This is a genomic window from Nocardia sp. NPDC055321 (genome assembly GCF_053645575.1).
This window is the reverse complement of sequence record NZ_JBSHMS010000003.1, coordinates 177,526-368,839: the sequence shown is the minus strand read 5'-3', so window position 1 is coordinate 368,839 and position 191,314 is coordinate 177,526. Positions and strand designations below refer to the sequence as shown.

Annotated in this window: 161 protein-coding genes and 2 tRNA genes; 93 read left to right on the top strand and 70 right to left on the bottom strand. The window is 69.5% G+C overall.

Annotation, left to right across the window (positions count from 1 at the left end):
- Positions 1–149 precede the first annotated feature (149 nt).
- The gene (locus tag ACWIGI_RS06510; RefSeq protein WP_454201325.1) at positions 150–692 is read right to left on the bottom strand and encodes a lipoprotein LpqH; all 543 of its coding nucleotides are present in this window, start codon (positions 690–692) and stop codon (positions 150–152) included.
- Positions 693–839: 147 nt separating this feature from the next.
- Here ACWIGI_RS06510 and ACWIGI_RS06505 point away from each other — a divergent pair, with 147 nt between their 5' ends.
- From ACWIGI_RS06505 to ACWIGI_RS06485, 5 genes are all read left to right on the top strand, one after another.
- Positions 840–2,399: a hypothetical protein gene (locus tag ACWIGI_RS06505; protein ID WP_454201455.1), complete on the top strand. Its 1,560-nt coding sequence runs from the start codon at positions 840–842 to the stop codon at positions 2,397–2,399.
- Positions 2,396–3,454: a hypothetical protein gene (locus tag ACWIGI_RS06500; RefSeq protein WP_454201324.1), complete on the top strand. Its 1,059-nt coding sequence runs from the start codon at positions 2,396–2,398 to the stop codon at positions 3,452–3,454. Before ACWIGI_RS06505 ends, ACWIGI_RS06500 begins: the two co-directional genes overlap by 4 nt.
- 7 nt (positions 3,455–3,461) lie before the next feature.
- Positions 3,462–4,976, top strand: a complete 1,515-nt coding sequence (locus tag ACWIGI_RS06495; RefSeq protein WP_454201454.1) for a tetratricopeptide repeat protein — start codon at positions 3,462–3,464, stop codon at positions 4,974–4,976.
- Positions 4,977–5,014: 38 nt separating this feature from the next.
- On the top strand, positions 5,015–6,247 hold the full coding sequence (locus ACWIGI_RS06490) for a CHAT domain-containing protein (RefSeq protein WP_454201453.1): 1,233 nt from the start codon (positions 5,015–5,017) through the stop codon (positions 6,245–6,247).
- 205 nt (positions 6,248–6,452) lie between these two features.
- Complete coding sequence (locus tag ACWIGI_RS06485; protein ID WP_454201323.1) at positions 6,453–7,862, top strand: DUF1254 domain-containing protein; 1,410 nt, start codon at positions 6,453–6,455, stop codon at positions 7,860–7,862.
- Between the two features lie 135 nt (positions 7,863–7,997).
- Here ACWIGI_RS06485 and ACWIGI_RS06480 read toward each other — a convergent pair whose 3' ends face one another.
- Positions 7,998–10,943 (bottom strand): LuxR C-terminal-related transcriptional regulator, encoded by a 2,946-nt coding sequence (locus tag ACWIGI_RS06480; protein ID WP_454201322.1) that lies wholly within the window; start codon positions 10,941–10,943, stop codon positions 7,998–8,000.
- Positions 10,944–11,558: 615 nt separating this feature from the next.
- Here ACWIGI_RS06480 and ACWIGI_RS06475 point away from each other — a divergent pair.
- The gene (locus tag ACWIGI_RS06475; protein ID WP_454201321.1) at positions 11,559–12,881 is read left to right on the top strand and encodes a serine hydrolase domain-containing protein; all 1,323 of its coding nucleotides are present in this window, start codon (positions 11,559–11,561) and stop codon (positions 12,879–12,881) included.
- A 5-nt stretch (positions 12,882–12,886) separates the two neighbouring features.
- Here ACWIGI_RS06475 and ACWIGI_RS06470 read toward each other — a convergent pair whose 3' ends face one another.
- Positions 12,887–14,311, bottom strand: a complete 1,425-nt coding sequence (locus tag ACWIGI_RS06470) for a DUF1254 domain-containing protein (RefSeq protein WP_454201320.1) — start codon at positions 14,309–14,311, stop codon at positions 12,887–12,889.
- A gap of 340 nt (positions 14,312–14,651) precedes the next feature.
- On the opposite strand from ACWIGI_RS06470, the gene ACWIGI_RS06465 reads away from it, so the two are divergent.
- Positions 14,652–15,314 (top strand): DUF3159 domain-containing protein, encoded by a 663-nt coding sequence (locus ACWIGI_RS06465; RefSeq protein ID WP_454201319.1) that lies wholly within the window; start codon positions 14,652–14,654, stop codon positions 15,312–15,314.
- Between the two features lie 9 nt (positions 15,315–15,323).
- Here the strand turns inward: ACWIGI_RS06465 and ACWIGI_RS06460 are convergent, their stop codons facing one another.
- Positions 15,324–15,908, bottom strand: coding sequence for a QsdR family transcriptional regulator (locus ACWIGI_RS06460; protein ID WP_454201318.1), 585 nt, complete (start codon positions 15,906–15,908; stop codon positions 15,324–15,326).
- Positions 15,905–16,870, bottom strand: coding sequence for a patatin-like phospholipase family protein (locus ACWIGI_RS06455; protein WP_454201317.1), 966 nt, complete (start codon positions 16,868–16,870; stop codon positions 15,905–15,907). Before ACWIGI_RS06455 ends, ACWIGI_RS06460 begins: the two co-directional genes overlap by 4 nt.
- Positions 16,871–16,993: 123 nt before the next feature.
- Here ACWIGI_RS06455 and ACWIGI_RS06450 point away from each other — a divergent pair, with 123 nt between their 5' ends.
- The 4 genes from ACWIGI_RS06450 (at position 16,994) to ACWIGI_RS06435 (ending at position 21,143) form a co-directional block, all read left to right on the top strand.
- Positions 16,994–18,157, top strand: coding sequence for an acyl-CoA dehydrogenase family protein (locus tag ACWIGI_RS06450; RefSeq protein ID WP_454201316.1), 1,164 nt, complete (start codon positions 16,994–16,996; stop codon positions 18,155–18,157).
- 9 nt (positions 18,158–18,166) lie between these two features.
- On the top strand, positions 18,167–19,294 hold the full coding sequence (locus ACWIGI_RS06445) for an acyl-CoA dehydrogenase family protein (RefSeq protein WP_454201315.1): 1,128 nt from the start codon (positions 18,167–18,169) through the stop codon (positions 19,292–19,294).
- A 257-nt stretch (positions 19,295–19,551) separates the two neighbouring features.
- On the top strand, positions 19,552–19,677 hold the full coding sequence (locus tag ACWIGI_RS06440) for a hypothetical protein (protein WP_454201314.1): 126 nt from the start codon (positions 19,552–19,554) through the stop codon (positions 19,675–19,677).
- Positions 19,674–21,143: an NAD-dependent succinate-semialdehyde dehydrogenase gene (locus ACWIGI_RS06435; protein WP_454201313.1), complete on the top strand. Its 1,470-nt coding sequence runs from the start codon at positions 19,674–19,676 to the stop codon at positions 21,141–21,143. Before ACWIGI_RS06440 ends, ACWIGI_RS06435 begins: the two co-directional genes overlap by 4 nt.
- 55 nt (positions 21,144–21,198) lie before the next feature.
- Here the strand turns inward: ACWIGI_RS06435 and ACWIGI_RS06430 are convergent, their stop codons facing one another.
- The gene (locus ACWIGI_RS06430) at positions 21,199–21,798 is read right to left on the bottom strand and encodes a TetR/AcrR family transcriptional regulator (RefSeq protein ID WP_454201312.1); all 600 of its coding nucleotides are present in this window, start codon (positions 21,796–21,798) and stop codon (positions 21,199–21,201) included.
- A gap of 498 nt (positions 21,799–22,296) precedes the next feature.
- Here ACWIGI_RS06430 and ACWIGI_RS06425 point away from each other — a divergent pair, with 498 nt between their 5' ends.
- Complete coding sequence (locus ACWIGI_RS06425; protein ID WP_454201452.1) at positions 22,297–24,138, top strand: alkyl/aryl-sulfatase; 1,842 nt, start codon at positions 22,297–22,299, stop codon at positions 24,136–24,138.
- Between the two features lie 20 nt (positions 24,139–24,158).
- The gene (locus ACWIGI_RS06420) at positions 24,159–26,063 is read left to right on the top strand and encodes an alkyl/aryl-sulfatase (protein ID WP_454201311.1); all 1,905 of its coding nucleotides are present in this window, start codon (positions 24,159–24,161) and stop codon (positions 26,061–26,063) included.
- 141 nt (positions 26,064–26,204) lie between these two features.
- Here the strand turns inward: ACWIGI_RS06420 and ACWIGI_RS06415 are convergent, their stop codons facing one another.
- The gene (locus ACWIGI_RS06415; RefSeq protein ID WP_454201310.1) at positions 26,205–26,582 is read right to left on the bottom strand and encodes a hypothetical protein; all 378 of its coding nucleotides are present in this window, start codon (positions 26,580–26,582) and stop codon (positions 26,205–26,207) included.
- Between the two features lie 239 nt (positions 26,583–26,821).
- Here ACWIGI_RS06415 and ACWIGI_RS06410 point away from each other — a divergent pair, with 239 nt between their 5' ends.
- The 3 genes from ACWIGI_RS06410 (at position 26,822) to ACWIGI_RS06400 (ending at position 29,641) form a co-directional block, all read left to right on the top strand.
- Complete coding sequence (locus ACWIGI_RS06410) at positions 26,822–27,949, top strand: LLM class flavin-dependent oxidoreductase (protein WP_454201309.1); 1,128 nt, start codon at positions 26,822–26,824, stop codon at positions 27,947–27,949.
- Positions 27,946–28,560: an FMN reductase gene (locus ACWIGI_RS06405; protein WP_454201308.1), complete on the top strand. Its 615-nt coding sequence runs from the start codon at positions 27,946–27,948 to the stop codon at positions 28,558–28,560. Before ACWIGI_RS06410 ends, ACWIGI_RS06405 begins: the two co-directional genes overlap by 4 nt.
- An 85-nt stretch (positions 28,561–28,645) precedes the next feature.
- Positions 28,646–29,641 (top strand): DUF5996 family protein, encoded by a 996-nt coding sequence (locus tag ACWIGI_RS06400; RefSeq protein ID WP_454201307.1) that lies wholly within the window; start codon positions 28,646–28,648, stop codon positions 29,639–29,641.
- 3 nt (positions 29,642–29,644) lie between these two features.
- Here ACWIGI_RS06400 and ACWIGI_RS06395 read toward each other — a convergent pair whose 3' ends face one another.
- The 3 genes from ACWIGI_RS06395 to ACWIGI_RS06385 all read right to left on the bottom strand — a co-directional run bounded on the left by ACWIGI_RS06395 (position 29,645) and on the right by ACWIGI_RS06385 (position 31,621).
- The gene (locus ACWIGI_RS06395) at positions 29,645–30,397 is read right to left on the bottom strand and encodes an alpha/beta fold hydrolase (protein WP_454201306.1); all 753 of its coding nucleotides are present in this window, start codon (positions 30,395–30,397) and stop codon (positions 29,645–29,647) included.
- A gap of 79 nt (positions 30,398–30,476) precedes the next feature.
- Positions 30,477–31,223 carry an SDR family oxidoreductase gene (locus tag ACWIGI_RS06390; protein ID WP_454201305.1) on the bottom strand — a complete coding sequence of 249 codons (747 nt, stop codon included), beginning with the start codon at positions 31,221–31,223 and terminating at the stop codon, positions 30,477–30,479.
- Between the two features lie 20 nt (positions 31,224–31,243).
- Positions 31,244–31,621, bottom strand: coding sequence for a hypothetical protein (locus ACWIGI_RS06385; RefSeq protein ID WP_454201304.1), 378 nt, complete (start codon positions 31,619–31,621; stop codon positions 31,244–31,246).
- A gap of 299 nt (positions 31,622–31,920) precedes the next feature.
- On the opposite strand from ACWIGI_RS06385, the gene ACWIGI_RS06380 reads away from it, so the two are divergent.
- The 3 genes from ACWIGI_RS06380 (at position 31,921) to proC (ending at position 33,888) form a co-directional block, all read left to right on the top strand.
- Positions 31,921–32,502, top strand: a complete 582-nt coding sequence (locus ACWIGI_RS06380) for a sigma-70 family RNA polymerase sigma factor (RefSeq protein WP_454201303.1) — start codon at positions 31,921–31,923, stop codon at positions 32,500–32,502.
- A gap of 97 nt (positions 32,503–32,599) precedes the next feature.
- On the top strand, positions 32,600–33,034 hold the full coding sequence (locus ACWIGI_RS06375; protein WP_454201302.1) for a QcrA and Rieske domain-containing protein: 435 nt from the start codon (positions 32,600–32,602) through the stop codon (positions 33,032–33,034).
- Positions 33,035–33,078: 44 nt separating this feature from the next.
- Entirely contained in the window at positions 33,079–33,888 is an 810-nt protein-coding gene (gene proC, locus ACWIGI_RS06370; protein ID WP_454201301.1) for a pyrroline-5-carboxylate reductase, read from the top strand.
- A gap of 18 nt (positions 33,889–33,906) precedes the next feature.
- Here proC and ACWIGI_RS06365 read toward each other — a convergent pair whose 3' ends face one another.
- From ACWIGI_RS06365 to ACWIGI_RS06335, 7 genes are all read right to left on the bottom strand, one after another.
- Positions 33,907–34,500 carry a hypothetical protein gene (locus ACWIGI_RS06365; RefSeq protein ID WP_454201300.1) on the bottom strand — a complete coding sequence of 198 codons (594 nt, stop codon included), beginning with the start codon at positions 34,498–34,500 and terminating at the stop codon, positions 33,907–33,909.
- Between the two features lie 100 nt (positions 34,501–34,600).
- Positions 34,601–35,314 carry a hypothetical protein gene (locus ACWIGI_RS06360; RefSeq protein ID WP_454201299.1) on the bottom strand — a complete coding sequence of 238 codons (714 nt, stop codon included), beginning with the start codon at positions 35,312–35,314 and terminating at the stop codon, positions 34,601–34,603.
- Positions 35,315–35,460: 146 nt separating this feature from the next.
- On the bottom strand, positions 35,461–35,943 hold the full coding sequence (locus tag ACWIGI_RS06355) for a DinB family protein (RefSeq protein ID WP_454201298.1): 483 nt from the start codon (positions 35,941–35,943) through the stop codon (positions 35,461–35,463).
- 73 nt (positions 35,944–36,016) lie between these two features.
- Entirely contained in the window at positions 36,017–36,454 is a 438-nt protein-coding gene (locus ACWIGI_RS06350) for a VOC family protein (protein WP_454201297.1), read from the bottom strand.
- Positions 36,451–37,635, bottom strand: a complete 1,185-nt coding sequence (locus ACWIGI_RS06345) for an FAD-dependent monooxygenase (protein WP_454201296.1) — start codon at positions 37,633–37,635, stop codon at positions 36,451–36,453. The genes ACWIGI_RS06350 and ACWIGI_RS06345 overlap by 4 nt, the downstream gene beginning before the upstream one ends.
- 171 nt (positions 37,636–37,806) lie before the next feature.
- Complete coding sequence (locus tag ACWIGI_RS06340; protein WP_454201295.1) at positions 37,807–38,172, bottom strand: hypothetical protein; 366 nt, start codon at positions 38,170–38,172, stop codon at positions 37,807–37,809.
- A 1,040-nt stretch (positions 38,173–39,212) separates the two neighbouring features.
- Positions 39,213–40,712, bottom strand: a complete 1,500-nt coding sequence (locus ACWIGI_RS06335) for a DUF222 domain-containing protein (protein ID WP_454201294.1) — start codon at positions 40,710–40,712, stop codon at positions 39,213–39,215.
- 514 nt (positions 40,713–41,226) lie between these two features.
- Between ACWIGI_RS06335 and ACWIGI_RS06330 the strand changes: the two genes are divergently transcribed.
- Entirely contained in the window at positions 41,227–42,963 is a 1,737-nt protein-coding gene (locus ACWIGI_RS06330; RefSeq protein ID WP_454201293.1) for an N-acetylmuramoyl-L-alanine amidase, read from the top strand.
- Between the two features lie 80 nt (positions 42,964–43,043).
- On the opposite strand, the gene ACWIGI_RS06325 is transcribed toward ACWIGI_RS06330, so the two are convergent.
- Both ACWIGI_RS06325 and ACWIGI_RS06320 read right to left on the bottom strand, forming a co-directional pair.
- Positions 43,044–43,262 (bottom strand): hypothetical protein, encoded by a 219-nt coding sequence (locus ACWIGI_RS06325; protein WP_454201292.1) that lies wholly within the window; start codon positions 43,260–43,262, stop codon positions 43,044–43,046.
- The gene (locus tag ACWIGI_RS06320) at positions 43,259–43,480 is read right to left on the bottom strand and encodes a hypothetical protein (RefSeq protein ID WP_454201291.1); all 222 of its coding nucleotides are present in this window, start codon (positions 43,478–43,480) and stop codon (positions 43,259–43,261) included. Before ACWIGI_RS06320 ends, ACWIGI_RS06325 begins: the two co-directional genes overlap by 4 nt.
- A 457-nt stretch (positions 43,481–43,937) precedes the next feature.
- Between ACWIGI_RS06320 and ACWIGI_RS06315 the strand changes: the two genes are divergently transcribed.
- From ACWIGI_RS06315 to ACWIGI_RS06285, 7 genes are all read left to right on the top strand, one after another.
- Positions 43,938–44,837, top strand: a complete 900-nt coding sequence (locus ACWIGI_RS06315) for a helix-turn-helix domain-containing protein (protein ID WP_454201290.1) — start codon at positions 43,938–43,940, stop codon at positions 44,835–44,837.
- Positions 44,834–45,025, top strand: coding sequence for a DUF397 domain-containing protein (locus ACWIGI_RS06310; protein ID WP_454201289.1), 192 nt, complete (start codon positions 44,834–44,836; stop codon positions 45,023–45,025). Before ACWIGI_RS06315 ends, ACWIGI_RS06310 begins: the two co-directional genes overlap by 4 nt.
- 272 nt (positions 45,026–45,297) lie before the next feature.
- Complete coding sequence (locus tag ACWIGI_RS06305; RefSeq protein WP_454201288.1) at positions 45,298–46,347, top strand: Hsp70 family protein; 1,050 nt, start codon at positions 45,298–45,300, stop codon at positions 46,345–46,347.
- 164 nt (positions 46,348–46,511) lie between these two features.
- Positions 46,512–47,519 carry an AurF N-oxygenase family protein gene (locus ACWIGI_RS06300; protein WP_454201287.1) on the top strand — a complete coding sequence of 336 codons (1,008 nt, stop codon included), beginning with the start codon at positions 46,512–46,514 and terminating at the stop codon, positions 47,517–47,519.
- Positions 47,520–47,538: 19 nt separating this feature from the next.
- The gene (locus ACWIGI_RS06295; RefSeq protein WP_454201286.1) at positions 47,539–49,152 is read left to right on the top strand and encodes an FAD-dependent oxidoreductase; all 1,614 of its coding nucleotides are present in this window, start codon (positions 47,539–47,541) and stop codon (positions 49,150–49,152) included.
- Positions 49,153–49,714: 562 nt separating this feature from the next.
- Positions 49,715–52,150: a hypothetical protein gene (locus tag ACWIGI_RS06290; RefSeq protein WP_454201285.1), complete on the top strand. Its 2,436-nt coding sequence runs from the start codon at positions 49,715–49,717 to the stop codon at positions 52,148–52,150.
- A gap of 505 nt (positions 52,151–52,655) precedes the next feature.
- On the top strand, positions 52,656–53,072 hold the full coding sequence (locus tag ACWIGI_RS06285; protein ID WP_454201284.1) for a hypothetical protein: 417 nt from the start codon (positions 52,656–52,658) through the stop codon (positions 53,070–53,072).
- A 200-nt stretch (positions 53,073–53,272) separates the two neighbouring features.
- Here ACWIGI_RS06285 and ACWIGI_RS06280 read toward each other — a convergent pair whose 3' ends face one another.
- Both ACWIGI_RS06280 and ACWIGI_RS06275 read right to left on the bottom strand, forming a co-directional pair.
- The gene (locus ACWIGI_RS06280) at positions 53,273–54,034 is read right to left on the bottom strand and encodes an SDR family NAD(P)-dependent oxidoreductase (protein WP_454201283.1); all 762 of its coding nucleotides are present in this window, start codon (positions 54,032–54,034) and stop codon (positions 53,273–53,275) included.
- Between the two features lie 188 nt (positions 54,035–54,222).
- Positions 54,223–54,537, bottom strand: a complete 315-nt coding sequence (locus tag ACWIGI_RS06275; protein ID WP_454201282.1) for a hypothetical protein — start codon at positions 54,535–54,537, stop codon at positions 54,223–54,225.
- A 614-nt stretch (positions 54,538–55,151) separates the two neighbouring features.
- Here ACWIGI_RS06275 and ACWIGI_RS06270 point away from each other — a divergent pair.
- Positions 55,152–55,517 carry a hypothetical protein gene (locus tag ACWIGI_RS06270; RefSeq protein ID WP_454201281.1) on the top strand — a complete coding sequence of 122 codons (366 nt, stop codon included), beginning with the start codon at positions 55,152–55,154 and terminating at the stop codon, positions 55,515–55,517.
- Positions 55,518–55,710: 193 nt separating this feature from the next.
- Here the strand turns inward: ACWIGI_RS06270 and ACWIGI_RS06265 are convergent, their stop codons facing one another.
- The gene (locus tag ACWIGI_RS06265) at positions 55,711–56,070 is read right to left on the bottom strand and encodes an SMI1/KNR4 family protein (protein WP_454201280.1); all 360 of its coding nucleotides are present in this window, start codon (positions 56,068–56,070) and stop codon (positions 55,711–55,713) included.
- 10 nt (positions 56,071–56,080) lie between these two features.
- Here ACWIGI_RS06265 and ACWIGI_RS06260 point away from each other — a divergent pair, with 10 nt between their 5' ends.
- Positions 56,081–56,500, top strand: coding sequence for a hypothetical protein (locus tag ACWIGI_RS06260; protein WP_454201279.1), 420 nt, complete (start codon positions 56,081–56,083; stop codon positions 56,498–56,500).
- 185 nt (positions 56,501–56,685) lie between these two features.
- On the opposite strand, the gene ACWIGI_RS06255 is transcribed toward ACWIGI_RS06260, so the two are convergent.
- Positions 56,686–57,243, bottom strand: coding sequence for a hypothetical protein (locus ACWIGI_RS06255; protein WP_454201278.1), 558 nt, complete (start codon positions 57,241–57,243; stop codon positions 56,686–56,688).
- A 403-nt stretch (positions 57,244–57,646) separates the two neighbouring features.
- Here ACWIGI_RS06255 and ACWIGI_RS06250 point away from each other — a divergent pair, with 403 nt between their 5' ends.
- Positions 57,647–58,147: a hypothetical protein gene (locus ACWIGI_RS06250; protein ID WP_454201277.1), complete on the top strand. Its 501-nt coding sequence runs from the start codon at positions 57,647–57,649 to the stop codon at positions 58,145–58,147.
- A 65-nt stretch (positions 58,148–58,212) separates the two neighbouring features.
- Here the strand turns inward: ACWIGI_RS06250 and ACWIGI_RS06245 are convergent, their stop codons facing one another.
- Genes ACWIGI_RS06245 through ACWIGI_RS06220 form a run of 6 tightly spaced genes read right to left on the bottom strand, consistent with a single transcriptional unit; the run spans position 58,213 to position 64,475 of the window.
- Entirely contained in the window at positions 58,213–58,860 is a 648-nt protein-coding gene (locus tag ACWIGI_RS06245) for an HAD family hydrolase (RefSeq protein ID WP_454201276.1), read from the bottom strand.
- A 36-nt stretch (positions 58,861–58,896) separates the two neighbouring features.
- Positions 58,897–59,712, bottom strand: a complete 816-nt coding sequence (locus tag ACWIGI_RS06240) for a sirohydrochlorin chelatase (protein ID WP_454201275.1) — start codon at positions 59,710–59,712, stop codon at positions 58,897–58,899.
- Position 59,713: 1 nt separating this feature from the next.
- Positions 59,714–61,012 carry a sulfate adenylyltransferase subunit 1 gene (locus ACWIGI_RS06235; RefSeq protein WP_454201274.1) on the bottom strand — a complete coding sequence of 433 codons (1,299 nt, stop codon included), beginning with the start codon at positions 61,010–61,012 and terminating at the stop codon, positions 59,714–59,716.
- Positions 61,012–61,938 (bottom strand): sulfate adenylyltransferase subunit CysD, encoded by a 927-nt coding sequence (gene cysD / locus ACWIGI_RS06230; protein ID WP_354986017.1) that lies wholly within the window; start codon positions 61,936–61,938, stop codon positions 61,012–61,014. Before cysD ends, ACWIGI_RS06235 begins: the two co-directional genes overlap by 1 nt.
- Positions 61,917–62,627 (bottom strand): phosphoadenylyl-sulfate reductase, encoded by a 711-nt coding sequence (locus tag ACWIGI_RS06225; protein ID WP_454201273.1) that lies wholly within the window; start codon positions 62,625–62,627, stop codon positions 61,917–61,919. The genes cysD and ACWIGI_RS06225 overlap by 22 nt, the downstream gene beginning before the upstream one ends.
- A gap of 15 nt (positions 62,628–62,642) precedes the next feature.
- Positions 62,643–64,475 (bottom strand): nitrite/sulfite reductase, encoded by a 1,833-nt coding sequence (locus ACWIGI_RS06220; RefSeq protein ID WP_454201272.1) that lies wholly within the window; start codon positions 64,473–64,475, stop codon positions 62,643–62,645.
- Between the two features lie 388 nt (positions 64,476–64,863).
- On the opposite strand from ACWIGI_RS06220, the gene ACWIGI_RS06215 reads away from it, so the two are divergent.
- Positions 64,864–65,271, top strand: a complete 408-nt coding sequence (locus ACWIGI_RS06215) for an SgcJ/EcaC family oxidoreductase (RefSeq protein WP_454201271.1) — start codon at positions 64,864–64,866, stop codon at positions 65,269–65,271.
- Between the two features lie 42 nt (positions 65,272–65,313).
- Here ACWIGI_RS06215 and ACWIGI_RS06210 read toward each other — a convergent pair whose 3' ends face one another.
- Positions 65,314–66,258, bottom strand: a complete 945-nt coding sequence (locus ACWIGI_RS06210; RefSeq protein WP_454201270.1) for an immunity 49 family protein — start codon at positions 66,256–66,258, stop codon at positions 65,314–65,316.
- Positions 66,248–66,847, bottom strand: a complete 600-nt coding sequence (locus ACWIGI_RS06205; protein WP_454201269.1) for a VanZ family protein — start codon at positions 66,845–66,847, stop codon at positions 66,248–66,250. The genes ACWIGI_RS06210 and ACWIGI_RS06205 overlap by 11 nt, the downstream gene beginning before the upstream one ends.
- A 390-nt stretch (positions 66,848–67,237) precedes the next feature.
- Between ACWIGI_RS06205 and hemW the strand changes: the two genes are divergently transcribed.
- The 11 genes from hemW (at position 67,238) to era (ending at position 78,309) form a co-directional block, all read left to right on the top strand.
- Complete coding sequence (hemW, locus tag ACWIGI_RS06200; RefSeq protein WP_454201451.1) at positions 67,238–68,398, top strand: radical SAM family heme chaperone HemW; 1,161 nt, start codon at positions 67,238–67,240, stop codon at positions 68,396–68,398.
- A gap of 361 nt (positions 68,399–68,759) precedes the next feature.
- Positions 68,760–69,902: an epoxide hydrolase family protein gene (locus tag ACWIGI_RS06195; RefSeq protein WP_454201268.1), complete on the top strand. Its 1,143-nt coding sequence runs from the start codon at positions 68,760–68,762 to the stop codon at positions 69,900–69,902.
- A 65-nt stretch (positions 69,903–69,967) separates the two neighbouring features.
- Positions 69,968–70,555, top strand: coding sequence for a thioredoxin family protein (locus ACWIGI_RS06190; RefSeq protein ID WP_454201267.1), 588 nt, complete (start codon positions 69,968–69,970; stop codon positions 70,553–70,555).
- Positions 70,556–70,692: 137 nt separating this feature from the next.
- Entirely contained in the window at positions 70,693–71,733 is a 1,041-nt protein-coding gene (gene hrcA, locus ACWIGI_RS06185) for a heat-inducible transcriptional repressor HrcA (protein ID WP_454201266.1), read from the top strand.
- A gap of 34 nt (positions 71,734–71,767) precedes the next feature.
- Positions 71,768–72,922: a molecular chaperone DnaJ gene (gene dnaJ, locus ACWIGI_RS06180; RefSeq protein WP_354986026.1), complete on the top strand. Its 1,155-nt coding sequence runs from the start codon at positions 71,768–71,770 to the stop codon at positions 72,920–72,922.
- A gap of 4 nt (positions 72,923–72,926) precedes the next feature.
- Positions 72,927–73,667 (top strand): 16S rRNA (uracil(1498)-N(3))-methyltransferase, encoded by a 741-nt coding sequence (locus ACWIGI_RS06175; RefSeq protein ID WP_454201265.1) that lies wholly within the window; start codon positions 72,927–72,929, stop codon positions 73,665–73,667.
- 270 nt (positions 73,668–73,937) lie between these two features.
- A complete protein-coding gene (locus tag ACWIGI_RS06170; RefSeq protein WP_454201264.1) occupies positions 73,938–75,005 on the top strand; it encodes a PhoH family protein in 1,068 nt (355 codons plus the stop codon).
- Between the two features lie 22 nt (positions 75,006–75,027).
- Positions 75,028–75,582, top strand: a complete 555-nt coding sequence (ybeY, locus tag ACWIGI_RS06165) for an rRNA maturation RNase YbeY (RefSeq protein WP_454201263.1) — start codon at positions 75,028–75,030, stop codon at positions 75,580–75,582.
- Positions 75,579–76,958 (top strand): hemolysin family protein, encoded by a 1,380-nt coding sequence (locus ACWIGI_RS06160; protein WP_454201262.1) that lies wholly within the window; start codon positions 75,579–75,581, stop codon positions 76,956–76,958. Before ybeY ends, ACWIGI_RS06160 begins: the two co-directional genes overlap by 4 nt.
- Positions 76,955–77,365: a cytidine deaminase gene (locus ACWIGI_RS06155; RefSeq protein WP_454201261.1), complete on the top strand. Its 411-nt coding sequence runs from the start codon at positions 76,955–76,957 to the stop codon at positions 77,363–77,365. The genes ACWIGI_RS06160 and ACWIGI_RS06155 overlap by 4 nt, the downstream gene beginning before the upstream one ends.
- A complete protein-coding gene (gene era / locus ACWIGI_RS06150) occupies positions 77,362–78,309 on the top strand; it encodes a GTPase Era (protein ID WP_454201260.1) in 948 nt (315 codons plus the stop codon). The genes ACWIGI_RS06155 and era overlap by 4 nt, the downstream gene beginning before the upstream one ends.
- Positions 78,310–78,407: 98 nt before the next feature.
- Here the strand turns inward: era and ACWIGI_RS06145 are convergent, their stop codons facing one another.
- On the bottom strand, positions 78,408–79,823 hold the full coding sequence (locus ACWIGI_RS06145; protein WP_454201259.1) for an amidase: 1,416 nt from the start codon (positions 79,821–79,823) through the stop codon (positions 78,408–78,410).
- 163 nt (positions 79,824–79,986) lie between these two features.
- Here ACWIGI_RS06145 and recO point away from each other — a divergent pair, with 163 nt between their 5' ends.
- The 4 genes from recO (at position 79,987) to ACWIGI_RS06125 (ending at position 84,365) form a co-directional block, all read left to right on the top strand.
- Positions 79,987–80,754: a DNA repair protein RecO gene (gene recO, locus ACWIGI_RS06140; protein ID WP_454201258.1), complete on the top strand. Its 768-nt coding sequence runs from the start codon at positions 79,987–79,989 to the stop codon at positions 80,752–80,754.
- A 78-nt stretch (positions 80,755–80,832) separates the two neighbouring features.
- Entirely contained in the window at positions 80,833–83,019 is a 2,187-nt protein-coding gene (locus ACWIGI_RS06135; RefSeq protein WP_454201257.1) for a DUF4132 domain-containing protein, read from the top strand.
- A 138-nt stretch (positions 83,020–83,157) separates the two neighbouring features.
- On the top strand, positions 83,158–83,961 hold the full coding sequence (locus ACWIGI_RS06130; protein WP_354986049.1) for an isoprenyl transferase: 804 nt from the start codon (positions 83,158–83,160) through the stop codon (positions 83,959–83,961).
- Positions 83,958–84,365, top strand: coding sequence for a hypothetical protein (locus ACWIGI_RS06125; RefSeq protein WP_454201256.1), 408 nt, complete (start codon positions 83,958–83,960; stop codon positions 84,363–84,365). The genes ACWIGI_RS06130 and ACWIGI_RS06125 overlap by 4 nt, the downstream gene beginning before the upstream one ends.
- Positions 84,366–84,597: 232 nt before the next feature.
- Here the strand turns inward: ACWIGI_RS06125 and ACWIGI_RS06120 are convergent, their stop codons facing one another.
- Positions 84,598–85,227 (bottom strand): TetR/AcrR family transcriptional regulator, encoded by a 630-nt coding sequence (locus ACWIGI_RS06120; protein ID WP_454201255.1) that lies wholly within the window; start codon positions 85,225–85,227, stop codon positions 84,598–84,600.
- A gap of 102 nt (positions 85,228–85,329) precedes the next feature.
- Between ACWIGI_RS06120 and ACWIGI_RS06115 the strand changes: the two genes are divergently transcribed.
- Entirely contained in the window at positions 85,330–86,304 is a 975-nt protein-coding gene (locus ACWIGI_RS06115) for a hypothetical protein (RefSeq protein WP_454201254.1), read from the top strand.
- A 70-nt stretch (positions 86,305–86,374) separates the two neighbouring features.
- On the opposite strand, the gene ACWIGI_RS06110 is transcribed toward ACWIGI_RS06115, so the two are convergent.
- Both ACWIGI_RS06110 and ACWIGI_RS06105 read right to left on the bottom strand, forming a co-directional pair.
- Complete coding sequence (locus ACWIGI_RS06110) at positions 86,375–86,791, bottom strand: Fur family transcriptional regulator (protein ID WP_454201253.1); 417 nt, start codon at positions 86,789–86,791, stop codon at positions 86,375–86,377.
- Positions 86,792–86,794: 3 nt separating this feature from the next.
- Positions 86,795–87,190 carry an ArsR/SmtB family transcription factor gene (locus ACWIGI_RS06105; RefSeq protein ID WP_454201252.1) on the bottom strand — a complete coding sequence of 132 codons (396 nt, stop codon included), beginning with the start codon at positions 87,188–87,190 and terminating at the stop codon, positions 86,795–86,797.
- 189 nt (positions 87,191–87,379) lie between these two features.
- Between ACWIGI_RS06105 and ACWIGI_RS06100 the strand changes: the two genes are divergently transcribed.
- From ACWIGI_RS06100 to ACWIGI_RS06075, 6 genes are all read left to right on the top strand, one after another.
- Complete coding sequence (locus ACWIGI_RS06100) at positions 87,380–88,771, top strand: glycine--tRNA ligase (RefSeq protein WP_454201251.1); 1,392 nt, start codon at positions 87,380–87,382, stop codon at positions 88,769–88,771.
- A gap of 191 nt (positions 88,772–88,962) precedes the next feature.
- Complete coding sequence (locus ACWIGI_RS06095; protein WP_454201250.1) at positions 88,963–89,673, top strand: DUF6875 domain-containing protein; 711 nt, start codon at positions 88,963–88,965, stop codon at positions 89,671–89,673.
- Positions 89,674–89,682: 9 nt separating this feature from the next.
- Positions 89,683–104,169, top strand: a complete 14,487-nt coding sequence (locus ACWIGI_RS06090) for an amino acid adenylation domain-containing protein (protein ID WP_454201249.1) — start codon at positions 89,683–89,685, stop codon at positions 104,167–104,169.
- Between the two features lie 449 nt (positions 104,170–104,618).
- Complete coding sequence (locus ACWIGI_RS06085) at positions 104,619–106,061, top strand: molybdopterin-dependent oxidoreductase (RefSeq protein ID WP_454201248.1); 1,443 nt, start codon at positions 104,619–104,621, stop codon at positions 106,059–106,061.
- A gap of 576 nt (positions 106,062–106,637) precedes the next feature.
- Entirely contained in the window at positions 106,638–107,762 is a 1,125-nt protein-coding gene (locus ACWIGI_RS06080; protein WP_454201247.1) for a sensor histidine kinase, read from the top strand.
- Positions 107,759–108,364, top strand: coding sequence for a response regulator (locus tag ACWIGI_RS06075; RefSeq protein ID WP_454201246.1), 606 nt, complete (start codon positions 107,759–107,761; stop codon positions 108,362–108,364). The genes ACWIGI_RS06080 and ACWIGI_RS06075 overlap by 4 nt, the downstream gene beginning before the upstream one ends.
- Positions 108,365–108,514: 150 nt before the next feature.
- Here ACWIGI_RS06075 and ACWIGI_RS06070 read toward each other — a convergent pair whose 3' ends face one another.
- A complete protein-coding gene (locus tag ACWIGI_RS06070; RefSeq protein WP_454201245.1) occupies positions 108,515–110,500 on the bottom strand; it encodes a TPM domain-containing protein in 1,986 nt (661 codons plus the stop codon).
- Between the two features lie 63 nt (positions 110,501–110,563).
- Between ACWIGI_RS06070 and ACWIGI_RS06065 the strand changes: the two genes are divergently transcribed.
- Genes ACWIGI_RS06065 through ACWIGI_RS06055 form a run of 3 tightly spaced genes read left to right on the top strand, consistent with a single transcriptional unit; the run spans position 110,564 to position 113,231 of the window.
- The gene (locus ACWIGI_RS06065; RefSeq protein WP_454201244.1) at positions 110,564–111,259 is read left to right on the top strand and encodes an MBL fold metallo-hydrolase; all 696 of its coding nucleotides are present in this window, start codon (positions 110,564–110,566) and stop codon (positions 111,257–111,259) included.
- 32 nt (positions 111,260–111,291) lie between these two features.
- Positions 111,292–111,963 carry a YdcF family protein gene (locus ACWIGI_RS06060; RefSeq protein WP_454201243.1) on the top strand — a complete coding sequence of 224 codons (672 nt, stop codon included), beginning with the start codon at positions 111,292–111,294 and terminating at the stop codon, positions 111,961–111,963.
- The gene (locus ACWIGI_RS06055) at positions 111,963–113,231 is read left to right on the top strand and encodes a deoxyguanosinetriphosphate triphosphohydrolase (protein ID WP_454201242.1); all 1,269 of its coding nucleotides are present in this window, start codon (positions 111,963–111,965) and stop codon (positions 113,229–113,231) included. Before ACWIGI_RS06060 ends, ACWIGI_RS06055 begins: the two co-directional genes overlap by 1 nt.
- A 4-nt stretch (positions 113,232–113,235) precedes the next feature.
- Here ACWIGI_RS06055 and ACWIGI_RS06050 read toward each other — a convergent pair whose 3' ends face one another.
- The 3 genes from ACWIGI_RS06050 to ACWIGI_RS06040 form a co-directional block, all read right to left on the bottom strand.
- Positions 113,236–113,910, bottom strand: coding sequence for an energy-coupling factor ABC transporter ATP-binding protein (locus ACWIGI_RS06050; RefSeq protein ID WP_454201241.1), 675 nt, complete (start codon positions 113,908–113,910; stop codon positions 113,236–113,238).
- The gene (locus ACWIGI_RS06045) at positions 113,907–114,455 is read right to left on the bottom strand and encodes a biotin transporter BioY (RefSeq protein WP_454201240.1); all 549 of its coding nucleotides are present in this window, start codon (positions 114,453–114,455) and stop codon (positions 113,907–113,909) included. The genes ACWIGI_RS06050 and ACWIGI_RS06045 overlap by 4 nt, the downstream gene beginning before the upstream one ends.
- 179 nt (positions 114,456–114,634) lie before the next feature.
- Complete coding sequence (locus ACWIGI_RS06040; protein WP_454201239.1) at positions 114,635–115,225, bottom strand: energy-coupling factor transporter transmembrane component T family protein; 591 nt, start codon at positions 115,223–115,225, stop codon at positions 114,635–114,637.
- Between the two features lie 99 nt (positions 115,226–115,324).
- Here ACWIGI_RS06040 and dnaG point away from each other — a divergent pair, with 99 nt between their 5' ends.
- The gene (dnaG, locus tag ACWIGI_RS06035; RefSeq protein ID WP_454201238.1) at positions 115,325–117,253 is read left to right on the top strand and encodes a DNA primase; all 1,929 of its coding nucleotides are present in this window, start codon (positions 115,325–115,327) and stop codon (positions 117,251–117,253) included.
- Positions 117,254–117,334: 81 nt separating this feature from the next.
- On the opposite strand, the gene ACWIGI_RS06030 is transcribed toward dnaG, so the two are convergent.
- Positions 117,335–117,580 (bottom strand): hypothetical protein, encoded by a 246-nt coding sequence (locus ACWIGI_RS06030; RefSeq protein ID WP_454201237.1) that lies wholly within the window; start codon positions 117,578–117,580, stop codon positions 117,335–117,337.
- A gap of 173 nt (positions 117,581–117,753) precedes the next feature.
- Here ACWIGI_RS06030 and ACWIGI_RS06025 point away from each other — a divergent pair.
- The 3 genes from ACWIGI_RS06025 (at position 117,754) to ACWIGI_RS06015 (ending at position 119,294) form a co-directional block, all read left to right on the top strand.
- Positions 117,754–117,826: transfer RNA gene (locus ACWIGI_RS06025), tRNA-Asn, on the top strand.
- A gap of 229 nt (positions 117,827–118,055) precedes the next feature.
- On the top strand, positions 118,056–118,754 hold the full coding sequence (locus ACWIGI_RS06020) for a cutinase family protein (RefSeq protein ID WP_454201236.1): 699 nt from the start codon (positions 118,056–118,058) through the stop codon (positions 118,752–118,754).
- Between the two features lie 138 nt (positions 118,755–118,892).
- The gene (locus tag ACWIGI_RS06015) at positions 118,893–119,294 is read left to right on the top strand and encodes a hypothetical protein (RefSeq protein WP_454201235.1); all 402 of its coding nucleotides are present in this window, start codon (positions 118,893–118,895) and stop codon (positions 119,292–119,294) included.
- Between the two features lie 58 nt (positions 119,295–119,352).
- Here the strand turns inward: ACWIGI_RS06015 and ACWIGI_RS06010 are convergent, their stop codons facing one another.
- Positions 119,353–119,625, bottom strand: coding sequence for a MarR family transcriptional regulator (locus tag ACWIGI_RS06010; RefSeq protein WP_454201234.1), 273 nt, complete (start codon positions 119,623–119,625; stop codon positions 119,353–119,355).
- Positions 119,626–119,971: 346 nt separating this feature from the next.
- Here ACWIGI_RS06010 and ACWIGI_RS06005 point away from each other — a divergent pair, with 346 nt between their 5' ends.
- The 4 genes from ACWIGI_RS06005 to ACWIGI_RS05990 all read left to right on the top strand — a co-directional run bounded on the left by ACWIGI_RS06005 (position 119,972) and on the right by ACWIGI_RS05990 (position 123,196).
- The gene (locus ACWIGI_RS06005; RefSeq protein WP_454201233.1) at positions 119,972–120,949 is read left to right on the top strand and encodes a helix-turn-helix domain-containing protein; all 978 of its coding nucleotides are present in this window, start codon (positions 119,972–119,974) and stop codon (positions 120,947–120,949) included.
- 150 nt (positions 120,950–121,099) lie between these two features.
- Positions 121,100–121,681, top strand: a complete 582-nt coding sequence (locus ACWIGI_RS06000; protein WP_454201232.1) for a gluconokinase — start codon at positions 121,100–121,102, stop codon at positions 121,679–121,681.
- 317 nt (positions 121,682–121,998) lie between these two features.
- Positions 121,999–122,463, top strand: a complete 465-nt coding sequence (locus tag ACWIGI_RS05995; RefSeq protein ID WP_454201231.1) for a helix-turn-helix domain-containing protein — start codon at positions 121,999–122,001, stop codon at positions 122,461–122,463.
- A 337-nt stretch (positions 122,464–122,800) separates the two neighbouring features.
- A complete protein-coding gene (locus tag ACWIGI_RS05990; protein ID WP_454201230.1) occupies positions 122,801–123,196 on the top strand; it encodes a YdeI/OmpD-associated family protein in 396 nt (131 codons plus the stop codon).
- Between the two features lie 143 nt (positions 123,197–123,339).
- Here the strand turns inward: ACWIGI_RS05990 and ACWIGI_RS05985 are convergent, their stop codons facing one another.
- Genes ACWIGI_RS05985 through ACWIGI_RS05960 form a run of 6 tightly spaced genes read right to left on the bottom strand, consistent with a single transcriptional unit; the run spans position 123,340 to position 129,042 of the window.
- Positions 123,340–124,542, bottom strand: coding sequence for a cytochrome P450 family protein (locus tag ACWIGI_RS05985; protein ID WP_454201229.1), 1,203 nt, complete (start codon positions 124,540–124,542; stop codon positions 123,340–123,342).
- Between the two features lie 17 nt (positions 124,543–124,559).
- Complete coding sequence (locus ACWIGI_RS05980; RefSeq protein WP_454201228.1) at positions 124,560–125,813, bottom strand: cytochrome P450; 1,254 nt, start codon at positions 125,811–125,813, stop codon at positions 124,560–124,562.
- A complete protein-coding gene (locus ACWIGI_RS05975; RefSeq protein WP_454201227.1) occupies positions 125,810–126,415 on the bottom strand; it encodes a GTP-binding protein in 606 nt (201 codons plus the stop codon). Before ACWIGI_RS05975 ends, ACWIGI_RS05980 begins: the two co-directional genes overlap by 4 nt.
- Entirely contained in the window at positions 126,396–126,752 is a 357-nt protein-coding gene (locus ACWIGI_RS05970; protein WP_354986970.1) for a DUF742 domain-containing protein, read from the bottom strand. The genes ACWIGI_RS05975 and ACWIGI_RS05970 overlap by 20 nt, the downstream gene beginning before the upstream one ends.
- On the bottom strand, positions 126,749–127,162 hold the full coding sequence (locus ACWIGI_RS05965) for a roadblock/LC7 domain-containing protein (RefSeq protein ID WP_354986969.1): 414 nt from the start codon (positions 127,160–127,162) through the stop codon (positions 126,749–126,751). The genes ACWIGI_RS05970 and ACWIGI_RS05965 overlap by 4 nt, the downstream gene beginning before the upstream one ends.
- Positions 127,159–129,042: an ATP-binding protein gene (locus ACWIGI_RS05960; RefSeq protein WP_454201226.1), complete on the bottom strand. Its 1,884-nt coding sequence runs from the start codon at positions 129,040–129,042 to the stop codon at positions 127,159–127,161. Before ACWIGI_RS05960 ends, ACWIGI_RS05965 begins: the two co-directional genes overlap by 4 nt.
- 645 nt (positions 129,043–129,687) lie before the next feature.
- Here ACWIGI_RS05960 and ACWIGI_RS05955 point away from each other — a divergent pair.
- The 11 genes from ACWIGI_RS05955 (at position 129,688) to ACWIGI_RS05905 (ending at position 141,800) form a co-directional block, all read left to right on the top strand.
- Positions 129,688–130,431 carry a hypothetical protein gene (locus ACWIGI_RS05955; RefSeq protein WP_454201225.1) on the top strand — a complete coding sequence of 248 codons (744 nt, stop codon included), beginning with the start codon at positions 129,688–129,690 and terminating at the stop codon, positions 130,429–130,431.
- 61 nt (positions 130,432–130,492) lie between these two features.
- Positions 130,493–131,869, top strand: coding sequence for an MFS transporter (locus ACWIGI_RS05950; protein WP_454201224.1), 1,377 nt, complete (start codon positions 130,493–130,495; stop codon positions 131,867–131,869).
- Positions 131,859–132,275, top strand: a complete 417-nt coding sequence (locus tag ACWIGI_RS05945; RefSeq protein WP_454201223.1) for a MarR family winged helix-turn-helix transcriptional regulator — start codon at positions 131,859–131,861, stop codon at positions 132,273–132,275. The genes ACWIGI_RS05950 and ACWIGI_RS05945 overlap by 11 nt, the downstream gene beginning before the upstream one ends.
- 36 nt (positions 132,276–132,311) lie before the next feature.
- The gene (locus tag ACWIGI_RS05940; protein ID WP_454201222.1) at positions 132,312–133,136 is read left to right on the top strand and encodes an N-acetylmuramoyl-L-alanine amidase; all 825 of its coding nucleotides are present in this window, start codon (positions 132,312–132,314) and stop codon (positions 133,134–133,136) included.
- 407 nt (positions 133,137–133,543) lie between these two features.
- On the top strand, positions 133,544–133,882 hold the full coding sequence (gene cutA / locus ACWIGI_RS05935) for a divalent-cation tolerance protein CutA (protein ID WP_454201221.1): 339 nt from the start codon (positions 133,544–133,546) through the stop codon (positions 133,880–133,882).
- 705 nt (positions 133,883–134,587) lie between these two features.
- Entirely contained in the window at positions 134,588–135,475 is an 888-nt protein-coding gene (locus ACWIGI_RS05930) for a helix-turn-helix domain-containing protein (protein ID WP_454201220.1), read from the top strand.
- Positions 135,465–135,671 (top strand): DUF397 domain-containing protein, encoded by a 207-nt coding sequence (locus tag ACWIGI_RS05925; protein ID WP_454201219.1) that lies wholly within the window; start codon positions 135,465–135,467, stop codon positions 135,669–135,671. Before ACWIGI_RS05930 ends, ACWIGI_RS05925 begins: the two co-directional genes overlap by 11 nt.
- A gap of 218 nt (positions 135,672–135,889) precedes the next feature.
- A complete protein-coding gene (locus ACWIGI_RS05920; RefSeq protein ID WP_454201450.1) occupies positions 135,890–137,752 on the top strand; it encodes an amino acid transporter in 1,863 nt (620 codons plus the stop codon).
- A 229-nt stretch (positions 137,753–137,981) separates the two neighbouring features.
- The gene (locus ACWIGI_RS05915; protein WP_454201218.1) at positions 137,982–138,887 is read left to right on the top strand and encodes a metal-dependent hydrolase; all 906 of its coding nucleotides are present in this window, start codon (positions 137,982–137,984) and stop codon (positions 138,885–138,887) included.
- Between the two features lie 2 nt (positions 138,888–138,889).
- Positions 138,890–139,993 carry a PDR/VanB family oxidoreductase gene (locus ACWIGI_RS05910; RefSeq protein WP_454201449.1) on the top strand — a complete coding sequence of 368 codons (1,104 nt, stop codon included), beginning with the start codon at positions 138,890–138,892 and terminating at the stop codon, positions 139,991–139,993.
- A gap of 40 nt (positions 139,994–140,033) precedes the next feature.
- Positions 140,034–141,800, top strand: coding sequence for an SDR family oxidoreductase (locus ACWIGI_RS05905; protein ID WP_454201217.1), 1,767 nt, complete (start codon positions 140,034–140,036; stop codon positions 141,798–141,800).
- Positions 141,801–142,801: 1,001 nt separating this feature from the next.
- Here ACWIGI_RS05905 and ACWIGI_RS05900 read toward each other — a convergent pair.
- The 3 genes from ACWIGI_RS05900 to ACWIGI_RS05890 form a co-directional block, all read right to left on the bottom strand.
- Positions 142,802–143,317, bottom strand: coding sequence for a hypothetical protein (locus ACWIGI_RS05900; protein ID WP_454201216.1), 516 nt, complete (start codon positions 143,315–143,317; stop codon positions 142,802–142,804).
- 3 nt (positions 143,318–143,320) lie between these two features.
- Positions 143,321–144,328: a TerC/Alx family metal homeostasis membrane protein gene (locus tag ACWIGI_RS05895; protein WP_454201215.1), complete on the bottom strand. Its 1,008-nt coding sequence runs from the start codon at positions 144,326–144,328 to the stop codon at positions 143,321–143,323.
- A gap of 195 nt (positions 144,329–144,523) precedes the next feature.
- Positions 144,524–144,952, bottom strand: coding sequence for a nitroreductase family deazaflavin-dependent oxidoreductase (locus ACWIGI_RS05890; RefSeq protein ID WP_454201214.1), 429 nt, complete (start codon positions 144,950–144,952; stop codon positions 144,524–144,526).
- Between the two features lie 115 nt (positions 144,953–145,067).
- On the opposite strand from ACWIGI_RS05890, the gene ACWIGI_RS05885 reads away from it, so the two are divergent.
- Positions 145,068–145,141: transfer RNA gene (locus ACWIGI_RS05885), tRNA-Ile, on the top strand.
- Between the two features lie 170 nt (positions 145,142–145,311).
- On the opposite strand, the gene ACWIGI_RS05880 is transcribed toward ACWIGI_RS05885, so the two are convergent.
- Complete coding sequence (locus ACWIGI_RS05880) at positions 145,312–146,571, bottom strand: PucR family transcriptional regulator (RefSeq protein ID WP_454201213.1); 1,260 nt, start codon at positions 146,569–146,571, stop codon at positions 145,312–145,314.
- On the opposite strand from ACWIGI_RS05880, the gene ACWIGI_RS05875 reads away from it, so the two are divergent.
- From ACWIGI_RS05875 to ACWIGI_RS05860, 4 genes are all read left to right on the top strand, one after another.
- Positions 146,570–146,725, top strand: a complete 156-nt coding sequence (locus ACWIGI_RS05875) for a hypothetical protein (protein WP_454201212.1) — start codon at positions 146,570–146,572, stop codon at positions 146,723–146,725. The genes ACWIGI_RS05880 and ACWIGI_RS05875 overlap by 2 nt on opposite strands.
- Before the next feature lie 80 nt (positions 146,726–146,805).
- Positions 146,806–148,026: an esterase/lipase family protein gene (locus ACWIGI_RS05870; RefSeq protein WP_454201211.1), complete on the top strand. Its 1,221-nt coding sequence runs from the start codon at positions 146,806–146,808 to the stop codon at positions 148,024–148,026.
- Between the two features lie 7 nt (positions 148,027–148,033).
- Complete coding sequence (locus ACWIGI_RS05865; RefSeq protein WP_454201210.1) at positions 148,034–149,131, top strand: PucR family transcriptional regulator; 1,098 nt, start codon at positions 148,034–148,036, stop codon at positions 149,129–149,131.
- Positions 149,132–149,461: 330 nt separating this feature from the next.
- Positions 149,462–150,010, top strand: coding sequence for an RNA polymerase sigma factor (locus ACWIGI_RS05860; RefSeq protein ID WP_454201209.1), 549 nt, complete (start codon positions 149,462–149,464; stop codon positions 150,008–150,010).
- Between the two features lie 455 nt (positions 150,011–150,465).
- On the opposite strand, the gene ACWIGI_RS05855 is transcribed toward ACWIGI_RS05860, so the two are convergent.
- The 4 genes from ACWIGI_RS05855 to ACWIGI_RS05840 form a co-directional block, all read right to left on the bottom strand.
- Positions 150,466–150,876: a VOC family protein gene (locus tag ACWIGI_RS05855; protein WP_454201208.1), complete on the bottom strand. Its 411-nt coding sequence runs from the start codon at positions 150,874–150,876 to the stop codon at positions 150,466–150,468.
- A gap of 29 nt (positions 150,877–150,905) precedes the next feature.
- Positions 150,906–151,316: a helix-turn-helix transcriptional regulator gene (locus ACWIGI_RS05850; protein WP_454201448.1), complete on the bottom strand. Its 411-nt coding sequence runs from the start codon at positions 151,314–151,316 to the stop codon at positions 150,906–150,908.
- Positions 151,317–151,373: 57 nt separating this feature from the next.
- Positions 151,374–153,782, bottom strand: coding sequence for an ATP-binding cassette domain-containing protein (locus ACWIGI_RS05845; RefSeq protein WP_454201207.1), 2,409 nt, complete (start codon positions 153,780–153,782; stop codon positions 151,374–151,376).
- Between the two features lie 163 nt (positions 153,783–153,945).
- The gene (locus ACWIGI_RS05840) at positions 153,946–154,350 is read right to left on the bottom strand and encodes a PaaI family thioesterase (RefSeq protein WP_454201206.1); all 405 of its coding nucleotides are present in this window, start codon (positions 154,348–154,350) and stop codon (positions 153,946–153,948) included.
- A 111-nt stretch (positions 154,351–154,461) separates the two neighbouring features.
- Between ACWIGI_RS05840 and ACWIGI_RS05835 the strand changes: the two genes are divergently transcribed.
- A complete protein-coding gene (locus ACWIGI_RS05835; RefSeq protein ID WP_454201205.1) occupies positions 154,462–157,779 on the top strand; it encodes an AfsR/SARP family transcriptional regulator in 3,318 nt (1,105 codons plus the stop codon).
- Between the two features lie 300 nt (positions 157,780–158,079).
- Here the strand turns inward: ACWIGI_RS05835 and ACWIGI_RS05830 are convergent, their stop codons facing one another.
- A complete protein-coding gene (locus ACWIGI_RS05830) occupies positions 158,080–159,450 on the bottom strand; it encodes a serine hydrolase domain-containing protein (RefSeq protein ID WP_454201204.1) in 1,371 nt (456 codons plus the stop codon).
- A 294-nt stretch (positions 159,451–159,744) separates the two neighbouring features.
- Between ACWIGI_RS05830 and ACWIGI_RS05825 the strand changes: the two genes are divergently transcribed.
- Positions 159,745–160,743, top strand: coding sequence for an alpha/beta hydrolase (locus ACWIGI_RS05825; RefSeq protein ID WP_454201447.1), 999 nt, complete (start codon positions 159,745–159,747; stop codon positions 160,741–160,743).
- A gap of 42 nt (positions 160,744–160,785) precedes the next feature.
- Here ACWIGI_RS05825 and ACWIGI_RS05820 read toward each other — a convergent pair whose 3' ends face one another.
- Positions 160,786–162,399 carry a flavin-containing monooxygenase gene (locus ACWIGI_RS05820; protein ID WP_454201203.1) on the bottom strand — a complete coding sequence of 538 codons (1,614 nt, stop codon included), beginning with the start codon at positions 162,397–162,399 and terminating at the stop codon, positions 160,786–160,788.
- Positions 162,400–162,560: 161 nt separating this feature from the next.
- Between ACWIGI_RS05820 and ACWIGI_RS05815 the strand changes: the two genes are divergently transcribed.
- Complete coding sequence (locus ACWIGI_RS05815) at positions 162,561–163,322, top strand: hypothetical protein (RefSeq protein WP_454201202.1); 762 nt, start codon at positions 162,561–162,563, stop codon at positions 163,320–163,322.
- A gap of 140 nt (positions 163,323–163,462) precedes the next feature.
- Here the strand turns inward: ACWIGI_RS05815 and ACWIGI_RS05810 are convergent, their stop codons facing one another.
- Both ACWIGI_RS05810 and ACWIGI_RS05805 read right to left on the bottom strand, forming a co-directional pair.
- Entirely contained in the window at positions 163,463–164,245 is a 783-nt protein-coding gene (locus tag ACWIGI_RS05810; RefSeq protein WP_454201201.1) for an SDR family oxidoreductase, read from the bottom strand.
- A 154-nt stretch (positions 164,246–164,399) separates the two neighbouring features.
- Positions 164,400–166,265, bottom strand: a complete 1,866-nt coding sequence (locus ACWIGI_RS05805; protein ID WP_454201200.1) for a TerD family protein — start codon at positions 166,263–166,265, stop codon at positions 164,400–164,402.
- A gap of 104 nt (positions 166,266–166,369) precedes the next feature.
- On the opposite strand from ACWIGI_RS05805, the gene ACWIGI_RS05800 reads away from it, so the two are divergent.
- On the top strand, positions 166,370–166,864 hold the full coding sequence (locus tag ACWIGI_RS05800) for a hypothetical protein (protein WP_454201199.1): 495 nt from the start codon (positions 166,370–166,372) through the stop codon (positions 166,862–166,864).
- A gap of 86 nt (positions 166,865–166,950) precedes the next feature.
- Here ACWIGI_RS05800 and pabB read toward each other — a convergent pair whose 3' ends face one another.
- Positions 166,951–169,071, bottom strand: a complete 2,121-nt coding sequence (gene pabB, locus ACWIGI_RS05795) for an aminodeoxychorismate synthase (RefSeq protein ID WP_454201198.1) — start codon at positions 169,069–169,071, stop codon at positions 166,951–166,953.
- A gap of 125 nt (positions 169,072–169,196) precedes the next feature.
- Between pabB and ACWIGI_RS05790 the strand changes: the two genes are divergently transcribed.
- Both ACWIGI_RS05790 and ACWIGI_RS05785 read left to right on the top strand, forming a co-directional pair.
- The gene (locus ACWIGI_RS05790; protein ID WP_454201197.1) at positions 169,197–170,252 is read left to right on the top strand and encodes a phosphotransferase family protein; all 1,056 of its coding nucleotides are present in this window, start codon (positions 169,197–169,199) and stop codon (positions 170,250–170,252) included.
- Positions 170,253–170,408: 156 nt separating this feature from the next.
- Positions 170,409–171,002 carry a DinB family protein gene (locus tag ACWIGI_RS05785; protein WP_454201196.1) on the top strand — a complete coding sequence of 198 codons (594 nt, stop codon included), beginning with the start codon at positions 170,409–170,411 and terminating at the stop codon, positions 171,000–171,002.
- Between the two features lie 18 nt (positions 171,003–171,020).
- Here ACWIGI_RS05785 and ACWIGI_RS05780 read toward each other — a convergent pair whose 3' ends face one another.
- The 3 genes from ACWIGI_RS05780 to ACWIGI_RS05770 all read right to left on the bottom strand — a co-directional run bounded on the left by ACWIGI_RS05780 (position 171,021) and on the right by ACWIGI_RS05770 (position 174,465).
- On the bottom strand, positions 171,021–172,139 hold the full coding sequence (locus ACWIGI_RS05780) for an agmatine deiminase family protein (RefSeq protein ID WP_454201195.1): 1,119 nt from the start codon (positions 172,137–172,139) through the stop codon (positions 171,021–171,023).
- Positions 172,140–172,434: 295 nt separating this feature from the next.
- Positions 172,435–173,625 (bottom strand): serine hydrolase domain-containing protein, encoded by a 1,191-nt coding sequence (locus ACWIGI_RS05775; RefSeq protein ID WP_454201194.1) that lies wholly within the window; start codon positions 173,623–173,625, stop codon positions 172,435–172,437.
- A 54-nt stretch (positions 173,626–173,679) separates the two neighbouring features.
- A complete protein-coding gene (locus tag ACWIGI_RS05770; RefSeq protein ID WP_454201193.1) occupies positions 173,680–174,465 on the bottom strand; it encodes an alpha/beta fold hydrolase in 786 nt (261 codons plus the stop codon).
- Positions 174,466–174,510: 45 nt separating this feature from the next.
- On the opposite strand from ACWIGI_RS05770, the gene ACWIGI_RS05765 reads away from it, so the two are divergent.
- The 5 genes from ACWIGI_RS05765 to ACWIGI_RS05745 all read left to right on the top strand — a co-directional run bounded on the left by ACWIGI_RS05765 (position 174,511) and on the right by ACWIGI_RS05745 (position 178,697).
- Positions 174,511–174,870 (top strand): MerR family transcriptional regulator, encoded by a 360-nt coding sequence (locus ACWIGI_RS05765; protein ID WP_454201192.1) that lies wholly within the window; start codon positions 174,511–174,513, stop codon positions 174,868–174,870.
- 376 nt (positions 174,871–175,246) lie between these two features.
- Positions 175,247–176,677: an amino acid permease gene (locus ACWIGI_RS05760; RefSeq protein ID WP_454201191.1), complete on the top strand. Its 1,431-nt coding sequence runs from the start codon at positions 175,247–175,249 to the stop codon at positions 176,675–176,677.
- A gap of 10 nt (positions 176,678–176,687) precedes the next feature.
- Positions 176,688–177,500, top strand: a complete 813-nt coding sequence (locus ACWIGI_RS05755; protein ID WP_454201190.1) for a serine hydrolase domain-containing protein — start codon at positions 176,688–176,690, stop codon at positions 177,498–177,500.
- Between the two features lie 118 nt (positions 177,501–177,618).
- Positions 177,619–178,152, top strand: coding sequence for a DUF3145 domain-containing protein (locus ACWIGI_RS05750; RefSeq protein ID WP_454201189.1), 534 nt, complete (start codon positions 177,619–177,621; stop codon positions 178,150–178,152).
- Positions 178,153–178,280: 128 nt separating this feature from the next.
- Positions 178,281–178,697, top strand: coding sequence for a hypothetical protein (locus tag ACWIGI_RS05745; RefSeq protein WP_454201188.1), 417 nt, complete (start codon positions 178,281–178,283; stop codon positions 178,695–178,697).
- A 10-nt stretch (positions 178,698–178,707) separates the two neighbouring features.
- Here the strand turns inward: ACWIGI_RS05745 and ACWIGI_RS05740 are convergent, their stop codons facing one another.
- From ACWIGI_RS05740 to aceE, 7 genes are all read right to left on the bottom strand, one after another.
- Positions 178,708–181,011: a protein kinase domain-containing protein gene (locus ACWIGI_RS05740; protein WP_454201187.1), complete on the bottom strand. Its 2,304-nt coding sequence runs from the start codon at positions 181,009–181,011 to the stop codon at positions 178,708–178,710.
- A 306-nt stretch (positions 181,012–181,317) separates the two neighbouring features.
- Positions 181,318–182,748 (bottom strand): acyl-CoA carboxylase subunit beta, encoded by a 1,431-nt coding sequence (locus ACWIGI_RS05735; RefSeq protein WP_354989761.1) that lies wholly within the window; start codon positions 182,746–182,748, stop codon positions 181,318–181,320.
- A 184-nt stretch (positions 182,749–182,932) separates the two neighbouring features.
- Positions 182,933–184,183: a KasA/KasB family beta-ketoacyl-ACP synthase gene (locus ACWIGI_RS05730; protein WP_454201186.1), complete on the bottom strand. Its 1,251-nt coding sequence runs from the start codon at positions 184,181–184,183 to the stop codon at positions 182,933–182,935.
- A 9-nt stretch (positions 184,184–184,192) separates the two neighbouring features.
- The gene (gene acpM, locus ACWIGI_RS05725) at positions 184,193–184,510 is read right to left on the bottom strand and encodes a meromycolate extension acyl carrier protein AcpM (RefSeq protein WP_354989759.1); all 318 of its coding nucleotides are present in this window, start codon (positions 184,508–184,510) and stop codon (positions 184,193–184,195) included.
- A gap of 84 nt (positions 184,511–184,594) precedes the next feature.
- Entirely contained in the window at positions 184,595–185,509 is a 915-nt protein-coding gene (locus ACWIGI_RS05720; protein ID WP_454201185.1) for an ACP S-malonyltransferase, read from the bottom strand.
- A gap of 128 nt (positions 185,510–185,637) precedes the next feature.
- Positions 185,638–186,933: a PucR family transcriptional regulator gene (locus ACWIGI_RS05715; protein WP_454201446.1), complete on the bottom strand. Its 1,296-nt coding sequence runs from the start codon at positions 186,931–186,933 to the stop codon at positions 185,638–185,640.
- 45 nt (positions 186,934–186,978) lie between these two features.
- A complete protein-coding gene (aceE, locus tag ACWIGI_RS05710; RefSeq protein WP_454201445.1) occupies positions 186,979–189,852 on the bottom strand; it encodes a pyruvate dehydrogenase (acetyl-transferring), homodimeric type in 2,874 nt (957 codons plus the stop codon).
- A gap of 212 nt (positions 189,853–190,064) precedes the next feature.
- On the opposite strand from aceE, the gene ACWIGI_RS05705 reads away from it, so the two are divergent.
- Together ACWIGI_RS05705 and ACWIGI_RS05700 are read left to right on the top strand one after the other, a co-directional pair.
- On the top strand, positions 190,065–190,622 hold the full coding sequence (locus ACWIGI_RS05705; protein WP_454201184.1) for a hypothetical protein: 558 nt from the start codon (positions 190,065–190,067) through the stop codon (positions 190,620–190,622).
- Between the two features lie 126 nt (positions 190,623–190,748).
- The gene (locus ACWIGI_RS05700) at positions 190,749–191,171 is read left to right on the top strand and encodes a DUF3052 domain-containing protein (RefSeq protein WP_454201444.1); all 423 of its coding nucleotides are present in this window, start codon (positions 190,749–190,751) and stop codon (positions 191,169–191,171) included.
- The last annotated feature ends 143 nt before the right edge of the window (positions 191,172–191,314 follow it).

The following is a 191,314-nucleotide window of genomic DNA, read 5'->3' as shown; positions in this document are numbered from 1 at the left end:
TGGGCAGCTTCAGTTGTGTATAATAGACAGCCTCGGGATCGGTGCTGATGAATCGAGTTGGGGGAGCCCGCTCGTGCCCGGCCGGGCACGAGCGGGGTGGAGCTGTCGGAGCGGTTGCCGCGTCGGGCGGCCGGTGGAAGGCGTCTGCCTCAGGAGCCGACGATGTCGGAGCAGGCGAAGGTGATCTCGAACTTGGAGTTCTTGACACCCGCGGTCGGGTTGCTCATGTCCGGGGTGCCGACGCCCTCGCCGGTGACGGTGTAGGTCTTGCCGTCCTTGACGACCTTCGCCGAGCCGCCGGGCATGCCGTTGCCGAAGCCGATGGCGTAGGGCAGGCCGTTGTCGCCGCCCTTGCTGCCCGCGATGCCGACCGCCTGCACGGTGCTGTCGTCGGTCAGGGTGGCGCTCACGGTGAGCTGGCCGTAGGTGGCGTTGGCGGTGTCGGTCAGCGCCAGGGCCAGGGTTCCGCCCTGCTTGACGCAGGTGGTGTCGAACGTGCCGTCCAGCGTCTTGCCGTCCACGATGGCCGAGGACTTTCCGGCCGGTGCGGCGTTGCCCGGGGTGGCGGCGCCGGTGGCGGCCGAGGTGCTGGAGGTGGAGCTGCCCGAGTCGTCGCTGCAGCCGGTGACCAGGAGGGCGGCGGTGGCGGCGGCGGTGAGGGCGGCGGCGATGCGAACGGACTTGGTGTTCATGGTGTTTCCTCGATCTTCTGTGGTGGCTCCCCGGTGGAGCCGTTGAGAGAACCGTAGAAACCGGCCGACGCCCTACCGATACCAACTTTCGGTGCGTGATCGGGGCGAGAACTCCGCTAGCCTGGGCGAATGCGACGACCGAGGGCGATGGTGCTGGACGAGGTCTGGCGCCGCCTCGACGGTGTCGAGGCGTTGAGCGGGCCGCACGGCGGGCCCTTGCGCCGCACCGTGAACCTGATCCTGGATCCGCTGGTGATCCGGCCGGTGCAGAATCCGCTGTGCGCGGGGTCGGTGCTGAGCGCGGACGGCGCGGTGCTGCTGACCACGCGCCTGCTCGCGGCCGCGGACGTGCTGCGCGCGGCCGCAGCCTGGTTCACCCTGCTCAAGCAGGTGCGGCGGGCCCTGCGGATCACCGAGGGCAATGCCCAGGACCTGTACTTCCAGCGGTGCTTCGAGCTGGCGACGGTGTCGGGCCTGCCCGATCCGGTGCGGGACCGGGCCGCGGCCGAGGCGGCGCTGCGCGAGATCCACGACATGACCGCCGGGCGGACCACCCAGGCGCTCAAGGAGTATCTGGCCGACCCGGAGCAGGCGCGCGAGCTGGGCGAACTCATCGCGACGGCGTGGCGGCGGCGGCCTTTGAGCCCCGATCCGGATCCGACGATCGCGCTCGCCGAACTGCTCGACGCGTGCGCGGCGGGCCGGCTCGGCGAGCCCGAACCCGACGTGGACATCGAAGATCTGACCGCGGCCTACGTGGGCACGCACAGCGGAATCCGCATGTGGCGGGCGGAGAACGGGAACGCGGCCCAGGAGCTCGGGCTCACCGCGCACGAGCTGCCGCGGCCGCCGGGCGTGGGCGGTTCGGCGTCCAAGGCCAGCCTGGGCCTGCCCTTCGATCGGACCATTCACGAGCGCGTGTTCACGGTGTTGCAGGCGTCGAGCGAGCGGGCGGAACTGCCGCCCATTCCGGAGCTGGTGACCGCGGAGGTGGCGCGGGCGTGCTCGCCGTGGTCGCTGCTGGACGAGTCGCTGCGCGTGGCCGCCGCGGCGGGGTCGGTGCTGGCGGCACAGCTGCGGCCGATCGTTGCCGAGCGTGCGGGCGTGCGCGGGGAGGGCGATCGCTGGCATGCCGGTGCCGAGATGCGCGCGCCCCTGGCAGGGGCGTCGGCGGCGGCCGGCGAGCGCGGCGGGACCGCACTGGACGATGCGCGGGGCGGGGTCGGTGCGAGGTCCCGCCCGGCCCGGGATGGCGCGGGGTGGGACGGGGCCGAAGCGGGGGTGCCTGCGGCCCCGGATGGCGGTGTGCTGGGTGCGGGTGGCGAAGTGGTTGCGGTCCACGGTGATCGGGCACTCGGGACCGGGCGAGCGGAGTCCGCGGCCGCTCGGGTGATCAACGCGCGGTGGCAGCGGGAAGCCTATGTGCTGCAGGCCCGGCGGCTGGTGGTGCGGGCGGAGGGGGCGAGCGGGCCGCTGGAGGCGATCGCGGCGGAGCTGCGCGTGCCGTGGCGGGTGTATTCGCGGCGGCTGTGGGTGCGGTTGCACGGGCGGGACGTGCGCGAATTCCCCGTGTACGCGCCCGATGAGCTGTGGGATGTGCTCGACGGGGTGGCGCGGTCGGTGATCCTGGACCACCGGACCCGCGTCAAACGAGCCCTGGCGACGACCGAGATCGCGGCGGAACCGATGGAATCGAGGGCGGGATGAGCGAGGTGGTGATTCGGCGGCTCGCGGACGGGCTGACGGGCATTCTGGCGCCCGGCGCGCCGAGCGCGCTCGATGCGACGGCCGAGGTCGATGTCATGGTGCTCGAGGTCGCGGGCGGGCACCTGACGTGGAATGTGCTTGCCCCGCAGCAGCTTCCGTCGGCGGTGATCGACGACGCCGAGCTCGCGCAGCAGTGGGTGTGGGCGTTGTACGGCGAATCGATCGCGCTCGCGCTGGACGACGCGCTCACGGCGGGCGAACCGAGCGCGTCGCCGCCGGACGGGTTCACGGCGTCGTCGACGGCCGCGGCGGACCCGGGGCAGCCCGCGCTGGCCGCCAGTGCGCGGCGACTGGCGTACGCGCACTGGGCATCTCGCTGGTGGCCGGCCTCGACCATCGACGCGATCCCGGCATTGGATCCGGGGCTGCTGGACCGGGATATCGCCGCGCTCACCGAGGAATGCGAGTCCCTGGTGGACGGCGCCGACGCCGTCGTACCCGCGGTGTCCGCGCCGGTCGAAAGCCTGCCGCGGGCAACGGATTACGCGCTGGCGGCCGGGGCGGACGGCGAACAGCCGGGTGCGCTGGTCCTGGCGCGGGGCCGCGGCGGCTGGGATTGGCGGTACTGCCCGCCCGGGCTGGTGGACGCCTCCGAGCGAGCGGTGTCCTGGCGCGTGGTGCGCGCGGGCGGCGAGACGACCGTGGCGGTCAGCGCGGCCGCCGCGCCGGAGGCTCCCGAGGATGTCGCGGCGTACCTGCGGCCCTGGGCGCGTATCGATTCCGGCGGCACGCTGATCGAGGCCGCCCTGACGCCCAGTGGCGGGGCATGGGTGGGCGCGGCGGCGGTGTCGTCCGCGGGTGCGCCGGTCCACGTCGATATCCACGTGCCGGGCTTCGGCATTCGTACCGGGGGCGCCTCGGTGGACCTGCGGTCGCGGATCCGCGACTTCGCGGCGGCGCGGCTGCGGCATGCCGCCGGTGTCAGCGCCCATGAGCAGAGGGACGCGCCGCTGCTGGCCGAAATCGCCGCCGCCGCCGAGGATTCGGACTTCTGACGTGCCCATGACCAGCGGTGCGGGCCCCGAGGAGTCGCCGGCGCTGCGGGCCGGGGCCGAGGCGATGGTGCGCGGGGAGCTGCGCGAGGCGCTGCGCATCTTCGACGCGGCGGTGCTGACCGAGCCGGGCGATTACGCGCTGTGCGCACTGGTCGACGCGGCGTGTGTCGCCGATCAGCTCGGTGAGCACGCCGAGGCGGTGGCCCGATTCCGGGAAGCGCTGGCGCGCATGCCCGACCACGCGCCGCGGATGCGACCGGTCGCGCTCATCAACCTGTCGCAGGCGCTGCAGCACCTCGGGGATCTGGACGGCGCGCAGGAGGCCATGGAGCGGGCGCGGGCGGTGCTGGCCGCCCCGGACGCGCCCGCGGATCTGCGCTTCGCCGGGCTGGTCTCGGCCACCGCGCTGGCGCTGCACCGGCAGCAGTGGTCGCGTGCGATCGAGTTGGGCAACGAATCGCTCTCCGCCGCAGAGCATTACGCGCCCGCGCAGGCCGGGCATCCGCTGATGAACCTGGCGGCCGCGCATTTCGAGACCGGGCGCTGGGAACTGGCCGAGGATTTCGCCGGGCAGGCGCTCGCCGCGTTCGCCGGCGCCGGGGACAGTTCCGGGGTGGCCGAGACGACGCAGAATCTGGCCATCATGCATTCGCGGTCCGGTCGGTTCGACGAGGCCGAACGGCTGCTGCTGGCCGCGCAGAAGTACTTCGACGAGACCGGGGTCGCCTATCGGGCCGGGATCGGCTGGAAGGTTATGGGTTTCATCGCCGAGCAGCGCACGGACCTGAACCTGGCCGAGACGCGGTATCGGCAGGCGCTCGCGCATTTCGAGGAGTCGGGCGCGGTCATCGACGCCGCCGATGTCCGAACCCGTTCGGCCATGGTCGCTTTCGCCGCGCACCGCTACGCCGACGGGGAGCGCGCCCTGGCCGACGCCCGCGCCACCTACGCCGGGCACGGCCTGGGACTGCACTGCGCCCAGCTGGACTACTGGCACGCCGGGCTGCTGGAACCGCTGCTCGAGGCCGATCCCGCCCTGCTGCCCCGCGCGGTCGATCTGGCCGTGCCCGCGGCGCTGGCCCTGGACGCGGTTCGCTACGAACTCCCCGACGGCCCGCAGCGCGAAACCTGGAGCCGCCGCATCGCCGATCCCGCGCTGCGCGTCGCCTTCCGCTACGCCTACCTCGCCGGCGATGCCCGTCTGATCGCCGATCTGATCGAAACCAGCTGCGTCGGAACGACCCTCGATATCGGCCGGATCGCCGCAGCCGCCCCCGTTCCCCATCATCTGAACCTGCTCGAGCCCATGGCGACCCCGTCCCCGCCCACCGCCGCGGTCGCCGACGCCCTGCACCTGGGCAGCGCGCTCGCCGCCGTGGCGGCCGGCGCCGGCCTGCCGGTGGCCCCGCCCCCGCACGTGGCGGTGGCCCCCGACGGCCACCTCGCCCTCGCCCCCTGGATCGCCGCCGCCGAACAACGCTACGGCCGCCGTCTCCGCGACGATCGCGTGGTCACGTCGTGAATGCGGCCGTGAGCGGGCAGCCGACGGCGCTGGTGCGGATGGCCGACGCGGGGGAGCTGTTCATCACCTGGCGGTGGGTGGATCATCCGGCCGCCGCGGGTATCGGGGTCGTGCCCCGGGAGCAGGTGGAGGCGGCGGTCGGGCGGTTCGCGGCCGCGCTGCCCGCGCCGGGGGAAGCGGGTGGGCTCGAAAAGGTCTTGAGCACCGGTGAACTGGCGTACCTTGCGGCGGAAGATGAGCTGGCGCAGCTGCTTTCGGCGACCTTCCTGCCGTATCAGCTCGCGGTGCAGCTGTACGAGCTGCACGTCGCGGGGGTGCGGCCGCTGCTGCGAATCCAGCCGTCGCCGCGGGTGGCGCAGATCCCGTGGGAGCTGATCGCGCCGGACGCGGGGCTGCGGCTGGTGGAGATCGCCGACGTGAGCCTGCTGGCGCCGGCGGGAATCGTGCAGGCGCCCGCCCGGATCGGGCGGTCGTGGGAGAGCGCGCGGGAGCTGCCGGTGGTGGCGGTGCTCGACCCGCGCGTGCCCGGATTCCGGGCCGATTCGGTGCTGGGCTCGGTGCTGGGCCGGATGGAGGCGGGCGCTCCGCTGGCCGAACTGGTCGCGGGTCACGCCGCGCGGGACCGTTTGGTGCCCCGGGTCGGCGACCCGCTCGAAGCGTTCCGGCGGACCGATCTGGATCGGGACTGGCTCGGGGAGGTGCTGCGCACCGGGGCCTCCCGCCTGCTCTACGTCGGCCACGTGACCGCCGCCGCGCCCGAATCCGGGCGCAGCGAGTCGGCCACCCTGCACCTGGCCTGCACCGCGGACACCCTGGGTTTCGCCCCGGCCGAACGCGATCACCGCCCGCTCTCCGCGCGCGATCTGCTGCTGGGCACCCACACCCTGGCCGACGATCCGCGCAGCGGACCACAGCTCTGGCCCATTCCGAGCCGGGTGGCTCTCATCGCCTGCGAGAGCGGCGGGGACCTGCGCTTCGGTGAGGCGCTGGGCCTGGTGGCCGCGATGCTCACCGGCGGCGCCGAACTCGTCACCGCCGGTCGCTGGCCGCTGCCCACCGATCTCGCCTTCCAGCGACTGGGCGGTGCGCCCGCCACCAGCCGTCCCCTGCAGGACGCCGTGTGCGCCATCGACGCGGCCCACGAGGGGGCCGATCCGGTACGGGCGCTCAACGACTGGCAGCGCACCCGCCTGGCCGCCTGGCGCGCGACCGGCGCGATCGAGAACTCGCCGCTGATCTGGGCGGCCTTCGCCACCATCGACGCCCGCTGAGGTCCGGTCGCGGCGGATCCGGACCTCGGGGCCGAATATCACCCGTGACGTGTGAGGACCGCCGGCGCGGGATCGGGCAGCGTGGGGAGTCCGTGCCCGGCGACCGCCGGGGGCGGTGTGCTCGTCCACGTCACGTTGCCCGATCCGACGCCGCACCTGCCGCGGTGAGACAGGGGAGTCCATGGGTATGCACAGCTTTGGGGTTATGGCACGCCGCCCGCTGGTGCGGGCCGCGGCGGTGAGTCTGTCGATCGCGATGGCGGGGCTGGCCCTGGCGGCCTGCGGCGGTGATTCCTCGGACTCGGATTCGGGCACTTCGAGCAGCGCTGCCGCCGACGATCAGACGGCCATCGCGTCCGACGCTTACGTCTTCGGGTATCCGCTGGTCCTCATGGACGCCACCCGTGCCGCGGCCGGCGAGTCCAACCGCTTCGATCACGCCGACGCGCTGCCCACGCCGGATGATCGGCAGGTGGTGCGGCTGAACCTGGACACCCTGTACTCGCAGGCCTGGCTGGACTTGAAGGCCGAGCCGATGATCCTGCAGGTGCCGGAGATGGAGAGCGACCGGTACTGGCTCATGCAGATCCTGGACGCGTGGACCAACACCACCCATGATCCGGGCAACCTCGATCCACAGGTGGGGTCGGACACCAAGACCGGCCCGTTCACCTACGCGGTCACCGGCCCGGGATTCGAGGGCACGCTGCCCGAGGGCGTCACCCAACTGAAGATGCCCACCGATATGGCCTGGATTCTGGGCCGGGTGCAGGTGAACGGCGAGTCCGATGTGGCTGCCGTGCAGGCCATTCAGGAGCAGATGAAGCTCGTGCCGCTGAGCAGGTGGGTGGCGGGTGACCGCGAGAATTTGCCCCCGGGGCAGCCGAGCGACAAGACCAAGAGCCCGTCGCAGCAGGTCGCGCAGATGTTCGCCCCGCAGTTCTTCGCCACGCTCAACGAGCTCATGACCGCCAATCCTCCCGCGGCGGCGGACGAGCCGGCCATGAAGCGGTTCGCCGAGATCGGCGTGGCCCCCGGCGGCAATACCGACAAGACCACGCCCGACGTCCTCAACGCGGGCGCGCAGGCGGGGATGAAGGCGATCTCCTCGTTCACCGATCCGGACCGCAAGAACGAGAACGGCTGGCTCTTCGGCACCGACGTGGGCACCTACGGGACCGACTACGCGTTGCGCGCCAACACCGCCATGCTGGGCCTGGGCGCGAATCTGCCCAAGGACGCGGTGTATCCGACGATCTTCGTCGAGCCCGCCGGCGGTGGCTCGAACGGCAAGTACACCCTGCACTTCGATGCCGGGAAACTGCCGCCCGCCAAGGCTTTCTGGTCGATCACCGCTTACGACGCGGACAGCTTCCTGGTCGCCAATCCGGCGAACATCTACTCGGTGGGCCATCAGGTCCCGGTCACCGCGAACCCCGACGGTTCGGTGGACATCATGGTGCAGAGCGCCGACCCGGGTTCGGGCGTGCCCGCCGGAAACTGGCTGCCCATACCGGAATCCGGCAACTTCTCGCTGACCATGCGGTTGTACGCGCCGGAACAGAGCGTGATCGACGGCAGTTGGCAGCCGCCGGCGCTGAAGGCCGGGTCCTAGGTTCTCTCGTATCCGCGTCCCCCGGTGGCTCGATCGCACCGGGGGACGCGTGCGTCCGCGAGGTCGGTGGCGTTGCGGCGGTCCCGGGCCCGCGCGTCCGATCTCGCAACCCTCGGTACGAGTAGCGTTGGGCCGCTAGATGATTCCGTGGAATCGAGCACGATCCAGGGTGCCGCCCCGGGTGTTGGTGCCCAACTTGCCGTAGATACCCCGCAGGTGCGTCTTGACGGTGTTGACCGACACCCCGAGATCCTCGGACATCTCCTGCGCCGTACGCCCCGAGGGCAGCAGCCGCAGCACCGCCAGCTCGGTCTTGGTCAGCGCGGGCCCGCGCTGGGCCCGCCCGGCCGCCGGATGCGCCCGCACGCGATCCGCGAAAGCGTCCAGGCGCCCGAACCTTCCGGTGTATTCGTCGAGCATCGCCAACACCCCCGGCACATCCAGGAACGGCCGGATGATCCCCTCGTCCGCCCCGCGCCGAAGGGCCCGCTCGAGGCTCGGCCGCACCCGCCGCCCATGCCCGAGCCGTTCGGCCGCACTGGCGTCGAGCAGCCACGCGGTCACCTCGGTGACCGGATGCACGCCCGCCACGGTGTCCAGCACCGAAACGAGCAGTGCCCGAGTAGATTTCGACCGGTTCCCGACCTCCGCGATACACGCCCGCGCGACGACGACGTCCGCCGACTCACCCAGCGCCCCCGCCCCCACCTCGACCAGCTCCTGCGCGAGCCCCGCCTCGTTGACCCCCAGCAGCGCCCACACCGCCGCCGGGAGCAGGGGCCCGCCGGCCGCAGCGCCCTCACTTCGCAACAACCGGGAAAGACTGTCCCGCAGCCCGTTCGCCGCCGGAAACCGTTCCGCGTCCGGCGCGTGAAAAGCCATCAACCACCCGATGACCCGGGTGACGCTGTCACCCCACTCTTCGCCCCCGCCGCCCAGCGCCGCCGCATACGGCCGGGCTTCGGACAGACACGCGTCGTCGAATACGGACGCAACTTCCCGCGCTCTGATGGCATGCCTTGCGTCGGTGCAGTTGTGCCGCCCGCACTTATGCCGGTCGCCGGTGGCGGGAGTGGGTGCCGGATCGCTGCCACAGCAGCCGCGCTGCGCCGGGTCGCCGCTCGGAGACGCCGCGAGTAGCCGGGAGTCGGTATGCCGGATCAGGGTGGGATCGCAGGGGGAGCAGGGCATGTCGTGATCCCGGCGGGCGGGTGTGCCCGTGTACACGATGGGGTGGTCGGGTGTCGTGCCCTGCCAGTGGCAGGCCAGGGCGGCGAGGGCGGCCGCGTGGTCCGCGGTTGAGGTATGTGAGAGATCGTGGCGTGTGGCCACGTACCGCGCGTCGTCGGCGCGGTCGCGCATCGTGGTGATCGCGCCGTTCAGGTAGGCCGTCAGTGACAGGTGGGTCATCGCTCGCAGGGCTACGCGATGGCGGCCGCGGCGGGATGCCAGGGCTAGACAGTGCCGCAGCGCGCGTTCACTGTCGGCGAGGTCGCCGCGCAGGGCCCGCGAGACCGCGAGTTGCAGGGCGAGATAGCAGTCGATGTCGGGTTGCCCTGTCTCGGTTGGCGGTTCGTCCGTGCCGAGCTCATGGTCTCCGTTGCCGACTGCGGCAGCATCCTGGTCGGTGTGGAGGGTTACGGCCCGGGTCAGCAAGCGCAGCCAGTGGATGGGGGCCAGGGAGGGGGCGTCGGGGCGGGCGTGGACCAGGGCCGAATACGCTGCGGCCTCGGTCATTTCGCCGCGGGACCGGGCGTGGACGGCGCGTAGGAGCCAGACGAAGCTGTCGTCGGTGACGGCGGGGGAGGCCGCGTCGAGGGCGTGCAGGAGGGGCTCGCCGGAGCCGTCCAGGACCAGGGCGAAGGCATTGTCGCGCAGGAAGGCTCGTAGGGCGGTGTCGTTCCGGGCGGCTATCAGGTGGGGGAGAGCCCGGAGGGGTTCGGCGGCGGCCAGTAGCCAGGTCGCGGCTCGGTCGTGTAGGTCCGGCAGGAGGGCGGGGTGGGTTCGGCGGGCCTCGGCGAGCAGGTGGGCGCGGACCAGGGGGTGGTGTTCGAGCCAGATCCGGTCGCCGCGCACCTCGCGGGTGAAGGGGAACCCGGCGGCTTCCAGGAGCGCCAGCTGGTGGGCCGCGTCGGGGCCGGCCAGGGCGGCGGCCAGGTCCTCGGTGCAGGCTTCGGGGAGGCAGGTGCGGGTCAGGAAAGCCGTTGTCCCGGGGGACATGTCGGACAGGACCTCCGCGCCCAGGAAGTCCGAGACGGCGCGGGCGGGGCGCGCCAGGGCGGTGAGCGCGGCCCGCGGCGGGCCGTCGTGGCCCGCGAGGTGCGCGGCGGCCAGCCGGACCAGTGCGGCCCAGCCCAGGGTCAGGGACATGATCGCGCGCAGGTCCGCCGCGTCCGGGGTATAGCCGTGCTGGGCGCAGACCTCCCGCGCCCGGGGGCTGTTCAGGGCGAGTTCGCGGGCGCCCACGCGCACGATTCGGCCGAGCAGGTCCAGCCGGTGCCAGCCCAGCGCCGGGGCCCGCCGGGCCGCGATCACCACGGTGAGATGCGAGGGAGCTTGGGTCAGTAGGCTTTCCAGCCCGGCGAGCGCTTCCGGCGCGGTGATGCGGTGGGCGTCGTCGATCACCAGCACCGTCGCCCGGGCCTGCGCGAGGCTCGCGAGCAGATCGGCGAGTTCGGGTGCGGCGGCCGGGTTGCCGGCCGGCGGCACGGCATGGGATCGGGGCGCGTGCCGTCGCTGCGGCGCTGTGCGGTGCGGAACCTCGCACGCGGGTGCGTCGGCCCGAGGTCGCCGGGTGCCGGGCGCGTCGCCGGACAGCGCCGACAGCGCGTCCGGGAGCGGCGTTTTCGGCCCGAGCGCGTCGTGCACGGCCGCGATCAGCGCCGTCGCGGAGTCGAGGCCGTCGTGGGCGGTGATCCAGCCGGTCACCAGGTCATCCCCGCGGGCGCGGGACTCCCGGTCGAGCCAGTCGGCCAGGACGACGCTCTTTCCCGTGCCGGCCGGTGCGCTGATGATCAGCACAGTGGCGTGGTATTGGCCGAGTGCCGCGGCGAGCAGATCCAGTGCGGCGGTCCGAACCACGGAATGCGCGCTCGGCGCCGGCCTTTCCGAGTCGAGACGTGGGTGCTGCGCCGTCCTCGGGTGCGGATCCACCCGCTCGGTTGAGGTCACCCAAGCCTCCCTGGCCGCCGGACATGCGCGAAGCAACTTTCTAGCAATCTCAAGCTACCGGATGGGGGTCCGATCTGGACGTATGCCCGACCGGGCAATCACGGCCGCCCGCTCACGAAACCATCCCTGGCGGGTGAAGCGCGTCCGGCCCGTCCTGCGGCACAGTCGAACCGCGACATCGCGCGACGCTCGGGCAGGACACGCGCGTGTCGCGCCTTCCTTGGCGGATTTGCTGCGCGGGAGCGGCATTGCCGACACCATGGGGGCGGACAAGTATCGTCGGAGCCCACCCGGAGCCGACGGCATCGCTCCAGCCCGCGCGGGTGAGCATGCCTCGGCGCCCCCCGATCCCCCCGGGCCCGGTGCGACCCACCGGGTTCGGGGTGAATTTCCCGATCGGCGTGTCGTGCCCGGAAGTTCACTGCCCCGAGAACCATCGCCCCGAGAAGTCGGGGGTCACGAAAAGATAACGGCGAGTGGTCGTTTCCGATCTGAACGAAGGGAACTTCGGGCAGAGGAGACGGTGTGCGGCGAACGATGACGGCCCTGGCGGTGGCGGTGATGACGGCGGCGACGCTCTTCGCCGGTGTACCCGTGACGCAGGCCGACCCGGGCCAACTACGGCAGTGTTCGGTCACTTCCGGGCGAACGCCGGAAACCGCCGCCCCCGAGGAGGTCGGGCTGGATTCGGCCGCACTGGACCGCGCGCTGGATTTCGTCGCCGACCCGACCCGCTTCACGGTCTCGATCTACCGGAACAACTGCCTGGTGGCGGCGGGCCCCACCAACGCGCAGGCCGAGAACATGCCGTGGAACCTGTGGAGCAGCACCAAGAGCGTGGTGTCCATGGTGGCCGGCATCGCCGTCGACGCCGGACTCCTGCGGGTCACCGACCCCATCGACCGGTACCTGCCGCCCGGGCTCGGTGACGCCGAGCATCGAGCCATCACCGTGCGCAGCCTGCTGACCGAATCCTCCGGCATGGAGGTCGCCGTCGCCTCGGAGGGCATCACCGGTCTGGTGCAGCTGGATCCGAACGTCGTGGCGCAGGCGCTGGCGATGCCGATCGTCGCCCCGCAAGGCACGAAATGGCAGTACAGCCAGCGCGCGGTGGACCTGCTCACCTACGTGGTGCAGCAGGCGGTGGGCGAGGACTTCCAGAGCTTCGCCCAGCGAGAACTGTTCGACCCCTTGGGGATAGCCCGCGGTGACTACTACTGGGCCCGCGATCGCAGCGGCCACACCTACGGGTACGCGCACCTGGTCATGCCCCCGGCCGATTTCGTCAAACTCGGCCTGCTGATCGCCAATCGCGGCGATTGGGCGGGCACACAGGTGATTTCCCGGGCCTACCTGGACGAGGCGACCACCCCGGCGGGCACCAACGACTGCTACGGCTACCTGTTCGTGGTCAACGGCCCGGGCTGCGCGTCGATCTTCCCCGGTCTGCCCGCCGACGCCGTGCAGATGTCGGGAATGATGCGCCAGGACAACAACATCGTGCCGAGCCTGGGCCTGCTGCTGAGCTGGACCGGCATCACCATCCCGGGCAGCGCGGTGAGCTTCCCGCACGATGCCATGCGCGCCCTCGACGCCGCCTTCCGTGATCCGGTGCTGGCCGACCCGGGCCCGTATCGTCCGGTGCCCGATGTCAGCCTGGCCGATCCGCAGATCTCCAATCCCGAGGCCACCCTCGCCGCACTCGGCCTGGGCCGCATGGCGTATCCGGGCTGCGGCTTCCTGACGTGCCTGGACAAACCGCTGGCCCCGCCGGTGTCGGGGTGGCCGCCGGGCTGCTACATCGTGGGCTGCTTCGGCACCGATCCGGCCACCCCGGGCATCCGGTAGCGCCGTCAGCTCACCGGAGTGAGCGCGGGCGGCTGCCAGCCGCCCTCCAGCGCGGGTGACTTCGGGGCGTACAGGCGCATGCTCAGCGAGAACTTCCCGGTCGCCGGGATGGGCAGCCAATTGCCCTGCGGCACATCCGGACCCGGATCCTCGCTCTGGACGGCGAGTTCCACCGTGCCGTCGGGCCCGGCGACCACCGGGATGTCGTGCCCGATCGAATAGATCTGCGCGGCGTTGGGCACCAGGTAGCTGTCTCCGTCGTACGCGGTGATCGACCAGAAGGCGTCCACGGGCGGCAGCTGATCGGCGGCGAACCGCAGCCGGTAGCGCAGCGGAACACCGTTGTCGTCGGCCTCACCGGCCACGCTGGGGTAGATGGCGTCCTCGGCCAGATTCGCGCCGAGCGCCTGCACGGCAGTGCGGGCCCGCAGCGCGTAATCGGTTCCGTACGTGCCGAGATCGGTGCTGTAACTCCAGCCGTTGACCAGATCGGCCTTCGGGTCGCGGTAGGCCGGAATGGCGGCCTTGGCCTGCGTCACGCCCTGGTTCAGCATGTCCGCCGACGCCGAATCGACCGTGGCGCCGGGCTTCACGCCGATCTCGGCGAACCGCTCCATCGCGGGCGCGTCCGCTTCCGCCGGGGGATTGGCGGCCATCAGCGCGCAGAGTTTGTCGAAGAAGGCGGGTCCGTCCATGGCCGCGACCTGGGCCGGCGGCGGGGTGGCGGCCGGATCGATCGAGAGGGGGCGGCCGGGTGAATCGGTCTGCCCGGCCAGCCAGGCGCTGAGCGGCACCAGCTTCAAACCGGCTTGCAGGGCAAGCACATTCGGCACGTCCTCCGGGCCGTTCACCTGGATTCGGCCGATCACCCAGGCCATATCGGTGGGCATGGCGAGCGGCGTCATGCCCTCGGGCGTCTGCCCGCTCCACTGCGGTCCGGACAGCAGGTAGGTGTAGGGCGGCGTCTGCGCCCCGTCCTTGGTCCGCGGCCGCACGCTGCTGGGATTGTGCGTGGTGTTGGTCCACGCGTCGAGCACCTGCATGAGCCAGTACCGTCCGGACTCCATTGCGGGGACCTGCAATACGAGTGGTTCGGGGCGCAGGTCCAGCCAGGCCTGCGAGTACAGGGTGTCGAGGTTGAGCCGCACCACGAAGCGGTCGGCCGGGGTGGGCAGCGCCTCGGCGTTCATGAACTGGTTCGGTGCGCCCGAGGCCGCCCGCGTGGCGTCCATCAGGACCAGGGGGTATCCGAAGGTGTAGGCGTCGGCCGCGACGTTCGCGGGGTCGTTCGAGACCGTGGTGCTCGTGGCGCCCGAGTCGCCGGAGTCGTCGCCGGAGCCGCAGGCGGTGAGTCCCAGGCCCGCGAGCGCCACCGCGCCCAGGCCCAGGAGGTGCCGGCGGGACAGTCCGGTCGTGTTCGGATCCTGCACGTCGTACTCCTTCGATCCGCGAGACCCCCCGGTCGGAGCTTAGCTAGATGTTTGCTAGATCGCGCTCATCTGCTCGGTGTGCGTCGCGGCTGTGGCCCGGGCCACGGGTGTGCTGTTCTGCCAACCCGGTCATATCGCCGCGGATTGCCTTGGATCGGCGTCGCCCACTTATTACAGTGAGGCTGCAATAGTGATTTCGAATCGAAAGTAGCCACACATGAACTTCCCGATCATCAACCTGGGCTCGGCCACCCTCGATCTCGCGAGCACCGTCACCGGCGTGCTGGCAAATATCACCTACCTGATGCAGTCCTGGGGCTCGATGTAAGAGAGGTGCGCGATGCCAACCGATACCGATTCCCGGTCGGGAGCGGCCGAGATGTGGGGCAAGTTCCGGGCGCTGGGCGGCCCCGGGCACCTGCTCGACGGGGCCGCGCCCGCCCTCGGCTTCCTCCTGGGCTATTCGTTCGCCGACGCCAGGAGCGGCGTGCTCATCGCGCTCGCGACGGCCGCGTTCATCGGGCTGTATCGCCTGCTGCGCGGGGACTCGGTGAAGGTCGTGGTGATCTCGCTGCTGACGGTGGTGGTCTTCTCGCTGTTCGTCGGCATCACCGGCGAGGGGCGCGGCTTCTATCTGCCGGATCTGCTGATCTGCCTGGTCTTTTCGGTCGCGTTCGGCCTCACGCTGCTGACCGGCCGCCCGCTCAGCCGCTGGGCCTGCCGCCGGATCGGATTGGAACCGGCCGAGCACGCCGACCCCGGCGCGCGACTTCTCCTGCACCGCAGGGTTACCGCCGCGTGGTTCGCCTTCTGGGCCGTCCACCTGGTGATCATGGTCCCGCTCTACGCGGCGAACAAGGTGGTGCTGCTCGGCTCGGTCGCGCTGATGCTGGGCAAACCCGCGCTGGTGGTCATGCTCGCCGTCACCTGGCTGTGGGTGCGACGGTCACTGCGGGCCGGTGTGGAATCGATGGACATGCCTGTGCCGGAACGGGTTTCGTAGCTCACGCCGTCAGGTGCGCAGCAGCGCCGCCTGCACCTGGCGCAGTCGTTCCACATCGCCCCGGAACCCCGCCACGGCATCGTTGTACAGGAACGCCTCCCACAGCCGGACCAGCGCGTACGCCAGCGTGTCCCGGTCCAGCGGCGGCCGATAGCCCTGTTCCTGGGCCCGCGCGATGAGCCCGGAGACGATCGCCACCACCGGTTCGTGCACCGGCCCGTCACTGCGGGTGATCAGGCGCAGCGCCGCGGTCGACTCGTTGTCGAAGTACGTGCGCAGCGAATCGTGATCGACGAGCCACTGCACGGTGCGATCGAGAATCTCGTTCAGCCGGGCCGAACCGGTACTACTCGTGCGGCGTTCGACGTGCGCCACCATGCGCTCGAGCTGGTGGACGATCACCGCGCCGAGCAGGCCGTCCCGCGATCCGAACCAGCGGTAGATGCTCGCCCGGCTCACCCCGAGCCTGGCCGCGACGGCGTTGACGTCGACCCGCTTGCCCGCCACGAACATCTCCGCGGCCGCGCGCAGGACGTCGTCGCGGCTGGCCGAGGCCGGCCGCCCCGGCGATCGGGTTCCCTCCGGGCGCGTCACGTGGAAATCATAGGTGCGAGATAGTCGGCCAGGGTACGCGCGGTGACCTCGCGACCCAGCGTCAGCGCCCGGGTGAGCAGTTCCGCGCCGCGGTCGGTGCGGCTGATGTCCGGGGCGTCGCGCGGCGGCCGAATCTGCAGTACCGCCGGATGATCGGCGAACTCGCGCTCGTCCGCCAGCTGCCGCTGCATCCGCCCGAGCCACGGGCCCACCGCGCCGGGCGCGCGCCGGGACAGGTAGCGGGCCACCACCCGGTTCTCCAGATTCGATGGCGGGCGGGCGATCTCGTTGTCGCGCCGGGTACGCAGCACCAGCACCCGGGTCGCGCCCTGGGCCAGCGCGGTGCGAATCGGCACCGCCTCGGACAATCCCGCGTCGACGTAGCGCCGCGCGCCGATGCGCACCGGCTTGCCCGCCAGGATCGGCATGCAGGTGGACGCCCGCAGCGCGATCTGGATCGAGCGCGAATCCGTCAGTCCGCCATGCAGATCCACCGCCGCGCCGGTGTCGGCGTCGGTCGCGATGGGGTGGAAGGTGATCGGATTGGCCAGGATGGCCGGAAAGTCCATGGGCACCAGGCGCTCGTACACGGTGTGCACCAGATACCGGGTGTCCACGACCGGCCCGCCGCGCAGTGCCCGGATCGGTGAGATGACGCGATCGATGACCTCGGGCGCCCAGGCGCGTTCGGAGTCCCGGGCGCGCCCGCACAGCAGCCACGCCCCGTTGAGCGCGCCCGCCGAGGCGCCGTACACCGCGTCGAAGCTCGCCAGTACGCCCAGCTCCTCGATGGCCATCGCCATGCCGTGCGAGAACGCGCCGCGCGAGGCGCCGCCCTCGATGACCAGCGCGAGCCGATGCGGGTCGTCGCGCTGACCGGGCCGGCTGCCCGTGCGATGGCGATGGCCGATCAGTTCACCGACGCCGAGGGCGTCGTACGCGGTCCGCTGGTCGTCCGGCATGCTTCTCCTTCTCGGGCCATTTGAGACATTGCACTATCTGTGTATCGTATCCGTCGATGACGGGGTCCACCCGGACAGCCGCATTCGACGCGGCCGGGTGGCCACGAAACTGGAGGTCAAGGCATGAAATTGGCGCTCACCGAGGACGAGCTCGCGTTTCGTGACGAGCTGCGCGCGTTCTTCCGGAGCGAAATCCCGGCCGATATCCGGAACCGGAATCGGCACGGGCAGGAGCTGAGCAGGGACGACATCGTCACCACCCAGCGCATCCTGAACCAGCACGGACTCGCGGTCCCGAACTGGCCGGTGGCCTGGGGCGGACGCGACTGGACGCCCGTGCAGCGGCACATCTGGCACGACGAGTTGCAGCTGGCCTCGGTGCCCGAACCACTGACCTTCAACGCCAACATGATCGGCCCGGTCATCGCGCACTTCGGTTCGGAGGAGCTCAAGCAGCGCTTCCTGCCCGCGACCGCCAATCTCGACATCTGGTGGTGCCAGGGCTTTTCCGAGCCCGAGGCCGGGTCGGACCTGGCCTCGCTGCGCACCACCGCCGTGCGCGACGGCGACCACTACGTGGTCAACGGCCAGAAGACCTGGACCACCCTCGCCCAGTCCGCGGACTGGATCTTCTGCCTGGTGCGCACCGATCCGGGCGCGCCCAAGAAGCAGGCCGGCATCTCCATGCTGCTGTTCCCGCTGGACACCCCCGGCGTGACCGTGCGGCCCATCGAGCTCATCGACGGCTGTCACGAGGTCAACGAGGTCTTCCTCGAGGACGTGCGCGTCCCGGTGGAAAACCTGGTGGGCGAGGAGAATCAGGGCTGGACCTACGCCAAGTTCCTGCTCGGCAACGAGCGCACCGGCATCGCGGCCGTCGGCCAGAACAAGGTCCGGCTGTGGCTGGCCAAGGAATACGCGCGCCAGACCCGCCTCGGCGCGGGCACCATGCTGGACGACCCGATCTTCGCGAACCGCATCGCCGACCTCGAGAACGAGCTGCTGGCACTGGAACTGGTGCAGTTGCGGGTGGCGGCGGGCTCGGCCGACGGCAAGCCCAACCCGGTCTCCTCGATCCTCAAACTGCGCGGCACCGAACTCCAGCAGGCCGTCACCGAACTCCTGGTCGACATCGCCGGTCCCGATTCCCTGCCCCGCGAGGGCGATTCCCCGGACTGGGCGCGCCGCAGCACCGCCACCTACCTGAACTACCGCAAGACATCGATCTACGGAGGCTCGAACGAGGTGCAGCGCACCATCATCGCCTCGACCATTCTCGGATTGTGAGGCAGCGCCATGGATTTCGATCTCACCACTGAACAGGAAATGCTGCGCGACACCGTGCGCGACGTGCTGGCCCGCGCCTACACCCCCGAGCGGCGCACCGAGGTCATCGGCACCGAACTCGGCTGGGACCAGCAGCTGTGGCGCACCTTCGCTGAAATCGGCCTGCTCGGGCTGACTTTCGCCGAGGAGGACGGCGGCATGGGCGCCGGACCGCTGGAGGCCATGCTGGTATTCACCGAGATCGGCCGCCGCCTGGCGCCCGAACCGCTGCTCGACTGCGCCCTGCTGCCCGGTGGGCTGATCTCGCACATCGGCGCGGACGCCCAGCGCAAGGAACTGCTGCCCAAGATCGCCGACGGCGCGCTGCGCGCGGCGTTCGCGCACAACGAGCCGGGCGTGCGCTGGCCGGCGCGCGAGATCGCCACCCGGGTCGTCGCCGACGGCGAGAACTGGACCATCGCCGGGCGCAAAAGCACCGTGCCGCACGGTGATTGCGCCGAGCTGCTGATCGTCAGCGCGGCCCTGCCCGACGGCGGTACCGGCCTGTTCCTGGTCGATCCGGCCGGCGCGGGCGTGCGGCGCACCCCGTACCGCACCCACGACGGGCAGCGCGGCGCGGACATCGAGTTCGACGGCGCGCGGGCCGAATCGCTCGGCGCCGCCGTCGATGTCACCGACGTCATCGAGTCCGCCTTCGCCCACGCCCAGGCCGCGCTGTGCGCGGAGGCGATCGGGGCGATGGAGGAATCGCTGCGGCTCACCGCGGACTACCTCAAGACCCGCAAGCAGTTCGGGGTGCCGCTGCGCTCGTTCCAGACGCTCACCCAGCGGGCCGCGGACATGTACGTCTCGCTGGAACTGGCGCGCGGCATGAGCATGTACGCCTCGATGTCCCTGGCCGACGGCGTCGCCGATCCGGTCGTGGCCTCGCGCGCCAAACTGCGGGTCGGCCGGTCGGCCCGGCACATCGGCCAGGAATCGATTCAGCTGCACGGCGGAATCGGCATGACCGCGGAGTACCCGGTCGGGCACTACACCGCCCGGCTCACCGCGATCGAGCATTCGCTCGGCGACTCCGGCGATCACCTGCGCCGCCTGGGCGGTCTGGTCGGCGACCACCAGATGGTCGAAATCTGATGCGGGCGGCGATCGGCCGCGCCCGACGCCCTCGTCGCTCGGGCACCACGCGGCCGATTGCCGTTCCGGGGACGATGCGCCCGCCGGGGTCGTCGCCGATGGCGGTGATCAGCCGGGCGTCCAAGTCGCGGCGGGCCGGAGCCACCGCGAGCCCGGCCCCGGCGGCCGGCGCGTTCGTGGGCGGCAGGCTCGGATGCGCGGTGCCATCCCGGATATCCCGCGCTACGAACACATGTGGCGGGCGAGGGTGTCGACCGGTGGACGAGCTGACCCCCGCGCGCATCGCTCCGCCCCAGATCAACGAGGCCATGGATCTGCTCGCCGACGGTTCGGCCGTGCGGCAGGTTATTGTCTTCGACCACGGCGACAAGGAGATTCGATGACGACCGCGACCGTCCCGCGGGGCATCGGCGATGCCCTCACCGACCTTCCCGTTGGTCATTTCATCGGTGGCCACTGGACCGATGACCCGACGCTCATGCCGGTGGAGAATCCGGCCACCGGCGAGATGATCGCCGCGGTGGCCGACGCCGACGCGGGCACCGGCATGGCCGCGCTGGACGCGGCGGTCGCCGCGCAGGAGTCCTGGGCGGCAACGAATCCGCGCGCGCGGGCGGATCTGCTCATGCGCGCCTTCGACCTGCTGCACGAGCGGGCGGACCGCATCGCGACGCTGATCACGCTGGAGATGGGCAAGCCGTACGCCGAGGCGCGCGGCGAGGTGTCCTACGGCGCGGAGTTCCTGCGCTGGTTCGCCGAGGAGGGCGTGCGCGGCGGCGGCGACTACTTCCGCGCGCCGGCCGGTGATCAGCGCATCGTGGTGACCCGCCAGCCGGTCGGCCCGGTGTACGCGGTCACCCCCTGGAACTTCCCGCTGGCCATGGCCACCCGCAAGATCGCGCCCGCGCTGGCGGCCGGGTGCACCGTCGTGCTCAAGCCCGCGCCCCAGACCCCGCTCACCGCACTGGAGTTCATGCGGGTGCTCGCGGACGCCGGGCTGCCGGCGGGCGTGGTCAACTGCGTGACGACCTCGAACGCCGCCGAGGTGTCCACGCCGATCATCACCGATCCGCGCCTGCGCAAGCTCACCTTCACCGGCTCCACCGTGGTCGGGCGGCTGCTGCTGGCCCAGGCGTCGCGCCGGGTGCTGCGCACCTCGATGGAACTCGGCGGCAACGCGCCCTTCGTCGTGCTCGAATCCGCGGATCTGGACAAGGCCGTGGCGGGTGCGGTGACGGCGAAGATGCGCAACACCGGCCAGGCCTGCGTCTCGGCGAATCGGTTCCTGGTGCACGAATCGCTGGCCGCCGAATTCGGCGATCGCCTCGCGGTGGAGCTGTCCCGGCTGCCCGTGGGGGACGGTCTCGCGCCGGGCACCCGGGTCGGCCCGCTGATCGACAGCGCCGCAGTGGACCGGGTCACCGGATTGGTGCGCGAGGCCGCGGACCGCGGCGCGAAGGTGCAGACCTGCGCCGAGATCGACGCGGGCGCGGGGTATTTCGTCGCCCCCACGGTGCTGACCGACGTCGATCCGGACGCGCGGATCTGGCGTGAAGAGATCTTCGGACCCCTCGCGCCGATTCGCACCTTCGCCACCACCGAGCAGGCGCTGGCCGCCGCCAACGACACCGAGGCCGGTCTGGTCGGCTACGTCTACGGTGAGAACCTCGGTGAGACACTGCGATTCGCCGAGCGTCTGCAGGCCGGGATGTGCGGGGTGAACACCGGCATCATCTCCGAGGTGGCCGCGCCGTTCGGGGGCGTCAAGGCGTCCGGTCTGGGCCGCGAGGGCGGCAGCGCGGGTCTGGCGGAGTACCTCGAGGTCAAGTACATCGGTGTCGCGCTCTGAGGTCGTCGTGTAGCTGATCGAGCGGGCCCGGGTGCGGGCTCGCTCGATCCGGAAGTCATCGAGAAGCGCTGTCGGAGAACAGCGCTCGCAGCGCCCGCGTGATCGCCCGCGAGGCTTCGGCCTGGGTCAGGCCCCGCCGTTCGATCAGCTGGTGCCGGTACGCCCAGCCCACCGACGCCTCGACCAGGTCCAGCAGCTGCTCGTCGCGTACCCCGTCGCGGTCGAGTTCCGGGGCGAACATCACCCCCAGGGCGTCGCGAATACGACTGTCGGTCAGGCGCATCCGGGCGTCGAGCTCGGGGATGGTGTGTGATTCCAGGAGGCCCAGCAGCCGGGGATTGCGCTGGGCGGCGTAGATCAGTTCGGCGCGCTGGAGCACCGCGTCGATGCGCTCGGTCAGCGGCAGGGACGGGTTCGGGGTCGCGATGAGCGACTCCACGTACTCCGATTGCGTCTCGACCGCGGCGAGGCGCAGATCGTTGCGGCCCGGGAAGTGCACGAAGATGCTGCGCTCGGAGACGCCCGCCCGCTCGGCGATGTCCTTGGAGGTCGGGGCGAAGGTGCCGTCCTTGACGGCGGCGAGCAGGGCCTCCACGATCGCCGCTCGCGTCTGTTCGGGATTGCGCCGCCGCCGCGCGGCCGTGCCTTCGCTCATGCCGTCATCCGATCACAACGGCACCCGATGTCGTCGGCGGGGTCGGGGCCGCACTGCGTGGTCACTATTGCAGTCTAACTGCAATAGTGTGTACAGTGGCGGAAGCGGCAAACTTCGAGACGCCCGAACTCGGCGGTTCCTATCGCATCTTTGCCAGCCAGCTGCGGTGATATGTCCCGCGCGTCAATCGTTATCGAGAAAGTAGCGAATATTCGGCAAACAGCTGCTTGGGTGGTTGTGACCGAGTTCGAGTGTTCGCGCGAACCGGAGAAGGAGACCGAAGTGGTCGACGGCGGTCAGGTCAATCAGGGTCCGGAACACGGCGGGCGGGTGTCGCGGCGCGGCATGTTCGGCGTCGGCGCGGCGGCGCTGGCCGCGGTGGGCGTGGGCGGCGCGCTGACCGGCTGCGGTTCCGGCGACGACGAGGTGAACCCCTCCGCCACCCAGACCGACCCGACCGATGCCATCGCCTCGGCCAACCGCAGGGTCGCCGAGACCATGCCCTTCTCGGACACCACCGACTTCGCCGACGCCGACCGCGGCTTCGTCGAGGCCCTGCGACCCGGGGTGATCAGGGACGCGCAGGGAAAGGTCATCTGGGACACCGATTCCTACGGGTTCCTGCAGGGCACCTGCCCCTCCTCGGCCAATCCGAGCCTGTGGCGTCAGTCCCAGCTCACCGTGAAACAGGGCCTGTACGAGGTCGCGCCCGGCTTCTACCAGATCCGCGGGTTGGACCTGTCGAACATGACGATCATCGAAGGCGACACCGGCGTCGTCGTCATCGATCCGCTCATCTCCAACGAGACAGCCGCGGCCGGGCTGGCGCTCTACCGCCGGCATCGCGGCGACAGGCCGGTCACCGGGCTCATCTACACCCACTCGCACGTCGATCACTTCGGCGGCTCGCTCGGGGTGACCACCCGCGAGGACGTCGAGGCCGGCCGCTGCCCGGTCATCGCGCCCGCCGGACTGCTCGAACACGCCGTGGCGGAGAACATCTACGCGGGCACCGCCATGTCGCGGCGCGCGGCCTACATGTACGGCGCGGCCCTGCCGCGCGGGGAGCAGGGCCAGATCGGCGCGGGCCTGGGTCAGACCACCTCGATCGGCACCGTGAGCCTGATCGATCCGACCCTCGACATCACCGCCACCGGACAGGAGCAGGTGATCGACGGGGTGCGCATGGTGTTCCAGCTGACCCCGGGCACCGAGGCGCCCTCGGAGATGAACCTCTACTTCCCCGACCGGCGCTATCTCTGTATGGCCGAGAACGCGACCCACACGCTGCACAACATCCTGACCCTGCGCGGCGCGCTGGTCCGCGACCCGCACGTGTGGTCCAAGTACCTCACCGAATCCATCAACCTCTACGCGCGGCAGTCCGATGTCGTGTTCTCCTCGCACCACTGGCCGGTGTGGGGCACCGACAAGATCGTGGAATACATGTCGCTGCAACGCGATCTGTACGGCTACCTCAACGATCAGACGCTGCGCATGCTCAACCAGGGCTATGTCGGCAGCGAGATCGCCGAGCGCATGCGGGTGCCCCCGAACATCGAGAAGGCCTGGTACACACACGGTTACTACGGGTCGGTGAGTCACAACGTCAAGGCCATCTACCAGCGGTACATGGGCTGGTTCGACGGCAATCCCGCGCACCTGTGGGAGCACCCGCCGGTCGAGAGCGCGCAGCGGCACGTCGATGCCATGGGCGGTGCGAACGAGACCCTGCGCAAGGCCCAGAAGGCCTATGACGCAGCCGATTTCCGGTGGGCCGCGACGCTGGCGAACTACGTGATCTTCGCCGACGCCGGCAACGAGAAGGCGAAGAACCTGCAGGCGAGCGTGTACGAGCAACTCGGCTACGGCTCGGAGAACGCCACCTGGCGCAACTTCTACCTCTCCGGCGCGTACGAGTTGCGCAACGGCCCCTTCGGCACGCCCACCGCCGCCAACTCCAAGGGCCTGCTGGCGGCGCTGACGGTGGACCAGGCCTTCGACGCGATCTCGCTGTTCATCAACGGACCCGAAGCCTGGGACGCGCGCATCGTGACCGACTGGAAGTTCAGCGATCAGCAGGACCGGGTGCACCGCGCCGAACTGCGCAACGGCGTGCTCGTGCACTACGAGCGCCGCCCGGACGACGGGCTGCCCGCCCCGGACGCGACCGTCACCCTCACCCGCGGGGCCTTCATCCAGAACATGATGGCGGGCGGGGACATGAAAGCCGCGGTCGCCGAGGGCGACGTCGCGATCGACGGCAATCCCGCGGTCCTGGTCGAGTTCAAGGGCTTCATCGACAAACCGGATCCCAATTTCGCCATCGTCACCCCGTGAATCAGCACAGGAGGCAAGCAGTGAGCAGCGCGATTTCCGATCCCAGCCCGTTCATCGTCGAGCAGAACAGGAAGGCGGGCGAAGATCCCGGACTGACCGACCCGCGGGACCAGCAGGACGCGGACCGCGGTTTCATCGCGGCGCTCGAACCGGGCATCGTGCACAACGCCGACGGGAAGGTCGTGTGGGACAACGACTCCTACGGGTTCCTCACCGGTTCCTGCCCGTCCTCCGTGCATCCGAGCCTGTGGCGGCAGTCCGGGCTCAACATCCGGCAGGGGCTGTACGAGGTGACGCCGGGGATCTATCAGGTTCGCGGCCTGGACCTTTCGCAGATGACGATCATCGAGGGCGACACCGGGGTGATCGTGATCGACCCGCTGGTCTCGGCCGAGACCGCGGCGGCCGGGCTCGCGCTCTACCGCGCGCACCGTGGCGACAAGCCGGTGACCGGGCTCATCTTCACGCATTCGCACGTCGATCATTTCGGCGGCGCGCTGGGTGTCATCAGCGTCGAGGAGGTCGCCGAGCGCAAGGTGCCGGTCATCGCGCCCGCCGGATTCCTCGAGCACGCCGTCGCCGAGAACGTCTACGCCGGAACGGCTATGGCGCGGCGCGCGGCGTACATGTACGGCGCGGTGCTGCCGCGCGGGGAGAAGGGCGGGCTGGGCTCCGGGCTCGGGCAGACGCCGTCGCTGGGCACCGTCACCCTCATCGCCCCGAATCTGGATGTGACGCACACCGGTCAGGAGGAGACCGTCGACGGCGTCCGGATGATCTTCCAGATCACCCCGGGCACCGAGGCGCCCTCGGAGATGAACTTCTACTTCCCGGATCACCGCGCGCTCTGCATGGCCGAGAACGCCACGCACACACTGCACAACCTGCTCACCCTGCGCGGTGCGCTGGTGCGCGATCCGCACGTGTGGTCGCAGTACCTCACCGAGTCGATCAACATGTTCGGTCGTGACTCCGATGTCGTGTTCGCCTCGCATCACTGGCCGACCTGGGGCACCGATCGGCTGGTGGAGTACATGTCCATCCAGCGCGATCTGTATGCCTACCTGCACGATCAGACGCTGCGCCTGCTGAACCAGGGCTACGTCGGCTCCGAGATCGCCGAGATGATCGAGCTGCCGCCCGCCGTCGCCGGCGACTACAGCACCCACGGCTACTACGGGTCGGTGAGCCACAACGTCAAGGCCATCTACCAGCGCTACATGGGCTGGTACGACGGCAATCCGGCACACCTGTGGGAGCATCCGCCGGTCGAGCAGGCCGTGCGCATGGTCGACTTCATGGGCGGGCCCGAAGCCGTGGTGGCCAAGGCGCAGGCCGCCTACGACCAGAACGACTACCGCTGGGTCGCGCAGGTGCTGAACTACGTGATCTTCGCCGACCCCTCGAACGAGGCCGCGAAGGCGTTGCAGGCCAGTACTTTCGAACAGCTCGGCTTCGGCGCCGAGAACGCGACCTGGCGCAACGTGTTCCTGATGGGCGCCTACGAGCTGCGCAACGGCAACGTCGGAACGCCCACGACGACCGACGCGCCGACCATGATGGCGGCACTGAGCATCGAGCAGGTCTTCGACGCGATCTCCCTGCGCCTGGACGGGGTCAAGGCGTGGAACGAGAAGGCCGTCAGCGACTGGCGTTTCACCGATCTCGACCGCACGCACCGGCTCGAACTACGCAACGGCGTCCTGATCCACTACGACCTCCCCGAGGGCGGCGGGCTGCCCGCCCCCGAAGTGACCTTCACCCTGACCCGGGCGACCCTGATCGGTGTGCTGCTGGCCGGTCAGGACATTCAGCAGGCCATCGCATCCGGTGCGCTGAGCATCGACGGTGATGTCCAGAGCTTCCTGAAGCTCACCGCCCTGTTCGACGAGCCGGACCCGAGCTTCGCGATCGTGACCCCCTGAGACCTCGTCCTCGCACCCCGCCCGCAAACCCGGGGTGCGAGGGCGAGCCGGTCACGCCCCTCGGTGGCCGCCGCGAGGCCCTGTCGTCGAGCACCCGGCAGGGCCTTCGTGGTGTCCGGCGCGCCCTCCCGCGCCGTCACGTCATCGTCGGGGGAACAGTCTCAGGGGTCGTGAATCATCCTCCGCTCGAGCGGTTTCGGCCGCCTGCGAGGGCCGGATGCGTACGGCGGCGCTGAAGAGCTGGTACTCGGCGGGCGGTACGCACACCTCGCGATAGGGATGCCGGGGCTCGACCCGGCGCTGCGGCCCGGGGATCACCACCCCGCGGCGCGTCTCGTCGCCCGCGGTGGCCGCGGCCCCCTCGGTTTCCTGCGCGCGAACCCAGCTCTGCATGGCAGAGGAGTCCAGGCTCGGCAATAACTCCACGGCCCGCTCCCACTCCAGGCCCTCCACCTGGTGCGGGTCGGTGACCGCGGTCACGACAACGGCGTACGCCGTGCCGACGGTGTTGTCCGCCATGCGGATCTACCCCCTGTCCATGCTCTGCGGTTAATCTCCGGCGTTGCGCGGGGAATGTTCAGGATACTTTGAAAGATCTTGCACTACTGCGACTTTCATAGTTCCCGCAGGTAGGTTGCGTGTGACTACTGCCACCATCAGTGTGCTTCGGGTCACAGCGCTGGAATAGTGCGGTATAAGCTCGTGTTCAGCTGGTTGACATATCCACCAAAAGTGGAAGCGAGCCCGAGGAGGCCCCCGTGCAGTTCGGAATCTTCACCGTCGGCGATGTGACCATGGATCCGACCACCGGCCGGACCCCCACCGAGGCTGAGCGCATCAAGGCCATGGTCGCCATCGCGCGCAAGTCCGAGGAAGTCGGTCTCGACGTCTTCGCCACCGGTGAGCACCACAACCCGCCCTTCGTCCCGTCCTCGCCGACCACGATGCTCGGCTACATCGCGGCGCAGACCGAGCGCATCATCCTGTCCACGTCCACGACGCTGATCACCACCAACGACCCGGTGAAGATCGCGGAGGACTTCGCCATGCTGCAGCACCTGGCCGACGGCCGGGTGGACCTCATGCTCGGGCGCGGCAACACCGGCCCGGTCTATCCCTGGTTCGGCAAGGACATTCGCGACGGCATCGCGCTGGCCATCGAGAACTACCATCTGCTGCACCGGCTCTGGCGCGAGGACGTCGTCGACTGGGAGGGCAAGTTCCGCACGCCGCTGCAGGGCTTCACCTCCACTCCGCGCCCGCTGGACGACGTCGCGCCGTTCGTGTGGCACGGCTCGATTCGCAGCCCCGAGATCGCCGAGCAGGCCGCCTACTACGGCGACGGGTTCTTCGCGAACAACATCTTCTGGCCGAAGGAGCACTTCAAGCGCCTCATCGAGCTGTACCGTCGCCGCTACGAGCACTACGGGCACGGCGCCGCCGACCAGGCCGTCGTCGGTCTGGGCGGACAGGTGTTCATGCGCAAGAACTCCCAGGACGCGGTGAACGAATTCCGGCCCTACTTCGACAACGCGCCGGTCTACGGGCACGGGCCCTCGCTCGAGGACTTCACCGAGCAGACCCCGCTCACCGTGGGCAGCCCGCAGCAGGTCATCGACAAGACCCTGACCTTCCGCGAGAGCTTCGGCGACTACCAGCGCCAGCTGTTCCTCATGGATCACGCGGGCCTGCCGCTGAAGACCGTGCTCGAGCAGCTCGACCTGCTCGGCGAAGAGGTGGTTCCGGTGCTGCGCAAGGAGTTCGCGGCCCTGCGTCCGGCCCACGTGCCGGAGGGTCCGACCCACGCGGCCCTCGTCGCCGCGCGCGACGCCGCCGCGCAGGCCGAGTCCACCGTCGAACCGCGGAACAGTGAGGTGACCGCATGACCCGCATCGCCGTGGTGACCGCCGGGCTGTCGCAGCCGTCGTCGACCAGATTGCTGGCCGATCGCCTGATGGCAGCGACCGCCGCGGGCCTCGCGCCCGAATCGGTCGAGTTCGACGTGATCGAACTGCGCGATCTGGCGCACGGGCTGGCCGACAACCTGCTCACCGGATTCGCCGCGGGCCCGCTGCGTGAGGCCATCGACAAGGTGGTGGCCGCGGACGGCCTGATCGCGGTCACCCCGATCTTCACCGCCTCCTACAGTGGCCTGTTCAAGACCTTCTTCGATGTGCTGGAACCGGATTCGCTGGTCGGGAAGCCCACGCTGATCGCGGCCACCGGCGGTACCGCCCGGCATTCGCTCGCGCTCGAACACGCGGTGCGGCCGCTGTTCGCCTACCTGCGCGCGGTGGTCGTGCCGACCTCGGTCTACGCCGCGTCCGAGGATTGGGGCACGGGCGGAGTCGATTCCGGGGCCGGCGCCGGACTGGGCGATCGAATTCTGCGGGCGGCAGGTGAATTCACGGATCTGGTGGCGCGCCGCCCCGGCGGAGCCAAGCCCGACCCGTACGCCGATCCCGTACCGTTCGAGCAATTGCTTCGAAATAGCTGACTAGTATGCACTGCGAACGGTAACCCGTTCCGTACGACGGCACCTCCTCCGAACACCGACGTCTCGAACGAAAGTGGGTAGGGCAATGGCTGAATCCTCCTCGGGAAATGGCACGGGTACCGCCCGGGAGGTGCTGCCCGCCCTGCCCCTGGACGCCTGGCGGCCGACCAAGGAGACCCTGCACCGGTACTGCCAGATCGTCGGGAAGGTGGCGCTGGCCAAGGGAATCCGCCGCAACCACTGGTGGCACATGACCTTCCGGCTCACCGCCCGGGGCTGGACCACCGTGCCGCTGGGCACCGCCACCGACGGCCCGGTCTTCACCTGCGAATTCGACTTCTTCGACCACGTGCTGCGGATCTCCACCGATCGCGGCATCCAGGAAGAGATCGAACTGGGTGAGCAGTCGGTGGCGAGCTTCTACACCGAGACCCTGCGCGCGCTGGACAACCTCGGCGTCGACGTGACCATCGTGCACCCCACGCCCTACGACCTGCCCGATCACGGCCGGCCGTTCGACGAGGACGAGGAGCATCACCACTACGACCCGGTCGCCGCCCAGCGCGCGTTCCGGGTGCTGAGCCAGGTCGGTCGGGTGCTCGAGGAATTCAGCGCCGGCTACTCGGGCAAGATCAGCCCCGTCCAATTGTTCTGGCACACCTTCGATCTCGCGGTGCAGAGGTTCTCCGAGAACAAGGTGCCGATGGGGGAGAGCGTGGACCCGGTGACCCGCGAGGCGTATTCGCGCGAGGAGATCAGCGCCGGGTTCTGGTTCGGCGACGACAAGGTCCCCGAACCCACGTTCTACTCCTACACCGCGCCCGAACCCGCCGGGCTGACCGATGTCCCGCTGTCCCCGGCCGCCGCGCGCTGGGTGCCCTCGGGCTCGGCGCACGCGGCCTACTATGCCTACGACGCGGCCCGGGCGAGCGGCGATCCGGCCGGGGCGGCACTGGAATTCCTGCGCTCGGCGTACGCCGCGGGCTCCAAACTCGCCGGCTGGGACGCGCCCGCCCTGGCCTGCCCGGGCGGGATCACCGACCCGGTGCTGCAGGAGGTCTGGCGCGGCTGGCCGGAGTAGCGGCTAGGCCAGGAACTCCACCAGCGCCGCGGAGAATCCCGGATCGACGGTGGCCATCAGGTGATCGCCCGGCACCACGGCCAGGGTCGCGTTCGGGAAGGCGGCGGCCAGGCGTTCGGGTTCGGCGGCGAGCGGATCGGCATCGCCCGCGAGCACGAGGGTGGGCACGGTGATGTCGGCGACCGTCTTGATCGGGGCCTCGCTGAGCCCGCCCACGAGCGCGGTGATGGCTTCGCGGTCCGCGCCCAGGGCGTCGGCCAGAATGCGGAACATGGCCGCGCGCGGCGGGGCGGTGGAGCCGTCCCCGCTCATCGCCGCCACGATCTCGTCCGGATCGATGGCCCGCCAGTCGATGCCGCCGCAGTCGACGACGCCGGAGCCGATGCCGCCGATGGCGAGCCTGCGCACCCGGTCATCGGCCTGCGCGACCAGCAGCGAGATGATGCCGCCCATCGAATAGCCGACCAGCGCAACCTCTTCCAGGCCCAGTTCGTCGAACAGCGCCCGCATGTCGTCGGCCATGGCCTGCCACGAATAGCGGGCCGGATCGTGCGGCTTCTCCGAGCGCCCGTGCCCGCGCGCGTCCAGCGAGACGACGCGATGACCGGCGGCCTGCAGCGCGGCGACGACGCCCACGCTCATCCAGTTCGCGTTCGTGTCGGCCACGACGCCGTGCTGCAACACGACGGTGGAGCCCTCGCCCTCCCACACGCGGTAGTTGAGCTGCAAGCCGTCCCAGGTCGTGAACTTCGCCATCGGGCCGATGTTAGCGGCGGTTCGCTGGACCGGGAAGGGTGCGGCGCGGTTTTGGCGGTCCGTGCGCGCCCGCTCGGAGCTACATGCGAGCCATGATCGCGCGTGGCAGCAGCGGGATGGCCGAAGCCAGTACGCGCCACGGCCATTCGGGCACCGAGGTGCGCACCGATTCCCGTTCGATGGCCTTGACCATGGAGTTCACGCCCTTGTCCAGGGGTGCGAGCAGGGTGGTGTCGCCCGCCTTGTCGGCCATGTCGGTGGCGATGTAGCCCGGCTGGATCGTGGTCACCTTCAGGGGTGTGCCGCGCAGTTCGATGGCCAGGCCTTCGCCGAGGGCGGTGAGCGCGGCTTTGCTCGCCGAGTACGCCGCCTTCTTGCCCGGGAGCCCGCGCACCGCGCTCACCGAGGAGATGAGCACCAGGTGCCCGGCGTTCTGTTCGCGGAACACGCTCAGGGCGGCCTCGGCCTGGGCCAGGGCGCTCACGAAATTGGTGGTGGCGGTGGCGAGGTTGGCGTCGGCGCGACCGGTGCCCACGCGCGCGCCCTTGCCGATGCCCGCGTTGACGATGACCCGGTCCAGGCCGCCCATTTCCTCGCGCAGTTCGGCGAAGACCTTGGGAATCGCCGCGTGATCGTCGACATCCAGGGGGCGCACGGCCACGGTGATGCCGGGGTGGGCGGCCAGGAGTTCGGCGCGCAGTTCCTCGAGATTCTCGACGCGCCGCGCGCACAGCGCCAGATCGCGCCCGCGACGGGCGAATTCGCGGGCCATGCCCGCGCCGAGCCCGGAGCTCGCACCGGTGATGAGAATCTTGCGCCTGGTCATGACCGCCACCCTAGCTGCCGTCAGCCGAAGGACCCGGTGGACGGCGGGTTGGGATCGAGTCGCCAGACCCCGCAGTTGTCGGTGCGGAAGGCGACGTCGCTGGGTTTGATCACGATGCGCAGGTTGCGCACGCGGGTGAAATCGCTGGCGATGATGTAGTAGTTCGGATCGTTGTAATCGGTCTCGGTCTGCACTTTCCACAGCCGTTTCCAGAAGCAGGCGACGGCGGGATCCGGCGAGCCCTCGGTGATGTAGGTGCCGGGCTGGATATCGACGTTCACCAGGTACAGGCCGTCGGCCGGGATTTCGGTGGCCGGCTGCGCGGCCGCCGTTCCGGACAGGGTCATCGTCAGCGCGGAAGCCACGGCCCCCGCGGTCATGAGCACACGTGCGCGCACGGTGTTTCCTCCCTCGAAAACTCACTGCACCGCACGTCGCGACGGTGCGAGCGCGGTCTGGGCGATCCCCGAATCTCCCGGGTGGGGTTTATCAGAGATTACGGTCTGATTTGTGCGATTTCGGGTAATTCATTGTGTTAACGCGGCTTTCGTCGCGAGCTATGGCGCAATAGCTTTTTGAAGCAAAAACGTTTCACCTAGTGGCGTGATCGGTATATCCATTCCGGCTGTTCGGATCGTGTCGGAATTGGGTAGGAATCACCGATGCTCTTTGTGGCCTTGGCAACGATATTCAGGGCATGAGAAGACTCCGACCCCTCGCGGACAGCGCTCCTACCAGCACCTCTGCCACCTGTGCCCCCCGCTGCGCGGGCCTGTGCACCGATTCCGGCCTCTCGGCCATTCTGACCGCCGACAAGGCGCTGCTGCACTGGCGTGCCATGCGTCGACTGGGTGATACCGGCCTGGCCGAGCACGCGGTTCAGGAAACGCTGCTGCGTGCCTGGAAAGCGTGCGCGAGCTATAACCCCGACCGGGGCAGCGTGCGCACCTGGCTGCTCACCATCGAGCGCAATATCCTGATCGACATCGCCCGGGTGCGCGCGGCCCGGCCCGGTGACACGCACTGGGACGAACTCGGCGACGCCGTCGAGGGCCGCAGCGCCGGGCCCGACTTCACAGACGGTCTCGCCGACGGCATGCTCGTCGCCGAACTGCTGGCCCAGTTGCCCGACGCCCAGCGCGACGCGGTGGTGCAGGTGATCCTGCGCGACCGGGCCTACCAGGATGTCGCCGCCGATTTCGGCGTGCCGGTCGGCACCGTGAAGACGCGCGTGCACTACGCCCTGCGCTCGCTGCGCAAGCTTCCGCTCAGCGCCTGATCCGCGGTTCCCCTACCTGGTGAACCTCGGGCCCGGCTGCCCCGTCGAACAAGTGTGGCGACCCAGCCCGGTCCGCCCAGAACCAGGAGTACCCCTCATGACCGAACACGCTCCCGCGTCCGGAATTCGCTTCGACCGCCGCACCGCCCTGGCCGCCACCGGCGCCGCCGCGACGGCATTGACCGTGGCCGCCTGCTCCTCCTCCGGCGGCTCATCGTCCTCCGACACCGCCGGCACCGATAAGGGCCGGACCCCCACCGAATTGGCTCGCACCGCCGATGTTCCCGTCGGCGGCGCCCTGATCGCCGGCGATACGGTGATCACCCAGCCCACCGCGGGCTCGTTCCAGGGTTTCTCCTCCACCTGCACGCATCTGGGCTGCAAGGTCACCGAGATCAACGCGGCGACCATTCGCTGCGCCTGCCACAACAGCAGCTTCAACCTCGACGGCACGGTGGCGAGCGGTCCGGCGCCCCGGCCCCTGGACACCCGCGCGATCCGCGTGGACGGCGACCGGATCGTCAGCGGCTGACGCGCCTCCCGGAGGTCGGCGTCGCACCGGCTACCGTGAGGTCCATGGCGAAGATCGCGGTGGTCGGCGGGGGCCGGATCGGGGCGGCGCTCATCTCCGGACTTATCGAATCCGGTTGGGCCCGTGACGATCTGATGATCGTGGGCCGCGAGCAGGGCCGCGCGGACGCCACCGGGCAACGGCTGGGGGTGCGCGCCACGGTCGACACCGCGGCGGCCATCCGGGCATCGGATCTGATCGTGCTTGCGGTGAAGCCGCAGGACGTGGACGAGGTACTCGCTGGCGTGGGCGCGGCCGAGCCGGGTGCGCGAGTGGTGGTGTCCCTGGTGGCGGGCGTGCCGATCGCGCAGCTGGAGGCCCGGCTGCCGGCCGGCGTGCCGGTCGTGCGGGCCATGCCGAACACCCCGATGATGGTGCGGCGGGCCATCACCGCGATGGCGCCCGGCCGCCGTGTCACCGCCGGGCAGCTCGAACTCGCGTCCCGCATGCTGCGATCCGTCGGCGAGGTGGTGATCATCGACGAGTGCCGGATGGACGCGGTGACCGCCGTCTCGGGCTCCGGCCCGGCCTACTTCTACGTGATCGCGGAGGCGATGGTCGACGCCGCGGTACAGCTGGGCCTGCCACGCCCGCTGGCGCTCGAGTCCGTTACCCAGACCATGCGGGGAACCGCTGTGCTGCTTCGGGATTCGGGCCGCACCGCCGCGGACTTACGCGCCGCCACCACCGCCCCGGCGGGCGCGACCGCCGCCGCCGTGCGGGAGCTCGAACGCTGTGGGTTGCGCACGGCGCTGCACGAGGCGGTTCGTGCGGCGGAGAGCTGCGCGGCGGAGCAGGGTGCACGGACGTCCTAGCGCCGCCAAGCTTTCCGGTCAGAGAATGCCGAGCTTCTCGCGTTCGGCGTCGACCAGGTCGTCCAGGAACTCCTCCGGGTCCACCCCGAGCCCGGAGTGGTCGAGGGCGTCGTAGTCCCGGGTGCTCAGCGGGAGCCCGAGGGCGGCGAGTTCGGTGGCCAGGCGGGCGTACGCGTCGCGGATGTCGGGCTCGTCCTCGTAGTGCGCCTGCTCGGCGGCCGCGCCATCGGAGAGGGTTTCGCCCGACAGGGCCCAAAAGGTGCATTCGGTGTCGAGTACTACCGGCCGCCAGCGGCTTTCGGGATCATCCGGGTTCAACCAGTAACCGGCCCAGCCCTTTCTGGCGTTCGCGACGAGCTTGAGGTGCTTGGTCAACTTCGCCAGGCCGGCGTTGTTGGCCTGTGTCTCCGGGTCCGCGAGCATAGCTTCGGTCATATGGCTGGTATCCAGGAGCGGGCCGAGCTCACCCTCCTTCAGGAAGTCGAGGTCGAGCAGGTTACCCAACTCGGTGCGGCCCTCCCACTGCGCGATCAGCAAAACCCGCAGGTCGTCGGGTATCGGCCGGCCGTCCAGCCGCTCGCGGGAGAACTCCGCGAGCCGTGCGTCATGCATGTGTGTCTCCGGGGGTGCGTGGTGATCCTGGCGTCAACGTAACAGCGTTGTCCGACAGGGCATCCCGGGAGACCGACGGCCCGCCGCCTGCGTCCGCCCGTCAGCGCTTCAGCTTCGCCACCTGTGCGGCCAGCAGACGATCACCGAAAGCCAGGCTCTCGGCGGGTATTTCGGGGTTGTACGAGCCGAGCTTGCCGCTGATGTACTCGACCACCGTGCGATCGCCGACCACCGCGAAGCGCACGACGGCGGCCGCGGGCATGCTCCCGGCGGTCTTGCTGCCGAGCTCGCGGATGTAGAGCATCTCGTGCACCGAGCCCACGCCGGGAATGTCCTTCACCACCGGGGTTTCCCAGGCGGCGGGCGCCTGCTCGGTCCCGTCCGCGTTGCGCACCGAGACGTTCACGCTCGGGCAGGCGCGCATCGTCGTGGCCAGCGCGTCGACGTCGACCACGCGATTCAGGACCGCGAACTGAATGTCGTAACGCGGCTTGCCGTCTGCGGTATCGACCCGGGCCAGGGCCGCCGCCATCGGATCGGCGGTCACGATCGGGATGGCGGCATTGCGCGCGGTGCAGGCGGGAGTGTCCTTCCCCGAGGCGATGCCGACGGTGCCGAGCAGGACGGCATCCCCGGTGGGCGGCAGCACGTAGGTGATCTCGGGGGTATCCGCGTTGCTCAGCAGGTAGTCGGTCATCGGGCGCGGCGCGACCGTCGTGGTGGGGGCTGCGGTGGTTGTGGTCGCCGCTTCCTGATCAGCGGAACAGCCCGCGGCGATCACCGCCGCCCCCACCAGCACACCCGCGAAAAACATACGACGGCAAGACATCACGCTCTAACTCCCCATAGATCCTGGTGTGTGACCGCCTCGCGGTCACGCGCTAGAGCGTATTCACCGGTGTATTCGGGGCTGTCGCGGGTCCGTGGATGCGAAGTCGCAGACCCGGTTCGGGGCGCGGCTCACTCGCTGGCGAGTAGCTGTTCTCGCAGGATGTCGGCGTGACCGGAGTGGTGGGCCAGCTCGCGCAGGACCTGGAGGTAGACCCAGTGCAGGGTGCGGGGGCCGGAGCGGTGGCCGGTCACCACGGTGTCGAGGGGGAGGGGGGAGGCCAGGGTGCGGGCGGTGGTGCAGGCGGCGCGGTGGGCGGCGGTGACCGAGGCGATCGTGTCCTCGGGGGTCAGGCGGAAGGAATCATCGGGGGACTGGACCAGGCCGAGATCCCGGCGCGTCCGGCCGCCGACGCATTCCTCGAACCACACGCGCTGCATCCAGGTCACGTGTTTGAGCAGGCCGAGAAGCGTTGTCGCGGAGGGGACCAGACGGCGGCGTGCCTGCTCCTCGGTGAGGCCGTCGAGAGTCCGTTCGATCGAGGCGCGATAGTCCTCGATGAATGCCTCGAGCTGGGTGCGGTCGTCATCCAGTAAGACATCGAACGCGCCCATTCTTCTCCAATCGCAGTGCGGCGCAGTGCCACAGGGGTTGATGCGAGTGTCTCTTACCGGTGTACGGGGCGAGTCAGTGGAGTTCTTCGACCAAACCGATGATCACTCCGGCCGGACCGTACACGTACGCGTAGCGGTACAGGTCCTCGTACTGTGCCACCTTGCCGACGAGTTCCGCCCCGTGGGGGCGCAGGCGCGCCAGCAGATCGTCCACATCGTCCACGGCGAAGGTCAGGCGTGGAATGCCCGGAGTATTCACCGGAGCCGGCGCCGCGGCGGGACGATTCGCGGGGGAGCGGAAGGTCGAGAGTTCCACGCGCGCTTGGCCATCCGGGGTGCGCACCACGGCGATATCCGCGCTGACCCCATCCAGGCCGAGCAATTCGTCGGCCCAGGGGCCGCCCACGGTGGCCTCGCCCTCGAGCTCCAGGCCGAGTTCGAGGAAGAAGGCGACGGCGGCGGCGAGATCGTCGACCACGTATCCGGCGTGATCCAGTCGGCGAACGGTCATGACGCGCTCCTCGTATCGATTCCGATGATGCTCGCGTAATCGGGCAGCTCGACGCCGTTGATCGCGCGATCGATCAACTCCATGTCGAAAGCCGGCTCCTGGTCCGGCGCGGGTGGTTGGAGAATGCTGTGCACGTGCAGCCGCCCGATCTCCTGATTGGCCTCGACGAAGTCACGCATGTGCCGCTCGTACGCGGCGAACGCGACAGCCGGATCCCAGTCGTTGGCGGCCAATTCCCCGGCGAGCAGATACGCGCCGATCAGAGCCAGCCCGGTGCCCTGCCCCGACATCGGCGACGCGCTGTAGGCCGCGTCCCCGAGCAGTACCACCCGGCCATTGGACCAGCTGTCCATCACCACCTGGGCGACCTGATCGAGATAGAAATCGGGGGCGGTATCGGCGTGCGCGAGAATGCGCGGGGTCAGCCAGCCCATATCGGCGGTGTGCTCGCGCAGCAGCTGCTTCTGCGCCGCGATATCACGATGATCGACATCGAATTCGCCTGCGGGAAAGGAGAACATGGCCATGGCCTGCGTTGCATCCGGCACCGGCCGCAGCCCGGCCGTGCGGCCGCCATCGTGGAAGTCCAGCAGCCAGCGCTCCAGCCCGAACTCATTGGGCACGGTGTAGAAGGCCAGGGCCAGCCCGAGGTGGTGCAGGTACTTCTCACGCGGGCCGAAGACCATGGCGCGCAAGGCCGAATGCAGCCCATCGGCGCCGATGACCAGATCGAAGCGCCGCCGATCGCCGCTCTCGAAGACGACATCGACGCCGTCGGAATCCTGCGCGAGTTCCGCGATCCGATCCCCGAAGATGTACTCGACCCCATCGCGAGTGTCGTCGTACAGCACCCGCGACAGATCCCCGCGCAGGATCTCGATCTCGGAGATATAGCCGTCGCCGCCATCGTCCTCAGCGCTGAAGGTCTCGAGCACCGCGCCGTCCGCGTCCACCGTGTGTGCGCCGGCGGTCTCGGTGCGAGCCGCCCGCACGGCCGCGTCGAGGCCCATGCGCGCGATGACATCCTTGGTCACTCCCCGAGCGTCCACGGCCTGCCCGCCGGGCCGGAGTTCGGGCGCCCGTTCCACCACGGTCACCTCCGCGCCCCAGCGGCGCAGCCAGTGCGCCACCGCGGGCCCCGCGATGCTCGCTCCCGCCACCAAAACCCTGGTACCGCTCATACCGCGCCTCCATTCGCGATTCGGGTCATCGCCGAATCGACCGCTCCGCACACCGCTGTCGGCGCGCACAGAGATGACGACGAGTGCCGAATCCGAAAGTAATCGGTGTGGGGGAGATCTGCGCGAACGAGTCACCGTGTGATGCGGCGGCGTGTGCCGCCGCCTCGACCGTCAGGCGGCCTGCGGGCGGGGGAGCAACAGTGCCCGGCCGCGTGCCAGCACCCGCGTCAGATCCCGGTAATCCGCCAGATCCACATAGCGCGGGCGAACGCGCCGCAGGCGAGAGCGTTCGGGTTGTTCGCACATCAGGACGAGATTCGCGGTGGTGGTGACCACGAGTTCGCAGCCCGGCCCGCAGCCGCGCCATTGGCCGCGGCAGCCGCCGATATCCCAGCCGATCACGCTGATGGACGGCCGCAGGCCCGGACCCGCCGGCCGCGAATGCATGGTCGGCCGAATGCCCGCGGCGGCGAGTTCGGAGATGAACGACTGGATTTCGGCTCGCGCCCGAGAGCGTGCGTCGAATTCGTTTCGCATGTCGCGCCTTTCGGCCTGTCCCCACTGACAGGGGGTTCTGAACTGAGATTTGCCCCACCTCGATGTGCCGAAACGCCTGCGCCGCAGGTTGTCCGGATTGGTACTTCTGAGGGGGGTGAGGCGGGGGTTGCTTCTTGATGGCCGGCTGGATCGGGGGCGGGGTGCCTGGGTGACGAAGTCCCGGCGGGGCATGTCGAGTGCCGCGATGGCAGTTGGGTGCGCTACCGCAGGAGGAAGCCCGGATAGCGGAGTTCCGGCGGGGCAACTCGGGTGCCTCGGCGGCGGTTTCGGTGCCCTGCCGGGGGAGAGAAGCCTGGATAACGGAGTACCAGCGGGAGACGAGGGCGCCTCGGCGGCGGTTGGGAGCCCTGCCGCAGGAAAGACGACTAGAAAACGGAGTACCAGCGGCGGCACGTCGGGAGACCCGATCGCGGTGGGGTGCCCTACCGGGGAAAGGACGCCTGGATAACGGAGTACCAGCGGGGGCGCGTCGGGAGACTCGACGGCGGTTGGGTGCCCTACCGGGGAAAGGACGCCTGGATAACGGAGTACCAGCCGGGGCGGGTTGGGTGCCTCGGCGGCGGCTCCGGCCCTCCCGGGCCGATACGCGGGATCGAAGCCCCTGGATGCGTGGCCGAGTTTCGAACTCTGGACCGGGCGTGGCAATCACCGCCATTGTGCTGATGACGAGTCTTTGTCTGTAAATCTCGAGAAGGTGCCCACGGCCGGCCAGCCCGACTGGAAGGACGAACTCGCTCCCGGCTGGGGAGCCATAGGTCGGGTACGGCAGGCGAAGTGACCAGCACTGTCGCATCTGTTTTGCCTGCTCTCCCGAACCCCGCGGGAAGCCGCAGGGTGGGTTCGGGTGTGGGCTACGTCGGCCACGGGCGTGACCACTGATGCGTGTGGTCGCACCTGCTGCACGGGTGGGAAAGGCCGGGCCAGGGTTTGGGCGCGCGAGGAGCCCCTTCGGCATGGGAGAGCCGAAGAGGCAGTGTCGAGAACGGCGGCGAGAGACTCGATACTCAGGGCCGCGATGGCTAACAGCGCCATCGCGCGGGGATGCTCGGAAACTGGGGATGATGACGGAAATTCACACGTGGCCTACGAGTTCGGTCGATGTGTGGTGGAGGAATCCATCCGGTTTTGCCCGGATTCTCCGAATCCTCGCCCATCACAACGGTTTCCCACCCGTTAGGGCCGGTGTTGATCTGGGCGTGGCAGGCATCGCACGCCAGGGTCAGGTTCTCGATGTCCGTTTCGCCGCCATCTGCCCACTCTCGGATGTGGTGTACGGCCGAGCGGCTCGCTGGCGCGTCGCATCCCGGGCGGGTGCATCCGCGTTCGGTGGCGGTGAGCGCCAGGCGTTGTGCGGGGTTGGCGAGGCGTTGACCTCGCGACAGGTGCAGGGGTCGGCCGTTGCGGTCGAGCACGGCCAGGTATGGGGTGGAGTTCCTGGCTACCTGGAGGGCTTGGGTGATCGACATGGTGCCGCCGGTCGCGGTGGTCGCGACCCCTGCGCGCTTCTCCAGGTCTTCGATGCTCATGGTGATGATGGTCGAGACCGGCAGTCCGCGATGCGATCCCAGTCGCGTGGGTCCCATGTCCGGGCGGAAGAACACCAGCAGTGCGTCATGGTTGCGCTGCTCGGCGTTGCGGTGATCGCGCTTGGCGGCGGCACGCAGCTTCGCGCGAACGGCTGCGCGGGCACGCTGGGCCGGGGTCAACGCGGGGTCGTCCGCATCGTCATCACCGGTGTCGTCGCCGTCGTCGAGTTCGGTATCGAGCCCGAGTTCGGCGGTGGTCCAGGGACTTTCGGGATCATCGGGGTTGCACATGCCCGGTCGCCCGAATTTCTCGAACATCGGGATCATGACCGCACCCAACTGCGGGGTGAGGTATCCCGAGATCGGGTACATGCCGTCGATGCCCTGATGTCCGATCTTGATGCTCCGGACCCGCTGGCGGTCCCGGTCCTCGGTCAAACGCCCGTCGGGATCGACATGCGCCAAAATGTGGACCCCGAGCTTGGTCACACCCTTCGGATCACCCTCACGGGCATAAGAGGTCAGATGCTCCTCGGCATGATCCTTCACTTCCGCACCGGCGGCGTCGGGGATCCGCGTCAGCGCATCGTGGATGGCCTTCACATGATCGGCGGAGATCTCCCCGGCGCGTTGCGCTTTAGCTACGAGCGGCAATTTCGGGGGCCGGGTGCTCGAACCCACCGACACCGTCGACAGCAGATCAGCGTTGCGAACGCGGGCAGCGGCCTCGGCGTACGACAGTCGCAGGGTCTGTTGCAGGAACAGGATCAGGCTCTTCACACCCGCCCGAGGACCCAAGTCCCGCGCCCCGCACTCGAGTGCGAACCGCTGCTTGACCGCTTCGAGCTTTCGGAAGCTGGTCTCGAGCTCCTGCATAACTTCGATGACCTCGTCCTTGGCCAACGAGTACATCGGCAATTCGAGCAGGTTCTCCACCGCGGCGCCAAGTGCTTTGGCACTCGTCGCGATCGTGGGTACCTTCCTCGAATCCATGCCTCTATTCTACTCCTCGATAGCAAGCATGAATAGCCCAATTCTATTGGCATATAACGTAATTCGGTCAAATCGGCGATGAATTTCCGAGTGAATATGGCACCGAGCGAACCCTTGGCCGGCCAATGCGCAGGCTCGGAGGTCGGGTTTCGAAATACCTCGACAAGAGCGCCGACGCCGACCAGGCGAGCCCCGGTTAGTTCGGGCGCCCGGTTGCCCGTCGCGTGTTCGGGTGATCCAGCGGCCGAACTCCGGCGCCGTACCCCTGGCCCTCGCCCCTGGCCCTCAGCGGCGTGTCCGCGCGACGCGCCGAGGCCGTTTTTCTCCCGCCTGCCGAATCGCATTCTGTCCTGCGGATCTCTCGGGGAAATCGCCTCGAACAGCACAAAAGCACCAACTACTACGCTTGCTAGTAGGTGACTGGCGTTGCCAAAGTGAATGGCTGGGTTTGGTGTTACTAGTGGGAAGGGAGGGGCGCTCCCGCCCGGGAGTGCCGTCCGTTATGAAGCCGAGCATGGTCAAGGCCGGTCTCTACACCGCCGTCACGGCCGCGGCATTCTCGACGGTGGCTGGGCTCGTGCCCGCCGTCGCCCAGGGTTCACCCGTTACGCCCGAGCTGCCGCAGCGGCTGGCTGGGAAGACCGTTTTTCTCGATCCCGGTCATCAGGGCCCCAACCACAATCAGGACGTCGCCCGTCAGGTCGACGACGGTCGCGGTGGCACAAAGGAGTGCCAAACCAGCGGCATGACCACCGTGAACGGCGTTCCGGAGCACACCGTGAACTGGAATGTCGCGCAACTGGTGCGTACTTCGCTCGAGGGTCTCGGCGCGCGCGTCGTGCTGAGCCGTCCCGACGACACCGGGTGGGGCGGGTGCGTGGACGACCGCGCCAAGGCCGCCAACCAGTCCGGCGCGGATGTGGCGATCAGCATTCACGCCGACAGTGCGCCCGCCAACGCTCGCGGCTTCCACCTCATCGTGCCGCAGCTGCCGGTGCCGGACGCGAAGGTCACGGAGGTGCAATCGGGTGCGGGTCTGGCAGCCAGCCGGGCCATGCGCGACGCGTACGTGCAGGCCGGATTCCCGGTCGCCGCCTACAACGGCGCGGACCAGGGTCTGCAGACGCGCGCCGACGTCGCCGGTCCGGCGCTGACCACCGTCCCGGACGTCTTCCTCGAAATGGGCAACGGCGCCAATGTCGAGGACGCGGCACTGCTCGAGTCCCCCGAAGGTCAGTTGCGGCACGCGGTCACCATCACCACCGGTGTCGTGTCGTACCTGCTGAACCTGCCGGTCCCGGCGACGGCAACCGACCAGGTCGTGGGTGATTCGGCCGCACCGCCCGCGCAGCCCGCGCTGCGGGTGCCGCCGGAACTCCCGGACATCCCGGGCCTGTCCGAGCTGCTCGGCATGGTCCCCGGGGCGCAGCCGAATTCGGATGAGCGCAAGGTCGACCCGCAGGCCCCGGGGCAGGCGGACAAGCCGGGCGCGCAGGCCGACAAGCCCGCGGCTCCGGCGGACAAGCCCGCCGAACAGCCCGCCGCCCCGGCTCCGGCCGACAAGGTGGCTCCGTCCGAACAGCCGGCCGCGCCCGCTCCGAGTCAGGAGTCGAGCACGGTTGACCCGCAGTCGGTTCCGGCCCCCGGGGCGGATTCGAAGGCCGGTCAGGGCGCCACCCCGGAGGCTTCGGTCGCGCCGCAGGCGGCGGTTCCGGGTCAGGTCGCTCCGGCGGCCCCGCAGGCGGCTCCGGCGGAACCCGCCGCACCGCAGGCGGCTCCGGCCGAACCGGCTCCCGCGCCGCAGCTCGAGCAGGTGCTGCCGGTTCCGGACAAGCAGGTCCCCGCGGTGCGTCCCATCGCGGCCCCGCTGAAGGCGAACCCGCCCGCGCCGGTGCATCCTGACGCGATCAAGCCGGGCTTCGCGGCTCCGGCCGCGGTGAACCCGCTGCTGCCGAACGTGGCGGCTCCCGGGGCGGCGATCCCGAACGCCGCGGCTCCGGGTGCGACGGTTCCGGGTGCGGCAAGCCCTGGCGCGCAGAGCAATCCGGGCGTGAAGACGCCCGGTGAGAAGTCCACCGACGTGCTGGATATCGAGTCCATGGGCTCGCTCATGCAGACCGCGGTGAAACTGCTCGGCCCGCTCGCCAAGATGATCATGGGTCAGGACGGTGTCGCGTCCGATCTCATCAACGTGGCCTACAGCCTGGTCTCGGTGCTGAGCTCGTCGCTGCTGTCCGCGCCCGCCAAGTAAACACAGACGGTCGCTGGTACGACCTACGCCCCCGCCTCGAATCCATCGAGGCGGGGGCATTTTTCATGCCTCGGCGTCTGTCATGCTTCTGTGTCTCCGGCGCGCTGCCGCCGGAGCCTGCACAGATGAGCGCGCAACGCACACCCCTGCCGCTCGCATTCGTCCCCGTGCGTCTCCAGGAGCCGTTCGATATCGCGATCGGAGAAGGCGGCGTACGGCGACGGCTCCCCGTGTCCGCCCGCGTTCTTGTCCCGGGTCGGGTACTCACCCGACCCGACGTGGAAATACGGATTGGTCATGACTCGCCCTCCATCGGAACGTCCTCGGCCCGAGCCCATCCCGCCGCGCGGGCGATCTCGAGCAGTTGCTGCTTGGCACTGCACGAGCGGGCCGAGACACCCTCGCCCGCAACGCAGTTGCGATGCCTCCACATCGCGATCCGAAACCCGTTGATCGTCCGCAGCTCGTCGGAATCGACCATCTGACAGTGCTTGATCCGCGAGTAGACGGCGGTCATCCGTTCCTCCCTTCGGGAGAATCCGGCGAATTACGCACGATGCGCGCCGCGTTGCCGATTCCGGTGTCGCCGGGGCGATCGTGCTCCTCCGCTCGCGACGGGGATGTAGAGGTATCCGCCGGTCGAGAGCGCGAGCCGAAGAGGGCGGGCATCACCCTCGCGGCCGTCTTGATGCAAACCCCAGCAGCCCCACGTGAATACGGCGAGGCATAACGCGGTGATCGCGAGCAGTGCCACTGTGTCCCAGAGCATTTCGAGTACCCCCTCGATGTGCGGATTTGATCTCCCTCGGAGCTGACTCGGCGACGGATGGAACCCCTTGCCGCCGTGCGCTCTTCTGCTGTGCACACCCAGATTCGCATTTCTGGAACGTTCACGAAACCATTCCGGCAAACTTGATGGAGCGGCACCGTGGAACGTTCCACGGTAGCGATCCCCAGATAGCGAGGCTAACGAAATGGCCAGCTCAACGGTACCTAGAAGGGCGCTCGGTCGGTTCTTTCGTACGCTGCGAGAGCGCGCCGAAAAGTCCTTGCTTGCAGCAGGACTGAATGTGGATACCTCCCCGCAAACCATCATGCGAATGGAGGAAGGTAGGCCGACGAAGCTGTCGACGCCTCAAATCAGGTTGTTGTTGGAGTTCTACGGTGCGGACAATTCGGAGCGAGACGAGGCGCTGGCACTGTGGGATGAGGTCAAGCGGCTTGCGAAGGATGCCAGACAGCAAGGTGTGCACAAAGGTTGGTGGCAGTCGTATGCCGACCAGTACCACCAATGGTTCGATCACTATCTCAAGCTGGAGGCGAGCGCGAAGCGCATGACGTCGCACCAGCTGGTTCTCATGCCTGGAATCGTGCAGACGCCCGAATACAGGCGCGCGCTCATTCGAGCCAGTCAGCCCGGCCTGTCGGCGGTGGACACTGAGCGTCGGTTGGAGTTGGCCGCCCGCCGCCAATCCCGTGTGACAGAAGGAGAGTTGAGGCTCGACTGTCTGCTGTCCGAGTCCGTTCTGCGGCACCAGCCGGGTGGAGCGCGGGTCATGTCCGAGCAGTTGCAGTGGCTGGCGGCCTTGAGCGAGAAGAGGAATGTTTCGATCCGGGTTGTTCCGCACGACGTCGGGATGCACCCCGGCCTTCGGATCCAGTCCTTCACGTTGCTCGACTTCCCTCCGACGATCGGTGGGCTGACTGAGCCGCCGGTGATCTACATCGAAGGGGTGGAAGGTGCGCTCTATCTCGAGCGCGACGATGTGATCGGTCGATTCCGGCAGGCAATCAAAGGGATTCGGCAGGTAGCGTTGAGTGACGAAGGCACCCGGCAACTGGTGCTGAAGATCGCGAAGGAGTATGCGGCGTGAGCGAGAACCCGCCCATTCATACCTGGTTCAAATCCAGTCGATCTGCGGACGCCAACGAGTGCGTCGAGGTCTACCTCGGGGATAGCCGTGTCGGCGTGCGTGACTCCAAGACCCCCGGCGGTCCCGAGCTGTGGTTCGCGCCCGAAGCCTGGGACGCGTTCCTCGGCAGCGACTTCTGGAAGCGCTGACGCGCGAAGGAACCTCGCGACAGCACCCCGCGCCCCGCCTCGATCAATCGAGGCGGGGCGCTTCCCGTGCAACGGCATTCACCAACCGGCAAACATTTCGCGACCGCAACGCCCGACGGTCATTCGGACAGAAGCGGCGCAGGCAGGCGCACCTGCGGACATTCGCAGGCGCACGTGCGGACAACCTCGTGTCCGGTGGTTGGCAAGCATCCGGCTCAGGGGGTTGCATGAAACCCGGGTCGGGTCACGACGGCTGACGACGGAGCCCCCGCGTGCACGACTCGTCGATCGAGGTGGATGTGATGGCGTTCGGTGTGGGCTTGAGTATCGGCACGGTCAATACGGTCTGCGTGACGGCCGCTGACAGAGCGGGCAGGAAACCTCCGGGCCGCCGCGTCGCGCCACCCACCACCTGGCGCACCACCCTCACCTTCGACAGTTCCGGCACCGCCCGGGTCGGCCGCATTCCGCGACACGGGCGGGTTATCACCGAGTTCGCCGATCTGTCCCAGCGCGGGCCGGTCGCGCGGGTCGGTCACCGGGCGCTCTCGGCCGCGGATCTCGTTGCCACCGTGGTCGGCAGCGTGCTCGAGGAGGTGCTGGGGAAGGCGCCGGCGGGGCAGGACGGCAGGCCCGATACGGGCATCACCGTCACTCACCCGGCCGGGTACTCCGAGAACCTGGTGGCCGACCTGCGGTCCGCGCTCGACAGTTTCGGGCTCGACCATGTCGCACTCATGGCCGAGCCGATCGCGGCGGCCACCTGGCTGGGCGCCCAGCGCGGCCCGCTCATGCCCGGCCTGGCGCTCGTCTACGACCTGGGCGGCTCGGGGCTGGATGTGACCCTGGTCCGGGTCGGCGCGGGCGCGCCCGCCAATCCCATCGTCGGATTGCCGCTGCACTCGGCCGATTTCGGCGGCCGGGCCTTCGGCGGGCTGGTGGCTTCGCGGCTGCGGCACGGCCCGGACGGTCCGGTGGTCTCGCGCGTGCAGTCCGAGGACGACACCGGCGCGCTGCGCACCGAGCACATCGAGCAGTCGCTGCGCCTGGTCTACAAGTGCCTGCGGATCGCCGACGTCACCATGGCCGATGTGGACAGGGTGCTGGTGGTCGGCGGCGCGGCCCGCCCGCACGAGGTTGCCGAGGTGCTCTCCACCCGGCTGGCCCGCCCGATCGTGGTGGCCCCCGACCCGGAGCGCACGATCGCCGACGGCGCTGCCATCGCTGCCCGGCAGGCGGTACTGGCCCAGGATTCGGGCGCACACGGACACGGTCCGATCACCGGATTCTTCCGGCGGATCACGCGGGTCGCCGCACTCTGAAACACTTCATTTCCACGGGCCGACCGGCTGGTTACCGGCCGGTTTGCCCGTAATGAGCCCGCTCATGGGACGAACTCGTGCAAGCATCTTGCTAGCACGTGTTGACGCTACTCCGGTTTGGTGTAACCATTAGAAACAGATAAACGCCAACCGGAGAGGTGACGATGATGTCCCCGACTACGACTCACGTCGACGACCCCGTAGTTGCCGAGGCTATCGAATACGCGGCGAAACTTCTGCTGCTGTCCGAGGGCTCGGTCAACAAGAGCTTCGACCCGTACGAGGACATCGACTGGGAAAACCCGGACTTCGACGTCGACACCAAGCCCGAGCGCTGGGTGTTGCCGGCGTCCGCGGACCCGATCGGCCGCCACCCGTGGTACCTCGCCCTGAGCGAGGAAGACAAGATCGCCGTCGGCAAGTACCGGCAGGCCAACGTGGCCAAGGTCGGCTTGCAGTTCGAGTCGATCCTGATCAGCGGCATGATCAACCACACCTTCGGCCTCGCCAACGGTGACCCGGAGTTCCGGTACTGCAGCCACGAGATGTCCGAAGAGATCAACCACACCCTGATGTTCCAGGAGATGGTGAATCGCATCGGCATCGACGTGCCCGGCATGGGCCCGCTCGTGCGCCAGTTCCGCCAGATCGCGGTCCCGGTCGCGGTGCTGTTCCCCAACCTGTTCTTCATGGCCGTGCTCGCCGGCGAGGAGCCGATCGACCACATCCAGAAGCAGATCCTGCGCTCCGGCGAGGACGTGCACCCGATCATGCGCGGCGTCATGGCGATTCACGTCGCCGAGGAAGCCCGCCACATCTCCTTCGCGCACGAGTTCCTCAAGAAGCACGTGCCCGAGCAGAACCTGCCGAGCCGCTTCGTGCTGTCCATCGCCATGCCGATCGTCATGTTCATCCTGGGCCGGTCCATCGTGACCCCGCCCAAGGCGTTCTTCGACGAGTTCGACGTGCCGGACAAGGTGCGCAAGGAGCTGTTCTACGACTCGAAGGACTCCAAGCAGGCCTTCAGCGACTACTTCATCGACGTTCGTGCCCTCGCGCACGAGATCGGCCTGATGAACCCCGTCGCCAAGCGCGTGTGGAAGCTCTTCGGAATCGCCGGCTCGGCCTCCCGTTACCGCTCGGAGCCCATCCGCTCCGGCAAGGCCGCCTGAGTAGACAAGGGACCGTACAGTGCCGTACGTCGTCACCCAATCCTGTTGCAGCGACGCCTCCTGCGTCTACGCTTGCCCGGTCAACTGCATCCATCCCACGCCCGATGAGCCGGATTTCCGGACGGCGGAGATGCTGTACGTCGACCCCAAGGCGTGCGTGGACTGCGGGGCGTGCGCGACCGCGTGCCCGGTGGACGCGATCGTCTCCTCGAAGAAGCTGACCGACGAGCAGCTGCCCTTCATCGAGATCAATCGCGACTTCTATCGTGAGGAACGCCCGCGGCCCCTGCTGGCGCGGCCGATTCCGGCGGCGGAGGTCAAGCCCGGGCGCGAACCGCTGCGGGTGGCGATCGTCGGCTCGGGGCCCTCGGCCATGTACGCGGCCGATGAACTGTTGACCCAGGCCGGAGTTCAGGTCACGGTCATCGACAAGCTCAGCACCCCTTACGGTTTGGCGCGCTTCGGTGTCGCGCCGGACCACACCAAGACCCGCAAGGTCGCCGAGCTGTTCGACGTCATCTCGGCGCAGCCCGGTTTCGGTTCGTACCTGAATCTGACCGTCGGCGAGCATGTTTCGCACTCCGACCTGATCGCGCATCATCACGCGGTGCTCTACGCCGTCGGCGCGTCCAGCGATCGCAAGCTCGGTGTGCCCGGTGAGGGGCTGCCCGGCAGCGTCTCGGCCACCGAGTTCGTCGCCTGGTACAACGGGCATCCTGACCAGGCCGGCCGCTACTTCGAGCTGTCGCAAAAGCGCGCCGTCATCGTCGGCAACGGCAACGTCGCCCTCGACGTGGCGCGACTGCTGACCACCGATCCCGAACTGCTCGTCGACACCGACGTGGCCCCGCGGGCGCTGGCGGCGCTGCGGCGCAGCAAGATCGAGGAAGTGGTCGTGCTCGGCCGTCGCGGCCCGGCCGAGTCCGCGTTCACCGTGCCGGAGTTCGTCGGACTGCTCGGCGCGGACGTGGACATCGTGGTCGAGGGTGAGATCCCGGAGATCACGCCGGACATGCCGCAGAAGGTGGAGCAGAAGCTGAAGCTGCTGCGCGGGCTGGCCGATCGGCCGACCGGCGGGCGCAAGCGCATCGTGTTCCGGTACCTGTCCGCGCCCACGGCGATCAACGGCGTGGACCGGGTCACCGGGGTCGAGGTGGCGCGCAACGAGCTCGTCGCGGACGCCGACGGCGTGCTACGGGCCCAGGCGACCGGCGAGGTCGAGACGCTCGAGACCGGGCTGGTGCTGACCTCGGTCGGGTACCGCGGTGTGGCGCTGCCCGGGCTGCCGTTCGACGAGCGCGGCGGCATCATTCCGAACCTGGACGGGCGGGTGCTCGAAGCCGCGGGTGGGTCCGTGGTTCCGGGGGCCTACGTGACCGGCTGGATCAAGCGCGGGCCGACCGGGTTCATCGGCACCAACAAGTCGTGTGCGCAGCAGACGGTGCGGCAGCTGGTGGACGACTTCAACGCGGGGCGGTTGGGTCAACCGCTCGGCGGGGCGCGGGAATTCGACCGGCTGGTCGGTGCGCGTCAGCCGCACGTGGTGCGTGGCGGCGCGGCGAATCGGCCGTCGCGGCTGCGGCTGCCGCTGCTGGTGCGGAATCGCAAGGAGTCCTCGGCGCCCGTGCGCTGAATCGGGCTTTCCGTACATATAAAACCGACCGTCCTTTGTGAATTGTTCACGGAGGGCGGTCGGTTTCGTTTTGTGTACGGATTGTGTTGTGCGAGTTGTAATACTGCGTTCGCTAACAGCGACATCTTCCTGGGTATGCGCGAAACGCTGTCGAATCGCGGTTGGACAACCTGCCTGTGATGGGGTCCGGTTGGTAGCAACCAGCCAGTGATCGTGTTCTGACCGGCGCAAACTGACACTGCGGTTTTGTTTTTCGGACACTGGTTGCCTACCGGTTGGTATGAAATTGGGGTTCGCTGTGGTGTAGCCACGAGAGCGGATTTTCGCAACTGCGCTGGTGTCCAGTCTGATTCGATCTTGTTGGGTCATCGATCTGACCAGTGGATTCGCCAACTTCGCTACTGGACACGAAATCTTTTCTCCGGATTCGATATTCACATCCGGTATGCGCCAGCTAACCTGAACGCGCTGTTTGGAAAACGACCGCGACCACATGGTTGGTACGCCTGTGAGGCCGTGGTCTCGGTGCGTTGACGGGATAGCAATGACTGTTGGCTTTGGTATGAGCATCGGCACAGTGAACTCGGTATGGGCCACCGCGACGGGTGATCGCGGCCGGCCCGCCGTCCGAGTACGGCGCACGGCTGTCACTTTCGACAGCGCGGGCGGGCCTCGCATCGGCGGCATTCCGCAATTCGCCCCGGTGGTAACCGATTTCGCCGATCTCACCGCGGATCCGGATCCCGTGGTGGTGGGCGGGCGCATCTGGTCGCCCGCGGATCTGGTGGCCGCGGTGGTCAACGGGTTGATCGAAACCAATGCTCCCGAAGCCCCGGCGGTCAGTACCTATCCCGCCTCCTACACCGACAAGCACGTCACGCGATTGCGTCGCGCGCTGGACTGGTCCGGGGCCGCCGACGTGCAGCTCATGCCCGAGCCGGTCGCGGCCGTTGAATGGCTCGATCACGAGTTCGGCACCGCCGGAGCGGGTTTGACGCTCGTCTACGACCTCGGCGGCAACTGTCTCGACATCGCGGTGGTGCGCACCGAGGCCGAGTTCGGTGAACGCGGCGTGCTCGGCCGGGCCGAGCGCTCCTACGACTACGGCGGGCGGCCGCTCGGCGCGCTGATCGCCCGGTACGCGCGCAGTATCGCTCCCGGTGCGGCACAGCCGGTTTCGGCCGTGGTGCCCGCCACCGACACCACCAGACTGCGGTGCTGGCACATTCGGAATTCGCTAAAACTGGTGCGCGCCACCGTGCACCGTGCCGGACTCGTCATCGACGACATCGATCGCATTCTCATCATCGGCGGCGCGGCCCGGCCCGCCGAGGTCTCCGCCGTGCTCGCCGATCTCGGCCGGCCCGTGTTCATGTCGCCGGATCCGGCGCACACCGTGGCCGTCGGCGCAGCCCTCGCCGCGTTCCGCAGCGCCGACACCGGCTCGGCCATCGGGCGCTACGCCCCGCGCGCGGCCGTATTCTCCGGTGCGGCGGTCGCTTCCGCGCTCGCCATGTCCGCGGCCACCGTCCTCGGCGGCCCGGTGGCGGGCCCGCCCGGACTGCAGGCCGCGCCCGGCGGGGTCACGACCCCCGGCATTCCCCTCAGCCTCGGCGACGTCCTCGTCTACGACGACGCGACCGCCCCCGGCGGCCGCCCGCACGCCATCGCCCCCGCCGCGGCGGTTCGCGGCTACGGCCCCGTGGCCGCCACCGTGACCCAGAACTGGTTCGCCGGACGCCCCGTGGTGGAGGTCGACCGCACCAGCCCCGGCACCCGGTGCGAGACCCGCACGGCCGAGCAGCTCGCCACGTACGCCAACCCGGCGGAGTTCGTGAACCCGATGCCGTTCCCCCCGGGGAGCATGAAGCTGCCGATCTCGATCGGGACGATGCCGCACATCAGTCTTCCCGGGCTGCCGAACGTGCCCGGGCAGCCGGGCAATCCGCAGCCTGGAAACCCGCAACCCGGAAACCCGCAGGGTCCCGGAGATATCAGTGCGCCCGGTCCGATCACCGAGCCCGGTACGACGCCGGGCACCCCCGGGAATCCCGGCACGACACCGGGCGCTCCCGGCGATCCGGGTACGACGCCCGGGGCTCCCGGTGACCCAGGTACTACGCCCGGCTCGCCGTCGGATCCCGGTACGACTCCGGGCTCGCCGTCGGATCCGGGAACCGTTCCCGCGCCGGGTAATCCGTCGGATCCCGGTCCGGTTACCGGGGAACCTGCCTCGGGCGGGTCTACGGGTGGCGGAGCGGGTGTGGGCGGGGGCGGGGCGACCGGTGGTGGAACCGGCGGCGGGGGTGGCACTTCCGGTGGGGGTGCCGGGGACGGCGGTGCGGGCGGTGGTGGTGCCGGTAACGGCGGCTCCGGCGCGGGCGCCGGTGGTGGCGCAGGGGCCGGTGGCGGTGCGGATGCCGGTGGCGGCGACGCGGGTGCCGGTGGCGGCGCGAACTCCGGCGGCGGTGCCGGTGGTGGCGCGAACTCGGGCGGCGGCGCTGGCGGTGGTGCGAACGCGGGTGCCGGTGCCGGTGGTGGTGCGAACTCCGGTGGCGGCGCTGGCGGTGGTGCGAACGCGGGCGGTGGCGCCGGTGGCGGTGGCAACTCCGGTGGTGGCATGGGTGGGGGAGCGAACTCCGGCGGCGGGGCCAACTCGGGTGGCGGTGCTAACTCCGGTGGCGGCGTGAGTTCCGGTGGCGGCATGAACTCCGGCGGCGGAACGTCTTCCGGCGGCGGCACCAAGCCCGGCGGCAATTCCGGCGCGGGCGCGAACTCCGGCGGCGGCATGGGCGGCGGTGCGAACTCCGGCGGCGGTTCCCGCTCCGGCGGCACCTCGGCCGGCGGAGGCGGCATGGGCGGTGGCGGTGGCGCGTCCGCCGGCGGCGGCTCCCGTGGCGGCGGGATGGGCGGCGGTGGCATGGGTGGCGGCGGCGGGATGGGCGGAGGCGGCGGAGCTTCCGGTGGCGGTGCCGGCGGCGGCGGAGGCATGAAGTAGTGCTCCCGACGGTCGCCCCCAACTCCCACCGTTTCCCCACTCACACAACGCACTTCGTCGCGAGTACCGTGCTCTCGGCACTCTCGGACGTCGAGTCTCGCGCCTTGGAGACGCGGTCCACCGGTAGGAATTCCCTGGTCGGCGAGGCGGGACACCCGGCCGCCCGGCTCCCGGTGGCTGCCACCCTCGCCTCGGAGGAGGTGGCTGCGCTAGTCGGTCGGTCCGCGAGTTCTGATATGGGCGTGCCGATCCGGAGCGGACACGCTGCGCCGCTGGTGATACGCATGGCTGCCGCGACTGAACGCTCTCTCCGTGGGATTGATGAGCCTGCTGCGTCAGGGGCTTCGGTTCGGGTGGCGCGTGTCGCGCACATGGCCGTCGGGCGGGGCTCGGCTGACGGGGTCATGCGCGGCGGGTCCGTTCCGGTCCGCGGGTCGGGTGCGGCGTCGTGCGTGCTCGTCGCAACCAGCTCGCTTGCTATCGGCGGAACGGGAGCTCATCGACTATGAGCAGGGCGATCAACCGGGCCGTGCGTCAAACTGCCTGGCCGCGACCGCAGTTGCGGGTCGTGGCGGGGCGATCGGCGCAGGTCGATGCCGAGGGTGAGGCGGGCGCCGAAGTGTTGGGCGGGCCGGGGGTCACGGGGGAGCGGTATCGGGGGCGGCTGGCCGAGCGGCTGGCGGCCGGGGTGGTTCGGGATGGGGCGGGGGAGTCGCCCACCGAGTTGAATCAGTTCTTCCTGTGGCATCGGAGCGCGTTGGACGCGCCGGAGGTGCCGTGGGAGGCCTGTGGGGGTGGCTCCGCGCGCGCTGTGGAACCGCGTGGGGCGGGGGCCGCCGTGGCGACCGAGCTGCCGAAACCGTTGGTGGTCGTGCGATTCGACCGCCGTACCGAACCCGCTGGGACCGTGGCGATCGAGTAGCTCTCGCCACCCAGGAACGGCGACGTGCTGGGCGGTGAACCCGGAAGCCTCCCGCCCGCTCGTTGTCGATGAAGCGACCGGCCCACCCTCGCGCCTAATGTGCCCAGCGCGACGGTGGGCCCGGTTGCGTTCGGACCCGGATCGATCACAGCCCCTTGGCTATTCGGTGAAGTCCCAGCCTCGGCGCGGTCCTGCGGTTTTCAGCGAGCGGTGAAGCCGCCGTCCACCGTCAGGGCCGCGCCGGTCACGAACGACGCCTCGTCGCTGAGCAGGAAAGCGCAGAGGGCGGCGATCTCCTCGGGGCGTGAGATCCGGCCGAGGGGGTGCAGGGCGGCGATGGCGGCCTCGCCCTCGGGGGTGGCGCCCATCGACGCCCGGAAGGCCGGGGTGTCGACCGCGCCGGAGACGATGGCGTTCACGCGCAGCCCGTTCTCGGCGTTCTCCAGCGCGACCGCGCGGGTGAGTCCGACGACGCCGTGCTTGGCCGCCACATACGGTGCGACCGAAGCCATTCCGACGACGCCGAGGTTGGACGCGTTGTTGAGGATCGCGCCCCCGCCGGACGCCAGCAGCGCCGGAACCTGATGCCGCAGACCGTAATACACGGCCGTCAAGTTCAACTCGATGTCCGCCCGCCACCCGCTCGCCTCGATGTCCTGCACGGCCCCGAATGCGTTGACGGCCCCGGCGTTGTTGAAAGCCCCGTCCAGCCTGCCGAATTCGCCGACCGCCGCCGCCGTCAACCGCTCGACGTCCGCCTCCACCGTCACGTCGGTGGGCACGAACAGCGCCCGACTACCCCTACTCGTGATCTCCTCGACCAGCCGGTCCCCGGCTTCCTTCCCCCGGGCCCCCAGTACGACCGCACCCCCTTCGGCGACGACCCGCCGCGCGACCGCCTCCCCGATCCCCGAGGTGGCCCCGGTGATCAGCACAACCTTGCCCTCGAATCGTGTATCCATGCCGACGTTCTCCTTGAACCCGAGAATTACTTGACATGTCATATTTAATGCCGCGCGGCGGTACGGCGCTGGCGGCAATCGGACATCTAACTTGATGTGTCATGCATTTACGATGGGTGGCCGGGATCGGTCTTCGCGCCGCCCCGACGTTCAGTGGAACGATGCCGCGACGGCTCGGTTCGGGACATCTATACGCCGGACGGGTTCGACGTGTCCCCGTCGACCCGCCCCGAGTCGGCGGTTCGGCCCCGGTCGGCCAGTAGCGCGGTGAACGACGCGTACTCGCCGGGGGGCACGCAGATCTGCCGTCGCGGCGACCAGCCCCGGACGGGCGGCCTGTCGTTGGGGATCACGACGGCGTGGTCGAGATTGCGCCCGATCCAAGCCCGGAGGTCGGGTGAGTCGATGCTGGGCATTGTCGCCACGGCGTGTTCCCAGTCCAAACCCGGCACCGCGGCGGCGACGACCACGATCGAATCGGTGGTATGCCAACTGTCGCACATGATTTCGTCCCGTCTGAGTGGGGAACCACTGGGGAAACGGTCCGAAGTGCCTGGATCAGGTTCGGCAGCAGCGAGGTCTGCCACCGACGGTAGTGGACGGGTCCCGCCCGGTCGACTGGGACCGGCTGCCCGCGCGGCCGGCGGGGGCGGTGGCGTCTTCCCGGGGAGTGCGGCGATTCGCGGACTCGTGCAACAACGCGGCTAGGCCCGGGGAACGTCCGGCGCGACCGGTTCGGCGGGCCGGGCGCGGCGCGAGCAGCGGCGGGCCGGCGCGAGGTCCCGGGTGTGTCCCCGGCGTGACCACTCGTCATGCGAGCGGGCCGGTGCGGCAACCTCGAAGCGTCGTCGCGTCCGCACCTCCGACCGGTGGTGGTCCCGGTGCGCACGGGACGTCAACCCCGGTGGCAGGTAACGGTCGGACATGCGAGTTCGCGGGCGCGGCGCGTAGCCGGATGGGGAAGGACTAGCGTGGAAGAGCGGAGGATTGCTCGTGCATCGCCGGTCGGGCGGTGTCGTCGCCGTGCGAGTCCATCGGTCCTAGGGCCAGACGGGAGCGTCGTTGTGACGCTGTGCCAGGAAATTTCGAACTTCGCGCCGCCACTGGGATGTGGGATGTGACGACACCGGACGAGTCGGCCGGTCAGCGCCGAGAGCACGGGACGGGACAGGCGGGCGATCTGACCGATGACGACTCCGGTGTGAGCTCCTTCCTCACCCTCGGTGACGACATGGTGCGCAATCTCATGGATGTGCTGCAGCGGCTCGACCGGCTGCGTGGTGTGCTCGACGATACGAAATCGACACTGCTGCAAATTGATTCGGCCACAATCGATGTGCGGGATCTGGTCGCCCGGCTCGAAACGGACCTGCGCAGCGCCAACGCGAGCATGCTGGCGATCACCAGCGATTGGCTGATGGCGTCGCCTGGGCGCGGCGGACCCCTCACTCTCCGATCCGCGCCGTTCTGGCACCAACGGTGACCGCGACCACCGTGCCGGGGTGAGTGTTCGGTCGCCGCCGATGCAGGTGTCAGCGAATCCAGGGTCTGTGCGAGAAGCCTCGCGTGGCTACTTTCGCGGGTGACTCGAATACCGGGGCGGGGCCATCGGATCGCGCCGCACGTCGATACCTTTGGAAGACGCTGCCGATCGGTGAGCACGTACGTCATCGTGGTCACCGATACCAGTCGTCCCCGTCGGCGCCCGCGCGCCGATGGAGGTAGTCGGCAAGGGAACCGGCGACCCACGTGCGGGAGTCGGTCTCGTGGTCCCACACGAACACGTCGCTGTTCCGCTCGGCGGGCACGCGCACGTAGCAGAACTGGTCCCCGCCGCCGTTGTCCCCGAAGAACATCAACTGGTCGAAAGACATGTACAGCCGCGCGAACTCGGGATCCCGCCGAAACTCGATGTTCTGTTCGACGATCTCCCGCGCCGACCACACCAGCCCCGAACCGTACTCGTCCCGCACACCGTCGCTGCCGCGCAACAGCTCTCGCAACTCGTCCGGCACCGCCTGCCCGAGCCGCACCACGATCGCGACAATGCCCGGCGCCGCAGGCCGGGTCCGGCCGCTGTACACCTCGCCGGGCTGGATCCCGCTGTGGTCGGATCCGGTCAGATCCGACTACATCGGCCTGGACCTGGACCCCGACGCGGCCGGTGTTCGCGGGCAGATCATCAACTTCGGCCGGGACGAAGAGCGGCACTTCGTGTGCGCGAACAACTTCACCGAGCTGCTGGAGATCCTCCTGGACGAGGTCCGCTCGGGCCGATGGCCCGCAACGACCCTCATCTACGACGAGGAGGAGGGGGAGGAACGCACGCTGGTCGGTGACGTCGCGGACGGGTCGGGCCGTGCCTGGTTCGGCGCCCTCGAAGACCACTTCTTCAACGCGCTGTACAAGCGTGCCGAAAGCCCCAGCGGCCCCGCTGTTCCCGTGAACCCTCCGAGCAGTTCGTAGTCGGGTGCGGCCTTGACCCGGGATGGCGGGTTCGTCCACTCCGTGGCGGACTCGTCGACTCGGGACGAGGAGGACGCCGTCGACATCCGAGCGATGGATCTGCGGCACGTGGCTGTCCGTCGAGAACAGTGCCGACAACCCTTCCGCTGCCGGGGATCCGGCAGCGGGTCACGTCAAACCTTCGGCTACTTCACGCCGCTCGTGATCGCGGCTGCCTGGCGCGCGGCGATCGCGACCGCCACCTCGGCGGGGACGTACTCGCCGGTCTTGCTGTTGAACTCGATGATCGAGAACGCCTTGCCTTCGGCGAAGATCGCGACCGTCGTGCCGTCGGGGCCGTTCAGGATCCCGCCGTCGACGCCGACATCGATGGGGGTGAAGGCCGCGCCGGCCTTCTGGGCCACATCGGTTTTCGCCGCCGCTACCGCCGCGGCGGCGGACGCTGCGTCCGGCTGGACGATGACCGCGGTCGTGATCTTCTCGGTCCCGGCGCCGTTGCCGTAGATCCCGGTGATGCCGTTCTGTTCGGCCTTGCTGGACTTGAGGGTCCAGTCGGCGTCGATGTCGGTGGCCTTGATCAGCAGGTTGGCGTACTCGCCCGCGCCGGGGGACACGACCGTGGTGGTGGCGGCCGAGGCGGACGACGTCTCGGCCGACGAGGACTCCTGGTCCGCGCTACAACCGGCGATACCCACGGACAACAGCACTGCGGCACCGAACACCACAGCCTTAGATTTCTTCATCGGCAGATAATGGCAGAGGCGCAAACCCGCCGCAATCTTTCGCCGACCCGAATTCCGGGGGCATCGCGACGGCTCCGATATGGCCGGGTGCCCACGGGATTCGAAGGGTCCCACCGGGTCGCCAACCGCTCGATCCGTACGACTCGACGGGATCAGAAACACTCGGTACTGGTGGGCGGTTTGCGGTGCGGGGGTCACCGTAGCCCTCGTAGGTGGGCGGTTCCGGCGGGGTCCCGTCGGGGGAGGGGAGCTCGGTGACGGTCACCGACTTGGTGGCCTTGCCCTGGACGACCTTCAGCACGTGGGTGCCGGGGTTTGGGGACTTACCGAAATTGTGACGTTTCACTAACTCTCGATGTTACCGTTCGGCGACCCTGATCCCGGGGATGAGCAGGAGTGACGGATGAGTGCGAACAGTGGACCGAGGCGGCGAATCGGTTGGAGTGCAACCGCTTTGATGGCCACGACAGTAGCGATGGTGGCGCCCTCCGCCGCCGCCGCGGAAATCAACATGAGCCTGGAAGCAGCCCCTCCCGGCGGCTACGTGACCGGGACCGAATACCGCATCACCATGCCGGAGCACGGCGGCGCCGACTTCGATAATCGGATCGTCTTCACCGACAACGGGCAGTGCTTCGCCGCCTTCTGGCGGATAGGGAACAAAGACTCCACCGGCTCGAGCAGGGTGTTCAGCTCCGTGACGATCGATGTCATTTGGGTTCCGAAGACGGTGGGCACACACAGCATCGTCGCGACCGCGGCCGGCACGAGCGTGACCTACACGGTGAACGCTGTCGCCGCGCCGATCGGCACCCCACCCCCACCGGCCGAGGATCCGAATACCAACGGCTGCAACGACACCGGCAACCCTTACGCCGATCAAACCAGCACCGGCAGCTTCTGACCGGTCGGTGCGAGCCCGATTCCGCCGGCTCCCTACCGGATACCGCCGAGGCTGTCCGTCTCGTGCTACTTCGGCGCGAGGACGTCGGGGAGCTGGGCGAGGGAGTCGATGACTATTCCATGGGAGGTCTGGGGAAGCTCGGAGTGCAGGTAGCCCCAGGGGCCGCGGCGGATGAGGGCGGGGACCATGCCCGCGGCGGCCGCGGGCAGGAGGTCGTTGTCGACCCGGTCGCCCACGTAGCAGATTTCGCGGAATTTCACGCCGGCTACTTCGGCGACTTTCGCGAAGAAGGCCGGGTCCGGTTTCTCCAGGTTCCATTCGGCCGAGGTGTAGATGGCGTCGACGGGGAGTTCCATTTTCTCCAGGGCCGACTTCGCTTGCGGGGGCTGGTTTCCCGCGATGATCACCCGCACCCCGCGGCTTCGCAGCTCTGCCAGCGACGGCACCACGTCCGGGTAGAGGTCGTCGGCGTCGAAGTTGTTGCGCAGGCTGTCGGGCTCGGCCAGCGCCCACGCCTCCTGCTCGGCGTCGAGGTCGATGCCGGGGCGGAGCAGTTCGAACGCGTCGGTCAGCGGCCGCCCGGTCGCCGCCATCCCGCCGATGGCCCCCATCAAAGCGAACCCGGGCACCCCGAGCCGATCCGCCCACCGACTCCAGATCCGGGTCTCGTCGATCAGCGTCTCACCCACATCGAACACCGCAGCTTTGATCACGGCCCCACCCTATCGGGCACCGGCCGAGGGCCCGGATCAGGCCGAGCGAACGAGTGAGGCCGTCGCGGCGTCGTCGTACCGGTTCCACACGATCTCGGTCAGCGCGCGATGCGCGCCGATGACCCGCGCGTGCACGGGTTCGGGTGCGGCATGCAGGAGCCGGTCGGTGAGCAGCCCGGGAGCGAGGAACCAGGGGGCCACCAGGACCCGGTTCGCTCCGCGCTCGCGCAGGGCGGACACCGCCTCGGTAACCGTGGGTTCGGTGGTGGCGAAACAGATTTCGGTGTCCCAGCCCGTCAGCGCACCGAGCCGGCGAGCCACCTCGGCGGTCCGGGCGTTGGCCTCGGCCGACGAGGAGCCGACGGCGGCCACCGCGATCCCCGGGCGATCGGGGTTCGAATCGCCGAGTTGTTCGAGCACCCGGTCGCGCAGGGCGGCGATCAAACGCTGATCCGGGCCTAGGACGTCGGCTTGGGTCAGGCGCAGGTGCGGGTGGCGGTCACCGGCGGCAGCCAGGAGCTCGGGCAGATCCACGCGGGCGTGGAAGGCGCTGCCCAGCAACAGCGGAACCACCACCGCGTGGGAATGACCCGCGGCGGCGATCTCGTCCACGACCTGATCGATCGACGGGATGCTCAGGTCCAGGAAGGCCAGGCGCACTTCGAGATCCGGCCGGGCGGCGGCGATCCGCGCCACGACCGCGTGCATGGTCGCGGCCGAGCGGGGGTCGCGGCTGCCGTGGGCCACCGCGACGAGCGCCGGGCGTGGGGCCGCGAGCGACCGGAAGTGCCTGTGGCGCAGGGCGACCGGCAGCGAGGCGGTCGAGAACGCGCCGCTGCCGGGCGAACTCATGTCAGAGTCCGACTTCCGTGCCGACCTCGACCGCGGTCAGGGCGTCGCCGACCAGGCCCGCGGCCAGGGTGTTGCCGCCCGCCGGATCGATCAGCAGGAAGCTGCCGGTGTAGCGGTTGACGCTGTAGTCGTCGGCCGCGATCGGCTCGGCCACGCGGATCGAGATCCGGCCGATGTCGTTGAGCGCCAGCGACTCCGGGTTAGGATCCGCGGCCAGGTTCTGCTCGTCGAAACGCTCGATGAGCGCGCCGACGATCGCCTGCGTGGTGCGGGCGCCGTGCTTGAGCAGCAGTCGCGCGCCCGGGCGCAGCGGCTTGTCGCCGAGCCAGCACACGGTGGCGTCGAAGGAATCGACCGGCTCGGGAGCATCCGCCGCCGCCACGATCGTGTCGCCGCGCGAGACGTCGACATCGTTGGCCAGGATCAGCGTGACGCTGCGGCCCGGCTGCGCCGAAGCCAGCTCGCCGTTGGGGGTGTCGATACGCTCGACCGTGGTCCGCGTGCCCGAGGGCAGCACGATGACCTCGTCGCCCTTGCGCACGGTGCCCGCCGCCACCTGACCGGCGTAGCCGCGGTAGTCCGGGTATTCGGCCGTGCGCGGGCGGATCACGTACTGCACCGGGAACCGCAGGCCGACCTCGTGCCGGGTGCTGTCCGCGTCCACCGGCACCGATTCCAGGTGCTCGATGAGCGAGGGCCCGTCGTAGTACGGGGTGTTCTCCGAGCGCGAAGCGATGTTGTCACCGTGCAGCGCGGAGACCGGAATCTCCACCACATCCTCGGCGTCCCAGCCGAGTTTGGCGGTCAGCTCCGAGAATTCGGCGACGATCTGCTTGTACACGCCGGCCGGATCATCGACCAGGTCGATCTTGTTCACCGCGAGGACCAGCTTCGGCACACCCAGCAGCGCCATCACCGCGGCATGGCGGCGGGTCTGCTCGATGACGCCCTTGCGTGCGTCGACCAGCAGGATCACCAGCTGCGCGGTGGACGCGCCGGACACCGTGTTCCGGGTGTACTGCACGTGCCCCGGGGTGTCGGCGAGCACGAAAGACCGTGCGGGCGTGGCGAAGTAGCGGTACGCCACGTCGATGGTGATGCCCTGCTCACGCTCGGCACGCAGTCCGTCGACCAGCAGCGACAGGTCCGGGGTCGACAGACCCTTGTCGACCGAGGCGCGGGTGACCGCGTCGATCTGGTCCGCGAGAACGGATTTCGTGTCGTACAGCAGGCGTCCGACCAGGGTGGACTTCCCGTCGTCGACCGATCCGGCAGTCGCCAGTCGCAATAGGTCGGACATCAGAAGTAACCCTCTCGCTTGCGGTCTTCCATGGCGGCCTCGGAGACGCGATCGTCCCCTCGGGTCGCGCCACGCTCGGTGAGCCGGGAGGCCGCCACCTCGGCGAGAATCGCCTCGTTGTCGGCCGCGTCGGAAATGATTGCGCCGGTGGTGGATCCGTCGCCGACGGTGCGGTAGCGCACCGACTTGACCGACAGCTCCTCACCCTCGGCCGGACCGCCCCACACGCCGGGGGTCATCCACATGCCGTCGCGCTGGTACACCGGGCGCTCGTGGGCGTAGTAGATCGAGGCCAGCTCGATGTCCTCGCGGGCGATGTAGCGCCAGATGTCCAGCTCGGTCCAGTTGGAGATCGGGAACACGCGCACGTGCTCGCCCGGCGCGTGCCGGCCGTTGTACAGGTTCCACAGCTCGGGCCGCTGCCGCTTGGGATCCCAGCGCCCGAACGCGTCACGCAGGGAGAAGATCCGCTCCTTGGCGCGCGAACGCTCCTCGTCGCGGCGGCCACCGCCGAACACCGCGTCGAAGCGGTGCTCGTTGATGGCGTCCAGCAGCGGCACGGTCTGCAGCGGATTGCGGATGCCGTCCGGGCGCTCGGTGAGCCGCCCGTCGGCCAGGTAATCCTCCACGGACGCGACATGCAGTCGCAGGCCGTACTTCTCGACCACGTGGTCGCGGAACGCCAGCACCTCGGGCAGGTTGTGCCCGGTGTCGACGTGCAGCAGCGCGAACGGCAGCGGCGCGGGCCAGAAGGCCTTGAGCGCCAGGTGCAGCAGCACGGTCGAGTCCTTGCCACCGGAGAACAGGATCACCGGTCGCTCGAACTCACCCGCCACCTCGCGGAAGATATGGATCGATTCGCTCTCGAGCGCGGCGAGAGTATCGAATTCGGTCACGGTAGAAGTCATGAGGCGTGCAACCCGCATTCGGTCTTGGCGAGGCCGGCCCAGCGGCCGCTTCGCGGATCGGATCCCGGTTCCGGCTTCCGTGTGCACGGGGCGCAACCGATGGACGGATATCCCTCCTCCACAAGGGGATTGACGAGGATACCGTTGGCTTCGATGTACTCGGCCATCTCTTCGTCGGACCAGGCGGCGATCGGGTTGATCTTCACCAGCCCGAAGCCCTCGTCATAGGAGATCAGGGGCGCGTTGGCGCGCGTCGGGGCCTCCACGCGGCGGATGCCGGTGACCCAGGCGTTGTAGGGGGCCAGCGACCTGGTCAGCGGCACCACCTTGCGCAGCCGGCAGCATTCGGCGGCGTCACGAGCGAACAGGTCCTTGCCCAGCAGCTGATCCTGTTCGGCGACAGTGTGTTCGGGCTCGACGTTCACCACGTTCACCCCGTAGACCATCTCCACCGCGTCGCGGGTGCCGATGGTCTCGGCGAAGTGGTAGCCGGTCTCGAGGAACAGCACATCCACGCCCGGATGCACCTGCGCGGCAAGCTGAACCAGCACCGCGTCCTGCATGTTGGAGGCCACGATGTAGTTGGAGCCGAAGTTCTCCTCGGTCCACTGCAACAGCTGCTGCGCGGTGGCGTTCGGCCCGAGATCGGCCGCGCCCTTCTCCGCCAGCGCGCGAAGGTCGGTTTCGGCGAGTTTGGTCGTCGTCATTGCTGTCTCCTCCAACTACCGCAGATCCGCTTCGTCGGCGCGGACCGCCCACACCGCGAAACGCTCACCCTCGTCCCGGTTCTTGACGAAGTTGCGCGTCACGCGCTCGATGTAGTCACCGAGCTCGACGCTGGTCACCTTGTGCTGGCGCAGCTTGCGGCCGAAGCCGGAATCGAGTCCGAGACTGCCTCCGAGGTGAACCTGGAAGCCCTCGATCTGATTCCCCTCGCCGTCGTCGACGAGCATGCCCTTGAAGCCGATGTCGGCGATCTGCGAGCGACCGCAGGAGTTGGGGCAGCCGTTGATGTTCACGGTGATGGGCACGTCGATGCTCGCGTTGATGTCCGCCATGCGCTGCTCCAGCTCGGGAGCCAGCACCTGGGACCGCTTGCGGGTCTCGGTGAAGGACAGCTTGCAGAACTCGATACCGCTGCACGCCAGCAGGTTCCGGCGCCACTGCGACGGACGCCCGTGCAGGCCCAGCGGTTTCAGCTCGTCGATCAGCCAGTCGACCTTGTCGTCCGGCACGTCCAGCACGATGAGCTTCTGGTACGGGGTGAACCGGATCCGGTCCGAGCCGATGGACTCGACCAGGTCGGCGACCTTGCTCAGGATGGTGCCCGAGACACGGCCGGCGATGGGGGAGAAGCCGATGGCGTTCAGGCCGTTACGCAGCTTCTGCACGCCGATGTGGTCGATGGGACGCTCCGGCTTCGCGGGCGCGGGACCGTCGATCAGCTTGCGCTTCAGGTACTCGGTCTCGAGCACCTCGCGGAACTTCTCGACGCCCCAGTCCTTGACCAGGAACTTGATGCGCGCCTTGGTACGCAGGCGGCGGTACCCGTAGTCGCGGTACAGCGAGACCACGGCCTCCCACACATCCGGCACCTCGGCCAGCGGCACCCATGCGCCGAGTCGCTGGGCGAGCATCGGATTCGTGGACAGACCGCCGCCGACCCACAGGTCCAGGCCCGGACCGTGCTCGGGATGCTCGACGCCGACGAAGGCGACGTCGTTGATCTCGTGCACCACGTCCTGCTGACCGGAGATGGCGGTCTTGAACTTGCGCGGCAGGTTGGAGTACTCCTTCTTGCCGATGTAGCGCTTGACGATCTCGTCGATGGCCGGGGTCGGGTCGAGGATCTCGCCGAAGGACTCACCGGCGAGCGGGGAGCCGAGCACCACGCGCGGGCAGTCGCCGCACGCCTCGGTGGTCTGCAGGCCGACCTCTTCCAGGCGTCGCCAGATCTCCGGCACGTCCTCGATGCGAATCCAGTGGTACTGCACGTTCTCCCGGTCCGAGAGATCGGCGGTGTCGCGGCCGAACTCGGTGGAGATCTGACCGAGGGTGCGCAGCTGGCGCACGCTCAGCGCGCCGGCGTCGCAGCGCACGCGCATCATGAAGTACTCGGCCTCGAGCAGGTCGATGTTCTCGTCGCCGGTGAAGGTGCCGTCGTAGCCCTGCTCGCGCTGGGTGTAGAGACCCCACCAGCGCATGCGGCCGCGCAGGTCGCTCTTGTCGATCGAGGCGAAACCCTGCTTGGAGTAGATGTTCTCGATGCGCGCGCGCACGTTGAGCGGGTTGTCGTCCTTCTTGGACTGCTCGTTGGCGTTCAGCGGCTCCCGGTAGCCCAGGGCCCACTGGCCCTCGGACTTGCGGCGCACGGGCTTACCCGTGCGCTCACGCGGCGCGACGGGCGCGTCTCCGGCGGCGGCGCGGGGACGGTCCGGGCGAACACGACGTTCGGCGGCGGGCCGTTCGGGACGTTCGACGGCGGGCCGTTCTGGACGCACAGAGCGCGCGGGAGTGACGGAATCGGAACTGTCGGCGTCGGTGCTCGACGTCATAGGGTCGCTCCTGAAGATCTTGCGGGCAGGCGAGAGGGGCTGACTCACGCCTCCGATATCAGCGAACCGGGGTAGTTCGACGCTGTAAACCTGGCGTCGATCCGGGAAGAGGGGAGCTGATCTACCGGAGGCTTCCGGCCAGACAGCTCGCGCTGCAGACACGCTTGAAGTCGACATGGCGACGTGCCACGAGTCGTACCCCAAGTCCAATCATGGAGCTTATTGTGCCATGTCAGATGGGTTGTTCCGACCGCCGGGCGATATTTTCCGGACTTTCGAGGGAAATCCCCTGGATAGCGGACCCCATTTGTGACAGGTGTCATAGATCGGCCGGAAAACGATCTTGGACAGTTGACCTTAACCCTACTCGAGGTTCCAAGATGGGCACATGACCACGTCAGAACTCGATACCGCGGCCGAACTCGAAGCCATCCACGCCGTCGTCGCCACCGTCAACGCCGCACAGCGCGCGGAGGACGCCGACGCCTTCCTGAACCTGTTCCATCCCGACGCCATCTGGACCACCGGCGCGGGCAAGTTCCTCAACGGGCGCGAGGAGATCTCCGCCTTCACCCGCGCGGTGCTGCCGGGCTCGACCGCGAACGGCTACGCCGAATACGAGGTGTTCTTCGTCCGCTTCATCCGGCCCGACGTGGCGGCGGTGAAGGTGCGGCAGCGGTACTTCAACCTGGACGGCGAGCTCGAGGCCGAGGGCACCCCGCTCTACGGGATGACCAAGGAGGACGGGCGCTGGCTGCTCACCTTCTGCCAGAACACCCCGGTCGCCGAGCACTGAGCCGCGCGGGCGCGCCTCGAGGGCGCGCCCTGCGGGTGCGGGTCAGCGTTCGCGAGTGGGGTCGCCGGGGGTTCCGTGCGCGGTCCCGGATACCGTCGATTCGACGGTCGCCGAGGCCGTTCCGAAGCCCATCGCCGAATTCGTTGCGCCCGAAGGGGTTCCGGTCGCAGCGGCGGCCAATTCACGCGCCCAGTTCGGTTGCCGCACGAGTCCCGTGGGCAGGTACTCGGATTCGACCTCGACGCGGAGTCCGCGATCGTGCGCCCAGCAGGCCAGGCCCAGCAGCGGCAGGGCGATCACGCCCTCGGGGTCGGTCGACCACGGTTCCTGCTCGAAGAACGCCCGGTGCTGCCGCAGGGCGTTGGTCAGCGCCCACGTGAAACCGTTCTGATCACCGGCCGCCACGCGGGCGAAGACCTCGATGCTCGGGCGCAGCAGCAGATCCACCGGCCGCTGCGCGCCGACCCGGCTCGTCGTCTCGAGCGCGAAGGCGCGGTCGGCGACGTATTCGGGGCCGTGCGCCCGGGCTGTCTGCAGCAGTTCGGCCCAGTCGTATTGGAAGTCGTCGAAGGCGTCCCCGCCGGCGGCGCGCAGCCGCTCGACCGGATACGCGGTCAACTCGCGCAGGGCCGGTTCGTCGCGGGCGATGAGCGCCCACCAGAACGCGGACCGCCAGCCCGGCACCCGATCGAACCTGTCGAAGCCCGCCGCGATGCCCTGCTCGCGAAACCGGTTGGTCAGCGTCGCCATCGTCAGGTGCGCGAGGTGCCTGGTCGGCGGCTGTACCGCGACCGGATCCCAGATCAGCGCCCGCGCGAACATCACCCCGCAGAACGTCCGCGCGAAATTGGGGCCGTCCGGGCGCACCTTCGGCATCGGGATCTCGTAGACGACCGGCGCCACCGACCCCTCGTCCACCACCGCGATCGCGTCGCCGTCGATCGCGTGCCTGGTCACCGCCTCGAAGTCCGCGCCGTCATCCCACATTCGATCCCCCTGTCGCCCAGCCCATCCGGAGCAGCACCCGCGTACTGTACGACCGCCCCGCCGCCCGCCGCGACCCGTGCGCCCGCCCCAGCGCCGCGCCGATCCCCGCCCCCGCCGCGTTCATCAGCACGTCGTCCACCGACGAGTACCGGCCCAGATCCAGGACGTACTGCGCGATCTCGAGCCCCAGCGACAGCACGGCCCCCACCGCGACCATCCGCCCCACCCCCGCGAACCGCGAAAACCGCAGCGGCAACAGCAATCCCAGCGGAACGAACACCGCGAGGTTGGCACTCACCTGCACGAAGCTGTTGAACGATCCCTCCGCGACGGTGTCGATCAGATCCACGAGCGGAACCAGGTTGACCCCTCGCTCACCCCCCTCCAACGGCGTGAGGATCATCCACACCCACGGCACCGTCCCGACCACGATCCCCACCTCGGCGAGCCCCCACCGCAGCGCCCGCCCCCGCTCGCCCCCACGCCGCACCCGCCACCGAATTACTCCCCACCCGATCCCGCCCGCGACCGGCACGAGCACGCCCCACCCGATCAGGACCCCGCCCCACAGTTCCCACACACGCTGCACCCCGCCGACGCTATTGCCACCCCGCCCCCGGTTTCCACCACCGATCCCCGGAGATCCCGTGGAGATTTCGTGTGGTCCGGCCGATGATCGCGCGAGGGGTGAGCTGTGGCGTGCGCGCGACGCGGCCCGGCGGGCGATGGAGGTGCCGAGAGCGCTCGGTCCATCGCCCGCCGGGAGCGGCCGGGACGCGCACCGAGAATTCCCGACCGCGTCCTGGGGTTGTCCGACCTTCCAAGGCGTCTCCGGCCCCAGCGGCCGCCCTGCCGTGACCGCCCCGCCAGTCGGTCCGCGTGCGGTGTGATGTGGGCCTCCGGTCACACTGGTGGGGTGACGTCTTCGGTGAGTTCGAGCAGCGTGGCCGTGTCGGCGGCGGATGAGCGGGCCGAACCGGTGCTCGGGGACTTCGGGGGCGGGGCGTTCGGGATCTACGTCCATGTGCCGTTCTGTGCCACGCGGTGCGGGTACTGCGACTTCAACACCTACACGGCGGGGGAGCTGGGGACCTCGGCCTCGCCGGAATCGTGGTTCGAGGCGTTGCGCGGGGAATTGGCCGTCGCCGCAGCGCGATTCGACGCACTGCCCAGTGATACGCCGGAGGTCGAGACGATCTTCGTGGGCGGGGGAACGCCATCGCTGCTGGGCGGGGACGGACTCGCCGACGTGCTGAGCGCCGTGCGGGCCAACTTCACCCTCGCCGCCGACGCCGAGATCACCACCGAATCCAACCCCGAATCCACCTCGCCGGAGTTCTTCGAACGACTCCTGGACGGCGGGTTCACGCGCATCTCGCTCGGCATGCAGTCGGCGGCCGCGCACGTGCTGAAGGTGCTCGACCGCACGCACACGCCGGGCCGGGCCGTCGCCGCCGCGCGCGAGGCCCGCGCCGCCGGGTTCGAGCACGTGAACCTGGACCTCATCTACGGCACGCCGGGGGAGCGCGACAGCGACCTCGACGCCAGCCTCGACGCGGTCCTTGCCGCCGGGGTCGACCACGTCTCGGCCTATTCGCTCATCGTCGAGGACGGCACCGCCCTGGCCCGCCGCGTCCGGCGCGGTGAACTGCCCGCTCCCGACGACGACATCCTCGCCGCGCGCTACGAGCGCATCGACTCCCGCCTCGAGGCCGCGGGTCTGAGCTGGTACGAGGTCTCCAACTGGGCCGCGAACGACCGCGCCCGCTGCCGCCACAACCTCGGCTACTGGGACGGCGGCGACTGGCTCGGCGCGGGACCCGGCGCGCACAGCCACGTCGGCGGCACGCGCTGGTGGAACGTGAAACACCCTGCGCGCTACGCGGATCGGGTCGCCACCGGCGGCCTGCCCGCCGCGGGCTGGGAGGCGCTCACCGCCGACGAGCGGTACACCGAACGCGTGATGCTCACCGCCCGCCTGCGCACCGGCCTGCCCCTGGCCGACCTGGACGCCGACGGCCGACGCGCCGCCGAACGCGTGGTGGCCGACGGCCTGGCGCTGACCCGCGACGGCAACCTGATCCTCACCGACCGCGGCCGCCTCCTCGCCGACGCCGTGGTCCGCACGCTCCTCACCTGACCGACCCTCCGGACCCCTCCGCCGCGGCGCAAGCTCGAGGACTTGGTGATTCGAGCCCGCGCTCGGGGCCGACCGCGCTGCCGCCCGTGTCGCTGAGTGTCCGCAACGCCGATCTGCGACGGCGCTCGCGGCATCGGGGTATCGCAGGCTCGGTCGGTCCTCCGCCGCTCATGCCGCGATGGGCACCGCGACGTCACGCACGCACCTCGACGCTGTCCACGGGATCGGCTACCGCGGCGCACCGGAGGTCCCAGCGGTGGCGGTCGGCGGCGGTGCGCCCCGCATCGCCCGTGTGTGCCCCGCGGCTGTGCGGTAATCGGCCACCGGCGCGCGAACACGGGGCTACGCTGACGCCATCGCCATGTTCGACGAGGACTTAGTTCCTTTCCAGGTCGAGATCCCGCCGGCGCAGCTGCGGGATCTGCGGCGGCGACTCGAGCAAACCCGCTGGCCCGCACAGGTTCCCGGCGTCGGCTGGGCGCGGGGCGCGCCGGTCGACTACCTGCGGGAGTTGGCCGGGTACTGGGCCGAGCGCTTCGACTGGCGGGCCTGGGAGCGGCGGCTCAACGCGTACACGCAATACACCACCGTCATCGACGGCGCCCGAATTCATTTCCTGCACATACATTCTCGGCATTCCGGCGCGATACCGCTGCTCCTGCTGCACGGCTGGCCCGGCACTGTCCTGGAATTCCTCGAGGTCATCGAACCGCTGCGCGACCCACCCGCCGGCGAACCCGCGTTCGACCTCATCATCCCCTCGCACCCCAACTTCGGCTTCTCCGGTCCCGCACCGGACGCGGGCTGGGACAGCCACCGCACCGCCTGCGCCTACGCCGAACTCCTGCGCCGCCTGGGCTATCCGCGCTACGCCGTGCACGGCGGCGACTTCGGCGCATTCATCGCACCCGATCTCGGCCGCGTCGACTCCGCCCGTGTGATCGGGGTGCACGTGAACGCCGCCACCCTGGGCTTCATCCCGTACGGCCCGGTCCCCGACGACATCGTCCCCGCCCTCACCGACGTGGAGCGAAAACGCCTGGCGCACTTGGCCGCCTTCCTCTCCGACGGCAGCGGCTACTTCCAGATCCAGGGCACCAGGCCGCACACCCTCGGCTTCGCCCTGGCCGATTCCCCGGCGGGCCAACTGGCCTGGATGGTGGAGAAGTTCCACGCCTGGACCGGCGGCCCCGGCCCCCTCGAGGTCCGCGTCGACCGCGACCACATGCTCGCGACCGTCGCCACCTACTGGTTCACCAACACCGGCAGCTCCTCCGCCCAGATGTACTACGAGTCCCTGCACTCCCCACACCTGCCAACCCACTCCACCACCCCGACGGCCGTCGCCAATTTCGCCGGCGACCTGGCGATCCGCCGCTTCGCCGAACAACTGAACACGATCGCCCGCTGGACCGACTTCGAGGTCGGCGGCCACTTCCCGGCGATGCAAACCCCCGCCCTGCTGGTCACGGACCTGCGAGCCTTCTTCGGCGGACCGAGCTAGCCCGCAGCCAACCGCGCTGACCAGCAACAGTATTGAAATCCCGGAGATCGGGCACACTGGGGAACATGGCGCTCGAATCGAACATGGACCCGATCGGCACTCCGGCACCGGATTTCGAACTCCCCGCACTGGACGGCAACAAATTCTCGCTCGCCGCCTTCGACGGGCAGCCCGCGCTGCTGGTGGTGTTCCTGTCGAATCACTGTCCGTACGTGCGGCGGATCGAGTACGCGCTCGGCGCGCTCACCGCCGAGTTCCGGGCGCGGGGGCTGGTCACGGTCGGCATCTGTTCGAACGACACCGAGAACTATCCCGACGACGACGCCACGCATCTGCGCGAGCAGGTGTTGCGGGCCGGGTTCGACTTCCCGTACCTCGTCGACGAAACACAAGAGGTGGCAAAGGCTTTCCGCGCCGCCTGCACACCGGACCTGTTCCTGTACGACGCGGACCGGAAACTGGCCTACCGCGGCCGGTTCGACGCGGCCACCCCGGGCAACACCGAGCCCGCCGACGGCGTCGAGCTACGTGCCGCGGTCGAACTCGTCCTCGCGGGCGACCCGGTGCCCGAACCACATACGCCGAGCCTGGGTTGCGGCATCAAATGGAAGCCGGGCGCCGGCCCCGAAGCCACCGGCTGGCTCAACCGCTGACCCGCACCGGAACCCGATACGCCCGGCCTCGAGCCGGGCGTACAGGCAATTTGCCCGGGGGCAACTAAACTGGACTCGATTGATCCGGGACGCTCGTGCGTACGGGCGAACCGAACGCGAGCGAGGAGGTGGGCCCCATGTCGACCACGGAACAACGGCGGCTCGAGGTCCTGCGGGCAATAGTCGCGGACTACATCTCGACCAAGGAACCCATCGGGTCCAAGACCCTGGTCGAGCGCCACAATCTCGGTGTCTCCAGCGCCACCGTGCGCAACGACATGGCGGTACTCGAGGCCGAGGGGTACATCGCACAACCGCACACCAGCTCCGGCCGCATTCCCACCGACAAGGGCTACCGGCAGTTCGTCGACCACATCTCCGAGGTCAAGCCGCTGTCCAACGCCGAGCGCCGGGCGATCATGGAATTCCTGGAGAGCGGCGTCGACCTGGACGACGTGCTGCGCCGGGGCGTGCGACTACTGGCCCAGCTGACCCGCCAGGTCGCGATGGTGCAGTACCCGACGGTCTCGGCCTCGACCGTGCGCCACATCGAGGTCGTCGCGCTCAACCCCGCGCGCCTGCTGCTGGTCGTCATCACCGATTCCGGCCGGGTCGATCAGCGCCTGGTCGATCTGGGCAACGTCATCGCGGACGACGACCTGGCCGCCCTGCGTGGCATGCTCGGCAAGGCCATGGAAGGCAAACGCCTCGCCTCGGCCTCGGCCTCGGTGGCCGAATTGCCCGAACACTCCCCGGCGCGGCTGCGCGATGTCCTGGTTCGCGTCTCCACCGTCATGGTCGAAACCCTCGTCGAGCATCCCGAGGAGCGACTCGTGCTCGGCGGTACCGCCAATCTCACCCGCAATGCGGGAGACTTCGCCGGGAATGGATTCCCGGGTTCGCTGCGTTCGGTTCTGGAGGCCCTCGAGGAGCAGGTCATCGTGCTGAAGCTGCTGGCGGCCTCGCAGCAGCAGGGCACCGTGACCGTCCAGATCGGGGAGGAGACCAAGGTCGAACAGATGCGCGGGACGGCGGTGGTGTCCACCGGCTACGGCATGCCCGGTACCGTTCTGGGAGGAATGGGGGTACTGGGCCCGACGCGCATGGACTACCCGGGGACAATTGCCTCGGTGGCGGCCGTCGCCCGATACATCGGTGAGGTGCTCGCCGAACGGTGAGCCAGCGGAGACGAAACAGGACTAGAGAGCGCAAGTGGCACGGGACTATTACGCACTGCTCGGCGTCGCACGTAACGCGACCGACCAGGAGATCAAGCGCGCCTACCGCAAGCTGGCGCGTGAGCTGCACCCGGATATCAACCCCGATCCGGAGGCGCAGGAGAAGTTCCGCGAGGTGTCGACCGCCTACGAGGTGCTGACCGACTCCGAGAAGCGGCGCATCGTCGACCTCGGCGGTGACCCGCTCGACTCCGGCGGCGGCATGGGCGGCGGATTCTCCGGCGCCGGTTTCGGCGGCCTCGGCGACGTCTTCGAAGCGTTCTTCGGCGGCATGAACCAGGGCGGCAACCCCCGCAAGCCGCGCGGCCGTGTGCAGCCCGGCGCGGATTCGCTACTGCGCACCCGGCTTTCGCTACAGGAGTGCGCGGTCGGTGTCACCAAGCACCTGACCGTGGACACCGCCATCACCTGCGACCTGTGCCACGGCGCGGGCACCAACGGCAACTCCGCGCCCGTGCGCTGTGAGACCTGCGGCGGCGCCGGCGAGGTGCAGACCGTGCAGCGCTCGTTCCTCGGCCAGGTCATGACCTCGCGGCCGTGCCCCACCTGCCGCGGCGCGGGCGAGACCATCCCGGACCCCTGCCGCAAGTGCGGCGGCGACGGCCGCGTGCGTTCGCGCCGCGAGATCGCCGCCCCCATCCCGGCGGGCGTGGCCAGCGGCATGCGCGTGCGCCTGGCCGCCCAGGGCGAGGTCGGCCCCGGCGGCGGTCCCGCCGGCGACCTCTACATCGAGATCGTGGAACAGCCGCACGACACCTTCGTGCGCGACGGCGACGACCTGCACTGCACCATCCGCGTGCCGATCGTGGACGCGGCGCTGGGCACCACGGTCGTGGTCGACACCATCCTCGACGGCCCGGTCGAGCTGACGATCCCCGCGGGCACCCAGCCCGGCGAGGTGTCGGTGCTGCGCGGGCACGGCATGCCCAAGCTGCGCGCCAACTCGCGCGGCGATCTGATCTCGCACCTGGACATCGTCATTCCGACCAAGCTCGACGCCAAGCAGACCGACCTGCTTCGCAAGTACAAGGGCCTGCGCCCCAACGAGCGCACCGAGGTGCTCTCCACGCAGTCCGAGCACAACAGCGGTCTGTTCGCCCGCCTGCGCGCGTCCTTCAGCGGACGCTGATCCCTTGGCCGCCACCGTCTTCTACCTCGACGAGGTCCCGGCGCCGGGCGCGACCGCCGTACTCGACGGCCCGGAAGGCCGGCACGCGGCGACCGTCCGGCGCATTCGGGTGGGTGAGGCGATCACCCTCTCGGACGGGCACGGCGTCCTCGCCGACTCCGAAGTGGTTGCGGCACAGAAGGACAGGCTCGAGCTGAAGGTCCTCGAGCACCGGGTCGCCGCCCCCGCGACACCGCAGGTGACCGTGGTGCAGGCGCTGCCCAAGTCCGATCGCTCCGAACTCGCGGTCGAGCTCATGACCGAGGCGGGCGCGGACGCGATCGTGCCGTGGCAGGCCGCGCGCTGCGTCTCCAACTGGGAGAACAAGGCGCACAAGGCCGTCGAGAAATGGCGCACCGCCGCCAAACAGGCCGCGCGGCAATCACGCCGCGCCTACATCCCCGACGTCGCCGACCTGCACGCCACCCGCGACCTCGTGGAACTGGTGCGGTCGGCGGTCGCGCGCGGGGCGATCGTGGCCGCGCTGCACGAGTCCGGGGCGGGCCGGTTCACCGAGCTGCCGTTCGACGGCGCCGACGAGGTGATCCTCATCGTCGGCCCCGAGGGCGGCCTCGACGACTCCGAGATCGCGCTGCTGTCCGAGGCGGGAGCCCGGGCCGTGTTGCTCGGGCCCACGGTGCTGCGCACCTCCACCGCCGCCGCGGTGGCGCTCGGCGCGCTCGGCGCCCTCACCCCCCGCTGGTAGACCCGCGGCGCGTGCACACCGGGCCCCGTCGGAAATCCTACTTTCGATGGGGTTTGGGATTTCGCCCTCGGGGAACACCCACGAAACCGATAACGCCCAGGCCGCAGGGGTGCGGCGGTTGTGCCGCACAGTCCGGGTAGCCCCTTATTCACTGGGCGCTGTCGGGGTACGGCGGTAAACTTTCCATCAACGAAGTGAGGCTCGAGACCGGGAAGCAGGCTATAGCCACTTTTGAGTACACCAGGCAAAATCGGCGACCAGAACAGCCCCGTGTCCAACGGCGGCGTCGGCGACAACGTGACGGGTCCGGCGGGCCGGACCGTACGCTCCAGCATTGAATTGGCACCCGAGTCGGTATTCGGTTTCCTGGGTTCGGCTGATGAGAACCTGCGTGAACTCGAGCGCCTCCTCGCGGCCGACATCCATGTCCGCGGCAACTCGGTCACCCTCACCGGCAAACCCGCCGACGTGGCCCTCGCCGAACGCGTGATCGCACAGCTGGTCGCGCTCACCGCGCGCAATCGCGTCGTCACCCCCGAAGCGGTGCGGCACACCCACTCCATGCTCACCGAGGGGTCCTCGGACTCACCGGCCGAGGTGCTGAGCCTGGACATCCTGTCCCGGCGCGGCAAGACCATCCGCCCGAAGACGTTGAACCAGAAGCGCTATGTCGACGCCATCGACAAGCACACGATCGTGTTCGGCGTCGGCCCGGCCGGTACCGGCAAGACGTACCTGGCCATGGCCAAGGCCGTGCAGGCGCTGCAGACCAAGCAGGTCACCCGCATCATCCTCACCCGTCCGGCCGTCGAGGCGGGCGAGCGGCTCGGCTTCCTGCCCGGCACGCTCAACGAGAAGATCGACCCGTACCTGCGCCCGCTCTACGACGCGCTGCACGACATGATGGATCCCGAGGCCATTCCCAAGCTCATGGCGGCCGGCGTGATCGAGGTCGCGCCGCTGGCGTACATGCGCGGCCGCACGCTCAACGACGCGTTCATCATCCTCGACGAGGCCCAGAACACCACGGCCGAGCAGATGAAGATGTTCCTCACCCGCCTCGGCTTCGGGTCCAAGATCGTGGTGACGGGCGACGTCACCCAGGTCGACCTACCCGGTGGCTCGCGGTCGGGGCTGCGCGCGGCGGTCGAGGTGCTGGGCGACATCGACGACATCCACGTCGCCGAGCTGACCAGCAGCGATGTCGTGCGGCACCGGCTGGTCGCGGAGATCGTCGACGCCTACGACCGGTGGGAGACCGATACCCGCCCGCAGGTTTCGCACTACCCGGGCAACCGTGCGCAGCGGCGTGCCGCGAGCCGGGAGGGGCGACACTGAGCTCGGCCGATAGGCTGAGCGGGTGAGTATCGAGATCGCCAACGAATCGGGTATCGAGGTATCCGAAGAAGAACTGATCAGTGTCGCGCGCTTCGCGATCGGTCAGATGGACGTGCACTCGGCCGCGGAGCTGTCGATGGTGCTGGTCGATCTCGACACCATGGCAGACCTGCACATGCGCTGGATGGATCTACCCGGTCCGACCGACGTCATGTCGTTCCCCATGGACGAGCTGGAGCCGGGCGGGCGGCCCGATGCCGCCGAGCCCGGCCCTTCCATGCTCGGCGACATCGTGCTCTGCCCCGAATTCGCGGCGCAGCAGGCCGAGAAGGCCGGGCACTCCATGGATCACGAGCTCGCGCTGCTGACCGTGCACGGCGTACTCCACCTGCTCGGCTACGACCACGCCGAGCCGGAGGAGGAGAAGGAGATGTTCGCCCTGCAGGCCTCGCTCCTGGAGGGCTGGTACGAGAACCAGCGCGAAGCCCGGATCCGGGAAGAACTCGCCGAGCGGGATCGGCGACTGCTGGGCAAGACCGGATTCACCGATTCCGGTGATCCGCTGGATCCCGCGTGAATTCTCTCGTTCTGCTGCTGCTGGCGATCGTGCTCGTGCCGGCCGGCGGTGTTTTCGCGGCGCTGGACTCGGCGCTGAACACGATCTCTCCCGCGCGCGTCGACGATCTGGTGCGCGCGGATCGCTCCGGCGCGGTGCGGTTGACGCGCATCATCGCCGACCGCCCGCGCTACGTGAATCTCATGGTGCTGCTGCGGGTGCTGTGCGAGATCAGCGCCACGGTGCTGCTCGCCGCGGTCCTCATGGACTGGCTGCCCGAGGTGCAGGCGCTGGTGGTCACCGCGGCCGTCATGGTGCTGGTCGACTACCTGGTGATCGGGGTCGGGCCGCGCACACTCGGCCGCCAGCACGCCTACTCGCTGGCGCTGGGCGCCTCGCTGCCGCTGCAGGCCATCGGCACGCTGCTGGGACCCATCAGCCGACTGTTGATCCTGCTCGGCAACGCCATCACCCCCGGTAAGGGATTTCGCAACGGCCCCTTCGCATCCGAGATCGAGCTGCGCGAGGTGGTCGATCTGGCCGGCGAGCGCGGCGTGGTGGACGACGAGGAACGCCGGATGATCCAGTCGGTCTTCGAACTCGGCGAGACGCCCGCCCGCGCGGTCATGGTGCCGCGCACCGAGATGGTGTGGATCGAGTCGGACAAGACCGCCGCACAGGCGATGTCGCTCGCGGTGCGATCGGGGCATTCGCGAATTCCGGTGGTGGGGGAGAACGTCGACGACATTCTCGGTGTCGTCTACCTCAAAGACCTGGTGCTGTACGCGGATCGAGCCAAGAAGGTGAAGGTCGCCGACGTCATGCGGCCCGCGGTCTTCATGCCGGACTCCAAGCCGCTGGACGCGCTGCTCGATGAGATGCAGCGCCGCCGCAACCACATGGCGGTGCTGGTGGACGAATACGGCGGTATCGCCGGGCTGGTCACCATCGAGGATGTTCTCGAGGAGATCGTCGGGGAGATCGCCGACGAGTACGACACTGACGAGACCGCGCCGGTCGAGGAGATCGGGCCCGGCAAATACCGGGTCTCGGCCCGGCTTCCGGTCGAGGACCTCGGCGAACTGTTCGGCATGGAGATCGAGGACGAGGATGTCGACACCGTCGGCGGCCTGCTCGGGCACGCGCTGGGCAGGGTGCCGCTGCCGGGTTCCAAGGCCGTGATGCACGGACTGCAATTGCGCGGCGAGGGCGGGGCGGACGCCCGCGGGCGCGTGCGCGTGAACACCGTGGTGGTGCGCCGCGCCGCCGAACCCGGTGCGAAGCCGGCGCCGGGCGATACCGCGCCGCACTCGACCGGCGACCAGAGCGCCAAAGCCAAGACCGAAGCGGCCGAACGTCTTTCGGACGGCGCGCACGAGGACGGAGTAACCCGATGACGGAACTGGACGCCGAGGACGGCAAGCTGCTGACCCTGGCCCGCGGCGCGATGGGGCGCACCGGCGGCAGCGGGGGCGCGGCCATCCGCGATACCGACGGCCGCACCTACGCGGCCGGTGAGGTCACGCTGGAGAACCTGCGCCTGACCGCGCTGCAGGCCGCGGTCGCGGCCGCGATCTCCAGTGGCGCCGAGGGATTCGAGGCGGCCGTGGTCGTGGCGGGGCGGTTCTCCGACGCCGGCGTCGCGGCGGTGCGCGAGGTCTCGCCCGCGGCCCGCGTGGTGTTCACCGACGCCAAGGGCGCGGTGTTCGAGATCATCGAATCCCCGGTCGAGGGCGATCCGGCCACCCGGCCCGGGATTCCCGCGGGCTTCGATCTGGAAACCGAGTCGGAGGTGTTCGAGTGAGCAAGGGTAAGAAGGACGAATTCCGTTCGGGCTTCGTCTGTTTCGTCGGGCGGCCCAACACCGGCAAGTCCACGCTCACCAATGCCCTGGTGGGGCAGAAGATCGCGATCACCTCCTCGCGGCCGCAGACCACCCGGCACACCATTCGCGGCATCGTGCACCGCGACCACACGCAGCTGATCCTGGTGGACACCCCCGGGCTGCACCGGCCGCGCACGCTGCTGGGGCAGCGGCTCAACGACCTGGTGCGCGACACCTACTCCGAGGTCGATGTCATCGCCATCTGCATTCCGGCGGACGAGAAGATCGGGCCCGGCGACCGGTGGATCGTCGAGCAGATCAAGACCATGGCGCCCAAGACCACCGTCATCGGCGTGGTCACCAAGATCGACAAGGTGAGCCGCGACGCGATCGCGCACCAGCTCATGGCGGTTTCGGAGCTGCTCGGGCCCGAGGCCGAGATCGTGCCGGTGTCCGCGGTCAAGGGTGAGCAGGTCGAGATCCTGGTCGACGTCATCGCCTCGAAAATGCCCGAGGGACCGGCGTTCTACCCCGACGGCGAGCTGACCGACGAGCCCGAGGAAACCCTGATGGCCGAGCTCATCCGCGAGGCCGCCCTCGAAGGTCTGGACAACGAGCTCCCGCATTCGCTCGCCGTCGTGATCGAGGACATCCTCGAACGCGAGGAGAACGAGGACACCGAGGCCGACGGCAAGCGCTCGCACGAGGGCATGCTCGACGTGCACGCCCTGCTGTACGTCGAACGCCCCAGCCAGAAGGCGATCATCATCGGCAAGGGCGGCGCCCGCCTCAAGGAGGTCGGGACCGCCGCCCGCAAGCAGATCGAACACATCCTCGGCACCCGGATCTACCTGCACCTGCACGTGAAGGTGGCCAAGGATTGGCAGCGCGACCCGAAACAGCTGGGGCGCCTGGGGTTCTGACGTGGGGCGTCTCGCGCGCTGTGCGGCCGAGGATCGGGCAGCGTCGAGTCGGCCCGATCTCCCGAGTCGGGCCGGTCGCGGATGGGTGAGGTCGGCTGTCAGGCGGCCGGGGCGCTCCACCAGTTAGCGGGGCGCTGTTGGTGCCACTTCAGTTCCGATTCCAGTTGGGCGGCAACGGAAACAAGTAGGGGCTCGGAGTTGGCGGGGCCCATCAGTTGGGCGCCGACGGGGAGGCCGGCGGCGGTGAAGCCCGCGGGGACGTTGACCGCGGGCCAGCCCAGGACGTTCCAGGGCCAGGTGTAGGGGCAGCAGGCGGTGATCAACTCGTCGGTCGCCCAGTTCCCGATGTTGTCGATCTCGTGCACGCCCGGGGGCGGGGTGGCGGTCGTGGGGGCCAGGACCACGTCGTAGTCGTCGAAGAACCGGCCGATTCGCATGCGCAGCAGGGTTTCCGCGTGGCGGGCGGCGAACAGGGCGGGGCCCAGGATCCGGCCGGTGCGCGCGTTCGCGACGGTGCGCGGGTCCACCGTCGCGCCGGGCAGCGCGTCCAGGGCCTTGCGGATGCCGACCATCGAGCGGGGCAGGAAGGTCGCGCCCATCATGACGCCGTAGTGCAGATCCGCCACGGTCACCTCGTGGCCCAGGCGGCGCAGGGTGTTGGCGGTCGCGTGTACGCGCGCTTCCACCTCGCGATCGAGGCGGGTTCTGGTGGCGGTGAACGGGATTCGCAGGGACAGCGCGATGCGCAGGCGGCCGGGGTCGCGGCCGACGGCGTCGGAGACGCGCAGGGCGGGCGGGGTGTGCAGGTCGCCGGCGTGCGGGCCGGCGGCGGCGTCGAGCAGCAGCGCCGCGTCGGCGACCGTGCGGGCGAGGGGGCCGTGCACGGTGAGGCCCTCGAACGCCTCGGGCAGCGGCCAGGTCGAGATGCGCCCGCGCTGGGGCTTGATGCCGACCAGGTTGTTCCAGGACGCCGGGATGCGGACCGAGCCCGCGCCGTCGGAACCCAGTGCGGCGGGCACCAATCCGGCTGCCACGGCCGCGGCCGAGCCGCCCGAGGAGCCGCCCGGGGTGCGCTCGGAGCCCCAGGGATTGCGGGTGTGGCCGAAGGCGTCGCCGCTGGTGAACGGCAGCTGCCCGAGCTCGCAGGTGTTGGTCTTGCCGACGATCACCGCACCCGAGATCCGCAGCCGCCGAACCGCTTCCGCGTCCTGCGTCTTGGCCGGGAAGTCGCCGCCGCACCCGAAAGCGGTGGGGCTGCCGACGATGTCGGTGTCGTCCTTGATGGCCAGCGGGACGCCGAGCAGTGGCGCCCGCTCGCCCGCGGCCAGCTTGCGGTCGGCCTCGGCGGCCTCGGCCAGCGCGGCCGCGCGGCGCACCACCCGGAAGGCGTTCATGCCCGCCTGGCTCGCTTCGATCCGGTCGAGCGCGGCCCCGGTCGCCTCGACCGAGGTGACCTTCCCCTGCGCGAGCGCGTCGGCCAGCTCCGCCAGCCCCAGTTCACCAATAGACGCCATCGTCATGTGAGTCCCGTCTCCCAGCTGTAAGCAGGAAACGTAGCGCGATTCTGGTCACACGTCCAATGTCACTTTCGGCCAAGATCGGGCGCGGTGCGAGGTTCGGGCGGGCACGCCGATGACCGGGGCGTGCGCGGTCGGTGTCGCGTGCGAGACTGTTGCGGTGCAGCTGTACAGAGACAACGCGGTGGTGCTCCGCCAGCACAAGCTGGGCGAGGCCGACCGCATCGTCACGTTGCTGACGCACAAGTACGGGCTGGTGCGCGCGGTCGCCAAGGGGGTGCGGCGGACCAGGTCCAAGTTCGGGGCCCGGCTCGAGCCGTTCGCCTACATCGACGTGCAGCTGCATCCGGGGCGGAGCCTGGACGTCGTGACCCAGGTGCACACGGTGGAGTCCTTCGCCTCGGACATCGTCGCCGACTACGGCCGCTACACCACCGCCTGCGCCGTGCTCGAGACCGCCGAGCGGCTCGCCGGCGAGGAACGCGCCCCCGCCCCCCGCCTGCACACCCTGACCGCGGGCGCGCTGCGCGCGATCGCCCTGGGCCGCCGCCCGCACGAACTGATCCTCGACGCCTTCCTGTTGCGCGCCATGGGTTTCGCGGGCTGGGCTCCCGCCCTCGACGCCTGCGCCCGCTGCGCGACCCCCGGCCCGCACCGCGCCTTCCACGTCGCGGCCGGCGGCGCGGTCTGCGTGCACTGCCGCCCGCCCGGCGCGGCCACCCCCATCCTCGGCGTCCTGGAACACATGGTCGCCCTCAACGTCGGCGACTGGTCCGGCGTGGACGCGGTCCCCGACAACATGCGCCGCCAGGCCAGCGGCCTGATAGCCGCCCACCTCCAGTGGCACCTCGAACGCCAGCTCCGGACCCTCCCCCTGATCGAACGCACCCGCCCCCACGAGGCCGCCGAGTCCGCCTCCGTCGGCTGACCACGCCGGTAGCCCGGGTGTCGGGCCGCGCGGATACATTGCTGGCGAAGGCAAATGGCAAGCAGCTCAGGGGAGTAGTTGACGCACACACCGATCGACGCCGATACCGGTTCGCTACCGGAGGTGCTGGCGTCACCACCCTGGCTGGCGCGCAAGAAGACTCGTCCGGTCGTGGTCGAACTGGATGTCGCCCCGGCCCCGGTGCGGCTGAAATGGCTGCCGGGCGAACAGGAGGAGTGGGCCGGTATCCGGCTCCGGCGCATGCCCGAGACCGCGGAGGCGTGGACGCGCGAGATCGACAAGGCCGTGGCCGCACTCGAGTACCCGCTCGTGCGGGTGCTCGCCTCCGGACCGGAAGAGTTGGCGCGCCCGTACCTGCCACTGCTCGCGCAGATCCCGGTGCATCGGATGTTCGGCTTCAGCGCCTCCTCCTACCCGGCCGACGGCCCGCACCGGAAGTTGCTGGGCCGCTACGGGATCGACGTGGCGGACGTGATACTCGGTGCGGCACGGAACAGCGAGCATTTCGGGGCACCGCTGCTGATGCCCATGGTCGGATCCGAGATCACGGCCGTCATGCTGGGGTGGCTGGAGCGCGACGACCTGATCGCGGCCGCCGCGCGGGAGTGGTTCGAGCGCAACGCCGCCGACGCCATGCCGGACCTGATTCCCGCCGCGGTCGGCAAGGGCGTCAAGGCACGACGCGAAGCCGAACAGATGCTGTGGTCGCTGGACCGGGCCGGTCACCGCGAGCTGATTCGCGCCGCGGCCGCCGGCTTCGGAGCCGACGTCGCCGCCGTCATCGACGACATGCTCGACCGGGATCCGCTGTTGCGCCTGCCCACTCGGGTGCCGAAGTCGCCGGCCTGGCTCGATGTGGCTGAACTGCCGCGAATCCGGTTGCGGGACAGCACCGATGTGGTGCCGGTGGCGGCGGTGGAGCACCTGGTGAGCATGCTCATGATGTGCTCGCCGGACGGCGACTACCCCGGGGTGGCGATCGCGGCCGCGGCGCTCGACCCGGCCTCTACCGGCGACTTCGTCTGGGCGCTCTATCGCGAATGGGTGTCCGCGAAGTACCCCGCCAAGCGCAACATGTGGCCGCTGCGGGCTCTGGGCCTGCTCGGCAACGACGAGACCGCCGCCCGGCTGCGCACGCTCGCCGAGGGCGACCGAGCCGTGAACCGCGCGGTCGAGGCGCTCGACATGCTGGCGCTGATGGGAACTCGCAACGCGCACATGCATATTCAGCGCGCCCTGGAGAACTCGAGTTGGCCGCAGGTGCGCGAGCGGGCACACGGGATCGTGCGGGACCTCGCCGCCGGGTTCGGGTTGTCACCCGCCGAGTTCGCCGACCGCGCGGTGCCGGATCTGGGCCTGAGCGAACACGGCACGTTCATCGTGGATTACGGCACGCGGCAGTTCGTGATCGGCCTCGACGACGATCTGGATCCGATGGTGTGCGAGGCGGACGGCACCGTGCGCGAGAGTCTGCCCCGGCCCGGCTCGACCGACGGTCCGGGCGCACCGGCGGCCCACGCGGCGTTCGCCTCCTTCAAGAAGGCTCTCAAGGCCGCCATCGTCGATCAATCGATCCGCATGGAAACGGCCATGGTGCAGCGCCGTCGCTGGAGCGCGGCCACCCAGCGCGATCTGTACATCGACCATCCGCTGCTGCGTCAGCTCGCCCGCCGCCTGGTCTGGGCGACCTTCGACGCCGACGGCACACCCGGCGTGGCCTTCCGCATCGATGTCGACGGCACCCTCGCCGATATCGACGACGACCGCATCGAATTGCCCGACGACGCCGCGGTCGGCATCGCACATCCGCTGCACCTGGGCGATTCCATCAAGACCTGGTCCGAGGTCTTCGCCGACTACGGCCTGGCCCAACCCTTCCAGCAACTCGAGCGCCGCTACTTCGACGCGGAATCTCCACAGTTGCGGGAAGGCCCGGACGCCTTCCGGGGTAGCGCCGTCCAGACCGGCAGACTGCTCGCCCTGAACCGCTACGGCTGGGCCAAGGGCTACGGCGACAACGGCTCCACCACCCGATTCCTGCGCACCCTGCCCGGCAATCGCGGCCAGGTCCGGCTCTACATCTCCCCGGGGATCGACGGCCGCGACCCCATGGGTATCCCGGAACAGATCATCGACGACATCGTGCTCCCCGACGATCTCGAGGACCACACACCGTCCTGGCACTCCGGACTCACCGAGATAGAAGCCTCCGAACTCCTGCGCGAACTGGACACCCTCCGCTGACGGAATCGCGATCGGGTGCGGATCGTGGGACGCTCACCCGCGAACCGCGCGTTCGCACCCGTCCGATGTGTGGGGAAGTTGGGTGGAGGTTGGGGGAATGCTGTGGGCGGCGTCGAGCCCGCGCACGCATCGGGCAGGATGGTGGGCGTGATCGGTACTCGCAAACCCTCCACCGTCCTGCGCGACGTGCGTCCGCCGTCGCCGCACCCCTCCGGGGCGACCCCGCCCGCCATCCCGGCGGAATTCGTGCCCAAGCACGTCGCGCTGGTCATGGACGGCAACGGCCGGTGGGCGCAGGAGCAGGGGCTGCCGCGCACCGCGGGGCACGAGCGCGGCGAGGCGGTGCTCATGGACACCGTCGAGGGCTGCATCGAGATCGGCGTCAAGTGGCTCTCGGCGTACGCGTTCTCGACCGAGAACTGGCGGCGCAGCCCGGACGAGGTGAAGTTCCTCATGGGCTTCAATCGTGACGTCATCCGCCGCCGTCGCGACGAGATGCACGAGATGGGGGTGCGGGTCCGCTGGGCGGGACGCCGACCGCGCCTGTGGCGCAGCGTGATCAAGGAGCTGGAAGTCGCCGAGGAGCTCACCAAGGACAACACGGTCATGACCCTGACCATGTGCGTGAACTACGGCGGTCGCGCCGAGATCGCGGACGCGGCAAGGGAAATCGCGCGCCGGGTGAAGTCGGGCGAGATCGACCCGGAGAAGGTGAACGAGGACACGATCGCCAGATTCCTCGACGAACCCGATATGCCGGACGTGGATCTGTTCCTGCGCCCCTCGGGTGAGTTCCGCACCTCGAACTTCCTCATGTGGCAGTCCGCCTACGCCGAATTCGTCTTCCAGGAAACGCTTTTCCCGGACTTCGACCGCCGCAACCTGTGGGCCGCCTGCCTCGAATACGCCAAGCGGGACCGTCGCTTCGGCGGCGTCAGGTGAGCGAGGACGTCTCCACCGCCGAGGAGCTGCAGGCCCGCGCCGGCGCCTGCCTGGCCAAGTACGACGTGGACGTCCGCGTCGAGGACGGCGGGCTCGGCTTCGAGTTCGACGGCGCGCTGTGCTCGCTGCGCGGGGTGAATCTGGCCCCCGGTCTGGACGTACTCACCCTGACCTGCGTGCTGGCCTGGGACCGCCAGCTCAAACCGCAGCTGCACAAGCGCGTCGCCGAACGCAACGCCGCCCTGCAGTTCGGCTCGATTACGTTGGTCGCGCACGACAAGCAGGCCGACATCATCCTGCGCTACACCTTCCCGGCCGCGGGCCTGGACGACGAGCCCTTCGCGACCATGCTGCTGCTGGTGCTCTCCGGCGCGGGCCGTGCCCGCCAGGGATTGCTGGCCTGAGCCCGGCGGAGTAGTTCCCAACGGCCGCAACACTGTTCGGTGTTGCGGCCGTTCCGCATATCGGATCTCGCCGACACCCCGAACCGCACGAGTCGACGACCTCGGCAGACGAGGCGGCGCGCGGAATCCCGCCTCGTCGAGATCGCGGACCGCGACCCCGTCGTAGCGCTGTTTCCGGTTGCGCGGTGGCGTTCGTGGTTCGGTGCCGCCGGGCCGGCCCGCCGCGCCCGCGTCAGTTCGGCGAGACCTCGGATGTCGCCGCCAACGGCTGGTACGCCGGCAGTATCTGCTCCACGCCCCGCGCGAAGGTCTCCGGATCGGTGTCGCCCAGGATCAGGGACTGGAGAATGAACCCCGGTAGCAGCCCCACGAAGGCGCGGGAGACCGCGTCGGTGTCGGCGTCGGGGGCGAGCCAGCCGACCTCGCGCATGCGGTTGGCGTAGTCCAGCCACAACCGCCGCATGCCGCCGATGTTGGTCCGCACGTAGTCGGCGATGTTCGGATCGGTCAGGGCCAGCGACCACGCCTGCGGGATGAGCCGCACCGGCCCGCCCGGCCCGCTGAGCCGCACGATCGACTCGGCGACGGTGCGCACGAGCTGCGGGGGAGTGGGCAGCGGATCGCTGTAGACGGCCTCGCTGAGCGCGGCGCGCAGATCGACCGTGGCCTCGGTGGTCAGGGCCGCGATGATGTCGTCCTTGGACTTGAAGTACCGGTAGACCGCGCCCGCCGACAATCCGGACTCGGCGAAGACGTCCTGCATGGTCGTGGTGTGGAGGCCCTTGCGGGCGAAGCACGTTTGCGCGGCGTCCAGGATCTGCTGCCTGCGGCGTTCCAGGTGTTCTTCGCTGACTCGGGGCATGCGTCAAAAGTAAAACGAATATCCGTTCTTGACAAGCTGACAGCGGAATGTCAGGGTTGTCCCATCAAAAAGAACGAACCTTCGCTTTCTTGGGATGGACAGATGAACACCACACGCAAGGCCGTAGCCATCGGTCTGGCCGCAGCGCTCATCCAGGCGGTCATGCTCATCGCGTTCGCTTGGCCGGCCACCAACATCGCCCCGCGTGATCTGCCCCTCGCGGTCGCCGGGCCGCAGGCCGCCATGGTCGAGCAGAAGCTCACCGCGCAGGATTCCGGCGCCTTCGAGATCCGCACTGTCGCCGACGAATCCGCCGCCCGCGCCGCCATCGAGGATCGAGAGGTGTACGGCGCCATCGTGACCGGCGGGGGAGCGCCCCGGGTCATGGTCGCCTCGGCCGCGAGTCCCGCCGTCGCACAACAGCTCTCGGCCGTCGCGCAACAGCTCTCGGGTCAGCCCGCCGCCGCCGTGCAGGACGTGGTGCCCGCCGATTCCGACGATCCGCGCGGCGCCGGCTTCGGATCCATGGTGCTGCCGCTGGTCATGTCCGGCATCGCCGCCGGCGTGCTGCTGACGCTGCTGGTGCCCTCGGTGGCGCAGCGCGGTCTCGGCCTGGTGAGCTTCGCCGTGGCCGGCGGCCTGCTCAGCATGGCCATCGCCCAGGGCTGGCTGTCGATCCTGCCCGGCTCCTACCTGACCCTGGCCGCAATCGCCGGACTCGTCTCCTTCGCGGTGGCCGGAGCGGTGACCGGACTCGCGGCGGCACTCGGCCGCGCGGGCATCGGCCTGGCGGCCCTGACCATGCTCCTGGTCGGAAACCCGTTCTCCGCGGCCACCTCCGCCCCCGAACTGCTGCCGCAGCCCTGGGGCGCGATCGGCCAGCTGCTCCCGCCCGGTGCGGCCGCGAGCCTGCTGCGCTCGGTCGCCTACTTCGACGGCGCGGGCGCCGCCGCCCCGCTGCTGACCCTGCTGGCCTGGGCCGCCGCCGCGGTGATCCTGCTCGGGATCGGCGTCTACCGCACCCCGCGCACGGCGACCGCCCCGGCCGCGCAGCCGGAACTGGCCCCCGCGGTCTGAGCTACGTCCGACCCACGCACGACGCGACCCCGCCTGTCAGGACAGGCGGGGTCGCGTCGTATCCCGAGCCTCAGGCGGATCGGCTCGCCGAGCAGGCCGGGCAGGTTCCGAAGATCTCCATGGTGTGGCTGATGCCGGTGAACCCGTGCTCGGCCGCGATCGAGTCGGCCCAGGCTTCCACCGTGGGTCCCTCGACCTCGACGGTGGATCCGCAGTGCCGGCACACCAGGTGATGGTGGTGCCCGGTCGAGCACTGCCGGTACACCGACTCGCCGGAGTCGGTGCGCAGCATGTCGACCATGCCCGCGTCGGCGAGCGACTGCAGGGTCCGGTAGACCGTGGTCAGGCCGATGCCCTCACCGCGGCGGCGCAGTTCGTCGTGCAGCTCCTGCGCGGAGCGGAATTCGTCGATGTCGGCGAGCAGGGCCGCGATGGCGCTGCGCTGGCGGGTGCTGCGAACACCGACTGTCTTCTCGGTCGTTCCCACGGTTCACCCTTCCTCGGCGTGCGCGACGGCGTCGATGACGATGTGCGCCAGATGCTCGTCCACCAGTTCGTAGATCACTTCGCGCCCGGTGCGCTCCCCGCGGACCACGCCCGCGGACTTGAGGATCCGCAGGTGCTGGCTGATCAGCGGTTGTGTCACCCCGAGGGTATCGACCAGCTCGTGCACGCAGCGCGGCGATTCGCGCAGCTGCAGCACGATCGCGATGCGCACCGGCGCGGCCAGCGCCCGCAGCAGTTCCCCGGCCGAGTCGAGGATATTGCGCGAGGGCACCGCGGGCGGCACGGGGGATCGATAGGGGTACGGGTCGTGCGGAATCGCGATCGGCGGTTCCGTCTCGACGCGGGCGCGCCGTAGCGGCGCCCCACTCTCCGTTGTCATCGAACCAACTCCTTATTGGAAATCGATGCCATTTTTGTATGCACGGGTGCGCATGTCAAATGGGCGCGCGGCGCGGGTCGTGACGAGTCCGGTTCGAACAGGGGACAGCGGGTGCAAACTCCCTTGCCCGCGACAGATAGTCTTAAACGAATCCCTGGCAATCTTCCGGACCGGATGGAGATATCTCGAGTGGCACCCAAGTCGAAGGTGGATACTGTCGCCAACCTCGCCAAGCGACGGGGTCTGGTGTACCCGGCCGGTGAGATCTACGGCGGCACACGCTCGGCGTGGGATTACGGCCCGCTCGGCGTCGAGCTCAAGGAGAACATCAAGCGGCAGTGGTGGCGGTCCATGGTGACCAGCCGCGAGGATGTCGTCGGCCTGGACTCCTCGATCATTCTCCCGCGTCAGGTGTGGGTGGCCTCGGGCCACGTCGCGGTGTTCAACGATCCGCTGGTGGAATGCCTCAACTGCCACAAGCGGCACCGGCAGGACCACCTGCAGGAGGCGTACGCCGCCAAGCACAAGATCGACGACCCGGACACGGTCACGATGGACCTCATCGGCTGTCCCGACTGCGGCACCGTCGGCAAGTGGACCGAGCCGCGCGACTTCAACATGATGCTCAAGACCTACCTCGGCCCGGTGGAGACCGAAGAGGGCATGCACTACCTGCGCCCGGAGACCGCGCAGGGCATCTTCGTGAACTACAAGAACGTCGAGACCACCGCGCGCAAGAAGCCGCCGTTCGGCATCGCCCAGATCGGCAAGAGCTTCCGCAACGAGATCACCCCCGGCAACTTCATCTTCCGCACGCGCGAGTTCGAGCAGATGGAGATGGAGTTCTTCGTCAAGCCGGGTGAAGACGAGCAGTGGCACCAGTACTGGATCGACACCCGCATGGCCTGGTACACGGACCTGGGCATCGATCCGGAGAACCTGCGCATCTATGAGCACCCGAAGGAGAAGCTCTCGCACTACTCCACCCGCACGGTGGACATCGAGTACCGCTTCCGCTTCCAGGGCAGCGAGTGGGGTGAGCTCGAGGGCGTCGCGAACCGCACCGACTTCGATCTCAAGACGCATTCGGAGCATTCGGGCCAGGATCTGAGTTTCTTCGATCAGACCGCGAACGAGCGCTACATCCCGTACGTGATCGAGCCCGCGGCCGGTCTGACCCGCTCGCTCATGGCCTTCCTGGTGGACGCCTACAGCGAGGACGAGGCCCCCAACGCCAAGGGCGAGCTGGAGAAGCGCATCGTGCTGCGCCTGGATCGCCGGCTGGCCCCGATCAAGGCCGCGGTGCTGCCGCTCTCGCGCAACGCCGATCTCTCGCCCAAGGCGAAGGATCTGGCCGCGCAGCTGCGCAAGAACTGGAACGTCGAGTTCGACGACGCCGGTGCCATCGGCCGCCGCTACCGCCGTCAGGACGAGATCGGCACCCCGTTCTGCATCACCGTCGACTTCGACACCCTCGAGGATCACGCGGTGACCGTGCGCGAGCGCGACTCGATGGCGCAGGAGCGCATCGCGCTCGATCAGGTGGAGAGCTACCTGGCGACTCGCCTGCTCGGCGCCTGATTTTCACTTCTCGGAAAAGACCGGTCAACATCTGACCGGTCTTTTCTTTTTCGCTCTGCCCCTGAAATTCGGGGCGCTATCGGCGAATTCGGGTATCCCACTACTCGGGTTAACAACTCACCATCGGCGGACTATTTATAGGTATGGGGCAACGGCGCCTGCCGCTGTGCTTCGATCTGTCGAGGTGAGTCATGAGCGAGCGTGTTATCGGCCCCCGCTCGGGGCTGCAATGGGTCTCATTGGGGGACACCGCATCTTCTTGTCCGGCCGCACGATCGACCGTCGCGGCATTTCGATCATGGGCGGATTCCTATCTGACCCGTCCCAGTGATGAACTGGGCCGTGACGGGCCGGTATGCCCGTACGTCAAACCGGCCATGCGCCGCGATCTGCTGTGGCTGGCCCGGGTGCCGGGCGCCGAGCCCCACCCGATGACGGTGCGCGCAATTATCGAGGACGCACTTGCGATTTATCCTGCACTGCCGACGGGGAACGGCAGTTCGACTTCGGTACTGCGCGCATTGATCACCGTCTTTCCGAACCTGTCCGACTATTCGCTGATCGATGACATCCACGCCGAATTCAAGAGCAGATTCGTGGCGCAGGGCGCGATGTTCGGGCAATTCTATCCGGGCTGTGATCAACCGGGCCTGTGGAACAAAGACTTTCGGCCATTGGACGCGCCGATGCCGATGCTCGTGGTGCGCAGCATGATGACCACCGACTTCCCCTTTCTGCTCGGCAGGCGGGAATGGATGGACTCCTACGTCCGAAAGTTCGCGCCCACGTTGCCCGCTCACGTCCGCGCGGTCATGGTCGGGCGGTTGACCGCTCGCCCGGACGCGTGGGTGCCCGCGTACGCCGAGCAGCGGGACGAACCGTGCTCGACCGGTAATCGATGAGGCTGCGATATGACGCGCGAACTCTCGGCGGACCAGACCACCGCCACCGTATTCCCGCTCTCCCCGGCGCAATTGGGCATGTGGTACGCCCAGCGGCTGGATCCCGCCGTGCCGCTGTCGGAGGCGCAGTACATCGAGATGCGCGGGCCGCTGCTGGTCCCGGCGCTGCGCAGGGCCGCGCAGCGGGCCGCGGGTGAATTCGGTTCCGGCGTCCTGCGACTGGTCGAGATCGAGGATCAGCCGCACCAGGTGATCGATCCCGGGCTCGTGCCCGCCGTGGAGTTCCTGGACCTGACGCGGCGGCCGGATCCCGTTGCGGCGGCGCTGGAATGGATGCGGGCCGACGTCGTCGCGCCGATCGACATGGTCGGTGACCGGGTGGGGCTGTCCACGGTGCTGCGGGTCGGGGCGAACCATCACCTCTGGTACACGCGCGGGCACCACATCCTGATCGACGGGTTCGGGTCGGTGACCATGCTGTATCGGGTCGCCGAGCTGTACAACGCGGAGGTGCGGGGGGAAGTGGCCGCCGAGGGGACGGCGGCGTCGCTGCTCGCGGTGCACGAGTCCGAGATGGCCTATCGGGAGTCGAGCCGGTACGGCAGTGATGCCGAGTACTGGCGGGCGGTCACCGCGGGGATGCCCGAGCGGTGCAGTCTGGTGCCGGCGACCGCACCGGCCTGCGCGCTCGCGCGGGAGGCGCGCGCGGAGTTGAGCGCGGCGACGGCGGGTCGGCTGGCGGAGGCGGCGAAGGTGTTCGACACCAGCCCGGCGACCCTGGTGATGGCGGCGGTGGCGCTGTACTACGCCCGGCTCACGGCGACCGAGGATGTGGTGCTGAGCCTGCCGGTGTCGGGGCGGACGACGGCGCTGCTGCGGCGGTCGGGGGGAATGCTGGCCAACGTGGTGCCGCTGCGGGTGCGGGTGCCGCGCGACGGGTGTCTGGGGGACGTGGTCGATGCCGTGCGGGTGGCGGCCTCGGGTGCGTTGCGGCACCAGCGGTTCCGGCATGAAGAGATGCGTTTCGACCATGAGGTGGCGGATGCGGCGGGTGCCGGCGATGCCGTTAACGCTGAAGGGGATTCGGACGGTTCGGGGGCTGTCGTGGCCGGAGTGCTCGGTTCCGGGGAGAGCCGGCGTGCCGGTGGCTCCGACGGGGTGGGGGCCGCGGGTTCGAATCCGGTGGGTGGTCGGAGGCCGGTCGAGCCGATGGACGGGCGTGGCGCGGGGCCGGAGTTCGGGCGGGGGATCGTCGGGCCGGTCATCAACATCATGTTGTTTCCGGCGGGGATCGACTTCGCGGGTGTGCGGTCGTCGCTGCACGTGGTGACCTCGGGGCCGATCGACGACCTGTTCGTCAACTTCTACCAGCACGGGGCGGATGCGCCCATCCACGTGGACTTCGCGGCCAATCCTCGTTTGTACGAAGAGGATTCGCTGGTGCGGCATCATCGGCGGTTCCTCGCGCTACTGGATTCGGTGCTCGGGGCGGGGGCTCGGACGCCGATCGCGGAGCTGGAGTACTGGACGGCGGAGGAGAAGCCGCTGCTGGAGGGTGCGCACGGAAGTGCAGCGCCCGCGCCCCGGCTGCTGGCCGAGATTCTGCGAGATGGGTTGCGGCGGGCGGGGTCCGAGCACATCGCGGTGGTCGGCGGGGAGCGACGGCTCACCTACGGCGAGCTGGACGCGCTGTCCGATCGGCTCGCGCGGCGACTGGCTGCCGCAGGTGCGGGGCCGGAATCGGCTGTGCTGCTGGCCTTGCCGCGTTCGGTCGAGGCGACTGTCGCGCTGTGGGCGGTGGCGAAGACAGGGTCCGCGTTCGTGCCTGTGGGGACAGGGTCGCCGAGTGAGCGGGTGGGGCGGATCGCGCTGGAGTGCGGGGCGTCGCTCGGGTTGACCCTGGCGGGGGCCGCGGAACTACCGGCATCGGTGCGGTGGCTGGAACTGAACGGGATGGTGCCGGAGCGCGGTGGAAGGACACCGGCGGGCGGGAGGTGGAGCGGATCACTCGGGACCGCCGGGGAATTCGCGGACCACGGTACGAGTGACGTCCCGGCCGGTGAGGGGGAGGCCGACAGCGCGCCCGACCTGCGCGGCGGCTCCCGCCCCGGCCCGAGTGGGAGTGTCGAGCCGCTGTTGTTCGCGGCACCCCGATCAGACTCCGGGAGCGGTGAACTCTGGCTCGGGACCGAATTTTCCGCGCGCGCACTCGAGCCCGGTGAGATTCGGGGCCGAACGCGGCCGGAGAATCCCGCGTACATCGTCTTCACCTCCGGGTCCACCGGTGTGCCCAAAGGCGTGGTGGTGACCCACTCGGGTCTGGCGGCCCTGGCGGCGGCGGTCGTGGATTCCTATCGGGTGACGCCGGACTCGCGGGTGCTGCAGTGCCTCAACCCGAGTTTCGACGCCGCCGTGCTGGAGTGGCTCATGGCGTTCGCATCCGGGGCGACCCTGGTCGTGGCCGAATCCGATCCGGTACTCGGGGACGAACTCGCCACGCTGGTCAGAGATTTCGGCATCACACAGGTCTGTTCCACCCCGGCCGTGCTGGCCACCCTCGACGCCGGTGCGCTGGAGGGCGTCCGCGCGGTGTCCTCCGGGGGCGAGCCGACCCCGCCGGACATCGTGGCGCGCTTCGGCATCGGGCGTGAGCTGCTGAACTCGTACGGACCGAGCGAGACCACGGTCGCCGTCACCTACACCCGGGGGCTGGTGCCGGGGGAGCAGGCGGGCATCGGCGATCCGATTCCCGGTGTGAGCCTGCGGGTTCTGGACCGGTGGCTGCGGCCCGTCCCGCTGGGTGCGGTCGGTGAGCTGTACGTGAGCGGGCCCGGTGTCGCACGCGGCTATGTGGGCCGCGCCGCGCTCACGGCCGAGCGTTTCGTGGCGGGTCCCGGCGGTGCCCGCCTGTACCGCACCGGTGATCTGGTGCGCTGGACCCGGCCCGGCATCCTCGAGTACGTCGGCCGCGGCGACTTCCAGGTCAAGCTGCGCGGGATGCGCGTGGAGCTGGGGGAGATCGACGCGGCCCTCAATACCCATGCCGCCGTGGAGATCGCGGTGACGGTGGCCCGGCCTACGCCCGGCGGCGGTACCGCCCTGGCCGCCTACGTGGTCCCCCACGCCGACGCGACGGTCACCGAGGCGGACCTGCTCGACCACGCCGCCCATCGCCTGCCGCCCTTCATGGTTCCCGCCACGATCACGGTGCTGGGCGCCCTCCCGCTCACCGCCAACGGCAAGATCGACCGCCGCGCCCTCCCGGAACCCGTTCCCGCACCGCCCCATTCGCGCCGCGACCCCGCCACCCCCACCGAGCAGACGCTCTGCACGCTCTTCGCCGAGATCCTCGGCACCCCCGATGTCGGCCCCGACACGTCCTTCTTCGCCCTCGGCGGCGACTCGATCATGGCCATCACCCTGGTCACCCGGGCCCGGGCCGCCGGCCTGTCCTTCTCCGCCCGCGAGGTCTTCGAACACCGAACTCCCGCAGCCCTGTCCACGATCCTGACTCGCGTGGATGCCCGCCCCACCCGCCTCCCCGAACTCCCCGGTGGCGGCGTCGGCCGCCAGCCCCTCACCCCCGTGGCGACCTGGCTCCTGACCCGCCCCCACCACACCCACTTCGCCCAGTCGATGGCCCTGCGCCTCCCCCCGGGGATAACCCTCCCGTCCCTCACGATCACCCTCGATGCCCTCCTGTCCCGCCACGACCTCCTGCGGGCCCGCCTGGTCCAGACCCCGTCCGGCCCCCGCCTCGACGTTCCGCCGCCCGATCACGCGGATGCGAGCGCCTGCCTGATTCGAATCCCATGGCCTGAAGACGATCCCGCTGCATCCGATATGCCCGAGGCAGAGCTCGAAGTGGCTGCCGGGCGGCTCGACCCGGAGGCCGGGCGGATGGTGGCGTTCACCTGGATGGATCGCGGGCCGTCGGCGTCCGGGTTGCTGCTGATCGCGGTGCACCATCTGGCCTGTGACGCGGTGTCGTGGCGGATCCTGTTGCCGGACCTGATGTCTGCGTGGGCGCAGGTGGCGGCGGGGGAGCGGCCGCGGCTCGACGAGGTCGGCACCTCCATGCGGACCTGGGCGCACGGCTTGGCCGAGCTGGCGGGTTCAGAGGGCAGCCGCATCTCGGCCGAACCAGTGTGGCCTCTGGACGAATTGAGCTACTGGAAGGGCGTACTGGCGCCGGACGCCCTTGTCGGGCGGCGGCGGCTCGACCCCGCCGTCGACACCCACGAGCGGGCGGGGCGATTCTCGGTCGATGTGCCGGGGGACGTGGCCGCGGTGCTGGTGGGGCGGACCGGGGCCGTCTACCGGTGTGGGGTCGAGGACGTATTGCTGGCGGGGTTGGCGATGGCGTTCGCGCGGTGGCGGGCGGGGCGTGGTGAAGACGGCGCGGCGCAGGTCGTCGCGGTGGAGCGGCACGGGCGGGACGAAGAGGTGTTGGCGGGCGCCGATCTGTCGCGGACCGTGGGGTGGTTCACCGCGCAGGTGCCGGTCCGACTGGAGACCGTTGGGGTGGAGCGGGATTCGGTTGAGGATGTGGTCAAGGGGGTCAAGGAGCAGCTGCGGGGCATTCCTCGTGGCGGGTTCGGGTTCGGGTTGCTGCGGTACTCGAACGCGGCGACGGGAGCCGAGCTGGCGGGGTTGCCCGATCCGCAGGTGGGGTTCAACTACCTCGGGCAGCTGCCGGACGGTGATGTTGAGGGCGACTGGTTGCCCGTCGGCATGGCGGACCGGCTTGGGGGCCACGCCGACGCGGACATGCCGCTGGCGGCGGTGCTCGCGGTGGATTCGGTGATACTGGAATCCGCGGGGGGACAGCGAATTCGGGCGGTATGGCAGTTCGCGCCGGACGCCATCGGGGCCGCCGACGTCCGGAGGCTGGCGTCGGAGTGGGTCGCGGCCGTCACCGAGATCGCGGAGCTGGTGAACACCCCGGGGGCCGGGGGACTCACGCCGTCGGATCTGAGCCTGCTCACGGCCTCGCAGGCCGACATCGACGGCTGGGAGCGCACCTACGGCCGTCTCGACGACGTGCTGCCGCTGACGCCGCTGCAACGCGGGCTGTTCTTCCGTGCGCAACTGGCCGAGGGCGGCGGCGACGGCTACTCGGTGCAGGCCGTGATCGACGTCGACGCCGATCTGGATCCCGGCCGCCTGGGAGCGGCGGCGCAGGCGCTGGTGCGCCGGCACGACGTGCTGCGAACCGCCTTCGTACAGAACGGCGATCGCGCCGTCCAGATGATCGCCGCCGACGTCCGGGTCCCGTTCGAATACCGCGAGGCATCCGACGCGCCCGCCGCCGAACTGGACGCGCTGGCCGCCGACGAGCTCGGCAGGTCCTTCGCCGTCGACAACCCGCCGCTGATCCGCTTCCTGTGTCTCGCGCTGGGGGAGCGGCGGTTCCGCATCATCATCACCAATCACCACCTGATCCTCGACGGCTGGTCCATGCCGCTGCTGTTCGGCGAACTGGTGGCGCTGTACGAAACCCACGGCGACGACGCCGGATTCGCCCGCCCGGTGCCCTTCCGTGGCTACCTGGAATGGCAGGCCGCACGCGATGCGATTCGTGCCCGCGCCGAGTGGAGTCGCGCCCTCGCCGGGCTGGACGGCCCGACCCTGGTCGCGCCGAACGCTCCGCGCGCCGAATCGGCCACGGCCCCGGTGGCCCACGAGATCCCGCTGTCCCCGGACACCGCGGATCGCCTGCGCGCCACGGCCGCTGCCGCGCAGGTCACCCTGAACACCCTCGTCCAGGTCGCCTGGGCCCTGCTGCTCGCCGAGCGCACCGGCTCGGCCGACATCGTTTTCGGCGCCACGGTCTCCGGCCGCCCACCCGAACTCCCCGGCGCGGAACGCATGATCGGCATGCTGGTCAACACCGTCCCGGTCCGCATCACCCTCGATCCGGCCGAATCCCTTGCCGCCCTGCTCACCCGGGTGCAACGCGAACAGGCCGCCCTGACCGAACACCAGTTCCTCGGTCTCGACGACATCCACGCCACGGCCGCTCTGGGACCGCTGTTCGACACCGCCACCGTGTTCGAGTCCTACCCGCTGGACGCGGCCGCCCTCACCGCCGCCACCGCGCGGGCGGACCTGCGGGTCACGGGCCTCGAGGCGCACGACGGCACGCACTATCCGCTGTCGCTGGCGACCTACGCCAATCCGCACCTGCGGATGGAGCTGACCCGCTCGACGCGCTATTTCGATGCGGACCAAGGGGATTCGCTCGCCACAGGCCTGGCGCGACTGCTTACCGCACTCACCGCCGACCCCGCGACCCCCGTTCGCGAACTCGGGATTTCCCGGGCGGGCGCGACCCCGGCGATACGCCGCGGCGGCTCCGCTCACACGACGACACTGCTCCCGGACTTGCTGACCGCCGCGATGATTCGTGAAGCCACCGCGCTCGAGGGACCGGCGGTGTCGAGCGGGCTGCGGCGGGAATTCGGCGGCGCGGCACGGATGCCGCTGACAGGCGCGGTGAACTCCTCGGGGCCCGAGCACTATTCGTCGGACGCTGTCCGGCTGACATACGGCGAACTGGACGCCGCCTCGAACCGGCTGGCCCGGGAGTTGATCGCCGCCGGCGCGGGGCCGGAGCGGGCGGTGCTGGTCGCCCTGCCCCGTTCGGCCGAGTCGATGATCGCTTTCTGGGCGGTGGCCAAGACCGGTGCCGCCTTCGTCCCCGTCGATGTCGCGCAGCCCGCCGCCCGAACGGCCGCGATCGCCGCCGAGTGCGCTGCGGCACTGGGTATTACGGTCTCGACCCCGGCGACGGAGCTGCCGGACACGGTCGCCTGGACGACTGTGGACGACGAGCAAACCTCGGCTCGCGTCGCCGCACACTCGAGCGCCCCGATCACCGACGCCGACCGCTGCGGCCCACTGCGTTCCGGCCACGCCGCGTACATCGTCTTCACCTCGGGCTCGACCGGCACCCCGAAGGGCGTGGTGGTCACCCATTCCGGTCTCGCGAGCCTGGTGGCCGCGACGGCCGAGCACTGCCGTATCGACCGGGACGCCCGCGTGCTCCACTGCCTGAACCCGGCGTTCGACGCCGCGATTCTGGTGTGGCTCGGCACCTTCGCCGCGGGCGGCACACTGGTGCTGTCGGCGCCCGAGGTCAACGCGGGCGCCGAGCTGGCCGCGGCGATCGACGCGCACGCGGTCTCGCACCTGATCTGCACGCCCACGGTGCTGGCGACCCTGGAATCCGGCGCGCTGCCCACCGTCCGCGCGATCATCCTGGGCGGCGAAGCCTGCCCCGGCCCGCTGATCGAGCGCATGTCGCCCGGTCGAATCCTGGTGAACTCCTACGGCCCGGCCGAATCCACCATCGCCGCCGGGTACAGCGCCCCGATGACCCCCGACACTGCGGGAGTGATCGACACACCCGTGCCCGGCACGACCCTGCTGCTCCTGGATCCCTGGCTCCGCCCGGTTCCGGACGGTGTGGTCGGCGAGCTGTACATCGCCGGCCCCGGCGTGGCCCGGGCCTACGCCGCCCGCCCGGCCCTGACCGCCGCCCGTTTCGTCGCCGACCCGTACACGCCGGGCCACCGCATGTACCGCACCGGCGACCTCATGCGCTGCACCGCAGCGGGTTTCGAGTACGCGGGCCGCACCGACTTCCAGGTGAAGATCCGCGGCATCCGGGTCGAACCCGGTGAGGTGGACGCCGTTCTCCACACCCACCCGCTGGTGGACTCGACGATCACCGTCGCCCGGCGGAACCGCACGGGCAACCTGTCCCTGCACACCTACGTCACCCTGATCGCGTCGCAGCCCGACGGAATGCGTGAGGACCCCGAGGCAGCAGATGCCGTGCCGGGGGCGAGGGTGGTACACGACCACGGCTCGGGCGCTTCGGGTTTGAAGGAACGGTCCGTGGAACTGCTGGTCTGGGCGGGCGGGCGATTGCCGCGCTACCTGGTGCCCGCGACCATTCAGGTGCTCGCGGAACTGCCTCGGACGCGCACGGGCAAGGTGGATTTGCGGGCGCTGCCCGAACCGCTGATCACGGCGGCCGAATTCGCCGAGCCGGTCGGCCGCGAAACCGTTGTCGCCGAGGTCTTCGCGGATGTCCTCGAGCTGGACCGTGTCGGAGCGTGGGACGACTTCTTCGCCCTCGGCGGGGATTCGCTCATCGCCACGCGGGTGTCGGCCCGGCTGGCGGCGGCGCTGGGTACGCCGGTCCCGGTGCGGCTGCTGTTCGAAGCACCGGTGGTCGCGGATCTGGCCCGTCGAATCGGCGCGGACGGCGCGGGGCCGGTCGAGCCGGAGCTGGTGCCCGCGCAGCGCCCGGACACGGTGCCGCTCTCGCCCGCCCAGCAGCGCATGTGGTTCATCAACCGGTACGACCCGGCGTCTCCGGCCTACAACGTGCCGGTGGCCCTGCGTCTTTCGGGTGACCTCGATGTCGCCGCGCTGCGTTCCGCGCTGCTCGACGTGATCGACCGGCACGAGAGCCTGCGCACCGTGTACCCCGATGTCGACGGTATCGGCAGCCAGCGCGTCGTCGCGGCCTCGGAGGTTCCGCTCGAGTCGGATATTCGGGTGGTGTCGGCGACCGAGCTGTTGGAGGCCGTAGAGGAGGTTGTCACGGCGGGTTTCGACGTCACCGCGGCGGTGCCGGTGCGCCTGCGCCTCTTCCGAATCGAGCCGGCTGCGTCTCCGGTTTCACCCGCCGCATCGACCGACCTCAATACCACCGCAACGGATTCCGCCGGTGTCGCGGATCTTCCTGTCGCGCCAGGTCGGACTCATCGCGCGCATCCGGCTATCCGACGAAGCCTGGGCAATGCCGCTGGCGTCCTTCGCGGCGCTGACCATGCCGCTGCGACGCTGTCGATCGATGCCGCCGCTGATATCTCCACGGACGAACCGCATCCCGGCGGCTCGACGCCTCAGTACGTCGTAGTGCTCGTCGCCCACCACATCGCCACCGACGGCTTCTCCATGGCCGCTCTCACCCGCGACATGGCCGCCGCCTACGCCGCACGCGCCGCCGGACAGGCCCCGGCCTGGGAGCCGCTCCCGGTGCAGTACGCCGACTACACGCTGTGGCAGCACGCCCGCCTGGGCGACGCGGACGACGCGGGCTCGCTGCTGGCTCGCCAGCTCGCCTATTGGTCGGACACCCTCGCGGACCTCCCCGATCACCTGGAATTGCCCACGGACAGAGCACGTCCGGCGCGCGCCTCCTACCGGGCGGCGGAATGCACCGCCCGGCTCGACGCCGCCCTCACGGCCGCGATCGACGACCGGGCACGAGCCCACCGGGCCACCCCGTTCATGGTCGTGCACGCCGCCCTCGCGGTACTGCTCGCCCGGCTGAGCGGCAGCGCCGACATCGCGATCGGCACCCCGGTGGCCGGACGCGGCCGGCCCGAACTCGATGACCTGGTCGGCATGTTCGTCAACACCCTGGTGCTGCGCAACGAGATTCGTCTCGACGAGAGCTTCGGCGAGCTGCTGGGCCGCACCCGGGACGCCGATCTGGCCGCCTTCGAGAACGCCGACGTGCCGTTCGAACGCCTGGTGGAGGTCCTCGCCCCGGACCGGTCAGCCGCCCGCCACCCCCTGATCCAGATCATGCTGATCTACCAGAACCTGGCCATCCCGCCCCTGCAGTTGGGGAATCTCACCGTCACGCCCCTCGAATTCCCGCAAACCACCACCAGATTCGACCTGAGCCTGACGGTGACCACCGACGCGACCGGCACCGACCTCCGCTGCTGCTACGCCACCGATCTGTTCGACGAGCCGACCGTCGCGACACTGCTCACCCGTCTAATCACGTTGCTCACGGCGCTGACCTCGGTACGGACCGGCGACCTCGACTCGCCCACCGACTCGGTGCCGGATATCGCCTCGTTGGCGATCCAGGCCCCCGGAGCGGTCGAGGCTCCTGCAACGGCCCCAGCTCCCGCAGCAGCCTCAGCTCCCACAGTGGCCTCAGCTCCCGGATCGGTCGAGGCTTCCGCAGCGGCCCCGGCTCCCGCAGCGCCAGCTCCCGTCGCAGCCGCAGCTTCCGGATCGGTCGAGGCTCCCGCAGCAGCCTCAGCTCCTGGAGCGGTCGAGAATCCCGCAGCGCCCCCAGCTCCCGCAGCGGCACCGAGCCTGATCGAAATCACTGACCCCGCAGTGTCAGCCGGCTCCGCACAGCGAGCGGAAGGATCCGCCGTGCCGCGCGCCGCCGCAGCACCCCGGGTCGGCGACGTGGATATCCTCACCCCGGCCGAGTACGCCGCCGCCCGCCGCGCGCCGTCCCCGGCCGCCCCACCCCGCACGCTCGCTCAACTGATCCAGGCCGCCGTCACCACCAACCCCGACGGTGTCGCCGTCGTCTACGACGACCGCCATCTCACCTACCGCGAACTCGACGCCCGCGCCGAACGCCTCGCGCGCCGACTGCTTTCGGCCGGAGCCGCCCCGGAAGTACCGGTGGCGGTAGGCATTCCACGCTCGATCGAGTCGGTCCTCGCGGTCTGGGCGATCACCCGCACCGGCGCGGCCTTCGTCCCGATCGACCCGGCCTACCCGCCCGACCGCATCGCCCGCATCATCGAGGTCTCCGGCGTACGCATCGGCGTGACGGTCCCGGAACAACGAGATCGGCTGGGCGGCACGGTCGACTGGCTGTCCGTCGATGGCGACGGCGAACCGGAGCGAACACCCACGCCGGACCAGCCCCGGTCGGCATGCGTTGCGCGACCGGAGAATCCGGCCTACGTCATCTTCACCTCCGGATCCACCGGTGCTCCCAAGGGCGTCGTGGTCACGCACGCCGGACTGGCCAACCTCGCCGCCGTGCAGCACGAGCGCGACCACATCACCTCCGACGCGCGCGTACTGCACGTGGCCTCGCCGAGTTTCGACGCCTCGATCCAGGAAATGGCCATGGCGCTGAGCGCCGCGTGCCCCCTCGTCATCGCGCCGCCAACGGTTTTCGCCGGACCCGATCTCGGGCGACTGCTCGCACGCGAACGCGTCACCCACATCGCGCTGACACCCTCGGCCCTGGCCACGGTCGACCCGAACGGGATCGACGAGCTGCGGGTGATCATCAACGGCGGTGAGCCCTGCCCGCCCGAGCTGGTCGCCGCCTGGGCCGCACCGGATCGGCTGCACTTCAACGACTACGGACCGACCGAGTCCACCGTGTGGGCCACCGGCAGCGACGCGCTTCGCCCCGGCGATCCGATCACCATCGGAACCCCCGTCACGGGCACGGGCGCGCTGGTGCTGGACCAGCGCCTGCGCCCGGTGCCGGACGGGGTGGCCGGCGAACTCTATCTTTTCGGAATCGCGCTGGCCCGAGGCTATTACGGCCGGACCGACCTGACCGCCGCGCGGTTCGTCGCACACCCCTACGCACCGGGCGAGCGCATGTACCGCACCGGCGATCTGGTGCGCCGCCGGGCCGGTCGGCTGGAGTATCTGGGCCGCACCGACACCCAGGTCAAGCTGCGCGGCCTGCGCATCGAACCGGGTGAGATCGAAGCGGCTCTCACGGCGAATCCCGCTGTCGTGCAGGCCGTCGCACAGGTTCGGCCCGAGGGCGGCGGCAGTCTCGTCGGCTACGTGGTCGTTGCCGACGGCGCGACGGTCTCCGCCCGGCAACTGAAAAAGGAGGTGGCGCACAGACTTCCGTCGTACATGGTGCCATCGGCCGTCATGGTGCTCGAGGAATTGCCGCGCACCGCCAATGGCAAGCTCGACCGGGCGGCCCTGCCCGCCCCGCAGGTGTTCCCCGGTGCGCACGAGGCGCCGGCCGGTCCCGTGGAGGAAGCGGTGGCCACGGTGTTCGCCGAGGTTCTCGGCATCGACCGGGTATGGCGCGCAGACGATTTCTTCGCGCTCGGCGGCAATTCCCTCATCGCGACCCAGGTGGTGGCCCGCCTGGGCGCGGCACTGCGGACATCCGTCCCGGTCCGGGCCCTGTTCGACGCGCCGACGGTGGCCGAGCTGGCCGCGCTCATCGCCACCGGCGGCGCGCTCGACCGCGCCCGCCCCGGCCCGCGTCCCCGCCCGGAACGCATCCCGCTCTCGGCCGCGCAGCAGCGCATGTGGTTCCTCAATCGCTACGATCCCGGCTCGCCGGTCTACAACATCCCGGGCGCCTTCGATGTGCACGGGAGTCTGGACATCGCTGCCCTGCGCGCGGCCGTCGACGACGTGACCGCTCGCCACGAGACCCTGCGCACGATCTACCCCGAGGGCCCGGACGGTGTTCCGTACCAGCGCATCCTGCCCGCCACCCCCGGCGGTACCCCGCTGCTCGAAATACACGTCGGCGCAACCGGAATCGAGCGGGCGCTGACCACACAGCTTGCCCGGGGCTTCGACATCACCGTCGAGCCGCCGCTGCGCGTCTGCGTCCTGCACCTGGATGCGAGCCACGCGATCCTGGCGCTGGCGGTGCACCACATCGCCGCCGACGGCTGGTCGATGGCCCCGCTGGCCCGGGATGTGTTGAACGCCTACCTCTCCCGCGCGAACGGTACGGCCCCGGCCTGGTCGCCGCTGCCGCTGCACTACGCCGACTACGCACTCTGGCAACACGAGATCCTGGGCTCGGAGCGTGATCCGGACGCGCTCGCGAACCGCCAGCTGGAGTTCTGGCGGCAGCGCCTGGCGAATCTCCCGGCGGTCCACCGCATTCCCACCGATCGAACCCGCCCCGAACAGCCCTCCGGCATCGGCGACCGCGTCGAATTCACAATCCCCGCACCGGTTCACGACCGGCTGCAGCTGCTCGCGCGCGAACACGGCGCCAGCCCGTTCATGGTCGTGCACGCCGCGCTGTCACTGCTGCTCGCGCGGCTGTCCGGCACCGCCGATGTCGTGCTCGGCTCGGTCGTCGCGGGGCGCGGTGACGGTGAACTCGACGACCTGGTCGGCATGTTCGTCAACACCGTGGTCCTGCGCACACGGATCGATCCGGCCGCGGGCTTCGCCGCGCTGCTCGACACCGTCCGCCGGGACGACCTGGCCGTGTACGGCAACCTGGATCTGCCCTTCGAACGACTGGTGGAGGCGATCGCCCCCGCGCGCACCGCCGCGCACCATCCGCTGTTCCAGGTCATGCTGGCGTTCCAGAACGTCCAGACGACCGCGATAGCGCTGCCCGGCTTGGACATTCGGCCGCTCGAAGCGCCCGCGCCCGGTTCAAAGTTCGATCTCGAATGGATGCTGGCCGAGAAGTTCGGCCCCGCGGGCGATCCGGCCGGTATGACGGCGTCGCTGACCTTCGCCACCGATCTGTTCGATCGGGAGACCGCGCGGGAGCTGGCCGACGGCTTCGCGAACCTGCTCGCGGCGGTGACCGCGAGCCCGGAGCTTGCGGTCGGTGATCTGCCGGTGCCCGGCGCGACCGTTCCGGCCCTCGAGGAGACGGAGACCGTGCCCGGTGCGGCTACGCCCGCGGCCGACTCCGAACCCGTGGTCCGCCGGGCCTACCGCGCCCCGCGCACCCCGGCCGAGAACACTGTCACCGCCGCGTTCGCGAACGTCCTTGCCGTAGAGCGCGTGGGCGTCGACGACAACTTCTTCGACCTCGGCGGTAACTCCATGGCGGCGGTCCGGCTCATGAGCCTGCTGCGCGACGAGACCGGCCGCGCCGTCCCGCTGCAGTGGATGTTCCTCGACCCCACACCGGCCGCCCTCGCCCGCAGAATGAGCGAGGACGCCGACCATCCCGATGTCGAAGCCTCCCTGCGGGTGCTGCTGCCCATCCGCTCCGGCGGTGCCGGCCCCGCGCTGTTCTGCGTCCATCCCGCCGTCGGATTGGCCTGGTGCTACGGCGGATTGGTGCATCACATCGACCCTGCGCATCCGGTGTACGGCATCCAGTCCCCGGGCGCGGCCGCAGACGGCGTCGTCGAGCCGACGATCGTCGAACAGGCCGCGCGCTACGTGCGCGAGCTCCGCCGCGTACAACCCCGGGGCCCCTACCACCTGCTCGGCTACTCGTCGGGCGGTCCGCTCGCCCACGCCATGGCGGTCGAATTGCGCCGTGCCGGAGAGCAGGTGCCGTCGCTGATCATGATGGACGCGCGCGCCGACGCCGGCGTCGGGCGGGAGAGCGAGGCCCCGGCGCTGGGGCTGCTGCTCGAGGAGTTCGCGGGACTCGACATTCCCCCCGAGTTCGCCGGCCTCGACGCCGCCCAGGCCGCCGAACTGCTGGAGAACGCCGGAATCTCCTTCACAGCAACGGAAGTCGAACGCCTCTACGAAGATATGAGAGCGCTGCTGCACCGGCTGTCCGCGCACCGTTCCGAGGTGTTCGACGGGGACCTGCTGTTCTTCACCGCCGCGGGCAATCCCGATCCGGTCCCGAACGTCGCCACCTGGCGGCCCTACGTCAGCGGCGAAATCATCGAGCACACACTCGAGTTCGGCCACAACCAGCTCGTGACCCCGGAGGCGTTCGCTCAGGTCGGCCCGATCGTGAACGCCCACCTGATCCGCTGACCGCGCGCCCGCGTCGTGTTCACGCGGCCGAATAATGACGGTGCCGCGATGCCGGTGTCGTTCCGCACGTCGGACGGATACAGCCGTTCCACCCGCCACAGGAGATCACCCAGACGGGGCCGCGAGTGCTCGGCAAGGGCCGGAGGACGCCGCGATGTCGAGACTCGGGGCGGCGCGGCGTCCGAACTCTCACCACCTCCACGTGTGGCGCGGCGCGGATCATGCCGCCGCACAGTGTGCGGATGGGGCCCGGTAGTCGTCGCGCACGGCGTCCGCGGGAGGCCGGGTCGAGGCTGATATCTTGCGGGCCCGCCCTCGTCCGAATGGGGGAGGTCTGGCCCTCTCGCGGGAATTCGTGTGAGATGGGGGAGCCCCCGGACGAATCCTTCTGGGACACAGCCCGGCTGGGGAACGGGGTGAAGCAGTCCGGTTCACGGAAGGTTCGAACGGTGTCGGAGAACGGTAAGCGTCGACTCATCAGCGCGGCGGCGGTAGGGCTGGGCGCGCTCGGCGCGGGAGAACTGGTGGCCGCCGCGCGCGGCGGTTCGATGCTCGACGGCGTCGGCCGCCTGCTCGCCGATACCGTCCCGATCACCGTGGTCGAGGAGATGGTCGCCAAGTCCGGCAAGCACGACAAGGAAGCCACCCGATTCGGGGTCGCGGCCGGGGTCGTCGCCGCATCCGTCGGCATCGCCGCCGTGCCCGAGCGTTTCCGTTCGACCGCCGCGGCCGCCCTCGGCGCGGGTACCGCCGCCGTCGCTCTGCGCAGCACCGATCGTTCGGTCGCGGGTGCGCTCGGCGGCATCACCGCCGCCGCCGTGCTGCGCGCGGGCCTGCGCCGTCCGCCCGCCGGGTTCGGGCGGGGACTGCTCTGGGCGACCGCCGGAGCCGGGCTCCTCGCCGCCGCCGAAACCCTGGTGCGGCGCACCGACCAGCAGCATCGCGACCGCGTCGCCAAGCTCGGGCCGATGGGGTCGGGCACGCCGGTACCCGATGACGGGCTCAGCAACGAACCCGGACTGTCCCCGCTCATCACCAAGGCGGGCCGGTTCTACGTCGCCGACGTGAACTCCCGCGCGCCGCGCGTTGATCCGGCGCAGTGGCGGCTGGCCATCACCGGCAAGGTCGCGCATCCGCTGCGGCTCTCGCTCGCCGATCTCGCCGATCAGGCCGTCGAGTTCGACGCGGTCATGGTGTGCGTCCACAACACACCGGGTCAGGGCCGCGCGGGCAATGCTCGCTGGTTCGGCGTTCCGCTCACCACGCTGTTCGACCACGCGGTTCCCGAGTCCGGCGCCACCCGCCTGATCACGCGCGCCGTGGACGGCTACACGATCTCGCTGCCGCTGGACGAACTGCGCAGCGGCGAGCTGCCCGGCTACCTGGTCATCGGCATGAACGGCGAGCCGCTGCCACCCGAGCACGGTTTTCCGGCCCGCGTCTTCGTGCCCGGCCTGTACGGCCAGTACGCCGGGGCGAAGTACCTGGCCGAGCTGGAGTTCTCCGACGACTCGCACGTCGACTACTGGTGGAAGCGCGGCTGGACCAACGAGCTCCTGCGCGTCACTCCCCAGGCCCGCATCGACGTGACCGCCACCGCCGAGCCCGGCTCCGGCAAGACCACCCTCGCCGGCGTCGCCTGGGCCCCGCCCCAGGGCGTCTCCCTGGTCGAGATCCAGGTCGGCGACACCGACTGGCTCCCCGTCGAACTCGGCTCGGAGATAGCTCCCGCGGCGTGGCGCCGCTGGCGCACGGTGGTCGACCTGCCCCCGGGCACCCACACGATCGCCGCCCGCGTGACCGGACGCTCCGGCCAGGTCCAGAGCGGTGAGAAGGCCGCCCCGTTCCCCGTGGGCCCCAGCGGGTTCCACACGGTGACGGTGACGGTGTAACCGAAGGGCTTGCGCCGCGGGACCGGTCGGCTCGCGCGGCCGGTACCGTGCCGCATCCCAGCCGCGCAGCGGCTCAACGGAATTCGCGGGTACCCCCTTGCCGCCCGGCCCTGGTGAGTCGTGCCCACCGGGCCAGCTATCCCACGTCCGCGAATTCAGCGGCGACACAGTCGGACTCGGCAAGGCGTCTCGATCGGAGCAGTTGGCGCGTTCGGCGAGCCGGAAGGACCGCGAGCGGGTGGCGGTCGCCGAGCGGGAGGGCGGGCGACGCGGCACTTACGCGCCTTCGCGACGCTGCGCGGTGTCCGTCTGTCGTGTGTGGTCTCCCGCTGTTCGTGATCCGACGCGAACCGCGCCGGGGGCGTTGCTCGATCGCCTACATCGCTGCGACGGATCCGGGAACCAGTCGCGTTTGGCCGGTGGTCCGGCCGGGAACAGGTGACATCTGTCATGGGCGAGTCGTGACGGTCGTGAGCGGCGCCGGCGGCCGGGGCGGGCCAGAGTTGGGGGATGAGCGGTGGTCGGCGGTGGTTCGGGGCGGGGTCTGGGGCGCCCGCTGGGGTAGCGTCGCGCGGTGTGCGGGACAGTGTTGCGACCCGGCGGCGGGTCGGGCTGATCTTCGCCGCCGTCTGGGCGGTGTACCTCGTCGATCCCCTGCGGCGGGCGTGGAGTCTGGACAACCCGCTCGAGCGGGCCTACAGCCTGGGCGTGGTCGTGGCCTTCGGGGTGTGTTTCGTGGGGGCCTACTGGTATCTGCTGCGCGGGTCCGGCGGGCGGGACGTGTGGATCGACCCGCATCCGCGCACGGTGATCCTGCCGCTGGCACTGCTGTGCGGGTTGCTGGCGGCCGCGGCGCTGACGCTGCGGTCGGAGGCGCTCGGGCTCGCGATCTTCGTGGGCACCTTCATCGCGTTCGCCCTGCCGGTGTCGCGGGCGCTGGTGGCGCTGGCCGTGCTGATCGCGGGAACCACGGTGATCCCGCAGCTGCTGGCGGGGGAGCCGCCGGCGTGGGCGACCATGTCCTCCATCGCCATGTCGGCGTTCGCGGTCGGCGGCATCCGCGAGGTCATCCGGCGCAACCAGCAACTGAGCCTCGCCCGGAAACAGTTGACCGAGTTGGCGATTGCCGAGGAACGCCTGCGGGTGGGGCGGGACGTGCACGACATCCTCGGCCACTCGCTGACGGTGATCACCGTGAAAACCGAACTGGCGCAGCGACTGCTGGACGTGGATCCGGAGCGGGCCCGCGCCGAGCTGGCCGATGTCGAAAGACTGGCCCGCGAAGCGCTGTCGGGGGTGCGCAGCACGGTCGGCGGCCTGCGGGAGGTCTCCCTGGCGGGCGAGCTCGCCAACGCGCGGACCGCGCTGAGCGCCGCGGAGATCGAGGCGACGCTGCCGGACTCCGACGAACTGCCCCTGCGGCACAGTGTGGTCTTCGGCTGGGTGCTGCGCGAAGCGGTGACCAATGTCGTGCGGCACAGCGGCGCCCGGCACTGCGTCGTGCGCGTCACCGCCACCTCGATCGAGATCACCGATGACGGTGTGGGTTCCGGCGCGGACCCGCACTTCGGCTCCGGACTGTCGGGCCTGCGCGAGCGGGTGCGGGCCACCGGCGGCACGCTCACCGTCACGAACCGGCCCGAAGGCGGGCTCCGGGTGCTGGCAACGTTCCCGGCCCGTCCGATGAAGGAATTGGAATGATCAAACTCTTGCTCGCCGACGATCAGGCGCTGGTGCGCGGGGCGCTGGCCGCCCTGCTCGGCCTCGAGCCCGATCTGGAGGTGGTGGCCGAGGTCGCGCGCGGCGACGAGGTGCTGGCCGCGGTCGAACGCACCGCACCCGACGTGGCCCTGCTGGACGTGGAAATGCCCGGCCTGGACGGGATCTCGGCCGCCGCCCGGCTGCACGCCGCGCATCCCGGGGTGCGCATCCTCATGGTCACCACGTTCGGCCGCCCCGGCTACCTGCGCCGCGCCATGGACGCGGGCGCCGACGGCTTCGTGGTCAAGGACACCCCCGCCCGCGAGCTCGCCGACGCCGTCCGCCGCGTGCACATGGGCCTGCGCGTGGTCGATCCCGCCCTGGCCACCGAAACCCTCACCGCCGGAACATCACCCCTGACCCCGCGCGAACGCGAGGTACTCACTGCGGCGGCGGACGGCGCGACCGCCGCCGTGATAGCGAAACAACTCCACCTGTCCGAAGGCACGGTCCGCAATCACCTCTCGTCCGCGATCGGCAAGACCGGCACCACCACCCGCGCCGAGGCCGTCCGAGCCGCCGAACGCCTCGGCTGGCTCTGAGCACCGGCGCGGTAGGGCACGGCTCGCCCCGGCCCGAAGAAAGGCGCGCTACTGGACGACCTCGCCGAACTCCCTTGCCGTGAGCAATGTTTCGTGGGAGAGGCTACCGTCACGGCTATCTCGGCGTTCGAACCGATCACCGTGGGGCAATCAGAAGCGGCCGCCGCGGCTGATGCGCCGCGAACCGTTCGAACCGCCGAAAGAGCCCGGGCCGTAACCGCCCCCACCGCCGCGGCTGCCGCCGCCACTGCGGTATCCGGTGCCCATGCCGCGCAGCATCCCGTCGATCAGAATCCCGCTCAGCACCGCGCCGGTCTGGGAATTCGAACTCGGCTGGCGGGACTGCCAGTCGCGCACCGCGGCCTGCGCGGTGTGCAGGGCGCTCGCGCCGAGCTCGGCCGCGCGCTGGGCGGCCTGCAGCGCCCCCGCCGGGTCCGTGGACGAAAGCCGCTGGGCCTGTTCCAGATTGCGCTGGGCCTCGGCCAGCCGGGTCCGGGGCTCGGCGTCCACCCCGCCGCGGCGGGTGCCGATGAAATCGGCGGCCGCGGTGATCTGACTGCGCGCCGCGGTGAGCGTCTGTTCCAGCCGCCGCGCCAGTTCCTCGGCCGCGAGTTTGCGGTCGGTCGCGGCGGCGATGGCCCGATCCAGGGCGGTATCCGCGGTCACCGCCGCGCGGAAGACGCCGAGCGGATTGGCCGCGCCGTCCCGAGTCGCCTGTTCCAGAGCCGAATTCGCGGTAGCCACGGCCCCGGTCAACTCGGCGCCACCGTGCTGGGTCAGACCCGTCGCCGTCGCCAGATCGCGCCGCAGTTCCTCGATGATGCCGGGCAGCCCGCCGCGCGCCTGCTCGATATCGGCGGCCGCGGTGTCCACCGCGTCCAGCAGCGCCCGCGCGGTGTCCAGGGCGGATTCGGCCCCGCGGATCGCCGCGACCGCCGCACCCTGTTCGCCCACCGGCCGCGCCGCCGCCGCGCGCCCGTCGGCGATCCCGCGCTCCGCGAACGCGATTCGCTCCCGCGCCATCGTCACGTTGTCGTGGATGGGCGCGAGCACCGACGCCGGGTGCGCCGCCGTCAATTCCCGCAGCGTCGCCTCGGAATTCGGTGTGCGCGTTGTCAGATCGACCACCGCCCGGGTCAGCGCGTCCAGCCGCTCCCCGGCGTTGATCAGCAGATTGCGCATGGCGTCGAATTCGGTGACCTTGGCGTCGAGTTCGCGATTGGCCCGCCCGCAGCCGCCGATGAGATCGACCAGCATGGCGCGCTGCTGATCGGGCGTCTCGGGAATGTCGTCGTCCAACTGCTGGCGGATCGAGAACGCTTTCGCCAGCGCGTTCTGCGCCGCGGTCAGGGCCGCGGTGAACGGCGCGGTCGCGGTCGCCCCGAATTCGTCGGTGGCCAGCCGTAATTCCTCGGCGCTCGTGCGCAACGCGTCATCGGTGTCCACCAGCACCTCCTTCGACCGCGCATCCAGCGTGTCGAGAGGCAACGCGCCGAGTGCCCGCGTGTCGGCCGGATCAATTTTTCGAGCGGCCTCCAACTCCGCCCGGCCCCGGCGGGCCTTGCGCCTGCGGCCGAAGAGCCACAGCGCCAGCACCACCAGCACCACGATCAGCACCAGCACCAGAATCGTCCGCAGACCGACCCCGCCGGAGGAGTTCATGGCATCGGACAGCCCGTTCGCCGCCGCGACCCCGGCCCCCGCCCAATCCCCGGCCCGCAGCTTCGGCTCGACCCGGTCGATGAGCAGGTTGTCCAGATCCTTGTCGCTGACCGAGTCCGGCGCCTGACCGGTGAACGCGTACGCCCGATCGTCCACGGCCACCGAAAGCAGCACGTCCCGATCCCCGAACCCCGAGGCCCGCGCGGTGCGCTCACCCCATTCGGTGGCGTCGAGCCCGTCGAAATCGCGCACGTACACGACCCACAGCCGCTCGTGGTCCTTGGTGTACAGCTCGTCGATGGCGGCCTGCAGTTCGGCGGTCTGCCCGCCGCGCAGCGCGCCGGCCTTGTCGGTGACGTAGCCGGGCAGTCGCTCCGGCGGTTCGGCGACGGCCGGGGCCGCACCGCCGCCCAGCACGGCCAGGCTCAGCAGGAATCCGGAGGCGAGCAGGGACAGCTGCTTCGATAGCCGCATGCCACGAATCTATCCGCCGGACCCGGGCCGTGGAGATTCTTCCGTCCACCCGTGTCGTCGACGATGACTACGATCGGTGAGGTGATCACGATCGATTCCCCCTACACGGGTCATGTCACCCCCGGTTCCAACCCGCAACAGCGGTCGGTGCCCGGTGCGCGCATCGTGAAGATGTCGGTCGGCGCCATGGACAACAACGTCTATCTGGTGCAGTGCGCGAACACCGGCGCCACGCTGCTCATCGATGCCGCCAACGAGGCCGAGCGCATCCTCGAACTGCTCGACCAGGAAGCCCCCGCGGGCGTCGAGTTGCTGGTCACCACGCACCAGCATCCCGACCACTGGTGGGCCCTGGCCGATGTGCACGCCAAGTCCGGGATGCCCACCGCCGCGCACGAACTCGACGCCGCCGCGCTACCGGTCCAGCCCGATCGCCTACTCGCCGACGACGACCGCGTCGCGCTCGGCGACCTCGAACTGCGCGCCGTCCACCTGAGCGGGCACACCCCCGGCTCGGTGGCCCTGGCGCTGACCGACGGTGACGGCCGCACGCACCTGTTCACCGGCGATTCGCTGTTCCCGGGCGGAGTCGGCAAGACCGGCTCGCCCGCGGAGTTCACCGCACTGCTCGACGATGTGGAGTCGAAGCTGTTCGGCCGCTACCCGGACGACACCGTCGTGTATCCCGGGCACGGTGACGACACCACCCTCGGCGCGGAGCGAGACAGCTTGCCCGAGTGGCGGCGACGAGGTTGGTAAAGCTCCGGAATCGCATTCCCGAGCCCACTCCCATGGCGACTCAGCAGGAGGCGGACAAGTCCCGCGGCGGCCGTGCCGGGGGGATTCTGCGCTGGGCGCGGCGCATCGCGGTCGGGGCGCTGGTGATGGGCGCGCTGGTGATCGGCGGGACCGCCTTCCGGGTGTGGCAGGTGGCGCGGATCAGCGATCACACCCCGGCCGACGCCATCGTGGTGCTCGGCGCGGCCCAGTACGACGGGGTGCCCTCGACGGTGTTCGAGGCGCGACTCGACCAGGCGTACAAGCTGTTTCGCAAGGGCGTCGCGCCGCTGATCGTCACCGTGGGCGGTAAACAGGTCGGTGACCAGTACACCGAGGCGGCCTCGGGCAAGAACTACCTGAAATCGCGTGGGGTGCCGGCGGATCGGATCCTCGCGGTGGAGACCGGCTCGGACACGCTGCAGAGCGTGGAGGCGGTGTCCACGGCGCTGCTGGCGCGCGACAAGTCCTCGGTGGTGCTGGTGAGCGATCCGTGGCATTCGCTGCGCACGCGCACCATGGCCCGCGACGCCGGGCTGTCCGCGTGGACGGCGCCGACCCGCACCGGACCCGCCGTCTACACGCGAGAGTCGCAGGCGCACGGCATAACTCGGGAGACCTTTGCCTTGCTGTGGTATCAGCTGTCGCACTATTCGGCCGACTTCGCGTACACGGCGGACCAGTGATGACCGCGCGCATCGACTACGACCACATCTACACCGACGCCGATCGCGAGCGCCTGGTCCCCGAACGCGATCGCACCGCGGGCCTGAGCTGGTCGCCGACCCCGGCGCGGCGCAGCGAATTCGCCAGGGACAGAGCCCGGGTGCTGCATTCGGCCGCGCTGCGCCGGCTGGCGGACAAGACACAGGTCATGGGCCCGCGCGACGGTGACACCCCGCGCACCCGGCTCACCCATTCGCTGGAGGTCGCCCAGATCGGGCGCAGCATCGCGGACGGACTCGGCTGCGATCCGGATCTGGTCGATCTGGCCGGGCTGGCGCACGACATCGGGCATCCGCCGTACGGGCACAACGGCGAGAAGGCCCTCGACCAATTCGCCGACGCGCACGGCGGTTTCGAGGGCAACGCCCAGAACCTGCGCATCCTGACCCGCCTGGAGCCCAAGGTCTTCGACGCGCGCGGGCAGAGCTACGGCCTCAACCCGACCCGGGCCGCGCTGGACGCGGTCATCAAATATCCCTGGGGCAGAACGGGTCCCGGCACCAAGTTCGGGGCATACGACGTCGACATGGACAGGCTGAGCTGGGTGCGCGCCGGCGCGCCGGACCGGCGGCAGTGCCTGGAGTCGCAGGTCATGGACTGGGCCGACGACGTGGCGTACTCGGTGCACGACGTCGAGGACGGCGTCATCGTCGGCCGTATCGATCTGCGCTCGCTCGCCGACCCGGTCGAGCAGGCAGCGCTCGCCGAACTCGGTGCGCGCCAGAACAGTTCGCTCACCACCGACGAGCTGATCGCGGCCGCCCAGCGACTGTCCGAACTGCCGGTGGTGATCGCGGCCGCCACCTACGATGGCTCGCTGATCGCCTCGGTCGGGCTCAAGCGCATGACCAGCGATCTGGTGGGGCGCTTCGCCACCGCCGCCGTGGAAGCCACCCGGGCGGCCTGGGGCGGGCGCCAACTGTGCCGGTACATGGCCGATCTGGAGGTGCCGCGGATCGTGGCGGCCGAGGTCGCGGTGCTCAAGACCATGGCGCTGCGCTACGTGCTCTCCGATCCGATCCACCAGGTGCGTCAGGCCGGGCAGCGCGAGCGGATCCTGATGGTCGCCCACCACCTGCTCGACGCCGCGCCGCGCGGGCTGGATCGGCTGCTGCTGCCGTGGTGGGAGGCGGCCGAGGACGACACCGCGCGGGTGCGGGTGGTCGTCGATCAGATCGCGTCGTACACCGAGAGCCGGTTGGAGCGGGTGGCGGCGGTCATTCCCTAGGGAGTCAGTCGTGCATCGCCAGGTAGTGCGCGATGCTCGTGCCCGGCGGCCCGTCGGCCACGACACGCCCCCCGTCGAACACCAGCACCCGATCGAAATCGGTGAGCAGATCCAGATCATGGGAGATCACCACGACCTGCTGGGGAAGCTCGCGCAGCAGCGTCGTCACCCGGCGCTTGTTGCGCAGGTCCAGCAGCGTCGTCGGCTCGTCGAAGATGACGTACCGGGGCCGGACCGCCAGCACGGCCGCGATCGCCAGCAGCTGCTTCTGCCCGCCGCTGAGCAGATGCGCGGGATGATCGCGGAACTCGGTCAGCCCGTACTCGCCGAGCACCTCGGTAACCCGTTCGGCGATATCGGCTTTGGCGAGCCCGTGATGCTTGAGCCCGAACGCCAGATCCTCGGCGACGGTCGGCATGACGATCTGCACGTCCGGGTCCTGGAACACGAAGCCGACCAATCGCCGGACCGCTTTGCCCTGCTTGCGCGTATCGAGCCCGTCCACGCGGACCCTGCCCGCGCTGGGCACCTGGAGGCCGTTGAGCAGCCGCGCGAAGGTCGACTTGCCCGAACCGTTGGAGCCGATGACGGCGATGCGGTCCTCGGTCAGGGTGAGGTCGAGTCCGGCGAGCACCTCGCGCTCGCCGAAACGGTGGGAGACCCCCTCGAGCTCGATCACGCGCGGGCCGGAATCAGCGGATAGGCCCTGCGCACCGCGAGGGCCGCCAGCGAGCCGATGACGGTCTTCACCACGTCGCCGGGCAGGAACGCGACCGAGGTGGTGATGGCCTTGGACAGCGGCAGGTCGGCGGCCACGGCCATCCACGGCACGCCGATGGCGTAGAGCACGACCGCGCCGCCGAGAAAGTTGATCGCGAGGGCGATGGGCAGGTTGTAGTGCTTCCACAGGCGTTCGGTGAGCAGACCGATCACCAGCGCGCCGATGGGGTACGCGATGATGAATCCGCCGGTCGGGCCCATGACCACCGCGAGCCCACCGCGACCGCCCGGCAACACCGGCAGACCCGCGAACACGAGCACGTCGAAGAGCAGAATCGCCAGGGCGCCGCGCTTCGCGCCGAGGATCGAACCGGCCAGAATCACGCCCAGGGTCTGCGAGGTGAACGGCGCGAACGCGCCCGGCAACTGGATGAGCGGGAAGAACCCGAGTACCACCATGATTGCCGCGAACAGCGCTATCTGCGCCAAATCCCTACTACGCACCCGGGGAATCTTAGGGGTGCTAAGGGGTGAGCGGGGTCGCCACGTCTGGTTGGCGGGATCACAGCGAATTCCCGGCATCGAGGGTCGGGTGGATCGGACCGAGGTCGCGGCCGGTGTTCGGCGCGGATTCGCGGGTGCGGCGGCCGGCTCGGCGAATTCGGCCGCGGTGCGATCCGGGCTCAGTCCAGGCCGCGGGCGTCCAGGGCCTCGCCGACCTGGTCGGCCATGCGCAGGGTCCGGATCAGCAGCGGGATCAGGAACACCGTGCTGCGCTCGATGCCCCGGGCACGCTGGGCCGACCGCACCAGCTCGGCCTGTTCGCGGATGACCGGGATGAAGCGGATGGTCATGGCGACGAGCAGTCCCACGCGGTCGGGTCGCACGCCGAGCGGGCGCAGTGGGCCGAGCAGGCGTTCGATGGTGTCGATGATCGCCGAGGTCCGCGTGGTGAGGGTCACGAGATTGGCGAGCAGGATCAGCGTCAGCAGGCGCAGGCCCACGAGCACCGCGCTGTGCCCGTCGACGCAGAGCCACTGCGCCAGCATGATCAGCGCGAGCACCGGCGCGGCGCCCAGTGCCTGGCGCGCGGTGCCCGCCCACGGGATTCGCGCGAGGGCGTACAGCCCGAGGGTCACCGCCAGCGCCACGCCCAGCCACGGGATCGACCGCACGAAGAACAGCCCGGTGCCCGCGACCGCCAGGACCAGCAGTTTCGCCCCGGCGGGGACGGTGTGCACCGGGGTCCTGGCATCGTGGAACAGGCTGAGCACCGCTAGATCCTGGCATGCGGGGGAGCGGGCTCTCGGTCCGGTGTCCAGCCCGTGCGTCCGGGTCGAGCGTGTCGGTGGGTCGGGTCTAGACTCGCTGCCGTGGCCGGCCGACTTCCAGACCGCGATATCGCGGCGATTCGTGAACGTGTTCGGATCGAGGATGTGGTCGGTGAGTACGTCTCGCTGAAGCGCGCGGGCGCGGACTCCATGAAGGGGTTGTGCCCGTTCCACGACGAGAAGTCGCCGTCGTTCCACGTGCGGCCCAATCACGGCCATTTCCACTGCTTCGGCTGCGGTGAGGGCGGTGACGTCTTCGCGTTCCTGCAGAAGATCGAGCACGTCGGCTTCATCGAGGCCGTCGAGCAGATGGCCGACCGGCTCAACTACAAGATCACCTACGAGGGCGGCGGCACCTCGGTCCAGCGCGATCGCGGCACCCGCTCGCGCCTGGTCGCGGCCAACGCCGCCGCGCACGAGTTCTACATCGCGCAGCTGGGGACCCCCGAGGCCGAGACCGCGCGCACGTATCTCACCGAGCGCAATTTCGACCACAACGCCGCGCACCAGTTCGGCTGCGGCTACGCGCCCGGCGGCTGGGACACGCTCACGAAACACCTGCTGCGCAAGGGTTTCGAGTTCAAGGAGCTGGAGGCGGCGGGGCTGTCGCGGCAGGGCCAGCGCGGGCCGATGGACCGCTTCCACCGGCGGCTGCTGTGGCCCATCCGCAATCTCGGCGGCGATGTCATCGGCTTCGGCGCGCGCCGGCTGTTCGACGACGACACCATGACGGCCAAGTACATCAACACCCCGGAAACGGTGCTGTACAAGAAGTCCCAGGTGCTGTTCGGGCTCGATCTCGCCAAGCGCGAGATCGCCAAGGGGCATCAGGCGGTCGTGGTCGAGGGGTACACCGACGTCATGGCCATGCACCTGTCCGGGGTGAAAACCGCTGTGGCGTCCTGCGGTACGGCCTTCGGTGACGAACATCTCGCGCTGCTGCGGCGGCTGCTCATGGACGACAACTTCTGGCGCGGCGAGATCATCTACACCTTCGACGGCGACGAGGCCGGGCAGGCTGCGGCGCTCAAGGCGTTCAGCGGTGATCAGAAGCTGGCCGGGCAGACCTACATCGCCGTGGCCCCCGACGGCCTGGATCCGTGCGAGCTGCGCCAGCGCTCGGGCGACGGGTCGGTGCGGGATCTGGTCGCGCGGCGAGTCCCGCTGTACGAGTTCGTGATCCGGGGTCTTTTGGCCGAGCACAATCTCGACACCCCCGAGGGGCAGGTCGACGCGCTGCGCCGGGGCGTGCCCGTGGTCGCGCAGATCAAGGACAACGCCCTGCGCAAGGCGTACGCGACCAAACTCGCCGGGTGGGTCGGCTGGGACGACATTCAGATGGTCGTGCGCCGGGTGGGCGACGAGGCCCGCAAGAACGCGCGCGGCGCGGCGAGCGGGGCGGCCCCGCGCCGGGGCGTTCCGGAACGGGAAGCAGCGCAGCCGGTTTCCGCGCCTGCCGCGGATCGGCCGTCGCCCCGTGATCCGGCGCTCATGGTGCAGCGCCAGGCGCTCATCGCGGCCCTGCAGTACCCCGCGTTCGCCGGGCCGGTGTTCGACTCCCTCGAGTCCGATGTCTTCACCCATCCCGCGTTCAAGGCCGTGCACGCCGCCATCGCCGAGGCGGGCGGCACGGCGGCCGGGCTGGGCGGTGCGGAGTGGGTCGCCGCGGTCGCCGACAACACCGACGACCTCACCCTGCGGGCGCTGGTCTCGGAGCTGGCCGGTGAACAGCTGCCGGTGAAGTCCGAGGCCGACATCCCGCGCCTGGTCACCGGCGTGCTGGCGCGCGTCCAGGAGTCCTGGGTGGGCCGGCAGATCGCCGAGCTCAAGTCGAAGCTGCAGCGCATCTCCTCCACCGAGCAGTCCGAGGCGTACTTCGCGCTGTTCGGGGATCTGGTGGCGCTGGAGCAGTACCGCAAGAGCCTGATGACACAGGCGATGGGCAACTCCGAGGACTTCGCCGGGCGCTGATCTCTCTCGCCGGGCTTCGCGCTCCCGATACGCCTCGCGCCCGGCACATGTCGAATGTGCCGGGCGCGAGGCGTTTTCGAACTATCGACGCAGCTGGTCGTGCGGCACCATGATGGTGGTCCGCTCGTCCAGCGGAACCATGGGCTCCAGCTTGGGCTGCGTGCTCAACTTGTCCGACAACCGCTGCCGGCTCACCTGAACCAGCTTCCGTGTGACCGGACTCTCACTAATGGCGCGGGTGGTCTTGCTGATCTGCTCATACCGGGCTCGCCCGGCCTTCGCGCCCAGCACATACCCGGCCGCGACGCCGATGATCAACCGCAGCATGTCGAGAAGCTCCTCCCGTAGGCCAGTCAGCGCCCCCCATCCTGCCTGACACCCCACCCCCCTGTCGATCCGCCCCCCACCGACATGTCCCCAGGTAGAGAGCCGATTTGGGAACTGAACAACCCATGCGCTAAAGTTTTCTCCGGTCGCCCGAGAGGGTGACCGGGACACAATCCCCTATAGCTCAATTGGCAGAGCAGCCGACTGTTAATCGGCAGGTTTCTGGTTCGAGTCCAGATGGGGGAGCAGAAAAATGCCCCTGACCAGGTCTTCTGGTCAGGGGCATTTTCTTTGTCGGCGCAATTTCGTGCAAATCCACTACTTTCCCACAACAGCGACGCCGCTACTTTTCCGCTTCTCCGGTTGAGTCGATTGCCTCGCATTCGGGTACGGGGTGCATTGTGCTGATCGGGAGACGAAACTCGCCCGTGTCGACTGCTGGCGACAGAGCGGGCGGGCGCAATACATTGGGCGCATGGGTGAACGATCTCGAATTCTGCTGTGTTCGACGGTGATCGGGGTGGCGCTCGTGGCGCCGGTCCTGCCGGGCGCGTCCGCGGAGCCCGGCGGCGGCTGTGCGGAGGTGCGGGTCGTCAACGTGCGGGGGACGCTCGAACCGCAGAGCGGCAGTCTGTTGCTGACGCCGCTGGCCGAGCGGATCGTCCGGGAAAGCGGGGGCGGGGCGGTCACCGAGCTCGAGTACCCGGCCTCGATGGCGGCGGACAGCGCCGTGCGTGGTGTCGAGAACCTGACCGCTACGGTCAACCGGGCCGCGGCCGACTGCCCGGAGCAGCGGCTCGTGTTGCTCGGGTACTCGCAGGGGGCTCGGGTCATCGGCAACATGCTGAACGGGCGGAGTGAAGTGACGGACCAGGCCGCCGCGCGGATCGACGCGATCGCGTTGTTCGGGAGTCCGTTGTTCAACGGGGCGGACTCGTTCAACCGTGGTGAGTTCGATCCCGCGCTGTCGGGCGTGGCCGCGCTGCCGGTGGGGTCGGCGGGGGAATTCAGTGACCGGGTGCGCTCGTTCTGTGCCGGCGGCGACCGGGTGTGTCAGGGCGGGGACCCGGTCGTGGGATTCGGGAACGCGTTGAGCCCCGGGCATTTCGCGTACTTCCGCAATGACTATCGGGATCAGGCGGCGGTTTTCGTCAGGGAGCGGCTCTCCTTGTAGACGCTGCGGTTCAGCGACCGGGTATAGGGCACCTGCCCGATACCCGGCGGGGCACCGGACTTCTAGAGTCGGCCTTCCCATTGGTTCGATGTGAAGGAGTGTGGATTCTTGAACCTTTCGACCCGAAGGACGTTGCCCGTGCGGAGTGGGCAAGTGCTCACGACCGTCGTCGCGGCGGGTGCGCTGTTGCTGGCCGACCCTGCCCTGGCGGCCGCTGACCCTAGTGTCCAGGTGACACCGGGTCGTGCCCGGATCAAGGTGGTCGTCAACGGGACCGAGTATCCGCCCGATCGGTGCATCGTCGATCCGGACGCGGATGGGAACACGCAGAGCATCGGCATCACGCCGGGGGCGAATACCGTTGTCGCGGAGAACGTTGCGCCGGGCTCGCGGCGAGTGCTGGTGTGGTGCCCGCAGGGCGGTGTCATCTGGCAGGGGCAGGTGGACGTGCAGCCGGCCAATGTTCCGCTGGATCTCTCGGATCGGGCGCTGGCCGGCGCCGGGAGTAGCGCGCAGGTGACGGACCCGGCCCTGCGCTGACGCTCACGCCGGCTGCGGTACGCCGGTCGGATGCCACCCCCACCCGAACCCCCGATCGTCAGCCGCAGAGCGCGATCGGGGGTTCGGGGGAGGGGAGATCCAGGGCGGCGCGGCCTATCGCCGTTTTGACCCAGCGGCGTCCGCGGAGGCTCAGGCGCCAGCGGGGGTCCTGGGTGGTTTGTTCCACCATGCCCGAGCGAGACAGGGCGGCAAGGGATTTGCGGACCGCACGAGGGCTCGTTCCGGTCTCGACGGCGAGGTCGTGAACTGTCAGTGGGGTCGCGCGGACGTGTAGGGCGGCCAGTACTCGTACCTCGTTGACGGCGGTCATCGTCGAATCCCTTCCCTCCCAGTGCGAGCCGACCACGAGGGTCGGCGCGTGACGGCTCTGCTTGCGGGCGATCGGGCGTCGAACTGCCGCGGGTCGCGGCGGGACACGCGGCCCGCGGGGTTGGCGAGCCGGATCGCCCGACGGCACCTTCGGCGTACCGGGTGCTGGCTCCACGGTACGAAGCCGTGGATCGTTCGTGCAGCGATATACGCAGACTGTCCAGAAGGTTCGGCGCGGGCTGCGTTTTTCGGACAGATTCCGGGGTGCGGGGCGAATCCCGCATTCCGTGGCGGGCCCGGGTGAATACTGTTGGCGAATCGCCAGCTTCCGCCCGGAGAGGTTACGCATGACCGAACACCGGCTGGTCGAGGCGCGCCGGGAAGAGCTGTCGTCCCGGGACGCCGAAGAGGCCGTCGCCTTCGTCACCCAGATGTATTCGGACAACGCACTGCGGTTCTGGGATGCCCCGCCGCACAGTCGCGTTCGCACCACCGCCATGGTGTGGGGCGAGGTCATCGCCACCGAGATCCGCAGTTCGATCGGCTACAGCTGCCACATCGCGCCCATTCACGACCACGTGTACTTCGAGCGCTCGCTGCGCGGACGCGCCCGATTGCGGGGCGGCGGTCACGACTTCCAGCAGCACCGCAGAGATTTGGTGATGTTCCCGTTCGGGGTGCCGATCATTGCCGAGTGCGACAGCCACGACGTGAACCTGCTGCACGTGCCGTACACGATGATCACCGACCTGGCCGCGCTGTCCGGGGTCGATCCGTCGGAGTTCCGGTTCACCGGGCTCGAACCGAGAGACGTTCGGAGCGAACGATTCTGGGGCAGGTTGTTCGACCTCACCCACCACGAGCTCACCGCCCCGGATTCCCCCGTGCTGACCGAGCTGGTGGTGCAGAACCTCACCCGCACCCTGGCCGCCGCGGCCCTGGCGGTCTTCCCCAACACGACCATGGACCTGCACCTGCAACCCGGCCCCGGCGCGGTGCAGCCCACGGCCCTGCAGCGCGCGGTGGACTACATCCAGGCCAATCCCGGCCACCCGATGACCGTCGCCGAACTGGCCGCCCAGGCCGGCACCAGTGTTCGCGCCCTGCAGAACGCGTTTCGCCGCGAACACGACATGACGCCGCTGGAGTACCTGCGGATCGTTCGACTGGATCGCGCCCGCGCCGACCTGGCCGCCGCCGAGCCCAGCGACGACATCTCGGTGTCGATCGTGGCCGCGCGCTGGGGGTTCAGCCATCCCGGCCGGTTCGCCCAGGTGTACAAACAGACCTTCGGGCATTCGCCGAAGCACGAGCTGCGCCGCTGAGGGGCCGGCCCGCCGACACGGGTGACGTGGTGCTCCCGGGGACGGTGCGTCCGCTTTGTCGTCGATCGGCCCGGCCCGCCGGAGCATCGGACGCCCCGCTGAGCCGCGTGTCCCATACCGCATCGGGTTGTGCGGAGGAAGCATGTACCCATGCGGGACAACAACACTGACCCACCGCGTGTGATCGTGGTCATGGGCGTATCCGGCGCGGGCAAGTCGACCGTCGTGAATCTCCTGGCGGCGCGGCTCGGCTGGCGGATGCTCGAGGGCGACGATCTGCATCCTCCCGCGAACATCGCGAAAATGGCTGCCGGACAGCCACTCACCGACGCCGACCGCGCGCCTTGGCTGGCGGCGATCGGCAAGCGGCTCGGCGAGCACGCCGGCGCGGGCGAGTCGGCCGTCGTCGCCTGCTCGGCGCTCACCCGTTCGTATCGGGACCGGCTGCGACAGACCGCGCCACGGAACCTGATGTTCGTCTACCTGCACGGCACTCGCGCCGATCTCGAGCGGCGCACGGCGCACCGGGACCACGCCTTCATGCCCGCCGCGCTGTTGGACTCACAGCTGGCGACGCTCGAGGAACCGGTCGGTGAGGTCGACGTCGTGCGTGTCGAGACCGGGCCCCCCGCGCCGCACGTCGCGGCCGAGGCACTCGCGGCGCTCCGGTCACGCGGCTTTCTGCCGGATCCGCCGACGGACAACACGGTGCCGGTAGTGCGCAAGCTTTGAAGTGGCACCGGGTTTCGGCGAGATGGCACAGGTGAACTACCCGGATCGGCGGTGCTTATCCGCTGTTCGCCGCAGATCGGGGGGAGACGTTTCGTCTCTCCTCCAGCCTCGTTCGGATAGGCTGGCAAGCCTGTGCCCGCAGGGGTCGCTGCCGGAAACTGTTGTCGTTGCGGTCGTTTGACCAGTGATTATCGGGGTCGGGGGCCGTGGGCACGCCGAGGAATGGGACGTGCCCGGGATTTCAGGGAACTCGTGGCAACCTTTCGGGTGCTCCAGCGGGAGTGGAAACGACGGGTCGAGGAGGCCTTGTGGCGAAAATGGGCAGGCGGAAGCGGTCGCGGCTGTTGACCCAGGGGCTCCTGGTGCCGGATGGGGGCGCGCGCAAGCAAGGGGGAGAGGCCGGATCGGCGGAGGTGAAGGCCGTGGCGGCCGCGCCCGCGGCCAAGGTGGAAGCCGCCGCGAAGCCCGCGGCCGCGACGAAGGCCGAGCCGGTGAAGGTGCAGGGCACCGCGAAGCCGGCCGCGGCCGAGCCCGCCGCCGGGGGCGAGCCCGATCTGAAGGCGCTCTCGGACCGGATCAAGGCGCGGCGCAAGGAGATGGGCTGGACGCAGGCCGATCTGGCGCGCACCAGCGGTCTTTCGGCCAACGCCGTCAGCCAGCTCGAGCGGTGTCTCAACGAGGATCCGGCCGCGGACGTGCTGGCCAAGCTCGACACCGGGCTCGAATGGCCTTCGGACACCGCGGATTCCATCCTGCGCGGCACCGAACTCGCGCGCGCCTGAACGAATCACGTCCGGGTATCCGGACAGCATGCCGGCCGAGAGCCCGACGACGCGCGGCTTCCGCGCCTCGGGCTCGAGGCGGCGTAACCCAGTGATCCCAGCCCCCGATCCGCCCTTCTGAGCGAATCGGGGGCTCGACCGCGTTCGGGTGGAAACCCGTGACACAAAACCGGTAGATCGGGTGGGTGCCGTGTTGGGCATGCCGGAAGCGGGCAAGACCCTGAGCCGACGCGAAATCCACAGCATCGGAAACCCGACAACGGTGTCCACTATCGCCACGACTGCGCGTAATAAAACTGCTCATTTGATGAGCACTTTGCACGGAATCATGATTCCCATGACCGACGCGAACTACCCCGAGCCGATGCGATTCGAAACCACCGCGCAGTGGGAAACCTGGCTGACCGAACACCACGGCGACCCCGGCGGGGTCTGGCTGCTGATCGCCAAGAAGAACTCGGGGCTGCCGCTGCTGAGCATCGAGGACGCCGCGTACGCGGGCCTCTGCTTCGGCTGGATCGACAGCCACCGCCGCGGCTACGACGATCACACCTTCCTGCAACGGTTTTCGCGCCGGCGCCGCAACAGCCCGTGGTCCCGGATCAACGTGGGCCGGGTGGAGTCGCTGATCGCCGCCGGGCGGATGCGCGCACCCGGGCTGGCCGAGATGGCCGCCGCGCAGGCGGACGGGCGCTGGGCGCGGGCGCTCGGAACGGTGGTGGCAGCTTCCTGACAGGGGCGCCCAGCTTCCTGCCGGATGCGTTTCGTCCGGGCAGGTTCAGGTCTGACAGGTGCGTCCGCACTGGATGCGCGGCCGCCGAATCACAAGCTACCCAGCGGGATTCGCCTCGACAAGAGCGAACCCCGCCGGCGCGATCAGCTCAGGCGGATCGGCAGGGCCGCCACGTCGTTCTGGGTCAGGACCGGCAGATTGCCGATCTCGCTCAGGGGCGCCGCGAGATTCAGGCCGGGGAAGCGATCGAAGAGCGCCGGTAGGCCGATGGCCGCCTCGAGGCGGGCCAAGGCGGCCCCGGGGCAGATGTGCGGGCCGTAGCCGAACGAGATGTTGCGGGACGCGGTCGGGCGGGTGATGTCGTACGCGTCGGCGTCCGCGCCGTGGATCTGCGGGTCGCGGCCCACCGCGCGGTAGGAGATCACCACGCCCTCACCCTTGTCGATCACGGTGTCGCCGACGGTGATGTCCTCGGTGGCGAAGCGCATGAGCAGGTGGGTGACCGGGCCGTCGTAGCGCAGGGTCTCCTCGATGGCCTGCTTCCACTCGACGTCGCCCGAGCGCAGCAGCGCGAGCTGTTCGGGGCGGGCCAGCAGCGCCCGGGTGGCGTTGATGATGAGGCTGACCGTCGTCTCGTGCCCGGCCGCGACCAGCGCCTTGAGGTTGCCGACGACCTCTTCCTCGGACAGCGGCTCGCCGCCCTCGTCGGCCAGGATCAGCGCGCTGGTGAGATCGTCGCCGGGTTCGGCGGTCTTGCGGCGCACCATCTCGGTGAAGTAGACGTCCAGCTCGTCGATCACGCGCAGCCGCTCGTCCTGCGGGGTGAGCATGGAGAAGAACGCCTTGTACCAGTCCAGCAGCATGGCCTGGTCCGAGCGCGGCACGCCCATGAGCTCGCTGACCACCTGCATGGGCAGCGGGTAGGCGAAGACCTGCTTGAGATCGACCACCGCGCCGTCGCGGCCCGCCTCGTCGAGATCGTCCAGCAGTTCCTTGGTGAGCCGTTCGATGGTCGGCCGCAACGCCTCCAGCCGGCGCGGAGTCAGCGCCTGGGTGGTCTTGATGCGCAGGCGGCGGTGCTCGGCGCCGTCCGCGGTGAACATCGAGGTGCCGGCGTCGATCATGCCGATCAGCGGCCACTGCCGGGTCACCACGCCCGAGGTCCACAGTCCCCAGGCGTTGATGTCCTTGATCAGGCGGGTATCGGTGAGCAGTTGCCGGGCGATGCTGTGATCGGTGACGGTCCAGGCGGGTACGCCGAGCAGTTCGATGCGGCTGATCGCGCCCGCCTCGCGCAGGCGGGCGGTCTCGCCGTCGAGGTCGCTCACCATGAAGTCGATGGGCATGGCATGGGGGCATGAAGTCACTGGAAACCTCCGACGGCACGAACTGGGCTGAAAACAACAGGCAGGGAAGTCATTCCGCGCAGGAAGGGTGACGGCCGCCGGACCAGCTGCGTGACGGGCACCGCCAGGTCGATGTCCGGCAGCCGGTCCAGCAGCACCTCGATGCCGGTCCGGGCGATCACCTCGGCGATCTCCTGCGCGGCGAAGGGGCAGCGGTATTCGCCGTGACTGAACGCGAAATGCGCGCTGTTGCCGTTGTGCACCGCGGAATCGGTGACGCTCTGGCGCACGTGCGGATCGGCGTTGGCCGCGGCCAGGCCGAGTAGCAGCAGGTCGCCGGCGCGAATCGTCCTGTCGCCCAGGCGGGTGTCGCGGGCGGCCCAGCGGCCGGCGAGGATCTGGGTGGGGGTGTCCTCCCACAGCACCTCGTTCATGGCCTGCCCGACGCTGCGGCGGCCGCCGCCCAGCGCGGCCGCGAAGCGATCGTCGGTGAGCATGAGCCGCACCGAGTTTCCGATCCAGTCGGAGGTGGGCAGCTGCCCGGCGGCGACCACCGCCATGAGGTCCAGCACGTATTCGGTGTCGGTGAACTGATCGTGGTGCGCGAGCATGCGCGAGACCAGGTCGTTGCCGCGCACGGCCTTGCGCTCCATCAGCAGCTGCTGCATTTCGCCCATGAACACGGCGTAGGCGGACTGCGCGTCCGCGCCGCCGTCGGCGAGCGTCTTCATGACCCGGGCCAGGTGCGGGCCGCGCTCGTCGGGCAGGCCGAGCAGCCAGGCCAGCGCCAGCACCGGGAGCGGGACGGCGAAGTCCGCGACCAGGTCGGCGTGCCCGCGACCGCAGAACTCGTCGATCAGGCGATCGGCCAATTCCTCGCAGTGCCTGCGCAATTCGAAGGGGTCGACCGATTCCAGCGCGGGCTCCACCATGGCCACGTGCCTGCGGTGCTCGGCCCCGGCGGTGCTGTAGATGGACGGCATGGGCGGCCCGATCATGGGCAGCAGCGGCCAGTCCTCGGGGATGTTGACCCACTGGTTCCACAGGCTCGCGTCACGCGGGAACAGCTCCGGGCTGTTGGTGACCTGGTGGATCTCCCGGTAGCCGATCACCAGCCAGGCCGGGATGCCGCCGGCCAGCTCGACGGCCGCCACCGAACCGTGCTCGCGCCGCATGTCGTTGTAGAGCGCGCGCGGATCGGTGTGGAAGCGCGGCCCGCTCAGCGGCACGACCCCGGGCGGGGTGGTGATCGGGCAGCCCGAGGCGGTCATGACGTTGTCTCCGAGCTGTAGAGGTACTCGACCAGGCTGATCAGCACGCGCTTGGACGAATCACGCTGACGGGCATCGCAATCGACGAGCGGGACCCGAGGATCCAGGTCGAGGGCGTCGCGCACGTCCTGATCGGTGTGCGGGGTGTCGCCGAAGTTGTTGCAAGCCACCACGAACGGCGTGCCCTGATGCTCCAGGCGGTCGATGGCGTACCAGGAGTCCGAGATTCGATGCGGATCCACCAGCACGATCGCGCCGAGAGCACCGGTGAAGAGCCGGTCCCACAGGAACCAGAACCGCTCCTGCCCCGGCGCGCCGAACAGGTACAGCACGTGCTCGTCGTCGATGGTGATGCGCCCGAAGTCGAAAGCCACGGTGGTGGTGGACTTGTCGGGCGCGCCGGTGGGATCGTCGATGCCGTGGCCCACCTGCGTCATGGTGGCCTCGGTGTCCAGCGGGCGAATCTCGCTGACCGAGCGCACCATGGTGGTCTTGCCGACGCCGAACCCGCCGACGATGACGATCTTCAAACCCTGGCTGGCGGAGGCGTGCAGGGGTGCGTCGGCCCGCGCGGGACGGGGATCAGAGATTGCGGAGTCCAACGAGTACCTTCTCGAGGGTGGTGGAGTCCGGCAGCGAATGCCATTGCGCGGCAGGGCTGTGCCGCGGATGCCGGACAGTGATCTTGCCCGCGAGCAGCAGGTCGGAGAGCAGAATCGTGGTGATGCCGACCGGGAGCCGCAGTTCGGCGGCGATCTCGACGACCGCGGCCGGGGTGCGGCAGATCTGCAGGATCGCCGCGTGCTCGGATTGCATGCCCGGCGCCGGATCACATTCGCTGACAACGAGGGTCACGAGATCGAAGGCGTCCGAATCGGGCCGGCTCCGTCCGCCGGTGAGGGTGTAGAGCCGGTCCGGATCCTCCTGTGGCCTGGTCACGACACGCTCGCGCCCCGGACCCGCGGAGCGGCGGCCAAGTGCTCGCCGAGCTGCTCGACCAACTCCTTCATGTTGTGGCCGACCAGCCCCGCGTCGGCGTCCTCGGCGGCGACGACGGCGATATGGGCCCCCACCCCGGCCTCGACGATGAACAGGATGCCGCCGTAGAACTCGGTCATCGACTGGCGCACCCCACCGCGCCCGTCCCCGAACTCGACCGACGCGCCGTGCGAGAGACTCTGCATGCCGGCGGCGATCGCGGCCAGCTGATCGGCGCTGTCGTTGCCCAGCTCGGAGGTGTGGCAGATCTTCAGCCCGTCACCGGACAGCAGCAGGGCGTGCCTGGTGCGCGGGGTACGGACGAGCAGCTGCTCCAGCAGCCAGCCCAGCTGCGTTGCCGAGAGGGTCATCGATCGGTCTCCAAGGGCGGGGGTGGGTTCGCCGGACCGGCGTTCTCGCGCCCGGTCACCGCACGCTGGAAGGCGCCCAGCGCGGCGGGTGAGGGGGTACGGGACGAGATCGGATACGCCGGTGCGGCGGGTGCGGACAGTCCCTGCGGATGAGCCGCGGCCAGCGCACTGCCCCGCTGCCGCTTGGGCAGCTTGGCGGTGGCGGAAGCCGGTGGGCTCGCAGGGTTTTCGTCACCGGCCGGATCGCGTCCGGGCAGCGGCGCGGTGCTGCCCGAGAAGCCGGCGGTGGGGTTCGGGGGCGTATTCGCGGCCGGGGAGCTGTTCGCGGCGTGCGAATCCGGAACCGGGGACTGCCAATAGTCCTGGGCCGGTGCGGGGTCGGTGGTCCGGGGCGGTTCGAGCGCCGGCGGGGCCGCCGCGAAGCGTTCGGGGGCGGAACCGGCCAGGGCGGCGGTGGAGCCCAGCATGCCGGTGGTGTTGTCCGAGAGTGCGCGCGCGGCGGCGGTATTGGCGGCGGGCTCGGCCGTCAGCGCGGCGGGCAGGGTGAAGAAGTCGTGCGAGGCGCCGGGCGGCAGCGCTTCGGGTTCGGCCGCCGACGCGAGGGCGGTGCGCCGGGGCAGGACGATGGGCAGGCCGGGGGAGGTGGTGGTGCCGCCCGCGAGCACGGGGATCGACGGACCGGCGGGCCGCGCGGGCTCGGGGGCGGGCGGCCGGGGGCGTTCGAGGCGGGTGGTCAGTTCGCGGGGGACGACCACGACCACGGCGGTGCCGCCGATGGCGGACGGGCGGAAGGAGACGGTGAGATCGTGCTTGCGGGCCAGATGACCGACGACGGGCAGGCCGAGGCGGGTGCCCGAGAGCGAGGACAGATCCGACTGTGCGCCGCGGCCACCGGCCTGCGCGCCGTCGCCGACCGCGAGTTCGGCTCGGCGCAAAGCGGATTCGCTCATGATGAGGCCGCTGTCCTCGATGGTGATGACCACGCCGGCGGGCACCTCCGCCGCGTACACGTGCACCTCGGTGGTGGGCGGGGAGAAGTTGCAGGCGTTGTCCAGGAGTTCGGCCAGCACGTGCATCACGCCCTCGGCCGCGTGCCCGGCGACCGCGAGTTCGGCGACCGCGCGCAGGCGCACCCGCTGATAGCCCGCGACGCGGCCCATCGCGCCACGCAGGATCGATTCCATGGCAATGGGTTTGGCCCAGCGGCGGCCCGATCGCGCGCCACTGAGCACGGCGATGCTGTCCGCCAGGCGACCGGCCTGGGCGGTGCGGTGATCCAGTTCCAGCAGATCTTCCAGCACGCGGGGGTCGGCGTGCCGGTGCTCCATCTCGCGCAGTTCGGCGAGCATGCTGGTGCTCATCGCCTGCATGCGACCGGCGGCGCCCGCGAAGGCGGCCATGGCGGCCGCGCGCCGGTTCTCGCTGTCCCTGACCTCGCGCGCCCGCTTGGCCAGGGCCTCCTCGAGGGCCTGGGCTCGGTTGTGCACCTCGGTGATTCGCGCATTGGCGCCCGCGACGCAGTCGGCGATCCGGGTCCGGGTCTCGGCGATCGCCGCGGCCTCGCCCAGCCGGGCGCGCTGGGCCTGGAGCCGGAAGTAGACCGCGGTCGTGACCGCGGCGCACAGCAGCACCCCGGCGATCGATCCGCCGATGGTGAGGACGGTGCGTGATTGTTCGGGTGCGGTGAACACCACCGCGACCACTCCGGCTGCGGCAATCGCCGCGCACGCCAACAGCGTTCCGACCAGCTGCCCGATACCGCGAACGGTATCCGGCCTGCCGCCCGGCGGATTCGATGACTCCGACAAGCTTCGCACTTCCGCACTCACGTTCACCGAGGCGAACACCCCGGCGCGACCGAGCCCCGCGGCGGTGCGCACGAAATGCGCCTACCGGCAATCGGATTCGGATCTCGCGGAGGAGCATAGGCGTCTGAGAAGGTTGGCGCTACCCGAGAGCGAACGCCCCGGCAAACCGCTGTCCCGCTCAGTGAGGGGCGCTCGCGCCGGGGTGAAAGCTACTGGGGAGTAGGGGATCACGCGAGGTGGGGACCGCGCGCCGGGCGGCTCGGCGGCGCGCGGCTCGCCGGGCTCGGCCCGTCCCGTTCGGTTCGCCGTCACACCGGCATCGACGAGAATGCCGGTGCGCGTCCGGCCCGCGGGTCGACATCCCGCGTGGGTCGCGTGGTGCGCCCTCGACGGCCCGAGATCCGACCGGCGTCGTTCGCAGTGATCGGATTCGGCGCGAACCCCGGCCGGAACGGTGCTACTCGCTCGATTCCGCCGGTGCTGCGGCCGTAGTCGCGGCGGCATCGTCGATCCGGGTCCTGATGGCCCGCTCCCACGGGCTGGACGGGGAACCGTCTCGAGCGCGCGAATCCGTCATCCGACACGGAACGGTCATGGTTCTGGCGTGCCGCGCTCGGCGTGTCGGAGGTGTGCGGGCCGTTCTCGTGGGGTGCAGGGGGGAAGCTGGGAGTTTGCACGACATCCGACGCGGAGGTGGCTGTGGGCTATCGAGCAGGGTTGATCGGGGCAGTGGTGGCGGGCGCGTGCCTCGGGGTCGCGGGGGAGGCGGGGGCCGCGCCGGAAATGCCGCGGGTGGACGTGCCGCCGCGGACGTCCATCTCGGTGCGGTCGGTGGTGCCGGGGGTGCAGTGGGGGACCGCGAACGAGCGCGAGTCGCGGGGCGGGCTGTCGATCGTCAAGCTCTACATGGCCGACTACGCGCTGCGGCACGGGGACGGATCGGCGGAGGATAAACAGTTGGGGGAGCGCATGATTCGCTACTCCGATGACGGCGCCGCCGACGCCATGGCGGCCAAGTATCCGCAGGCGATCGACGCGGTGGCCGCGGAGTATCAGCTGTCGGCGACCCAGGGCGCGGGCGGCTGGGCGGTCTCCTCGACCAGTACCGCCGACGTCTCGGATTTCCTGGCGGCCAAACAGCGCACCGATCCCGAGAGCCCGGTGCTGACCTGGATGTCCGAGGCGAGCCCGGTCGCCGCCGACGGGACCGTGCAGGACTGGGGTACCTCGCGACTGCCGCAGGTGCAGGGCAGTAAATGGGGCTGGGCGGATGTGGGGGTGCCCGAGGTCGCCTCGGCTTCGTACGGACCGGGATTCACGGTCGCCGCGCACACCTACGGTACCGCGGACGAGCAGACCGAGGACGTGCTCGGGGCGGTGACCGGGCTGGTCACCGAACTCTGGACGGCCAATTCCACGCCGTGCCTGCTGCCGCAGATCGGCTGGTGCGGCCCGGCGTGAGCGGCGTCCGTGACCGTGGACACCCTTGCCCACAACACGCTTGTAGTTTCACAATAGTTGCATGACGACAACCATCGGCGAGCTGAGCGGGCGTCGCAAGACGATCATCCTGGTGACCTGCTGCCTGAGCCTGCTCATCTCCTCCATGGACGCGACCATCGTCAATGTCGCGATTCCCGCGATCCGGTCGGATCTCGGCGCGTCGATGTCGAGCCTGCAGTGGATCGTCGACGTCTACACCCTGACCCTGGCCAGCCTGCTCATGCTCTCGGGCGGGCTCGCCGATCGGTTCGGGCGTAAGCGCGTGTTCCGGATCGGGCTGCTGATCTTCGCGGCCGGCTCGCTGCTGTGCAGTCTCGCGCCGACCATCGAGGTGCTGATCGGCGCGCGATTCCTGCAGGCCATCGGCGGGTCCATGCTCAACCCCGTCGCCATGTCGATCATCACCACCGTGTTCACCGGCCGCGTGGAACGTGCTCGCGCCGTGGGTATCTGGGGTGCGGTGGTGGGAATCTCCACGGCCCTGGGCCCGCTCGTGGGCGGCGGGCTGATCGATTCCCTCGGCTGGCAGTCGGTGTTCTGGATCAATCTGCCCATCGTGGCGGTCGCCTTCGCGCTCACGACACTGTTCGTGCCCGAGTCCAAATCCCTCGTGCCGCGCGGAATGGATTGGCCGGGGCAGCTGCTGGCGATGGTGGTGCTGTTCACCCTGGTGTTCGGACTGATCGAGGATCGGCCCCGCATGCTGATCATCACCGCGGTGGCGCTGCTCGCGTTCCTGTGGCACGAGGCGCGGCACCGTACGCCGTTCATCGATCTGCGTTTCTTCCGCAGCGTGCCGTTCGCCTCGGCCACCCTCATCGCGGTGTGCGCCTTCGCCGCGCTGGGCGCGTTCCTGTTCGACATGTCGCTGTATCTGCAAGGCACACGCGGATTCTCGGCCGCGCACACCGGGCTGCTGTACCTGCCCATGGCGCTGGGCATGCTCGTCTTCTCGCCGCTGTCCGGCCGGCTGGTCGGTCAACGCGGCACGCGGCCGTCGCTGCTGGCGGCGGGCGCGCTCATGGCGGTGGCGGCGGCCGGGCTCACCCGCCTGACCCCCGACACCGCGCTCTGGCAACTGGTGATCCTGTTCGCGCTCTTCGGGATCGGCTTCGGCATGGTCAATGCCCCCATCACCACCGCCGCCGTCAGCGGTATGCCGCTGGACCGGGCCGGTGCGGCCGCGGCGGTGGCCTCCACCAGCCGTCAGGTCGGTGTGAGCCTGGGCGTGGCGCTGTGCGGCGCGGTGAGCGGCGCCGGATTGTGGTGGACCATCGCCGCTTTCGGGGTCGTGATCTTCGGCTTGGGGGTCGCCGCCAATACCGAGTGGGCGTACCGTTCCCGGGATCGCGTCGCCCCGCTGCTCGAACAGAAGGTTTCCGCCCATGCCGGATGATCCGAACCCCGACGAGGTCTGGCAGTCGCTCGCCCACGTGGTCATGGACACCCGGGACGGGTGGAAGCGGGCGGTCATCGAGCGAACCGGGTTGCCGTTCAGCAGGATTCGTATCCTGCGCCGTCTGCGGCCGGGACCGCTGACGGTCAAGGGGCTGGCCGATGCCGCGACCATGGACGCCCCGGCGACCACGGTCGCGGTCAACGATCTCGAGGAACGCGGTCTGGTGGTGCGCGAGGTGGACGCGGGCAATCGCCGGCGCAAGCTCGTCTCGCTCACCGCGGCCGGGCTGGAGGTCGTCGCGGTCGCGGTGGCGACCCCCGATCCCGCGCCTCCAGCGATCGCCGAACTCGGTCCGGACGAACTGCGCGTACTGCGCGATCTGGTGCGCAAACTCGAGCAATGAGGCGACCCCGCCGTCCGGCCGCCGTAGGGTGGCCGGGTGCGATACCGACATCTCCGGGCTCTTGCCGTGGTCTGCGGCGCATTCCTGATCGCCGGTAGCGGGCAGGTCGCCGCCGCCCCGATCGCCGCCGCCCGGCCCGCGGCCGATCAGCTCGCCGGACTCACCGAACTCGCGGCGCGGGCACCCGGCACGCGCTGGCCCGCCGTACCGGGGTTCGCGCGCACGGTGGTTCTGGATCCCGGCCACAATGGCGGCGGCGCCGCGCATCCCGAGGTCATCAACGCCCAGGTGCCCGACGGGCGCGGCGGCAGCAAGGTCTGCAACACCACCGGCACCAGCGCGAACGACGGCTACACCGAACACGAGTTCAATTGGGACGTCGCGGTCCGGGTGCGCGATCTGCTCACCGCGCGCGGTATCCGCGTGGTCATGTCCCGCGACAGCGACGACGGCGCCGGCCCCTGCGTGGACGAACGAGGCACCCTCGGCAATCGCGTCGATGCCGCCGCGGTGGTCTCGATCCACGCCGATGGCAACACCGGTGCGAACGCCCACGGCTTCCACGTGGCGCACTCGTCGCCCCCGCTCAACCCCGCCCAGGGCGAGCCCTCCACCCGCCTGGCCACCGCCCTACGCGACGGCTTGCGCGGCGCGGGCTTCACCCCCTCCACCTATATGGGCGCCGACGGCCTGAACCCCCGCCCCGACCTGGCCGGCCTGAACTTCGCCGAACGCCCCGCCGCCCTGGTCGAGTGCGGGAACATGCGCCACCCCGGCGACGCGGCCCTGCTCGAGTCCCCTGACGGCCGTGCACGGTTGGCCGTGGCCCTGTCGGATGCGATCGTCGCGTATCTGGGCTGACCGCCCGGTCGTAACGGCCCGGTCCGGCTGGTGGCAGAAGCGGTCCACTGCCAGTCCCAGGGGGCTGAGGCTCACTGCGCGGAATCTCGCGCATCGAGGGCTTGCCGACCCTTGGGTACCAGCCACGAAAGCAGGCGGCCAATCTGCCGGGCTCTTGCGACGAATGGGTTGCGAAATGAGCGACGAATCAACCAGCAGTGCCACGACAAATCAACCAAGGCGATAGCGACATATCAACCGACCAGGGGCTGGGAATCCAGCCATGATCGGCATGACGATGGCAGAGGTCAGTAGTGGGACTCGGCTGCGCGGTTCCGGTGATGCGGGGTTGGGGTGCGGTTCCCGGACATGAGACCAGCTGGAGGACTTGATGTCCAGAGCCTGTGAGCTGAGGGAGACTTGCTGACATGGCAGCGGATGAACTTGTAGACGTGTCGATCGCGGGACCTGACGAAGAACAGCTCGCGGCGTTCACGCGGCTGCTCGTCGAACAGGGTCTCGCCGCTTGCGGGAACATCATTCCCAGGATCAGATCGATCTATCGGTGGCAGGGGGAGATCGAAGACGAGGGTGAAGCGCTCGTCATCCTGCACACCAGGCGCTCGCTGGTTCCCGCCATCGTCGACGCCGCGAACGAGCATCATCCTTACGACGTACCGCAGGTGATCGCGGTGCCGATAATTGGAGTCCACGACGGATACGCGCGGTGGGTCATGGATTCGACCCGCTCCGACGGGCACGCCTAGCGCGCAGTTCCACGAAGTAGTCGGCCGGGATCTCCCACTCCCACCGCTGAGGCGGAGACACCGTCACCAAATCACCAACGGCAAGAGCGAGATTCGCCCGGTACCCGATGTGCGCGAGGGTCGGCGTGATGATTGCCCACGCGTTGACGTTCTCGCAGATCTCCTTCAGCCGAGCCGTCGGCGCGGTCCAGGCTTCCGATCCCACGACAACCTTCACGACATGGGCGCCAACCGCGTCGGCCCGCGACCGTGCCTTCTGCTCGAGGTGTGCGAGTTCGGTTGGACCGTCCGTCAATGGCCCGTAGATGTAGATGATCGCCCTATCCCGCCGCATGGGTCCGGCCTTTCCTCTCCTGACATTGCCCCGCAAGGAATTCCACCGCCGCACTGAGTCGTAGGCACTCGCTCGGATCGTGGTCGGAGTGGATCTTGACGATGCCTTCGGCTCTCGCGACGCTCACCGGATCTATCCGTGGGTCGGCGCAGTTGTCATAGCCCGAGACGTGCATGTCCGCCCTTTCTGTAGGGGCGTCCGGCTGAGGAATCCAGTCCGGCCGCCTGCGCACAGCAGACCTCTCGACCGGCACAGGTAGGCACTGATTCTGGGAACCCAAAAAACAATCCCGAAACCGCAGCGCATCTCCCGATCCCTCTGCAACGATTTTCCCGAAACGGGAATGCAATTCGGTCCGAAACGGGAACGACATGGCAGACGGTGACAGCAGCATTACCCGCCGCCAGCTGGGCAGGTACCTGAGAGACGCTCGCGAAGCGGTGGGAATGACCCTCGAGGATGCCGCCAAGTTGATGGAGTGGGGCAAAAGCAGCCTTCAACGACTCGAGAAGGGACAGAACCAGAAGATTCGAACCCGGGATCTCGACGGGTTGATCGAGATCTACGCCATCGACCCCGACCGGGCCGCTGGTCTCCGGGGCCTTGCTCAGCAGGCTGCGGAGAAGAGTTGGTGGCACGAGTTCGGGGATGTCATCCCCGCCAACTTCAGTGTGTACATGGCCTTGGAGTCGGCCGCAGAAGCGCTGACGAGCTTCCAGCCCGACCTGGTGCCGGGTCTGCTCCAAACTGCGGACTATGCGCGGGTATTGGCTCGCTCTGCCAATCCGGGCGACACGGCGTACGACCTCGAAGGTCGGGTGCAGTTGAAGATTCGGCGGCAGCGACAGATCACGCGAAGCGCCAAGCCCGCCTCGTTGACCGTCGTGCTCGGAGAAGCCGTGTTACGGAGGATGATCGGCGGCCCCGAGGTGATGTCGGCGCAGCTCCGGCACCTGGCCGACATGGGCACTCGCCCGAACGTCACGATCAAAGTGCTTCCGTTGTCCGCTGGTTACCCGACCGGTGATCAGATCGGCCCGTTCGTGATCCTGGAGTTTGCAGCAGGAATCCGCAACGAGCCGGTAGAACCTACGATCGTCTATGCCGAGGGCTACACCAGCGACATGTACAGCGAGAAGCCGAACACGGTCGAGCGATACGTCCAGGCGTACAAAATTCTCCAGCGAGCTTCGCTGGACGAAACTATCAGCAGGTCACTGCTGCGGGACAAAGCAAGGGAGTACCAGCGTGAACGTTGACCTGTCCCAGGCCAATTGGTTCAAGAGCAGCCGCAGCGGGGGCAGCAAGGAATGTGTGGAGGTCGCGTTCCTCGGCGACGGAGATGTCGGGGTCCGTGACTCGAAGAACCCCACCGGCCCCGCCCTCGCATTCACGCCGGGCGCATGGGACTCCTTCACATCGGACGTTGCCGCCGGCAAGTTCGATCGTCCGTAGTCCGGACGACGGCGTCCTTCCCTCCGCGACTCGCGAGGTGAAACACCCTCCCCTCCGGCGTGGCGTGAGAGCATTTGCCTCAACGTTGCCGAGTCCGGGACGCCGGGCCAGGGGGTGCGGAGGACGCTGTGACCACGACCGAACCCCGGGTGCGCGGCAGGTTCGCCAACTGGCTGCTGGCCGACGTCAGTGAACCGCACTCGCAGCTGCCGGGGCCGATGGCCAAGCCCGCGCCCAAGGAGCAGCGGCATCCCTGGTGGAAGGTCATGTGCCTCACCGGGGTCGACTACTTCTCCACGCTCGGCTATCAGCCGGGCATCGCGGCGCTCGCCGCGGGAGTGCTCTCGCCGCTCGCCACGCTGGTGCTGGTCGCCCTCACCCTGCTCGGCGCGCTGCCGGTGTACCGGCGCGTCGCGGGGGAGAGCCCGCACGGGGGCGGCTCCATCGCCATGCTGGCGGGCTTTTTGCCCAACTGGTGGGGCAAGATCCTGGTGCTGGTGCTGCTCGGCTTCGCCGCCACCGACTTCACCATCACCATGACCCTGTCGGCGGCCGACGGCGCGGCCCATATCGTGGAGAACCCGCTCGTCCCGGACGCCCTGCACGGGCACAACCTCGCCATCACCCTGGTGTTGCTCGCCCTGCTCGCGGCGGTCTTCCTCCGGGGCTTCTCCGAGGCGATCGGCATCGCCGTCGTCCTGGTCGGGGTGTTCCTGTCGCTCAACGTCGTGGTCGCGGTGACCGGCATCGTGCAGGTCATCGAGCATCGGCACCTGGTCACCGACTGGATGCACGTGCTCACCGCGCAGCACGGCAATCCCTTCCTCATGGTGGCGGTCGCGCTGCTGGTGTTTCCCAAACTGGCGCTGGGTCTTTCGGGCTTCGAGACCGGCGTCGCGGTCATGCCGCAGATCAAGGGCAACCCGTCCGATACCGAGGAGTACCCGCGCGGGCGCATCGTCGGCGCGCGCAAACTGCTGACCACCGCCGCGCTCATCATGAGCGTGTTCCTCATCGTCACCAGCTTCATCACCACGATCCTGATCCCCGAGGCGGCCTTCGAGCCCGGCGGCGCGGCGAACGGCCGCGCCCTGGCCTATCTGGCGCACGAACACCTCGGCACCGCCTTCGGCACGATCTACGACATCAGCACCATCGCCATCCTGTGGTTCGCGGGCGCCTCCGCCATGGCCGGCCTGCTCAACCTGGTGCCTCGTTACCTGCCGCGCTTCGGCATGGCGCCCGAGTGGGCACGCCAGATCCGGCCCCTGACACTGGTTTTCGCGGCCATCGCCTTCCTGATCACCTGGTACTTCGACGCCGACGTCGACTCACAGGGCGCGGCCTACGCGACCGGCGTGCTGGTGCTCATCACCTCGGCCGCGGTGGCGGTGACCCTGTCGGCTGCGCGAGCGGGCGAGCGCCACAAGGTCGTCGGGTTCGGCGTGGTGTCGGTGATCTTCGTGTACACCACCATCGACAACATCATCGAGAAGCCCGAGGGCGTGCACCTGGCCGTGCTGTTCGTGCTCGCCATCGTGCTGGTGTCCTTCACCTCCCGGTTCCGGCGGGCGTTCGAGCTGCGCGCGATCGAGGTGCGCTTCGACGACGAGGCCGGGCGGCTCATCGACGAGCTGGCCGCGCGCGGCGAGGTCCGCATCGTCACCCACGACATCGACCAGCGCACGCCGCAGGAGTACGCGGAGAAGGAAGCCGATCAGCGCCGGGAGAGCCATCTGCCCCCGGACGAGCCGATCCTTTTCCTCGAGGTCATCGTCAAGGATCCCTCCGAGTTCAGCACCGATCTGCTCGTGACGGCGGTCGCGGTGGATCAGTACGACATCCTGTCGGTGGAGGCGGCGGCCGTTCCCAACTCCATCGCCGCCATCCTGCTCGCCATCCGCGATCGCACCGGCCGGCCGCCGCACGTGTACTTCGAATGGTCCGAGGGCAGCCCGCTGGCAAACCTCGCCCGCTTCTGGTTCGTCGGCGAGGGCGAGGTCGCCCCGGTGACCCGTGAGGTCCTGCGCCGGGCGGTGCCGCGCCGTTCGCAACGGCCGCATGTGCACGTCGACAGCTGAGTCCCGCGCAGATCACCCCGGCATTACGCATTCGGCCGCGAACAGTGCAAGATCGTCGTTCGGCAGGTCGCCCGGCGTGTCCGGCCGGTGATTCAGCGGTCGCCGAATCTAGATGTAACTAGCGGTCCCATATACGAGTAGAATTTTGCTACGCTCATGCAGCAATCAGTGGGACCCATCACAACGGACCCAGCACGACGCTGTGCCGACAGAACAACCAGGAGTATCGATGAAGCTACTTCCGAAGCGGGGCCGCCGACAGGTGACCGAACCCGGTGAGGTGGCTCTGCACGCCCGTAATGTGCGGTTCGATTGGTCCAACACCAAACCGGTGTGGATGACCACCGAACCCATCGCCTCACACGTTCTCAATGCCCTGAGCATGCTGCTGCCCGAAGGCGAGCGCATGTTCCTGGTGACCTACGGCGAGGCCCTGGAACTGGTGCGCGACGAGAAGCTGCGCGAAGCCATGATCGGCTTCATCGGCCAGGAATCCATGCACGCCGAGAGCCACAACGGCGCCCTCGAAGAGGTGCTCGCCGCGCACGGGATCGACGTCGAACCCTATGTGCGCCAGGCCGAATACCTGTTTCGCAAGACCCTCGGACCGCGCGACATGCGCACCGACGCCGCCCGCCAGCAGGTGCTGGTGGAACGCCTCGGCGTCATCGCCACGCTCGAGCACTTCTTCGCCTTCCTCGGCGACTGGGTGCTCAACGCCGACCTCGAACAGTTCGACGCCGACCCGCAGATGCTGGACCTGTTCCGCTGGCACGGCGCCGAAGAGGTCGAGCACCGCATGGTCGCGCACGAGGTGGCCGAGTACTTCGGGGTGGGCTATGTCCGGCGCGGGGCGCTCATGCTGATCGTGTTCCCGGTCTTCATCGCGCTGCTGCTGCGCGGCACCAAGTACCTGGTCCACCAGGATCCGGAACTGCCGAACCACCGCTACCCGATGCTCGTCGGGCGGATCTTCGCGTCCATGTGGCGCGGCGCCGTCCCCGGCATCCCGTCGCTGCTGATCAGCGCGCTGTCCACCTTCAAGCCCGGGTACACCCCCGAGCCGGTGGGCTCGAGCGCCCAGGCCATCGCCTACCTGGCGCAGTCTCCCGCGGCTCGGATCATGGCCTCGTGACCATGACTCGACCGGTCTCGTACGAACCGCCACTGGACCTGTACGGCAAGCCCCGGCCCGACCGCGCCACCCGGGTGCTCGACGTGATCGCCGAAACCCGGCTGCGCTGGTCCACGCTGGTGAACCGCAAGGAGCCGCCCGCGGCCATCGACGACCGGCGGATTCCGCTGGTCCTGGTGGAACGCCGGATCGAGGCGCACGACAACGACGTGGTCAGCCTCATGCTCATCGCGCCCGACGGCCGAGCGCTGCCGCCGTGGCGGCCGGGCGCGCACCTGGACGTGGAACTGCCCTCGGGTCGAGTGCGGCAGTACTCGCTCTGCGGTGACCCGGCCGATCAGCACAGCTATCGAATCGCGGTGCGGCGCATACCGCATGGCGGCGGCGGCTCCATCGAGATCCACGACGCGCTGGCGGTCGGCACGCAGGTGACGGTGCGCGGGCCGCGCAACGCCTTCCCGTTCGTGCTGCCCGGCTTCGGATCCTCCGCCGCCCGAGTGCATTTCGTGGCGGGCGGCATCGGCATCACGCCGATCCTGCCCATGATCCGGATGGCGGAATCGCTCGGCGTGGACTGGTCCATGGTGTACGCCGGGCGTTCTCGCGACACCATCCCGTTCCTGTCCGAGCTCGAGGCGTTCGGCGACCGGGTCACCATCCGCACCGACGACGAGCACGGGCTGCCCACCGGCGCGGACCTGCTGCCCGGCGTGGGCGGCGACACCTCGGTGTACTGCTGTGGGCCGGTCGTCATGACCCAGGTCATCGCGGACCGCGTGCGCGAGATGCCCGGCGTGGAAATGTATTCCGAGCGCTTCTCGCCGCCGCCGGTGGTCAACGGCACCGCCTTCCAGGTCGAGCTGGCCCGCACCGGCGTCACCATCGAGGTGCCCGCGGACAAGTCGGTGCTCGAGGAAGTGCTCAAAGTCCGCCCGGACAGCCCGTATTCGTGCCGTCAAGGATTCTGTCGCACCTGCCGGGTGCGGGTGATCGACGGCGATGTCGACCATCGCGACACCGTGCTCACCGCCAAGGAGCGGGACGCCGGCGACGCGCTCATCTGTGTATCCCGCTGCGCCGGGGAACGTTTGGTGCTGGACCTCTAGTCCGTTCGCGTTCCCCACCCACTTGCTCAGGAGAAGATCGATGACCGATCAACAGCCCATCATCGCCGCGAGCGAGCGCGTCGTGCGCAGTGGCGAATTCGATATCGCCGTCTACGAATACGGCGAGCCGTCCGCGGAAACCATTGTGCTGGTGCACGGCTGGCCCGATGACAACCACCTGTGGGATCGCGTGGTGCCGCTGCTGGCCGACCGCTTCCACGTGGTCACCTACGACACCCGCGGGCACGGCCGCTCCACGCGCACCGATCGCACCGAGGACTACCGGCTCGAGCACTTCGCCGCCGACTTCTTCGCCGTGGCCGACGCGGTCAGCCCGGACGCACCGGTACACGTGCTCGCGCACGACTGGGGCTCGGTCGAGATGTGGGAGGCGGTGTGCGAGCCCAAGGCCGCCGACCGGGTGAAGTCCTTCACCTCGGTCTCGGGGCCGAACCTCGATCACCTGGGCAAGTGGGTGCGCGGCGACCTCTCGCGCGGCAAGGTCTGGGGGCCGTTCACCCAGCTGCTGTCCTCGGCCTACACCGGCCTGTTCATGACCCCCGGCCTGCCGAAGGTGGTGCTGCGCCCGCTCGGCACCGAGAAGGTGTGGTCGCGCTTCGTCGGGCTCATGAACGACACCGCGCCCGCCAACATCAAGTTCGGGCCCGAGTTCCGGCGCGACTTCTTCGACGGCATGCGCATCTACCGCGCGAACATCCTGCCGCGCCTGACCGATCCGCGCGAGCGCCGTACCGAGGTGCCGGTGCAGCTGATCATCGCGCGCCGCGACGTGGCCGTGCGCCCGGCCGGCTACGCCGACACCAAGGACTGGGCGCCCAACCTGTACCGCCGCGAGGTCGGCGGCGGGCACTGGCTGCCGTTCTCGCATCCGGAACTGCTGGCCACCTCCACCGCCGAACTCATCGACTCGCTGCGCACCGGGGAGACCACGCGCGCACTGCGCCGGGCCGAAGTCGGCCGGGAGCTGCGGAGTTTCGAGGATCAGCTGCTGGTCATCACCGGCGGCGGCAGCGGCATCGGCCGGGAGACCGCCCTGGCGTTCGCGCGGCGCGGGGCCGAGGTCGTGCTCTCGGACATCAACCTGGACTCCGCCAAGGAGACCGCGGAACTCATTGCGCGCGAAGGCGGTACGGCGCACGCCTACCAGCTCGACGTATCCTCCGAGGCCGCGGTGAACGAGCACGCCGCCGCCGTGATCGCCGCCCACGGCGTGCCGGACATCCTCATCAACAACGCCGGCATCGGACAGGCGGGCGACTTCTTCGACACTCCCGCCGCCGAATTCGATCGCGTGCTGAACATCAACCTGTACGGGGTGGTGAACGGCTGCCGCGCCTTCGGAAAGGCCATGGCCGATCGCGGGCTCGGCGGGCACATCGTCAACCTGTCCAGCATGGCGGCCTACACCCCGCAGCGCGGGTTCTCCGCGTACTCCACCAGCAAGTCCGCGGTCTTCATGTTCTCGGACTGCCTGCGAGCGGAGCTGGCGGGCAAGAACATCGGCGTGCACACCATCTGCCCCGGCATCGTGCATACCAACATCGTGGCCACCACCCGGTTCGCTGGGGTCTCCGCCGAGGAAGAGGCCGCCAAGCAGGAGAAGTTCGACAAGCTCTACGCCGCACGCCGATACGGGCCGGACAAGGTCGCCGAGCAGATCGTGAAGTCGGTCGAGAGCAACCGCGACGTGGTGCCGGTGACGCCCGAGGCGTGGCTGCAGTACCGGTTCAACCGGTTCGCGCCCGCGGTGGCGCGGTTCTTCGCGGCCCGGGTCAAGCTGACCTAGGAGTTCACCTGTTATTCCGCGCCCGCTGCGAAACGCAGCGGGCGCGGTTTCGTATATCAGGGCAATGGGAACCTGACGGTCGGGTCGCTTTTCGGAATACGGGTTGGTCCGGCCGGGTGGTGGCCAGTAGTTTTCGGCTACGTGGAGGATTAGCCGGCGCGCGAGGCGTCGGCGAGAGCACGGGGGTACGTATGGAACTCATCCTGGGCCTGGTGTGTATCGGGCTGGTTCTGGTGTTCGTGGTCGGCATCATCTTGGCGATCGCCAAAGCGTCGACGCGGCGGCGCGATGACCGTTGGCGGCGCGGCGGGTACTACGGGAGTGCGGGCGGCGGTACCTACTACCACGGCAGCAGCGGGTGCGGCGGGGGCAGTCATGACCACGGCTCCAGCGGGTGCGGCGGGGGGTCGTCGGACAGTGGCGGCAGCAGCGGTTGCAGTGGAGGCAGTAGCAGCTGTGGTGGTGGTAGCAGTAGTTGCGGTGGTGGCGGCAGTAGCTGTGGCGGGGGAAGCAGCAGCTAGCCGGGGTCTCGCCGACCTAACGGTCGGGAGTCGTCTTGGAATATGTGTTGTCCGATCCACCTGCGTGCCAGTAGCTTTCGGCTAAGGGGAAAGAGCCGACGTCAGTGACGGCGGCTGGAGCAGGGGGACAGCATCATGGAATTCTTCTTTGGTCTGGTGTGTATCGGCCTGGTGGTCGTGTTCGTGATCGGCATCATCCGGGCATCCAGTAACCGCGCATCCACCAATCGGCGCAATCAGCAATGGCGACGGGCCGGGGGATCCGGCGGCGGAGGTGGTGGCTCGCACTACGGCAGCAGTGGCGGCTCGCACTACGGCAGCAGTGGATGCGGTGGTGGTAGTAGCAGCTGCGGTGGGGGGAGCAGCGGCGGCAGCAGTGGTTGTGGCGGCGGCGGTGGCGGCTGCGGGGGAGGCGGCGGCTAGGCCACCGCACAACGAACCCGAGCCGAGGTGGTATCCCACCTCGGCTCGGACGCTTTCTCAGTGCGCGGCTTCGGTTTCCGAGCGCAGCGCCTCTTCGATCTCGGCGACCCGGGCCGCGGGAATGCCCCACGGCCGCTCGACGCCGACCACGGTGTCGATATCCCACAGCACGCACTGCTCACCGGGTCGCGCGACCATCGACCACGCCACCACGGTGCGGCGCAGCTGTTCTGCGACGGGATCGGGGGTGCCGCCCTTGCCGGTGGCGAACCCGTCGCCGTCCGGGAAGTGATGCAGGAACTTGCCGTAGGCGTCGTGGCAGAACCGCTCGTACCGCTGCGTGCACAGGATCAGCCCGTGCCACGCCTCGTCGACCGAATGCGACGGCATCCCGATCACCTGACCGTCGCGCATGGCCGCCCCGCAGCACCGCAACCACTGGCGCAGACCGGTTTCCACCAGGTCGCGGGGCTGCCAGGGGCAGGTCTTGAAGACCGCCTCGGACAGTTCGAGCGAATCGACGGCCCGGTTCATCTCGTCGAGGCCGGGCCGTCGAAAGCGTTGCAGCAGCATGACTCACGGTACGTCGGCGGTCTGCTTACCGCGAGTGGCGCGCAGGCTCGTCAGGGTGACGGTCGCCAGCACCACCACGATCACCACCAGCGAGGTGGCGGTCGGGATGGTCGGCACGCCCGCCCAGACGCCGTGCGCCCAGTGCAGCACCAGCTTCACGCCGATGAAGGCGAGAATGATCGCCAGGCCGTACGCCAGGTGCACCAGTCGCGAGAGCGCGGCGTGCAGGACGAAATACAGTGCGCGCAAACCGAGTAGGGCGAAGGCGTTGGTGGCGAACACCAGGAACGGGTCGCCGGTGACGCCGTAGACGGCGGGCACCGAGTCGACGGCGAAGACCAGGTCGGTGGCCATGACGGCCGCGACCACCAGCGCCAGCGGGGTCAGGGCGCGGCGTCCGGCCTCCCGGACCGTCATGCGGGTGCCCCGGTAGTCGTCGGTGACCGGCATGAAGCGGCGCAGCAGTTTGACCGACCTCATCTCCGAGATGTCCACGGACTGTTCGTGTCCGCTCATGGCGTCGGAGAGCAGCTTCACCGCGGTGATCAGCAGGATGACGCCGAACAGCAGGAACGCCCAGTCCAGGGTGGCCAGGGCGGCCGCGCCGAGGGCGATGAAGATGCCGCGCAGCACCAGCGCGCCGGCGATGCCGTAGAGCAGGACGCGCTGGGCCAGGGCGGCCGGGACCGCGAAGGCGCTCAGCAGCAGCATGAACACGAACAGGTTGTCGACCGAGAGCGATTTCTCGAGCAGATAGCCGGTGAAGAATTCCACGCCGATCGTGGAACCGTTACTCGCCCAGAGGTATACGCCGAACGCGACCGGGAGGGCGATGTAGAAGACGGTCCAGCCGATCGCCTCGCGCATGGAGACTTCGTGCGGGCGGCGGGTCAGGGCGAAGTCGAGCACGAGCAGCGCCAGCACGACGCCGATGGTGCCCGCCCAGAGCCAGGGCGTGCCGATGGATTCGACGGCGGCGGAACTCGCCAGCAGGGATACGGAGGTACTCAAGACGGGTCTCCTCGAGCGCAGTCAAGTGGCTCGAGGTCTCCTTCACCCGTATTTCAGGGCAACCACCCGGGGCTCGCGATGGCGCGATCCGTATTGACCGGAATGATTCGTGGGAAGTACTCCCCTCGGGGGACAGGGTAGCCGAACCTTAACTCGGCTGTCCAGTTCGAGGGGATTGCCCTGGTCGACGCGCGGCTAGCGCGGCGTCAGCACCACCACCGCGAGCTGCCGCGTGGTCTTCTTCTGGTACTCGGCGTACCGCCCCTGGTTGACCTTGTCGACGATCGCGAAGCGCCGCGCGTAGTCCGGATCGTCCGGGTAGGTGGCCGTCGCGGTCACCGGGATCCGCTTGGTCCCGACCTGGATCTCGCACTCCGGCCGCGCCTTGACGTTTGCCAACCAGCCGGGTGGGCGCGATGATCCGCCGTTGGAGGCCGTCACCAGGTAGGCGTCCCCGTCCCGCCCGTAGGTGAGCGCCGTGGTCCGCTCCTGCCCCGTCTTCCTGCCGATGGTCCGCAGCAGCAACGTCGGGTTCCCGAACAGCAACCGGTGCCCCACCAGCCCGCGGCTGTTCTCGTACAACCACTGATGTCCCCGCAACACGTTCACGAAGAGCGAAGCCACAGCAACCTCCAATCCCTCGATCCGCCTACGACACACTAGGTTCCCCCGTGGCCGAGTAGGCAACGCCACACCCGAAGCGGTACCATCCCATCGCCCGCGGCTTCCGTCGCGGTCAGGGGCGGTAGCTCAGTCGGTTAGAGCCGTGGACTCATAATCCATTGGTCGTGGGTTCGAGCCCCACCCGCCCCACACACCCTATGCGTCGGTTTGCTCGGACTCTGTCGCTGACTATCGGTTGCTTACCTCTTGTGCGCGCCGCAGCGTCAGACTGCCGGTGCGCGTGAACGCGAAGTCCACGGGCGCTGGGTCCTCGCCTCCGACCGGTTCGGTGCGACCGCACCCCGGATTCCGGTCGATGCCTACGCGGGGCGCTCCTCGCCCTGCTCCGGTACCTCGCTCGGCGAGTACATGTCGTAGATGGTCAGAGCGGCGGCGAGGACGCGGGACTTGTTGGGGTCGGTCGGGTCGATCCCGGTGAGTTCACCGATGCGCCGCAGGCGGTAGGTGAGGGTGTTCGGGTGTACGTGCAGTGACTCGGACGCGAGCTTGCGGTGGGCCCCGAAGTGCAGATGGGCTTTGAGCGCCTCGAGCAGGTGCGGGGTGCGTGCCAGGGGAGTGATGAGCGCGGCGAGTCGATCACGCGAAGCGCCCGGGCGGGTGAGTTGGTATTCCAGCAGCAGGTCATCGATGCGGTAGCGGCCGGTCGGGCGGTCGAGCCGCCATGCGAGTATCGCGAGTTCGGTGACTTCCTCTGCGGCACCGGGGAGTTGATCGACCGCGACGGTGGTGGAGTCGGTCACTATCACCGGTTTGCCGCACTGTGTGGCCAGGTCGGCGGCGAGGTCGGTGTAGCGGTCCGTTCCGGTGGGGGCGTCGGAATGCTCGGGGAGCAGCGCGATTCCGGTGGTGCCGTCGAAGGTCAGCAGCGCGGTGCCGTTGCTGAGGGTTTCCAGCGCTCGATGCACGATCCGCATGCGCCGGCGCGCCAGCAGGTCCGCCGCCGGGCTCGGGTGCTCTTCCGGGGCGAGGTGGATGGCCAGCACCGTGTAGTGATCGGTGACGGGTGTGGCTGCGCGGGCGGATAATTCGGCGGTCGGCTGACCACGCAGCAGGGCCAGGCACAGTTCGCGGCGGGCTTCTCGTTCTGCGTTGTACACCGAGTGCTCGACCTCGGTGTACGCCTCCATCACCACGATGTTGATGTGCATGAGCAGCGCCAGCGCGCGGGCGGAGACCTCGACGAGCTGAGACATCTCCTCCGGCGTCGCGACCGCGGCCGCTTCGGACAGGACTGCCTGCGCCGAGCCGTGGATCGCCTCGATGAGGATCGACAGCGGAAAGCGGTCCTCGGCATGGCGTTCGGCGACGGGCGCGACGAACTCGGCGGTTTCCGCGCGGGTCAGGTCCCGGTTCTCGCCGAGCGCGAACAGCACCGCGCGCCCGCAGGCCTGGATGGCGGGCAGCACCTCGGCGGTGAAATGCCGTTCGGGCAGATCCCCGCCCGGTGTCGTCGCCCCGAGCCCGGCGTCCAGCATCCGTTGAGCGATCTGCGGCCACCGCGTGAGCAGGCGGATCGCCAGGGGAGTATCCGAGGTGGCGGGCGGTGTAGCGACAGACATGGCCGGAATTGTCGCCGACAGCAGTGCGCCGAACAATCGCCCAACTCCGGATCGGCGGGTTTTTGGCATCTGCGCCAACTTCGAGGCGCCGAAGTTCGTCGCTCAGCGGAGTGACTGGCACGAGCTGCTGATCCAGACTTTTCTGGCCACCTGAATTCGGAGATCCGGGTCACAGTTGGCGTCGCTCTACGGTCCGCGCCACAGGCCGGACAATCGGATGGGATTCAGTTGAAAATGTTTGCAACGAAGCAACATCGGCCCCGCGCGGCGGCGGTGCTCGCACTACTGGTGGGAGTGGCGGCCGCCCAGGTCGTCCACGGCACGACCGTCGCCGCGGAACCCGTCATCACCTCGGACCTGCAGTCCTTCGCCGATACGGTCACGGCGGGGCTCGATCCGGCACCGGACGGCCGCCAGCCCCGGGCGATCGCGGACTCCGGCAGCGGCTCGGGGTCGGGTAGCGGTTCCGGTTCGGGCAGTGGCTCGGGGTCGGGCAGCGGGTCCGGATCGGGCAGCGGCTCCGCCTACGGGCGCAGCACCGCGGCCGCCGCGGTCGGGCAGGGGCCCGAATTGACCGCTCCGCTGGCCGCTTTCGCGTACGGACTGCTCAACCCGAACATCGCCCCCGCGGGCGCGAACAAGTGGGACTGTAAACCCTCCGCCGTGCATCCCCGCCCGGTGGTGCTGCTGCACGGCACCTGGCTCAACGCCTTCGACACCTTCAGCTACCTGTCACCGCGGCTCGCGCGCGCCGGATTCTGCGTCTACGCACTCAACTTCGGCCGTTCCGGGCTGGTGGAGGGCGGTGGCTTCGGAGCGATACTGCCGGGCCGCTACGGCGTGGGGCCGATGGAGGAATCCTCCGCGCAGGTCGCCGACTTCATCGACAAGGTGCGCGCCGCGACCGGCTCGGACAAGGTGGACATCGTCGGACATTCCCAGGGTGGCACCGTGGCCAACCACTACGTCAAGTTCGACGGGGGCGCCGGCAAGATCGGCAAGCTGGTGACCTTCGGCGCCACTCATCACGGCACGTCGCTGCTGGGGATCGCGTCGCTCGGGCGCGCGATCAACAATCTCGGAATCGACATCCTCGGCTTCGTGGAACCGGTCGTCGGGATCTCGAACATCGAGCAGGTGGTGGGCTCGTCGTTCTACGCCAAACTCAACGCCGACGGGGACACGGTCGCGGGCGTGGACTACACCGCGGTGGGATCGCGCTACGACGAGGTCACCAACCCGTACGATCTGACATTCCTGCGGGCCGGGGAGGGCGCGAGCGTTCGCAACATCACCCTGCAGGACGGGTGCGAGCAGGACCTGTCCGATCACCTGACCCTCATGTACTCCCCGCGTGCGGCCTCCATCGCGCTGAACGCACTCGACCCGGTCGACCACGCGGAGCTCGCATGCACGTTCAACCCCTGGTTGATCGGTGGCGGCGGCACACTGTGAGGTCCCGATGACGAGCGCTCCGCCCGGTACGCCTGTCCGGACGGCACAGGCGGCCGAGCGGATCGCGGGCGAACTGTTGCGGACCGTCCCGCGTCGTGACCTGCGCGGCAACGTGATTCGCGAGGAGATCCGCGCGATCGTCGCCGAGTGCCTGGGACTGGTCACCAGCGACGGCGTGCCCCTGCACACCCGCATCGCGCGAATTCATCGGGCCGCCGCGCGCTGGGCGGCCATCGGCGTCCCGATCGACACCGTGCAGCGGCTGGTGCACCGGGGTTTTCGGCTGCATGTCAACGACCTCGAAGCCGAATCCACACGCCGCCACGATATTCGGCCCCTGCTGGACGGGTTGCACGCGGTGACCGCGACCGTGGCGAAGGCGTACATGGAAGCCGCCCCGGGCGCGCACGAGCGGCCCGCGCACCAGGTTGTCGCCCACGCGCTGCTGCACGGTTTCGACGCCGCACAGTTCACCCGCGAGCACGGCGCGGAGCTCACCGCGCAGTACACGGTGCTGGCCGTCGCCGCCGACCCCGCGGCGCGTGACTGGGTGTCCGCGCACGGGTTGCTGGCGACGCTGGCCGAACGGTTCGGGGAACCGGTGCCCGCGTTGCACAGTCCGCGCGGCGGGACCGTCTTGATACCGGGTCTGTTTCCGCTCGCGGACATTCGCGAACTCGTCGCGTGGACGACACTTAGCATTGTCGTGACGGTCGCCGACCGCGAGCGGATACCCAAGGCGGCCGAGGACGGCCACGAACTGCTCGACATGGTGCGGCGCGTCTACGGCACCTCCGGGGTGTACGGCTTCGACGATCTGGCGCTGGAATATCAGATCACCCGGCCCGGGCCCGCCCGCGATCATCTCGCGGCGATCCTGGATCCGCTCGCGGAGCACCCCGAACTGATGAACACCCTGCGGGTGCACACCGCCAACGACATGAGCCGCCGCCACACCGCGCGTGACCTGCGGGTGCACGAGAACACCGTCGACAACCGGCTCCGGCGCATCCACCAGCTGCTCGGACTCGATCCGCACAGCGCGGCGAGCATGTGGCAGTTGCGAGCGGCTCTGATCGCCAGGGACTACACCACGAATCGATAGGGAGTGCGGTGGATCGAGACCTTCGCGTGTCGACCATGCCGCGCAATCGGGGACGGCGTGGGGCCGAGAAGCAGCTCGGTCGAGACTCCCTCGCCATCACCCGCGTTCGGCCCATCGGACCGAGCTCCACCCACCGGTGAGCCCGTGGCCGCCGAATCCCACCGGCTCCCGATGAATCCTTTGCGCGGCCGAGCGCTCTTATGGGTGCTCGGGCCTCGAGGCTCGCGCGGAGCGAGAGGAAGATGATGACGGTTCTTGTTGTCGCCGGAGTGATCGCGGCCGTTGCGGTGTGCAGCTGTGTCGTCGTGCTGCGGAAGCGGAGGGGGTCCCGTGGGTAGCCGGGGTGTGGGGTGGCCCGCCGAGGAGATCGTGGCCGCGGCCCGGGACGGGGACGAGGGCGCCATCGTGGCGCTGGTGTCCGGCGCGCACCCGCATGTGCGGCGGTTCGCGTTCTCGCTGTGTGCCAGCAGCCAGGACGCGGAGGACGCGGCGCAGGACGCCATGATCGTGCTCTACCGGAAGATCGGGACGTTGCGGGCCACTACGGCGTTGGCCTCGTGGATGTTTCGGATCGTGCGGAACGAGTGTCTGCGGCGGGTGCGGGACGTGGGGCGGCGGAGCGAACGGGTCATCGAGCTCGCCGCCGCCTCGGCGGAGGACGACGTGCTCGGGCGGCTCGAGGTCGAGCGGGTGGCGGCCGCCATCTCGGCCCTGCCCGCGGACCAGCGGCGAGTGCTGATCATGCGGGACGTGCAGGGGCTGCCGGGGAGCGTCGTCGCGCAGTCGGTCGGACTCAGTACGGCGGCGATGAAGTCGCGGCTGCATCGGGCGCGGGCGGCGGTGCGAGCCGAGCTGAGCGGTCAGGGGGTGGGGGAGTGAGGGGCGCGGCCCACGCGGGTGCGCCGTCGTTCGCGAGCGCGTCCCTGACCGCGCACCTGGTTCGGGGAATCGTTGGATTCGGTTCGCTTGCAGCGTCATTCACGCTGATACCGGTTGCCGGCGTGGTCGCATTGCTCCTGTTGCCCGTGGGTGTGGTGGCACTGAAGGGCTGCCCGGCGTGCTGGGCTATCGGGCTGCTGCAGACGATCTCACGTGGCAGTTTGCAGCGATCCTGCTCGGACGGCGTCTGCCATCTGACCTCGCGGCCTGACGGATTCGGAATTCGCTACCCGGATAAAGGTTCGGGGGCGACGTCGCGGCCCGGCACCTGACCGCGCGGCCGGCGCGGATTCGGGAATTCGGCGCACCGGGTAGGGGATCGGGACGACGTGGCAGCGACCCAGCCCGGTTCCCCTGCGGGAGCTACTCGGCAGGGGGCCGGCACCGGGCCGAGCTCAGGGCACCTCGCTGATCCTGATGTGATTCCCCGCCGGATCGCGGAACGCGCAATCGCGAATCCCGTACGGCTGGTCGGTCGGCTCCTGGATCACCTCGGCGTCGGCGGCCACCAGGCGGTCGAACAGGGCGTCCACATCCTTCGTGGCGAGCACGACCGTCGCGTAGGTGCCCTTGGCCATCATCTCGGCGATCGTGCGGCGTTCCTCGTCGGTGATCCCGGGATCGGCGGCGGGGGGATGCAGGACTATCGCGGTCGAGGGCTGGCCGGGCGGGCCCACGGTCAGCCAGCGGAGGTCGCCGTACTTCACGTCATTGCGGACCTCGAAACCGAGGGCGTCGCGGTAGAAACCGAGCGACGCCTCGGGATCGGTGTGGGGTAGGAAACTCGAATGAATCGTGATGTCCATGGCATTCACCGTATGTCCGGGAGCTGGGGTTACTTGTTTCTGATCGGGCGAGTCACCTTTTTCGTGACACACGACGGCATTTCCGGGCCCGCGGGGGCGTGCCGGTCGCGATAGACGCTGGGCGGGACCCCGACCAGCTCGGTGAAACGGGTGCTGAAGGTGCCCAGCGACGAACAGCCCACGGCGAAGCAGACTTCCGTCACGCTCTGCTCGCCGCGGCGCAGCAGGGACATGGCGCGCTCGATGCGGCGGGTCATCAGGTAGCTGTAGACCGACTCGCCGTAGGCGGCCTTGAACTCGCGGCTCAGATGGCCGGCGGAGATGTGCGCGTCGCGCGCGAGGGCCTCGACGTTCAACGGCTGGGCGTACTCGCGGTCTATCCGGTCGCGGACCCGCCGCAGGCGCGTCAGCTCGCGCAGGCGTTGCTCCTCGGGGGATATGCCGCTCACCTGCGCGATCCTACCGGGACGGACCTTGCGGGCCCGTCCCGGCGCGGGTCAGCGCTTGCGCGCGGGCTTGCGGGCCGGGGCGCCGACATAGGCCGCCAGATGCTCACCGGTGAGCGTCGAGCGCGCCGCGACCAGGTCCGCCGGAGTGCCCTCGAAGACGATCTTGCCGCCGTCGTGGCCGGCGCCCGGGCCGAGGTCGATGATCCAGTCGGCGTGCGCCATGACCGCCTGGTGATGCTCGATCACGATCACCGACTTGCCCGCGTCCACCAAGCGGTCCAGCAGACCCAGCAGGTTCTCCACATCGGCCAGGTGCAGGCCCGTGGTCGGCTCGTCGAGCACGTAGACCCCGCCCTTGTCGCCCATGTGCGTGGCCAGCTTCAGGCGCTGGCGCTCACCGCCGGACAGGGTGGTCAGCGGCTGCCCGATGGTCAGGTAGCCCAGGCCCACATCCGAGAGCCGCTCCAGAATGGCATGCGCGGCAGGCAGTTTGGCTTCGCCGTCGCCGAAGAACTCCAGCGCCTCGGTGACCGGCATGGCCAGCACCTCGCTGATGTCCCGGCCGCCGAGCTTGTAGTCCAGCACCTCGGCCATGAAGCGTTTGCCCTCGCACACCTCGCACGGGGTCTCCACCCCCGCCATGATCGCCAGATCGGAGTAGATCACCCCCGCGCCGTTGCAATTGGGGCACGCGCCTTCGGAATTGGAGCTGAACAGCGCCGGTTTGACGTCGTTGGCCTTGGCGAACGCCTTGCGAATCGGTTCCAGCAGACCGGTGTACGTCGCCGGATTGCTGCGCCGCGAACCCTTGATCGCGGTCTGATCGACCGAGACCACGTTCTCATCCGCCGGGATGGAGCCGTGCACCAGCGAACTCTTGCCCGAACCCGCGACGCCGGTGATCACCACCAGCACCCCGAGCGGGATGTCGACGTCGACGTTCTGCAGGTTGTTGGCGTCGGCCTTGCGGATCTGCAACGCGCCCTTGGGCTTACGCAGGTTTTCCTTGACCGCCGCGCGGTCGTCGAAGTGCCGACCGGTGATGGTGTCACTGGAACGCAGGCCCTCGACGGTGCCCTCGAAGCACACGGTCCCGCCGCCCTTGCCCGCCCCGGGACCCAGATCCACCACGTGATCGGCGATGACGATCGTCTCGGGCTTGTGCTCGACGACCAGGACGGTGTTGCCCTTGTCCCGCAGGCGCAGCAGCAGCTCGTTCATGCGCTGGATGTCGTGCGGGTGCAGGCCCACGGTGGGCTCGTCGAAGATGTAGGTGACATCGGTGAGCGCGGAGCCCAGGTGCCGAATCATCTTGACGCGCTGGGCTTCACCACCGGACAGCGTGCCCGACGGCCGATCCAGCGACAGGTAGCCCAGGCCGATCTCCACGAAGGAGTCCAGCGTCTTGGACAGCGCCTCCAGCAGCGGCGCGACGGACGGTTCCTTCAGTGCCCGAACCCATTCCGCCAGATCGCTGATCTGCATGGCGCACGCGTCGGCGATGCTGATCTTCTTGATCTTCGACGAGCGCGCGCCCTCGGTGAGCCGGGTGCCGTGGCAGTCGGGGCACACGCTGAAGGCCACCGCGCGCTCCACGAACGCCCGGATGTGCGGCTGCAGCGCCTCTTTGTCCTTGGACAGGAACGACTTCTGGATCTTGGGGATCAGGCCCTCGTAGGTCAGGTTGACCCCGTCGACCTTGACCTTGACCGGCTCCTTGTAGAGGAAGTCGTTCATCTCGCGCTTGGTGAACTTGCGGATCGGCTTGTTCGGATCCACGAAGCCCGATTCGGCGTACACGCGCACGGTCCAGAAGCTGTCGGACTTCCAGCCGGGAATGGTGAAGGCGCCCTCGGCGAGGGATTTGGTGTCGTCGTAGAGCTGGGTCAGGTCGATGTCGGAGACCTTGCCGCGGCCCTCGCAGCGCGGGCACATACCGCCGACGATGCTGAAGCTGCGGCGCTCGCGCGTGGTGCGCCCGCCCTTCTCGATCGCCACCGCGCCCGCGCCGCTGATCGAGGCCACATTGAACGAGAACGCCTGCGGGGAGCCGATATGCGGCTTGCCGAGGCGGCTGAAGAGAATGCGCAGCATGGCGTTGGCGTCGGTGGCGGTGCCGACGGTGGAGCGCGGATCCGCGCCCAGGCGCTGCTGGTCCACGATGATCGCGGTGGTGATGCCGTCCAGCACGTCGACCTCGGGACGGGCCAGGGTGGGCATGAAGCCCTGCACGAAGGTGCTGTAGGTCTCGTTGATCAGGCGCTGCGACTCCGCGGCGATCGTGCTGAACACCAGCGAGCTCTTACCCGAGCCGGACACGCCGGTGAACACCGTCAGGCGGCGCTTGGGGATCTCGATGCTGATGTCTTTGAGATTGTTCACGCGCGCGCCGTGGACGCGGATCATGTCGTGGCTGTCGGCCAGGGGCAGCGCAGCCGTCTTCGTGGACCTGCTCATCGTCTCTCCATCCGTCTCGCGGGCCGCCTGCGCGGTCTCGTCGGAGTCGCCCGGCTCGATTCAACCATTCCGGAACCGGGCGCTTCGTCATCGACAACCGTAGGGGCGGGCGAGCGGGGGAGGCTTCTCGATTCCTGACCGGTCGGCCGCCTCGCGCGCGGGATCAGAGGACGGCTTGGGTCTGGGCTACCTTGGCGACCAGCTTGCCCTCGTCGTCGTGGATCTCGGTCTCCACCACGATGAACTTGCGGCCCGCGTGCAGTGGGCGGGCCGAGGCCGTGGCATGCCCGGACCGCAGCCCGCGCAGGAAATTGGTCTTGGACTCCACGGTCGTGGTGCCCTGCGCGCCCTCGGGCAGGTTCAGGTACGCGCACACCGCGGCGGTCGCGTCGGCCAGCGACATCAGGGCGCCGCCGTGCAGCGCGCCGCCGAGCGTGCACAGCGAGGCGTCCCAGGCCAGGCGGGCGCGCACGAGCTTCGCGTCGTGTTCGAGGACCTCGAGGCCGAGACGCTCGCTGAAGGGCATGGTGGCGAACAGCTGGGTGCCGACCGGATCGATTTCGCTCATGGATCGAGGGTGCCGCACGGTGAGCCCGTGGTCGATTACCCGCGAGGTAAAGCGGCGGCCTCCGGGGATCGCGGATAACACCGAAACGTCCGATTCTGCGAGACTCCCCGGGTGCGGGTAGGTGTGCTTGGTCCGGTTCAGGTGTGGACCGATGAGGGATCGCCGGTCGAGATCGGCGGGGTGCGGGTGCGCATGCTGCTGGCCAGGCTGGCGCTCGAAGCCGGTGGGACGGTGCCGGTCGGTGCGCTGATCGACGGGCTGTGGGGCGAGGATCCGCCCGCCGAGGCGGCGGGTGCGCTGCAGGCGCTGGTGTCCCGGCTGCGCAAGGCGCTGCGGGGGACCGGCGAGGTGGAACTGGCGGCCGGGGGCTACCGGCTGCCCGGGGTGCGGGTCGACGCCGCGGGCTTCGAGGAGCTGGTGCGGCGCGGGCGGCAGGAGCTGGCCGCGGGCCGGGCGGCCGCGGCCACGGCGGCGCTGACCGAAGCCCTGGCACTGTGGCGCGGGCCCGCCCTGGGCGACGTGCTGGACGCGCCGTTCACGGACGCGGTCGTGGCCCGGCTCGACGAGCTGCGCGCAGCGGCGCTCGAGGACCGCTTCGACGCCGAACTCCGGCTGGGCCGGCACGGCGCCGTGCTGGCCGACCTGGACGCCGCCGGGGCCGCACGTCCGCTGCGAGAACGGCTGGCCGCGTTGCGTATTCGCGCCCTCGCCGCGGCGGGACGGCAGTCCGACGCGCTGGCGGTCTACGAGGACATGCGCGAGCGGCTCGGCGAGGAGCTCGGCATCGATCCGTCGGCCGAGCTGCGCGACACCCACCTCGCGCTGTTGCGCGGGGAACTCGAAACACCGGCCGCCCGTAGGGAACCCACCGGGAGCGCGCTGCCGGCGCGGCTGACGAGTTTCATCGGCCGCGAGCGCGAACTGGCCGCCCTGGACGAGCAGCTCGCGACGTCCCGGCTCGTCACGCTGGTCGGTCCGGGCGGAGCGGGCAAGACCCGGCTCGCCCTCGAGGCCATGTCGAGGCGGGCCGGCGAGCCCGTGTTCTTCGTGCCCCTGGCCGAGGTCGGCACACCCGACCAGCTCGCCGACGCGGTCTCCGGCGCGCTGGAAGCCGCCGCGGGCGGAATGACCGGCGCGGGGGCCGCCCGGCTCACCGAACTGCTGGATGTCGGTGCGGCCGTGCTGGTTCTGGACAACTGCGAGCACGTGATCGCCGCGGCCGCCGAACTCGCCGCGCACCTGCTCGCCCGGCTGCCGCTGCTGCGCGTGCTGGCCACCAGCCGCGAGCCGCTGGCGATCGACGGCGAGACGCTGTGCCACCTGGGTCCCTTCCCGGTACCGGCGGCGACACTGGAAACCGAGGCGGCACAGCGCAACCCGGCGGTCCGGCTGTTCCTCGACCGCGCGACGGCGGTCCGGCCCGGCTTCACCCTCGACGAGCGGAACCTGCACCCGGTGCTGGAGATCTGCCGCCAACTCGACGGCATCCCACTGGCCTTGGAACTGGCCGCCGCCAAACTGCGCGCCATGAGCGTCGACCACATCGCCCACCGCCTGGACGACCGCTTCCGGCTACTCACCTCCGGCAGCAGAACCGCGCTCCCACGCCAGCGCACCCTGCTGGCCCTGGTGGAATGGAGCTGGGACCTGCTCGACGAACCGGAACAGCTGCTGGCCCGCAGGCTCTCCTACTTCCCCGCCGGCGCGACACTGGAAGCCCTGGAAGCGATCTGCGCCGACCCGGCCCTGCCCGCCGGCGACATCGTCTACCTCCTGGGCGCGCTGGTCGAGAAGTCCCTGGTCACCGTCACCGACGAGGAGAACCCGCGCTACCGGATGCTCGAAACCATCCGCGCCTACGCCGCCGAACACCTGGCCGCCGCGGGCGACGACCTCGCCCCCCGCTTCCGATCGCACTACCTGGCGATGGCCGAGACCACCGAGCCCCGCCTGCGCACCCGCGAACAACTCACCGCCATCGCCTTTTTCGACGCCGAGCACCCGAACCTGGCCTTCGCTCTGCGCTCGGCACTCGCCGCCGCGAGTGATTCCGGCAGCGGAAGTGCCGTGGGGCTGTCGGTGAATGCGGGTGGGGACGACGATCGCTCGGGTACGAACGGGGATCTCGCGCGCGGACGCGAGCCCGGCAGCACGGAAGCGGTGCCGTCCACTCCGGCCGCTGCGGTCGGGCGTGGCGCGCCGGGTGGGGCCGGATCCGCCAGGGTCGACGAGGTCGTGCGATTCACGCGGGCGTTGTTCTGGTACTGGGGGATTCGGGGGATGAGCAGCCAGTTCGAGAGCGCGGTGGGGGACGTGCTGGGGTTGGAGCTCGCGGAGGACGCGCGGGCGGCATTCCGGGTGATCCGGTTGATGGCGGGGGCGCCTACGGGGGAGGCGGGGGCGGTGCGGGCACTCATCGAGGACTGTGTGCGGACGGGGGCGCTCGAGTTTCATCCGGCGTTGCCGTCGTGGACCTCGCTGGTCGCCTCGGGCGCGGGGGAGCGGGAGCTGGCCGAACGGCAGCTCGAACTGGCGGTGGGATGGCCGGACCCGTGGGTGCGGGCCAGCGCGCACATGGCGCGGGACCTCGCGTTCACCGGGCGCGGGGAGCCCCGCGCGGGGGCCGTCGAGCGGCGGGAGGCGTTGCGGGCGTTCGAGATCACCGGGGACCGGTGGGGGCTGGGCGTGGTGCTGCTCGGGGTCGGGCGGGCGCACGGGCTCGCCGGGGCGCACGAGCAGGCCATCGCCGCCTTCGGCCGGGCGGTGGCGCTGGCCTCGGAGACGGGGATGGAGGACGATCTGTTCGTCAGCCGCTCCGAACTCGTGCACGCGCGCATGCGCGCCGGTGACCTGGAAGGCGCGAGCGCCGATATCGAAGCGGCACAGCGGCAATCGGAGGAACTGGGCCACGCGCGGCTGCGGGAGGTCCTCGGTTTCAGCCGCGCCGAAGCGTATCGGCGGGCGGGCGATGCCGAGCGCGCCGACGCCGAACTCGACCGGCTCGAACAGCGGATCGACCGGCTGCCGCTGCCCGAGAGCATGGCGGTCAATCGGATCGTGTTCGCCCGCACGGCCGTCCGCCTCACCGCCCGCGACCCGAAGCGGGCGCGCGAGCTGCTACCCGCCGTGATCACGGGCGCGTTCCACGTCGGTGACGTCGCCGCCGTCACCCAGGCCCAGGCCCACGCCGCCGAACTGCTGGCCGAACTGCTGTGCCAGGAGGGGGAATTCGCCGAGTCCGCCACGGCACTGGGCCTGAGCGAAGCCATTCGCGGTGAGTTCGACCACGGCGAACCCGAGATGCACACGCTCACCGCGGAACTGACTGCCCAGGTCGGCCCGGAATCGTTCCGTGTCGCGTACGACCTGGGCGCGAGCGAACCCCGCGACGAGGCGCTCGACCGGCTGGGCTCACACGCCCGAGGGTGAATCCGGAGCGCTGTGGGCTGTTCCGGTCGGGCACCGTGGCAGGTGCGGTCCTGCAGATCGCCCACACCCCGGCCCGGTACTGCCGTGCCCGCGACGCTCGTCCGGGCGAGCGCGGGGCACGTCATGTCGCCAAGTTGGTTCGGTGGCTCGTCGCGGCGCCGGATACGACGGGCAGTCGTGCTCTCCGTTGTCGCAGGGTGAATCCCGAGCGCGGAGCGGCGACCGTTCCTGTCCGCGAACGCGTCGATTCCCGGACGGGTGTGTCCGGGAACCGATGTGCGAGGAAGGTTTCCAGGTCGATCAGACGCGGGTGAACAGGCGACCGGCCAGGTCCAGGCCGGTGATCGCGCCCGTCGTGTCGCGGCTGAAGTAGCCGCGCTGGCCCTTGAACGAGCCCTCGGTGATGACGTACTCGTCACCGTCGCCCGGCAGCAGGCCGAAGGGGAAGGGCGGATGATCCTGGGGGAGATCGGTATCGGCGGCGGCGCGGATCTCCGGCTTGATCCGGCATTCCAGGGACAGGCCAGTGCCGTCGGTCAGCACCGTCATCGTCATCGCGTCGATGTCGTAGGTGCCCAGCAATTCTCCCGCGCGATCCGCGTCGAACGGCAGCGGCTCGGGATCACCGTCGACCAGGCCCAGGTAGTGCTCCAGCGCCCAGCGCACCACCGCCTGATTGGACGGGATCCCGTCGGGGCTCGCGTTCGACAGGACGATGATCGCGAAATCGTGCTCGGGGACCAGCAGCAATTCGGCGAACTGGCCGAAGGCCGAACCGCCGTGACCGAAGGTGGCCGCGCCGCCGATCTCGCGCAGGAACCAGCAGCGGCCGATGGCGTCACCGAGGCTGCTGGCCCGCAATTCCACGGTGGGGCTGCGCATCTCACGCAGCACCTCGGCGGGCAGAACCATCTCGCCCGACTCGGCCCGGCCGTCCCCGAGCTGGAAACGGGCCCAGCGCAGCTGTTCCGCCACCGAGGAGACCAGCCCGCCGCCGGGGTTGTTGGCGCGGGTCCCGGTCCAGGTGCGCGACACCGACAGCACACCGTTCTCGTCCCGTTCGTGCCCGGCCGCGAACCGCCGCGTCATGATGGCGTCGCGGTCGTAGCCGCTGTGCGCCAGGCCGACCGGATCCAGCACCAGCCGGGTGATGGCCTGCTCGAAGGTGAGCCCGGTGACCTTCTCGACGACCCGGCCCAGCAGATTGAACCCGGCCTGGCTGTAGGACGCCCGCGCCCCCGGCGCAGCGATGAGCGGGATGTCGACCAGCCGCGCCACGAACTCCGCCAGCGCGTCGTCGCCGGCGCCGGTGTCGTTGATCAGGCTCCAATCCAGTCCGGACGTGTGGTTGAGCAGCTGGTCGACGGTGATCGCGGCGGCATGCGCCGGGTCGCTGAGCGTGAACTCCGGGACGTACCGCTGGACCGGCGCGGCCGGGTCGATCCGGCCCTCGGCGACCAGGCGCATCACCGCGGTAGCCGTGACGCTCTTGCTCGTCGAGCCGATGGTGAACAGCGTGTCCCGATCCACCGGCAGCGGGTTCTCGATGCTGGTCACGCCGTACTCGGCGAAGATCTCGCGGCCGCCGGCCCACACGCCGACGGTCATGCCCGGGATCCCGAACTCGGTGGCGGTGGCCTCGAGCATCTTCGACAGCGCGCTATCCGACATTGCCTTACCTCTTCCGTGGCTGGTGTCCGTGCGGCTCGTGTTCGGGCCGCTCATCCGGTGTGAGACCACGGTCGCCGGGCGCGCTGACAACGCGCCGACAGGTCGCTGACAGGCCGGGGAGCGCCGGTAATCCGGGCCCTGACCGGGACCTCTCAGGTGTCACTAAGTATCAGGTCAGCAAACCATCAGTAAACTGCGGCAGGGTAGGTGACCTCGATACTTCAGCTCGAAAACATGACTTCTACCGAGGAGATAGACCGCGTGCGTGCAAAGAGGATCTGGGGCGGCGCGGCAATGGCGTTGGCCGCAACTGTTCTGCTACCGATCGCTGCGGGCACCGCCGGCGCAGCACCCGCGCCGCCGACCGCCGAAGTGTCCGCGAACGGCTCCAGGATCGTCTCCACCACGACCGTCGACGACCGCACCCTGCGGCTGCAGGTCTACTCCGCCTCGATGGACAAGAACATCGAGGTCGACGTCCAGCGCGCCGCCGACACCTCCGCACCGCGCCCGGTGCTGTACCTGCTCAACGGCGCGGGCGGCGGCGAGGACACCGCCACCTGGCAGAAGCAGACCGACGCGCTGAACTTCCTGCGCGACAAGGACGTCGAAGTGGTGCAGCCGATCGGCGGTGCGTTCAGCTACTACACCGATTGGCGCGCCGAGGATCCCAACCTCGGGGTCAACAAGAGGAAGACCTTCCTCACCCGAGAGTTGCCGCCGCTCATCGACGGCGCGCTGAACACCAACGGCCGCAACGCCATCGCCGGTCTGTCCATGGCCGGCACGTCGGTGCTGCAACTACCCATCGCGGCGCCGGGGCTGTACAGATCCGTTGCCGCGTACAGCGGTTGCGCGCAGATCAGCGATCCCCTCGGCTACAACTTCGTCAATCTCGTGGTCGCCGCGGGCGGCGGCAACACGATGAACATGTACGGCCCCAGGGACGATCCGATGTGGGCCGAGAACGATCCGTACGTGCACGCCGATCAGCTGCGCGGACTCGACCTGTACATCTCCAGCGGCACCGGCCTGCCCGGCCCGTGGGACACCCTCGACGGTCCGCACACCCTGCCCGGGGTCGGCGGTCTGGTGAATCAGACGACCCTCGGCGGTGCGCTGGAGGCCGCCACCAACTACTGCACCCGGAACATGCAGGTCAAGCTCGATCAGCTGGGCATCCCGGCTACCTTCGACTTCCCGCCCTACGGCACCCACTCGTGGGGGTACTGGCAGGACGAGCTGAAGAAGTCGTGGCCCGTGCTGGCCTCGGGGCTGGGCCTGCCCGCCTGATCGCGGAGCCGCCCGGACGGGCGGCGGCCGCGTCGACGGCGCTTATCGGGTGAGTTCGAAGCTCGGGTAGCCGCTGTCCCGCTCGGTGTCGCAGAAGCGGCGGTAGTTGCCGAATCCGCCGATGTAGGGCATGAACACGCGCTTCTTGCCCTCCACGTTCGCGCCCATGTACCAGGAGTTGGCGCGCACGAACAGCGTGCCCTCGGCGACCTCCATGAGGTGATCGGTCCAGGTCGCGGCGGCCTCCGCGCGCGCGTCGGCCTGCCGGATGCCCTGCGCCCCACAGTATTCGACGAGCGCGAGCACCCAGTCGAGCTGCTGTTCCGAGTGCAGCACCATGTTCGCCATGACCGACGGCGTCCCGACGCTGTTGATGCTGAACATGTTCGGGAAGCCGTGAATGCCGAAGCCCAGGTAGGTGACCGGGCCGTCGGCCCAGGTGTCGGCGAGCTTCGTGCCCCGCGCGCCGGTGATGTCGATGCGCAGCAGCGCGCCGGTCATGGCGTCGAATCCGGTGGCGTAGACCAGGGTGTCGATCTCCACGAACTTGTCCGCGGTGCGGATGCCGGTGGGGGTGATCTCCTCGATCGGCTCGCGCCGCAGGTTCACCAGTGACACGTTCGGCCGGTTGAACATCTCGTAGTAGCCGGAGTCGGTGCAGATGCGCTTGGTGCCGATCGGGTGATCGGTGGGGATCAGGTCGTCCGCGACGGACTGGTCGTCGATCTTCGCGCGAATCTTGGCCACCGCGAACTCGCGCACCAGCTCGTTGGCCGTGATATCGCTGTTCTGGTCCGGGAACACCTTGTTGAACAGCACGCCGCCGCCGTTCCAGCGGTCCTCCATGGCCTGCTCGCGCTCGGCGGCCGACAGCTCCAGCGCCTTGGTGGTCAGGCTCGGATGCGGGGTCGCGGCCGGGGCGTAGTAGGACTTCTCGCGCCGCGCCGGGTAGGTGGCGCGAATCTGCTCCTGCTCCTGCACGGTCCAGGGCCGATTCGGCACGGGCACACTGAAGTTCGGGGAGCGCTGCACCACCGTCAGCGCCTGCGCCTCGCGGGCGATGATGGGCGAGATCTGGATGCCCGAGGAGCCGGTGCCGATGACCGCCACCCGCTTGCCCTCGAAGGACACGCCCTCCTCGGGCCAGCGCGCGGTGAAGAACTCTTCCCCGGCAAAGGTTTCCACGCCCGGGATGTTCGGCTTGATGGGGGCCGAGAGGCAGCCGGTCGCGAAAACCACGAAGCGGGAACGGAACTGCGATCCGTCGGCGGTGCGCACGGTCCAGATGCCGGACTCGTCATCGAAAGCCGCCGCGGTCACGGTCTGTTCGAAACGGTAGTGCCTGCGCAGGTCGAATCGCTCGGCCACGTGGTGGATGTAGGCCAGGATCTCCGGCTGCGCCGCGAAGCGCTCGGTCCAGGTCCAGCTCTGCTGGAGTTCGGCGTCGAAGGAGTAGGAGTAGTCCACGCTCTCGACGTCGCAGCGCGCGCCCGGGTAGCGGTTCCAGAACCAGGTGCCGCCGACGTCGGCGCCGGTTTCCAGGCCGAGCACGTTCAGGCCGGCCCGGGCCGCCCGGTGAACGCCGTAGAGCCCGGCGAAACCGGCCCCGATGATGATCACATCGTGGTGATCGGCCTGCGCTGCGCTGGCATGCATGCGTGCCCTCTCGACTTCTGCTGGAACTATTTCGATTAGGCATATCGTCGGCGCTGGGCGGGGCGGTCGCGAGCACGCGTCCCACTGAACAGGAGAGCGCGCGGATCCGAGGCCGCAGCGCACGCCCTGCCGGGTGGGCGTCCGGCGGTTATCCTCGCGGTATGCGGCGCGGAACGGCGATCTGGACGATGATCGCGCTCGCAGCCGTCGCGCTCACCGCGTGCGGTGGAGCGGATCCGGCGGAACCGGGGTCCACGGTCGCGGCGACCGAATCCGCCGGAGCCCCCGACCTCGATCCCGTGACCGGCCTGCCGCCGTGCGGCGACATCGGTTCGGCCGCAATATCTTCCGACTGCGTGCTGCGCGGTCGCGACGGCACCGGTCTCGTGTTCGAGGTGCGCTACGCCGCGAACGGATCGAGCAGCGTCACCACCGTCATCGTGCGCGACGAGGACGGCGAACAGGTGCAGACCATCACCGAGCGGGGCTGGCGGACGACGGCCGGGGCGCGATTGCGCGACCTCGACGGCGACGGCCGCGACGAGCTGATCATTCCGCTCTTCCTGGCCACCGCGAACGCCGCGTACGCCGTCCACCACGCGGGGAACGGGTCGCTCGAGTACCGGCGGGCGGGCCAGCTCCGCGGAATCGGCATCGACACCTCCGAATCCGGCTACACCGTCGCCTCCGCGCACGCCGGATACGCCGCCTGGGACATCCAGTTCTGGACCTTCGTGCGGGACCGGCTGCACGCGGTCGTCACCGCGCGGGTGCGGCCCATCGAGGGCGGGGACGGCAAGGTGGCCGGAACCACCTGCGCCGTAGTCGATTCCGGCGGACTGACCGAGACCGGGCTGAGCGCGAGCGCGGCCACGGCGCTGTTCTGCGCCGAGCCGGCCGTCGTTCGCGTCATGCGGAACTGAGCCGGCGCATCGTGCGCGCGGATGACGAACCGCCGCGCGCGTCATCCCGGGGGATCGGTACCCCTACGTAGTCGCACCCGGAAATCTCGGTGGAAATCCGGATACCGCGCGGCGGTTCGGAAGCGCAGGATGAATGCAGGTCAGCGACCCGGCTTCCCATATCGTCGGCGCAACCACTCGGCATAGTCGAACGACACCGCCTCGCCATCGTCGTCGAGGCACAGCGCAGCGTCGCGCACTCGTCGGACGACACGGCCGATGGGCGGCACCGGCACGGGGAGCAGGGACTGTCCCAGCGCGGTCCGCCGCGCGGCGGCCAGCTCGGTCAGCGACTGCACGCTCGGGCCGCCGATATCGCGGACCCGGCCGGACGGCCCCGCCTCGACCGCATCGGCCAGGCGGGCCGCCACGGCCACCACGTCGACGGGCTGGAACAGCAGCGCGCCGCGCGGGGCCAGGCGGAACTTCGCCGCACCGGCCAGAATTTCATCGATTAGCTCGTGAAACTGCGTGGCGCGCAACAGCGTCCACGGCACGGGCGCGTGGGTGACCACTCGCTCCTGCGCGGTCTTGGTGCGGTAGTAGCTGAACGGCACCCGTTCGCAGCCGACGATGGAGATCTCCACGTGATGGCCGACCCGCGCGCGCTCCTCGGCCGCGAGCAGGGTCCGCACGCCGTCCACCAGCACCCGGTCACTGCGCAGACCGCGATGACTGGCCGCGTTCACCACGGCCGACACGCCCTGCAGGGCCGCGTCCAGGCCCGCGCCGGTCACCAGATCCACCGGGTGGTGCACGGTTCCGGCCACCGGATCCCGCGGCGCCGAGCGGGACAGCACCCGCACCGTGTGCCCCCTGGCCGCCAGATCCCGCACCACCGGCGTACCGAGCGTTCCCGTCCCGCCGAGCACCGCAACCTGCATGTCGTTCCCCTCTCCGAGCTGCTCCCCAGGACGCTAGGGCCGTTTCGGCTGCCCCTCAACATGATTGATCACTCGCTGTACGATTCCCCACATTCGTCCGCTCCCCGCGCGCCGGGCTCGTCCCGTCACGCGCTCGCCGCGCACTTCGTGCGGGTCAGATGCGGGCGCCCTTCACGCGATTGCACGCGCGGCACAGGATCTGGAGGTTCGGGGCGCTGGTCGCGCCGCCGCGGCTGAGCGGGATGATGTGGTCGAACTCCAGGTAGTGGCTGTCGCCGCACTCGACGCACTTGCCGCCGTCGCGCTGCCAGACCTGGGCCTTGACCTCCTGCGGAATGGTGCGGGTGTCCAGCTTGCCCGGGGTCAGGGCCAGGCGTTTGGCCACCCGCAGCGCGCCCTCGAGGGTCGCGGCCACATGGTGCGGGTCGGCGACCTCGAAGACCGCGCCGCCGCGCGCCGAGGTGGCGGCGACCACCACCGTGCCGTGCTCGGCCGTCACCGAAACCACACGGGACCACAGCATTTCGGTGCCGGTGTCGGCGCCGGTGAAGCGCAGCTTCTTGTTGCTGCACAGCAATCTGCCCTCGGTGTGCTTCGGGCCGCGGGCCAGCTGGCGGATGTGGATGGCGGGGACGTTGAGGTGCAGGGTTTCGGCCGGGTCCAGGTGCAGGCCGGTCGCGCTCACGGTCGGGAGTTCGCCGTCGCGCAGCCGGGTCAGCGTGCGCACGCGCTGCATGCGCCGGCGCAGATCCTCGATCAGCGGGCCGGTCAGGGCCAGGGTGGCAACCGTGTCGTCGAAATCGTCCATCTCGGCCTGATCGACCCTGCCGTCGGCGAAGGCGAAGGCCACCAGGCGTTCCACGTGATCGTGGGCCTGGGGGCGCAGCAGGGTCAGGGCCTGGGCGCGGTCGATGCGCTGGAAGCGCAGGGCCGTGAACAGCGCCTCCCAGTCGTCACCGTGCGGGCCGACCGTGCGCAGGGCGCGTTCGGCGCGGCCGCGCCAGCCGGACAGGTACGCCTCGACCTCGGTCGCGCACTCGCGGCAGGGGGCGGGCGCGCCGAAGAAGCGGCGGCGGCGCGGCCGGCCGCAGCGCGCGCAGTGCTTGGCGTCGCCGGGCGGGCGCGGTCGGGTGGCGTCGGTCCACTCCGTGCCGTCCCACCAGCGCAGGCGCGCGGGGGCGTCCGGGTGCGGATGCCAGTCGGCGCGTTCGGGATTCGGCGGGCGGACCGGCGGGACCGGACGGGTCTCGCGCTCGAGGGAGAAACCGCGGCGGGGGACGGTGGGCAGGGGAGCCGGTTGGCGCACGGCCGTCGCCGACGCGGCGCCGGTGCGCTGGGCGGTGCCGGCCGATCGCGCCGCGGCGTGCAGCTCGGCAGCGCCGGTGTGCTGGGTCGCGGCGGCGCGCGGGGTACCGGCCAGGGGGGAACCGGCCGCTGCGCCGGGCCGCTGTGCGCCGCCCGGTTGCGTGGCGGACTCGCGGTTCACCGCGTCGCGCGCGGACCGGTCCGATGTCGCCGGATCATCCACCCGCACACCGAATTCGCCGACGAGACCGGCCAAACCGACCGCCCAGCCCTGTCCGACCGCACGGAACCGCCAGGTGTCCTCGCGGCGGTAGAACTCGCCGAACATCATGGCCCGCACGGACTCCGCGTCCGATACCTCGAACCAGGCGACCGGGCGACTGTGGTCGAAGACGGTGAGAATCAGGCCGGGGACGTCGCCGAACGCGCCGGCGTCCAGCGAGCCGGTGAGCACGATCCGATCCACCTCGGATTCGGTGCGCGGCAGCGAGACCGACAGCCGCGCGGTGCCCGGCGCGGGCTCCTGATCCAGGGTGACCGCCTGCGAGGGGTGTCTGGGCGCGTTGAAGAAGATGAAATCACGATCCGAGCGCACCCGGCCGTCCCGGGCGAGCAGTAAGGCGTGCGCATCCACCTCGTGATCGGATTGCCACGAAAGGACAACCGTCAGAAGCGATGTCGGAACAGGCGCATGGCCACCCTTGGTCAGTTTCATCGACCACGAACTATGCCATGCGACTACGACAGGAAATCCGCCCGGGAAAACGCCCGGTCGCGAACCTGATCCCGTTTCGCCCCGGCCTGCGGCACAGTGGATACATGACCGATCCCAAGGGGTCCGCCCGCAAGCCCCAGCCCCAGCGGGCCAAATCCGGCGCCCCGCGCGTCCCCAACCCCGCGGACATCCTCGCCGCCGCCCAGGCCGCGGTCGAGGCGGCCCAGGCCGCCGCCGGCCAGGCCCTCGACTCCGCCCAGGTCACCGCCACCTCGGCCTTCGACACCGCGGTCCGCCTGCCTCCGGCCTCGATCCAACTGGCCGCCCAGCTCCCCGACCTGATCGAGAACCTCACCGTCGCGGTGAACCGCCTGAACTCCACGATCGACCGCCTCGACCGCACGCTGGCCCTGGCCGAACCCGCCTTCGTGGCCTACGACAAGCTTCTGATCCGCCTGGAGTCGCTCACGGCCCTCGGCGAGGAGGTCCTGACCCGCCTGGACAAGCTCCCCGGCGTCTCCTTCCTGGCCCGCCTCACCGGCCGCGAGAGCACCCCACCGGCCGAACCCGAATCGCCCCCGCGCGGGCGGCGCACCTAGCGTCGGGCGGTCGTCGCCGCTGACCGCTCCACCCGTGGCCCGGGCGAGAACGCGATCCGCTCGATACCGGTGGCGTGCCCGGCGGGTCAGGCCGAGGGCAGGGGAGCGGACGGGGGAACGCCGAGGTGGGGGAGGGCGCGCAGGGCGGCGGCGGCCTTCCAGACCATCTCCTGGTACTCGGCCTCGGGGTCGGAGTCCAGGACCACCGCGCCGCCCGCGCCCACGCGCCAGCGGCCGTCGTGGCGGACCGCGGTGCGGATGACGATGTTCAGGTCGGCGGTGCCGCCGAGGCCGAGGAACCCGATCGTGCCGGAGTAGACGCCGCGCGCCTCGGTCTCCAGGGCGTCGATGATCTCCATCGTGCGGAGCTTGGGGGCGCCGGTCATCGAGCCGCCGGGAAAGCAGGCGCGCAGGCAGTCGATCACGTCGAGATCGGGGCGCAGGCGGCCGCGCACGGTCGAGACCAGTTGGTGCAGCGTCGTATACGTCTCCACGGCCATCAGATGGGGCACGTGGACCGAGCCGACCTCGCAGACGCGGCCCAGATCGTTGCGGAGCAGATCCACGATCATGAGGTTCTCGGCGCGGGTCTTGGGATCGCGTGCCAGATCGGCGGCCAGGCGCTCGTCCAGCTCGGGGGTGTCACCGCGCGGGGCGGTGCCCTTGATGGGCTTGCTCTCGACCGTGCGGGTGCGGTCGATCTTGAGGAACCGTTCGGGGGAGGAACACGCCACCTCCAGCTCGCCGAAACGCAGGAACGCCGCGTAGGGCGCGGGATTACAGCGGCGCAGCGTCCGATACACGCTCAGGCCGTCGCTGCTCGCGGGTAGGTACGCGCCGTCGGTGATGCAGATCTCGTATGACTCGCCCGCCAGCAACTGCCGTCTGCACTCGCGCACGTCGGCGAGGTAGCGGTCCCGGCCGCGCGTCAGCAGCGGGGCGACCGTCGCCTCGTCGGCGCGTAACCGTAGCTCCGGGGGATTCTCCCAGGTTCGCAACGGGGCGATGGTGGCGCGCGTGGTCGCGAGCCAATCCTGCGCGGCGGCAACGTCATCGGGGTAGGCCAGGGCCAGCAGATAGGTGCGGCCCGCCTCGTGATCGACCACGACGAGCCGATCGGCGAAGAGCCACTGCGCATCCGGGGTATCCGCCCGATGCGCGGCCGTCGCGCCACAGTCCGCCTTCATCTCGTAGCCCAGGTAGCCGACGTACCCGCCGGCGAAATCGAATGGCACCGCCGGGAATTGGATCTGCCGCCGCTTCAGCTCACCGGACAGGTAGTCCAGCACGCCGCCCGGCACCGTCCGCAGGCCCGCCGCCGACTCGATCTCCACGTGGCCCGCGCCGACCCGGTACCGCACCAGCTCCGCCAGCGGGCCCGAACCGTCCCCGAGGAAGGAGAAGCGGTCCAGCCCCGGCTCGACGTGCTCGCTGTCCAGCCAGAACGCGCCGGGCGAATCGCGATACAGCCGCTCGAACACCGCCTCGGCGTCGACGGCCCGCTCGATCACCTCCTGCAGCACGCGGTAGACGATCGGCTCGCCGTCGCCGTGCGGCGGCGAAACCCGGTGCTGGGGAACAGCGTTCACGCCGACCGGCGGGCGGGATCTATGGTTCGTCCGCTGATGCGCGCGGGTCAGCTCCGCGAAATTGCGCAGCAGCGCCGCGCCGAACTCGCTGGCGACCGATTCGGGATGGAACTGCACACCCCACTGCGGGCGGGTCCGATGCCGGACGCCCATGATCACCCCGTCCGCGGCGGTGGCCGTCACCTCCAGCACGTCGGGCAGCGGCCGGGCGGCGCACAGCGAGTGATAGCGGACCGCCGTGAAATCCTGTGGCACACCGGCGAACAACCCCAGCCCGTCGTGGGTGATGCGATCGGGAAACCCGTGCCGGGCGTGCGGCGCGGTCACGACCAAGCCGCCCGCCGCGATCACCAGACCCTGATGGCCCAGGCACACCCCGAGCAACGGCAGGTCCGACTCCGCGAGGAGCGCGGCCGAGATGCCGAAATCACGCGGCACATCGGGCCGCCCGGGCCCGGGGGAGATCACCACGTTGTCGAAGGAGTCCAGGTTCAGCGCGGACACATCGCGCACCTCGTCGTTGCGCACGACCACGGGTTCGACCCCGTTCACCTCACTGATCAGCTGATACAGGTTGTAGGTGAACGAGTCGTAGTTGTCGATCAGCAGCGTGCGCATTTGACCGGTTACCTTACGCCACAGCCACCCGCTCACCCCGCTCCGACCTGCGTGAACGAGGCCGCCGCCACTAGTGCTGGCGGGTGCCTTCAGTTTCACTGGACAGCTGCGGCACAATGTGGGACATGTCTGAAGTGCAGCCGGTCGACGTGGATCGTGACCTCGTGGATTTCGAGGTCGTCGGTAAGTGGATGGATGAACAGGGCCTGACATCGGGCGAATTCGAGAAGGTGACCCCGCTCGGCGGCGGCACGCAGAACATCATGCTGCGCTTCACCCGCGGCGACCGCGACTACGTGCTGCGGCGCGGTCCCAAACACCTGCGGGCCGCCAGCAACAACGTCATCCGCCGCGAATCACGCATTCTCGGCGCGCTGGACGGCACCGGCATCCGCGCGCCCAAGGTGATCGCCGCGCAGGACGACGACGCGCTGATCGGCGCCGCCTTCTACCTCATGGAACCGATCACCGGCTTCAACCCGCAGAACGAGCTGCCCCCGCTGCACGCCGGCGACGCCGAGGTGCGGCGGCAGATGGGCCTGTCCGCGGTGGAGGCCATCGCGCGCCTCGGCTCGCTCGACCACGAAGCCCTCGGGCTGGCCGATTACGGTAAGCCCGAGGGCTTCCTGGAACGACAGGTACCGCGCTGGCTCAAGGAACTCGAGTCCTACAGCGTCAACGAGGGCTACCCCGGACCGGAGATCCCGGGCCTCGAGCGCGTCGGGGAATGGCTCGACCGCAACCGGCCCACGCACTGGCGGCCCGGCATCCTGCACGGCGACTGCCATCTCGCGAACATGATGTTCTCCTTCGACGGCCCGCAGGTCGCGGCCATGGTCGACTGGGAGATGTCCACCATCGGCGATCCGCTGCTGGATCTGGGCTGGCAGATCGCCACCCGCCCGGAGCCCGGCACCACCGGCGCGGCGCTCATCGGCACGCTCGGCGCGGTCGGCGGGCTGCCCACCGCGGAGGAGATGATCGCGCACTACGGCGAGTTCTCCGATCGGGATCTGAGCCACATGCCCTGGTACACCGTGCTGGCGTGTTTCAAGCTCGGCATCGTGCTCGAGGGGACGCACGCGCGGGCGTGTGCGGGCAAGGCGTCCAAGGATGTCGGTGACTTCCTGCACGCGATCACGCTCGAGCTGTTCGGCAAGGCGCAGCAGTTGATGGAGTGAGGTGCCCGGCCCGCGCTCGGCTCGTCCGGGGCGGGCCGGCTCGTCCGGCGGTCGTGCGCGTCGCCGAGGGTGCCCTGTGCGTGGTTGTCGTAATCTTGGTGCGGCCTGGCTGGATATTGGTGGACGGCTAAATAATGCCACGCTAGGTTGTTGTCCATGTCGATCGTTCCTGATACCAAAGACTGGACCTGGGTCCTCGAACGCGCCTGCGCCGAATGCGGCTTCGACCCCGAGGCCGTCGCCTTCGATGCTGTCCCGGGCCTGGTGCGCGGGAGCGCCGAGCGGCTGGCGGCGGCGCTGGACCGGCCGGACGCGACCGTGCGGCCCGACGATTCGACCTGGTCTGCCCTGGAATACGCCGCGCACGTGCGCGACGTGTGCCGGATCTTCGAGCACCGGCTCGACATCACCCGGACCGGCGGACCGCGCCCGGGGCCGGTCATCGGCGGCTACGACCCGTCGGTGGCGGTCGACACCGGAATCCCCCTGTTCGCCAACTGGGATCAGGACGCCACCGCCGTGGCGGAGAACTACGGCGCGCAGGCGCCCGCCGCCGTCGCGGCCGAACTGCGGGCGGTGGCCGAAACGGCCGCCCGCGCTTTCGAATTCGTGCCGGCGGCCGAGCGTGACCGGGAAGCGCGGCGCGGCAACGGTTCCCGGTTCACCGTCGAGACCCTGGCGCGGTACTTCGCCCACGACCTCGTGCATCACGTCCACGATGTGGAAAAGGTTGGCGCCGAACGGGTCTGACGATCGGATCGGATCCGGCTAGGCGGCGGGTTCCTGCTGCGTGGTGCAGTGGATGCCGCCACCGCCGGCGGCGATGCCGTCGATGTTGACCTGCACGACCTGCCGGTCCGGGTACAGCCGGGCCAGGGTGGCGCGAGCGGCCTCGTCGGCCTCAGCGTCCCCGAACTCCGGGGCGATGACCGCGCCGTTGCACACGTAGTAGTTGATGTACCCGGCCGCGAAATCGTCGTTGGCGAATTCCTCGCGAACGTCGACGGGCGCCTCGAGCACCTCGACCTCGAGCGGGTTGCCGTGCACATCGGTCGCCGCCCGCAGGATGTCGAGGTGCTTGCGGGTGACCGCGTAGTCGAAGGAATCCGGGTCGTTGTCCAGCCCGGCCACCACCACGCCCGGACGGACGAAACGGGCGTAGAAATCGGTGTGCCCGTCGGTGATGTCGCGGCCCGCGATACCCGGTAGCCAGATCACCTTCTCGATGCCGAGCAGCCGGTACAGCTCCTCCTCGACATCGGCCTTCTTCCAGCCGGGATTGCGATTGCTGTTCAGCACACAGCTTTCGGTGATGATGGCGGTGCCCTCGCCGTCGACCTCGAGGCCGCCGCCCTCGAGCACCAGCTCGGTGTGCAGCAGTTCCGCGCCGGCGCGGGCGGCGACGATCGACGCGACCTGCGCGTCGCTGTCGTAATCCTGCTTCTCGCCCCAGCCGTTGAAATTGAAGTCGACCGCGGCGCGACCCGCGCCGAGGACGAACACCGGGCCGGTGTCGCGCATCCACAGGTCGTCGAGCGGGGCCTCGATCAGCTCCACGTCCGGGCCGACGAGACCCCGGGCGAGGTCCTTCTCCGCGGGCCGGACCAGCATGGAGACCGGCTCGAAACGCACGATGGCCCGCGCGATGGCGCCCAGCGCGCGCTGGGTCTCCGGCACCAGCTCCGCACCCCAGATGCCGGCGCTCGCGCCGAACGCCATCCAGGTGCGGGCGTGCGGATCGCCCTCCTCGGGCATGAGCCAGGCGCGATCGTCGTCCGGGTCGATCGGCTTCGTGCCGGGTTGCCCGCCCGGGTCGTCACCGCACGCGGCCGCGAGCACGCCGCCCAGAACGACGGTGCAGGCCTGCATGAATCGACGTCGTCGCATGGCGAAGCTCCTTGGTTCGCGGGCTTCCTGAATATAGCCAGAAAACCCTTGGCAACCACGAACATAATCTTGACTGAAAATTCAGTCAAGGAGAGTGGTGGCGGTCACCCTCGCGTGCATGCGTTGGGGCGGAGCGGGTGGCATGCCGATGCGGGAGGTGCTCGGGAGCCCCCGGCAGGCGCCGTGGCGGCGAAGCCCTTGCCGGGCGCGCGGGTAGCGCCGGCCGAAATCGACTGTGCCCCGCCGGAATCCGGCGGGGCACGGTGGTTTGGGTCCGACTACGGGCCGATTGCCGTCAGGTGCAGCGCAGCAGGGCGGTGCGGAGGTTGCGCCCGCGCACATCGTCGAGCACCGCCATGCCGAGGCGATTCATGATGTAGCCGAAGCCGAGACCCGTTGCGGGATCGGCGAATCCGAACGAACCGCCGTAGCCGGTCGTGCCGTAGGCGCGTTTGTCGGTGCCGAAACGGAAGCTGCCGCGGGACTTGCGGAAACCCAGGTGATAGCGGCTGGGGGTGAGCAGGACCAGGTCCTCGGCGGGAACGTCGTCGGCGGTATCCGCGCTGGCCAGGCGGTCGAGAAGGGCCGTGTCGATGGGGAGTTCGCCGGTCTGCCCGGCGGCCGCGCCGTAGACGCGGGCCAGCGCGCGGGCGGTGCCGACGCCGCCCGCGGCGGGGCTCTCCACCGACAGGAACTCGCGGCGCGAGGCCCGCGCGGGCGCGCCGACCTGCGGGCTGTTCAGCGCCCGGAAGGACAGGCCGCGCTTGGCGTAGAGCTGAACGCCGATGCGCACCGGCAGATCCCGTTCGAAGCGCAGGATGTCCAGGCCCTCGGTCGCGGACAGCGTGGCCACCCGATCGAGCGAGATCTCCTCCGGCATACCGATGTAGAACTGCAGGTCGAGCGGCTTCGCGAAATCCTCGGCGAGCACGCGGCCCAGGGTGCGCCCGGCCGGTTCGACCCGGCGCAACAGCTCGCCCTGATAGAGGCCCGCGGTGATCGGGTGATAGCCGTGCCGGGTTCCCGGCTGCCACAGCGGCTTCTGGGCGGCGAGGGTCACCGCGAGCGCGTCCAGGTCGGCCATGTCCGTCAGGCGCACCGGACGGTCGAGGGCGGCCAGCCCGGCCTGATGGTCGAGCAGCTGGCGGACGGTGATCGACTCCTTGCCGTGCGCGGCGAACTCGGGCCAGTACTCGGCCACCGGGGTCTCGTACTCCAGCCACCCGCGCGAGACCGCCGACGCCATGACGAAGGCCGTGACGCCCTTGGTCGAGGACCACACCGGGGTCATGGTGTCGCGCGCCCACGCCTTCGTGCGCTTGCGATCGCGGTACCCGGCCCACAGGTCGACCACCGGCCGATCCCCGTCGTAGACGGCCACGGCCGCACCGATCTCGCCGTGCTGCTCGAAATTGCGCCGGAACGCATCGGCAACCGGCCCGAACCCGCTGTCCACCTCGCCGTGGACCGTGACCCGCTCACTCATGGTGAAACCGATCGTAGCGGTGCCCGTGGACCGGCCTCCGGGACGCTCGAAGGGTCATCGGCTCGCCGGGACGGGCAGGTCGAGCTCGTGCCGGGTCAGGAAATCGAGGATCGTGGCGTGCCAGGCGCGGGGATGTTCGAGCATCAGGACGTGACCCGCCGGGATCTCGGCGTACTCGGCGCCGGGGATCGCGGCGGCCAGGTGACGGGAGTTGGCGGGGTCGACGAGGAGGTCCTCGGTGGCCGCGATGACCAGGGTGGGGACCGAGAGCGCGGGCAGGTCGGCGGTCACGTCGGCGGTGGTCACCAGGGCCGCCTGGGCGAGCACGCCGCCGGGGACGTCGGCCGCGGTCCGGGCGATCATCTCGGTGATCTGTTGCGGGGGAAGGGCATTGGTGAACTCGGCGCTGAAGCCCGCGAGGAGCACCACGCGCGCGAAGGACTCGACATCGCCCGCGGCCAGCGTGCGCTGCCAGAGTTCGGCCGTCGCCCGCGCCCGGTGATCGGCCCGGGCGAAGCCCGCCGCCAGGACCAGCGCCCGCACGCGGTCCGGATGCCGGGTCGCCGCGCGGATCGCGACCGCCGACCCCAGCGAGTAGCCGATGAGGGTGAAATCGTTCGCGCCCGACTCGACGGCGGCGGCCACCAGCGCGTCGGCCAGGGCGTCGAGGTCGAGCGGGGTGTCATCGGCCGGGTAGTCCGAGCCGATCACCGTGTGGCGCGCGCTCAGCAGCGGAATCAGCGAGCCGAAATTCGGCTCGATCCCGCCGCCCGCACCGTGCGCGAGCACGATCGCGGGGCCGGATCCGGTCACCTGGGTCGAGAGCGAAATGTTCGTCATGGCACGGACGTTAGGCATTGACATGGATGTGAAGGTCAACCCCGTATGCGGGAGGTCACAGTGCTGATCGGCGAACTCTCCCGGCGCACCGGCGTGCCCACCCGCCTCCTGCGCTACTACGAGGAACAGTCCCTGCTCACCGCGCACCGCGACCCCAACGGCTACCGCTCCTACACCCCCGACGCCCCCGCCCGCGTCGCCCGCATCCGCGAACTCCTCGACGCCGGCCTGCCCACCCGCGACATCCGCGCCCTGTTGCCCTGCACCACCGACACCGGCTTCGAGCACTGCGACCACTCCCGAAAAGTCCTGCACGACGGCCTGACCCGCCTCGACACCCGGATCGCCGACCTGACCCGCCGCCGCGAACTCCTCGCCGCCCACCAGGACCCGAACCCGCGCTGACCCGCTTCGCCGGCTGTCGATGGGTCGACGGCCACCTGCCGCCGAGATTCCGCCCGGAGTGGAGGCCGGGTGGTCGCCGGGCGAGTCGGCCCGGGAAGGCCGCCGGAATCGGGCAGCTCGCGCGAGCACCGCGGCACCGGACGTTCGGTATCCGCTTTCGCGGATCGGGCAGGCGGTGGGTCTTCGCCGCGCTGCGCACCGCCGGTCGCACTCGCCGAGGAAAAGCCCACGGCGTGGGGTGATTCCGCACCGTGGTGCGACCGGGCGCATCGGGAACACATGGTGCGCTTGCAGATTGCTGGGGCGGGTAGAGGGCGGCTTCGACACGGGGCGCGGGTGCGGGATCGAGGTAGATCAGCCGGTAGCGTGGGGGTTCGTGCCTGGAATCTCTCTGATTACCGGTTCGTTGCTGCGAACCAAACCTGTGGAACAGCTCGCGTCGGACGGGGAGCACACCGCGCTGCGGCGGAGCATGGGGCTGGTGCCGCTGATCTCGCTGTCGGTGGGCGCGACACTGGGCACCGGGATCTTCGTGGTGCTGGGGGAGGCCGCGCCGCTGGCGGGGCCCGCGGTGGTCATCTCGTTCGCGATCGCCGCACTCGCGGCCCTGTTCTCGGCGCTGTCGTACGCGGAACTGGCGGGGGCGGTACCGGTATCGGGCTCGGCGTACTCGTACACCTATGCCACCCTCGGGGAGATCGTGGCCTGGGTGTGCGGGTGGTGCCTGCTGCTGGAGTACGGGGTGTCGGTGGCGGCGGTGGCCGTGGGGTGGGGCGCGTACCTGAACGAATTCCTGGGATCGACCGTCGGATGGCGGATTCCGGACGCGCTGTCGTCCGCGCCGAGCGAGGGCGGGATCATCAACCTGCCCGCCGCCGTCGTCGTGCTGATCGCCATGGCCGTACTGCTGGACGGGATTCGAGAAAGCGCGCGGGTCACGACCGTCACCACGATCATCAAGGTCGCGGTCCTGGTGTTCTTCGTCGTCGTCGCGGTCACCGCCTTCGACTCCGACAACCTCCACCCCTTCGCCCCGGCCGGGGTCGCGGGCGTCGGCGCCGCCGCCTCCATGGTGTTCTTCTCCTTCATCGGCTTCGACGCCGCCTCCACCGCCGGTGAGGAAGCCAAGAATCCGCAGCGGGATCTGCCGCGGGCGATCATCATCTCGCTCGGCATCGTGACCCTCATGTACGTGCTGGTCGCCCTGACCGCCGTCGCGGCCGTCGGCGTGGACGAGGTCAGCGGCTCGGGGGCCTCGCTCGCCACCGTGCTCGAAAGCGTCACCGGGAGGGATTGGCCCGCAACCATTCTCGCCGCCGGCGCGGTGATCGCCATCGCCTCGGTGGTGCTCACGGTGCTGTACGGGCAGACCCGCATCCTGGTCGCCATGTCTCGCGACGGGCTCATGCCGCGCGTGTTCTCCCGTGTCGGCGCCAAACGGGTGCCCACCGTCAACACCGTGATCGTCGGCGGTGTCGTCGCCGTGCTCTCGGCGCTCATCCCGCTCGGAGAACTGGTGAACGCCACCAACATCGGCACCCTGGTCTCGTTCGGCCTGGTGAACGTCGGCGTGCTCGTGCTGCGCCGCACCAAACCCGAGCTGCCGCGCACCTTCCGGACCCTGGTGCCGCTGGTGCCCGTGCTCGGGGTGGCCATGTGCGTGTGGCTGCTCGCGCATCTGCCGGGCGTGACCTGGCTGGCCTTCCTGCTCTGGTCCGCGGTCGGGCTGCTCGTCTACTTCGGATACGGCCGCCGCCGATCGCTGTTGAATCGGGCCCGGACTCCGGGCGGCGGCGATGGCTCGTAGGCTCGATGGTGTGCGAGCGCTGGAGCAGATTCGAAATTGGCCGGTTCGGCACGCCGCGGCGGGTGTCGCGGTGCGCGGTAAGGGCGGGGTCGACGCCGAGGGGGAGACCGATCGGGTCTTCCGGCTCGCGTCGGTGACCAAACCCCTTGTGGCCTACGCGGTTCTGGTCGCGGTGGAGGAGGGCGCGGTCGAACTCGATCAACCCGCCGGACCGCCCGGATCCACCGTGCGGCATCTGCTCGCGCACACCTCCGGGCTGGCCTTCGACACCACCGAGGTGCTGGCCGAGCCCGGCGCGCGGCGGATCTATTCGAGCGCCGGATTCGAGGTACTCGCCGATTTCGTCGCCGGGCAAACCGGAATAGCGTTCGACCGCTACCTGCACGAGGCCGTTTTCGAGCCGCTCGGCATGACATCGTCCGTGCTCGACGGCCCTGCCGGGCACGGGGCGCGCTCCTCGGTCGCCGATCTCCTGCGATTCGCCAGTGAATTGCTGGACCCGGTTGTCGTTAGTCAGGAATTGCTCGGCGACGCCTGCGCAGTGCAGTTCCCGGACCGCAACGGAATACTGCCCGGCTACGGGTCGCAGCGGCCCAACGATTGGGGTCTCGGCTTCGAAATTCGCGACCACAAGCTGCCGCACTGGACGGGTGGGTCCAACTCGCCGGGAACCTTCGGGCACTTCGGGCAAACCGGAACATTTCTGTGGGTCGACCCGGACGTCGGCATAGCGTGTCTCGCGCTGGCGGACGAAAATTTCGGTGACTGGGCGCGCGCGGCGTGGCCGACCCTCAGCGACGCCGTGATCGCGGAGTTTGCGTAGAACGCCGACACGGCCGATAAGTAACACACGTAACACCGGACACTCCAGTAAGCTCGGGCATCGCTGGCTCGATGGGTCGTTGGGGAAGACGTCCCCGTCGGAGCCGGAGGTGTTAGTGGTGCGCGGATCGAATCAGTTCGCCGACGCGACGTCTGGTGTCGTCTACATCCACTCGTCGCCGGCCGCGCTGTGCCCGCACATCGAATGGGCACTCACCTCGACCCTCAAGGCGCCCGCGAAACTGCGCTGGACCGCGCAGCCCGCGGCGCCGGGAAATTTGCGCGCGACCACCGATTGGTACGGTCCGGTCGGTACCGGCGGGCGGTTAGCCAGCGCATTGCGAGACTGGACCGTCCTGTCCTTCGAAGTCACCGAGGACGCCAGTGAGGGTGTGGACGGTGAACGGTTCAGTTTTGTTCCGGGCCTCGGATTATGGAGCGGCGCGACGAGCGCGAATGGCGATGTCATGGTCGGGGAAATGCGATTGCGCGCCATTGTCGAGCAGGCCCGCGGCAATGGCCGGAGCTCGGCCACCGATATCGCCGCCGAGATCGACCGCGCCCTCGGCACCGCCTGGGACGACGCCCTCGAACCCTTCCGCTGGGCCGAGGAAGGCGCCGAGGTCACCTGGCTGCGCCGCGACGTCGGCTGATGCACCGGTCGCCCGGCCCCGGGAGCTCCGCACCGATACCGTCGAACGTGCGTGTCGTGCACGGGAATCGCCCGGCGCGCGTCGAGAATCCGCTGGCGGGTATTCGGCAGATCGAGACAGGAGTTCGCATGCGCATCGGTTCATCGGCCCTCGTGGTACTCGGCGCGGTCGCGGTGCTCGCGACAGCGGGCTGCAGCGACGACTCGACCTCCGAGTCCGCCCCCGCCACCTCCGCCGAGGCGTCCGCCCAGGATTCCCGCCCCGCCGCACCCCTCGACCCGAAACTGCCCGTCGTGGACTGCGGCCCCGGCCCCCTCGGCCTGGCGGTCGTCGCCTACACCCAGAAGGGCACGGAATTCTGCGGCACGGCGCTGGCCGTCACCACGTCCTATACCGACGCCCGCAAGACCCAGGAGAGCGGCGACATCCCCGTCACCATCGAGAACGTGCGCTGGATCTGCGGTGAGCGCCAAGGGGATCCGAATCCCTTCCAGGAGTGCTCGAGCCAGAACGAGTCCGCGGATCGGATTCGACTCCAGTCCTGAGCGCGATGCCTCACGATGTGGCGGGTCGTCGTTCGGCCCGCCGCACCGCGACGAAGTTGACCGCCGCCAGCACCGGCAGCGTCACCGCGAAGACCGTGGGCGCGATCATGTACGTGTCGATGGACAGCGCCCCGGTGTTGGTATCGACGACCAGGCTCTGGGTAACGAGGAAGACCGCGAGCAGCGCGCCGCCCACCGCCCAGCCCAGCACGATCGCGCCGGAGATTCTGCGCGGCAACAGAAAAGCGGCCCCGATGGGTACGGCGGCGGCGAACAACGCGGCCGTGGCGAACTGCCAGGCGTAGCCCGGGCTCAGCGCGGCCCGCTCGTCGATCGGTGCGTGCGCCAGCAGCAGCGCGACCGAGCCGATCCCGCCCAGCGCCGCGCTCGCGATTCCGAATCCGTCCCGCGGCGACCGGAACTCGAACTCTCGCCGCCACCCGGTGAGCAGCGCGACCGCCGCCACCGCGCCGCCCGCGACGATCGCCGCCTGCCCGCCGACCAACAGCCGATACCCCGTCGCGACCGAGAGGTCCGAGCCGCTGCTCGCCATCCACGCCGGCAGTTCGGCGAACGCGACCACACCCCACAGCGCGGCCAGCCCGAACCCGGCGAGCGCCGCCGCGCCCGCCTCCGGTCCGATCCGCCGCCCGAACACGAACCGCCGGGCGCAGGCGATAGCCCCCGCCGCCAGCGCCCCGATCCCGAGCGCGCGAACATAGAACTCGCCGTGGGTGAGCACGAGCCCGATGTCGTACGGATGCGGGAAACCTATACCGGAATAGCTATAAGTCGCGAAGGTCGCGCCCCCGCTCCACAGCACGAGCACTCCGCCGAGAACGACCGCGATCACGGCCACCCAATTGCAGATTCGGACAAACCTCTCCCGATTGGGAGTAGTCGGGCCCTGCTCCGCCGACCCCGCCCGCGGCGATCCGGACTCCGAGAGCACCAACTCCCGCCTGGCGGCCGCCGATACGCGCGGCACGTCGTTCGCGGCGACGGCTGTCAGCGCGTCACGAGCCGCGCTCGCCTGTGCAGTCGGGGGTGTGGTCAGCAGACTTCCCAAGGTGTGCACCGCGTCTTCGCGGACCTCCGGCCGCGGGTCGTTCAGCCGCCCGCGCAGTGCTTCCGGCAGCGGATCACCTGTGGTCGGCGGTCCCGAGGAAGCTCGCCCGATGATGGCCCGGGCCCCGGCCTCGTTGTACCCGGCCTGCCCCGGGGGCTGCTGCCCGGTTCGTCGCGACGGATCCCGTCCGGGCACCGACGCCGGGTTCGCGCTGTGTTCGGCTGTGGGCGGGGCATTCCCGCCGGGGGACCCGGGCATCGGTGTGTGGGCGGCGGGGTCGGACGGGTAGGGGAGGGTCTCGTCGTGTTCGGTGGAGAACGGTAGTGGGGTGGGGTCCGGCACGGGGCGTGGGCCGGATTGTTCGGTGAGTGAGGGGGATCCGGGGCGGCGGACCCGAGTCGGGTGGGCGGCCTGGTTCAGGACCGCGCGGGCGGCGGTGGCCAGGGCGGTGCAGGTGGGATAGCGGTTGCGGGGATCTTTCGCCAGGGCCGTGGCTATGACGTTGTTCAGGGCCGGGGGCAGGTCGGGGCGCAGGTCGGTCGGGCGCGGGGGCGGGGTGTGCATGTGGGCGGCGATCACGGGGGCGGGATCGCGGTGGGGGAAGGGCTTTCGGCCGGTCAGGATCTCGTAGAAGGTGCAGCCCAGGGAGTAGATGTCGGCGCGGTGGTCGGCCGGGTCGCCGTTGAAGCGTTCGGGAGCGGTGTAGGCCAGGGTCGCCACCAGGTGGGTGACGGTCAGGGAGTCGTCGAAGGCGCGGGCGATCCCGAAGTCGGACAGCACGGCTCGATCGGCGTCGTCATCGCTGCGGTCGATGAGGATGTTCGCGGGCTTCACGTCGCGATGCAGGATCCCGTGCCGGTGCGCGTAGTCCAGGGCGCGGGCGGCATCGGTCAGCAGATTCAGCGCCACCTCGGCGCGCACCCCGCCGCGGGCGGTCGCCGTCAGCGTCGCGGCGTCCCCGCCGTTGACGAACTTCATACAGATCCACGGCGTCTCGTCATCGGGACCGCTGCGGTCGTAGATGGGCACGATGTGCGGATGCTCGAGCCGCGCCACCAGCGCGGCCTCCCGATCGAAGCGGGCGCGCACCCCCGCGTCCCGGGCCGCGTCCTCGTTGAGGATCTTCAGCGCGATGCGACGTTCGAGCCGCGGATGCGCGGCCAGATACACCCGGCCCATCCCGCCCACACCCAGCTCACGCTCGATCGTGTACCCGGCGAAGACCGCCCCCGGATCCAGCCGCATAGCGCCGCCTCCGCCGAAATTCCCTGTGCCAGCGAGAAAACCCTACGCCTCCGGCGCGTGCGGGGCAGGGGATCGGCTCGAGGGCGTCGGTGCACGAACCGAAGAACCGGAGGCGGGCCGTGCTCGCCGGCCGGCGGGGCAGTCGTTGCGGCGGGGCCGGGCACGGAGCGGAATCGCCCACGGGGACAGTTGCATTCCGCGTGGGATCCGGCTCGTGCCGGGCCCCGGCGAGGGTGCACGGCAACCCATATACATAACCGTGGGCGGTCTCCGAAGAGACCGCCCACGGTGAGCTGTTGGAAAGACCTACAGCGGAATGTTCTTCAAATGGCTCGGCCGCGACGGCGCGGCGGCCAGGGCCGCGGCGATGACCGACCGGGTCTTGGCCGGATCGATGATCTCGTCGACCACGCCGATGGCCACGGCCCGTTCCACACCGCCCGCGATCTGCTCGTGCTCGACGGTGAGGCGCTCGATCAGCGCCTCGCGCTCGGCCTCGGGCGCGGCGGCGATGGCCTTCTTGTGCAGAATGCCGACCGCGGCCTTGGCGCCCATGACCGCGACCTCGGAGCCCGGCCAGGCGTACACCGCGGTCGCGCCCAGCGAGCGAGCGTTCATGGCGATGTAGGCGCCGCCGTAGATCTTGCGGGTCACCAGGGTCACGCGCGGGACGCGGGCCTCGGCGAACGCGTGCAGCAGCTTCGCGCCGCGGCGCACCACGCCCTCCCACTCCATGCCGACACCGGGCAGGTACCCCGGGACGTCGGTCAGGACCACCAGCGGAATGCCGAACGAATTGCACAGGCGCACGAAACGCGCGGCCTTCTCGGCACTCTCGGAGTTGAGGCAGCCGCCCATGCGAATGGGGTTGTTGGCCAGCACGCCGACGGTCCGCCCGCCGAGCCGGCCCAGGCCGGTGACGATGCTGCGGGCGTAGCCGCCCTGCATCTCCTCGAAAGTGCTTTCGCCGTCGACGTTGTCGAGCAGCTCGTGCACGATCGGCTTCACGTCGTAGGCGCGCTTGGCCGACTCCGGCAGCATGGCCTTGAGATCGACGTCGCCGTGCGCGGCGGCGGTCAGATCGAATTCGCCCTGCTCGGCGAACATCGAGACCAGCCGGCGGCCGCGGTGCATGGCATCGGCCTCGTCATCGGCCACGATGTGGCAGACGCCGGACTTCTTGCCGTGGGTGACCGGCCCGCCCAGGGTCGCCATATCCACGTTCTCGCCGGTGACCGAGCGAACCACATCGGGACCGGTGACGAAGATACGGCCTTCGGGGGCCATGATCACGATGTCGGTGAGGGCCGGACCGTACGCGGCGCCACCGGCGGCGAAGCCGAGCACCACGGAGATCTGCGGGACGAGACCGGACGCGCGAACCATGGCCTCGAAGACCAGTCCGACGGCGTGCAGGGCCTCGACACCCTCGGCGAGCCGGGCGCCGCCCGAATGCCAGATGCCGACAACAGGAGTCTTGGAGTCGATCGCGGTGTCGATCGCGTCGACGATGTGCTTGCAGCCCTCCACGCCCATCGCGCCACCCATGACGGTCGCGTCGGAGCAGTAGGCGATCGTGCGCACGCCGTCCACTTCGCCGATCGCGGCGAGCACGCCCGACTTGTCGCGGGGATGCAGCGGAAGAACGGTGCCGGGATCGAAGAATCGCTGCAACCGGCCCAGCGGATCGCGGGGATCAGTCGCTGTGTCAGCATGAGCGGGGGCCATTATGGTCATCGCAAACTCTCCTCTTGTTAAGGAAGTGCGGTCGCTGAGAGCGGCTGCGAAATGTCGAAGTCCCGGCGGGAAGTTTCTCGTGGGGAGCCCAGTGGGTGCGGGTTCCCCAGCAGAAGTCCCCGCCGGGACCACTTGTCTTACGAACCGGCGCTGATCCGAGCCGCGTTAACGGCTCGGAGATGCGTCAGTACCGGCCGAAGGCGAGCGCGACATTGTGCCCACCGAAACCGAAAGAGTTGTTGATCGCGTACTCGATGTCCTGACGGCGAGCCTCGCCGTGCACGACATCCAGGTCGATCTCCGGATCCTGGTTCTCGAGGTTCAGCGTCGGGGGGACGATGCCGTCCCGAACACTGAGGACCGTGAGCACCGACTCGAGCGCGCCGACGGCGCCGATCGAGTGGCCCAGGGCGGACTTGGGCGCGTAGACCGAGGCGTGCGAAACCCCTGCCTTGTGAATCGCGTTCTTCTCCGCGAGGTCACCGATGGGGGTGGCCGTCGCGTGAGCGTTGACGTGGGTGATGTCCTTGGGGGACAGACCCGCGGTCTGGATGGCCCGGGTCATCGCGCGACCCGCGCCGGTGCCCTCCGGATCCGGCGCCACGAGGTGGTAGCCGTCCGAAGTGATACCCGCGCCCATCAATCGGGCGTGGATGGTGGCGCCACGTGCCTTGGCGTGCTCCTCGGTCTCGAGGACCATGAGCGCGCCCGCCTCGCCGAAGACGAAGCCGTCGCGATCCTTGTCGAAGGGACGCGAGGCGCCCTTCGGATCGTCGTTGCGGGTGCTCATCGCACGCATCATCGAGAAGGCCGCGATCGGAACCGCGTCGATGAAACCTTCGACACCACCGGTGACGACCATGTCGGCGTCACCCATGGCGATCATCCGCCAGGCGTTGGCAATGGCCTCCGAACCCGACGAGCACGCCGAGACCGGAGTGATCACTCCTGCCCGGGCCTGGAGTTCCAGGCCCACGACAGCCGACGGACCGTTCGGCATGACCATCTGAACAGCCAGCGGCGAGATCTTGCGATAGCCGCCGTTCTTCAGCTTGTCGACCGAGTCGATGAGGGCGTCGCCGCCGCCGAGACCGGTACCGATGGCCACACCGAGGCGCAGCGGGTCGATCTCCGGCGTGCCGGCGTTCTTCCACACCTCACGACCGAGGACCATCGCCAGCTGCTCGACGTACGCGAGCCGCCGGCATTCGACCCGGCTGAGCAGGGTGTCCGGCCGAACCTTCAGGTGACCACCGATACGGACCGGGAGGTCGTACTCGGTGATGAAGTCATCCTCGAGAACGTCGATGCCGCTCTCGCCATTGAGGAGGCCCTTCCACGTCGCATCGACGTCACCGGCGATCGACGTGGTCGCCGCCATGCTGGTTACGACGATGTTGGGGAAGTTCCCGTTCAAGGTGGAAGGAGTGGTCACAGTTCGGTCCTACTCGCTTCCGAACTTGGCCTTGAGCTCGCTGGCCGCATCGGCGTTCTCGGCCTCGAGCTTCTGGATGTACGACACGGCGTCGCCGACGGTCTTCAGGCTGGCGAGATCCTCGTCGGGGATCTTCACGCCGTACTTGTCCTCGGTCTGAACGGCGATCTCGACCATCGAAAGGGAGTCGATGTCCAGGTCGTCGACGAAGGACTTCTCGATCGTGACCTCGGAGGGCTCGATACCGGTCACCTCTTCGATGATCTTGCCAAGCTCTTCGACGATCTGTTCCTGGGTCAAAGCGGCCACTGTGGTGGCTCCCTTCATATTCCTGATAGTTGGTCGGATTGTTTTTTGTTGCTGCGGTCGTGTTCGCGTCGTCGCCGTTGACGATGCGGACCGCGAGTCAAGCTAGTCGGTGGCTGTGAGCTCGACCAGCGCGGGGATGTCCCCGGGGGTCTTGAGCGCCAGATTCGGGGTGCCCTTGAGCTCCCGCTTGGCGATACCGACCAGAGTTCCCGCCGGCGGCAGCTCTGCCACCGCGGAAACGCCCGCCGCACGGACGGTTTCGGTGCACAGGTCCCACCGCACGGGGCGGGTGACCTGGGCAGCGAGCTTGTCGATCGCGTCCTGGCCGGAGACGACCGGCTTGCCGTCGAAGTTCGACAGCAGCGTCCGGGTCGGCTCGCCGGGAACGATCTTGGCTATGGCCGCGGCCACGGCGTCCTGGGCAGGAGCCATGAATGCGGTGTGGAAGGCGCCGGCGACCGGCAGAGCCCGGACCCGCGCCTTTTCCGGTGCGCTGTCCGCCAGCTCGGCGAGCGCGTCCAGCCTACCGGCGGCCACGATCTGACCGACCGCGTTGCGGTTGGCCGGGATCAGGCCGAGTTCTTCGAGCCGGGCGAGCACGGCGGCTTCGTCACCGCCGAGCACCGCGGACATTCCGGTCGGCTCGAGTGCGCAAGCCTTGGCCATCTCCGCGCCGCGGAGAGCGGCCAGTGCCACCGCGTCGTCGGCCGAGATGACCCCGGCGACGGCAGCGGCGGCGAGTTCGCCGACCGAGTGTCCGGCGACGATGGTATCGCCGGGCAGCGAATCCTGGGGGATTTCCGCGAAAGCCAACAGGGCAGCCGCCACAACCAGGGGCTGAGTCACCGCGGTATCGGTGATCTCCTCCGCGGTTGCGGTCGTGCCCAAGCGAAGCAGGTCCAGTCCCGAGGCCTTCGACCACAGTGCGATTCGATCAACCGCACCGGGCAGTTCGAGCCATGGGGTGAGCATGCCTGGTGTCTGAGAGCCCTGTCCGGGCGCGAACAACGCGATCACGCCTCTAAGAGAACACTGTGAGGCCGGTCTCCAGAGATGTCGGCGCGAATGAAGGTTTGCGGGCAGTTTTGTGGGGAGTCCACAAACGGCCACGTGGCTCGGCCGGATCGTCCGATTCCCGAATCGCGTTACACCCCATCTACCGGATCTGTGACGGGCGCTACATCTGAGGCTGAAGTGGGCGATTCGTTACGGGTTCGTGTCAGCCTGCCTATCGTGGAGGCGATTCGTAACACGTAGGCATCGCGCGGATTCATCGGATCCCGGCCCGTGATGTCGGCGATACGCTTCAACCGATAGCGGACGGTGTTTGGATGAACGAACAGTTGCCGCGCACAAGTTTCGACGGCTCCGCCGCAGTCGAGATAGGCGTCCAGGGTGTTGGCCAGGTCGCTGGCGGCGGCCAACGGTAACACAAGATTCTCGTTGAGGGCGTTCACTGCCGCCCTGTCCCCGAGCAGGGCTCGTTCGGGCAGTAGTTCCGAGGCGTGGACCGGGCGCGGAGCGCCTCGCCAGCCCACCACCGCCTCCATGCCGGCCATGGCCTCGACCGAGCTGATGTGCGCCGCGGACAGCGTGCGGGTGGTCGGGCCGATGACGACGGGACCGTCGGAGAAGACCTCGGCGAGCAGATCCGCCAGGAACGGTGAGGGATAGAGGGGATCGCCCAGGTGGCCGCTGACCACCATCACCAGCCGGGCGCCCTGCACCACGGCCAGGGCCGCGCGATTGTGCCGGGCGGCGATCGCGTGCACCGCGCCCATGCTGTTGACCTGATCGCTGGGCGGGGTGCCCACCAGCACGGTGGCCGGGGCGGTCGCGTCCCAGTTCAAAGTCGCTGCGCGGGAAAGCATTTCGGGTCCGGTGTCGCCGCGTACGACGGCGTCCACGACCAGGGCCTCCAGCCGGGTGTCCCACGCGCCGCGCGATTCGGCCGCGCTGGCGTACACCGAGGCGGCCGCGAAACCGAGCTCACGCCCGTATCGCAGCACCGCCTCGGTGAGCGCCACCAGCTGCCGGTCGTTGCGCGCGAGCGCGGGCAGCCACTGTTCGAAGAACTCCATGGCCACCCGGACCATGTCGACGGTCTGGCGCAGCGTCAGCCGCCGCGCCAGATCGTCCGGGATCACCTGGAAGGCGTCCAGGCTGAACCTGATGTCGCTCTCGGGATCCTGCAGCCACTCCAGGAAGTTCACCACCGCCGTCTGCACCAGCATCTGGACCCCGGCCCGTTGGGCGGCATCGAGATTGGCGAAGAACGGCAACCGATCCTGCATCGACGACACGGCCTCGGTGGAGAGCCGTCCCGAGAACTGCTTCACCCGTTTGAGCAGGGTGTCCGGCAGTGGATCCCGGGTTTGCCGATTCGGGGAGAGCGCGCCGGTCGGGAGGTAGACCTCGTGTTCGGAGGAGCCTTCGTTGATCCGGCGCGGCCTCGGCGGTTTACGTTCCACAGTGTTTATCGTGCGTTATGCGTCTCCGCCTTCGGTACCGGGTGCCGCCTTCGGCGCGGCGTTGACGTCGTCGATCCGGTAGCGGGCGGCGGCTTCCACCAGCGTGGCCTGGTCGATCTTGCCCGCTTTGGCCAATCCCGACAGTGCCGCGATCACGATCGATGCCGCGTCCACATTGAAGACCCGGCGTGCCGCGGGCCGCGTGTCGGAGAAGCCGAAACCGTCGGTGCCGAGGGAGATGAACTCGCCCGGAACCCACTGGCGGATCTGATCGGGCACCGCGCGCATCCAGTCCGAGGCCGCCACGAAGGGACCCTCGGCCTGCGAAAGCGCCTGTGTCACATAGGGCTGTCCCGGATCGGTGTCCGGATGCCGCAGCCGCGCGATCTCCTTGGCCAGGGCCTCCTTGCGGAGTTCGCCCCACGAGGTCACCGACCAGACATCGGCCTGCACACCCCACTCCTCGGCCAGCATCTGCTGTGCGCGCAGGCCGTCGGGCATGGTGACGCCCGCGACCAGGATCTGCGCGCGCACCGCGCCCTCACCGCCGCGCTTGTAGAGGTAGATGCCCTTGAGCAGGCCCTCCACGTCCAGGTTCTCCGGCTCGGCCGGCTGGGACTGCGGCTCGTTGTAGAGGGTGATGTAGTAGAAGATGTCCTCGCCGCCGAACTCGTGATGCTCCGAGCGGGCCTCGGGATCGGTGCCCGGCAGGGCTTCCTGGTAGCCGGTGATGCCGACGCCGCCGCCGTACATCCGGCGCAGGCCGTCCCGCACGATGTGGGCGAGCTCGAAGGAGAACGCCGGATCGTAGGGGACGCACGCCGGGTTGGTGGAGGCGAGCAGCAGCGAGTGACCGTCGTTGTGCTGCAGGCCCTCACCGGTCAGCGTGGTTCGCCCGGCGGTTGCTCCCAGGACGAATCCGCGGGCCATCTGATCGGCCGCGGCCCAGAGACCGTCGCCGGTGCGCTGGAAGCCGAACATCGAATAGAAGATGTAGAGCGGGATCATCGGCTCGCCGTGGGTGGCGTACGAGGTGCCCACCGCGGTGAACGACGCGGTCGAACCGGCCTCGTTGATGCCCTCGTGCAGGATCTGGCCGACCGAGGATTCTTTGTAGGCAAGCATCAAATCGGCGTCGACCGATGTGTACAACTGGCCGTTGCGGTTGTAGATCTTCAATGACGGGAACCACGAGTCCATACCGAAGGTGCGGGCCTCGTCGGGGATGATCGGCACGATGCGCTTGCCGATCTCCTTGTCGCGCAACAGTTCCTTCATCAGGCGCACGAAGGCCATCGTGGTGGCCACGCTCTGCTTGCCCGAGCCCTTGCGGACGGTGCGGTACGCCTCGTCGCCGGGGAGTTGCAGAGGCTTTGCCGCAGTGCGCCTCTCGGGCAGGAAGCCGCCCAGGTTCGCGCGCCGGCCCATCATGTACTGGATCTCCGGGGCGTCCATACCGGGGTGGTAGTACGGGGGCAGGTACGGATTCTTCTCGAGCTGCTCGTCGGTGATCGGGATGCGCTGCACGTCGCGGAAGGCCTTGAGGTCGTCCAGCGTCATCTTCTTCATCTGGTGCGTGGCGTTGCGGGCCTCGAAGTGCTTGCCCAGGCCGTAGCCCTTGATGGTCTTGGCGATGATGACCGTCGGCTGTCCCTTGTGCGCCATGGCCGCCGCGTAGGCCGCGTAGACCTTGCGGTAGTCGTGGCCGCCGCGCTTGAGGTTCCAGATGTCGCCGTCCGAGAGGCCCTTGACCAGTTCCTTGGTGCGCGGGTCGCGGCCGAAGAAGTGCTCGCGCACGTACGCGCCGTCGTTGGCCTTGTACGTCTGGAAGTCGCCGTCGGGGGTGGTGTTCATCAGGTTCACCAGCGCGCCGTCGCGGTCGGCCTGCAGCAGGGCGTCCCACTCGCGGCCCCACACGACCTTGATGACGTTCCAGCCGGCGCCGCGGAAGAACGCCTCGAGCTCCTGCACGATCTTGCCGTTGCCGCGGACGGGTCCGTCCAGGCGCTGCAGGTTGGCGTTGATGACGAAGGTGAGGTTGTCCAGGCCCTCGTTGGCGGCGACCTGAATGAGCCCGCGCGATTCGGGCTCGTCCATCTCACCGTCGCCCAGGAACGCCCACACGTGCTGATCGGAGGTGTCCTTGAGCCCGCGGTCGTGCAGGTAGTGGTTGAAGCGCGCCTGGTAGATGGCGTTCATCGGGCCCAAACCCATGGAGACCGTGGGGAATTCCCAGAAGTCGGGCATCAGGCGCGGGTGCGGGTAGGACGACAGGCCTGCGCCGGGGCCGCCGTGCGAGTACTCCTGGCGGAAGCCGTCGAGCTGATCCTCGCTGAGGCGGCCTTCGAGGAAGGCGCGCGCGTACACGCCGGGGGAGGCGTGGCCCTGGATGAAGATCTGGTCGCCGCCGCCCGCGTGGTCCTTGCCGCGGAAGAAGTGGTTGAAGCCCACCTCGTACAGTGCCGAGGAGGAGGCGTAGGTCGAAATGTGGCCGCCCACACCGATTCCCGGTCGCTGCGCGCGGTGCACCATGACCGCGGCGTTCCAGCGGATGTAGGCGCGGAAGCGGCGTTCGACCTCTTCGTCGCCCGGGAACCAGGGTTCGTTCTCGGTGGGGATGGTGTTGACGTAGTCGGTGGAGGTGAGTGCCGGAATGGCGACGTGGCGTTCACCGGCGCGCTCGAGCAGACGCAGCATGAGGTAGCGGGCGCGGCCGGGGCCTTCTCGCTTCAGCATTTCGTCGAAGGAGTCGAGCCATTCGCTGGTTTCCTCCGGATCGATGTCCGGAAGGTATGACGCCACCCCCTCGCGGATCACTCGGACCCGGCCCCCCGCCGGGGTTTTTCGTGCCGTGCCGTTTGTGGGACTCGACGAAGAAATCGGGTGCATCAGGTCGGTCAAGACGATTGCTCCTCGTACACAGGGATGAGACATCTGATAAGGCGTCATTACCCCGGGTTGTCGCTGGTGGGCGGCATACCCGTAACGATTGGTCCAGGGCGCACCTCACATCCTCGTGCATGGTGCGTCCCAGGTCATCATGTCAGTCGGGAATCGCGTACGGTTTCCAGGGAACCGGCCGAGGCAGCAAGGGGAGGACGATGAAGCAGCTGAACCCGCGGAGGTTCGGATTGGTCTGCGCCACAGCCGCGGTCGGTTTCGGGCTGGTTTTGGCCGGTTGCGCCAACGAAATCGAGGGTACGCCGACGGTGAACGAGGCCGACGCGACCGCGTATCGGGCCGAGGCGGCGACGTCGTCGGCGGCCGCGAGCTCGTCGAAGAAGGCGGCGGCCGAGGCCAAGGCGACGGCGGACAACTGCACCCCGTTCCGCACCACGACCGGCACGGCTGTGGATCGCTACAACGACTTCGTCGACGCGCACGACGCCAACGCGCCGGATCAGACCGAGAAGCGGGACACCGCGGCCACCGCGCTGGAGGACGCCGCGAAGACGGTCGAGGCTCAGGTGACCGCGTCGGGCGCGGACCTGCCCACCGAGCTGGCGCAGAAGTTCACCGACTACGTGGTCGCCGCGCGCGGACTCGCGACCGAAGTGCGCAAAATGTCCAGTACTGCGCTCGTCGGGCCGCTCAACGACGCAAGTCGGCAGGTCAACGACGCCTTGAACGCCGTGCGGAGCGCGTGCCCGGCGCGGTGAGGTCGCGGCGATTCGAGGCTCACATACGACATTTAGGGTGCGAATTCGGCCGATCGGCTTGCGCTGCGGCCCATAACCATGTTCGCTTGCATCTACCTATTGTCTGGAGTTGAGGAGGACGCCACCGTGGTCGCCGCGGCGGACGCGCAGAACTACGCTCAGAAGCTTGGCATTTCACACGGAATGGTGATTCAGGAACTGGGCTGGGACGACGATACCGACGACGACCTGCGGGCCGCCGTTGAAGAGGCCATCGGGTCGGAACTGCTCGACGAGGACACCGATGAGGTCGTCGACGTCGTGCTCTTGTGGTGGCGGGACGGTGACGGCGACCTGGTCGACGAGCTCCTCAATGTCATCACCCCCTTGGCCGATGACGGCATCGTCTGGGTCCTGACCCCCAAGACCGGGCATTCCGGCCATGTCGATCCGGCGGAGATCGCCGAATCGGCCCAGCCGGCCGGCCTGACCCAGACCTCGTCGATCAGCCTCGGTGATTGGTCCGGCAGCCGCCTGGTGCAGCCCAAGACGCCCTCGAAGCAGCGCTGACCCGCCGCTTCCGTAAGGTTTTCCGGTAGACGGGGCGCCCCCACGGGTGGGGCGCCCGCAAACGCAGGCCCCACAGGATGGTGGGTGCCCCCAGCCACACCAAGTAGGGACGCGCGCACCCGGCATACCCGTGGAGGTCCCCA

Excerpts from the sequence above, each read along its gene's own strand:
- ACWIGI_RS06145 (WP_454201259.1), bottom strand. The coding sequence starts at position 79,823 with ATGGCGTCTATTGGTGAACTGGGGCTGGCGGAGCTGGCCGACGCGCTC.
- ACWIGI_RS05880 (WP_454201213.1), bottom strand. The coding sequence starts at position 146,571 with ATGTCTGTCGCTACACCGCCCGCCACCTCGGATACTCCCCTGGCGATC.
- ACWIGI_RS06360 (WP_454201299.1), bottom strand. The coding sequence starts at position 35,314 with ATGTTTTTCGCGGGTGTGCTGGTGGGGGCGGCGGTGATCGCCGCGGGC.
- ACWIGI_RS05845 (WP_454201207.1), bottom strand. The coding sequence starts at position 153,782 with ATGAGCAGGTCCACGAAGACGGCTGCGCTGCCCCTGGCCGACAGCCAC.
- ACWIGI_RS06275 (WP_454201282.1), bottom strand. The coding sequence starts at position 54,537 with ATGTGCGACAGTTGGCATACCACCGATTCGATCGTGGTCGTCGCCGCC.
- ACWIGI_RS06000 (WP_454201232.1), top strand. The coding sequence starts at position 121,100 with ATGCGGGACAACAACACTGACCCACCGCGTGTGATCGTGGTCATGGGC.
- ACWIGI_RS06220 (WP_454201272.1), bottom strand. The coding sequence starts at position 64,475 with ATGACGTCGAGCACCGACGCCGACAGTTCCGATTCCGTCACTCCCGCG.
- ACWIGI_RS05900 (WP_454201216.1), bottom strand. The coding sequence starts at position 143,317 with ATGCTGCTGCAACGCTTTCGACGGCCCGGCCTCGACGAGATGAACCGG.
- ACWIGI_RS05780 (WP_454201195.1), bottom strand. The coding sequence starts at position 172,139 with ATGCGACGACGTCGATTCATGCAGGCCTGCACCGTCGTTCTGGGCGGC.
- ACWIGI_RS05995 (WP_454201231.1), top strand. The coding sequence starts at position 121,999 with ATGGGCAGGCGGAAGCGGTCGCGGCTGTTGACCCAGGGGCTCCTGGTG.
- ACWIGI_RS06510 (WP_454201325.1), bottom strand. The coding sequence starts at position 692 with ATGAACACCAAGTCCGTTCGCATCGCCGCCGCCCTCACCGCCGCCGCC.
- ACWIGI_RS06060 (WP_454201243.1), top strand. The coding sequence starts at position 111,292 with ATGGCGACTCAGCAGGAGGCGGACAAGTCCCGCGGCGGCCGTGCCGGG.
- ACWIGI_RS06430 (WP_454201312.1), bottom strand. The coding sequence starts at position 21,798 with ATGAGCGAAGGCACGGCCGCGCGGCGGCGGCGCAATCCCGAACAGACG.
- ACWIGI_RS06405 (WP_454201308.1), top strand. The coding sequence starts at position 27,946 with ATGACCCGCATCGCCGTGGTGACCGCCGGGCTGTCGCAGCCGTCGTCG.
- ACWIGI_RS05840 (WP_454201206.1), bottom strand. The coding sequence starts at position 154,350 with ATGAGCGAAATCGATCCGGTCGGCACCCAGCTGTTCGCCACCATGCCC.
- ACWIGI_RS06260 (WP_454201279.1), top strand. The coding sequence starts at position 56,081 with ATGCCCGGCGCCGCAGGCCGGGTCCGGCCGCTGTACACCTCGCCGGGC.
- pabB (WP_454201198.1), bottom strand. The coding sequence starts at position 169,071 with ATGCGCACGCTGCTGATCGACAACTACGACTCGTTCACCTACAACCTG.
- ACWIGI_RS06340 (WP_454201295.1), bottom strand. The coding sequence starts at position 38,172 with ATGCGAAACGAATTCGACGCACGCTCTCGGGCGCGAGCCGAAATCCAG.
- ACWIGI_RS06390 (WP_454201305.1), bottom strand. The coding sequence starts at position 31,223 with ATGACCAGGCGCAAGATTCTCATCACCGGTGCGAGCTCCGGGCTCGGC.
- ACWIGI_RS06055 (WP_454201242.1), top strand. The coding sequence starts at position 111,963 with ATGACCGCGCGCATCGACTACGACCACATCTACACCGACGCCGATCGC.
- ACWIGI_RS06435 (WP_454201313.1), top strand. The coding sequence starts at position 19,674 with ATGACGACCGCGACCGTCCCGCGGGGCATCGGCGATGCCCTCACCGAC.
- ACWIGI_RS06030 (WP_454201237.1), bottom strand. The coding sequence starts at position 117,580 with ATGCTGCGGTTGATCATCGGCGTCGCGGCCGGGTATGTGCTGGGCGCG.
- ACWIGI_RS06450 (WP_454201316.1), top strand. The coding sequence starts at position 16,994 with ATGAAATTGGCGCTCACCGAGGACGAGCTCGCGTTTCGTGACGAGCTG.
- ACWIGI_RS06250 (WP_454201277.1), top strand. The coding sequence starts at position 57,647 with ATGAGTGCGAACAGTGGACCGAGGCGGCGAATCGGTTGGAGTGCAACC.
- ACWIGI_RS06375 (WP_454201302.1), top strand. The coding sequence starts at position 32,600 with ATGACCGAACACGCTCCCGCGTCCGGAATTCGCTTCGACCGCCGCACC.
- ACWIGI_RS06315 (WP_454201290.1), top strand. The coding sequence starts at position 43,938 with ATGGCCAGCTCAACGGTACCTAGAAGGGCGCTCGGTCGGTTCTTTCGT.
- ACWIGI_RS06290 (WP_454201285.1), top strand. The coding sequence starts at position 49,715 with ATGAGCATCGGCACAGTGAACTCGGTATGGGCCACCGCGACGGGTGAT.
- ACWIGI_RS06095 (WP_454201250.1), top strand. The coding sequence starts at position 88,963 with ATGAGCGAGCGTGTTATCGGCCCCCGCTCGGGGCTGCAATGGGTCTCA.
- ACWIGI_RS05830 (WP_454201204.1), bottom strand. The coding sequence starts at position 159,450 with ATGTCGGATAGCGCGCTGTCGAAGATGCTCGAGGCCACCGCCACCGAG.
- ACWIGI_RS06215 (WP_454201271.1), top strand. The coding sequence starts at position 64,864 with ATGACCACGTCAGAACTCGATACCGCGGCCGAACTCGAAGCCATCCAC.
- ACWIGI_RS06325 (WP_454201292.1), bottom strand. The coding sequence starts at position 43,262 with ATGACCAATCCGTATTTCCACGTCGGGTCGGGTGAGTACCCGACCCGG.
- ACWIGI_RS05920 (WP_454201450.1), top strand. The coding sequence starts at position 135,890 with ATGGCCAAGCCCGCGCCCAAGGAGCAGCGGCATCCCTGGTGGAAGGTC.
- ACWIGI_RS05800 (WP_454201199.1), top strand. The coding sequence starts at position 166,370 with ATGACCGATCCCAAGGGGTCCGCCCGCAAGCCCCAGCCCCAGCGGGCC.
- ACWIGI_RS05770 (WP_454201193.1), bottom strand. The coding sequence starts at position 174,465 with ATGACGAACATTTCGCTCTCGACCCAGGTGACCGGATCCGGCCCCGCG.
- ACWIGI_RS06195 (WP_454201268.1), top strand. The coding sequence starts at position 68,760 with ATGTTCGACGAGGACTTAGTTCCTTTCCAGGTCGAGATCCCGCCGGCG.
- ACWIGI_RS06225 (WP_454201273.1), bottom strand. The coding sequence starts at position 62,627 with ATGACGACGACCAAACTCGCCGAAACCGACCTTCGCGCGCTGGCGGAG.
- ACWIGI_RS06070 (WP_454201245.1), bottom strand. The coding sequence starts at position 110,500 with ATGCGGCTATCGAAGCAGCTGTCCCTGCTCGCCTCCGGATTCCTGCTG.
- ACWIGI_RS05825 (WP_454201447.1), top strand. The coding sequence starts at position 159,745 with ATGGCGTTGGCCGCAACTGTTCTGCTACCGATCGCTGCGGGCACCGCC.
- ACWIGI_RS06130 (WP_354986049.1), top strand. The coding sequence starts at position 83,158 with ATGGTGGGCGTGATCGGTACTCGCAAACCCTCCACCGTCCTGCGCGAC.
- ACWIGI_RS05775 (WP_454201194.1), bottom strand. The coding sequence starts at position 173,625 with ATGAGTGAGCGGGTCACGGTCCACGGCGAGGTGGACAGCGGGTTCGGG.
- ACWIGI_RS06415 (WP_454201310.1), bottom strand. The coding sequence starts at position 26,582 with ATGGCGGACAACACCGTCGGCACGGCGTACGCCGTTGTCGTGACCGCG.
- ACWIGI_RS05705 (WP_454201184.1), top strand. The coding sequence starts at position 190,065 with ATGAAGCAGCTGAACCCGCGGAGGTTCGGATTGGTCTGCGCCACAGCC.
- ACWIGI_RS06255 (WP_454201278.1), bottom strand. The coding sequence starts at position 57,243 with ATGAAGAAATCTAAGGCTGTGGTGTTCGGTGCCGCAGTGCTGTTGTCC.
- ACWIGI_RS05785 (WP_454201196.1), top strand. The coding sequence starts at position 170,409 with ATGTCGATCGTTCCTGATACCAAAGACTGGACCTGGGTCCTCGAACGC.
- ACWIGI_RS05965 (WP_354986969.1), bottom strand. The coding sequence starts at position 127,162 with ATGACCCTCTCGGCAACGCAGCTGGGCTGGCTGCTGGAGCAGCTGCTC.
- ACWIGI_RS05910 (WP_454201449.1), top strand. The coding sequence starts at position 138,890 with ATGACTCGACCGGTCTCGTACGAACCGCCACTGGACCTGTACGGCAAG.
- ACWIGI_RS05855 (WP_454201208.1), bottom strand. The coding sequence starts at position 150,876 with ATGGACATCACGATTCATTCGAGTTTCCTACCCCACACCGATCCCGAG.
- ACWIGI_RS05985 (WP_454201229.1), bottom strand. The coding sequence starts at position 124,542 with ATGCCCATCGACTTCATGGTGAGCGACCTCGACGGCGAGACCGCCCGC.
- ACWIGI_RS05865 (WP_454201210.1), top strand. The coding sequence starts at position 148,034 with ATGACGAGCGCTCCGCCCGGTACGCCTGTCCGGACGGCACAGGCGGCC.
- ACWIGI_RS06005 (WP_454201233.1), top strand. The coding sequence starts at position 119,972 with ATGACCGAACACCGGCTGGTCGAGGCGCGCCGGGAAGAGCTGTCGTCC.
- ACWIGI_RS06075 (WP_454201246.1), top strand. The coding sequence starts at position 107,759 with ATGATCAAACTCTTGCTCGCCGACGATCAGGCGCTGGTGCGCGGGGCG.
- acpM (WP_354989759.1), bottom strand. The coding sequence starts at position 184,510 with ATGAAGGGAGCCACCACAGTGGCCGCTTTGACCCAGGAACAGATCGTC.
- ACWIGI_RS06495 (WP_454201454.1), top strand. The coding sequence starts at position 3,462 with ATGACCAGCGGTGCGGGCCCCGAGGAGTCGCCGGCGCTGCGGGCCGGG.
- ACWIGI_RS05870 (WP_454201211.1), top strand. The coding sequence starts at position 146,806 with ATGTTTGCAACGAAGCAACATCGGCCCCGCGCGGCGGCGGTGCTCGCA.
- ACWIGI_RS06355 (WP_454201298.1), bottom strand. The coding sequence starts at position 35,943 with ATGGGCGCGTTCGATGTCTTACTGGATGACGACCGCACCCAGCTCGAG.
- ACWIGI_RS06445 (WP_454201315.1), top strand. The coding sequence starts at position 18,167 with ATGGATTTCGATCTCACCACTGAACAGGAAATGCTGCGCGACACCGTG.
- ACWIGI_RS05805 (WP_454201200.1), bottom strand. The coding sequence starts at position 166,265 with ATGAAACTGACCAAGGGTGGCCATGCGCCTGTTCCGACATCGCTTCTG.
- ACWIGI_RS06490 (WP_454201453.1), top strand. The coding sequence starts at position 5,015 with ATGGCCGACGCGGGGGAGCTGTTCATCACCTGGCGGTGGGTGGATCAT.
- ACWIGI_RS06235 (WP_454201274.1), bottom strand. The coding sequence starts at position 61,012 with ATGTCCGACCTATTGCGACTGGCGACTGCCGGATCGGTCGACGACGGG.
- ACWIGI_RS06090 (WP_454201249.1), top strand. The coding sequence starts at position 89,683 with ATGACGCGCGAACTCTCGGCGGACCAGACCACCGCCACCGTATTCCCG.
- ACWIGI_RS06455 (WP_454201317.1), bottom strand. The coding sequence starts at position 16,870 with ATGCCGGACGACCAGCGGACCGCGTACGACGCCCTCGGCGTCGGTGAA.
- ACWIGI_RS06155 (WP_454201261.1), top strand. The coding sequence starts at position 76,955 with ATGACGGAACTGGACGCCGAGGACGGCAAGCTGCTGACCCTGGCCCGC.
- hrcA (WP_454201266.1), top strand. The coding sequence starts at position 70,693 with ATGTCGACCACGGAACAACGGCGGCTCGAGGTCCTGCGGGCAATAGTC.
- ACWIGI_RS06240 (WP_454201275.1), bottom strand. The coding sequence starts at position 59,712 with ATGAGTTCGCCCGGCAGCGGCGCGTTCTCGACCGCCTCGCTGCCGGTC.
- ACWIGI_RS06020 (WP_454201236.1), top strand. The coding sequence starts at position 118,056 with ATGGGTGAACGATCTCGAATTCTGCTGTGTTCGACGGTGATCGGGGTG.
- ACWIGI_RS06105 (WP_454201252.1), bottom strand. The coding sequence starts at position 87,190 with ATGACAACGGAGAGTGGGGCGCCGCTACGGCGCGCCCGCGTCGAGACG.
- ACWIGI_RS06485 (WP_454201323.1), top strand. The coding sequence starts at position 6,453 with ATGGCACGCCGCCCGCTGGTGCGGGCCGCGGCGGTGAGTCTGTCGATC.
- ACWIGI_RS06465 (WP_454201319.1), top strand. The coding sequence starts at position 14,652 with ATGCCAACCGATACCGATTCCCGGTCGGGAGCGGCCGAGATGTGGGGC.
- ACWIGI_RS06210 (WP_454201270.1), bottom strand. The coding sequence starts at position 66,258 with ATGTGGGATGACGGCGCGGACTTCGAGGCGGTGACCAGGCACGCGATC.
- ACWIGI_RS05735 (WP_354989761.1), bottom strand. The coding sequence starts at position 182,748 with ATGACCATAATGGCCCCCGCTCATGCTGACACAGCGACTGATCCCCGC.
- ACWIGI_RS06120 (WP_454201255.1), bottom strand. The coding sequence starts at position 85,227 with ATGCCCCGAGTCAGCGAAGAACACCTGGAACGCCGCAGGCAGCAGATC.
- ACWIGI_RS06190 (WP_454201267.1), top strand. The coding sequence starts at position 69,968 with ATGGCGCTCGAATCGAACATGGACCCGATCGGCACTCCGGCACCGGAT.
- ACWIGI_RS06400 (WP_454201307.1), top strand. The coding sequence starts at position 28,646 with ATGGCTGAATCCTCCTCGGGAAATGGCACGGGTACCGCCCGGGAGGTG.
- ACWIGI_RS06395 (WP_454201306.1), bottom strand. The coding sequence starts at position 30,397 with ATGGCGAAGTTCACGACCTGGGACGGCTTGCAGCTCAACTACCGCGTG.
- ACWIGI_RS06285 (WP_454201284.1), top strand. The coding sequence starts at position 52,656 with ATGAGCAGGGCGATCAACCGGGCCGTGCGTCAAACTGCCTGGCCGCGA.
- ACWIGI_RS05820 (WP_454201203.1), bottom strand. The coding sequence starts at position 162,399 with ATGCATGCCAGCGCAGCGCAGGCCGATCACCACGATGTGATCATCATC.
- ACWIGI_RS06335 (WP_454201294.1), bottom strand. The coding sequence starts at position 40,712 with ATGGATTCGAGGAAGGTACCCACGATCGCGACGAGTGCCAAAGCACTT.
- ACWIGI_RS06300 (WP_454201287.1), top strand. The coding sequence starts at position 46,512 with ATGATGTCCCCGACTACGACTCACGTCGACGACCCCGTAGTTGCCGAG.
- ACWIGI_RS06500 (WP_454201324.1), top strand. The coding sequence starts at position 2,396 with ATGAGCGAGGTGGTGATTCGGCGGCTCGCGGACGGGCTGACGGGCATT.
- ACWIGI_RS06065 (WP_454201244.1), top strand. The coding sequence starts at position 110,564 with ATGACTACGATCGGTGAGGTGATCACGATCGATTCCCCCTACACGGGT.
- ACWIGI_RS06365 (WP_454201300.1), bottom strand. The coding sequence starts at position 34,500 with ATGCATGACGCACGGCTCGCGGAGTTCTCCCGCGAGCGGCTGGACGGC.
- ACWIGI_RS05980 (WP_454201228.1), bottom strand. The coding sequence starts at position 125,813 with ATGACCGCCTCGGGCTGCCCGATCACCACCCCGCCCGGGGTCGTGCCG.
- ACWIGI_RS05950 (WP_454201224.1), top strand. The coding sequence starts at position 130,493 with ATGACGACAACCATCGGCGAGCTGAGCGGGCGTCGCAAGACGATCATC.
- ACWIGI_RS06505 (WP_454201455.1), top strand. The coding sequence starts at position 840 with ATGGTGCTGGACGAGGTCTGGCGCCGCCTCGACGGTGTCGAGGCGTTG.
- ACWIGI_RS06330 (WP_454201293.1), top strand. The coding sequence starts at position 41,227 with ATGGTCAAGGCCGGTCTCTACACCGCCGTCACGGCCGCGGCATTCTCG.
- proC (WP_454201301.1), top strand. The coding sequence starts at position 33,079 with ATGGCGAAGATCGCGGTGGTCGGCGGGGGCCGGATCGGGGCGGCGCTC.
- ACWIGI_RS06425 (WP_454201452.1), top strand. The coding sequence starts at position 22,297 with ATGCCCTTCTCGGACACCACCGACTTCGCCGACGCCGACCGCGGCTTC.
- ACWIGI_RS06350 (WP_454201297.1), bottom strand. The coding sequence starts at position 36,454 with ATGACCGTTCGCCGACTGGATCACGCCGGATACGTGGTCGACGATCTC.
- ACWIGI_RS06115 (WP_454201254.1), top strand. The coding sequence starts at position 85,330 with ATGAACACCACACGCAAGGCCGTAGCCATCGGTCTGGCCGCAGCGCTC.
- ACWIGI_RS05905 (WP_454201217.1), top strand. The coding sequence starts at position 140,034 with ATGACCGATCAACAGCCCATCATCGCCGCGAGCGAGCGCGTCGTGCGC.
- ACWIGI_RS05930 (WP_454201220.1), top strand. The coding sequence starts at position 134,588 with ATGGCAGACGGTGACAGCAGCATTACCCGCCGCCAGCTGGGCAGGTAC.
- ACWIGI_RS05745 (WP_454201188.1), top strand. The coding sequence starts at position 178,281 with ATGCGCATCGGTTCATCGGCCCTCGTGGTACTCGGCGCGGTCGCGGTG.
- ACWIGI_RS05990 (WP_454201230.1), top strand. The coding sequence starts at position 122,801 with ATGACCGACGCGAACTACCCCGAGCCGATGCGATTCGAAACCACCGCG.
- cutA (WP_454201221.1), top strand. The coding sequence starts at position 133,544 with ATGGCAGCGGATGAACTTGTAGACGTGTCGATCGCGGGACCTGACGAA.
- ACWIGI_RS05790 (WP_454201197.1), top strand. The coding sequence starts at position 169,197 with ATGTCTGAAGTGCAGCCGGTCGACGTGGATCGTGACCTCGTGGATTTC.
- ACWIGI_RS05875 (WP_454201212.1), top strand. The coding sequence starts at position 146,570 with ATGGCCGGAATTGTCGCCGACAGCAGTGCGCCGAACAATCGCCCAACT.
- ACWIGI_RS05765 (WP_454201192.1), top strand. The coding sequence starts at position 174,511 with ATGCGGGAGGTCACAGTGCTGATCGGCGAACTCTCCCGGCGCACCGGC.
- ACWIGI_RS05810 (WP_454201201.1), bottom strand. The coding sequence starts at position 164,245 with ATGCAGGTTGCGGTGCTCGGCGGGACGGGAACGCTCGGTACGCCGGTG.
- ACWIGI_RS06280 (WP_454201283.1), bottom strand. The coding sequence starts at position 54,034 with ATGGATACACGATTCGAGGGCAAGGTTGTGCTGATCACCGGGGCCACC.
- cysD (WP_354986017.1), bottom strand. The coding sequence starts at position 61,938 with ATGCGGGTTGCACGCCTCATGACTTCTACCGTGACCGAATTCGATACT.
- ACWIGI_RS06380 (WP_454201303.1), top strand. The coding sequence starts at position 31,921 with ATGAGAAGACTCCGACCCCTCGCGGACAGCGCTCCTACCAGCACCTCT.
- aceE (WP_454201445.1), bottom strand. The coding sequence starts at position 189,852 with ATGCACCCGATTTCTTCGTCGAGTCCCACAAACGGCACGGCACGAAAA.
- ACWIGI_RS06010 (WP_454201234.1), bottom strand. The coding sequence starts at position 119,625 with ATGACCGCCGTCAACGAGGTACGAGTACTGGCCGCCCTACACGTCCGC.
- ACWIGI_RS06320 (WP_454201291.1), bottom strand. The coding sequence starts at position 43,480 with ATGACCGCCGTCTACTCGCGGATCAAGCACTGTCAGATGGTCGATTCC.
- ACWIGI_RS05815 (WP_454201202.1), top strand. The coding sequence starts at position 162,561 with ATGCGGCGCGGAACGGCGATCTGGACGATGATCGCGCTCGCAGCCGTC.
- ACWIGI_RS05945 (WP_454201223.1), top strand. The coding sequence starts at position 131,859 with ATGCCGGATGATCCGAACCCCGACGAGGTCTGGCAGTCGCTCGCCCAC.
- ACWIGI_RS05740 (WP_454201187.1), bottom strand. The coding sequence starts at position 181,011 with ATGCGGCTGGATCCGGGGGCGGTCTTCGCCGGGTACACGATCGAGCGT.
- ACWIGI_RS05915 (WP_454201218.1), top strand. The coding sequence starts at position 137,982 with ATGAAGCTACTTCCGAAGCGGGGCCGCCGACAGGTGACCGAACCCGGT.
- ACWIGI_RS06345 (WP_454201296.1), bottom strand. The coding sequence starts at position 37,635 with ATGAGCGGTACCAGGGTTTTGGTGGCGGGAGCGAGCATCGCGGGGCCC.